Source organism: Nocardia sp. NRRL S-836, assembly GCF_001279525.1.
GTDB lineage: Bacteria > Actinomycetota > Actinomycetes > Mycobacteriales > Pseudonocardiaceae > Lentzea.
Genome location: NZ_LGDY01000014.1, coordinates 1 through 167367, shown reverse-complemented (window position 1 = coordinate 167367; position 167367 = coordinate 1). Strand labels below are relative to the sequence as shown.

Sequence of the window (167367 nt, the reverse complement as noted above, 5' to 3'; positions counted from 1 at the left end):
GGCGTGTTGCGGCTCGGGTGGCCAGGGCTGAGGTCGGGAGTTTGCGCAGGAGGCGGAGGGCCTCGTCGTGGACCGGGGCGGCGCGGTCGTCCAGGGCCTGTTCCAGGAGGGGTTCGTCGGCGGGGCTCAGGCCGGTTTCCAGGGCGCTGATGAGGACCTGGCGGTCGGTGGAGCGGCGGGAGGTGGCGAACTCGGTGGCGATGAAGGTGCCGACGGACAGCGGGTCGGCTTTGCGTTTGCGGCGCAGGGCGCGGACGCGTTGGGCGCTGGGGAGGTCGAGGACCTCGGACAGGGGGATCTCGTCCACGAGCGGGGCGGTGCCGGAGGCCCAGGACCAGCCGGGGCGGGTCTGGGCGAGCCAGCGGCCGCGGGTGCCGAGGACCTCGACCACGGCGGCGCGCAGGCCGGGGCGGGCGGTGCCCAGCGCGAGCAGGCCGGGGAGCATGCGGGGGTCGGCGACCACATGGTTGGCCTTGGCCAGGGCGCACCACTCGGTGAGGAGGACCTCGTCGTCCAGGCTCATGATCGCTTCCAGCACCGCGCGGGCGGCGGGGCGTGGGAGGGACGCGGGTTCAGGTGGGGCCGGGGGCAGCGGGTCCGCGGACACGGTCGAGGGGAGGGTGGCGCCGAAGGCGGCCACGCCGAGGACGGCGCAGGAGGAGAGCAGCTCCGCGGGTTCGCCGCCGCCGCGTGCGGTGCCGATCAGCAGCTTCTGCACGGTCTCTGACCACTCGGACCTCATCCGACGACCTCCAGCCTGCCGTCGGCGGTGACGGCGCCGAGCCGCACCGAGTGGCCGTCCCACAGGCCCCAGCAGTCGAACGGGGCGCCGCCGGTCAGCGCCAGCGCCAGGTCGAGGCCGCCGTCGTCGCGCACCGGGAGGCCGGAACCCGACGCGTCCACCAGGTGCGTGCCGCACAGGCGCACCGACGCGCACCCGAGCGGGAACAGGCGCTGCCACGGGTCGGCCACCAGCATCGGCTCCAGCGACGCCAGCGCGGCGCGCCACGACTTCGGTGCGGGCACCGGGTCCGGCGTGCGGGAGCCCGCCAGCTCCCCCAGCGCCACCCGGTCCGAACCCGGATACGGGTGCACGAGCGCCGACGACTCCATGCCGTGCGGCAGCAACGGAACCGGGGCACCCACGGCGGAATGGCGGATTGCGACCACCCAGCGGCCCGTCTGACGGCCCCAGCACCACTGCCGGACGGTGCGGACCCGGCCGTCGTCCGTTTCGAGGCGCAGCAGGGCGACCCAGCGGTCGGAGACTCCGGGCGACGCACGCACCGACTCCTCCGGCACGGTCACGCCGAGACGGGACCGCGGCTGCACGGAGCACAGCAGGTGCAGGCCGCCCAGCCGGTCGGCCACGTCCGCGGTCCACGACGGGCCGGAACGGGCCACGATCTCCTGGATCTCCGCGACGGCCGCCGCCACGCCGGGCACCTGCGCGTCGATCATCCGCGCGGTGAACGCCTGCCACCACGAGGCGGGCCGCCCCGGCAACGACGCCACGCCCGCGGAGGCCACGTCCAGCAGCCAGTCCCGCAGCCCGTCGATCCCCGACGACATCGCCGCCGCACGGTTCGCCGCCGTCTTCTCCCGCGACCGGGCCCGCCGGGCGACGGCCTCCGGTGAGGTGTCCAGCTCACGGGCGGCGCGGCGGGAGGTCCACTCCTGCACCCACGCCGGCGGCGACCCGTCCGGCAGGTCGAGCTCCTGCAACGCCACCGCGTGCTTGCAAGGGAACTTCCGCGACGGACAGGTGCACTTCGCCGACCCCGCCGCCAGGTCGACGCACACGCGGTACGGCATGGACCCGGAACCCGTGTACAGCCCCCACAGCACCGGCAGGGCCTTGCCCAGGCCCTGCCAGCGCAGCGGAACGGCACGTGTCCTCACCCGACCAAACCTAGCGAGGACCCCCGACAAAAAATCAGGCCGGACCCCGCCGGGCCCACGTCCACGCGTAACCCGGGTCCTCGCACGCGTCGGCCGCCTCGCCGAGCTCCAGCGGCCGGAACGTGTCCACCATGACCGCGGTCTCGTCGAAGTAGTCGGCGCCGAGGGAGGCCTCGACCGCGCCGGGCTGCGGGCCGTGCGTGCAGCCGGACGGGTGCAGCGACATCGAGCCGATGCCGATCCCCGATCCCTTGCGGGCCTCGTAGTTGCCGCCCACGTAGAACATCAGCTCGTCCGAGTCGACGTTCGCGTGGTTGTACGGCACCGGCACGGCCAGCGGGTGGTAGTCGACCTTGCGCGGGCAGAACGAGCACACCACGAAGTTCGGTCCCTCGAACGTCTGGTGCACGGGCGGCGGCTGGTGCACGCGCCCGGTGATCGGCTCGAAGTCGCGGATGTTGAACGCCCACGGGTACAGGTGCCCGTCCCAGCCGACGACGTCGAACGGGTGGTTCGCGTAGGTGAACCGGGTGAGCCCCGCGCGGTGCCGGACCAGGACGTCGACGTCGGTGCCCTCGACCAGCAACGGCTCGGAGGGGCCGCGGATGTCCCGCTCGCAGTAGGGCGAGTGCTCCAGGAACTGGCCGGCCTTGGACAGGTACCGCTTGGGCGGCCCGATGTGCCCGGTCGCCTCCAGCACCAGCAACGACATCGGGGCCGACGGCACCACCCGGTAGGTGCACGAGGTCGGGATCACGACGTAGTCGCCGTCGCCCACCTCCAGCGCCCCGTAGATCGTCTCGATGACACCCGACCCGGTCTGCACGTACAGCAGCTCGTCACCGGAGGCGTTGCGGTACAACGGCGACGGCACGGTCGCCACGACGAAACCGATGGTCACGTCCGGGTTGTGGAACATCCGGCGCCGCCCGGTCACCGCGTCGACCTCGTCGGAGGCCCAGGTCAGGTCACCGGTCTTGAAGTGCCGCGGCTTCAGCGGCAGGTTCGGCGCCACGGTCCCGCGCTCGTCCTTCACCGTCTCCGCGTTCACGATCGCGGTGGGCAGGTACCGGTGGTAGAGCAGGGCCGAGTCGGCCGAGAACCCCTCGACTCCCATCAGCTCTTCCGCGTAGAGGCCACCGTCCGGTTTGCGGAACTGGGTGTGGCGCTTTCGGGGGATCTCCCCCACCTGGCGGTAGTAGGCCATGACGTCTCCGGAGGCGTTCGACTATCGGACATCTTTGTTCAGTTGCCGGTACACGGCTAGCGTGTCAGCCGTGTCAAGCGCTGTCGAACTCCGTGCGCCCGGTCCGCGCGGTACCCCGCCCCTGCTCGCGAGGCTTGTGGACGATGCCGCGCTCTTCCCTCCGGGGAGCGCGTCGATGCCCGACGCGGTGCGCGGCCACCTCGACGGACGAGTCGGCGAGTGGTCCGGTGTCATGGGTCTTTTCCTGTGCCCGGCGTCCCGTCTCGCCGAGTTGATCACCGAGCTGATCAAGGTCAAGCCACCGAAACCGATCGCGCTGAGCCTCGTGATCGACACCGGCCTCGGCGGCGTGCCGAAGGCCGTGTCGATCGTCGAGAGCAGAAGCGAGCTGCTGGCGTTGCGGATGGTGGAGATGCCCGCACCGTCCGATGTGGACGAGGTGTGGCTGGAGCGCGTCTCCGAGTTCGTGCCCGAGGACGTCATCCGCGTCGTGGAACCGCGCCGCGGCGGGGCCGAGTGGCTCGACGGCGTCCGCAGGGTCATCGAGCACGGCAGCTGGCCCAAGCTGCGCTGCGGCGGTCTCTCCCAGGAGAACTTCCCCAGCGTCGAGGAGGTCGCCGACTTCCTGGCCGTCGTCAGCGGTGGCGGGGTCGCGTTCAAGGCGACCGCCGGTCTGCACAAGGCCGTCCGCTACACCGACGAGCAGGGCTTCACCCACCACGGCTTCCTGAACCTGCTCGTCGCCACGGCCCGCAGCCTGTCCGGCCGCGACGTCCGCGAGGCGCTGGCGAGCACCGACGCCCAGGCGCTCACCGCCGAGGCCAAGGCGCTGAGCGACCAGGCGGCCCACGCCGTGCGCGGTGTCTTCGCGAGCTACGGCTCGTGCTCGCTCGCCGAGCCGGTCGCCGACCTCGAGGAGCTGGGGCTGCTGTGAGCTGGATCAGCGATCCGAACTTCACCGAGGACCAGCCGTTCGGCCCGCAGACCCTGCCCTACGGCGTGGTGGCCGACGGTGTCGCCGTGCGCGTGGGCGACCGGGCGCTGCTGCTGAAGACGCTCGCGCTGGGCAAGTGCAGCGAGCTCGTCCAGGGCGACTCGCTGGACCCGTTGCTGCGGGCCGGTCGTCCGGCCTGGAGCGCGCTGCGGGCCAAGCTGCGCGAGATCGTCACGGCGCCGTCCGCACCCCGTGGCGCCGAGCTCACGGGCATCGAGACGGCGAAGCTGCCGTTCACGGTCGGCGACTACGTGGACTTCTACAGCTCGCGCCACCACGCGGAGAACGTCGGCCGGATGTTCCGGCCCGACGGCGACCCGCTCACGCCGAACTGGACGCACCTGCCGATCGGCTACCACGGCCGCGCGGGCACGGTGTACGTCTCCGGCACGGACATCAAACGCCCGAACGGCCAGAAGCGCGGCAGCGACGGCCCCAAGTTCGGCCCGTCCGAGCGCCTCGACATCGAGGCCGAGGTCGGGTTCGTCTGCGGCGGCCCGCAGGCGGCGAACGTGAGCACGAGCCGCGCCGCCGAGCACGTCTTCGGCGTCGCGCTGGTCAACGACTGGTCGGCGCGCGACATCCAGGCCTGGGAGTACCAGCCGCTGGGCCCGTTCCTGGCCAAGTCGTTCGCCACGTCGATCGGCGCGTGGATCACGCCGCTGGAGGCGTTCTCGGTGGCACGGGTCCCGACCCCGCCGCTGCCGAACAAGCTGCACGACTACCTGACCTGCGACCAGCCGTGGGGCCTGGACATCACCATCACGGTCGAGCTGAACGACACGATCGTCGCGCGGCCGCCGTTCCGCGAGATGTCGTGGTCGTTTGTGCAACAACTCGCCCACATGACGGTGAACGGGGCTACCGTGCGCCCAGGTGATCTGTTCGCCTCCGGCACGGTCTCGGGACCGGAGAAGGACGAACGCGGCTCGTTCCTGGAACTGAGCTGGGGCGGCAAGGAACCGTTCAAGCTCGACGACGGCTCCACGCGGACGTTCCTGGAGGACGGCGACACGGTCAGGCTGACCGCGACGGCGCCCGGTGAGGGTGGTTCGGTGGTGGGTCTCGCCGAGGTGGTGGGCACAGTTCGGAGTGCGTGATGGTCGGAGCGACGAAGGAGAGCTCGCTGACCCTGGAACGGGGTCTGGCGCTCCTCCAGGCTGTCGCCGAGGCGGAGTCGGAGGCTCCTTCGATCTCCGAGCTCGCCACCGCCATCGGTGCCTCCAGGGCCGCCGTCTACCGGCTCCTGGTGCCACTGCAGGCGCGCGGGCTGGTGCGCAGGGAGGGTTCCAAGGTCCGGCTGGGCCTGGGCGTGCTGAGGCTCGCCTCGAACGTCCTGCCGCAGCTGCGGATGGCGGCGAACCCGGCACTGCGCGAGCTCGCGGAGAAGGTCGGCGCCACCGCGCACCTGACCGTCGCCGACGGCACCGAGGCGCAGGCCGTGGCCGTCGTCGAACCGTCGTGGACCGCTTTCCACGTGGCGTACCGGGTGGGATCGCGCCACCCGGTGCACCGCGGGGCGGCCGGCAAGGCGATCTCGCAGCCGGTCGAGGGCTGGGTGGTCTCGGCCGGTGAGCTCCAGCCGAACGCGTACGGCGTCGCGGCGCCCGTGCGTGGCATACCGGGCCTGCGGGCGTCCGTCGGGGTCGTGGCGCTGGAGAAGCTCGACGCGGACGTTGTCGGCCCTCACGTCGTGCGTGCCGCCGAAGAAGTGGCGGCCGCGCTCAGATGACCGACGACCGGCTGCGGCGCTGGCGGCTCCTGCTGGGACCGAGCGCGGAGGACGTGGCGCAGCTCGACGGCGACGACGAACGCCGCGACGGCGCGCTGACCGGCCTCTACGGCGGCGGGAGCGAACGCGGTGCCGGTCTCGGCGCGAGCTCTCCGCAGCTGCACCGCTGGCTCGGCGACGTCCGCCGGTACTTCCCCACCTCGGTCGTCCAGGTGATGCAACGGGACGCGGTCGAGAAGCTCGGCCTGCGGCAGCTGCTGCTCGAACCGGAGCTGCTCGAGTCCGTCGAACCGGACGTGCACCTCGTCAGCACCCTGCTGCAGCTGTCCCGCGCCATCCCCGCACGCACCCGTGACACCGCGAAAGCCGTGGTGCGCAAGGTGGTCGAGGACATCGAACGCCGGCTCACCGACCGGCTGGTCGAGGCCGTGCGCGGCGCGGTGGACCGGTCGAGGCGCACGCGCCGCCCGCAGCTGCCGGACGTCGACTGGGCGACCACGATCAAGGCGAACCTCAAGAACTACCAGCCGCAGCACAGGACCGTGATCGTCGAGGACCTGATCGGGCACCGCAGGCGCAGCCGGGCCGCGGCGATGCGGGACGTCATCCTGCTGGTCGACCAGTCCGGCTCGATGGCCGACTCGCTGGTGCACGCCGCCGTCCTCGGTTCCGCGCTCGCGTCGATCCGCTCGATCTCGACGCGGCTCGTCGTGTTCGACACCGAGGTCGCCGACCTGACCGACCTGCTCAGCGACCCGGTGGACCTGCTGTTCAGCGCGCAGCTGGGCGGCGGCACCGACATCAACCGCGCGGTGGCCTACGCGCAGGCGCAGGTCCGCAGGCCGACGGACACGGTCGTCGTGATCATCAGCGACCTGTACGAGGGCGGTTCGGAGTCCGAGCTGCAACGGCGGGTCCGCGAGCTGGTCGCGAGCGGTGTCACGGTCGTCAGCCTGCTGGCGTTGAGCGACAGCGGCACCCCCGCCTACGACCACGACCTCGCGGCGAAGCTGTCGGCGCTGGGCGCGCCCGCGTTCGCCTGCACGCCGGACAGGTTCCCCGAGCTGCTGGCGGCGGCGCTGCGCAAGGACGACCTCACGCAGTGGGCCGAGTCCGAGGGCATCGCGACGGGTCGTTAGCCCGCTAGCGTTCCACGACCCGGCCGCGGACCAGGAACGCGAGCCCGCGCGTCATCGCCACCAGGCGCCCGCGCTCGTCCGGCCCGGCCACCCAGATCCGCCCGGTGTGCCGGACCAGGACGCGGGCGCGTTCGGGCATCTCCGGCAGCCGCATGTCGTTCTCCGAGTCGTCGACGCGCAGGTAGGCCTGGCGCCCGATGCGCTTGCCGGGCACGAACCGCACCCCGACCTGCCGCCACGGGAAGCGCTCGATCAGCTGGCGGGTGCCGCGGCGCTGGAAGAAGTGCCGCAGACCGGGTACGGCGAACTCCAGCACGACCGGCACGGACAGCACGGTGAGCCAGATCCAGTCGATCCACAGCACGAGACAGAAGACCGCGATCGCGAACAGGATGTGCCCCACCGCACGGCGGTCGGCCCGTGCCAGGCAGGTGTCGCTCCAGGTCCCGATCATCTGTGCACGCGTGCCGGAATGAGCTGTGGGACCCCTCGGAACGTCACGACGGTGTTCCCGGACGCGTCCGGCGGCACGAACCACACGCGCTTGTGCCGCGCGATGCGCCCGCGCAGGAACGGACCGACGTGCACGGTCAGCAACAAAGGCGGCGACCCCATCATGACCAGACGCCCTCCTTCCCACTCCGCACGAGCGAAATGCCACGGTTCGCCCTCGGGTAAACGCACGGGCCTGCGCCGTGTCACCCGCCAGAGCACGGCCGCGGCGAAGAAGAGCAGGAGCAGCGCGACCGGTGACGACCACGACCACGCGAGCACCAGGACGAACTGGAGGACGAAGGCCGTACCTGCGACGACGGTCCACACCAGGGCACGGCGGCTCGCCCGGTCGACACAGTGCCGGGTCCACTGGTCATCGAGCGCCGTCACCTCGGTGGACGGCTTGTTGGGCACGACCACATGTCCACCGTACAGGTGACGCTTCCCAGGATCAGCACGGCTAAGTTAGGCTTGCCTAACCCAGCAGGAGGTGCAGCGGTGACCGACACCCAGACGAGGCGCCCGCCGGCCCCGCACGCCGCCGAACGCGCGCGCACGATCGCGGCTCGTGGCGGCACCGCGGCACTGCTCCCCCAGGCGGGAACGCGCACCAGCCCGTTGTTCCACCACGTGCACCCGTGCGGCACCGCGATCATGCTGCTGCCCGACGAGCACCCGCTGGTCGGGCAGCTGTGGCAGGCCCCGCGCACCGAGGTGACGGCGATGCTGGAGATCGCCGACCAGGCGCCGGTGGCGTTGCGCGAGCCGGTCCGCGGTCTGCTGTGGCTGACCGGCTGGGTCACGGCGCTCGACGGGCAGGAGGCGCGTGACGAGGTCCTCGCCGTCGCCGACGTGCGGCCCGACCACCGGCTGCTGGACGCGGGCCACGGCGCCGCGGTGCTGCGGCTCACGCCGGCCTCGCTGGTGATCGCCGACGCCGAGGGCACCTCGTCGATCCGGCCGGAGCAGTTCACGAGCGCGGAGCCGGACCCGTTCTGCCGCAACGAGGACCACTGGCTGCGGCACCTGGAGGCCGCGCACCGCGACGTCGTCGGCCAGCTCGCCAGGCACCTGCCGGAGGAGCTGCGCGGCGGCCGGGTGCGGCCGCTCGGGCTCGACCGGTTCGGGCTGCGGCTGCGGGTCGAGGCCGAGTGCGACGACCACGACGTGCGGATCGCGTTCTCCAGGCCGGTCAGCACCTCCGCGGAGCTCGCGGGCGAGCTGCGCAGGTTGATGGGCTGCCCGTTCCTGCAGCAGAGGTAGCGTCACACGGGTGACCTTGATCCCCGCTGACGAGAAGCGCGGTTACCGGCTCGAACTGCTGATCGTCTTCAGCATGACGCTCGGGCTCTCCGGCCTGCGCAGCCTGGTGCGGCTGGTCGACAGCCTGTTGCAGCCGACGCCGCTGAACCAGCAGTCGGTCGCGATCAACGTCCCGCAGGCGCGCGCCGACCTGCTCGACCTGGTGGCGCAGCTGCTGAGCGTGCTGCAGCTGGCAGCGTGGGGCGGGATCGGGCTGTACCTGTTGTGGCGCACCGGCATCAAGCTGCGGGTGATCGGGCTCGACGGCACCCGCAAGCTCGCGGACTCCCTCGGCGCGCTGGGGCTGGCGGCGATCATCGGCATCCCGGGGCTCGCGTTCTACTTCGCCGCGTGGGGGCTCGGGCTGAACCTCGCCGTGCAACCGTCCACCCTGGACAACCAGTGGTGGATGAGCGTCGCGCTGGTCCTCGCCGCCGCCGGCAACGCGTGGGCGGAGGAGGTGCTCGTCGTCGGGTACCTGATCACGCGGCTGGAGCAGCTGGGGTGGCGGCGGTACACGGCGTTGTTCGCGGCGGCCGTGCTGCGCGGGTCGTACCACCTCTACCAGGGCTTCGGCGGGTTCGTCGGCAACCTCGTGATGGGTCTGGTGTTCGGCTTCTACTGGCAGCGGACGAGGCGTCTGTGGCCGTTGGTGCTCGCACACACCATCCTGGACGTGGTGGCGTTCGTCGGTTACACGCTGTTGCGCGGGAAGGTCAGCTGGCTGCCGTAACGAACAGGCGGTCGATCCCCGGTTCGGATTAACGAATCGACGCTTCGAAAGGGCGTTCGATGCGATTTCAGTCAACTTGAGGCCTCTGCGGCGACGATTTGCACTGTTCAGGGTTACGCTCGTCCGGTGACTGCGCACACGATCGCTGAGACCGAAGCACTTCCGGACGCCGCGCCGCGCGTGGACAGCGAGGTCGGCCCGCTGCGCACGGTGCTGCTGCACCGGCCGGGCAACGAGCTCAAGAGGCTCACCCCGCGCAACAACGACCAGCTGCTGTTCGACGGCGTGCCGTGGGTCGGCAGGGCCCAGGAGGAGCACGACGCGTTCGCCGCGACGCTGACCGCCCGCGGTGTCGAGGTGCTGCTGCTGTCGGACGTCCTGGTGCAGGCGCTGGAGGACAGCCGCGCGCGCATCGCGGGCATCCACAGCGCGGTCAACGAGCGCCGGCTCGGCATCGACCTGGCCGACGCGCTGCGCAGCCACCTCAGCTCGCTGCCGGCCCCGCAGCTGGCGCAGGTGCTGATGACCGGCATGACGTTCGAGGAGCTGCCCGCGGCCGAGGGCGCGTCGCTGGTGCGCAAGATGCACCTGCCGATCGACTTCGCCGTCGACCCGCTGCCGAACCTGCTCTTCACCCGCGACTCGTCGGTGTGGGTCGGCGACCGGGTGGCCATCACGTCGCTCGCACTGCCCGCCCGCGACCGCGAGACGACGCTCACGGACCTGATCTACGCCTACCACCCGCGGTTCCGCCGCACGGGCCGCGCGTACGGCGCCCACTCGGCCCCGCTGGAGGGCGGCGACGTCCTGCTGCTCGCGCCCGGCGTGATCGCCATCGGTGTCGGCGAGCGCACCACACCGGCCGGTGCGGAGTCGTTCGCCCGCTCCGCGCTCGCGGACGGTCTCGCACACACGGTGCTGGCGGTGCCGATCGAGCAGGAACGCGCCACGATGCACCTCGACACCGTCTGCACGATGGTCGACCGCGACGCCGTGGTGATGTACCCGGCGATCCGCCACACGCTCACCGCGTACCCGTTGCGCTCCGACGGTGACGGCGGCGTGCGCGTGGACGGCCCGGTGCCGTTCCTGGAGGCGGCGGCCGAGGCCATGGGCATCGAACGCCTGCGCGTGATCGACACGGGCCTGGACGTGGTCACCGCGGAGCGCGAGCAGTGGGACGACGGCAACAACACGCTCGCGGTCGGCCCCGGCCTGGTCGTCGCCTACGAGCGCAACGTGGAGACGAACGCGCGCTTGGAGGACGCCGGCGTCGAGGTGCTGCGCATCGCCGGTTCCGAGCTCGGTTCCGGCCGCGGCGGTCCCCGGTGCATGTCGTGCCCGATCGACCGCGCGCCGTTGGTGTGATTCTTAGGAACGCCTAACCTTTGTTTGGATTACCTCGCCAAACAAAGGTTAGCTTTTCCTGGAATGCATTCGTCATCGTTCTGGGCTAACGTACTCGCCATGGCCTCGAACGTGAAGAAGATTCTGTCCAAGAAGTCGAAGTTCCACGAGCTGCTGCAGGCCCAGGTCGGCAACGAGTTCTCCGCCTCGCAGCAGTACATCGCGCTCGCCGTGTGGTTCGACAACGAGGACCTGCCGCGGCTGGCCGCGCACTTCTACAAGCAGGCCCTCGAAGAGCGCAACCACGCCATGATGATCGTGCAGTTCCTCATGGACAACGACATCCCGGTCGTCATTCCCGGCACGCAGACGCCGATCAACGAGTTCAAGGCGCCGCGCGACCTCGTCGACCTCGCGCTGCGCCAGGAGCAGCAGGTCACCGACCAGATCGTGGCGCTGGCCAAGGCCGCCCGCGAGGAGGGCGACTACATCGGCGAGCAGTTCCTGCAGTGGTTCCTGAAGGAGCAGGTCGAGGAGGTCTCCTCGATGAAGACGCTGCTGACCATCATGGACCGCGCGGACGGCAACATGTTCTACGTGGAGACGTTCCTCACCCGCGAAAGCGTCGGCGACGAGGGCGCGGACCCCAATGCGCCGACCGCCGCCGGTGGCGCGCTGTAAATTTCCTTCGCACGTCGGAGTGCCTGGCTCAAGGCCCGCCGCCCTTTTGGGAGGCGGGCCTTTCCAGTTCCTCCAGAGGGCGGTCATCGGGCACTCGACGGTGTTGGCGGAAAGCCTGATGACGAGGACCTCGCCGGTGTCGGCGAAGTGCGTCAGCTCAGGCGGACGGGCAGTCGCTGTCGGCCAGGCGCATGCGCACGGTTTTCACCGTGGTGCCGTCGGTCTCGAAGACGTAGAACCACTTCGGTGCCGTGTTCATCTGCACGGTGACCTCCGACCCGTTCTGCACGGCGGTCGGATAAGCGGCCTTGACGTCGCTGACCTTCGTCCCGGTGCCGATGCTCCTCGACGTCTTCGCGTACTCGGGCAACGTGATCCGGACGATGCCCTTGGCCGCCGAGATGACCACGGCCCTCGGGTCGCTCACCGACGTCATGGCGTAGTTCTTGCACACCTCGCCGGCCTGGAACTGGCCCTCGACCAGCATGCCCGTCTTCAGCGCGTCGGCCTCGGTCATCGCGAGGGTCAGCTTGTTGTAGACCGGCGCCGCGGCCTCCGGTGCGCGCGGTGGTGGCGTGGTGCCGGTGGACTTCTTGGTGCTGCCGGTGTTGTTGCCGCCCCCGGTGTCGGTGCCGCCGGTGGGCGGCGGGTCCAGCGACACGGTGACGGTCTCGGTGATGACCGTGGTCGACGGCGGTGGCGTCGACGTGGACGGCGCGGAGGTCGACAGCGACGGCCCGGCCAGGTCGGTGTTCAGGGTGTAGTGGCGCAGCTGGACCAGACCCACCCCGGCGCCGACCAGTGCCACCAGTGCGAACGCCCCAGCGGCGGCACCGCGTCGTTGCCGCCGGCGTTGTGCACCGCGCACGACCGTCTCCTCCGCCCGGGACGACACGTGCAGATCGAGGCGTTCGTCGTCCTTGAAGAGCTGGCGCAGCTCGTCCTCGATGTTCACGGTCAGTCCCTTTCCAAGCGTGTCCGCAGGCTCGCCATCGCCTTGCTGGCCTGGCTCTTCACGGTGCCGCAGGAGATGCCCAGCGCGTGCGCGATCTCGGCCTCGCTGAGGTTCTCGTAGTAGCGCAGGACGATGACGGCGCGCTGCCGTGGCGGCAGGTCGCGCAGGGCCTGCCAGAGCGGCTCGTGTTCGAGCCGGCTCAGGTCCGACATGACCGGCGTGTCCGGGAAGTCGGCCACGAGGTTCTCGCGCCGACGCCGGCGCCACACGCTGATGTGCGTGTTCGCCATCGCCCTGCGCACGTACGCGAGCGGGTCGTCCCCCTTGCGCAGCACGGCGGACCAGCGTGAGCCGACCTTCTCCAGGACCGACTGCACCAGGTCCGCCGCGTCGTGCGGGTTGCCCGTCAGCGCGTGCCCGTACCGCAGCAGGCCCGGCATGGACATGCGGACGAACTCAGCGAAGTCCCCCACGGCTTCCGCTCTTCCCTCACCGCTTGCCGCGGCCCACTCAAGTTGCAGCACCGCGGTCACGGCACGTCCTCTCCCCCTGGCAACCTGACTTCGGGGAAATCACGTCCGTGCGTGGCAACCGGTTGCCACCACTACATCACAGAACGGCAACAGGCTCCGGCAGGACGAACGAACCGTCCGGCGAGCACGGGAAGTCGTGGACCTCCACCACGGCGTCAACCGGGATCGGGCCGTAGACGTGCGGAAACCACAGCGGCGAGTCCGGCACGGCTTCCCAGCGCACCGGCACGTCGAGCCGCCCGGGATCGACGACGAGCAGCAGCAGCCCGTCGCGGCCGTGGAAGAACTTGCCCGCCGTCACGTGCACGACGCCCCGGTCGGAGCAGTGCACGAACTCCTCGCCGGCGGCGGGCGCGATCGAACCCGCCGACCGGGCGGCGGCCCAGTCGGCGGTCGAGATGATGTGCAGCAGCACTTATCCACAGCTCCTTGTGGACAACCCTGTGTACAACTCCGGGTACAACGTCAGCGGAGGGTGATCTGGCGGCCGCGCAGGCCGTCACGGGCCCGGCGCTCGGCGTCGGTCAGCGGCTCGTCGGAGGCCAGCGCCTCCAGCAAGCGCTTGCCCAGCGCCTCGGCGGGACCGGCCCACTCGCGGGCGTGCATCTCGCGGTCGAGGTCCCACACCGGCACCAGCAGGCCGTGCGCGCGGAACGAGCCCGCGTACCGCGAGCCCTCGCCCAGGTCCAGCTCGCCGCGGGCGGCCAGCCGGGCCATCGCGGGCAGCAGCTGCTCCTCCGGCTCCGGGCGGACCCAGCGCAGGTGCGCCTTGTCGCCGGCGTCCACCCAGTACGCGGCCTTCACGCCGGGGGCGTCGACGCGGTCGGTCGGCAGGATCGCCGAGTTGGCGCGCTCCAGCGACAGGGCGACGTCGCCGGTGGGCTCGGTGCCCTCCGGCATCCACCACACGAAGTCGGTGTGCAGCTGCGGCACGATCTCGGCCTCGGGGTCGAGCAGGTCCTGCAGCCGGCCGGGGTGCTCGCCGTTGTCGGGACCGACGACCGGCAGCACGTCACCTGCCTTCGCCTGCTGCGCCCACTGCAGCGCCCGCGCCAGGTCCCGGCTGATGTCGCCGGAGCGCGTCTGCACCTGCAGGCCCACGAACGGCACGTCGTCGCCGCGGATCAGCCCGGCCGCCGCCATCGGCAGCACCGTGGCGAGCGTGACCTCCCGGCCGTCCTTCACCGGCAGCTTCGCGACCGCGGACGGCACGAACTCGCGCAGCGCGATCAGCTCGCACTCGGCGGCCAGGCCCTCGAACGGCCGCGACACGATCACGTCCGCCGCGCCGCCGGGGGCTCCGTGGCAGACCTTGTAGCGCTTGCCGGAGCCGCACGGGCAGGGCTGCTTCGGGTTGATCCCGTCCTTCTGGCCAGAAAAGTCATTCTGGGCGTCCTTGACGGCAGTCCGCTTGGCCACCTCGGCCCTCCTCGTGCTCAGGCGTGTCAGGTCGCCAAATTAGCCGTCAGCAGCCGACGCGTGTTCGCCGGGGCGTTCGTCGCGAGGTACCGGACTCCCAGGTCACGGCACAACGCGATGTCCTCCTGGCTGTCCACGGTCCACACGTACGTCTCGTGCCCGGCCCGGCGCGCGCGGTCGACGTACCCGGGATCGTTGCGCAGCAGGTGGATGCCCGGCCCCGTGTAGTCGGCGAACGGCGGCAGCGCGCCGCCGCGGTGCCGGCCGAGGCGGTCGAGCAGCAGGACCGTGCGGACGTCCGGCGCGAGCTCGCGGAACACCTTCACGGCGCTCTGCGAGAACGACATCATGACGATCTGCTCCCGCAGCCGGTGCTTCTCCAGGGCGTCGGCGAGCTTGCGCTCGATCTCGTTGCGGTAGCGCACCGGGTGCTTGGTCTCGACGAACAGCTGCACGTTCGTGCCCTTGACCAGTTCCAGCAGCTGGTCGAGCCGGAGCAGCTCGGCGGGCCGGCCGTGCCGGTGCCAGCTGCCGTAGTCGTGGCGCTGCAGCTCGGCCAACGTCATCGCGCTGACCGTGCCACGGCCGTTGGACGTGCGGGTGAGCGTGCGGTCGTGCACACACACGATCTCGCCGTCCTTGGACAACCTGATGTCGCACTCCAGCCCGTCCGCCCCTTCTCTCAGGGCGAGCTCGTAGGCCGCGATCGTGTGCTCGGGACGGTCGGTGGAGGCACCGCGGTGCGCGACGACTGATGGCTGCTGCACAGTCGCACCATAGTTCGTGCACAACAATTTGAGACGTCAATCAACTGGCCGTGGACTTCGGCGCGACCTCGACCTACCGTCCGCGTTGTGACGTTCGACCAGCGCGATCCCGAGTTCATCGCCGACCCCTACCCGGCCTTCGCCTCGCTGCGAGCAGCCGGTGAGGTGCACCACCACGAGGGCATGGGCATCGCCGTCGCCGTCTCGCACGCCGCCTGCTCCGCCGTCCTGCGCCACCGCTCGCTCGGCCGCATCTGGTCCGACGTGAAGCCGGTGGAGCGGTTCATGTCGTTCAACCTGCTGCACCGCAACTCGCTGCTGGAGAACGAGCCGCCGGTGCACACCCGGCTGCGCCGCCTCGTCGCCGCCGCGTTCGGCCGCGGCCACGTCGAACGGTTGCGGCCGTGGGTGGCCGAGCTCGCCGACCGGCTGGTGGACGAGCTGGTCGCGAAGATCTCCGACGTCGGTCAGGCCGACCTGCTGGCGCACGTCGCCGCGCCGCTGCCGGTCGAGGTGATCGCCGAGCTGCTCGGCGTGCCGGCCTCGGACCGGTACCTGCTCCAGCCGTGGTCGAACGCGATCGTGAAGATGTACGAGTACGGCCTGCCTCCCGAGCAGCAGGACGCGGCCGAGCGCGCCGCCACCGAGTTCGTGGCCTACCTGCGCGAGCTGATCGCGTTGCGCCGGGTCACACCGGGAGCGGACCTCGTGTCGGACCTGGTCGCGGTCACCGACACCGACGGCGCCCGGCTGACCGAGGACGAGCTCGTCGCCACCGCGGTGCTGCTGCTGATGGCGGGCCACGAGGCGACGGTCAACGTGATCGGCAACGGCGTCTACGCGCTGATGGAGCACCGGTCGCAGTGGGAGCGGCTGACCCCGGAGCTGCTGCCCACGGCCGTGGAGGAGCTGATCCGGTACGACTCGCCGTTGCAGCTCTTCGAACGCACCGCGACCGACCGCGTGGAGATCGCGGGCCACGTGCTGGAACCCGGCGAGAAGATCGCGGCCCTGCTGGGTGCGGCCGCACGCGACCCGCTGGTGTTCGACCGCCCCGACGAGCTCGACATCGGCCGGGAGAAGAACCAGCACCTCGGCTTCGGCATGGGCATCCACTACTGCCTGGGCGCGCCGCTCGCGCGGATCGAGGTGGAGGCGGCGCTGTCGGCGTTGCACCGCAAGCTGCCCGGCGCGGTGCTGGCCGAGCAGCCGGACCGGCGCGCGGAGTTCGTGATCCGCGGCCTGCACGCACTGCAGCTCGCCGACGGCGCGTGACCGGACGTCCTACCCGCGGTACTTGTGCGGCAGCTTGAAGCCGCGTTCGTCCATCACCTCGCGCAGGCGGTCGGGGTAGTCGGTGATGATGCCGTCCACGCCGTCGTCGATCAGCTTGTGCATGGTGGCCGGGTCGTCGACGGTCCACGGGATGACCTTGAGGCCGTTGCGGTGGGCGTCGGCGACCAGGGCGCGGGTGGTGAACGGGACGTAGTCGGGGTCGCCGACCTCACCGCTCTGCGGGTTGCCGTGCACGGGGGACAGCGCGGAGGCGCCGAAGCTGCGGACGGCGCGGGACGGGCTGCCACCGAAGTCGTCGAGGTCCAGGCCGCCGGTCCAGGGTGAGCCGGGGCGCAGGAACTCGGGCTGGGTCAGTGCGACCAGCGGGATGCGGGGTTCGACCTCGCGCAGGCGCATCAGGGTGCCCCAGTCGAACGACTGGACGGTCACGTTCGGCAGGAAGCCGGAGCGGCGGATCTCCTGGACGGCGCGCTGGACGAACTGCTCGCGCGGTGCGGTCTCGTGCGGGGCGGCGGCCTCGACCTTGGTCTCGACGTTGAAGCGGACGCCCCAGGCGCGGTGCTCGCGGGCCAGGGCGAACAGCTCGGCCAGGGTGGGCATGCGGGCGCCGGGCGAGAGTTCCTGGCCGGAGTGCTGCGGGGACCGGGTGCTGCCGCAGTCGAGGGTCCTGACCTGCGCGAAGGTCAGGTCCTTCACGTACTTGCCGGCGTAGGGGAAGTCGGGGTCGCCGGGGAACGCGGGTGCGGTGTCGAGGCACTTCGCCGGGTTGGTCCTGCGGTCGTGGGTGATGACCTCGCGGCCGTCCCTGGTGATCTGGAGGTCCAGCTCCAGGGTGGTGACGCCGAGCTCGAGCGCCTTGCCGAACGCCGCGAGGGTGCTCTCGACGGTCAGGCCGAGGCCGCCGCGGTGGGCCTGCAGGTCGAAGTCGCGGTGTGGGTGGGCAGCTGCCAGGCCCGGTGTGGCCAGCGCGACCACCAGTGCGCCGATGAGTGTCCGCATGGACCCAACCTGGCACCGCCGCGCGACGCCGGGAAGGCCGCGACGGGAACGCCGGGGGTCAGCGGGGCGAACCGGAGGCGCGGAACGGCCGCAGCGGCGGCGCCGGGGCGTCCTTCACCTCCAGGACGCGCATCAGCCGGACGGACGCGGCGTCCACCGGCAGCAGCAGCGTCGTGATGCGGCGGATCATCAGCGCGGTGGTCACCTCGACGCCGGCCAGCACCAGGTCGCCGAGCGCGTGCAGCAGCACGCCGTCGGCCTGGGCCTGGGTGCCGTCGCGCAGCAGCCACAGCACCGTGATCATGAACAGCACGCCGGAGGCCGCCCACAGGCCCCACCACCACAGCAGCAGCCGGGAGGGGCGCGGGCGTTCGTCGGCAGGACGGCGGGCCACGGCGTGTTCCAGCTCGGCGAGCACCGAACCGGGCACGACGAGGTTCACGCCGGGCACGAACAGGCTGAGCAGCGCGGAGCGGTCCGAGCGGGACGGCCCGTAGCCGACGATCGTCGCGGCGACGTGGCGCGCACGCCGCGCCCACAGCACAGTGAACAGCAACGCCAGCGGCCAGCCGACCAGCAGGAGCGCCGACGAGGACACGACCATCGCGTCCGAGGTGTTGACCACGGTCGGCGAGAGCGCGCCGAAGCGGCTCATCGCCAGCAGCACGTACCGCCAGAGCTCGGACGCCGCCGCCCAGACCGCCACGAACGCGACCAGCCACAGCGTGTTCTGCGCGGTCCTGCCCAGGCGGCGGACGCCGTCGACCGGGTCGGCGCTCTCCGCCGTGTCGAGCACGGCCGTCGGCCAGCGCCACGCCAGCAGCGGGAAGCCCCACCGCGGCGGCACGGGGTAGTGCGGCGGACCGTTGTAGCGCAGCCGCTGCGTCCGGCGCGCGGGCTGCGGGTACGCACCGGGTGGCGGTGTCGCGACCCAGTCCACGCGCATCGGCTGCAGCGGCTGCACGATCAGATGACCTCGGGTTCCATGCCGTCGACGCCGCCCTCCAGCGGACGCCCGGCCGCTTCCCAGTGCTGCATGCCGCCCTCGACGTTCACGGCCTCCCAGCCGTTCTCGTTGAGGTACTGCGTCACGCGAGCGGACCGGCCACCGGCCCGGCAGACGACGTAGAGCTGCGTGTCGTTCGGCACCTCGCCGAGACGGGCGGCGATCTCGCTCATCGGGATGTGCAGCGCACCGGGCGCATGGCCGGCGTCCCACTCGTCCTGCTCGCGCACGTCCAGCAGGACGGCGCCTTCGGGCAGCTGGGCGGGAACGTCGGAGATCTCCACGCTGGGAACAGTCACGCCGTAGATGGTGCCATGCCGGAGGTTGCACTCACGTGAACCTCCCGGCACGGCCCACCCCTCAGGGCACCTCCGCGACGGCGGCCCCGAGCCTCACGAGCTCCACTTCGGACAACGGCAGGGCGTCCCGCGTGGGCTTGGCGCTGGTCCGGCCCGCGTCGACCTGTTCGACGCGGATCGCCAGGTGGTCGGGCCGGAAGACGTACAGGGCCTGCACGCGCAGCTCCTGCCCCTCGGCGGCGGGCGCGTGGAGCTGGTACACGGTGCCGTCGGGGCCGGTGAAGCGGCGGATCGCGGTGCACGTGCCGGTCGCCCACCGCACGCTGTCCGCGGCCGCGGCGGGTTCGCCCTGGAAGCGGGCCATCGCGAACCGCAGGCTCCCCGCGCCCTGCCGGTCGAGCACGTCGACCCGGAACGCCCTGTGGTCGTCGTAGTGGACGCTGGCGGGGTTGGTGGCGTCCTCCGGGAGCTCCGAGTCGACGACCCGGCCGGGGACCACCTCCTGCACCGCGGCTCGCCAGGCCCTCATCTGCTCGAACGAGGACAGTCGGATGCCCATGTCCCGCACCACGTCCGGCTGCGGACCGGCCTCGCCGCAGCTCACCCGCGGCCAGGACGCCGGGCCGGCGGCGAGCGACAGCTCGGGGTTCGCTGCCGTCCGCCACGCGACGCTGCCGATGCCGATCACCGCCACCACGGCCAGCACACCGCCGGCGAGTCCGGCCCGGCGCACGGCCACCCGGCGCTTGCCCCGCCGCAGCACGTCGTCCAGCGTCGTTGTCGGTGGTGGCGCGGGCACGTCCAGAGCTCCGCGCAGCTCGTCTTCGATCCTCATCGGGCACTCTCCGTGGTGATCGGCTCGCCGTACGCCTCGCGGAGCGTCGCCAAGCCCCTGGCGGTCTGGCTCTTCACGTTGCCCTCCGAGCAGCCCAGCTCGGCCGCCGTCTGCTCGATGGACAGGTCGTGCACGTACCGCAGCACCAGCGCGGCCCGCTGTTTCGGCGGCACCTTCCGCAACGCCGCGTGCAGGCGGGCGTCGGGGTCGTCGAAACCGCCGCCGACGCCGTGCTCCGGCAGGTCGGCGACCGGGCGTTCGCGCACGCGGCGGCTGTTGATGAACAGCCGCGTCACGATCGTGCGGACGTAGGCCTCCGCGGTCTCCCGCCGGACGCTGGGCCACTTCGCGTAGGCACGCACGAATGCGTTCTGCGCGAGCTCTTCGGCCTCCGACCAGTCGCCGCACAACGCGTACGCGGTGCGCCGGGCCCAGTCGAACCGGCTCGTGAAGAACTCCGAGAACTCCTCGTCTCGCCGCACTCCGATCCCCCATGCTCGTGCTGCGTTCGCGTTCATTACGCGGTCAGCCGCCGCCGGGTTGCACGAACGCGGAACGGGCCGCCCCGGAGATCTCCAGGACGGCCCGTTCGGCAGTGCGACAAGCTAGTGCGCGATGGCCTTCTCGGCGCCCGCGCCGGTGAGGGAGCGGACCTCCATCTCGGCCTGCTTGACCGGGTCGGCCTTGTCCTTCGACAGGATCGTGCCGACGTAGCCGAGCAGGAACGCGATCGGGATCGAGACGATGCCGGGGTTCGACAGCGGGAACAGGTCGAAGTCGGCGTTCTTGAACATCGAGGTCGGCGTGCCGGAGACGGCGGGCGACAGGATGATCAGGGTGATCGTCACGGCCAGGCCGCCGTAGATGCTCCACAGCGCGCCCGAGGTGTTGAACCTCTTCCAGAACAGCGAGTAGAGGATCGTCGGCAGGTTGGCGGAGGCCGCGACCGCGAACGCCAGCGCCACGAGGAACGCGATGTTCTGGCCGTTGGCGACGATGCCGCCGCCGATGGAGACCAGGCCGATCACGATCGCGGTGAGGCGGGCGACCTTGACCTCGGAGTCCTTGTCCTCCGCCTGGCCCTTCTTGATGATGTTGGCGTAGATGTCGTGCGCGAACGACGCCGACGCCGTGATCGTCAGGCCGGCGACGACCGCGAGGATCGTGGCGAACGCGACCGCCGCGATCAGGCCGAGCAGGATCGGGCCACCCAGTTCGAGCGCGAGCAGCGGAGCGGCCGAGTTGGCCTTGCCGGGCGCCTTGTTGATCGCGTCCGGGCCGACCAGCGCACCGGCGCCGTAGCCCAGGACCAGCGTGAACAGGTAGAAGATGCCGATCAGCCAGATCGCCCACACGACCGAGCGGCGGGCTTCCTTCGCCGTGGGCACGGTGTAGAAGCGCATCAGGATGTGCGGCAGACCCGCGGTGCCGAGCACGAGGGCGAGCGCCAGCGAGAGGAAGTCCAGCTTGCTGGTGCCGGTCTTGCCGTACTGCAAGCCGGGGCCGAGGAGCTTCTCGCCCGCTTTCGGCGCGTTGTCGACCGCGGCACCGAGCAGGGACGAGAGGTTGAAGCCGTACTTGCCGAGCACCCAGACGGTCATGACGCCGGCACCGGCGATCAGCAGGACCGCCTTGATGATCTGCACCCAGGTGGTGCCCTTCATGCCGCCGATGAGGACGTAGGCGATCATCAGGGCGCCGACCACGGCGATGACGAGGGCCTGGCCGCCGGTGCCCGTGATGCCGAGCAGCAGGGCGACGAGACCACCGGCACCGGCCATCTGGGCCAGCAGGTAGAAGAACGAGACGGCCATCGTCGAGGTCGCGGCGGCGGCGCGGACCGGGCGCTGGCGCATCCGGAAGCTCAGCACGTCGCCCATCGTGTACTTGCCGGTGTTGCGCAGCAGCTCGGCGACCAGCAGCAGCGCGACGAGCCACGCCACCAGGAAGCCGATCGAGTACAGGAAGCCGTCGTAGCCGTTGAGGGCGATGGCGCCCGCGATGCCGAGGAACGACGCGGCCGACAGGTAGTCGCCGGCGATCGCGATGCCGTTCTGCGGACCGGTGAAGGCACGACCGGCGGCGAGGTAGTCGGCAGCGGTCTTGGTGTTGCGGCTCGCCCGGATGACCACGAACAGCGTGATCAGGACGAAGACACCGAAGATGCTGATGTTGAGGATCGGGCTGGACTCTTTCACTTGCCGTCTCCCTCGATCTCACCGCGGAGCTTCTCCGCCAACGGGTCGAGGTTCTTGTTGGCGTGCCGCACGTACAGCGTCGTGATGACGAAGGTCGACACGAACTGCAGCAGGCCGAAGATGAGCCCGACGTTGATGTTGCCGAACACCTTGGTGGACATGAAGCCGTGCGCGTAGTCCGCGAGCAGCACGTACAGCACGTACCACGCGAGGAACAGCCCGGAGACGGGGAAGACGAACTTGCGCAGGCGGTGTTTCAACTCCACGAAGTCAGCGCTGGCTTGGACGTCGGCCCACTTCTGCGCATCGGGGCCCGACTCGCTCGGGGTGTGCTCGACGGTGCTCACAACCCCCTCCTCGCGGTACTCGTAGGTGTCAGCAACGTGACAGGCACGTGATGCCTCCAGGTGCGGTCCGTTCTTGGTCGTGAACCGTATGGAGACTTGAGTCACTCAGGTAAGACTCCGTTCGAGGCCATGCGCCAAGCAGTCGGGTGATGCGACGAACGGTCAGTATTCGTAGACGAAGGGCACTCAGCGTGACCGGAATCACCGTTCACCGATTCGAGTGACCAATTTTCACCCGTTCGAAACGCCGATAACTCAGCGTGTTTGTCCGGCTCCCCTGCGCTTGCCGCCGGCCATCCTGGCCTTCTCCTCCGCGGTCCCGAAGCGGGCGATGTCGCGGTCGCGGATGAAGCCGAGCGGGTCCGGCGCGTGCAGCCGCAGGAGGATCTGGCTGACGTCGGCCGGCACGCGCCTGCGGGTCGCCTTGCTGACAACGATCATGGTCGCGAACGCGATCGGCACCGTGATCAGCGCTGGTTGGGTGAACACAGCGGGCGCCCAGCGGCCGGTGTAGGAGCTGATCACGCTGATCACCTGGGCCGAGATCACCATGCCGCCACCGACGACGAGACCGCACACGGCGCCGACCCACGTGAGGCCGCGCCACCAGATCCCGAGGACGAGAAGCGGGCAGAACGTCGACGCGGCGAGCGCGAACGACATGGCCACGGTCAGTGACGCATCGGAGCGCGGGAGCAGCAGTGCGAGCGCGATCGCGACGAGTCCGGTGAACACCGTCGCCCACCGGAAGTCACGAACCTTGCCCGGCATGATGTCCGTCGAGACGACCCCGGCGACGGACACGACGAGTCCGGACGAGGTTGACAGGAACGCGGCGAACGCGCCCGCCGCGACGATCGCGCCGAGGATCTGACCGCCCAGGTTCGGCACCATCGTCTGGGGCAGCATCAGCACCGCGGCGTCGGTCTTGCCGTTCACCAGCAGCTGCGGCAGGTAGAGCCGGGACAGCACGCCCAGCACCGTCGGGAAGATGTAGAACAGGCCCAGCAGGTACAGCACGTGCAGCGCCGTCCGCCTGGCCGCCTTGCCGTCCGGGTTGGTGTAGAAGCGGACCAGGACGTGCGGCAGGCCCATCGTGCCGAGGAACGTCGCGAAGATCAGCGAGTAGGTCCGGAACAGGTCCGACAGGCCACCGGTCTGCGGGCGCAGCCAGTCGTGGTTGGTCGTCGGCGAGCCCTCGACCACCGGCACCGGGCTCCCGGCGGGGAACTCCATGACCGTGCCGGGGCTCAGCTCGTAGACGCCGCGGCTCCAGTACACCGGCCCGTCGGCGTCCCTGCCGTCGATCTGCCCGCGCACCGTCAGCCTCAGCGGCTCGTCGACGCGGACCTTGATGTCCTGCTCGGCGACGGTGATCTGCTCGGCCTTGGGGAACCTGACCACGCCCTCGTCGGTGATCGGCTGCGTGCCCCGGTCCGGCGCGGCGAGGAACACCACGAAGAGAACGAACGTGGGCGCGGCGATCGCGAAGAGCTTGCCCCAGTACTGGAACGCCTGCACGAGCGTGATCGCGCGCATGCCGCCGCCCAGCACGTTGACCACCACGATGGCCGTGACGACCAGCCCGCCGAGCCACGCGGGCAGCCCCGTGATCGTCGTGAGCGTCAGGCCGGCCGACTGCAGCTGCGGCACCAGGTACAGCACGCCGATGCAGACCACGAAGAACGTGCTGAAGTGCCGCACGTTCGCCGACCCCAGCCGGGCCTCGGCGAAGTCGGGCAGCGTGTACGCACCGGAACGCCGCAGTGGTGCCGCGACGAACAGCAGCAGCGCCAGGTAGCCAGCGGTGAAGCCGATCGGGTACCAGAGCGCGTCGACGCCGTCCTTGAGCACGAGCCCGGCCACGCCCAGGAACGACGCCGCGGACAGGTACTCACCGGAGATCGCGGCGGCGTTGCGGGTCGCCGGGATCGACCGCCGCGCCACCAGGAAGTCCGGGGTGGTGTTCGCGGTGCGGGACCCGACGTAGCCGAGCAGGAACGTCACCAGTGCGACGGCGACGATGGCGGTGAGGCTCCAGACGGTGGCGTTCACGTCAGCGGTCGACCATGTTCACGAAGTCGCGCTCGTGCCGTTCGGCCTGCCTGCGGAACACCCACCCGACGCCGTAGAGCACCGGGAAGGGAGCGAGGCCGAGCACGAGCCAGGGGACACCGATGCCGAGGACCTCGAGGTCCCCGATCGCCGGGAAGAGGTAGAAGGTGATCGGGAGCAGGCACATCCCGACCAGCACCAGGAAGGCGAGCCCGAACGCGGACTTGAGCTGCTGCCTGATGAGGTCGCGGATCAGCTTCTCACCGACGCTGGTCTGCTCCTGCAACTCGATGATCGTGCGCACGGCCTTGCCGCGCGACTTCGTGGAGTCCGCGAGCACGACCCTGCGCCTGCGCGGCTTGCGGGCCTGCTCACCGAGCCAGGCGTCGCGACCGGCTTGCTCGGGCTTCCCCGCGTCGTGCCTGCTCACCAGCCGCTCTTCGGCGGTCGCACGATCCGTTCCTTGAGCTCCTTGGTGTGCCTGCGGCTGACCGGGAGCTCCTTGGCGCCCTCACCGGTGCCGATCACGACCGCGTAGCCGTTCGCCGTCATCCGCAGCTCGCTCACCAGCGGCAACGCCACCAGGTACGAGCGGTGGATGCGCACGAAACCCGCGTTCGCCCAGCGTTCCTCCAGCTGCGCGAGCGGGATGCGCACCAGGTGGCTGCCGTCCTGCGTGTGCAGCCGGGCGTAGTCGCCCTGCGCCTCGACGTACCGCACGGACGCGCGCGGCACGAGCTTGATGGTGCCACCGAGCTCGACCGGGATGACCTCGTCGTCACTCGGCTCCGCCACACCGGGAGCAGCGGACGTGGCCGCCACCGGCGCCGCGGACCTACCCACCCGGTCGGCGACGCGGGAGATGGCCTTGAGCACGCGCTCTTCGTTGATCGGCTTGTTGATGAAGTCGAGCGCACCCACGTCGAACGCCGTGACGAGCGCGTCCCGTTCCTCCACACCCGTGACGAAGACGAGCGCCGGCGGGTACCTGAACGCGGACAGCACCCGCGCGAGATCCATGCCCGAAAGGCCAGGCATGTTGATGTCGGCGAACACCGCGTCGACCGGCGGCAGGCCGGCCTTGGTGCGCGCCATCACCTCTTGCTCGTAGTCACCCCTCAGGATGCGCAGCGCCTCCGCGGCGTCGAACGCCGTCAGCACGCGCCGGATGTGAGGGCTGCTCTCGAGGAGGAACTTGATCTCGCTCAGGCCAGGAGCCTCGTCATCGACTGCGAGGACGAGGAGACCGGCGTTGTCTTGGATACTCACTGTGTCGGGCATCTTGCCCATCAATGTGCGGTCATGTCTACGCCAGAACGGGCCTCGACACGCCCTGCGAAACCGAACTGATGCTCACAGCCCGAATCGGGACCAGCGAGCACGTTCCTCCAGGCTCGCGAGCACCTGCGTGACGAGATCCCCCGATCGGGTGGTCGTCCCGGCAAGTCCTAGCTTCGCGAGCAGCGGCCGGCGCGGCTCCGCGATCGTCAGCTCGGCGTTCGGGAACCGCTTGGCGAGAACGGACCGGATCGTGCCGATGCCGTCCACCAGCCCCAGCTCCACGGCCTTGCCGCCGGTCCACACCTCACCCGTGAACAGCTCGTCGTCGGCCGCCTTGAGCTTGGCCGCACGGCGTTCCTTCACCCACAGCTTGAACTGCTCGTGCAGGTCCGCGTGCAGCCCCTTGAGCCACTCGACGTCCTCGGGCTTCTCCTCCTGGAACGGGTCGAGCCGCACCTTGTTCGCACCGGCCGTGTAGACCCGCCGCTCCACACCGGCCTTGTCGAGCAGGCCGTTGAGCCCGAACCCGGCACTCACGACACCGATGGAACCCACGAGGCTCGTTCCGTGCGCATAAATCTCGTCACCCGCGCACGCCAGCCAATAACCACCGGACGCCGCGACGTCCTCGCAGAACGCGAGCACCGGCACGTGCTTCTTCGTCGCGAGCTCACGGATGCGCTCGGCGATCAGAGCGGACTGCGTCGGCGCACCACCAGGCGAGTTGATGAGCAGCGCCACGGCGATGAGCCGCTCGTTGTCGAACGCCCGGTTGATGGCCGTTTCCACGTTCTGGAGGCTGATCGTGTTGCGAGCCACCGGCGACGACTGCGGGGTGATCACCCCGTGCAACCGCACTGCCGCGACCACCGGCGGGCGCTCACCCCGGTCCATGACCCGCGGAAGACGGGCCGCGATCTTGTCCGTGACGCTCATGTACTCGACAGTACGTGCGTTTCCCGGTCACGCGGGAGCAGGACCGGCGACAGGTTGCTCCCGCGTGACGTGGAACACGTGTTACCGGGTTAGAGTCGGCAGGTGACGTTCAACCCCATCCGCTGGCTCGAGCGCTACGTCGAGTGGTGGGACGACCGGGGCAGGCAGAACGCCGCCGGACCGACGCCGATGCACATCTACTGGATGTGGGTGAGCTGGAGTGTCTGCGCCGTCGTGCTGATCACGACACTGGCGGTTGCAGCGCGCTGACCTGCGGGTTTGGTGCGATGCTCCGGGTCAGCACCTGCAGCTGGAATAACCCTTTGCGGTGCACTTGATGCAGACGCGGACACGCTCAGGTGCTTGTTGTTCCTGCAATTGACGATGCCCTTAACTCGCGGCCGGGCCGTGTTCGGTCACGGGCGGCTGTTCATTGGTCAACACCACAATCGGCAGGTTGGGGGCTGTGGTTGAGCTTGGTTGACGATGCAAGTTGTGGAGCGGGTCACCTTTGAGGGTTGGGTTCGTTTGCCTGTTGCCTTGGCACCGGGGTTGAGTTGGGTCCGTTTGCGTGTCGCCTTGGGTGGGTGGTCTTGCAGGCAGGGACGACGTTCGGGGTTCATCGCCGCTTCGCGACGATCGGCGACGATCGCGATTGGGGCTTGACTTCGAGCCTCTAACGGGGCGATGAGTCGGCCTTCAAAAGCCGGGCATAAGGGAGCCCGGCCGATCCCTACCAGGGTATCGCCCCGCCCTCAAAGTCAAGCCCCAATCGCAGGTCGAGGGCCTTGATATCGCTACCCGTCAAGGGAAGGTAGAAACGCCTCGCTTCGCTCGACGGGTGCGGAAAGCCTGAGGTGAAGGAGATTCGTCTCGCTTCGCTCGATCGGTGGGTTGAGGTCCGGGTGCTGGCAAGAGTCGTCTGCCGGGGCTTGTCCCGTTTTTGACCACCACTCCCACCTCGTGTCGCCCCGGCCTGCGTCCTCCTGGTCTGCCTCGGCGCTGGCCTGCCTCCGCGCTGGCCTGCGTCGACCTGCCCGAAACTGTCAGACCTCGCGCGTACTTTGGGTCGCGGGGGATCCAACTTCCGAGGGGACCCCTGCGCGAGCCTGCGAACGAAGCGCACGCGGGTCGGCTCGGCGGAAGCGCAACGGCGGCGGGGCAGGCCGCGACGGCGGTCCGAGCCAGGCTCGCGACGCGGCGCGGATCAGGCGTGCACAAGGCGAAGGTCAGGCGCGGACCACGGGCTGTTCGGCGGTCATCGGCTCGTCGGTCATCTGGGAGCCGATGTTCAGGTTCGGCAGGACGTTGCGGGCGAACTTCGGCACTTTCAGGATGACCTTGGTGCCTGCGTTCGGGGCGGTTTCCACGACCAGGGCGTATTCGGCGCCGAAGACGGTGCGCATGCGGTCGTTGATGTTGCCGATGCCCACGTGCGCGCCGGTTTGGTGGGCGTCCTTGATGTCGTCGAGGCGGTCGGGGTCCATGCCGACGCCGTCGTCTTCGACGCTGATCAGGGCCTCGCTGCCGTTGTCCTCGGCGGTGATGGTGAGCATGCCGCCGCCGGGTTTCTTGGCCAGGCCGTGGCGGACCGCGTTTTCCACCAGGGGTTGCAGGACCAGGAACGGCAGTACGACCTGGAGGACCTCGGGGGCGATGCGCAGGCGGACGTTGAGGCGGGAGCCGTAGCGGGCCTGTTCGATGGTCAGGTAGCGGTGGATGTTCGTGAGCTCGTCGGCCAGGGTCGTGAAGAGGCCGTCGGTGCGGAACGAGTAGCGCGTGAACTCGGCGAACTCCTGGAGCAGCTCGCGGGCGTGCGCGGGGTCGGTGCGGATCAGCGAGGAGATCGTGTTCAGGGCGTTGTAGACGAAGTGCGGTGAGATCTGGGCGCGCAGGGCCTTCACCTCGGCCTGGGCCAGTGCCTGGCGTTGCTTCTGGACGACCTCCAGCTCCAGCTGGGTCGAGACGAAGCGGGCGGTTTCCTCGGCCATGCGGATCTGGCGCTTCGAGGCGACGCCGCTCACCACGATCAACGTGCCGGCCACCTCGCCCTCGACGACCAGCGGGACCACGACGACGCTGTGCAGGGAGCACGGGCCCTGCAGCTCGCAGCCGAGCTTGCGGTGGTCGACGTGTTCCTTGTGGCAGGCGTTGATCGCACGGGCAACGGTGTCGCGGAGGTACTCGTAGTGGTCGTTCGCGCCGCCGTCCCACGACAGGACGGTGCCTTCCTCGTCGGTGATGGCGACCGCGACGCAGCGCAGCATCTCGCGCAGGTGGGGTGTGGCCTTGTCGGCGGCCTCCTGGGTCAGGCCCGCGCGCAGGTCGCTCGACGCCTTGGACATGCGGTCGAGCATGTCCATCACGGCGTCCTCGACGGAGGTGCTGACCCGTCGAGCGCGGCACAGCATCACGAAGAGGCCGAGAACGGCCAGGGTCGCGATGACACCGAGCACCGCGCGCTCGGTCAACAGGTCGCCCACATGGCACATGCTGTGCTGTGGGGTGCCCCTATAGCAAGAGGCACGACCGTCGTACCCCCGTACGGTCCACCGGTCCGGCTAGACATCCGATGAATTTGGGGAGAGGGTGTGCGGGTGAAAGTGGCTCTGTTCGCGACCTGCCTGACCGACACGTTCTTCCCGTCGACGGCGCGTGCCGTGGTCCGGCTGCTGGAGCGCCTCGGTTGCACGGTCGACTTCCCGCTCGACCAGACGTGCTGCGGCCAGATGCACTTCAACACCGGGTACCGCGACCACGCGCGGCCGCTGGCGCGGAAGTACACCGACGTCTTCGGGGAGTACGACCACATCGTTGCGCCATCCGGGTCATGCGCGGGGATGGTCAGGGAGGTCCACCCGACGCTCGGCACCGCTCCCCCGCGCACGTTCGAGCTCGCGGAGTTCCTCGTGGACGTGCTCGGAGTGACGGACGTGGGTGCGTGGTTCCCCCACCGGGTCACCTACCACCCCACATGCCACTCGCTGCGCATGCTGGGTGTCGGTGACAAGCCGCTGGCGCTGCTCAGGGCGGTCAGGGGACTCGATCTGGTGGAACTGCCGGACGCCACGCAGTGCTGCGGCTTCGGCGGCACGTTCGCTGTGAAGAACGCCGAGACGTCCACGGCGATGCTGGCGGACAAGATGCGGTGCGTGCTCGACACCGGCGCCGAGGTGCTGTCCGCCGGTGACAACTCCTGCCTCATGCACATCGGCGGTGGCCTGTCGCGGCTGCGGACGGGCGTGCGGACGGTGCACCTGGCGGAGATCCTGGCTTCGACGGAGGAGGACCCGTGGCGCGCAACCCCGTGACGTGGCTGGGCAGTCCCACGTTCCCCAAGGCCGCCAAGGCCGCTCTCGGCGACACGCAGCTGCGGCAGAACCTGCGCAAGGCCACCGGGACCATCCGCGGGCGCCGGGCCGCCGCGGTCGCCGAGGTGGACGACTGGGAGCAGCTGCGCGTCGCCGGTGAGCAGATCAAGGACGACGTCCTGGCGCGGCTCGACACGTTGCTGGTGCAGCTCGAGGAGTCGGTCACGGCCCGCGGTGGTGTCGTGCACTGGGCGCGGGACGCCGAGGAGGCCAACCGGATTGTGCTCGGGTTGTGCCGTGCCGAGAACGCCACCGAGGTGGTCAAGGTCAAGTCCATGGCCACCGCCGAGATCGGGCTGAACGAGGCGCTCGAAGCCGGTGGCGTGCACGCGGTCGAGACGGACCTGGCGGAGCTGATCGTGCAGCTCGGCGACGACCGCCCGTCGCACATCCTGGTGCCGGCGATCCACCGCAACCGCTCGGAGATCCGGGAGATCTTCCAGCGCCGCATGGGTGTCGAGGTCTCCGACGAGCCGGCGGACCTGGCCGAGGCGGCGCGGGTGTACCTGCGGCAGAAGTTCCTCACGACGAAGGTGGCGATCTCCGGCGCGAACTTCGCCGTCGCCGACACCGGGTCGATCGTGGTGCTGGAGTCCGAGGGCAACGGCCGGATGTGCCTGACCCTGCCGGACACGCTGATCACCGTGATGGGCGTGGAGAAGCTCGTGCCGACGTGGCAGGACCTCGAAGTGTTCCTGCAGCTGCTGCCGCGGTCGTCCACGGCGGAGCGGATGAACCCGTACACGAGCGTGTGGACCGGCGTCACGCCCGGCGACGGTCCACAGAGGTTCCACCTCGTCCTGATCGACAACGGCCGCACGGCGACGCTCCAGGACTCCGTCGGGCGTCAGGCGCTGCGGTGCATCCGGTGTTCGGCGTGCCTGAACGTCTGCCCGGTCTACGAACGCACCGGCGGCCAGTCGTACGGCTCGGTCTACCCCGGCCCGATCGGCGCGATCCTGACGCCGCAGCTGGTCGGCGACCTGCACGACCCGCAGGCGGCGTCACTTCCGTTCGCCTCCTCGCTGTGCGGTGCGTGCTTCGAGGTCTGCCCGGTGCGCATCGACATCCCGTCGGTGCTGACGCACCTGCGCGCCGAGGTCGTGGAAGCCAAGGGGCGCACCGCGGAATCGGTCGCGATGGCGGCCGCGGCGTGGGTGTTCGGGTCGGCCGCGCGCTACGAGAAGGCGCAGCAGGTCGGTTCGCTGGCCCGGTTCCTGGCCAGGGACGGGAAGATCACGTCGCTGCCGTGGCCGGGGTCGAGGTGGACGTCCTCACGGGACGTGCCCGCTCCGCCCGCCCAGTCGTTCCGCGCGTGGTGGAAGGAGAACCGTTGCGAGAAGTGACGAACACGGCCGCACGCGAGGAGATCCTCCGGCGGATCCGTGCCGCGCAGGTGCCGCCGGCCAAGCCCGTCGTCCGCGGCTACCACCGGACCGGAGCGGGCGGCGTCGAGCTGTTCGCCGAGCGCGTGGCCGACTACCGGGCGGTCGTGCGGGTGGTGACCGACGTCCCGGCGGCGCTGACCTCGTTGCGCGGCAAGCGGATCGTGGCTCCACCAGAGCTGCCGGAGGAGTGGCTGGTCGACGGGGTCGAGTGGCTGCGCGAGCCGTTGTCGATCGAGGAGCTGGACGGGGCGGACGGCGTGCTGACCGGGTGCGCGGTCGCGATCGCGGACACCGGCACGATCGTGCTCGACGGCGGTGCGGCGCAGGGACGGCGTGCGCTGACCCTGCTGCCCGACTACCACCTGTGCGTGGTGCGGGCCGGCCAGATCGCCGGATCGGTGCCGGAAGCGTTGGCACGGCTGGAACCCACGCGGCCGTTGACGTTCATCAGCGGCCCGTCCGCGACCAGTGACATCGAGCTGAACCGGGTGGAGGGCGTCCACGGCCCCCGCACCCTGGAGGTCCTGATCGTCACTTGAGCAGGCGGGACAACCGGCGGTCGGCCAGCGGCTTGCCGCCGGTCTGGCAGGTCGGGCAGTACTGGAACGCCTTGTCCGCGAACGACACCTCGCGCACGGTGTCGCCGCACACCGGGCACGGCAGCCCGGTCCGCGCGTGCACCCGCAGGCCGGAGCGCTTCTCGCCCTTGAGCCGGGCCGCGTCCTGCCCCACCGACCGCGCCACGGCGTCGGTCAGCGTGCTGATCATGGCCTCGTGCAGGCGGTCCAGCTGCTCGTCGTCCAGGCGCCCGGCCGTGGCGTACGGCGAGAGCCGGGCCAGGTGCATGATCTCGTCGGAGTAGGCGTTGCCGATGCCCGCCATCAGGCTCTGGTCGGTCAGCGCGGTCTTGAGCCGCTCGGTGCGCTTGTGCAGCAGGTCTTCGAGCTGGGTGCGGGAGAGCTGCAACGCGTCCGGGCCGAGCCGCGCGATCGAGGCGATCGTCTTCGGGTCGTGCACGATCCACGCCGCGAGCCCCTTCTTGGTGCCCGCCTCGGTGAGGTCGAAGCCGGGTCCCTGGCCGGGCGGTCCGAGGTGGACGCGCAACGCCAGCGGCCCGCGGCCCTGCTTGGGCGGTGGCGCCGCCATGGTGTCCGCCCAGCGCAGCCACCCGGCCCGTGCGAGGTGCACGACCAGGTGCAAGCCGTCCGCGACCTCCAGGTCCAGGTGCTTGCCGTGCCGGTGCGCGGCCACGACCTCCTGGCCGTGCAACGCGGTCCACGGCGGGTCGAACGTCTTCAGCACCTGGAGCGACGCCACGTCGACGCGGTGCACGGTGCGGCCGACAGCGTGTTCACGCAGGTGGTGAACCAGTGCTTCTACCTCGGGTAGCTCGGGCACCGGTCCAGTGTCGCATCAGTCGACGGGTTGCAGCGGACCTTCGACGTCGGGCAGCGAGTGCATCTCGATCGTCCTGGCCACCCGCGAGGCCTCCTGGCGCACGGCGAGCGGGCCGCGGACCTGGCCGACCCAGCGCTCCGGCGGCAGCTCGTCCGGGGTCGCCTTGCTCTCGGCGACCAGCGTGTGCGGGCGGCGCAGCGCCCAGCGGACCGGGAAGAACAGGAACAAGATGATCAACGCGAGGACCAGCCACGACGGCACGACGACCTGCTCCGGTGTCCACGCGACCAGCACGACCGCCATGATCAGCAGCAGGCCGGCCATCATGATGCCCGGCAGCGCGCCACCGCTCACATCGTGCTCGAAGTCATCGGAGATCACCGGATTGCGCCATTCGATGCGGCTGTGCACCGTCCACATCCGCCCGTCCGCACCGCGCACCAGCCGCGTCATGACACCCGTCTCCCACGCTCAGTCGGTCTTGGTCAAACCGTACCGGTCTCGGGGTGAGCCTTGTGGGTGAACCTCAGTCGGTCCGCGGTTTCGGGTAGAGCGTGATCGTCGTCGACGTCGTGGGCGGCGCCGGTGGCGGGTAGCAGGACGTTGAGCTGGTCGAAGGCGGCTGCGACGAGGACGGCGTGTCGAGCGACTTGACCCCGCGCGGCGTCGACTCCGTGGTCGTCTCGACCTCGGAGGTGGCCGGGCCCGACGACTTGCCGACCGGTTCCGCGCGTTCGGTCGCCGGTTCGCGCCGCTGCTCGGTGGCCGGCGGCGGGGCGGACGACGTCCTGCGCACCGTCTCGCCAGCGGGACGGTTCCCGACGGGCACGACCACGTTCTCGCGGTGCTGCTGGGGCTGGTGCTGCTGGGGTGCGGGCGGGACCTGGACGAGCTCCTGGCTGTGGCCGCTGGTCGTGCCGGAGGGCAGCGACTGGACCACCGGGTTCTGGTCGGGCTGCAGCAGCGCCGTGCCCGGCCCGTCCGAGAACACCGTGGCCACCGTCCCGACCAGCCCGATCGTGGCGATCGACGCGGCGGCGACGGCCAGCTTCGCCTTGCCGAGCAGCACCTTGCCGGCGAACGCCAGCCCGAGCGTGGACGGCACGACCAGGAACGCCGCGTTGGCCCGCAGCGTCGCGCAGACCTCGTTGAGCTCGGCGTGCAGCTGTGAGCAGGACGAACAGGTGTCCAGGTGGGCGCGGATCCGGCGTTCCTCGACGCCCTGGACCCCGCCGGCGGTGAACGTGCCGAGCTTGGCCCTGATCGCCGCACACGACGACCGCCCGTCGTCCACGGCGAGGTGAGCCTGCAGGTAGGCCGCGCGCAGCCCCTCGCGCGCACGCCGCGCCAACGCCGACATGGCGTTCGGCGACAGCCCGAAGTGCGGTGCCACGGAGGCGGGGCGCTCGCCTTCCACCTCGACGCGCCACAGCACCACGCGCCAGCGTTCCGGCAGGCTGGAGAACGCGCGGGTGATCAGGTTGTGCTCGGCGCGCCTGGCGGCGTTGTCGGCCACCGGCTCGGTCCGCCTGCTCAGCTCCTCGTCGTCGACCGGGACGTCACGCCGCCGCCCGCTCCACTCCCACGCCACCCGGCGCGCGACGGTCAGCAGGTACGTGCGCACGTGATCGGTGGGACCGCTGCCCCGGCGGATCGCCTGCAGCATGCGGAAGAACGACTCCGCAGTGAGATCGTCGGCCTCGGCCGCCTCGCGGACGTGCCTGAGTGAGAAACGGCGGACCGCGTCCGCGTGCCGGGAGAACAGTTCGCCGTAGGCCGAGTCGTCTCCGTCGCGCACCCTGGCGAGCAGGTCCCGGTCGACCTCGTTCTCGTCGACCATCACATGGCTCAACATGCCACAAGGGGCCAAGCCTGCCCCTGGATGAGAACAGGTCGATACACAAGACCATCCGATCGGTGTGGGCTGATCAGCGCAATGCTTTCGGTGACGAGGCGGTCACAGGTGGGCGTCGGCGGTCGGATCGGGAAGATCCACCGACTACCGTTGGTCCTCGTGGTGGACTGGCGGGAAAGGGCGACGGCACTGGTGCCGGAACTTCGCGATGTCGCCATGACCGAGGAGTGGTCCTGCCACGTCTTCTTCTCCGAGCTGTCGCAGCTGGCGATGGAGGCCCACCGCGAGCAGGACGACGACGTGCTGCGGCGCGCGTACGGGTTCGCCCACTGGTGCTTCCACCAGCCGGAGCAGTTCCTGGAGAACGCGGCGTTGATCAGCTTCTACGAGCACGTGTTCGACGACTGGGACCTCCGCGAGGAGGTCGCGGCCTGGTTACCCGTCGATGTGCTGCCCAAGGTGCGGGCGCTGTGGGAGTGGCGCTGGCCCAAGGAGCAGTTGGACGAGGTAGATCAGCTGCTGGCCGGTTTGGAGCCCCCCGGTCGAGATGCCGTCTGAGGCTGTTGTATAGTTCTTCCCGTAACACAGCAAGACAGGCGGATGTAGCGCAGTTGGTAGCGCATCACCTTGCCAAGGTGAGGGTCGCGAGTTCGAGTCTCGTCATCCGCTCTCCAGAAGGCCGGTGCCCATTGGGCACCGGCCTTCTGCGTTGCTCGGGGAGTTCCCGCCACGTGGTTCCCGGGATGATCGCGGGGCGATCACGTGGAAAGGTGGTCGGTGTTCTCTCGCATCGAACTGACAAGGACCTGGACATCATGGCCATCACTCAGACGGCAAACACGCACTGGGAAGGCTCTCTCGTCGAGGGCAAGGGCAACGTCAGCCTCTCCACGTCGAACAGCGGCAGCTTCGACATCGACTGGAAGGCGCGTGCCGAGGAGGCCGGTGGCAAGACCAGCCCCGAGGAGCTCATCGCGGCGGCCCACTCGGCGTGCTTCTCGATGGCGCTGTCGCACGGCCTGACCGGTGCCGGCACGCCGCCCACCTCCATCGACACCAAGGCCGAGGTCTCGTTCAAGGCGGGCGTCGGCATCACCGGCATCCACCTGACCGTGCGCGCCAACGTGCCCGGCCTGTCCGACGAGGACTTCAAGGCGGCCGCCGAGGGCGCCAAGGCCAACTGCCCGGTCTCCAAGGCGCTCGCGGCCGTCGAGAACATCACGCTGGACGCCGCCCTGGCCTGACGGCAGCGCCGCGGGCCCGTGACCGACCAGGTGCCCGCGGTACCGCACGGGCTGCTCGACCCTTCGCAGGAGCGGTCGAGCAGCTCTCTCGACCGGCTCAATGCCGAACCGTTGCCTCAGCGCACCTGCTGCCGACGGCTTCTGCGGGCACGATGGGCGCGTGGACCGGGACGAAACGCTCGCGCACCTGAGCGACGACGACTGGCGCAGGCCGGACTCGTCGTCCACCCAGCTGTACCGGGACCTCTGCGCGTTGCGGGACCTGCCCGTGCGGGAGCTGACGCCGACGTCGCTGCACCTGCTGGTCACGCACCAGGTGGGGCTCGACGTGACGGCGGTGCTGGCGCTGGAGCACGTGGAGGCCGACCCGTTGCGGTCGGTCGCGCTCTACCCAGGCGACCTGCTCGCCGCCCTGCTGCGGGTGGACCACTCGTTCTGGACGGACCACCCGGCGTTGCTGGAGCGGATGTCCGTGGTGCTGGACCGGCTGCGCACGTTGCCCGACGGCGACTGGCAGCTGCTCGTGACCGCGGCCGACCAGTTCCCCGGTTAGGCGCCCGTTAGGCGTCTCTTTGCCACGGGCTGAGTTCCTGGTGCCATGGCAAAGACCCTCGCAGCGGCCGGTCTCACGCTGGCGTCACTGGCCGCTTCCGCTGTGCTCTTCTCCCCCGTGGCCTCGGCCGAGACGTGCAAGGCCTCCTATTACACCGGCGGCGGCACCACGGCCAGCGGCGAGCGCTTCGACCCGAACAAGCTGACAGGCGCGCACAAAACGTTGCCCTTCGGTACCCGCGTGAAGGTGAAGAACCGCTCCAACAACAAGACCGTGACCATCCGGATCAACGACCGCGGCCCGTTCATCACCGGCCGATGCGTCGACCTGACCCCGCGCGCCTTCAAAGCACTCGCCCCGCTGTCACAGGGCGTGATCAACGTGACGGTGACAAAGGTGTGAACGAGTAGAAAAACCTCGGTTGGCTTGACCCAATTGGGTGGACCCGATAGGCAATCCCAGTGTTGGCGGCGATGAGCGGGCCGGGGAGGCTTGCAACCGGTGCGCTCATCGGCGCCGCCGTGGCGGCGTTTTCGGTGCTCGGACCACTTCTCGGGTCCTTCGCCGCAGGCGAGGCGGAGCGCTCACCGGACGGCACACCGGTCCGCGTTTCGTTGATCAACACGCCGTCGCTCGTGCCGACGCAGACCGAGACACCATCACAGACAGTGTCATCGGCGTCCTCATCCTCGTCCTCGTCGTCATCCGCGTCGTCTTCTTCTTCAAAGACAACGACTACGACCACGACGACTCAGGCCGGCAGCACGACGACGACAACCACGACAACGGCGAAACCGCCCGCGCCCACCACGACGACCCCACGGCCGCGGCCCACTACGACGACCACGACCACACGGCCGTGCGGGATCATTTTCTGCTGAACAACCTCGCTAGGCTCCCGAAAGCGACGCCTGAGGCCAGGTCGTGAGACCGACCGAGCAGCGCCCACCCTTGCCGACCGCTACGCAGCGACGTACAGTATCTTGTACGTCGAAGGGAGGGTGCTAGTGAAGACCATGAGCTACTCCGAGTCTCGTGCGAGGTACGCCGAGACGCTCGACTCCGTGGTGAACGATCGGGAAGAGGTCGTCATCACCCGTGCTGGGCATGAGCCGGTCGTGATCGTGTCACTTGACGACTACCAGTCGCTCAAGGAGACCGCTTACCTCCTTCGCAGTCCGGAGAACGCACGGCGCCTGATCACGTCCATCGAGCGACTGGAGTCCGGCGGCGGATCACAGCACGAACTCGTTGAATGAAGCTGATTTGGGACGAACTCCCCTGGGCTGACTACCTGTGGTGGCAGACCGAGGACCGCAAGGTCCTGAAGAGGATCAACGAACTGATCAAGGACATCCAGCGGAACGGCAACGAGGGCATCGGAAAGCCTGAGCCCCTCAAGCACGGCTTCCAGGGCTACTGGTCACGCCGCATCACCGATGAGCACCGACTGGTCTACAAGATCGCGGATGACGAGATCAGGATCGCTGCTTGTCGGTACCACTACGGCAAGTAGCGTGGAAGCCGTGACGCGCCCGCGCAGACCTCTTCGTAGGTGGGGGTTCGGGGTGTGGCCGCCGGCGTACCCGGCGATGGTGATGTAGACGCCAGGTTTGCCAGAAGGGGCGGCCGGGTGATGCTGTGAGCAGCTAGGTCTTCGTCGACCGAAAAACGCCATGGGACGAACCCGACCTAGGTGGCCTGCACGACTTCACGCACGACGGGTACCGGAACCGGCCTGGGGGTGGCGGGTTTGCGCACCACCGAGCGCAGGCGCATGGTCGGCTTCTCCACCAGGTGCCACGAGGCCAGCCCGATGGCGTAGGCCAGGGGCATCGCGAGGAACGCCATCGCCCACTTGTCGACGATGCCCAGGTACGCGAGCACCTGCTGGATCAGGAAGCCGTACAGGTAGACGCCGTAGGAGCAGCTGATCCAGTCCTTGTTCCGCACCGCGAGGCGGCGCGGCCACCGCACGGCCAGCACGAGGGCGGCGTAGGCGATGGTGACGGTCGTCAGGAAGGCGCCGATCTGGGTGTCGTTGATCGCGAGCTGGAGCAGGAACGCGGCCACCGCGGCGGTCGGCGACAGCGGGATCCTGCCCCGGTAGGCGTAGAGGACCACGCCGATCACGAACGCCACCAGGAACTGGGCGGAGCTGCCGAGGTTCAGCTGCAGCCACGAGGGGCTGTCCGAGTCCGGGAGGGCGTTGACCCTGCGGTCGACGGCCACCACGACGATCAGCAACAGCACCGTCACGAACGGCCAACGTTTGATCACCGATGTGACGCCGAGAATCAACACGATCACGTAACCGACCAGCTCGATCGGCAGTGTCCAGATGGAACCGTTCACGGACCACGGATACGGGTTGTGATCGAAAACGCCGGGCAGCAGGTGCTGCAGGTTCATCACCGTCGCGTTGTTGAGGACATAACCCCAAGTCTGCGACGCGTTGAAGTAGTAGCCGAGTGGCCAGGTGGTGACCAGCGGCCCGACCACCAGTGCGGCGATCATCGACATGACGATCAGCGGCGGCAGGATGCGCAACAGCCGTTTGAACGCGAATCGCCCGATCGACGGGTCGCTCGTCCACGAACCCGCGATTTGATAGCCGCTGAGCACGAAGAACGCGGTCAGGCCCATGTGCGCGGGAACGAAGCTCCAGCCCGGATACATGATCGACTCACCCGACAGCGGCGCGCTGTGGCAGAAAACGACCCACAACGCGGCGATCAAGCGGACCCACGTGAAGCCCTGGGTGAAGGCACGCGCAGGGCGCCCGGCCGACGCCAGTCCGCCAGTCGGTGCATCTGAAACAGCCATACGCCCCCCAATCGCTACGAGACGATAACTGCATCGGTGGTCGATCAGGATCGATTCGTGAGGAACAACTACCCTCAGCCCAAAGTCTCTCGTTAGCAGGTGCGACAATGACGCGGTTTCATGATGAACGCGTCAGCAGGGGGCTACTGTGAGTTGGCAGGACGAGCTGCAGAAGCTCGACGCTGAGTTGGCGAGCGGGCGCGTGTCCGCTGATGAGTACCGCCAGCGCCGCGACGCGATATTGGCGGGCAACACCGGTGGCGGCCCGGCCGCACCCGCCGGTGGCTCGTTCCCCCCGCCGGTCCGCTGGCAGGCAGTGCCGCCGCCGGAGCCGGAGAAGACGCAGTACATCGCGCCGGTGCAGCCGCCGGTCCAGGCCCAGCCCCAGCAGAACGCGGACAAGACGCAGGTCGTGTCCGTCAACGGTGGCGGTCCCGCCCAACCGAACCCGGACGCGACCCAGGTCGTGCCCGGCAGTGGCGGGTTCCCGCAGCCGAACTACGGCGGTGGCCAGTTCCCGCAGGCCGCCGGCTGGCAGCAGAGCGGACCGAGCAACGCCGCGCCCCCGCCGTGGGTGACCGACCAGGAGTCGTACTCGGCGCCGTCGTGGAACCAGGGCCCCGAGGTCTTCGACTCGGCCGCTGAGTCGTCAGGCAAGGGCAAGAAGATCGCGGGCATCGTGATCGTCCTGCTGCTCGTCGTGGGCCTCGGCGTCGCGGGCTTCTTCTTCTTCACCGGCAAGAAGAACGACGAGGCGCAGCCGCCGCCCGAGCAGATCTCCACGCCGGCCACGCCGACGACGAAGCCCCTCCAGGACCCGCCGTCGCAGAAGCCGGACGCCGGCGCCTCCGCCGACTCGATCTACGGCCCGCTGCCCGGCACCGAGCGTCCCGGCGGTGGCCAGTTCGACCTCGCGAAGATGGCCGCCCAGAAGCTGATGGTCGGCAAGACGACCGAGGCGCTGACCGCGGGTGCGATGACCGAGGCGACGCTGTCCACGTCGGTCGACGGCAAGAACACCATCAGCATCATGGCGATGACGGTGAGCGACCAGACGGCCGCCGGCAAGGTCGCCACCGCGTACTACCAGGACATGACCGCGCTCAAGGAGAACAAGGACCTCTCCTACAAGGGCGTCAAGGTGCTGGCGGACACCGGCAAGAAGGTCTTCCGCGCGGCGTACGTCTACTACAACAAGATGATCGTCGTCGAGGTGTTCACCTCGGACACCGGCGACGGTGCGGAGAAGCAGTTCAAGGAAATCCTGAAGAACCAGCTCGAGTTCGCACCCCCGACGGCCAGGTGACCCGGTGATCAACGCGTCGCACCCCAACGGGCACTTCTACTCCCCCGTCACCGATCCCGCCGAAGTCGCCATGCAGGCACACCGCCTGTGGCCGGCTCAGCCGGAGGTGCTGGGCATCGACTTCAACGACGAGATGCACGAGCACGTGCTGACCGAGCTCTTCCCCAAGTACTTCGGGTCGTACGACTACCCGGAGGAGCTGGAGGAGACGCCGGAGCTCACCGACTTCTACACGCAGAACTCGCAGTTCAGCTGGCTCGACTGCCGCAGCCTGTTCGTGCTGCTGCGGCACTGGCGGCCGAAGCGGATGATCGAGGTCGGTTCCGGTTTCTCGTCGCTGCTGGTCGCGGACGTCAACCGGCGCTTCCTCGACGGGTCGCTCGACTTCACCTGCGTCGAGCCGTACCCGAGGGCGTTCCTCAACGACGGCCTCGACGGCATCTCGCGGCTGCTCCAGGCGAAGGTGCAGGACGTGCCGCTCAGCGTGTTCGAGGAGCTGGGCGAGGGCGATGTCCTGTTCATCGACTCCTCGCACGTGGCGAAGACCGGTAGCGACGTGAACTACCTGTACTTCGAGGTGATCCCACGCCTGCGGCCGGGCGTGAAGATCCACATCCACGACATCTTCCTGCCGAACGAGTACCCGCGGGACTGGGTGATCACCGAGAACCGCAGCTGGAACGAGCAGTACCTCGTGCGGGCGTTCCTGATGTACAACAAGGACTTCCGCGTCCTGTACGGCTCGGCCTACGCGCACCACCGCTTCCCGAACCTGGTCGCGGACGCGCTCGGACTGCCGGGTCGCCGGTCGTTCGGCGGCGGCAGCCTCTGGCTCGAACGCGTTTCCTGATCTCACGACGACAAGGGGCCCCGAGGCGAGCTGCCTCGGGGCCCCTTTCGCGCAACCGGTTACTTCATCAGGCCTTCCAGCACGCTGCGGGCGACCTGCGGACCGAACTGGGCCGCGATCTTCTCCTTGGCCGAGCGCGACAGCCGGTACCAGAGGTCGTCGTCGCGCAGCAGCCGCACGATGCCGTTCGCGATCTCCTCCGCGGAGTCGCCGACGAGCACGTCCTGCTCCGGCGTGAGGTGCATGCCTTCCAGGGCAAGGGTTGTGGCCACGACCGGGATGCCCTCGCTGACGCTCTGCCCGATCTTGCCCTTCACGCCGGCGCCGTACCGCAGTGGTGCCACGGTGATCCGTGCCCGCGCGTAGACGGGTGCGAGGTCGTCGACGAACCCGACGACGTCCACACCGGCGTCCTCGTCGTGCAGCTCCAGCACGTCCGGCGTCGGATTGGAGCCGACGAGCCGCACCACCGCGTCCGGGATCTGCTTGCGCACCAACGGCATGATGGACTTGGCGAGCCATTGCGCCGCGTCCTGGTTCGGCACGTGGTCGTACCCGCCCACGAACACGACGTCGGTGCGACCGTCCACAGAGGCCGGTGTCCAGTCGACGGCGTGCACGTTCGAGAGCACCCGCACGTCGGCGGTGGGCACCAGCTGCCAGAGCAGATCCTGCTCGGCCTCCGACACCACGAAGGTCACGTCGGTGGCCCGCACCAGGCCCAGCTCCAGCTCACGTGAGGCGTCGGCCTTGCGCCGCAGCCCGAGTGCCGCCTCCTGGCCCTCCTCGCGCTCCACCAGCGCCGCCTGCCGCTCCAGGCGGAGGAAGTGCAGGTCGACGGTGTCGTAGGCGATGACGCACTGCGGCGCCCGCGTGCGCAGCTCTTCGAGCATGATCCAGGCGACGTTCGGCCGGGACAGCAACGCGAACGACAGCTCGCCGGCCGCCTCGCGCAGGAACTCCCACTGCCGCACGTGCTGGGTCAGCACGGTGACGCCGAGCTGGCGCAGCTCGTCGGCGTCCGGCTGGTGCTCGGCACCGTTGGCGGGGAAGAACACGACCCGGCAACCGAGGCCGACGAGCTCCTCCAGGATCGCGCGCATCCGCACGGACCCGGAGTCCATCCTGGTCAGCGGCACCTGGTGGTCCATGACCAGCACCAGCGGACCGCCGCGGTCGAACGGGTCGCGCTGGCGGGCGAGCCACAGGTTGGCCTCGCTCGGCCCCGGCAGCTGGCGGCTGAGCGCGTCGGCCCACTTCTCCGCGAACACCGTGCGGTTGAGCTCCTGGTGCCGCTTCACCCCGCTGCTGACGTCCTTGCCGTGCGAGATGCCCTCGTGGTGCACGACCACGGCCTTGGGCTGCACGACCACGCGGTGCCCGGAGGCCCTGATCGCGAACGCGAGGTCCGTGTCCTCGTAGTACGCGGGCGCGTACCGGGTGTCGAAGCCGCCGATGCGCTCGAAGAGGTCGCGGCGCACCAGGATCGCCGCGCCGGAGCAGTAGTCGACGTCGCGCACGACGTTGACGGCCTGGTCGTTCGGGTCGCCGTTGCGCCCGTAGTTCCAGCCGGTCGCGTCCGACCAGATGATGCCGCCGGCCTCCTGGAGCGTGCCGTCCGGGTAGACCAGCTTGGCGCCGACCAGTCCGATGCGGTCGTCGGAGTTGGCGGTCTCGACCAGCGCCTCCAGCCAGCCGGGCGTCACCTCGGTGTCGTTGTTGAGGAACAGCAACAGCTCGGAGCGGGCCTTCTCGGCGCCGAGGTTGCAGGCGCCGATGAACCCGAGGTTGCGCGGCGTGCGCACCAGCTGGACGCCGGTGCAGGCGGCCAGCTTGTCCGCGCTGTCGTCCGGCGAGGCGTCGTCGACCACGATGACCTCGAACGGCACCGTCGAGTGCACGCTCTCGATGCTGAGCAGGCACTGGCGCGTGTAGGACCACTTGCCGTGCACGGGGATGACAATGCTGACCAACGGCTTGTCGCTGGTGTGGACGGCGACGGGCGTGCGCGGTTCCTCCGGCGTGGCCGGCACGGTCCCCGGCTGCCGCCCGAGCGCCCGCTCGTAGGTGTCGCGCAACGTGCTGCCGCGCGGTGCCACCTTCTCCACGACGCTGCGGTACTTGCCGAGCGCCTTCTGCACGGCCGCGTTCTGCTCGTTCACCTGCTGCTGGAGCCGTTGCACCTCGGACTCCGCCCGTGCCGCGCGCTGTTCGAGCGCGCCGGCGGAGTCCTGCAACCAGTCGATGACGGCCGCCGACCGCTCGGCGTTGCGCCGTGCCTGGTGGAGCTCGCCGGAGAGCCGCTCGCGTTCGACGTGCGAGTCCCGCACGGTCTCCAGCGCGGCGAGCTTCTCGCGCTCCTGCTCCTGGCGGTACTTCTCCAGCGTGCTGATCGTCGCCTTGAGCTGCTCGACCTCCGACCGGCTGTCCTCGTAGAGACCGCGCAGCTGGGCGACGTTCTGCTGCACCAGCGTGAGGGCGGGGTCGAGCATGACCGCCGCGGCCGGCAGCTGCGGCAGCTTGTTCTGGGAGGCGACCGCGAACAGGTAGGTGTGCGGCAGGCCGTTCTCCACCGACCACTGGTCGCCGTGTGACCGGGCAGTGTGGGTGGCGACGGTGCCCTTGGCGGGGCTGGTCGAGGTGATGACCGAGCCGACCGCCACGTTCTGGTGGAACATCGCGACGTTCGCGAAGTCGGCCCTCAGGAGGCCGGCGAACTCCTGCTCGGTGAGCTCCTTGAGGTGGAACTCGTTGCAGTTGTGGTGCTGGTGGCTGTAGACCTCGGTGTCCGGCGTGCTCATCAGCACCAGGCCGCCGGGTGCCAGGCGGGCGCGGATCAGGGCCATCAGGCCGGCGTGGTCGGTGACGTGCTCGATGGCCTCGAAGCAGGTGATGACGTCGAACGGGGGCGCGTCGGCCAGCAGCGTGGGGTCGGTGATGGAGCCGACCGCGAAGCTCAGGGTGGGGCTGCCGTAGTTGTGCCGCGCGTGTTCGACGGACGGTGCGTCGATGTCGACGCCCACGACCTCGGCCGCGGTCTGCGCCAGCATCGCCGAGCCGTAGCCCTCACCGCTGGCGAGGTCGAGCACCCGCTTGCCGGCCACGAGGTCCCTGGCGATCGCGTAGCGGTGGTAGTGCTCGTACACGACCTGCGTGTCCTCGGTCCACGGAACGCACCGCTCGCCAGTCCACTCAATCCGCCGGTCCAACTCGAAGTCCACGACCGGTGATTCTGCCCGACGCCCGACCTGCGGCGTGGCGGGTACGTACAACCTCCGGCGAGTGCTAGACGTCTTCTACTTGTGCAAGTCACCACTCGGAGGCGCACATGTGGATCACCGTGACGTTAGTCACAACAGGTGGATTGGCGTTCCTGACGCGAACCGTGACGGCCGTCCTGGCCGTTTCCAGTCGTGAGAAGGGCGGCGATTACACTAAGCCACAAACGTCCGCCAGTTGAGATACTCGTTCGGACTACGGCTTACGGACGAACGTTGACTTACCGTACGATCCTTTCGGGTCGTATGACTGAACGGTCGCCCTAAGGGGACCTCACAGGGGTAGGTGCGCCATGGACCACGCACTGAGCAAGGTCATCGAGCTGCGCGAGAACGGGTTTCAGTTCCTCCACCTGAGGGACGACGCCGGGCAGCTCGACCGCATCATGGCGTTCAAACAGCGCAGAGGCTTCATCGACTCCATCCTCTTCTGGTCGGAGACCGAGGCCCGCGCCGGGCGGTTGCCCGCGGTGCGCGACTCCGCCAGGCCCGCGCAGGCCGTCTGGATCTACGAGGGGCCCTTGATCGAGGCCGTGGACCGGTTGCTCGACCTGCCGGAGCCCGGTGCGCGCAACGCGCCGTCGTTGATGAAGGCGACCGCTTCCGACCTGGCCGTCGTGACGACGCTGCCGTTCAAGCTGAAGCTGCCGCCAGGCGCCATCGCCTGACGTATTTGTTGCTCGTTCCCGAAGTCGCCGCACATTGTGGCGACTTCGAACGCTGCACCGAATAGCCCACCGACGGGTGAAGAACTTCCCTCTCCTGAGTTACGCAGCTTGCTGTAGTGGGGTCGTTTACGACAATTTCGCGCCCATGAACCTCAGGAAGACCGTCGCGGGGGCCGCCGTGGCCCTCGGCAGCGCCACTGTCATGCTCGGCCTGGGTGGCATCGCGCACGCCGACACGGCGAGCGCCAACGCCACCACCGCGCCCGACCTGGGTGGGCAGCTCGGTGACGTCGCCTCCGTCGGCGACCTCGCCTCCGTGAACACCAACGACGTCGACGGCAAGGTCCAGGCGCTCAACGCCCAGCAGGCCGACGTCGTCGCGTTCGTCCAGAACGTCGACGCCGGCGGGAACGGTCTGCCGGCCGCGACGCTGCTCGGCCTGGGCAAGCCGACGGGCGTGCCGACCGGCGCCGCCTCCGTCGACATCTGAGCCAACCGGTACTTCCTGGCCGGGGCGGCGCCCGATTCCCTCCCCCTCGAATCGGGCGCCGTTCCACTTGGGAAGCCTTATTCCAGGAGCGAAACGCCTTGAGCATCAAGAAGATCGTCGCTTCCGCCGGCCTCGCGGCCGGTGCGCTGGCCGCTCTGGCCGGCACCGCGAGCGCGGACTCGTTGCCGGCACTGCCGCAGCTGTCCCAGATCGACCCCGCCGCCGAGATCAGCGAGCTCGGCGGCATGGCGGGCATCGACGCGCTGCACGAGTTCACGCCGAACGTGACGGCCGTGCACAACGGCACCGCGCTGGTGCAGGGCTAACGGCCGACCGCGTACCCCTGCGCGCCACGAGGATTGGCACCGGCGCGCAGGAGTCCGTCCGAGGAGTCCCTCGACACGGCGGACATCCGCCCGAGGGTCCACTCGCCGGCGTCCACGACCTGGTGGCCACGAGCGCGCAACGCTGCCAGCACGTCCGCGCCGGCGCGTGACTCGATGACGAGCTCACCGGGGGTCCAGGCCCGCGGGTAGAACGAGCTCGGGAACGCGTTCGAGTGCCACATGGGCGAGTCGATCGCCTCCTGCAGGTTCAGACCGGCCCTGTGCGCGAGCCAGAAGCCGAGCTGCCACTGGTCTTGCTGGTCCCCACCGGGCGTTCCGAACGCCAGGGCGGCCTGTCCGCCCCGCAAGGCCATCGACGGCGAGAGCGTGATGCGCGGGCGCTTGCCGGGAGCGAGCGAGTTCGGCAGACCCCGGTCCAGCCAGAACATCTGGGCGCGGCTGCCCAGGCAGAACCCGAGCGACGGGATCGTCGGCGAGGACTGCAGCCAGCCGCCGGACGGGGTCGCGGACACCATGTTGCCCCAGCGGTCCACGACGTCGACGTGCACCGTGTCGCCGCGGGTCACGCCGGAGCGGGCCACCGTCGGTTCGCCGATCGCGCCGGTCGGGTCCGACACGAGCGTGGCCGGACCGGCGGTGATGTGCTGGGGCAGCAACGGTTCGCGGCCGTCGGGCGAGCCGGGGCGCAGCTCGTAGGAAGCGCTCTCACCGATCAGCGCACGGCGTTCGTCGGCGTAGGAGCGGGAAACCAGCGTGTCCAGCGGGACGTCGTCCACGTCGCCGTACCAGGCTTCGCGGTCGGCGAACGCGAGCTTCGCCGCCTCGACCGCCAGGTGCACGGTCTCCGCGGTCGGCCGGCCATCCACATAGGACAGGTCGTGGCCTTCCAGCAGCCGCAGCTGTTGCACCAGAACGGGTCCCTGCGTCCAGGCACCGGCCTTGACCAGCGTCCACTCACCGAAATCGGCGGTGAGCGCGTCCTCGTACGACGCCTCCCACGACGCCATGTCCGCTCCGGTCAGCACACCCGCGTGGTCACGCCCGGAGTCGTCGCGGAACGCGTTCCGGCAGAACTCGTCGATCTGCGCGGCCACGAAACCTTGCGACCACGCCCTGCGGGCCGCCTCGATCTGGGCCTCGCGGTCGGCACCGGCGGCTTCGCCGGCGGCGAGCAGCCACTCCCACGTGTCGGCGAGCGCGGTGTTGCGGAACCGTGCGCCACGGGCCGGCAGCGTCCCGCCGGGCATCCACTGGGCCGCCGACGTCGTCCAGTGGTCGCGGAACAGGTCCGAGACGCGTTCGATGGTGTCGACCACGCGGTCGAGGATCGGGAAGCCGTCGCGCGCATAGCCGATCGCGCGATCGAGCACTTCGCGCAACGACTTGGTGCCGTGGTCGCGCAGCAGGGTGAGCCACCCGTCCCACGCGCCGGGCACGGTGGCGGCGAGCAGCCCGCTGCCGGGGATGAGGTCCAGGCCGAGGTCGGTGTAGTGCTCGATCGTGGCTCCGGCGGGCGCGACGCCCTGACCGCTCAGCACCCGCGGTGCCGACCCGGCCTTCGCGAAGATGATCGGCACCTCGCCGCCGGGGCCGTTGAGGTGCGGTTCCACGACCTGGAGCACGAATCCGGCGGTGACGGCGGCGTCGAAGGCGTTACCGCCGTCCTCCAGCACGGCCATGGCCGCCGAGGAGGCGAGCCAGTGGGTCGAGCCGACCATGCCGAAGGTGCCGACGAGTTCGGGGCGCGTGGTGAACACCCCATAAAGGTATGCGACGCTAACTAAATTGCGTGACGCCGAGTGACGCACGCCCCACGCCCGAATGGCGCAGTCCGGCACGGGCCAGCGCGTCGGCGTCCAGGTGGTTGCGGGAGTCGATGATCGTGTGGCCGTCCATCAGCTCGGACACCCGCACCCAGTCGAGCGTGCGGAACACCGGCCAGTCCGTCAGCAGCACGACCGCCTCGGCGCCCTTCACGGCCTGGTACGGGTCGTCGACCACGAGCATTCCGGCGATCGGTCCGGTCACCTCGGGGTCGTACGCGGTGAGCTCGGCGCCCTCCAGCACCAGCTGCTCCGCCACGGCCAGCGCCGGTGAGTCGCGCAGGTCGTTCGTGCCGGCCTTGAACGCGAGCCCGAGCACCCCGACCCGCACACCGGCCAGAGTTCCGCCGCACGCGGCGCGGACCTTCTCGACCACCCGCAGCTGCGCGCGGACGTTCGCCTCGATCGTGGACCGGATCAGTCCGAAGTCGACACCGGCCGCCTCCGCGATCTGCACCATCGCGTGCGTGTCCTTGGGCAGGCATGAACCGCCCCAGCCGGGTCCCGGCCGCAGGAACGACTGGCCGATCCGCCGGTCGTGGCCCATGCCCTCGGTGACCGACTCGACGTCGGCGCCCAGCCGTTCGCACAGCTCGGCGACCGCGTTGACGTACGAGAGCTTCATCGCCAGGAAGCAGTTCGCGGCGTACTTGACCATCTCGGCGCTGGCGGCGTCCATCAGCACGGTCGGCGCGCCCAGCTTGACGAACAACGCCGCCACCCGCTCGGCCGCCGACGGCGAGTCCGACCCGACCACGATCCGGTCCGGGTGCAGGAAGTCCTTCACCGCCGTGCCTTCCCGCAGGAACTCGGGGTTCGACACGACCGCCACGTCCTCACGGCCGAGCAACGCGCGCACGCGTTCTGACGTGCCGACGGGCACCGTGGACTTGGTGACCACGACCGTTCCGTACGGCAGCACGTCGCGGATCTCCGTGGCGACCGACTCGACGGCGCTCAGGTCGGCCGCACCACCGGCGCCCATCGGCGTCGGCAGGCAGAAGAACACGACCTCGGCGCCCTCGACGGCGGGGGCGGCCCCGACGACGAACTCCAGCCGCCCGGCCGCCTGGCCCTCGACGACGAGCTCGGCGAGTCCCGGTTCGAGGATGTCGACCTGACCGGCACGCAGTCTGGCGACCTTCACCGCGTCGACGTCCGCGCACACGACGCGGTGTCCGAGAGAAGCGAGGCAGGCTCCCGTGGTCAAGCCCACGTAGCCGGTGCCGACGACCGCGATCCGACGGGCGAACATGAGGGTGACCCTGACATCCCCAGTTGGCCGCAGGGCCAACGCCGTACGACTTTCGTCGTAGCTGACCGTGACAGATCTCCTACCAGAGGTCTACCGGCGCGGGCGATGTGTGAGAACGCCGCCGAACGGCAAAGTTCAGGCATGGGAGTACTGCTGATCGCAATGATCTTCATCGGCCTCGCGGTGCTGGCAGCGGTGCCGCTGGTAGCACTGCTCCACTTGACCGACCGCTGAGCCGGTCCGGAGGTTGATTCTCGGGTAACGACCGTTAACCTCCTCGCGAGCAGTTCGCTTCGAGGAGGATGAAGGCATGGAGATCTCGGGTACCGCGGCCATCGTCACCGGTGGCGCGTCCGGTCTCGGCGGCGCGACCGCACGTGCGCTCGCGGCTCGTGGAGCGCAGGTGTTCGCGCTCGACCTGCCCGGCGCCATCGAGAAGGCCGACGCCGTCAAGAACGTCACCTACCTGGCGGCCGACGTGACCTCCGGTGAAGAGGTGCAGGCCGCGGTCGACACCGCCGCCGGCTCCGGCGCCCCGCTGCGCATCACGGTGAACTGCGCGGGCATCGGCCCGTCGACCAGGACCGTCGGCAAGACCGGCCCGCACGACCTCGACCTGTACCGCAAGGTCATCGAGGTCAACCTGATCGGCACGTTCAACGTGCTGCGCCTGGCCGCCGCCGCGATGGGCAAGACGGAGGAGCTGGAGCACGGCGCCCGCGGCGTCATCATCAACACCGCCTCGATCGCCGCGTTCGACGGCCAGATCGGCCAGGTCGCCTACGCCTCCTCCAAGGGCGGCGTGGTCGGCATGACCCTCCCGGCGGCGCGCGACCTGTCCTCCGTCGGCATCCGCGTGCTGACCATCGCGCCCGGCATCGTCGACACCCCGATGCTCGCGACCGTCTCCGACGAGTTCCGCGCGGGCCTCGCCGCCGGTGTGCCGTTCCCGAAGCGGCTCGCGCAGCCGTCGGAGTACGCGCAGCTCGCGATCTCGCTCGTCGAGCACGACTACCTGAACGGCGAGGTCATCCGCATGGACGGCGCTCTCCGGATGGCTCCCCGCTAGAGGTCGCCCGCGTACGGCAGCTTGGACATCGCGTCCGAGGTCATCCACTCGCGCAGGCGGTGGGTGGCCCGGACGTCGTCCTCGTTGTACTCCAGCAGCCGGCGCCGCTGGTCGACGTCGAGGGCCTCGCCGTTCATCCCGACCGCGGACCGGTACCAGCGCATGGAGTTCTCGCCGCCGGCCTCCGGGTCGCGCCAGGAGAACCCGGCCACCGGAGCGATGATCTTGAGGCCTTTGCCGTGCGCGCACAGGAACTGCTCGCGGACGATGCCGAACAGGTCGACCCACGAGTCGGAGCCGATGAACTCCTTGACCTGCGCCACCGTCGGGATGCCGGGCTTGCCCGCGAACCGTTCCGCCGACCCCAGCAGCCAGCGGTTCTCGGCGAGCTCGTTGTAGCAGTAGGCGCGGAACGACAGCCCGCGTGCCTTGGCGCGCAGGCGGATGCCGGTCAACCAGGTCCAGAACTCGGCGAACGACCGCGCCTCGTCGTCGCACGGCAGCTCGTCCCACGTGACGAACGCGCGGTAGCCGTGTTCCTCGTCGATGTCCTTGCCGGACAACAGACATCCCCACATGTACGCGCCGAGGTCGCCGAAGCTCTCCATGTCGACGTCGACCTCGACGTCCGCGCGCGGCACGCTCATCTCGGGCACCCGGCGGACCAGCGTGAGGTCGCGCAGCCACGCCCGCGCGAGCACCACGGCGTCACCGAACGGCATGCCGACGAGCTGGATCGGACCTTCCGCGGCCGGGTCCAGCTCGGCCAGCTTGTCCACAGTGGACAAACCGATCCTGCGCAGCGCCACCGCGTCCTCGCCGCGCACGACGAGCGAGACGTCCCTGCCCTGTTTGAGGTCGTTGTCGCAGGTCGGCCACCACGGGCAGGTCTTGCAGTCGACGATGCGCGACGGCCTGGCGAGCGGGTCGTTCTGGTTCACCGCCGCCAGCGCCACGGCCAGCCGGTCGGAGAACCGCGCGTCGTACTCGGCCAGCGCGGTGCGGCCACCCGGCCACGTCGGCGCCTCCAGGTCGTGCCACAGCACCACGTCGGCGTCCATGCCGATCACGCCACCGGTCGCACGGCTGTTCGTCGCGTACCCGGCGGCCTGGAGCTGCCGTTGCGCGTGGGCCAGCCGCAGCTGGTCGCGCGGCTGGGGACGGACCTTGCGGTGCGGGTCCGTGCGGCTGCCACCGGGCAACGGCATGGTCAGCGGGCTGGTGCGCGCGCCCTGGCCCGGATCGGTGATCTTGTGCCGCACGACGAGCACCGGCACGTACCCGGTCGCGTCCTTCACCAGCAGGTCGATGCCGCCACGACGGCCGCCCCGCGGGTCACGCGGCAGCGCGGCACCCCAGATGTACGGCGCGCCCATCTCCATCGCGGCGAGCGTCACGCGTTCCCGGTCCGCGCTGCGCACGTCCGGTCCGGCCGGCACCTCGAAGAAGTCCGATCCGACGATCCTGCCGAGCGCGTCGGCCACCGCACGGCGGTGGTTCGTCGCGTCCGCTTTCCGTTGTTCCGAAGCCGGGTCCGGCGCCGCCTTGGGAGCGTCGCGCATCTCCGGATCGTTTTCGAGGTGCACCCGCCGCCGACAACGAGTGACCACGCCGGCGTCTAGCTGCACCTGGGAAGTCACTGAAGCAGGGTATGTCGCGAGTCGAGCTGATGTGTCGGCAACCTGGGCAGTAAGTTTCACGTGACGGAGGAGGTGCACCCGAATGGCGCGCAAAGCGAAGGCCGGCTTCACGCCCGGCAGGGCCAAGAACCTGGTCGGGGTCGCGAAGGTGGTGGCGCCCGCACTCATTCCGGTGCTGGCCCCGGTGATCGCCCGCGGAGCTGGGCTTTTGAGCGAGCAGTACGACCGGTACCGCGCGCGCAGGCTCGGCATCGACGTCGCCGACATCGGCAGGTACTCCGGCTACGGCGCCCGGCTGCACGCGCGGATCGTCGGCTTCGCGGACTCGTTGGAGACCTTGCGGGCGGCGGATTCCGATTGGGTTTCGAAGACCGAGGCGCGGCTCTCCCAGCTGCTCGCCGCCGTGCGGGCGTCCGAACGCATGCCGACGGCCCGGCGCAAAGCCGCGCACCGGGCCGTCGGAACTGATCTGGACGTGCTGGAACAGGAACTGCTCAGGCGTCTGAACGTGCGCTGACGTCGGGCGTGCGCCCGGTCACCTTGGCCACGGCCTCGACCGCCGCCTGCTCGACCACCTGTCCCGGGTCGAGGTGCGCGGTGACCTCCTCCATGACCTCGGCCACACGTTCCTCCCGCCTGATCATCGGGTCCGACCGCAGATCCTTGGCCAGCGAGACGCACAGGCCGACCATCACGACCATGAACGGCAGCGCCGCGATGATCGTGAGGTTCTGCAGGCCGGTCAGCGCGTTCGAGCCGCCGACCAGCAGCATCACCGCCGCGACGGCACCGGTCAGCACGCCCCAGAAGACCACCACGGACTTGGCCGGCTGCATCGTGCCGTGCTGCGAGAGCGTTCCCATCACGATCGACGCGGCGTCCGCGCCGGACACGAAGAAGATCGCCACCAGCACCATCACGACGACGCCGGACACGGTCGCCAGCGGGAACTGGTCGAGCAGCGAGAAGAGCTGCGACTCCGGCGTCGACTGACCGGCGAGGTCCACACCGGACCGCTGCTCGAAGATCGCGGAGCCGCCCAGGATCGCGAACCACACCAGCGACACCGCCGACGGCACCAGGATCACGCCGGCGACGAACTGCCGGATCGTGCGGCCGCGGGAGATGCGCGCGATGAACGTGCCGACGAACGGCGTCCAGGAGATCCACCAGGCCCAGTAGAAGATCGTCCAGCCGGACAGCCACGTCTCGGTCGCCTCGCCACCGGAGGCGGCGGTGCGGCCGGCCATGTCGGCGAGCTCTCGGAAGTAGTCACCGAGCGCGGTCGGCAGCAGGTTCAGGATGAAGACCGTCGGGCCGACCACGAACAGGAACAGCGCCAGCACCACGGCCAGCACCATGTTGATGTTCGACAGCCACTGGATGCCCTTCGCGACCCCGGACACGGCGGACGCGACGAACGCCACGGTCAGCACGGCGATGACCGCGACGAGCACGCCCTTGCCGATGTTGCCGCCCCAGCCGGCCGCCTCCAGCCCGCTGCCGATCTGCAGGGCGCCGAGACCGAGCGAGGCGGCCGAGCCGAAGAGCGTCGCGAAGATCGCCATGACGTCGATCGCGCGGCCCCACCCGGACGCGGCCCTGCGGCCGAGCAGCGGGGCGAAAGCGGCACTGATCAGCGACGACCGGCCACGCCGGAAGCTGCCGTACGCGATCGCGATGCCGACGACGGCGTAGATCGCCCACGGGTGCAGGGTCCAGTGGAAGAGCGTGGTGGCCATCGCGGTCTCGAGCGGGTCGCCGTCGGTGCCGGGCGGTGGCTTCACGAAGTGCGTGAGCGGCTCGTTGACGCCGTAGAACATCAGCCCGATGCCCATGCCGGCGCTGAACATCATCGCCACCCACGACACGGTCTTGAACTCGGGTTTCTCGTCGTCACGACCGAGCGGGATCTTGCCGTAGCGGCTGAAGGCGAGCCAGAGAGCGAACAGCACGAAGCCGGACGCGGTGAGCACGAAGGCCCATCCCAAGTTCTGGATGACCCAGCCGAGTGCGGTCTTCGAGGCAGAGGCCAGCGAGTCGGTACCGACGATTCCCCAGGTCACGAACGCGAGCGTGAGACCTGCGGCAACGCCGAACACGACCCGGTCGGTGCGGCCCGGCCGGTCGCATTGGTTGTGCATGCGGCCCTGCATACCCAGTCGTGGACCGGGGTAAACCGGTCCGATTACCCTCAGGTCCGTGAGCACCCGGTCGAGTGAGATGCGCACCCTTCGCGGTGCGGTGCTCGCGGTGACCTCCTCGGCGCTCACGATCGCCGCCCACGGCCTGGGCGGCGGCGAGCTGACGGAGTTCGTCCACGCGCTGCCGCTGGTGGTGCTGATCGCGTTCGCGGCGGCGTCACTCGCGGACAAGCGGACCGGGAAGCTCTCGGTCATGGCCGGGCTCGCCACGGCCCAGCTCGCGCAGCACCTGCTGCTGACCTGGGTCAACCACGAGCACACCGGCACGCTGTCCTGGCAGATGTTCGGGGCGCACCTCGTCGCCGCGACGCTGACCGGCCTGCTGCTGTTCCACGCGGAGAACGCCCTGTTCCGGCTGTTCGCCGCGGTCACCCGCCTGATCCCCCGCAGGCTCACGCCGTCGCCGGTCCTCACGCCGGTGCGGACGTTCACGAGCACGCCCTACCTGCGGCGCGCGCATGCCGCCGAGCGCAGTCGTGCTCACGGCCGCCGCGGCCCTCCCGCTGGTTCCTGACACCCCACGCACACCCACCCCCTTGGCAATCAGGAGCCACAACTTCATGTCGACGAACCGATTTGGCGTGCGCACGCTCGCCGTCTTCGCCGTGGCCGGCATCGCCGTGCTCGGCACGCCCGCCGTCGCGTCCGCGCACGTCAGCGCCCAGCCCGCGGAGTTCACGCAGGGCGGCCGCGCGACCTTCGCGTTCCGCGTCCCGAACGAGCGGGACAACGCGGGCACCATCAAGATCGAGGTCACGCTCCCGCAGGACACGCCGCTCACCTCGGTGCGCACCAAGCCGCTGGCCGGCTGGAAGGCCGAGGTCGTCAAGGGCAAGCTCGACAAGCCCGTGACGGTGGCCGGCAAGGAGATCACCGAGGCGTACAAGACGATCACCTGGACCGCCGAGCCCGGCACGAAGATCGGGACCACCGAGTACCAGGAGTTCTACGTCGCGCTCGGCACGCTGCCGGAGAAGGACACGCTGCTCCTCCCGACCAAGCAGACCTACGAGAACGGCGAGGTCGTGGACTGGAGCCAGGCCGCCGGCGCCGACGGCAAGGAGCCGGAGCACCCGGCGCCCGCGCTGAAGCTCGCCCCGAAGAAGGCCGGTGACGACGGCCACGGCGGTCACGGCACGACGCCGGCCGCCAACTCGGCCGACACGCACGAGGCCTCGGCCGGTGGTGCCGACCAGACCGCCCGCTACCTCGGTGGCGCGGGCCTGGCCGTCGGTGCGCTGGGCCTGGGCTTCGGTGTCGGCGCCGTCCTGCGGTCGCGTCGGAAGGCGTGACCCGGAGATGAAGCGCGCACTCATCGCGTGCCTGATCGCGGGTGCGGCTGTGCTCACCACGGCCGCGCCCGTGTCGGCGCACAACGCACTGGTCAGCAGCGATCCGAAGGACAAGGCCTCGCTGGAGGCCGGCCCGGCCGCGGTCACGCTCACGTTCGACCAGGACGTGCAGGGCGGCAAGGACATCAACACGATCTCCGTGGTCGACGCGAACGGCGGCCACTACGAGGTCCCGGGCGACCCGACGATCAAGGACAACGCGGTCACCGCGAAGGTGAACGCGCTCGGAAAGGCCGGTCAGTACAAGATCGGCTACCGGATCCTGTCCGCGGACGGCCACCCGGTGTCCGGTGAGCTGACGTTCACGCTGACCAAGGACGGCACGGGCACGCCCACCACACCGGCCGACGCCGACGCCTCCAGCGGCGGCGACTCCGGTGGCGGCATCCCGCTCTGGGTGTGGATCGCCGGCGCCGTGGTCCTGCTGGGTGGCGGCGTGTTCCTCGCGTTGCGCGGTGGGGGCGCGAAGGCATGAGCGACGTCCGGACCACCGCCCCCACCCACTACCGCGTGCTCGCCGGCCTGGTGTTCGGCGCGCTCGCGGGCATCGCCCTCGGTCTCGTGCTGGCGCCACCGGTCGTGGTCGCCGGAGTCGTGGACGCCGGGGCGGCGGTCCGGTACGGCCTGCCGGTCACCCGTGTGCTGCTGGACGTCTCGGCGACCGTGGTCGTCGGCCTGTCGATCCTGCCGAAGCTGCTCGGGTTCGACCGTCCCGCGCACACCGAGCCGGTCATGCGGCTCGCCCGGCCCGCCGCGGTCGTCGCCGCGGCGGTCTGGGTGGTGACCGCGCTGCTCGCGATCGTCCTGCAGGCCGCCGAGCTGCGGCCGGGCAGCGACGTCAGCATCGGCAACGCCATCGACTACATCGCGACGGTCGGCGCCGGCAAGGGTCTGCTGTTCAGCGCGGCCTGCGCGTTCGGCTACCTGCTGGTCGGCGTGATGGCGGTGCGCGGCGGCGAGTCCGTGCCCGCCGAGCTGCGGATCCTCATCTCGATGTTCGGCCTGCTGCCGATCCCGGTCACCGGGCACGCCTCCAACTGGAAGTACCACGACTACTCGATGGTCTCCATGGAGCTGCACGTGCTGGGCGCGGCGGCGTGGGCGGGCGGGCTCGGCGCGTTGATGGCGCTGGTCGCCCACCGCAAGGGCCTGCTCGCGGTCGCGCTGCCGAAGTTCTCCAGGATCGCGACCGTCAGCCTGGTCGTCGTCACGGTGACCGGCCTGTTCAACGGCCTGCTGGAGCTGGTGCTCAACCCGGTCGTGCCGTTCCCGCAGTCGCTGGTCACGACCGGGTACGGGCTGCTGGTGCTCGCCAAGACGCTGTGCGCCGTGGCCGTCGCCGCACTCGGCGCGCACATCCGGTGGCGGCTGCTGCCGCGGATCGCCCGGCACCAGGTCACGGCGATCGTGCAGTGGGCGGTCCTGGAGGTCGCCGTCATGGGCCTGGCGTTCGGCCTGGCCGTCGTGCTGAGCCGCGCGCCGGTCAGCTGACCTGCGCGAACCCCGTCGCGACGCGGACCAGGTCGGCGAGCGCGCGGGAACGGCTGTGCGGTGGCCACGCGATCACCGTCGTCACCCTCTGCGCGTCCACGACGGGAATCGCGACCAGCCCTTCGCCCAGTCTCGTGCGCAGGTCCTCCGGCATCACGGCGACGGCCCGGCCGAGCTCGATCATCTGGAACAGCTGGGTCAGGTTGTGCACCTCGATGCCGGGACCGTCCGGGTAGGTCCCGTCCGGCCTGGGCCAGCGGACGCGTTCGGCCAGGGCGTTGACCTCCGCCATCCGCAGGCGGGACGCCTGTGCGAGGGGGTGCGACGAGGGCATCACCGCGACCTGCCCCTCGCTGTGCAGGACCTCCACGTCGAGGCCGGTCGTCGGGTCGTACGGCTCGTGCAGCAGCGCGACGTCGGCCCGTCCGTCGAGCAGCGGCACGTGGGTGTTCGACTCGCACAGCAGGACGTCGACGGGGACGGCACCGGGTTCGGCGGCGTACGCGTCGAGCAGCTTCGCCAGCACCTCGCCGGAGCTGCCGGCCTTCGCGGCCAGCACGAGCGACGGCCGGTCCACGCCCGCACTCCGGGTCCGGCGCTCGGCCGCGGCGACCGCGCCGAGGATCGCCCTGGCCTCGACCAGCAGTGTCGCGCCGGCACCGGTGAGCAGCACCTTGCGGCTGGTGCGGGTCAGCAGCTCGACGCCGAGCCGGTGTTCGAGCTGGGCGATCGTCCTGGACAGCGGCGGCTGGGCGATGCCCAGGCGTTCGGCGGCGCGGCCGAAGTGCAGCTCTTCCGCGACCGCTACGAAGCACCGGAGCTCCCTGGTCTCCACGACGTCCACCGTATCGATACCGGCCGGGTATCGCTGCCACACCGAGGTGATGTTGGTCTTGAGCCGCTCCCGCACGAGGATCAGGTGCATGGCAGAACAGACGATCGCGCTGGTCACGGGCGCGAACAAGGGAATCGGGTACGAGATCGCGGCGGGCCTCGGCGCGCTCGGGATGACCGTGGGGGTCGGCGCGCGTGACCCCCGTCGTGGCGAGGAGGCGGTGGAGAAACTGCGGGCGGACGGCGCGGACGCGTTCTTCGTGCCGTTGGACGTGTCCGACGACGAGAGCGTGGCAGCCGCCGCGGCGCTGGTCGAGGAGCGGTTCGGGCGTCTCGACGTGCTGGTGAACAACGCGGGCATCGCCGGGTCGTGGCCCACGGCGCCCTCCGCGGTCACCCCGGAGGCGATGCGGGAGGTGCTGGAGACGAACGTGATCGGCGTCGTCCGGGTCACCAACGCGATGCTGCCTCTGCTGGGCCGGTCAGCGCGGCCGCGGATCGTCAACCAGTCGAGCCACCTGTCGTCGCTGACCCTGCAGTCCTCACCGGATTCGCACTTCGGTGACGTCGACGGGATCTACACGCCGTCGAAGACGTTCCTGAACGCCGTCACCGTGCAGTACGCCAAGGAGCTGACCGGCATCAAGGTCAACGGTTCCTGCCCCGGTTACGTCGCGACCGAGTTCAACGACTTCCAGGGACGGGAGACGCCCGCGGACGGCGCCAAGATCGCGGTCGAGCTGGCCACGCTGCCCGACGACGGTCCGACCGGCGGACTCTTCGACAGCAACGGCACCGTGCCGTGGTGAGGCGTTGTTCAACGTGAAACATTCGCGGCACCGAGGAATGAACTCGGTGAGTGGCCCGTTCAACGCGGCGAGCTGCCCACGAACGGACTAATCGGTGATCAGTCGGGCCGAAGATTCTTCGCGCATCCGAGCCAGCCGGTTCATCGTCCGCTGGCCGCGGCGGTCCAGCTCACGGCTGTCGATCCAGCCGTTGGCGTAGTAGCGGTAGTCCTGGGCCAGTGCGACGAGCTCCGCGAGGTAGTCCGCGGAACGCCGCCTGCGCTCCTCGTCGAACGACGCCAGCAGCGGCAGCTGGGTGTCCACGACCTCGTCGAGCAGCTGCGCGGACCGCAGCGCCCTGCGGGACCGCCACCTCCGAGTAAGGATCACGCGCCGCACCTCGCCCTTCGCCCCGACCTGCCGCACCCCGGGCCGATGTTCTTCGCCCGTCGATGCTGCATTCGCGTCAGGGGGTCCTGGCGTTACCGGTTCGTGTCCCACACCATCTGATCGTGGTGCTATGGGACCCAAACGAAATGCTGATCAGGCGGCCGTGTCCGCTCCGGTGAAACGGGCGACACGGTCGGCCAGCTCGCGGGCCTCCGGGTTGTTGCGGCGCTTCTCGGCCTCCTGGCGCAACGGCTCCATGCGCTGCTTGGTGCGCACGGACTTGAGGCTCTCCGACAGGTCGACGGCCTGGCGGCCGACCTTCGCGCCGTGGTCGATGTCGCCCTCGAGGAGGTGGTTGATCGCCATCGAGGTCAGGTTGAACGAGCGGCTGCGCGCGTACTCGTCACCGAAGTTGTTGATCGCCTTGGACAGCGCGGGGATCGCGGTCCTCGTGTACTTGGCGTCCACCGTCTGAGCCAGCTCCGTGTGCACCGTGCCGATCATGGACGAGAGGTCGATCTCGTTGAAGAACTTGGCCCACGCGGGCGCCTCGGCGACGTTGGCACGGGAGAACTCGTCGCGGGCGCGGCCGAGCAGCTTGAGCGCCTGCTCGTCGGACCCCATCTTCGCGTAGGCCCAGGCCTCGTTGGCGCACAGGATGCCCACGGCGAGCTCGGAGCCGGAGTTCTGCGCGGCCAGCTGGCCGAGCTGGAACACCTTCAGTGCGTCGTCGGGGGCGTTCTGGTGCAGGTAGACGCGGCCCATGCGGTACAGGATGTTCGCCATCAGCGCCTCGTTCTCGCCCTGCTTCGCGAGGTCGAGCGCCTGGCCGAAGTGGTTGCGGGCCGAGTCCATCAGGCCCGTGTCGAACGACGTCCAGCCGGCGAGGTTGTGCAGGTCGGCGAGCGCGACGTAGAGGCGCTGGCGCACGACGTCCGTGGAGCTCGCGCCGAGCATCTGCTGTCCCCAGGACAGCTGGGCGACGACGGCGTCGCGGCAGGAGCCGCCGCCGTACTGGTAGTCGAGAGCACGCAGAGCGCGGGTGGCCGCTTCGACCTGCCGCACGTCTGTCATGCCGATGCGTCCCGGAGCCGGAGTCTGTGTGGGAGCCGGAGTCTGTGTGGGGTGTGAGACCCACGACCCGGAGTCCGCTCCGAACACGGCCGCGCCGACTGTCACGGCGGCGGCGTGCGCGAGGAACTTCCGACGCTTCACCGACTCGTCCTCCTCAGGATGGGGTGGGTCCGCGGATGCGGCCACCCTCACTGCCGTTGTCTCGTCATAGGCGAGACCCATGTATCCACGTGGGACACCCAGGCCGACGGCGATCCTGGTCAGGACGTCGTACGCCATGACCTGGCGTCCCTTGAGGATCTCCGAGACCTCGGACTGCGACTGCCCAGTGAGCGCCGCGATCTGGCGCTGGGACACACCGTGCCGTCGGAGCAGCCGGTAGACCGAGCTGATCTCTCGTCGGGCCAGTGCGTCCCGCATCTCCTGCTGGTCCCACACGTCGGTGGGAATAGGAGAGCCCTGGGAACTCGTGTTCATCGCGCACCCTCACAGTCCGTTGGGCGTCATCGGCAGACTAGGGGCAGGTCCCCGAGCCCGAGAAGTCCTCTTCGGCAGGGCTGATCGGCCCTGCCGAACACCGCTTACCGCTCACCGTAAGACTTCCACCGGTGGGCGCTGTGACGTCCCGTTCCGACATGAATCATCGCAATCTGGATTCCGGTAAGCGAGTGAGCACGGAGAGGAACAGCCAACTGATGGACAGCTCCTCCCCCGGCTCCACCTCCATTGTGGAGACGGGTGACACCGACTCCACATGGCGCGGCACGACCGGGCAGCGTCGGACGTGGCACATCAGCTGCGGCGACGTGGTCGACCGGGACCGCCAGCTCACCGTGAAGGTCGTCCAGGGCCGAGTGGTTCTGGTGGGACCCCCCGGTGAGACGGCAGTCTTGTCCCACGACCAGCTCGTACAGCTCAGGGCTGCGCTACGCGAAGCCGCCGACCAGGCGGAAAGGTGACGGTGACGTTTCGATGGACGCGATCCTCGGACAGGTTCTTCGCAACGCTGTGTGGGAACGCCTCGACCTGCTCACGGAGCTGGCGAGCCGCGCTGACGCCCCGTCCCTCCTGTCGGTGGCTCGATCCGAGCTCCCTCGGCTGACCGAGGGATGGCGTGCTCTGCTGGCAGCGCACGAGCCGGACGAGAAGGGCAACTGCCCTGAGTGCTCCGGCCGCTGGCGCCAGCAGAAGTCACCTTGCTCGGTGTGGCGCGCCGCGTACGAACACCTGGTCGCGGGCGGACTCGCCCCGCGCCCGGCTCGCCACCTGCGCGAGGCTCCGGTGACCCCTCCTGTCACCAGGACCCGCCGCGCGGTGGCTCGAGCCCACTAACGGGCCTTTGCGACCGACCTGGCGTCCCCCCGACACGACCAGGTCTGCAAACGGCCTACTGACCGGTGGTCCGCGATGTGCGAACCCCCGACCGCTACATCGCGGGCCCCGGTCAGCTACAACTCCACAGATTCCCGCGGGCCGGTGCCGTGCACCCTCCCTCCCCGACCGTCACCGGTCCGCGGTCACCACCGTCGGCCCCTCGTCTGCACCTCCCGCGCAGGCGAGGGGCCGTTGCCACGTTCGGAGGCCGCCGACACGGCTGGGGCGGCGCGCTGCTTCTTCCCACCTCCCGCGGTTCCTGCTGCCGGTGCGCCCGGTTCCGCGCCCGGCTTCAGCGGCGCGTACCCGTTTTCCACGTGAGGTAGGAGGTCAGGCCGGGCAGCAGCCGTCCGGACAGCTCGAACGCCTTGAGCTGCCACGGGAACAGGTGCTCGGCGCGTTCCTTCCGCACGGCGTCGACGATGGCCGTGGCCACCCGCTCCGGCGTGACCGTCGGGATGAGCCGGGCGATGGCCGGGATCCGTTCCTCCGCGCCGGGGTTGTTGGCGAAGTACTCGCTGGAGACCTTGCCCGGCACGACCTCGCTCACGCCGACGCCCGTTCCGCGCAGGTCGAGGCGCAGGGACGCGGTCAGGCCGCGCAACGCCCAGCGCGCCGACTGGTAGCCCACCGCGCCGGGGATCGGCAGCCGTGACACCGGCGAGTTCACGTTGACGATCCAGCCGGAGCCGCGTGCCCGCATGGCGCCGAGGAACTCCCTGGTGAGCAGCATCGCCGCCATGAACGGCACCGCGGTCATCGTGGCCAGGTCGTCCTGCGAGCACTCGTCGAGGAACAACCAGCGCCCGACACCCGCGTTGTTGACCAGCACGTCCGGTGTTTCCACGGCTTGCGCGAGGGCGTGGATCTGCGCGGCGTCCGCGAGGTCGGCGGGGTGGGCGGTAGCGGAACCGCCGAACTCGACGATCCGCTTGACCTGCAGATCGAGCAGTTCGGCGCTGCGGGCCACCAGGTCGACGTGCGCGCCGTGCGCCGCGAACCGGAACGCCGTCTCCGCGCCGATGCCCTGGGACGCGCCCGTGACCAGAACCCGCTTGCCGGACAGTTGCATCAGACCACCGATCGCACTCGACTCAGCAACACACCCGCCAGCGCCGTCGCCAGCGCCGACGCCGCGAACAGCCCGCGGTAACCACCCAGGTTCGCCAAGATCAACGCCGTCAGCAAGGGGGCGATGACCTGCGGCAACGCGTTGGCGACGTTCAGCACGCCCAGGTCCTTGGCGCGGTCGGCCGCCGCCGGCAGCACCTGGGTGAGCAGCGCGATCGCCACGGCCCAGTACGTGCCGAAGCCGACGCCGAGCAGCGGAGCGGCGATCAGCGCGGCGGTCCAGGTCGGCCACACGACGAGCAGCAGCGCCGCGAGTGCCATGACGACGGCCGCGAGGTACACGTACGGCTTGCGCCGGCCGGAACGATCGCTTCGTGCGCCGAACAGCACCGCTCCTGCGGCGAGCGCCACCCCGTACAACGCCATCAGCACGAGCAGCCCGTCCTCCGGCGACTCGTGGTGCACGACGTCGCCGAGGAAGTAGAGCAGGTACAACGTGCCGAACGCGTTGCCGAGATTGATCATGAGATGGCCGGCCCACGCCCAGGCGAAGTCGGGGTGCTCGCGGGGCGAGACCCAGAACGTCGGCCGCACCGGCTTCGTGACGAGCTGCGTGTCGGGCGTGCGCACAACGAAGAAGACGGCACCGACGACGACGATGACCGCGCACGCCAGATAGCCCGCCTGCAGTCCGCTGACCAGCAACGTCACCACGACCGCGCCGAGCACGGTGCCGAGCATCTGGCTGATGCCGATCAACCCGCCGACCTGGGCCCGCTGGGCAACGGGCACCTGGTCCGGCACCACGGCGGTCAACGCGGCGAGCATGCCGCCGATCCCCGCCTGCACCAGGCACCAGCCGACCGTCATGACCGCGACGGACGGCGCGCCGGCCAGCACGGCCAGGCCGACTGCACCGACGACCGCACCGATCACCGTCCACGGGTGACGGCGGCCGAACCGGGAGGTGGTGCGGTCGGACAGGACGCCGATGAGCGGCACCACCAGCAACGACACCGCGGCGCCGACGCCGGTGACGACGCCGAACACGAACTCCTTGTCGGCCCGGTCGAGCAGCTCGGCCTGTTGCGGCAGCAGCACCTGGATGGGCGCGTAGACGGCCAGCCACAGCCCGAGGTTCGCGGCGAACAGCCAGGCCATCCAGCCTCTTCGAACCGGGACGACCGGTTCGGCCAGCGCCTCACTCACCGCTGATCACCTTGCGGTACCAGTGGAACGAGTCGCGCGGCGTGCGGCGCTGGGTCTCGAAGTCGACGTGCACCAGGCCGAACCGCTGCGAGTAGCCGGCCTCCCACTCGAAGTTGTCGAGCAGCGACCACACGAAGTACCCGGCGACGCCGGCCTCCAGCGCCGCCTTCAGGTGTCCGTCGAGGTAGGAGATCCGCGCGGCGTCCTCGACCTCGTGCGGGAAGCTGCAGCCGCTCTCGGTGACGTGCACCGGCGGCAGGTCCGGGTGGCGTTCGCGCAGCGTGCCGATCATCTCCGACAGCCCGGACGGCACGATCGGCCAGCCGAACCCCGTCCGGGGGAACTCGTCGACGTCGACCAGCTCGAACGGCAGCGGGTTGCCCTCCGACGGCAGCTTCAGCCTGGTCGGGTTGTAGTAGTTGACGCCGTAGAAGTCGAGCGGCTGGTGGATGGTCGCGAGGTCGCCGTCCTCGACGGGCACGAGGTCCGCGACGGAGTCCGGATATCGGCCGGAGAGCATCGGGTCGGCGTACAACCAGTTGTGGATGTCGCTGTACGCGTCGGCGGCGGGCCGGTCGGCGGCGGTGGCGGGCCACGCGGGCGTGTGGTTGTTCGCCGTACCGACCGCACGGGCGTCGTGGCCGCGCAGGACTTCGACCGCACGACCGTGAGCGAGGTTCAGGTGGTGGGCGGTCGGCAACGCGTCGAAGAGCAGCGTCTTGCCCGGTGCGTGGTCACCGATCGCATAGCCCTGCAACGTCACCATGGCCGGTTCGTTGATCGGGATCCACAGGTGGACCCGGTCGGCCAGGCGTTCCGCGACCAGTGCGGTGTAGTCGGCGAACCGGTCGGCGATGTCGCGGGTGAGCCACCCGCCCTCGGCTTCGAGCTGCAGCGGCGTGTCCCAGTGGTAGAGCGTGGCCACCGGTGCGATGCCGACGTCGACGAGCGCGTCGACGAGCCGGTCGTAGAAGTCGAGGCCCTCGGCGTTGGCGGGTCCCTTGCCGGTGGGCTGGATGCGCGGCCACGCGATGGAGAACCGGTAGGCGTTGACCCCGAGCTGGGTCATGAGCGCCACGTCCTCGCGCCACCGGTGGTAGTGGTCGCACGCGACGCGCGCGTTGTCGTTGTCGTGCACCGGAGCGAAGCTGTCCCACACCGAGGGACCCCGGCCGCCCGCGTCGAACGCGCCCTCGATCTGGAACGCGGACGTCGACACTCCCCAGAGGAAGTCGCTCATCGATCCTCCAAATGTGAAACTTGTTCGGATCGTAGGCGTGTTGACAGGTTCAGGGAAGTGAAGACGCCGCGCAACAGGCAAGATGGTCGTACCCGAACCATTGGGAGTCGCCGTGACGAGCACCACCCCGCTCCGCCGTCAGCCAGTCCAGCAGCGCAGCGCCAAGAGGGTAGAGCGCATGCTCGAAGCCTGCGCGACGCTCATCGACGAGGTGGGCTACGACGGTGTCACCACCACGTTGATCGCCGAGAGGGCGGGCGTGGCGGTGGGTTCGCTGTACCAGTTCTTCCCCGACAAGAGGGCCGTCGTGCAGGCGCTGACCCTGCGCAACGTCGACCGGTTCTCGCAGGGCATCACCGACCGCCTCGAACAGGCGACCCTGGAGCACTGGTGGGACGCCGTGGACACGGTGTTCGACGTCTACGTGACGATGCACCGCGAGATCCCCGCGTTCGGGAAGCTGCACTTCGGCGACGTCGTCGACATGCGCCTGCTGGACGACCGGCGCGACAACAACGCGGTCATCTCCGACAAGATCTCCGAGCTGATCTCGGGGAACTTCGGCATCCCGATGAACGAGGTGCAGCTGCCGATCGCGATCGCCGTCGAGGCGGCGGACGCGGTGCTCAAGATGGCGTTCCGCAACAACCCCACCGGCGACCAGGCGATCCTGTCCGAGGCGAAGGCGCTGGTCAGGGGCTACCTGTCGTCGCGGCTGCCGGTCTAGCCGAAGTTCCGGCGCTCGCCGCGGTACGTGGGCACCGTGCGTTCGATGCGGTCGCCGCGCACCAGGTGCACCTCGTCGAACCGCTCGAACAGCTCGCCGGCCTTGGCGTGCCGCAGCCACACGCGGTCGCCGATCCGCAGCTGCTCGGCCGCCTTGCCGGTGACCGGCGTCTGCACCTCGCCCGCGCCTTCGAGGCCGAGCGTCTTGAGCCCCTCCGGCAGGTACGGCGACGGCTGGCGGTCCGGGGTCGGGGTGCCGGAGGCGATGTAGCCGCCGGCGAACAGCGTGGCCACGCGCCTGGTCGGCTTGCGCACCACGGACAACGCGAAGAGCGCGGCGGGTTCCGGCTTGAAGGCCTGGTAGCCGTCGAAGAGGGTCGGCCCGAAGAGGCCGCTGCCCGCGGCCAGCTCGGTCACCGAGGGGTCGGTGCCGGTGAGCTCCAGGCTGCCGGTGCCGCCGCCGTTGACGAACTCCAGGTCGGTGACCTGCCGGACCGCGCGGATCACCGCGCTGCGCCGTGCGATCAGCTCCGGCCCGGACCGCGCCTGGATGAGCCTGATCCCGATCGCGCGCAGCGGCTGACCGGGCGGGTTGTCGCCCAGACCGGCGATCTGGCCCTCGTAGGCCATCACGCCGACGAGCGTGAAGCCGGACCGGCGGACGATCTTGGCCGCCAGCGAGGCCGCCTGGGCCGGGGTGTGGACCGGCGACCGGCGCGGGCCGATGTGCACGCCGGGCAGTGGCCGCCAGGAGACGTCGAGCTCCAGGCAGACCCGGATGTCGGAGTGCGGGCCGATGGCGGCGTCCACGAAGTCGAGGTGTTCGATCGAGTCGACCATGATGGTGACGCGCTGGCGTGCGGTCTCGTTGGCGGCGAGCTTCTGCAGCGCGGCGCGGTCGGCGGTCGGGTAGGCGACGAGCAGGTCCTCGCTGACGTTCTGCTCGGACAACCACAGCGCCTCGGCGAGCGAGTAGCACATGACCCCGGCGTAACCGGGCCGGTCGAGCGCCCGGCTCACCAGGTCGCGCACGCGGATCGACTTGCTCGCCACCCGGATCGGGTGACCGGCAGCGCGGCGGGCGAGGTCTGCCGCGTTGTGGTCGAAGGCGTCCAGGTCGACGATCGCGAACGGAGGATCGAGATCCTTCGTCGCGGTGTCGAGTCGGGTTCGGCGCATGTTCTGACGGTACGTCCTCAACCCTTGAAACGTGAAGAGCTTTCACTTACGTTACTCGCAGGTCACACTCCGTGGAGGTTCGCGTGTGGACGAACTGGGCTCGCACCGCTTCTTGTGCGCCGACGCGTGTCGTCCACCCGGCGAGCACCGATGAGATCGCCGCGACCGTGGTGTCCGGCGGTCGCGTGCGGGCACGGGGCAGCGGCCACTCGTTCAACGACATCGCCGTCGCACCCGAGGTCGCGCTCGACCTCGACCGCTGGACCGGCATCGTCCGGGCCGACGTCGAGTCCGGCCTGGTGACGGTCCGTTCCGGCACGCCGCTGCACGTCCTGAACGCAGACCTGCACCGCCTCGGCCTCGCCATGCCGAACCTCGGTGACATCGACGCGCAGACCGTCGCCGGCGCCGTGTCGACCTCCACCCACGGTACCGGCGCGAAGCTCGGCGTCCTGGCCACCGCGATCGCCGCGCTGGAACTCGTGCTCGCCGACGGCACCGTGGTCACGTGCTCCCGCTCCGAGCGCCCCGAGCTGTTCAACGCCGCCCGCGTCGGCCTCGGCGCGTTGGGCGTCATCAGCACGATCACGCTGCGGTGCGTGCCGTCGTTCGTGCTGCGGGCCTCGGAGGCACCCGGCCGGCTCGACGCGGTGCTGGAGCAGTTCGACGACCTCTGCGCGGTGGAGGACCACGTCGAGTTCCACTGGTTCACGCACTCCGACCGGGTGATCCTCAAGCGCAACAACCGGATCCCCGAGCCCGCGCGGCCGTTGTCGCGGGCCCGCCAGGTCTGGGAGTACGAGGTCATGGAGAACGCCGCGTTCGGCGCGGTGTGCAAGGTGGCCAAGACCTTCCCGCGCTACACCAGGAAGCTCAACGAGCTCTGCGGTTCGCTGATCTCCGAACGGTCCTATTCGGACTACTCGCACAACGTCTTCGTGACCCCGCGCCGGGTCCGGTTCGTGGAGACCGAGTTCTCCGTGCCGCGCGAGACGCTGATGGAAGTCATCGGCGAGCTGCGCAAGGTGGCTGCCAAGCTCGGCGACCGGGACGCGTTGATCGTGCCGTGCGAGGTGCGGGTCGCGCAGGCCGACGACATCTGGCTGTCGACGGCGAACGGCCGCGACACCGCGTACATCTCGATGCACCAGGCACTCGGCATGCCCTACAAGGCGTTCTTCGACGCGTACGCGTCCATCGCCGCGTCGGTCGGCGGCCGCCCGCACTGGGGCAAGATGCACGACCTCACCGCTGCCGAGCTGCGGCCGCTGTACCCGCACTTCGACGACTTCCTGCGCGTCCGCGACGAGGTCGACCCCACCCGCACCTTCACGAACGCCTACCTGGACCGCGTCCTCGGCTAGAGGATCGCGCGGACGGCGTCGGCGATCGGCGTGTCGCCGTTCACCAGCTCCAGCGTCTTGCCGATGGTCTGCGGAGCGGTGAGCAGCTCCGCCAGCACGGCGGCGACGTCGGCACGGGTCACCGGCGAACGCGGCAGCACCGGGGCGGCCAGGGTGACGAGTCCGGTCGGGGCGTCGTCGGTCAGCGGGCCGGGACGAAGGATCGTCCAGTCGAGCGAACGCGACCTCAGGTCGTCCTCGGCCGCCTTCTTGGCCTTGAGGTAGACCGCGAACTCGGGGCTCACGGACGGGGAGCCGGCTGACTCGATGCCGACCGTGGAGACCTGGAGGAACCGCCGCACGCCCGCCTCGGCCGCTGCCGTGGCGAACAGGGCGGCGGCCCCGAAGTCCACTGTGTCCTTGCGGGCGGCTCCCGAGCCTGCTCCCGCGCCGGCGGCGAAGACCGCGGCGTCCGCGCCGTTCAGGTAGTCGGCGACCGAGTCCACGGTGGCGGACTCCAGGTCGCACAGCACCGGGACGGCTCCGGCTTCCTGCACGTCAGCGAAGTGATCGGGGTTGCGTACCAGTGCTGTCGCCGCGTCACCACGGGTGGCCAGCTGCTGCTCGAGGAGCAGCGCGATCTGCCCGTGTCCGCCGGCTATGACTACTCGCATGCCCCCGACCGTAGATCAGGAAGCGGTGGCGAGCACCTGCTCGTAGACCAGCTCGTTGACCCATCGGGTGATGGCGGTGTCCTCGACGGGCACGCACTCGTTGCGGCCGGACACGTCGACGGAGAGGTCCTTCTCGTCGTCGGCCAGCAGGACCGAGACGCCGTAGCGGCGCACGCGCGGCAGGCAGTTCGTGAGGTAGTCGTTAGTGAACGCGACCGAGTCCGGCAGGACGACGGCGGCGTTGCCGTAGCGGGCGAAGGGCACCGCGGAGGCCAGTGCGGTGCGCCAGTGGCGGGCCACGGCCAGGACGCCGACGATGCGCACGGCGCACGGCGGGACGCGGCCTTCCATCTCCGGCCACACCCAGGTGGAGACGGTGGTCTTGTCGGCCTCGGGACCGGCACCCACGCACACGCGCTCGGCGTGGGCGTCGGCCAGCAGCTCGGCCACGACGACGACCTTGCGGCCCATCAGGACCATCTCCGGGAGGACCACGCCGTGCCAGCCGAGGCGGATCGCCGCGGCGGCCGCCAGCTCCTCGACGGACGCGGGCAGTTCCGGAACCGGGACCGCGGTCGTCGACAGTCCCTGTGCGCTGCCGGGTGCCGCGATCCTTGCTGGGGTGCTGCTCACGCCAGTGCCTCCTCGCCACCGCGACGGCAGGTCCGCCGCGTTTCCGACTCGTGCTCTGCATAAGGCTTAGCAGCAAGCGCGCGGCCCTTCCCCAGGTCACAGCACCCCCTGCGATCGACGGCGCCGACCGGTCGGTGACCGGTCGAAGAGCGGCGCGGGGAGTTCGGTCCTACGGTGCTGCCGTCTGGGTGACGTTAATCCGGTTGGACGCACCAAAAGAGCTGCTCACAGTGGGTGCTCCAGGCGTGGCGGCAAAACCGCGGCGAGCGGTTGCGGCCACCGGCCGCCGACCGTTCACCGCGCCAGAACGACCACCTACATGATGATCACAGTCTTGCCGGAGCCGTGACCTGCGAAGACGTCGGTCGCCCCGCGCAACGGCACCCTGCGGGCGATCGGCACCGCGAGCTCGCCGGCCAGCACCATCGACGCCAGGCGCACGAGCGCGTCCCGCGAGCCCTTCATGCCGAAGTTCTGCGCGTCGTCGCTCGACACGTAGTTCGTGTTGAACGCCAACGGCGCGTAGCGCGCATTCGCCTCGAACGACGGGCGGTCGGCGCTCACGAGGTCGATGAGCGCGTCGGCTTCCACGAGGGAGTCGGCCCTGCCGATCGGGATCACGTGCTTGCCCGCCGCCCGCGCGATCTGCACCGCGAACGACCCGACGCCACCGTTCGGACCGATGATCAGCACGGATTTCGCGTCACCCAGCGACTCGACCAACTGCAACGCGGTCATGCCCGCCGTCGGCAATGCGGCGGCGATCGCGGGATCGAGTCCTTCCGGCAACGGCGCGAGCACGTTCTTCGCGGGAACTGTGACGTACTCGGCATATGTGCCGCCGCCGACCGGGCGGTGGAAGAAGGTGCCGAAAATCCTGTCCCCGGAACCCACGACCTCACCCGCGCCGTCGGTTCCCGGAACCAACGGGAACCGGTGCTCTGCGGAACTCCGAAGCATCCCGTTCACGACTTTGCGGTCGAACGGGTTCACGCTCGCCGCGAGCATCCGCACCTTGAGCTCGTCCGGGCCCGCCTGGGGTTCGGGCAGCTCCACGAGTTCGAGCTCCGCACCGAAGTCCGCCGCCGCTATCGCCCACATGCCGACCCCCGAACGAGTGACAGACATCACCTGTTGGATCAAGGAATACGATCCAGCCGATCAACGAAAGAACCCCCCTCGCGGATTCCGCGAGAGGGGTTCTCTCTGTCTTTCGATGGGCAAGGGGGGAGTTGAACCCCCACGTCCTTTCGGACACACGGACCTGAACCGTGCGCGTCTGCCATTCCGCCACTTGCCCCTGGAGACGTTGAGAACACTAGCACGCGTCCAAACCAGGTTCCTAATCGCCCCCTGTAGGCCGGGTCGTACCCGGATACGATCGGCACAGGAGACCGCCCGATCGGAAGGAGTTGACGTGGGCCTGCAACGCTTCGAGCGCAAGCTCGAGGGCCTGGTCGGCAACACCTTCGCGCGCGTGTTCGGCGGCAACGTCGTGCCCCAAGAGGTGGCACAGGCGTTGCAACGGGAGGGTGACAGCAACATCCGCGAGCTCGCGGGTGGCAGACTGCTAGCCCCCAACCACTACGTCGTGCTGCTCGGTCCGCAGGACCACGAACGACTTGCCGGGGACGAGCAGGATGAACTACGCATCACCCAGCTTCTCGCGGAGGGCCTGCGAGAGCACCTGGAAGAGTCCGGATGGGATACCTATGGTGACGTCGTAGTCTCCCTGGAGCGCTCCGAGGCGCTGCACACCGGACAGTTCCGAACCAGCTCGTCCGTCGACCCCGACGTGAAAGCGGCCAGCCGACGGTCAGCACCACCTCGCACCGCAGGAGACCGAGTCATGAGCCAGCCTCCCGGCTACGGACAAGGACAGGGCCAGCCCGGCCACGACCCTTATGGTCAGCAGGGCGGCTACGACCAGCAGGGCTACGGCCAGCAGCAGGGTTACGGCCAGCAGCCCGGCTACGACCAGCAGGGCTACGGCCAGCAGCCCGGCGGCTACGACCAGGGTTACGGCCAGCAGGGCGGCGGCTACGGCGCCGGCCAGCCCGGCTACGACCAGGGTTACGGCCAGCAGCCCGGCTACGACCAGGGCTACGGCGGCCAGCAGCCCGGCTACGGCCAGCAGGGTTACGACCAGGGTTACGGCGGCGGCCAGCAGGGCGGCGGCTACGACCAGGGGTACGGCCAGCAGCAGGGCTACGGCCAGCAGGGCTACGACCAGGGTTACGGCGGCGCCCCCGCGGGCGGCGGCTACGACCAGGGCTACGGCCAGCCCGCCGGTGGCTACGACCAGGGCTACAACCAGGGCGGATACGCCCCGCCCGCGGTCCAGGGCGGCAACCGCCAGCTCAACGCGACGCTGCACCTCGACGACGGATCCAACCGGACGTACAACCTCAAGCAGGGTGGAAACGTCGTAGGGCGTGGGCAGGAAGCCGACTTCCGCCTCCCCGACACGGGTGTGTCCAGGCGCCACCTGGAGATCACCTGGGACGGGCACAGTGCGATGCTCGCTGATCTCGGTTCGACCAACGGCACCACGGTGAACGGCACGCCAGTGCAGACTTGGCAGCTCGCGGAGGGCGACGTCGTCCGCATCGGCCACTCGTCACTGGTCTTCCGCACCGCGGGCTAGAGGTCGACACGGGCGTCGGTAGGCAACTCAAGGCAGGAGCGGTTACAACCGGTGCCAGAGCTGGTGATGCAGCTGACCAGAGCGGGCTTTCTCGTGCTCCTCTGGCTCTTTGTGCTGGCCGCCCTACGTGTGGTCCGCTCTGATCTCTACGCGGCCTCAGGGCTCCGGGCGTCAGGTCTGCCCGGTTTCCGGAGGTCCGACAAGTCGGCGAGGGGCAGCAAGGCGCCGAGGACGCTCGTGGTCACCCACGGCGCGCTCACCGGTACCCGCATCTCACTCGACGGCCGGCCGATCCTGATCGGTCGCGCGGACGACTCGACTCTCGTGCTGGACGACGACTTCGCGTCGACCAGGCACGCGAGGCTGTCCATGCGCGGCACCGACTGGTACGTGGAAGACCTCGGCTCCACGAACGGCACCTACCTAGACCGAGCCAAGGTCACCGCACCACTGCGCGTACCTCTCGGCACCCCGATCCGCATTGGCAAAACGGTGATCGAGCTGCGCTCATGACCTTGGTTCTTCGATACGCGGCCCGCAGCGACAGGGGCCTGGTCCGTTCCAACAACCAGGACTCCGTGTACGCGGGCCCCCGCCTGCTCGCAGTCGCCGACGGCATGGGTGGCCACGCCGCCGGCGAGGTCGCGAGCAAGGTCGTCATCGCCTCGCTGGCGCACGTCGACGACGACGAGCCCGGCGACGACCTGCTCGGCAAGCTCCGCGACGCGGTCGCCGCCGGCAACGGCGCCATCTCCGAGCTGGTCGCGAGCGACCCGGACCTGGAGGGCATGGGCACCACGCTCACCGCGGTGCTCTTCGCGGGCAACCGCCTCGGCCTGGTGCACATCGGTGACTCGCGCGCGTACCTGCTGCGCGAGGGCGGGTTCGCGCAGATCACGCACGACGACACGTTCGTCCAGTCGTTGATCGACGAGGGCCGGATCACGCCGGACGAGGCCGCGACGCACCCGCAGCGCTCGTTGCTGCTGCGCGCGCTCACCGGTCACGACTTCGAGCCCAGTCTCACGGTGCGCGAGGCACGGGCGGGCGACCGGTTCCTGCTCTGCTCGGACGGGCTGTCCGGCGTCGTCTCGATGGAGACGCTGGACGAGGCGATCCGCATCCCGGACCCGCAGGCCTGTGCGGACCGGATGATCGAGCTCGCGCTCAAGGGCGGCGGCCCCGACAACGTCACGGTGATCGTGGCGGACGTCGAGGACGTCGACTTCGGGGACGACTACCCCATCGTCGGCGGCGCGGCCGGTGACGGCAGCGAGGAGCACAACACCCCGCCGGACTCCGCGGCCTCACGGGCGAGCGCGCTCACGCAGCAGCGCCCGCCGGTGCCGCAGCGCATGGAGGCACCGCCGCCACCGCCGCAGGACCCGAAGCGCAAGAAGCGCAACGCCCTCAAGGCGTTCGCGATCGTCTTCCTGCTGCTCGTCCTGGTCGGCGCGGCCGGGGTCGGCGGCAAGCTGTGGCTGAACACCCAGTTCTACGTCGGTGCGACCGAGGACGGCCAGGTCGCGATCTTCCGCGGCCTCAACGGCTCCGTGCTCGGGTTCAAGCTCTCGTCGAAGGTCGAGGACTCGTGCCCGCCCGGATCGTCGGGCTGCACGCCGATCGCGGTGAAGGACCTGCAGGAAGCCGGTCGCAAGACGATCACCGAGGGCATCCGCAGCGACAACGGCATCGACGGCGCCCGCGCCGCGGTCCGCATGCTGCGCACGGCGCACATGCTGCCGTTGTGCAGGGACACCTCGGCCTCGTCCACCCCGACGACGACCACGACCACGGCCACCACGACGACGCCGCCCCCGAGCGGTTCGTCCTCGCCGGCTCCCCCGCCGTCGGGCAGCGAGACCACCGAACCCTCGCTCACCTCGTCCGCGCAGAAGCCGGGCGTGGAATGCCGGGAGGGTCCGTAGTTGAAGGGCTCACCCGCCCCGGCCGGGGACGGCTCACCAGTCGCATCGGTGGCGACCACCACGTCGCCAGGGCTGCGGCCGCCGACACGGCGCGGCACCGAACTGGTGATGCTCTCGTTCGCCGCCGGGCTCGTCACGCTGGCGCTGATACTGGTCGAGCTGAACCAGGAACGCTCGCTGAGCATGCGGATCCTGTACCTGGGTCTCGCCTACCTCGGCCTGTTCGCCTGCGCGCACCTCGCCGTGCGCCGCTGGGCCCCCTACGCCGATCCGGTGATCCTGCCGTGCGTCGCGCTGCTCAACGGGCTCGGCCTGGTGGTCATCCACCGGATCGACCTCGCCATGGAGGGCACCGTCTTCGACGACGGCTCGACGTGGGACCCGATGGCGTTCAAGCAGGTCATCTGGACCGCGATCGGCCTGTTGCTGTTCGCGGCCACGCTGAAGTTCCTCACCGACCACCGCACCCTGGCGCGGTTCGGCTACACGTTCGGCCTGGCCGGACTGGTCGCCCTGCTGCTGCCCGGTGTGCTGCCCGGCTTCATCGCGCCGACGATCAACGGCGCCAAGATCTGGCTGCGGATCGGCCCGTTCTCGATCCAGCCGGGTGAGTTCGCCAAGATCCTGCTGATGGTCTTCTTCGCCGCGTTCCTGGTGTCGAAGCGGGACCTGTTCACCACCGCGGGCCGCCGGTTCCTCGGCATGGACCTGCCGCGTGCCCGCGACCTCGGCCCGCTGTTCGCGGCGTGGGGCGTGGCGGTCGCGGTCATGGTCCTGCAGAAGGACCTCGGCTCCTCGCTGCTGTTCTTCGGCATCGTGCTGGTGCTGCTCTACGTCGCCACCGAACGCGCCGCCTGGGTGGTGCTCGGCCTCGGCCTGTTCGCCGGTGGCGCCGTGATCGCGTGGAAGCTCTTCACGCACGTCCAGCAGCGCGTGGCGAACTGGTCGGACCCGATCGCCACGTACAACGACGACGGCGGCGGCTACCAGATCGCGCAGTCGCTCTTCGGCCTCGCGACCGGCGGCATCGGTGGTGCCGGCCTCGGCGCCGGCCGTCCGGAGATGATCCCGGAGTCGAACACGGACTTCATCACCGCGGTGATCGGTGAGGAGCTCGGGTTCGTCGGCTTCTCGGCCCTGCTGCTGGTCTACATGGTCGTCGCGATGCGCGGCCTGCGCAGCGCCATCTCGGTGCGCGACAGCTTCGGCAAGCTGCTGGGCGGCGGTCTCGCGTTCGCCATGTGCTTCCAGGTGTTCATCGTCGTCGGCGGTGTCACCAAGCTGATCCCGATGACGGGCATCACCGCCCCGTTCCTGTCCAAAGGCGGTTCGTCGCTGCTGGCGAACTACGTCCTGGTCGCGTTGCTCCTGCGGATCTCCGCTGCCGCGCGGGCCCCGCAGCGGGCCCCGAAGCCGAAGCCGCAGCAGCCGGCCATCGCCGACCAGCACACCGTGATGGTGGAGCGTCCCAAATGAACACACCGCTCCGCCGGGTCGGCTTCGCCATGATGGTGATGATCCTGCTGCTGCTGGGCAACGCCACGTGGGTGCAGGTGATCAACGCCGACCAGTGGCGCAAGGACTCGCACAACCGCCGCGTGCTGCTCGACGAGTACGCGCGCAAGCGGGGTCTCATCATGGCCTCCGACGGCATGGTGATCGCGGACGTCAAGGAGACGACGGACCGGTTGCGCTACCTGCGCACCTACACCGCCGGCCCGCAGTACGCACCGGTCACCGGCTACCTCTCGGTCACCTACGGCACCTCCGGCATGGAGCGCGTCGAGAACGACCTGCTCAACGGCTCCGACGACCGGCTGTTCACGCGCCGCGTCTCGGCGTTGATCACCGGCCGTGACCCGGTCGGCGGCAACGTGCAGCTCACGCTGGTGCCCAGGGTGCAGCAGGTCGCCTACGAGCAGCTGACCGCCAAGGGCTTCCGCGGCTCGGTCGTCGCGATCAAGCCGGACACCGGCGAGGTCCTCGCGATGGTGAGCACGCCGTCCTACGACCCGAACGCGCTCGCAAGCCACAACAGCGGCGAGCAGCAGTCGGCGTGGAAGGAGCTCACCGCGGAGGACAACGGCGACCCGTTGATCAACCGCGCGACCGGTGGCCTGTACCCGCCCGGCTCGACGTTCAAGGTCGTCGTCGCGGCGGCCGCGCTGGCCGACGGCAAGACGAAGGACTCGCAGTACACCGCCGCCGGCTCGGCCACGCCGACCGGCACCACCGTGCCGCTGCCGAACTACAACGGCCAGCCCTGTGGTGGCGGTCAGACGGCGTCGATGGAGCTGGCGCTCGCCAAGTCGTGCAACACGGCGTTCGGTGAGATGGCCGAGCAGGTCGGCAAGGCCAAGCTCAAGCAGCAGGCGGACAAGTTCGGCTTCAACGACGACAACCTCCAGGTGCCGCTGAACGTCGAGACCTCGACGCTCGGCGAGATCCCGGACAACCCGGCGCTGTGGCAGAGCGGCATCGGCCAGCGCGACGTGCGCGTGACGCCGCTGCAGAACGCGATGATCGCGGCGACGATCGCCAACAGCGGCAAGCGGATGCAGCCGTTCCTGGTGTCGAAGATCCTCGGTCCGGACCTCAAGTCGATCAGCGAGACCAAGCCCGACCAGCTGAGCACGGCGATGAGCTCGGCGAACGCGGGGACGCTGCGCGACATGATGATCCAGTCGGAGATCAACACCGGCGGCGAGGGCCGGATCGCCAACGTCCAGGTCGCGTCGAAGACCGGTACCGCGGAGGTCGGCGGCACCCAGCAGCAGACGCAGGCCCCGCACGCCTGGTACATCGCGTTCGCGCCGGCGCAGAACCCGCAGATCGCCATCGCGGTCATCGTGGAGAACGGCGGCGACCGCGGTCTCGGCGCCACCGGCGGCAAGGTGGCGGCGCCCATCGGCCGTGCGGTGATGAACGCGTACCTGGCGGGTCGCTGATGCTGACCACGGGCCAGCTCCTCGCCGACCGCTACCGCCTCACCCGGCGGATAGCGGTCGGTGGCATGGGCGAGGTCTGGGAGGCGGCCGACGACCGGCTCGACCGGCGGGTCGCCGTCAAGGTGCTGAAGGCGGAGCTCTCCGGTGACGCCGAGTTCCTGCACCGCTTCCGCGTCGAGGCGCGGATGACCGCGTCGCTCAACCACCCCGGCATCGCGTCGGTGCACGACTACGGCGAGACCGCGTCGGTCGCCGACGGGCCGGAGGACACCGCGTACCTGGTGATGGAGCTCGTCGAGGGCGAACCGCTCGCGACGATCATCTCGCGCGGCCGGCTCACGGCGGAGGTGACGCTGGACCTGCTGGAGCAGACCGGGAACGCGTTGCAGGCCGCGCACGAACGCGGGCTGGTGCACCGGGACGTGAAGCCGGGCAACATCATGGTGACGCCGTCGGGGAAGGTGAAGATCACCGACTTCGGTATCGCGAAGGCAGTCGACGCGGCTCCCGTGACACGATCCGGCATGGTGATGGGTACCGCGCACTACATCGCTCCCGAGCAGGCGCTGGGCGGCGAGGCCGAACCGGCGAGCGACGTGTACTCGCTGGCCGTGTGCGGGTACGAATGCCTTGCGGGACACCGGCCGTTCCTGTCGGACAACGCGGTGACGGTCGCGATGATGCACATCCGCGACATCGCGCCGCCGTTGCCGCCGGACGTGCCGCCGGGTGCGCGGGCGTTGATCGAGGCGACGCTGGTGAAGGACCCGCGGCAGCGGTACCGCACCGGTGGCGAGTTCGCCGCCGCGGTCAGCGCGGTGCGGGTGGGCCAGCCGCTGCCGACGCCGTCCGGGTTCACGATGCCGCAGATCCCGCAGCAGGTGCCCCAGCAGCAGGTGTCCCAGCAGCAGATGGCGCCCCAGCTGGCTCCGCAGCAGATGCCGCAGCAGGTCGTTCCGCAGCAGCCGCCGCCCCAGGGGTCGCAGCCGTTGCAGGTGCCGCCGCCGATGGCGCACCACTCCGGCGGACAGCAGCGGGCGGGTACCCATCCGGCCCTGCAGCCGGTACAACAACCGGTGCAGCACACCGGAACGTTCGCCCCGATGCCACCGCCACCCGCGCGAAACCGGGTGACCGTGTGGGTTATGGTCGCTCTTCTGGTGACTGCTCTGCTGGTGATCGGCGGGGTCGTCCTGTGGAAGCTGACGATCGGGAAGAACACCGCCGGCGAACAGGGTGGTTTGCCGCAGAACACCAGCACGAGCAGCCCGAACGCACCGGTGAACGGCCAGGCGAAGCCCGACTCCGCCGACCGGGTGCCGGAGACACCGGCGACCCGGATCGACGAGGACGACTACATCGGCCGGACCGGCGACGAGGTCAGCGTCCAACTGAGCGGCCGCGGCCTGGAGCCGAAGGTGCTGAGCCCGCAGGGCACGTCACCGGGAGACCTGAAGAAGTGCCGCGTCACCGCCATCGCGCCGACCGGCGAGGTGTCGGTCGGTACGCAGGTGAAGGTGACGTGCCGGCCATGAGCAAGACCAGAACTGAGATGGGAACACCGTCGATGAGGAGCGGGACGAAGCACCGATGAGCACTCCGCGACTGCTCTCAAACCGCTACGAACTGGGTGAGACCCTCGGGTACGGCGGCATGTCCGAGGTCCACAAGGGGCGGGACGTCCGGCTCGGCAGGGACGTGGCGATCAAGGTGCTGCGCGCTGACCTCGCCCGCGACGCCCAGTTCCAGGAGCGGTTCCGGCGCGAGGCGCAGAACTCGGCTGCTCTGAACCACCCGGCGATCGTCGCGGTGTACGACACCGGCGAGACGCAGACCGAGTACGGCCCGCTGCCCTACATCGTCATGGAGTTCGTCGACGGGCGGACACTGCGCGACATCGTGAAGACACAGGGCCCGTTGTCCGGCAAGCGGGCGATGGAGGTCATGGCCGACGTCTCGGCCGCGCTCGACTTCAGCCACCGGCACGGCATCGTCCACCGCGACGTGAAGCCGGCAAACGTGATGATCACCCGTTCGGGCGCCGTGAAGGTGATGGACTTCGGCATCGCCCGCGCCTTGCACGACGGTCAGGCCGCGGTCACCCAGACCGCCGCGGTGATCGGCACGGCCCAGTACCTGTCGCCGGAGCAGGCGCGCGGTGAGTCCGTCGACGCGCGGTCCGACGTCTACGCGGCCGGTTGCGTGCTGTTCGAGCTGCTGACCGGCGAGCCGCCGTTCACCGGCGACTCGCCCGTGGCGGTCGCCTACCAGCACGTGCGGGAGGACCCGAAGGCTCCGTCGTCGCTGAACCCGAAGGTGTCGCCGCAGCTCGACGCGATCGTGCTGAAGGCGATGGCGAAGGGCCCGGCCAACCGCTACCAGTCGGCCGCCGAGATGCGTGCCGACCTGGTGCGCGTGCTGTCCGGCCAGCGCCCGTCGGCTCCTGCCGTGATGACGGCGGAGGACCGCACGGCCGTGATGAACGAGCAGGCCTCGCGCTCCGCGCGCACGCAGGTGGTGAACGGCGGCGGCCGGCACCGTCCCGCGGCGTTGAAGTCGGAACCGGACGACGACTACGACCCGGTCGCCGACGAGGAAGAGGACCGCCGCGCGAAGCGCAAGAAGACCATCATGATCGCTCTGGTGGTCGTGCTGTGCATCGCCGTGCTGGGCCTCGCCGCGTGGATCACCACGAGCATCATGAAGGACGACAGCGGCGGTACCACCGAGAAGGTGTCGGTTCCCGCGGTCGCCGGCATGGAACCGCTGGTCGCGAACGACAAGCTCACCCAGTCCGGTCTGAAGCCGAAGCAGGAGCTCGTCAACTGCGAGCCGGGTGCGAACGGTGCGGCCGCGCCGTGCACGTCCGAGCAGATCGGCAAGGTGCTGGGCACCAGCCCCGCGGAGGGCACCTCGCTGGTGAAGGGGTCCGAGGTCGTCGTCCGGGTCGGCGCGCCGCCCGGTGAGGGTGCGGTTCCGGACCTGATGGGCAAGTCCCCGACCGAGGCCCAGCAGCTGCTGGACAAGGATCCGAACGGCTTCAAGGCCCAGCAGAGCGTCGACACGGCCGAGACCGACGACCCGAACAAGGTCGGCAAGGTCGTGCAGCAGAACCCCTCGGCCGGCTTGAAGCTGAAGAGGGGCGGCACGATCACGATCACCCTGGGCAAGGCGCCGGACAAGCAGAACGTGCCCGGCGTGATCGGTCAGGACGTGAACGACGCACGGCAGACGCTCGAAGGTTCCGGCTTCAAGGTCAACGTGCAGCCGGTCGACAGCTCGAAGCCGCAGAACGAGGTCATCTCGCAGGACCCGCCGGCCAACACCAAGGCCGTCAAGGACACGACGGTCACGCTGAAGGTCTCGAAGGGCAACATGCTGGAGATGCCCGACCTGGCCGGCCTGTCCGCGAAGGAGGCCGAGTCGAAGCTGCGCCAGCTCGGCTGGAACGGCAACTTCAACGAGCAGGACCAGCAGGTGTCGAGCCCGCAGCAGGACAAGAAGGTCGTCGGGCAGTCCGTGCAGAAGGGTCAGGCCATCACGAAGGGCCAGGCGATCACGGTGACCATCGGCAAGTTCGGGATCATCACGAGCTAGCCGTGGCAGACGAAAGGGGCGGCTCCCGTGCGGAAGCCGCCCCTTCTTGCTTTTCGTCGCCTACTGCTTGGCGGCCGCGGCGAGCGTGCGCATGCCGTTCTCCAGCTGGGCGACCGTCGCCTCCGGGACCTCGTACCCGCAGACCTTGAGCCAGTTGGCGAGCATCCGGTGGCCGCCGTCGGTGAGCACCGACTCGGGGTGGAACTGCACGCCCTCGACCGGGAGCTCCCGGTGGCGCATGGCCATGACGATGCCGGTCTCGGTCTTGCCGGTGACCTCGAACTCGGCGGGGATCGTCTCGGGCAGCACCGTCAGCGAGTGGTAGCGGGTGGCGATGAACGGTTGCGGCACCCCGTCCAGCACGCCCTTGCCCTCGTGGAAGACGATGCTCGTCTTGCCGTGCAACAGCTCCGGCGCGCGGTCGACGGTGCCGCCCCACACCACGCCGATCGCCTGGTGGCCGAGGCACACGCCGAAGACCGGCTTGCCGGTGTCGGCGCACTTCTTGATGACGTCGATGCTGGAGCCCGCACGCTCCGGTGTGCCCGGTCCCGGGCTCACCAGCACGCCGTCGACGCCGTCGATTTCGGTGAGGTCCACCTCGTCGTTGCGCCGCACGACGCACTCGGCGCCGAGCTGGGCGAGGTACTGGACGAGGTTGTAGACGAAGCTGTCGTAGTTGTCGACCACGAGCACGCGCATGCTCAGAGCCTAGTCGGTCGGGGCGAGTGAGTTAGCTCATGCATTTTTGAGGTTAGGCTCACCTAAAATAGGTGTCATGACTCGCCCCTTGCGCGTCGCCGTGGTCGGCGCGGGTCCGGCCGGTGTGTACGCGGCCGACATCCTCACCAAGTCCGACGTCGACGTGCAGATCGACCTCTTCGAGAAGCTCCCGGCGCCCTACGGCCTGGTCCGCTACGGCGTCGCACCGGACCACCCGCGCATCAAGGGCATCGTGACCGCGTTGCAGAAGGTGCTGGACAAGCCGTCGGTGCGGTTCTTCGGCAACGTCGAGTACGGCGTCGACGTCAAGCTCGACGACCTGCGGCAGTTCTACGACGCCGTGATCTTCTCGACGGGTGCGTCGGCCGACCGCGAGCTCGACATCCCCGGCATCGACCTGCCCGGCAGCTTCGGCGCCGCCGACTTCGTGTCCTGGTACGACGGCCACCCGGACGTCCCGCGCACCTGGCCGCTGACCGCGACCGAGGTCGCCGTCCTGGGCGTCGGCAACGTGGCGCTCGACGTCGCGCGCATCCTCGCGAAGACCGCCGACGAGCTGCTGGTCACGGAGATCCCGGCCAACGTCCACGCGGGCCTGGCCCAGTCGCCGGTCACCGACGTGCACGTGTTCGGCCGCCGCGGCCCGGCCCAGGCGAAGTTCACGCCGCTGGAGCTGCGCGAGCTCGACCACTCGCCCAACGTCGAGGTCATCGTGCACGCGGAGGGCATCGAGTTCGACGAGGCCTCGATGCACGCGATCCGCAGCAACAAGCAGGTCGAGATGATCGTGAAGACCCTGCAGGAGTGGGCGATCCGCGACGTCGGCAACCGCCCCCGCCGCCTGCACCTGCACTTCCTGGAGGCGCCCGTCGAGGTGCTGGGCACCGACCACGTGACGGGCCTGCGCACCGAGACCCAGGAGCTGACCGGCGACGGCAACGTCCGCGGCACCGGCCAGTTCACGGACTGGAACGTCCAGGCCGTCTACCGCGCGGTCGGCTACCTCTCGACGCACCTCGCCGACCTCCCCTTCGACCACGTCTCCGGCACCGTCCCGCACCTGGCCGGCCGCGTCCTCGACCTGGACGAGGTGCCGATGCCCGGCGCCTACGTCACCGGCTGGGTCAAGCGCGGCCCGATCGGCCTCATCGGCCACACCAAGGGCGACGCCCTGGAGACCATCACCAGCCTGCTGGAGGACGCCGACGCACTCCCCCGCGCCACCTCGCCCTCACCGTCCGCCGTCGTGCAGTTCCTCGAACAGCGCGCCGTCCCGTTCGTGACGAACGAGGGCTGGCGCAAGCTCGACGCGCACGAGATCGCACTGGGCGGCGAGCAGGGCCGCGAGCGCGTAAAGGTCGTGTCGCGCGAGGAGATGACCTCGATCTCGAACGGCTGAGCCCGTTCTTCGACGAAGCCGCCACCGCGGTGAACGTGGTGGCGGCTTCGGCTATTTCGGTGGCGGGCGCACGGACACTTGGTCCATGGACACCGAACGGCTCGTCGGCGAGCACGTGCGGAGGGCCGGCGAAGAGCTGGGCCCGGCTGTGAACGCCGAGCTGCGCAAACGCTTGCTCCTCCTCAACGCGGGCCTGCTCGACTCCTACGGCGAGGAAGCGGTCCGGCTCGCATGCGACCTGCTGCTCGCCGGTGCCGAGTCGCTGGCGGTGGCCGAGCTGGCCGGCGAGCCGCCGACCCGGTTGCCGGCCAGCGAAGCCGTTCCGCTCGTGGAGCGGATGGTCGCCGAACTCGGCTTCACGCCGCTGAGCGACGAGCAGGTCGTGTGGGTGGAGCTGCGGGAGCTGGCTCTCGACATCCTCGCCGGCCGCGAGCAGCCCGGGCACTGGGCGTGCTGCGACGTGGGGCGCATCGCCGAGTGCTGGGGTGCCGACGAGCTCCGGCCACTGCTCAGCGCCGCGGTCGGCTACGACCCGGGCCCGGTCGACCCGCGTGTGCTGGAGCTGCTGCGCGAGTTCGTGGCGGTCGCCGACCGGCGCCTCACTGGGTGGTGACGTTGTTGAACGGCAGCTTCGGTTCCGCCCACGGGAACACGACGAACATCAGCAGTGCGACGATGCCGAGGACGAGGACGACCGCCTCGACGACGCGCAGGGCCAGCGGGCCCGGCAGGTGCCGCCAGATCCAGCCGTACATCAGGCCTCCGTCATCTCGGGCGGCACGAAGCCGTCGGCCACCGAGTAGCTCTTGGTCTCGATGGCGTGCACGATCAGGCGCTGCTTGTCCGAGAACCGCGGGTGGCAGGTGGTCAGGGTGAGCAGCCGGGCCTGCTGCTCCGGCGGCACGGTGGTGGTCGTCTGGTGCGGGATGGGGGCGATGACCTCGCCCTGGGTGGGCACCACGATCTCCTGGCCGACGGTCTTGGCGTAGGCGTCGCCCAGCGTCGTGGACAGCGGGGCGATGCCGGTGCAGGCGGGCTGTTTGGCCTTCGGGCTGGACGCCCAGCCGGCGACCTCGTTCTTCATCGGCAGGACGCGGTAGACGAACCACTGGGTCTGGGTCTGCACGACGATGGCGTTGCAGGACTCCAGCAGGTCGAGGTCGTTGAACGGCGCGCCCTTGCCGACGCGGTGGCCGGCGATGGAGAAGTTGCCGGGCTGGCCGGGCTGCGCGGTGTCCTTGTAGTGGCCGGGGCCGATTTCGAGGTGCTTGTCGGTGGTGCCCTCGACGACGGAGAACTTCCAGTCGTTGCCGAAGACGGGGATGTACATCTTCGCGAACGCCTTGCCCTCGATGAGGTTCAGCTGCGACTGGCGGTTCGGGTCCGCGGGCGGCGGCGTGACGGTGTTCGAGTTCCACTCCGAGTCGAGTGCCGCGGTGACCTCGTCCTGCTTCTGCGCGGAGAACAGGTCGGTCACGTAGACCTCGTAGACGACGAACAGCAGCACGACGAGGCCCATCGTGATGAGCGCCTCGCCGACGCCGCGGACGGCCTTGCGGCGGAAGCTCTCCGGCGGGAGGGCCTCCTTCTCGTCCTCGTAGTAGTCGTCGTCGTAGTACTCGTCGTCGTACTCGTCGTCGTACTCGTCGTAGTCGTCCTCGACCTTGGGGATGACCTCGGTGGGCGGGTCGACCGGGCGGGGACGAGGACGCGGCGGCATGCCCGGCGGACCGGGACGGCGACCGTTCGGCACGCCCTGGGCCGGTCCCCTGGGAACGCCCTGCGGCACACCGCCGGGCTGGGGCACCCCTCCCGGCGGGGTCGGCGGCGGAACGGGGCGGCGCGGCGGAGCCGGTGGCAGGCTGCCGGAGAAAGCGCTGGTGAACTGCGTGGCGTCCGCAGGCGGCAGCGGGTTCGGCGACGGTGACGACCGCACGTGGCGCAGGTCGTCACGACGGGGTGCAGGACGCCCAGGGGGCGGCTGCTGCGGTCCCGAGTTCACCTGAGAACCTCCGCGCGGACTGTGAACGGATTACATTTGCGTCTTGCCAGGTGGTTCGCTCACCACCTCGGCTACGTTAACGTGTCTGCTGAGTAGTGCACGTAAACTCACGTCACTCAGGGATATCCACGTCAGGCGAGGACAGCATGCCCAAGTCCAAGGTCCGGAAGAAGGCGGTCTACACCGCACCCACTGACCGCCGCACGCCGGTCAAGGTCAAGGCAGCGGGGCCGTCCCACCCGGTCTACGTCGTCATCATGCTCGGCTTCATGGTGCTGGGTCTCTCGTGGCTCGTCGTGAACTACATCGCGGCCGAGAAGATCCCGTTCATGCTCGAGCTCGGTGCGTGGAACTTCGCCATCGGCTTCGCGTTGATGATCATCGGCCTGCTGATGACGATGCGCTGGCGGTAGTCCGCCCCTCACCACTGGTCGTCGTCGGCCCGGACGTCACACGTCCGGGCCGACCTTTGTCATCCCCACGTTCACCTGGTTCATCTGCACGTCAGGTAAGCACAGGGTTGTAAGTATCCCCATTGGGGACAACCCCTGTGGACAACTTTGCGAGAAAATGCACAAGCGGTCACGTCCAGTGCTTCAGCCCGCCCCATTTCGTGCGGGACACTCGACGGTGTGACTCGCTCCTGGTCCACTCCCGCGCCGCTCGTCGCCGCCGCCTGGGTGTTCGCCGCCCTACTCGCCTTCGCCACGGTCGTCACGACCGAGAACGCCGGCCGCCTGCTCATCGGGCTGGCAACGCTGCTGGTCAGCTACCTCGCGGCGTTCGCGTCGATCGCGCGGCCGCGGTTGAGCGCCGACGCCGACGGGCTCGCCGTGCGCGGGTTCACGAGCACCACGCACCTGCCGTGGCACGAGGTGAAGGTCAAGCTGCAGCACACCCGCAGGCTCGGGCGGGAACAGCAGACGCTGGAGCTCGACGCCGACGACCGTCTCGTGGTGCTCACGAAACTGGACCTCGGCGCCGATCCGGAAGAAGTGGCGAGCGTGCTGCACGCACTGCGCCCGTGATTCGGTTCCTCACCAGCTGTACATCAGGTCTTGCGCCCGCAACGCGAACATGCCCGCTATCAGCACGACCGCGGCCACCACGGCCCCGATCTGGTAGAGGTTCCGGTTCTCGCGCGGTGCCTTGACCATCGCGAGTGTCAGCAACCCGCCGATGACGAACCCGCCGAGGTGGGCGAGCAGCGAGGCGTCGGTGAAGAAGTTCGACACCAGGTTGATCACCACGATGACGACGACCGTGGAGATGTCCCGCTTCTGGCGCTTCCACACGACGATCAGCGCGCCCATGATGCCGAACACGGCACCGGACGCGCCGGCGAGCTGGCCACCCACGCCGCCGAAGTAGAACGCCGCCGCGTTGCCGCCGAGCAGCGACAGGAAGTAGACGACGGTGAACCGCAGCCGGCCCAGCTCAGGCTCCACGCTCGACCCGGCGATGTAGAGCACCGCCATGTTGAGCACGAGGTGCCAGAGGCCGAAGTGCATGAAACCGGACGTCAGGATCCGCCACCACTCACCGTTCGCGGTGAGGAGAGGCTGCAACGAGCTCGCGACGAAGATCTGAGAGGTCTGGTTGACGAACGGGCTACCCGCCTGCACCGCGGTGACGACGAACGCGAGCGCGTTCAGCACCATCAGCACCTGCGTGACGACCGGCCGTCCGTCGGTCTGTTCGGCACCCACCAGGGTCTGCGAGCGCCGGCTCGTCTTGCGGTTCTCGTTCACGCAGTCGACGCACTGGTAGCCGACCGCGGCCTCGCGCAGACAGTCCGGGCAGGCCGGACGGTCGCACCTGGTGCAGCGCAGCCGGGTGGGCCGATCGGCATGACGTGCGCAGACCGGCGACTCCGGCTGCGCTCCGATCGGCCCTTCCGGTGGAACGAGAGCGTCGCTCACGCGCGTTCGATGGTGACCCGCTCGATCTTGATGTCGTTGACGGGGCGGTCGCCCGCGCCGGTGGCGGTGTTGCCGATGGCGTCGACGACGTTGCGCGACTCCTGGTCGGCGACCTCACCGAAGATCGTGTGCTTGAAGTTCAGCCACGTCGTCGGCGCCACGGTGATGAAGAACTGGGAGCCGTTGGTGTTGGGCCCGGCGTTCGCCATCGCGAGCAGGTACGGGCGGTCGAACTGCAGGTCGGACGTGAACTCGTCGGCGAAGCGGTAGCCGGGGCCACCGCGGCCGGTGCCGGTCGGGTCACCGGTCTGGAGCATGAAGCCCGCGATGACGCGGTGGAACAGGGTGCCGTCGTAGAACGGACCCGACTTGGCGCCGCTCGCGTTCGCCTCGGTGTAGGTCTTGGTGCCCTCGGCGAGCCCGACGAAGTTCGCCACCGTCTTGGGGGCGTGGTCGGGGAACAGGTTGATGCGGATGTCGCCCTGCGTGGTGTGCAGGGTCGCCGTCACCTTGGTCCCGACGAAGGATTCATTGCTGTCAGCCACCACACCATCGTGCCATCCAACGGCCGGGATGTTCAGAAAGGGGCACGATGGGTACCTCTATGCCATCACCGGACGACAACGTGTGGAGCACAGGATGGACGAGGTGGACGTCATGACCCGCGCCGGCGAATCGGTTGGCAAGGCTGTCGGCACCGGTCTGAAGGCCGCGCGTGAGGGTGTCGTTCGCGCTGGTCACGTCGCTGAGGTCAAGCTCGCTGAGCGTGGCATCACGACCGACCAGGTGCGGGGCGCCCTCGTCGACCGCGCCGACCAGCTCATGGGCAAGGCGGAGGACTGGGAGAAGCAGACCCGCAAGTCCCGCAAGCGCCTCGCCAAGAAGAGCGCCCAGACGCGCGCCGACCTGATGAACCGGGCCGAAGTGGTGCGCAAGGAGGTCCGGAAGGCGGCCAAGCACGCCCGCAAGGACGCCAAGGTCCGTGCCAAGGAACTCCGCAAGGCAGCGGCCAACTTCGGTGCGGAAGCGCCGAAGCGGCGCCGTTGGCCGTGGGTGCTGGGCCTGTTGATCGCGGCCGCGGCAGCCGGCTACGTCGCACTGACGCGGCAGCCGGAAGAGGTCCACCTGCACGAGGAGGAGCAGGCCCCGCACGCGGAGCCCGTCCTCAACGGCCAGGTGCCGACCCAGAAGGAGCCGGCTAAGTAGATCTCCAGCCGATCAGAGTCCGAGGTTCTTGATCGCTTCTTCCGCGATCCGGCGAGCCTTGATCGACTGCTTCTGATTGGTAGTGACGACGACAGCGGCGTCGCTCTTCGCCACGGCGTAGACGACGCCGTTGTTGTTGCTCACATAACCCCCGGTCCAGCCGGTGGGTGAGGTGGCGGGCTGTGAACCGTCCGGCGCCGCCTCGTTCACGATCATCTTCGCGACGCGTTCGTCCCCCGCGTAGACCCGCACGGTCAACTGGATCTCGGTTGCGCTGGCGTAGAAAAAACACGCCGGGTGGGGTGCGTCCGTTGACAGTTTCACTTTCGGCACGCGCTGCCCGTTCGCCTCGGCCACGAACGTCGTCGGCAGATACGGGCAGGTGCCGTCCTTCACGGGCTGTGGCGCGGCCGGCATCGTCGGCGCTGCGCTGGTCGTGGTCACGACCGGCGGGGTCGACGAGGTGGGCACCGGCGCGTTCTCGGCGGCCTGGGGACCGCACGCGGCGAGGACGCCGAGCAGGGGCAGCAGCAGTGCTCGTTTCATAGGGGCAACAGTCAACCAGATACCCGGAGCGCCTCGGCGGGCACACTCTAATTGGTCCATACCTTTTGTGCCCTGACCCCTGCCCCTGCGCCACGGAAGGACCCGCGACATGGAGTTCTTGGAGCAACGACGAGAGCACGCCCTGGCGCTGTTCCGCATCGTGATCGGTCTGCTCTTCGTCATGCACGGCGTGCAGAAGATCATGAAGGGAACCGAGCTGCTGTCCTGGCCGGCCGGTCCCATGAGCCTGATCGAGCTGATCGGCGGCGGTCTCGTCCTGATCGGCCTGTGGACCCGCTGGGCAGCGCTGCTCTGCTCGGGTTCCATGGCTTACGCCTACTTCGTCGTGCACCAGCCGAAGGCCCTGCTGCCCATCCAGAACGGTGGCGAGCTCGCCGCCGTCTACTCGTGGGCGTTCCTCCTGCTGGCCTTCACCGGTGCCGGCGCCTGGTCGATCGACGCCCTCCGCCAGTCCTCGAAGAGGTCCCTGGCCAACGCCTGACCCGGCAACAGCCGAAGCCCCTGTTCGCAACGAGGCGAACGGGGGCTTCAGTCATGAGAGGACAACCGGCACCACACCGATTCAACCGGTGGAGCCGGCAAGACCGAAAGGCGAGCCGACCGGGGACTCGAAGGCGAGCCGCCCAGAGGGTTCGAAGGCGAGCCGCCCGAAGGGTCCAGGGGCGAAGCCGCCTGGGGGGTCCGGGGGCGGAGCCGCCCGGCTGAGGTCTGGGGACTCGGCCCCCAGAAAACACTTCGGGCCGAGAAGGTCTGCGCTTTCGGCAGACACTTCTCGGCCCGAGGAACGAATGGAGACGAGGGGAATCGAACCCCTAACCCCCGCCTTGCAAAGGCGGTGCTCTGCCAATTGAGCTACGTCCCCGAGATCTTGGGGGCGACGCGGCAGGCCGCCCGCGAGATCAACGAGCTCAGTCGGTCGGGGCGGTCGCCTCGCGCCACAGGTCCGCGTCGGCCTTGGCGGAACGGCTGCGCTTCACGAAGAACAGGACCGTGCCGGCGACCACGACGAGCGCGATGAGCTTCTTAGCCACTCTGAACCCCTCCAACAAGACTGATGTCCCCGACGTACCGCACCAGCCTACAGGCTTCGCAGATGTTCAGCCGGGGCTCTGGAACTCAAATCCAGACAGAAACGATGCTGATTCGAGAGAAGTTCGAATCGAGTGGGCCTAGGAGGACTTGAACCTCCGACCTCTTCATTATCAGTGAAGCGCTCTAACCGCCTGAGCTATAGGCCCTCGATCAACTGTCACCCTCTCGGGGCGACGAGGAAGACCTTACAGGATCGTCCTCGTCGCTCCAAAATCGGGGGTCATTCCCTCTCGGAGAGGGTCAGCTCCAGGCCGCCGGCGAGGTCGGCGGACACGTTGTAGACGAACGCGCCGACAGTCGCGAGGGCGGTGAACAGCACGATGTTGACGGCACCGATGATCGCCGAGACGCCGAAGACGCGACCGGCGCTGATCAGCGGTTCGCCCGGCTCGTTGGCCTGGAGCAGGTCGTTCGCGGTGCTGTTGATCTTGTCCCAGACACCCATGCCGTGCAGCACGCCGTAGAGCACGCCGACGGCCACGAGCCAGACGAAGAACAGCGCGACGCCGAGCACCAGGGCGAGCTTGAGCACCGACCACGGGTCGACGCGCTTGACCTGGAGCGAGGCGCGGCGCGGGCCGCGGCCGGGGCGACGGGCCGACGGGGTGGCCGCGGCGGGGCGTGCGCCGCCCGTGCCGAGGTTCACCGACGTGCGGCTGCTGCCCAGCCCGACCGGCACAGCGGAGCCCTCGACCGAGGGTTTCTGCACCTTGACGGTGTCCGGGTCGGTCTGGGGGAACGCCGGCGCCGGCTCGGACGAGGACGGCACCGGCGGTGCGCCGGGTGCCACGTACGCGTCCTGGGTCGACTCCGTGTCGTTCGTCACGCGCTGCCAGGGCGGCGGCGCGGTGACGATCGGCTCCTCCGTGACGGCGGCGACCGGCTCGGAGTCCGGTGCCTGCACGACGGCCGTCTTCTCGGCCGCGGTGTCCGCGGCCTGAGCGGTCGAACCGGTCTCGGCGGAGACCGGCCTCGTCCTGTCCTTGGCCGAGGTGTCCTGCCCGTTCCCACCCGAGGAACCGGAAGCGGCGGGCGAGCCGGCGTTGTCAGCCGACTCGTCCGCGGACTGCGGCGTCGGCTTGGTGATCACCGCGGTCTTGTCCGCGTCGCGACCTTCGCGGTTCTCGGGTGGAGTCACGAGCTTGTCCTTGGCCTCTCGCTGATGCCCGACTACTCAGCCGAGTCGGTTGGGGTTTCCGCCTGGTCGGCGGCAATGTCCTCCGCGGCAGACGTCTCACCGATAACGACGTCGCTGGGCTCGTCCGCGTTGCGTGCGACAGCGATCAAAGTGGTGCTTTCGCCGAGGTTCATCAGCCGCACGCCCTTCGTCTGCCGACCAGCCTTGCGCACCTGTTCGGCGCGGGTCCTGATGACCCCGCCGCTCGAGGTGATGGCGTAGAGCTCGTCGTCGACGTCGACGATGAGCGCACCGACCAGCCTGCCACGACGGCGGTCGTGCTGAATGGTCAGCACACCCTTGCCGCCCCGACCCTGGACCGGGTAGTCCTCGATCGGAGTTCGCTTCGAGTACCCCCCGTCGGTCGCGACCAAAACGAAGAGACCCTCCTGGACGACGCCGACCGAGAGCAGCTCGTCGTCGGCGTTGAAGCGCATGCCCTGGACGCCCGACGTGGCGCGCCCCATGGGACGCAGCACGTCGTCGGTCGCGTGGAAGCGGATCGACTGGCCGTCCGCGGACACCATGAGCAGGTCGTCATCTGCCGAGCACAGCACGGCTCCGACCAGCTCGTCGTCCTCACGGAGGTTGATACCGATAAGTCCACCCGATCGGTTGGAATCGAAGTCGGAGAGCTTTGACTTCTTGACCAGACCCTTCCGGGTGGCGAGCACGAGGTACGGCGACACGTCGTAGTTCTTGATCTGGATGACCTGCGCGATCTCCTCCTCCGGCTGGAACGCCAGGAGGTTCGCGACGTGCTGGCCGCGGGCGTTGCGGTTCGCCTCGGGCAGCTCGTAGGCCTTCGTGCGGTACACACGGCCCTTGTTGGTGAAGAACAGGATCCAGTCGTGCGTCGAGCACACGAAGAAGTGCGCGACGATGTCGTCCTGCTTGAGCTGTGCGCCCTGCACGCCCTTGCCGCCGCGCTTCTGCGCCCGGTAGAGGTCGGTCTTGGTGCGCTTCGCGTAGCCGGTGCGCGTGATCGTGACGACCACGTCCTCGACCGCGATCAGGTCCTCCATGGACACGTCGCCGTCGAACGGGATGATCTTCGTGCGCCGGTCGTCGCCGAACTTGTCCACAATGGCCGTGAGCTCGTCGCGCACGATCTGGCGCTGCCGCTCGGGCTTGTCGAGGATGTCCTTCAGGTCGGCGATCTCGACCTCGATCTCGGCCAGCTGGTCGATGATCTTCTGGCGCTCGAGGGCCGCGAGGCGGCGCAGCTGCATCTCCAGGATCGCGTTGGCCTGGATCTCGTCGACGTCGAGGAGCTCCATCAGGCCTGTGCGCGCGATGTCCGGCGTCTCGGACCGGCGGATCAACGCGATCACCGCGTCGAGCTGGTCGAGCGCCTTCACCAGGCCGCGCAGGATGTGGGCCCGCTCCTCGGCCTTGCGCAGGCGGAACCTCGTCCGCCTGACGATGACCTCGATCTGGTGCTTCACGTAGTGGCGGATCATCTGGTCGAGCCGCAGGGTGCGCGGCACGCCGTCGACCAGCGCCAGCATGTTCACGCCGAACGAGTACTGCAGCTGGGTGTGCTTGTAGAGGTTGTTCAGCACGACCTTGGCCACGGCGTCGCGCTTGAGCGTGATGACGATCCGCATGCCGATGCGGCGGTTCGACTCGTCGGCGATGTTCGCGATGCCGGTGAGCTTCGCGTCGCGCACGAGAGCGGCGATGTTCTCGACCAGGTTGTCCGGGTTCACCTGGTACGGCAGCTCGGTGACGACCAGGATCGTGCGGCCCTTGGCGTCCTCGTCCACCTCGATGACGGCGCGCATGCGGACCGAGCCGCGGCCGGTGCGGTACGCGTCCTCGATGCCGGAGGTGCCGAGGATCTGCCCGTAGGTCGGGAAGTCGGGGCCCTTGATCCGGGCGATCACCGCTTCGAGGGTCTCCTCGTCGGAGGCCTCGTGGTTGTCCAGCGCCCACACGACCGCGTCCGCGACCTCGCGCAGGTTGTGCGGCGGGATGTTGGTGGCCATGCCGACCGCGATGCCGGAGCTGCCGTTGATCAGCAGGTTCGGGATGCGCGACGGCAGGACGACCGGCTCCTGGATGCGGCCGTCGTAGTTGTCGCGGAAGTCGACGGTCTCTTCCTCGATGTCGGCCAGCATGTGCATGGCCAGCGGGGAGAGCCGGCATTCGGTGTACCGCATGGCCGCCGCGGGGTCGTTGCCCGGCGAACCGAAGTTGCCCTGGCCGTCGATCAGCGGGTAGCGCAGCGCCCACGGCTGGGCGAGACGCACCAGGGCGTCGTAGATCGCCGAGTCACCGTGGGGGTGGTAGTTGCCCATGACGTCGCCGACGACGCGAGCGCACTTGTTGAAACCGCGGTCGGGACGGAAGCCCGAGTCGAACATCGAGTACAGAACGCGGACGTGCACGGGCTTGAGCCCGTCGCGCACGTCCGGCAGCGCACGACCCACGATGACGGACATCGCGTAGTTGATGTACGAGTTCTGCATCTCCTGCTGGATCTCGACCGGCTCGATGCGGTCGTGCTGCGGGGGCAGAGTCGTGTCGGTCACTGTTCTCTTTCCTTCTCGCCGGTAACGCCAGGATGCCTAGGAACCAAGACCGGACTCAGATGTCCAGGAACTTGATGCTCTTGGCGTTGCGGGTGATGAACGAACGGCGTGCCTCGACGTCCTCGCCCATGAGCACGCTGAACAGCTCGTCGGCGGTGGCCGCGTCGTCCATGGTGACCTGGCGCAGGATCCGGTTGGCCGGGTCCATCGTGGTCTCCCACAGCTCCTCGGCGTTCATCTCACCGAGACCCTTGTACCGCTGGATGTTGTCTTCCTTGCCGAGCCGCTTGCCGCCGGCGAGGCCGTCCTTGATCACGGCGTCGCGCTCGCGGTCGGAGTAGGCGTACTCCGGCTCGGTCCGCTGCCACTTGATCTTGTAGAGCGGCGGCTGCGCGAGGTAGACGTGGTTGTGCTCGATGAGCGGCTGCATGAAGCGGAACAGCAGCGTGAGCAGCAGCGTGCGGATGTGCTGGCCGTCGACGTCGGCGTCGGCCATCAGCACGATCTTGTGGTAGCGCAGCTTCGACAGGTCGAACTCGTCGTGGATGCCGGTGCCCAGTGCCGTGATCAGCGACTGGACCTCGGTGTTCTTCAGGACGCGGTCGATGCGCGCCTTCTCGACGTTGATGATCTTGCCGCGGATCGGCAGGATCGCCTGGTACATCGAGTCGCGCCCCTCTTTGGCGGAGCCGCCTGCGGAGTCACCCTCGACGATGTAGAGCTCGCAGCGCTCCGGCTCGGTCGAGCGGCAGTCCTTCAGCTTGCCGGGCAGGCCGCCGATGTCGAGCGCGCCCTTGCGGCGCACCAGCTCGCGGGCCTTGCGCGCGGCGATGCGGGCCTGCGCCGACGACACCGACTTGGTGACGATCGTCTTGGCCTCGTTGGGGTGGCGCTCGAACCAGTCGGCCAGGTGCTCGTTCGTCGACTTCTGCACGAACGACTTGGCCTCGCTGTTGCCCAGCTTGGTCTTCGTCTGGCCCTCGAACTGGGGCTCCTTCAACTTCACCGAGATGATCGCGGCGAGACCCTCGCGGATGTCGTCGCCGGTGAGGTTGGTGTCCTTCTCCTTGAGCAGCTTCTTCTCGCGCGCGTACTCGTTGACGACTCGCGTCAGCGCGGCGCGGAAGCCCTCCTCGTGCGTGCCGCCCTCGTGCGTGTTGATCGTGTTCGCGAAGGTGTAGACCGAGGCCGTGTAGCCGGTGTTCCACTGCATGGCGACCTCGACCTGGAGGTCCTCGCCCTGCGCCTCGAAGCCGATCACCTTCTGGTGCACGGCCTCGCGGGTGTGGTTGATGTGGCGGACGAAGTCCTCCAGGCCACCGGGGTAGTGGTAGACGCGCTCCTTCACCGCGGCCTTGTGGCCGTCGGCGTCGGCTTCCTCGTCCTCCGGCGCGACCCGCTCGTCGCGCAGGATGATCGTGATCCCCTTGTTGAGGAACGCCATCTCCTGCAGGCGGCGCGCGATCGTCTCGACGTTGTACTCGGTGGTCTCGAAGATCTCCGGGTCGGCCCAGAACGTGATCGTCGTGCCGGTCTCGTCGGTGGCCTCGCCCTGGCGCAGCTCGTGCGCGGGCTTGGAGTTCTCGAAGCGCTGGGTCCAGACGTGGCCCTGGCGCTTGATCTCGACGTCGACGGCGGTGGACAGCGCGTTCACCACGGAGATGCCGACGCCGTGCAGACCGCCGGACACCGCGTAGGAGTCGCTGTCGAACTTGCCGCCCGCGTGCAGCGTGGTGAGCACGACCTCGACGGTGGGCTTGCCCTCGACCGGGTGCACGTCGATGGGGATGCCGCGGCCGTCGTCGATCACCCGGACGCCGCCGTTGGCCAGCAGCGTGACGTCGACCGTCGTCGCGAACCCGGCCATCGCCTCGTCGACCGAGTTGTCCACGACCTCCTGGACCAGGTGGTGCAGACCGCGCTCGCCGGTCGAGCCGATGTACATGCCCGGCCTCTTGCGCACTGCCTCCAAGCCTTCGAGGACAGTGATCGAGGACGCGCCGTACTCATTCTTCTTAGCTGACACGGGCCTGGAGTCTCCTCGCTGATGCGGGCAGGGCCCGCACTGTGTTGGGTGACGCTCTCCGTGATTCTACCGGTGCACCCCGACAGAACGGGGCCAAGGACACCTTTGATTCGGTCACAGAAGCCCTCACGCGGGCTGAGATGGGTGCGGACCGCTGAAACGGGGGTTCAATTCCGCAGGTGAACGCTCATTGAGCCACAGAACGGCCGCTGAGCCCTTGACAGGACCTCACCCGTAGGTGTCACGCGGGCCGCGCCCAGGCGCGTGCCTGGGGCCGTGTCGCCAGCTGGGAGCGTCCGGCCCCTTGATCTTGAGTCGCTTCACGACGCCGTGGCCGACCCCCGCGGCGATCCTCTTCAGCAGGTCGCGCTGCAGCAGGCGCAGCTGGGTGGCCCATGCCGTCGACGACGCCTGGACCGTCAGTTCCCCGTCACTGAGCGCGATCGGCTGCGCGTGCTCGGCGACGTCCTCCCCCACCAATTTTGCCCAACGGCCGAAGACCTGGCCACCCTGCAGCTGCTCGACCCAGCCCCGGTCGGCGGCCAGGCGCGAGGCGATCCGGCCGATGGCCTGCGGGTCGCGGTCGTCGGGTCCCGGCCCCGACCAGCGACGGCGGCTGCGGTGGACCGGACGGCCCTTCGCCTTGCTGCCGGGGGTCCGGCCACGGGCCTTGGCGCTCGCTTTCGCGGCCTCCAGAGCCGCTCGCGCGAGGTCCGAACCCCGCAGCGGCTCACCCTCAGGTGTGAATGAACCTGTGGACAAGTCCTGCTTTGTGACGGAGTTATCCACACCATCCACAGACTTGTCCCCAGATGTGTGGGCGGACACACCCGATCGAGCTACATCTAGGGGCTCTGAACCCCCTGAGTCAGGTCCCTGGTCAGACATGCCGCACCTCCCCGCCATGCACCTCGTAGCGAGCGCCGCTCAGCTCGTCGGGAACGTCCTCCGCCACCGCGGCGGTGATCAACACCTGCTCGGCGGCGGCCGCGACCTTCGCCAGCTGCTGCCGCCGGCCGCGGTCGAGCTCCGCGAACACATCGTCCAGCACGAGGACCGGTTCGATGCCGTCGACACGCATCAGCTCGTAGCCGCCGAGCCGCAGTGCGAGCGCGAAGGACCATGACTCTCCGTGACTGGCGTAGCCCTTCGCGGGCAGCTCCCCCAGGGTCAGCTCCAGGTCGTCGCGGTGCGGGCCGACCAGGCACACACCCCGTTCGATCTCCTGCCGGCGCACCCGGTCGAGCTCGGCGAGCAGCAGGTCCTCGATGCTCTCGCGGTCCTCCGGGAGGTCGCCGACGCTCGACCGGTAGGAGATGAGCGCCGGGCGCGACTCCGGTGCCACCTCCGCGTAGGCGGAGGTCACGTGGCCCGCCATGTCGCGGACCAGCTTCATCCGCGCGGCCAGCAGCTCCGCGCCGTGCTTGGCGAGGTGCCCGTCCCAGACGTCGAGCGTCGACAGGTCGGCCGACCGGCTGTGCTTCACCGTCTTCAGCAACGCACTGCGCTGCTTGAGCACCCGGTCGTAGTCGCTGCGCACGCCCGCGAACCGCGGCGCCCGCAGCACCAGCATCTCGTCGAGGAACCGCCGCCGGTCGCCCGGATCGCCGCGCACGAGAGAGAGGTCCTCGGGTGCGAACAGCACGGTGCGCAGGATTCCGAGCACGTCACGCGGCCGCGGCACCGGGCCGCGGTTGATCCTGGCCCGGTTCGCCTTGCCCGCCGTGATCTCGATTTCCACGAGCAGCTCGCGGTCGTCGTTGACCACGGCCGCCCGCACGACGGCGCGCTGGGCACCGTGCCGGATCAGTGGCGCGTCCGTGGCGACGCGGTGCGAGCCCAGCGTCGCCACGTACCCGATCGCCTCGACCAGGTTCGTCTTGCCCTGCCCGTTGCGCCCGACGAGCACCGACACGCCGGGTTCGAACGCCAGGTCAGCGAGTTCCCACGAGCGGAAGTCGCTGACCTGGAGGTGTCTGACGTGCACTCCCGTTAGCCCTGGGTGCTGCCCGCACCGGACGACGGACCGGCCAGGTGCACCGCGTGACCACCGAACTGGTTGCGCAGCGCGGCGACGGCACGCATCGCGGGCGAGTCCTCCTGCCGCGACTGGAACCGGGCGAAGAGCGCGGCGGAGATCACCGGCAGCGGCACCGCGTTGTTGATGCCCTCCTCGACGGTCCACCGGCCCTCGCCGGAGTCCTCGACGTAACCGCGCAGGTCGTCGAGCTCGGGGTCGGACGCCAGCGCGCGCACCAGCAGGTCGAGCAGCCAGGACCGCACGACGGTGCCGCGCTGCCAGGCCGAGATCACGGCGGGCACGTTGTCGACGACGTCGGTCTTGTCGAGCAGCTCGAAGCCTTCGGCGTACGCCTGCATCAGGCCGTACTCGATGCCGTTGTGCACCATCTTCGAGTAGTGGCCGGCGCCGACCTTGCCCGCGTGCGCGAAGCCCTCCTCGCGCGGACCCTCGGGACGCAGCGCGTCGAAGATCGGCATCGCCTGCTCGACGTTCTTCGCGTCGCCGCCGACCATCAGCGCGTAGCCGTTCTCCAGGCCCCACACACCGCCGGACACACCGCAGTCGAGGTAGCCGATCCCCTTGTCCGCGAGCAGTTCCGCGTGGATCTGGTCGTCGGTGAACTTCGAGTTGCCGCCGTCGATCACGAGGTCGCCCGGCTCCAGCAGCTCCTTGAGCTCCTTCACCGTGTTCCTGGTGATCTCACCGGCCGGAACCATGACCCACACCGTGCGCGGTGCTTCGAGCTTGGCCACCATGTCCGCCAGCGACTCCGAGTCGCTGACCTCCGGGTTGCGGTCGTAGCCGATCACCTCGTGACCGGCACGGCGCACCCGCTCGCGCATGTTGAAACCCATCTTGCCAAGGCCGACGAGTCCGAGCTGCACGGTGATCTCCCCTAACGTTTCTGGTACCCGGTAAGGGTTTTCTCAGCCGGGAAGGCGGACGGGCATCAGCAGGTACAGATAGCCCGGCGCCACGTTCCCATCCTCGTCCACCGGCTTCAGCAATGCCGGTCGGCTGGGTGTGGTGAAGGACAAGTGGACTTTCTGCGTGCGGACGGCACCGAGGCCGTCGAGCAGGTAGCCGGGGTTGAACGCGATCGTGACCGGCTCGCCGGTGTACTCGACCGGCAGCTCTTCCTCGGCCGATCCCTCGTCGTCACCACCGGCGGACAGGCGCAGACCGCCGTCCACGAACTCGAGCCGCACCTGGGTGCCGCGCTCGGCGACCAGCGACACGCGCTTGATCGCCTGCTGCAGCGCGTCGATGTCGATGATCGCCGCAGCGGAGTGCTCGGTCGGCAGCAGCTGGCGGTACTTCGGGAAGTCCGCGTCGAGCAGGCGGGTCGTCGTGCGCTTGCCGGAACCGGACAGGCCCAGCAGGCCGTCGTTCGCGGCGAGCGACATCTCGACCTTGCTGCCGGACGCGCCGAGCGTCTTGGCGGCGTCGCCCAGCGTGCGGGCGGGAACGAGCACGGCGACCTCGCCCAGTGACGCGTCGGGCTCCCACGGGAACTCGCGCATCGCCAGCCGGAACCGGTCGGTGGCCACGAGGACGAGCTTGCCCTCGCCGATCTCCACCCGGACACCGGTGAGCATCGGGAGCGTGTCGTCCTTGCCGGCCGCGACGGCGACCTGGGACACGGCCTCACCGAAGACCTCGCCGGGCAGCTCGCCGATGAGCTGTGGCATCGACGGCAGTGCTGGGTAGTCCTCGACCGGCATCGTCGGGAGGCTGAACCTGGCGCTGCCGCAGCTGATCATCATCCGAGCGCCGTCGACCGCGATCTCGACGGGGTGGTTCGGCAGCGCCTTGGTGATGTCGGCGAGCAGCCGGCCCGAGACGAGTGCACGGCCGCCGTCGGCGATCGTGGCGGGGACGCCGACCTGGGCGGAGACCTCGTAGTCGAACCCGGAGACCGTCAGCGAGTCTTCCGACTCCGCGTCGAGCAGCACGCCGCCCAGCACCGGAACCGGTGGGCGGGACGGGAGGCTGCGAGCGACCCAGGCGACGGCGTCGGCCAGGCCGTCGCGTTCGACGCGGATCTTCATGAGGCGTCCTTTCCTCGACAGTCGACAAGCCCGACCACGACAACGTGCCAGTGGGGGTCAGGGAGCCTCGTCCCGGCCTGAGTCACCTCGATGGCCGAGGGCGGAGCACCACGGTAGAGCGTCCATGCCCTTCCCGTCACTTCGGGGTTCGGCACCGATCCCCGGGAGTTGTCCACGCTGTTTTGCTTTTGAAGAACTTCTCTTCAAGAGATCAACAGCAGTAACAGTAGGGGCTGTGGATTGTGTGGACACCCGTTGAACGCGCAGGTCACGCCCCCTTGATCCATGTGGACTAAGGGGGGATGGCACCCGGGGACAGATCGGCCCACCCGGGGACAACCTGTTGTGCACACCCGGCGATCCACAGATCGTCCACAGTTGTCCCCGGGTGCGTCCCCGGGTGCGGGGCAGTTGTACCCGGGTGCGTCCCCAGCCTTTCGTGGCCGGATCGTGGCCCGGGTCTCACACTTTTCCAGTTGTCCCCACCCCTTCGAGCGCGGTGGCCGCCAGTATTGCCCGCTCCGCACACGTGTGGACCTCCCGCAAGCCTCCCCCGCACCGGACCGTCCCCGGGTCCGCGCCCGGGTTCGCTCGTGCGCACCCGCGACCTCCCGCCTGCTCCCCGGGGCACGCGGGGACCCCGCGTCCGCTCCTGTCGTGCGAAAGCTCCCCGCGTGGCACGAGCGGAAGGGCGTGCAGAGGAAGAAGCGTGGAGGAGGAAGAGGCGTGGACGTGCGAGAGGCCCCCTCCGCGTGGAGGGGGCCTCTCGGTGTCTTACCCGGGTGGGGTCAGGGAGCGTGGCGGGCGCGCTGCTTGATCCGGGAGGTCAGCTCCTGGACCTGGTCGTAGATCCGCCGGCGCTCGGCCATCTCCTTGCGGATCTTCTTGTCCGCGTGCATGACCGTCGTGTGGTCGCGGCCGCCGAACGTCTGGCCGATCTTCGGCAGCGACAGGTCGGTCAGCTCGCGGCACAGGTACATGGAGATCTGCCGCGCCTGCGCGAGCGCCTTCGTCTTGCCGGGGCCGCACAGGTCGTCGATCGAGACGCCGAAGAACTCCGCGGTGACCGCCATGATCGTCGGCGCGCTGATCTCCGGCGCGTGCGAGTCGGGGATCAGGTCGCGCAGCACGATCTCGGCGAGCTGGATGTCGACCGGCTGGCGGTTGAGCGACGCGAACGCCGTGACGCGGATGAGCGCGCCCTCGAGCTCGCGGATGTTCCGCTCGACGCGGGAGGCGATGAACTCCAGCACGTCGGCCGGGGCCGCGAGCCGGTCCTGGGCCGCCTTCTTGCGCAGGATCGCGATCCGGGTCTCCAGCTCGGGCGGCTGGATGTCGGTGATCAGGCCCCACTCGAACCGCGTGCGCAGGCGGTCCTCCAGCGTCTCCAGCCGCTTGGGCGGCCGGTCGCTCGACACCACGATCTGCTTGTTCGTGTTGTGGAGCGTGTTGAACGTGTGGAAGAACTCCTCCTGCGTGCCTTCCTTGCCCTCCAGGAACTGGATGTCGTCCACGAGCAGGACGTCGATGTCCCGGTAGCGCCGCTGGAAGGCGACCTTGCGGTCGTCGCGCAGGGAGTTGATGAAGTCGTTGGTGAACTCCTCGGTCGACACGTACCGCACGCGCATGCCGGGGAACAGGCGCTGGGCGTAGTGCCCGACGGCGTGCAGCAGGTGCGTCTTGCCGAGGCCGCTCTCACCCCAGATGAAGAGCGGGTTGTAGGCGCGGGCGGGCGCTTCGGCCACCGCGACGGCGGCGGCGTGCGCGAACCTGTTCGACGCGCCGATGACGAACGTGTCGAAGTTGTACTTCTCGTTCAGCCGGGTCTGCGACGGCGACGGGTTGGCCGGCCGGGTGTACGGGAGGTTCGCGTTGGGGGGTGCGGCCGAGTTCGCCTTGTTGAAGGTCGGCCAGATCTCGGTGACGGCGGCGAGCGCGTCGCCGGCTTCGTCGACCTCGTCCGAGTCGTTGCCCTCGGTGGCACCGTCCGCGGTGTCGTCCGCGAGGCCGGGCGTGTCGCCGTTGGTGACGATCGGGGGTGCCGCCGGCGCCATGACCGGGACGGTCGTGACCGCCTGCACGGCCTGGACCGGGATCGGCGTCGTCGGCGGGTTCAGCGGTTCCGGCGAGTCGACCTTCACCGCGAGCGAGACCGAACGGCCGAGCCTGCGGGAGAGGGCGGCGGTGATCGGCTCGCGCAGCGCGCGTTCGATCGCCTCCTTGGCGAAGTCGCTCGGTGCCGCGAGCAGTGCGGTCCCGTCCAGCAGACCGATCGGACGGGTGACCCTCATCCACGCGCGCTGCTGAGGGGACAGGTGGCTCGTGGCGAGCTCCTGCACCACCTCGGCCCACACGTGACCAAGGTCTACCTGCTGGTTCGACACCCCGCGCTCCCCTCCCCTCCACGGAGTCGATGACTCCACATGTGGACACGGAGAATAGAGGTATCCACAGAGTTATCCACAACTGTGCACTAAAAGGTGCGTTGTGTTGCCGGTGCGATGGCGGCTCCCACGCCGGCCCGGCACGCGCGAGGGAAGAACGGTAACAAGGGCCGCCACGCGTCACAAGACGTGGCTTGGACCACCCCGATTTGGTCGCAGCACCCGGGGGTGCGTACCCTCAGACGAGTCTCCCGCTTGCGACGGGCGCCTTTCGCGCGCCTACGTCCACTGCCATCGGGGACAACCACAGAGGCTTTGTCAGCAGTGAAGCACCGGGAGAACCGACCGTGAGCAAGGGTAAGCGCACCTTCCAGCCCAACAACCGCCGCCGCGCGAAGACGCACGGCTTCCGGCTGCGCATGCGGACCCGCGCCGGCCGCGCCATTCTGGCTGCGCGCCGCAGCAAGGGCCGTGCCACGCTGTCTGCCTGACAGCTGGTAAGCGCAGCGTCGTCGTGCTTCCAGCGGCCGCCCGGCTCACTCGCAGCCAGGACTTCGGCCTGGTGGTCCGCCGAGGTCGCCGCGCGGGACGGCCCCGGTTGGTCGTCCACGCCTTGACGCCAGACGTGCCCACCTTGGATTCGTCCAAGGTGGGCTTCGTCGTGAGCAAGGCCGTCGGCAACTCCGTCGTTCGCCACCGCGTCTACCGCCGCCTGCGCCACGTCGTGCGCGAACACCTCTCCGGCCTGCCGTCCGGAACTCTCGTCGTGGTGCGTGCGTTGCCCTCTGCGGCGGATGCGTCGAGCGCCGACCTGGCCGCCGACTTCTCCTCCGCTCTGCGGAAGGTGCTGCGATGACCACGTTGCCCGCGAGGGTCGCGCTCCTGCCGGTGCACCTCTACCGGCGTTTCATCTCGCCGCTGCTACCGCCCACGTGCCGCTTCTACCCGAGCTGCAGCGCGTACGCGGTGGAAGCGTTGACCGTCCATGGTGCGTTGCGCGGAACCTGGCTGACCATCCGCCGGTTGCTGCGCTGCGGACCCTGGCACCCTGGAGGCCTGGACCCGGTACCGCCGAGGCGGCAGGTCCCCGACGTATCCACCGAGGAGTAGCTCGTGCTCAACTTCATCTACTACCCGGTGTCCTTCATCTTGTGGTGTTGGCACTGGGTGTTCGGCAAGGTGTTCGGTGAGTCGAGCGGCTTCGCCTGGGCGCTGTCGGTCATCTTCCTCGTCTTCACCCTGCGCGCGATCCTCTTCAAGCCGTTCGTCGGCCAGGTGCGCTCCATGCGGCGGATGCAGGAGTTCGCCCCGGAGATGCAGAAGATCAAGAAGAAGTTCCCGAACGATCGCCAGCGCCAGGCTCAGGAGATGCAGAAGCTGCAGTCCGAGCACGGCGTGAACCCGCTCGGTGGCTGCCTGCCGATGCTGGTGCAGATCCCGGTCTTCATCGGCCTCTTCCACGTGCTGCGGTCGTTCAAGCCCGGCTGGGGCGAGGTCTACTTCTTCGACAAGCAGGGCGTCGACTCGTTCGTCAACGCCAAGCTCTTCGGCACCAACCTGTCGACGTTCATCACGATGCCGACCGACCAGCTCGCGCAGTTCGGCACCGAGCGCCTGAACGTCATCCTGGTCTCCGTGCCGCTGATGATCGTGGCGTCCATCGCGACCCACTTCACGGCCCGCCACTCGGTCGCCCGTCAGAACCAGGCCGCGCTGGACAACCCGCAGACCGCCATCATGAACAAGCTGACGCTGTACTTGTTCCCGCTCGGCGTCCTGGTCGGTGGCTTCTTCTTCCCCGTCGCGATCCTGCTGTACTGGCTCTCCAACAACGCGTGGACGCTCGGCCAGCAGTACGTCGTCTACCGCCGCATCGACGCCGAGGAAGAGGAGAAGAAGGCCACCGCGGTCACCACCCGCCAGGCCCTCGCTCCCAAGCCGGGCGCCAAGCCGGCCAACCCGAAGAAGCCGGCCCCCGGCGCCAAGCCCGCCAACGGCGCGAAGCGCCTGCCGACCGCGGGCCCCGGCGGCGCGTCGCCGGCCAAGACGCCGGACTCCCCCGCCGACGTGAACGGCAGCTCCACCACCGAGATCCCCGGCCTGACCCCAGGCCGATCCACCAGCAAGAAGCCGGGCAGCAAGAAGCGCCGCTGATTTCGGGCGTTTGCCCCGGAGAGGAGACATCGTGTCGGAGACCTTGCAGGCGACCGACGTGGAGGCGTCGTCGTCGGACGAGGCCGAACCGCAGTCGGAGCCGCAGTCGCCGGGCAAGACCGAGGACCTGCTCGTCCAGGAAGGCGACATCGCGGGTGACTACCTCGAGCGCCTGCTGGATCTGCTGGACTACGACGGCGACATCGACCTGGACGTGGAAGGCGGCCGCGCGGTCGTCAGCATCGACGGCGGCGAGGACCTCTCGAAGCTCGTGGGTCCCCGCGGCAACGTCCTCGAGTCGCTCCAGGAGCTCACCCGCCTCGCCGTCCAGCAGGAGACGGGCGTCCGCTCCCGCCTCATGCTGGACATCGCCCAGTGGCGTGCCGGCCGTCGTGCCGAGCTCGCCGAGCTCGGCCGCACCACCGCGGAGAAGGTCGCCGCATCGGGCGAACGCGCCCGCCTCCACCCGATGACCCCGTTCGAGCGCAAGGTCGTGCACGACGCCGTCGCCGCGGTCGCGGGCGTGCACAGCGAGAGCGAGGGCGAAGAGCCGCAGCGCCGGGTCATCGTCTTCCCGAAGCCGTGATGCTCTGAAGTTCGGCCTGCGGCCCCTGGTTCCGGTTGGAGCCAGGGGCCGTTTGCTGTTTCGGGGCAGGCGGTTCCGCCCGGCTCACCGTTCCACGTGAAACCGTCCGGCCCGCGCCGCCCACCACGTCTCCAGCCAGTCCGACTGCTCCCCCGTATCCGGCACCGAGAACCCGCGCGCCTCTGAGATCAGCCGCCACGCCTCCGTCGGCTCCACGCCGTCCATCCCGAGGAGCATCGCCGCCAGCAACGACGACCGGCCGATGCCGGCCCAGCAGTGCAGCACCACGTGCGCACCACGGCGGTACAGCTCGTGCACCGACTCGATGGGTCCGAAGTCGAACGAGTCGAGTGGCGCCGTCCGGTCCTCGATCGGGATGCCGACGTACGTCAGGCCGACGGCTTCCGCCACCGCCGCCTGCTCGGTGAGATCGCACTCGATGCGTTCGTCGTCGGTCTGCGCGGACACCAGGACGTCCACGCCGGCGTCACGCAGTCGGCGGAAGAACGGCTCCAGGAGGGCGCCACCGGGCGGGTGCGCCATGGTCGAGATGGTGCCCGGACCGTCCCAGGAGACGGTGTAGATGGGTGGTCTCAAGATTTGCCCCCAAGTTTCACGTGAAACGGTGCTCAGGATTTGGCGGAGCGACCGGTGCATCCGTCATGATGGTGCCCTGGCATTCGCCAGCTTTTCCACCGGCCGCCGGGAACGTCGCCGCCGCGTGGTTTCACGTGAAACGTCGGACGGAGAACATGGCCGGGGAGTTGCCCGACAACGCGAAGCTCGTCTTCGGGGAGCACGTGGATCGTGCCGCCGAGTTCGTCAGGCTCCTGGAGGAGCACGGCGTCGAGCGTGGGCTCATCGGGCCCCGCGAGGTCGACAAGATTTGGGATCGGCACGTGCTCAACTCGGCGGTCATCGAGCAGGTGATCGAGCCGCACGAGCGGGTGGTCGACGTGGGCTCGGGAGCCGGGTTGCCGGGTGTGCCGTTGGCGATCGCGCGACCCGATCTGCGGATCACGCTCCTGGAGCCGATGGCCAGGAGGATCGCGTGGCTCGAAGAGGTCGTGGAGACGCTCGACCTGAGCAACGTGACGGTGGTCCGCGGGCGGGCCGAGGAAGGGCCGGTTCGGGACCGGCTCAAGAACAGTGATGTGGTGACCGCGCGGGCTGTGGCTCCGCTCGACAAGCTGGCGCGGTGGTGCCTCCCCCTTCTCAAGGGTGGCGGCCGGATGGTGGCGCTCAAGGGCGAGCGCGCGCAGGAGGAGTTGGACCGCGACGGGACGGCCGTGCAACGCCTGGGCGGCGTCAACGGGCACGTCGTCGTCGTGGGAGCGGACGTACTTGAGGTACCGACGACCGTGCTCATCGTCGAGCGCCAGACCCGGAGGGATCGGTGAGCGTGTATCCGGAGTTCCAGTCCGCTGCCGTTTCACGTGAAACCGAGACCCCGTCGAAGCCGAAGCCGACCAAAAACGGAGATGACAGCGCCGTGGTGTGGACCCCGATTGCAGAAGAGGCGGCTCGTGCGGCAAACGTGCTGCACCCCGACGAGTCCCTTCTCCCCCGCCCGAGGCACCGGCGGGTCATCACCGTCGCCAACCAGAAGGGTGGCGTCGGCAAGACGACGAGCACGGTGAACCTCGCCGCCGCGCTCGCCATCCACGGGCTCAAGACGCTCGTGATCGACCTCGACCCGCAGGGCAACGCCAGCACGGCGCTCTCGGTCGAGCACCGGTCCGGCACACCGTCCGTGTACGAGGTGCTGATCGGCGAGATCTCCATCGCCGAGGCGGCTCAGGTCAGCCCGACGTCCCCGAACCTCTACTGCGTGCCCGCGACGATCGACCTCGCCGGTGCCGAGATCGAGCTCGTGTCCATGGTGTCCCGCGAGTCGCGCCTCAAGGAGGCGCTGAGCCCCGAGGCACTGGACGAGCTCCAGCCCGACTACGTCTTCATCGACTGCCCGCCGAGCCTCGGTCTGCTCACCGTCAACGCGATGGTGGCGGCCCAGGAGGCCCTCATCCCGATCCAGTGCGAGTACTACGCGCTGGAGGGGTTGAGCCAGCTGCTGCGCAACATCGAGCTCGTGCAGCAGCACCTGAACCCGGACCTCGGGATCTCCACGATTCTGCTGACGATGTACGACGGCCGCACCAAGCTCGCCGACCAGGTGACGAGCGAGGTGCGCAGCCACTTCGGTGACACCGTCCTCCGGACCGTGATCCCGCGGAGCGTGAAGGTCAGCGAGGCGCCGGGATTCGGCCAGACGGTGCTGACGTACGACCCCGGCTCGCGCGGGTCGATGAGCTACCTCGACGCTGCCAAGGAGATCGCGGTGCGCGGGGCACAGGAGGAGGGCGCATGACCGAACAGCGCAAGGGCGGACTCGGCCGCGGCCTGGCCGCACTCATCCCCCAGGGTCCTCCGCCCGGTGCGCCGAGCACCATCAAGGCCGCCGCCGCCGTGGGCAACGGCGTCAAGGCACAGCAGCAGTCCCCCGCCGGTGAGGTGGCGGGCGCGGTCTACCGGGAGATCGCGGTCAACGCGATCAAGACCAACCCGAAGCAGCCGCGCCAGGTGTTCGACCCGGACGCGATCAACGAGCTGTCGTTCTCCATCAAGGAGTTCGGGCTCATGCAGCCGATCGTCGTGCGCGAGCTCGGCGGCGACTCGTACGAGATCGTCATGGGCGAGCGCCGGTGGCGTGCCACCCAGCAGGCCGGGCTGAAGACCATCCCGGCGATCGTGCGGCAGACCGCCGACGACGTGATGCTCCGCGACGCGCTGCTGGAGAACATCCACCGCGTCCAGCTCAACCCGCTCGAAGAGGCAGCGGCCTACCAGCAGCTGCTGGAGGAGTTCGGCGTCACGCACGAGGAGCTCGCCGACCGCATCGGCCGCAGTCGCCCCGTCGTCACGAACACCATCCGCCTCCTCAAGCTCCCCCTCCCCGTGCAGCGCCGGGTGGCGGCGGGCGTGCTCAGCGCCGGCCACGCCCGCGCGTTGCTCGGTCTGGACGACGCCGGCGCGCAGGAGGACCTCGCCGCCAAGATCGTCGCCGAGGGCATGTCGGTCCGTGCGACCGAGGAAGCGGTGACGCTCGCCAAGAACGAGAAGCCGGCCAAGGCCAAGCAGGCTCCGCGCAAGCAGCTGCACGCGCCGGGATTGCAGGAGCTCGCCGAGCGCCTCTCGGACAGCTTCGACACCCGCGTGAAGGTCGAGCTGGGGCAGCGGAAGGGCCGGATCGTTGTCGAGTTCGGGTCAGTTGACGATCTTGAACGCATCGTCGGGCTGATGAACTCGAATCCGACAATTCGGGCTTCGGAGTAGGCCCATAGGATCACCCACGGGCCTTGTGTCACGGTGACGATGACGCCCCGCAACTGAAAAGGTGCGGGGCGTAACCATGTTCGAGGTCGGAAAACGAAGAGCGCGGCACCGGAAACCGGCACCGCGCTCTGGGCAGAACCTCAGCGAGCGACCGCGCGTTCGATCAGCTCGGCGTAGATCTCCCCCAGCGACTGCCCCGCCGCCTCGACCGCCATCGGCAGCAGCGACGTCTCGGTCAGTCCCGGCGACACGTTCACTTCGAGGAAGTACACGGTCCCGTCCGGAGCCACCACCGCGTCGGTCCGCGACACGTCCCGCAGTCCGAGCAACCGGTGCGCCGCGACCGCGAGCTCACCGACCGCCTTGGCGGCAGCGGGCTCCAGCCGGGCCGGTGCGTGGAAGTCGGTCAGGCCCGCGGTGTAGCGAGCGGTGTAGTCGTACACACCGGTCTCCGGCACGATCTCGACGGCGGGCAACGCCGTCGGTCCGTCCGCCGTGTCCACGACCGCCACGGCCACCTCGACGCCGGAGACGAACTGCTCGGCCAGCACCGTGTCGCCGTACGCCAGGCAGCCGACCATCGCCGGCGGCAGCTCGGCCGCGTCACGGACGACCTGGGCGCCGAGGGCAGACCCGCCCTGGTCCGGCTTCAGCATCAACGGCAGCCCCAGCGTCGAGACCATCGCGTCGAGCACCGGCTTGGCACCCAGCTCCCGGAACGTCGCGTGCGGCAGCACGACCCACTCCGGCGTCGCGAGGCCCGCACGGGCCAGCTCCGCCTTGGCGGTCGGCTTGTCCCACGCCCGGCGGCACGCCCGTGAGTCCGTGCCCACGTAGGGCACGCCGAGCATCTCCAGGATCGCCTGCACCGACCCGTTCTCGCCCTCACCGCCATGCAGGGCGACGACGACGGCGTCCGGCCGTTGGTCCCGCAGCCGCGTCACCAACGAGGCGTCCGCGTCCCACTCCTCCACCGTCACGCCCACCGACCGCAGGGCAGCCGACAGACGGCGGCCGGAACGGATCGAGACCTCGCGTTCGTGGGAGAGCCCACCGGACAGCACAGCGACCATGCGGTCAGCCACAGCAAAACTCCAAGGATCAGGCGGTGTCGGGCGACGGGGTCTGCGGGCCGGACAGCTGACGGCCCGGCGTCGCCCCGAAGGTCTCGGCGAGCTGCATCTCTTCCTCGATGACGTTCGCCAGGCGGCGGACGCCCTCCCGGATGCGCTCCGGCGTCGGGTAGCAGTACGAGATGCGCAGCTGGCGGGAACCGAAGCCGTCCGCGTAGAAACCGGTGCCGGACGCGTACGCCACGCGGGCGGTTACGGCGCGGGGCAGCATGGCCTTCGTGTCGATGCCCTCCGGCACCGTCACCCAGACGTAGAAGCCGCCATCCGGAATGTTCCACGTGGAACCTTGCGGCATGTGCTGCTCCAGCGCCGAGATGGCCGCGTCCCGGCGTTCCCGGTAGGCCTCCCGGTACGTCTTGATCTGGCCCTTCCAGTCCTGGGTGGCCAGGTAGCGCGACACGATCATCTGGTTCAGCGTCGGCGGGCACAGCGTGGCCGACTCGGCCGCCAGCACCAGCTTCTCGCGCACCGCGTGCGGTGCCAGCACCCAGCCGACCCGCAGACCCGCGGCGAACGTCTTCGAGAACGAGCCCAGGTACACGACGTTGTCCGGGTCCATCGACCGCAGCGCCGGGTAGGTCTGCCCGTCGAACCCGAGCAGCCCGTACGGGTTGTCCTCCACGACCAGCACGCCGTAGGACCGGCAGATCTCCAGGACCTCGGCCCGCCGGGACACCGCCAGCGTCACACCGGCCGGGTTGTGGAAGTTCGGGATCGTGTAGAGGAACTTGACCCGTTGTCCGGCGCGTTTGCACGCCTCCAGGGCCTCTCGCAGCAGCGACGGCACGAGCCCATCGGCGTCCATCGCCACGTGCACGACCTGCGCCTGGTAGGCGGTGAACGACCCGAGGGCCCCCACGTACGAAGGCCCCTCCGCGATCACCACGTCACCGGGGTCGCAGAAGATCCGGGTGACCATGTCCAGGCCCATCTGCGAGCCGACGGTCACCACCACGTCGTCCGGGTGGCCGTTGATGCCCTCCATGGCCATCACGTCGCAGATCTGCTCGCGCAGCACCGGAACACCGTGCGCCGAGCCGTACTGCAACGCCACCAGGCCTTCGGTGGCCACCAGCTGACCGATCTCCGCGGACAGCTGCTCCAGCGGCAACGCGGCCAGGTGCGGCATGCCGCCGGCGAGCGAGACCACCTCGGGACGGGATGCCACCGCGAAGAGTGCCCGGATCTCCGATGCCGTCATCCCTGCCGTGCGCGCTGCGTAGCGGCGGAGGTGGGGGTCAAGGCTTCTGGGGCCCTGCTTGGCGGGCTGCCCTGGCATCGTCATGGGGACTCCTGAATGGGAAACGTCCCGAGCGAGTGTAACCGTCGTCCCGTTCAGGGCACGCGCCTTCCCGGTTCCGTCACATTCGCCTACCCTCGTATGAGATCACTGTGTGTGTTAACGGGTGGAGGTCGGGGTGTCCCGTCGCGTCGTGGGCGTCACGCTGGACAACCTGGAGCATCTCTCCAAGCACAGCAGAACGTGCGTCTTCTGGGAGTTGGCCCCTCACCTGCGCGAACAGGCCGAGGAGTACGGCGACACGGAGTTCGAGAAGGAAGCCTGGGTGTCCAGCGTCCTGCTCGAATGGGGTTCGTGCGGTCGCTTGATCTACTGCGATGGCATCCCCGCCGGTTCGGCCTTTTACGCACCGCCTGCCGCTGTTCCGCGCAGTGCTGCCTTCCCCACGTCCCCGGTGAGCCCGGACGCGGTCCTCCTGACGTCGCTGGACGTCCTCCCCGAGTTCCGCGGTGGCGGGCTCGGGCGGGTGCTCGTGCAGGCCGTGGCGAAGGACCTGACCCGTCGTGGCGTGAAGGCGATCGAGGCGTTCGGCGACACCCGCCCGGACGACGAGGAAAGCAGTTGCGTCACGCCTGCCGACTTCCTCACGAGCGTCGGCTTCAAGACCGTGCGGCCGCACCCGCGCTGGCCCCGGTTGCGCCTGGAGCTGCGCAGCGCCATCACCTGGAAGGAAGACGTCGAGGCCGCCCTCGAACGCCTCCTCAACAGCGTCACCGTCTCCACCGCGGAACCCAGCTTCCGCCCGGCCTGAGACCCGAAAAGGGCCCCCTCGCTCGCGGCGAGGGGGCCCTTTTCGTCAGTCGGTGGAGATCAGCTCTTCGACATCTCGTAGCGCAGCAGGTCGTTGAACGTGAACGTGCCCGTCGGCTGGTCGTCCTTGCCGAGCAGGTAGAGGCGCTTCACGGCCACGAGGATGCCCTCGGCCACGATGTCGCGGAAACCGGGCGTCGCCAGGCGCGCGCGGTCGTCCGCGTTCGTCAGGTAGCCCACCTCGACGCGGACCGCCGTGCAGCGGGTGAGCCGCAGCAGGTCCCACGTCTTGGGGTGCGAACCGCAGTTCACCATCGACGTGCGGGCGGTGACCTCGCGCTGGATGAACCCGGCCAGCGCCTCACCCACCGTCGACGACGTGCCGTTGCCCGTGCCGTAGTGGAACGCCGCCACGCCCTGCGCCTGCGGCGAGGAGTTGCCATCGGTGTGCAGCGACAGGATCAGGTCGGCACCCGCCTCGTTCGCGAAGCGCGCGCGCTCGGCCTCGTCCGGGCAGTTGGCCGGCCCACGGGTGAGCAGCGCCTCCATGCCGGTCGCGGCCATCTTGCCCTCAAGGCGACGGGCGAGGTCCAGCATCAGGTCGGCCTCGGAGACACCGTCCACGACCACGCCGCGGTCCTGGCCGCCGTGACCGGGGTCGATGACGATCCGCTTGCCCGACAGCCGTGAACCGGCCGTGCGGACCTGCTCCTGCTCACGCAGCAGCACCGGACGGCCACCGCGGACCTTCGGCTGGAGCTGGCGCAACGCGCGCACGGTGTCCGGACCGCACATGCCGTCCACGATCAACCCGTAGTCGCGCTGGAAGTTCCTCAGCGCCTGCTCGGTCTGCTGACCGAACACACCGTTCGCCCGGCCGGCGTCGTAGCCGAGCTCGAGCAGGCGTTCCTGCAACATCAACACGTCGTCGCCGGTCGTCGGCTGCGACATCAGGAACGCCAGCGGCCGGTCCCCCAACCGGAACGTGGCATCACGCAGCGAGCGGTAGGTCGCCGGTCCGACGATGCCATCGATGATCAGCCCCCGCTGCTGCTGGAACGCGCGCACGGCGTGCTCGACCTGCTGGTCGAACACCGGCGGCGCCTGTGGGTCGGCCGGCGGAAGCAGTCCGAGCCTGGTCAAGGTCGACCGGATCTCGGCAACATCACTTCCGACGTCCCCGCGGCGGAGCAGCTGCATGCACCCTCGCTCGACTAGGGCGCCGATCGTCGTCGGCGCGGTAGGTGGGAAGCCCTTATTGTGCCCTGCTGCTCATAGTGATCGATGCAGGGCTACTCACAGTCGTATCTGGTTCACGTTCGAGGTACGTATGGAGCAACGTGGCCCGCCCGTCTTATCGATAGACGGGCGGGCCACGTTGCGCGTTGCACGCGAATAGCTGACTGCTTGATCAGCCAACCACGTCGGTCGATCAGCCGATCACGTCGGCGAGGTCGTTCAGCAGCGCCGCCTTGGGCTTCGCGCCGACGATCTGCTTCACCGGGCGGCCGCCCTGGAACAGGATCAGCGTCGGCACGGACATGATCTGGTAGTCACGGGCGATCGACGGGTTCGCGTCGATGTCGACCTTGGCGATGGTGAGCTTCTCGCCGTGCTCGGCGGCGATCTCCTCCAGCACCGGCGCAACCATCTTGCACGGGCCGCACCAGGTCGCCCAGAAGTCGACCAGCACGGGCTTCTCGCTGGTCAGCACGTCGTCCGCGAACGACTTGTCGGTCACCGTGACGGTGGCGCCTGCCATGGTCATCTCCCTAGTTCCGAAATTCGAGGTTCCGTGCGGGAACTTCAGCTGCTCTTGCCGTAGCCGCCACCGACCGCCTCGGCGGCGATCTCGGCGTGGGCTTCACCGTGCTCCGCGAGCCACCGCTCCGCGTCGATCGCTGCGCTGCAGCCGGAGCCGGCGGCGGTGATGGCCTGGCGGTACTCGTGGTCGACGAGGTCGCCTGCCGCGAACACGCCGTCCAGGTTCGTGTAGGAGGTCTTGCCCTTGGTCAGGACGTAACCCTCCTCGTCCAGGTCGACCTGGCCCTTGACCAGCGCCGAGCGCGGGTCGTGGCCGATCGCCAGGAAGAAGCCGGTGACCGGGAGCTCGGACTCGGCGCCGGTCTGGGTGTCCCTGACCTTGATCGAGGACACCGTGCCGTCACCCAGCACGTCGGTGACCTGGGTGTTCAGCTGCCACCTGATCTTGTCGTTGGCGCGGGCGCGCTCCAGCATGACCTTCGAGGCGCGGAACTCCTCGCGGCGGTGGATGACCGTGACCGACTTGGCGAAGCGGGTGAGGAACGTCGCCTCCTCCATCGCCGTGTCACCGCCGCCGACGACCGCGATGTCGTGGTCGCGGAAGAAGAACCCGTCGCAGGTCGCGCAGGCCGACACGCCGCGACCGAGCAGCTCCTGCTCGCCGGGGATGTTCAGATACCTGGCCGCGGCACCCATCGCCAGGATGACGGCCTTGGCCTCGTAGGTGACGCCGTTCGCGACGACCTTCTTGACCTCGCCGGTCAGCTCGACCGACTCGACGTCCTCGGCCCGCAGCTCGGCGCCGAAGCGCGTCGCCTGCTCGCGCATCTGCTCCATGAGCTCGGGGCCCATGATGCCGTCGCGGAAACCGGGGTAGTTCTCCACCTCGGTCGTCGTCATCAGGGCGCCGCCGTACTGCGAACCCTCGAAGACCAGGGGTTCGAGCTGCGCGCGTGCGGCGTAGACCGCCGCGGTGTAGCCCGCAGGCCCCGATCCGATGATGATCACGTTGCGCACGCTCACGGTCCCGGCAACTCCTCGATCTCGTCGTCTGACTGGCTCAACGGATCGTAGGTGCAGCTAATTCCGTGACTTGAGCGACTACCTCCGGGACTACTTCTGCCCGATGGTCGTGTTCGCCAGAACGCCCTCCGGCTTGTCCGGTCCGCAGGTGCTCGGGTCCAGCACGACCAGCCGGTACTGGCCCAGCCCCGCCGGCAGCACCGCCATCACGGCGTTCTTGCCGTCGAGCGTGATCGGGCTGATCCCGAGCGGCTTCGACGTGCTCGCGATGCCACCGCCCTGCAGGCAGCCCGACAGCCGGTCCTGGGTCTCCAGCGGTCCGTAGTTCTGGGCCTTGAGCACGTCACCGACCGCGGCGCCGAGCTCGGACTCCTTCACGGCGAGCGGCGGTGCGGCCGACGCGTTCGTGGTCTTCGTGGTGGTGTTCTGCGCGGCCGGCGGGGTGGTCGCCTCGTTGCCGCCGGGGGCCACGGCGAGGACGATGCCGAACGCCGCGGCGGCCGCGACGAGCACGCCGCCACCGAGACCGAGCCGGCGGTTGCGCCTCTTGCGGGCCTCGTCCAGCGACACGACCGGTGCGGCCGGCCTGGCCTCCGCCGCGAGGGCCGCGTCGATCCGTGCCGCGACGTGGTCGGGCATCGGGATCGGGGGCAGCGCCTCCAGGTCCGCCAGCGTCGCGTCCAGCGCCTGGAGGACCTCGCGGGCCTCCGGGTCCGCCTCCACCCTCGGGCGCAGCTGTGCGGCGACCTCAGGGGGCAGCACGCCCGCGTGCAGATCCGCGATGAGGTCAACCGACCACGGCGGACCCATCGGCACGCGCTCCATGCCGGTCATCGGCCCTCCCACTGACGTTGCTCTTGCACATTCACACCGTCAGCTGGGACGTTCGCATCTGCGATTCGGTTCCTGAGGTGCCCGAGAACTTTGGCGAGCTTGGCGCGGCCACGGGCGCACCGGCTCTTCACCGTGCCCTCCGCGATGCCCAGGAGCCGCGCCGTCTCCGCGACGGAGTAGCCCTCGACGTCGACCAGCACGATCGGGGCACGCTGCTCCTCCGGCAGCTCCATCAACGCCTGCTGCACCATCAGGCTGGTCTCGCGGTCGCTCATCGCGTCACGGGGAGCGACGGGCTCGCCGGGACCGGCCTCGGGAAGCGGCACCGTGGGTCTTGTTTGTCGCCGTCTCATCCGGTCGAGGCACGCGTTGACCACGATCCGGTGAAGCCAGGTGGTGACCTGTGACTCCGCGCGGAACGACGACGCCGCCCGGAAGGCCGAGATGAACGCCTCCTGGAGCGCGTCCGCCGCCTCCTCCGGGTCCCGCAGCGTCCGCAACGCCACCGCCCACATCCGGTCGCGGTGCCGTTTGACCAGCTCCGAGAACGCGTAGGGGTCACCTGCGGCGTGGGCCGAGATGAGATCGGCGTCCGAGCTGGCTGCGGCGGTCACGACTACGGAGAATAGCGAGACCGATCACAGATCATCCGGTCGGGCTCACCGCTGATTGCACGCGGGGACCTTTCGCACGATCCCCTCGTACGAAAGCTCCCCGCGTGGCGTCACTGGGCGCGGGTGTAGACGATCTCCCGGATCTCCGACTGGTTCTTGCCGGCGCCGGGGCTGGAGAGCTGGGTGATCCAGATCAGCACGTGCGCGGTCGGCTCGTGGTCGCCGAGTTGGATCTGCGTCTGCCCGTTGGACAGGTCGCCCTCGCCGATGATCTTGGTTTCCTCCAGCGGCGCGTCCAGCGACGACGCCAGCCGGATCTGCACGTGGGTCTTCTCGCTCGGCGAGGTGATCGTGATCGACGCCAGCCGCACCGGCTCCGCGAACGACGCCATCAGCCCGATGCCCGGCTTCAGCGCCGGGAACTGCTGGAAGTAGTTGTCCGTCCGCCAGAACGAGGTCGCGTTGTTGTCGACCGCACGGCTCGCCTGGTTGGCGTTGTCCGGCTGGTTCGTCACGTCGTAGACGCCGATCCGCCCCGGCTGCACCGGTCCCGCGGCCTTCGGCGGCGCCGCGGTCTGCCCGTTGGTGCCCGGCTGGTTGACCACCACGGTCGGGCCGCCGCCCTTGGACGGCTCGTCGCTGAAGAAGCCGACGATCTGCACGCTCAGCCAGATGATCACGGCCAGCGTGGCGGCGGCGAGCACCGCGACGCTGATCCACAGCTTCTTCTTCTGCTGCTTGTCCTGCACCGGCCGCTGGGTCGTCCACACGACCTCGTCGTCATCACGCGACGAGGAGGACGCGGACACGGCCGGGATCAGCGAGGTCTCCGCCTCCTCCGCCGCGATCTGGTCGAGGACCTGCAGGATCGCCGCGGACGTGCGGATGCCGCCCACCGACGTGTCCTCCAGCGAGCGCACCGCGACCGACGACAGCTCGTGCGGCAGGTACGGGTGCAGCGCGTTGGGGGCGATCACGGAGCCGTCAGGGCCGGTCGGCGCGAGCGGCACGTTGTCGGGTCCGCCCGGCAACGCCCACCGGCCGGTGAGCAGCAGGTACAGGATCGCGCCGAGGCCCTTGACGTCGTCGCGCGCGATCGCGTCCGGCCGCGGGCCGGGGAACGCGAGGCGCAGGCGGCCGTCCGAGGTGACGCGGATGCGCTGCGGGTGGTCGGCGCCCAGCACGAGGCCGGCGTGGTGCGCGCCCTCGATCGCGGCGCCCAGCGGCTCCAGCAGCCTGGTCGCGACGCCCGCCGGCAGCGGGCCCTCCGCGATGAGGTCCATCAGGTCGGTGCCCTGGGTCCACTCGGCCACGACCATGCCGAGGATGCCCTCGTCCGGCCGGATGCCGGTGCCCGGCGTCAGCACGTCGATCACCCGCGACACGCCGGGATGGGTGAACGACGCGGCGTGCATGGCGCGTTCGACGGTCCGGCGGGCACGCGCGGCGGCCTCGTTGTCCGCGAGGTCGCCCAGCAGGATGGTCAGCGCCACGTCCCGGTTGAGCTGACCGTCACGGCCCCGCCACAGTTCCGCGCTGGATCTGGCGTCGGCACCGGATTTCGCGAGCAGCCGGTACCGGCCATTGCCGATGACGCCGCCGGGAACCAGGGCGGCGTGAACTCCGCTACTCACGGAGACGAGGGTACGGGACAGCGGTCACGGCCTGGAGTCACCGCCGCCGCACCAACCGGATGATCTTGGCTACGGCCGGCTGCATCTCGGGCACCCGGAACGCGGCCAGAAGGCCGAAAGCGAGCGGCAGACCGACCACCGTCACCAGGACGACCTCCACCCAGGCGGCCACCACCGGGTCGATCGTCCCGAGCACGCCCAGGAGCAGCGCGTTCAGCCCCTTGGCCACCGCGAAGGCGATCGAGGAGGCGACCACGGTGAGGCACACCGTCCACAGGGTGAAACCGGTGCGCAGCCGGCCGAGCCGGACCCGCAGCCACACCTGCCCGACGATCGCGCCGAAGACGAAGCTGAGCGACATCGCGAGCGACACGCCGACGGCAAGCTGTTCGGGTGACGCCACGGCGAGGAAGACGTAGAGCAGCGCGATGCGGACCGCCACGATCAACGCCTGGATGAACGTCGGCGTGCGGGCGTCCTTCATCGCGTAGAAGACGCGCAGCTGCAGCAGCGTGATCGCATACGGCACGAGACCGAACGCCGAGAGCGCGAGCGCCAGGCCGATCCGCGTGCCGGACTCGGTGCCCGCCTCGCCCCACGCGAACGCGGCCAGGCCGATCGCCACACCGGACACGGTCATGAGCGCGCTGAACGGCATCAGCAGGATGGCGGACATCCGGTTGCCGAACAGCAGGTCGCGCACGATCGCGTCGTTGTCGTGGTTCGCGGCGGCCCTGCTCATCTTCGGCATCAGCGCCGTGAGCAGCGAGACCCCGAGGACGCCGTACGGCACCTGGGCGATCAGCCACTGGTAGTTGAACGCCACCAGCGCGGTCTTCGAGTGGGTCGCGACGTTCGTCAGGACCATCATGCTGACGAAGCCGAGCGCCACGTAGAGCAGCACCCAGAACGCCAGGCCGCCGAACTCCGACAGCCGCGAGTCCCAGCCGAACCGCCACTTGAACCGGAACCCGGTCTTGCGCAGCGCCGGGAACAGCGCGATCGCCTGGACCGCCACGCCGAGCGCGGTGCCGAGGCCGAGCACCAGCAGGTGCACGTCGGTCATGCGGACCGGGTTGAGCGTGAGCTCGCCGGGCAGCATCGCGTAGACGGCCAGCACGACGATGACGACGAGGTTGTTCAGCACCGGCGCCCAGGTCGGCATGCCGAACACGTGCCGGGCGTTGAGCACCGCGCTGAGCAGCGCCGTCAGCCCGTAGAACACGATCCCCGGCAGCACCAGGTACGCGAACGCGGTGACCAGCGCCGGGTTGGCCTCGTCCGAGTCGGCGATGAAGAGGTCGGTCAGCAGCGGCGCGCACGCGACCGCGACGACCGTGCCGGCGCCGAGGATCGCCGTGCCCATGCTGATCAGCCACTGGGCGTACGACTCACCGCCGTCGCCGTCCTCCTTCTCGGCCCTGACCAGCAACGGGATGGCGACGCTGGTCAGGATGCCGCCGAGGAGCAGCTCGTTGATCATCGTCGGCAGCGTGGTCGCGGCCTGGTACGACGTGTTCAGGATGTCGCCGCCGATCACCGCGATCAGCAACACCTTGGACAGCAGGCCCGTGGCGCGGCTGACGATCGTGGCGATCGCCATGGACCCGCTGGCCCTGGCGACCGACGGTGCTTGCTGCTTCTCTGGCACGGTGGTCGTGGCTGACTCGCTCACGCGCTCGACTTCTCCGGTGTCACGTTCTCGATGGACGGTGCGTCGCCGCCGTTCTCGCCGTTGCGAGCCCGGACCCGCCTGATGATCCGCCGCCCCGAGAGCAGGACGAGCGCGATCGCGGCCACCACGGTGACGATCACCGTGGTGGTGCCGTAGGCGGACGACGACACCTCCAGCTTGACAGTGTCCCCCAAGGCGACGCCGTCGGGAGTGGTCAGCCGGACGTTGACCGGGAACCGGCCGGAGCGCAGCACCTCGACCGGCACCCGCACGACCCGTTCGCCACGGGCGGGAAGCACCTGGTCAGCGAGCTCGCGGGCGCGGATGCCGGGCGTGTCGGCCAGCACGATCCGCACGGTCACGCGGACGTCGAGCTTGTTGGTGATGGTGACCGGGATCGGGCTGTCGCCGGAGCCGAGCAGGATCGGGCTGTTCGGCGGGGTCACGCTCACCATGCCGGACAGCGAGCTGATCTCGCTCTCGCTGATGTAGGCCGCGGTCCGGGCGCCGTCCTCGTTGCCCCGCCACGCGCTCGACATCGCACGCAGCTGGCCCAGCCGCAGCGGGTCGGCCAGGTCGGCCGGTGCCGCGTGCTCGCGGTCCTCCTGCTGCATGGCCTTGACCAGGCCGGCCAGCGCGGCGCTCTGGCTCGCCACGGAGCCGGCGATCGTGGGCGAGAGCTCCCGCGCACCTGCCTCGGCCGGGTAGGTGAGCTTGGCGCCGGTCAGCGCGGGCTTGGTCCTGACCAGCTCCTCGAGCCCGGTCTGGGCCGCGTAGCCGCCCGTGACCAGGCGCTGGGCCGCCGAGAGGAACTCGGTCATCTCCGACAGCGGCGCGTTCCACCGGCGCGGCGGCGTGACCAGCACGTGCCGGCCGTCGCCCTGCCACCCGGCCCGGAACGCGAGCGCGGCCAGGGCGTTCTGCACGGACACCGGCTGGCTCTCGACCGCCGTGGTCACCCCGGACAGCGTGCGCGGACGGGACTCGCCGCCCTCCAGCGCGTCGGAGACCATCGAGTCGATCCGCACCGCGGTGACCTGGTGGTCGCCGGAGACCAGCTGGGCCGGGTCGGTGCCGGGCGCGTCCGTGACGCCGGACGGGGCGAGCAGCACCGCCTTCATGCCGTTGTAGTCGAGCTTGTCGTCCGCGGGGTTGTCCTGCGGGTTGACCAGCTCGTCGAACGTCGTCTGGTCGAGCAGGCCGCCCTCCGGCCACACCAGGTCGGGCAGCGGCTGGACCTGGAGGATCCGCCTGACCTCGTTCGCGCCGCCGGTGAGGGCGAGCGTGCGCATGTCACCGAGCTTGGCCTTGCTCAACGCCACGAGGTCGGCGTCGGCGTCCGGCATGGCCACGACGCACCGGCCGGCGACCGCGCGCTTGAGCCGGTCGAGCCACAGCTGGGCCTCCGCCCTGCCCTTGCCCTCCACGCCGCCGCGGACCCGGTAGCCGGTGGTCATCGCCTCGACGGTGCGCAGCAGGTCGGGGTCGATCGCCAGGCACAGCGAGGTGCTCAGCGACGACACCGCCTCCTCGTAGGCCTGCAGCAGGCCGTACAGCCGGCCGTTGACCGACAGCGACAGCGACAGCTCGTCGTCGGCCAGCTCGGACGAGCCCTCCGCGCCGAGCCGGACCAGCCTGGGCTTGTCCGCGATCGGCCACAGCATGGTCAGCTTCGCGGGCGCACCGGTCTTGGCCTTGGTGCCGCCACCGGGCACGCCGAGCACCGGCAGCAGCGTCGACAGCGCGGCCAGGCGGGCGATGCCGCCGTAGTCCGGCTTGCCGTTGATGTTGGCGAGGACCGGGTAGATGCCCGGCTCGTCGATCCGCAGCGAGGTGGGCGCGGAGCCGCGCAACGGCACCTCGAGCGTGAAGTCCTGCTGCTGCCCCGGCTGGAGCTCCTTGGCGATCTCGGTGAACTCGGGCTGGACGAACTCGGCGGCCGCCGGCTCGCGCAACGCCGTGCGCAGGTCGTCCTCGGTGTCGAGCGACTCCCCCCGCTCCAGGCGCAGCTTGATGTCGGAGACCTTGCGGTCACCGACGTTGACGATCTTGCCGCTGATCGTGACCCGGTCCGGCGAGTCGCCGGTGACGAACCGCGGGGTCAGCCGGGCGATGTCCATGCGCACGAACTGCGGCGGCTGCTGGCCCGGCTGGGCCGAGAGCGGCCTGGTCGCCCACACCTGGGTGGCGGGCGCCGGCACGAACGGCAGCGCGTCGACCTGGTCGGGTTCCTGCCGTTCGACGGCGTGCACCGGCGGCACCGCCACCAGCAGGAACGCGCCGGCGACAGCTGTGCAGAAGAGCTTCCTCAGGCTCACGCCGACTCCGCCCCTTCACGGCAGCGACCGGCGAGCAGATCGGCGGCTCGGCGGACCAGACGGCGCTCATCGGCATACGCGAGTCGCTCGTCCAGCTCGCCGAGTGGCACCCACGCCACCTCGGTGACCTCCACGTCTTCGTCGGAAAGCTCTCCCCCCAGCGCTTCGAGGAGGAAGTGGTGAACCGTCTTGTGCACCCTGCGGTCGTCCGCGACGAACCAGTAGTCGATCGATCCCAGCGGGCGCAGGACCCTGCTATGAATACCGGTCTCCTCGGCGACCTCGCGCACCGCGGTCTGTTCCGCGGTCTCGCCGTCCTCGATGTGACCCTTCGGCAAAGACCACAGCAACCGGCCACGCCGGTCAAGTCTGCCGATCACCGCGGCCCGCTGCTCACCGTCGAGCACCAGCCCGCCCGCCGACGTCTCGGCGACGGTCTTCAGCCGCCGGCCCCGGCGCCGCTTCCGGCGGCCCGGTGTGGCACCTCCGGATCGAGCAGCTGACGGGGGCATACGGCCGATCGTACTTACGAACGTTAAGTACGCTCGTTTCTCGTGTCTCGATCGCTCCAGCAGAATGCGGTGGTGGAAGAGCCCGCCATCACACCAGTCGTCGCCGAGCTCGCCGAACGGTTCGCCACCGCCGGCAAGCGCCTCTACCTCGTCGGTGGCAGTGTGCGCGACGCCGTGCTGGGACGCCCGACGAACGACTTCGACTTCACCACCGACGCGCGCCCCGCCCAGATCCAGAAGATCCTCAGCGGCTGGTCCGACGCGCAGTGGGACACCGGCATCGCGTTCGGCACGGTCGGCGCGTCCAAGCAGGGCGAGATCATCGAGATCACGACGTTCCGCGCGGACGTCTACGACGGTGTCACCCGCAACCCCGAGGTCACGTTCGGCGACTCCATCGACGGCGACCTGGTCCGCCGCGACTTCACGGTCAACGCCATGGCGTTCGACGTGGCCGCGCGGCAGTTCGTCGACCCGACCGGTGGCCTCGCGGCCGTGCGGGCGGGGGTGCTGGACACGCCGGCGACCCCGCAGGAGTCGTTCGGCGACGACCCGCTGCGGATGCTGCGCGCGGCGCGGTTCGTCTCCCAGCTGGGCTTCACCGCGGCGCCCAGGGTGGTCGAGGCGATGCGGTCGATGGCAGGCGAGATCGCCCGCATCACGCCGGAGCGCGTGCAGGTCGAGCTCTCGAAGCTCCTGTGCGGCGCGCACCCGCGCCGCGGCATCGAGCTCATGGTCGGGACCGGTCTGGCGGACATCGTGCTGCCGGAGCTCACGGCCATGAAGCTGGAAATCGACGAACACCATCAGCACAAGGACGTCTTCGACCACTCGCTGGTTGTGCTGGAGCAGGCGATTGATCTCGAAGATGTGGATCAGTCACCTGACCTGGTGCTCCGGATCGCGGCGTTGCTGCACGACATCGGCAAACCGGCCACCAGGAAGTTCGAGCCCGGCGGCGGCGTCTCGTTCCACCACCACGAGGTCGTGGGCGCGAAGATGGTCCGCAAGCGCTTGCGGGCGTTGCGGTACTCGAAGGAGATCACCGAGGACGTCGCCAAGCTCGTCTACCTGCACCTGCGCTTCCACGGCTACGGCAACGGCGAGTGGACCGACTCGGCCGTGCGCAGGTACGTGACCGACGCCGGTGATCTGCTGACGCGGTTGCACAAGCTCGTCCGTGCCGACTGCACGACGCGCAACAAGCGCAAGGCGAACCTGCTGCGGCGGACGTACGACTCCCTGGAGGAGCGCATCGCGCGCATCGCGGCCGAGGAAGACCTCGCGCGCGTGCGGCCGGACCTCGACGGCAACGAGATCATGAAGCTGCTCGGCCTACCGCCGGGGCCGCAGGTCGGTGCCGCGTGGAAGTTCCTCAAGGAGCTGCGGCTGGACCGGGGACCGCTGGACCGCGACGAGGCCGAGGCGGCGTTGCTCGACTGGGCGCGTGAACAAGGTCTTACGCCTCCAAACGGGTGACTCATCGTGAGTGGATGAAATCCCCGCGTTAGCGATCTGACAGCGGTCACCGGCACCATGGGTAGTGCTCATGGGGGTGATGCAGATGTTCACTTGGGGACTTTCCGCAGGTCCGGTCGTGCACGACCTGGACGAGCTGACGGACGACCAGCGGGCCGTGCTGCGCTGTCTCGCACGCGGTCACGCCGACCACGAGATCGCGCGCGTGCTCGGTCTCGCACAACAGCGGGTGGCCGACGAGATCGCCGACATCCTGCGCAGGCTGGATCTACCCGATCGGGTGGCTGCGGTCGTCTTCGCGCACGAGACCGGCATGTTGCGCCTGCCGTTTCCGCGCTAGCAGGAGCAGGTAGGCGCCCAGTCCGGCCAGGTAGAGGCCGGCGGCGGTGATGATGAGAGCGGGCGAGCGCCCGTCCAGGGGGATCACCGTCGCCGTGAGGGACACCGCGGTGACCTGCGTGACGTTGAACAGGGTGTCGTAAAGGGCGAACACCCTGCCGCGCACCTCGTCGCCGACGTCGTGCTGCACCGCGGTGTCCACGCACAGCTTCACGACCTGACCTGCGAAGATGAGGAAGAAGCTGGCCGCGAGGATCGACGGCAACGTCATCGGCAGCCCCAGCCCGAGCTGGGCAACGGTGGTCAGCACGAGCGTGCCGCAGATCGTCTTCTTGATGCCGAACCGGTCGACGATCCGGTCGGTCAGCAGGCCCGCGAGCAGGATGCCGGCGCCACCGGCGACGGCGACCTCGCCGAGCCCGCCGATGCCCGCCTTGAGGATGCCGACGTCGTGGAGGGCGTAGCGCATCAGCAGCAGCGTGATGATGAGGTTCACGCCGAATGCGGCCCGGTGCGCCAGCAGCGCGGCCAGGCTGGCCGTGACGCTCGGCGTGCGCAGGGTGGCCCTCGCGCCGTCGAGCAGGCCGCGTGCGACGGCCCTGATGGCGTTGTGCGGCTCGTCGACCCGGTCCGGTCCGAGCCCACCGGCCTTGAACCGGCTGGCGATGAACGCGCTGAGCAGCATGCCGACCACGGCGATGCTGGTGGTCCAGCCCGAACCGCCGTCACCGGCGCCGAGCAGCGCGCGGAACCCGATCGCGCTCGCCGCGCCCACCACCGACATGACCGCGCCCGCGGTCGCCGCCAGCGCGTTCGCCTCGACCAGGTGGTCCGGCGGCACGACGTGCGGCAGCGCGGCGCTGAGCCCGGAGCCGACGAACCGGCCGATGCCCATGACGATGAGCGCGAAGACGTAGAGCGGCAGACCGGACAGGCCCGCCGCGACCGCGAGGGCTGTGAGCAGCACGAACGCGGCACGCAGCAGGTTCGCCGCGAGGATTACCTTCTTGCGGTCCCACCGGTCGAGCAGTGCACCCGCGAACGGTCCGACGAGCGAGTACGGCAGCAGGAGGACCGCGAACCCGGCGGCGATCTCGGCCGGGTGGGCCTGGCGCTCCGGGTTGAACAGCACCGCTCCGGCGAGCCCCGCCTGGAACAGGCCGTCACCCCACTGCGAGGCGAGACGGGTGACCAGCAGCCTGCGGTACTCCGGGATCCCGAGGAACCGGCGAGAGCCCCAGTGGTGCTTCCGCACCGCAGCCGTTGTCACCGTTGCACTCTATGCTCGCCTGCCCGGAAACCACGAAAGCCGGACCTCTCGGTCCGGCTCCCCTGGATCGGATGCCAGGTCGCCTCACGGCGCGATGCACTACGCGGCTCCAGCCGTACGGTATTCCGCGAAGGCGGTTGTCTGTTGAGCCCGGGGGACACAAAGACATCCGACAGTTAAGTCTAACGGGGCGCGGCCCTGAGTTGTTCCGGCGATCACGGATGATTTCATGGTGATGTGCGTCCCGATGCCGAGGTCGAGGCAGGCTCCCTGTTGGTGGCCGCCCCGAGCCTGACCGACCCGAACTTCACGCGCACGGTCGTCTACATCATCGACCAACGCCCTGAGGGAACCCTCGGCGTCGTGCTGAACCGCCCCTCCGAGGTGGCGGTGCTGGACGTGCTGCCGCCGTGGGGCACCCACGTGACACGGCCGCAGTGCATCTACGTCGGCGGCCCGGTCGAGCAGAAGACGGCGCTGTGCCTGGCGGCGTTGAAGGCCGGCACCGATCCGGGGAAGGTCGAGGGCCTGGTCGGCGTGCAGGGACCGGTGGCGCTGGTCGACCTCGACGCCGACCCCGAGGACCTGATGCCGCTGGTGCGCGGCATGCGGGTGTTCGCCGGGTACTCCGGCTGGGGCGAGGGCCAGCTGGCCGGTGAGATCGAGCGCGGCGACTGGATGGTCGTGACCGGCCTGGCCGACGACGTGCTGGTCGGCGCGAACGTCGACCTGTGGGGACGGGTGCTGCGGCGGCAGGGCATGCCGCTCGCGCTCCTGTCGACTTACCCGACCGACGTCCGCCAGAACTGATTCCAGCAGAACTGATTCACGTGAAACCTTCGGGTCTCAGATAATGGCGAGGTCTCAGAGACCGGCGAGGTCTCAGAGACCCGCGAGCGGCGAGCAACCGCCACCGCCGCAGGCGCAGCCACCGCAGCCCTTGGGCTTGACCGGCTCCGGCAGCGCCTCGGCCGCGCGGTGCCCCACCAGGCCACCGGCCACGGCGATCGCGAGCGCGCCGACCAGCCCGATGACGCCCGTGGTGACGGCCAGGTCCGCCATCGCGAACGAGATGGCACCCGACACGACGGCCACGACGCCGGCCGCGACGTTCGGCACCCCGGCCACGCGGTTGGCCAGCGCGAACGTCTCCTCGTCCCGCAGCGCCGCCGCCGTGCGCACCCCGACGAAGCGGTTGCGCCGCAGCTTGCCCTGCAGACCCAGCAGACCGACGGCGCCGAGAGCGACGCCGAGCACACCCAGGACGACCGACAGCACGATGTTCACCCCATGAGGGTAGGTGCTGCGTCGTGTGCACCGGAAAGTCACCCCGGCGTGGTGTGCCGCACGACACCGCCGAGTTCACCGTCCTTGCGGTGCGCTGATACCGTTGGCGACATGAGCACGGCCCGCCTGCTCCTTATCTAGCCGCGGCGACCTGATCGCAAGACGGTCGGCGCGGCAGCCCTCCATGCCCATCTGGGCTGGGGGGTTTCGTCATGTCAGGGGCAGGAACGATGTGAGAGGGACGCCTGGAATGAGCACGGACGCGGCGGAGATCCCCGCCTACCGCTACACCGCGGAGCTGGCGAACCAGATCGAGATGCGGTGGCAGCGGTACTGGGAGGAACACGGCACCTACCACGCGCCGAACCCCGTGGGCCCGCTCAAGGGTGACGTCCCGGACGACAAGCTGTTCGTGCAGGACATGTTCCCGTACCCGAGCGGCGCAGGCCTGCACGTCGGCCACCCGCTGGGCTTCATCGGCACGGACGTGTTCGCGCGGTACCACCGCATGAACGGCCGCAACGTGCTGCACACCATGGGCTTCGACGCGTTCGGCCTGCCGGCCGAGCAGTACGCGGTGAGGACGGGCCAGCACCCGCGCAAGACCACCGAAGACAACATGAACACCTACCTGCGGCAGATCCGCAGGCTGGGGCTGGGCCACGACGAGCGCCGCCGCATCGCGACGATCGACCCCGGCTACTACAAGTGGACGCAGTGGATCTTCCTGCAGATCTTCAACTCGTGGTACGACCCCGACGCGGGCAAGGCCCGTCCCATCGCCGAGCTGGTGGCGAGGTTCGAGTCCGGCGAGCAGGCCACACCGGACGGTCGCACGTGGTCTGAGCTGTCTTTTGCCGACCAGCAAAGGATCTTGAGCGATCACCGGCTGGCGTACTTGTCGGAGGCGCCCGTCAACTGGTGCCCGGGACTGGGTACTGTCTTGGCGAACGAAGAGGTCACCGCGGACGGTCGCAGTGAGCGTGGCAACTTCCCGGTGTTCAGGAAAAACCTGCGCCAGTGGATGATGCGCATCACCGCGTACTCGGACCGGCTGATCGACGACCTGGACCGGCTGGACTGGCCGGACAAGGTCAAGGCCATGCAGCGCAACTGGATCGGGCGCTCGCATGGTGCCCGTGTCCGATTTGCGGTGGGAGACGAGAACATTGAGGTCTTCACGACCCGTCCGGACACGTTGTTCGGCGCGACCTACGTCGTCCTGGCACCGGAACACGAGCTGGTGGACCAGGTTGCGGCGCCCGATCGCGTGGCAGACATCGAAGCGTACCGACGGTCTGCGTCCCTGAAGTCCGAACTGGACCGTCAGGAGAACAAGGAGAAGACCGGCGTCTTCATCGGGGCGTACGCCACGAACCCGGTGAACGGCCAGCAGATCCCCGTCTACATCGCCGACTACGTGCTGATGGGCTACGGCACCGGCGCGATCATGGCCGTGCCCGGCCAGGACCAGCGCGACTGGGACTTCGCGACGAAGTTCGACCTGCCGATCATCCGCACGGTCCAGCCGCCGGAGGGCTTCGAGGGCGAGGCGTTCACCGGTGAGGGCCCCGCGATCAACTCGGGCTTCCTGGACGGGATGCTGATCGACGAGGCCAAGAAGACGATCATCGGCTGGCTGGAGGAGAACGGCCACGGCCGCGGCACCGTCCAGTTCAAGCTGCGCGACTGGCTGTTCAGCCGCCAGCGCTACTGGGGCGAGCCGTTCCCGATCGTCTACGACGAGGACGGCACGGCGATCCCGCTGCCCGAGTCGATGCTGCCGATCGAGCTGCCCGACGTCGACGACTACTCGCCGCGCACCTTCGACCCGGAGGACGCGGACACCGAGCCGTCGCCGCCGCTGTCGCGCGCCACCGACTGGACGACCGTCGAGCTGGACCTGGGCGACGGGCCGAAGACCTACCGCCGCGACACGAACACCATGCCGAACTGGGCGGGTTCGTGCTGGTACCAGCTGCGCTACGTCGACCCGGTCGAGACCGAGCGGTTCGTCAACCCGGAGAACGAGAAGTACTGGCTGGGCCCGCGCACGGCCGAGCACGGCGCCAACGACCCCGGCGGCGTCGACCTGTACATCGGCGGCGTCGAGCACGCGGTGCTGCACCTGCTGTACTCGCGCTTCTGGCAGAAGGTGCTGTTCGATCTGGGCCACCTGTCCGGCGACGAGCCGTACCGCCGCCTGTTCAACCAGGGCTACATCCAGGCGTACGCGTACACCGACGCGCGCGGCGTCTACGTGCCCGCGGCCGAGGTCGTCGAGGAGAACGGCAAGTTCTTCCACAACGGCGAAGAGGTCAACCGCGAGTACGGGAAGATGGGCAAGAGCCTGAACAACGTCGTCACGCCGGACCAGATGTGCGAGGTCTACGGCGCTGACACCTTCCGGTTCTACGAGATGTCCATGGGCCCGATGGACGTCTCCCGCCCGTGGGCGACCAAGGACGTCGTCGGCGCCCAGCGGTTCCTGCAGCGCCTGTGGCGCAACCTGGTCGACGAGACCGACGGCTCGCTGCGCGTCACCGACGAGGAGCCGTCCGCGGACGCCTTGCGGCTGCTGCACAAGACGATCGCCGGCGTGCACGACGACTACGCCAACCTGCGCTACAACACGGCGGGCGCGAAGCTGATCGAGCTGAACAACTTCGTCACCAAGCACTACTCGGCCGGCACCCCGCGCGCACTGGCCGAGCCGATGGTGCTGATGCTGGCCCCGCAGGCCCCGCACGTGGCCGAGGAGCTGTGGACGAAGCTGGGCCACACCGGCTCGCTGGCCCACGGGCCGTTCCCGGCCGCGGACGAGAAGTACCTGGTCGAGGACACCGTCGAGTACCCGATCCAGGTCAACGGCAAGGTCCGCTCGCGGGTCGTCGTGGCCGCCTCCGCGTCGCAGGACGAGATCAAGGCGGCGGCACTGGCCGAGGAGAAGATCGCCGAACTGGTCGCCGGTGGCGAGCCGCGCAAGGTGATCGTCGTTCCCGGCCGCCTGGTGAACGTCGTCCTGTAGTCCGGCCGAGCCGGCGCTGTCCTGTGGCAGCGCCGGCTCCGCCAGCACCCTGGCGCTAGTCCTCGTCCGGGAAGCCGATGTCCGTCAGCAGCTGGTCGATCATGCTGTCGAACATCGGCTCCGGGTTCGTCACCGCGAACGGGAACCGGCCGAACACCTCCAGCGCCACGTGCCCGTACAGCCGCACCCACGACTGCACAACGTGGTAGATCTTCCCGAGGTTGAGCACGTCGTCGCCGACCGTCACCCCGTGCTCCCCGACCGCGTCGATCAGGACCTGCTGGAACCGCGCGAGGTCCTCGTGCAACGCCTCCGGCACCGGATCGTCCGCATGGGTGGCCACCAGGTTCGACGCGATCAGCCCACCCGCCAGCTGCAGGAACACCGACCCGAACTGGTCGGCGCCGAGCGGGTCGCGGGGTGAGGCGAACACCAGCGCGAACTCCTGCGGGTGCGCCAGCGCCCAGCGGCGGAAGCTGTGGCACACCGCCCGCACCTGGCACCCGACCTGCCCGGACGTGTCCGCGGCGAGGTCCGTGTGCAGGGTCGCCGCCATGTCCTGGCAGATGTCGTCGCAGAGCTGCCGCAGCAGCGCGTCGTGCGAGTCGTAGTACCGGTACAGCGCTGGCGCGGTGATGCCCAGTTCACGGGCGATCGCACGCAGAGTCACCGCGTCGCGGCCTCGTTCCACCAAAAGGGCACGGGCCGCCTGCCGAATTTCACGCTCGGTTTCCGCGCGCAGTCGTTCTCGGCGAGTGGCCTCGGTCATATGTCACTCCATCGGGTTGTAGACCCCGTTCGTGGCCCGTACGGTTTTTGGTGAACAGTGTTTACAGGATCCACGGTGATCACGGTATTCGCCCAGGAGGCCGCTGCAGATGTTCGCGAAATGGGGTTCGCTCGCATATCGGCGGCGCTGGGTGGTGCTGGTCGCGACCGTACTGCTCGCCGTCCTCGGCGGCGTGTGGGGACTGGGCGTGTTCGACAAGCTCAGCCAGGGTGGGTACGAGGCCCCCAGCAGTGAGGCCGCGCGTGCGGACAAGGTCGCCGAAGAGGCGTTCGGGCGCAAGAACGGTGACGTGATCGTCATCTACCGCGGCGACTTCGCGAACCCGCTGGAGCTCAAGAAGGTCGCCGACCACATCGGCGGCTTGCCCAAGGACGACGTGCTCGGCGTCGTCGGGCCCGTGCCGGCCGACGACAAGCAGCAGGCCCTCGTCGCGATCACGCTGACCAGCTCCGACTCCAACGAGCAGATCAAGCAGTTCGAGGAGATCGAGCCCCGGCTGGCCATCGACGGGTTCAGCCAGCAGGTCGGCGGTCTGGTGCCGACCCAGAAGGCCATCAACGACATGTCGCAGGCGGACCTCACGCGTGCCGAGATGTTCTCGCTGCCGCTGGTCCTGCTGCTGCTCGTGGTCATCTTCGGCGGTCTGGTCGCCGCGTCGCTGCCCGTGGTCGTCGGCGGGCTCGCGATCATGGGCGCGCTCGGCGTGCTGCACGTGATCGCCATCTACACCGAGGTCAACTCGTTCGCCGTCAACGTCGCCTCGCTGCTCGGCCTGGGCATGGCGATCGACTACGGGCTGTTCATGGTCGGCCGGTTCCGCGAGGAGCTGGCCGCGGGGCGCACCACCGAGCAGGCCGTCGGCCGCACGGTCGCGAGCGCGGGCCGCACGGTGCTGTTCAGCGCGACGTTGTTGGTCATCGCCCTCGCCGGGTTGCTGATCTTCCCTCACGGCTTCCTCAAGTCCCTCGCGTACGGCGGTGTGGCCGCCGTCGCGATCGCCGCCCTCGTCTCCCTCACGCTGCTGCCCGCCCTGCTGGGCGTGCTCGGTCACCGGGTCGACAAGCTCGCCATGCCGTGGCGCAAAAAGGAGCCGAGCGAACGCGGCTGGCGCAAGCTCAGCGGCAAGGTCATGAAGCGGCCGGTGCTGGTCGCGGTGCCGATCATCGGTGTGCTCGCCGCGCTGGGCGCGCCGTTCCTGGGCGTGCAGTTCGGCCAGGTCACCGAGAAGGTGCTGCCGGAGGGCAACACCGTCCGCGTGGCCACCGAGAACATCAACCAGAACTTCTCGGCGCTGTCCAACACCGGGTTCAAGGTCGTCGTCAAGGGTGGCGACCAGGCGGCCGTCCAGGAGTACCTGGGCAAGGTCAAGGACGTCTCGGGCGTCGGCGAGGTCCAGCCGCTCGGCCAGGGCAACGGCGTCACGGCCGTGTCCGCGGGCCTGGAGCAGGACGCTCTCAGCGACACCTCGAAGCAGGCGCTCAAGGACGTTCGCGCGCTGACCCCGCCCGCCGGTGCCGAGGTACTGGTCGGCGGCAACACCGCGATGGTCAGCGACTCGCTCGACGCCATCGCCGACGGCCTGCCGTTGATGATCGCGCTGCTCGTCGGCGCCACGCTGGTGCTGATGTTCCTGGCGTTCGGCTCGGTCGTGCTGCCGATCAAGGCCGTGGTGATGAGCGCGCTGTCGTTGTCGGCGACGTTCGGCGTGCTGGTCTGGGTCTTCCAGGAGGGCCACTTCGCCGACCTGCTCGGCGTCACGCCGGGGCCGCTGGAGTCCGGCATCGTCGTGCTGATGGCGGCGATCGTGTTCGGCCTGTCAACGGACTACGAGGTCTTCCTGCTCTCGCGGATGGTAGAGGCGCGCGGCAGCGGCGCGAGCACCGAGGAGGCGGTCACGACCGGCCTGGCCAAGACCGGCCGGGTGATCACCTCGGCCGCGCTGCTGCTGATCGTCGTGACCGGCGCGTTCGCGTTCTCGCAGGTCGCGATGATGCGGTTCGTCGGCGTCGGCATGATCCTCGCGCTGGCGCTGGACGCCACCGTGGTCCGCATGCTGCTCGTGCCCGCCGTGCTGAAGCTGCTCGGCAACGCCGCGTGGTGGGCGCCCGGCCCGCTCAAGCGGATCCAGGAGCGCCTCGCGCTTCACGACGAGCCGGCGGACGACCTGGACGAAGAGGTCAGGGTGCCGGCGGCGGTGGGCTGACCGGGCGAAAAGACGATCATGGCCGCGTCGAACTGGCGCGGCCTCGTCGTTTCCTCGAACGCGTTCGTGCGCATCTGATAGGTCGCCAGTACGGCGTTCGAGCTGTCCAGCACGGTCGTCGTCGTCCCGGTCGCGAGGAAAACCCTCCGGTCGCCGGGAGCGATGGCGACGCCGGGTGCGTTGAACGGCAAACGTTCGCGCACGGCCATGGTCGCCGCGTCGACGACCACGACCGAGCCTTCCTTCGGCAGCGCCACGTACACCGTCGCGCCGTCGGGGGTCACCGCGACGTTGCCCGCTCCGGTGCCGATGCCCACCGACCTCACGACCTGGTTCGTGGCCGTGTCGATCACCGTCAGCGTGCCCGGCGTCCTCTCCCCCAGCCGCATGCCGCTCACGTAGAGCCGTGACCCGTCCGGCGACAGCGCGAGGTGCTGCGGCAGGCCGCCGACGGGGATGGTCGAGGTCTGGAACGCGGTGGCCGTGTCGACCAGGCTGATCGTGCCGTCCTGCGCGTTCGCGACGTAGAGGACCCTGTTGTCCGGGTGCACCGCGAGGCCCTGCGGCTGCCCGCCGACCTTGATCGCGGCCACCACCCGGAACTCCCGCGGGTCGATCACCGCCACGCTGCCGCTCGCACTCACGTAGAGGCGCAGGCCGTCCGGGCGCATGGCCGCGTGCGAGAGCTGGACCTGCGTGAAGAGCCGGTTCCGCACCGCACCGGTGTGCGGGTCGACCTCGGTGACCGCGCCGGACCAGCCGTTGACCACGTAGAGGTGCTCGCCGTCCGGCGACACCGCCACACCCGTCGCACGGCCCGCGGTGTCGGCCTCGGTCAGCACGGCACCGCTGCCGGTGTCGACCACCTGGACGAGACCGGTCCTGCCGACCACGTACGCACGCGGAGCCGCTGTGCCGGACGGGGTGGGGACGAGGTCGTGCTGCTGGTCGGCACCCATCGCCGCGATGACCGCAGAGAGTGCCAAGACCGCGGCCACGAGGCGTGGCTTTGCCATGGCGCGAATGGGACCACTTCCGGGTGCTTTTGATCTACTTCCGTCACCCGGTAGCGGGAGATCTTTGCCCGGTCGTAGTACGAACGCCGCCCGCGACGGCGGTGCGGGCGGCGTTCGTCCCGTCAGTAGGAGTGCGGAGCCACCGGTGTGGATTCATGCGAGGCCGGGTTCTTCCGCGAAGCCACCAGTTTGGCGTAACGGGCACCGGCGGTGAGCAGCACCAGACCGGCGCCGAGGAACGCCAGCACCCGCGCGAACCCGTCCAGCGCGGACAGGTCGAACAGCAGCAGCTTCGCCACCGCCGCGGCGACCAGCACCAGGCCGCTGATCCGCAACGCGGTCACGTTGATGCCCTTGAGCAGCAGGAACAGCGCGGCGACCGTCCACGACACGGTGACGATCGAGTGCCCGAACAGGAACCCGGTCTCGTCCGGCGACACCAGCAGCGCACCGCAGATCACGAGCCCCGCCGCGCCGTAGAGCACCACCAGCCCGGACAGCACCCAGGCGAACGGGTTCTCCGAGGGCCGCCGCAGCACGTTCATCTTCTGCGCCGCCCACGGCACGGCCACGGCGAACGCGGCCAGCACCAGCGCCGTGACCATGCCCGCGGCGTAGTCGCCGGACGAGGCCGGCCGGTACCGCGGCTCGTCCAGCAGCCACGTGATCGGCACCGCCTGCGTGACCGCCATCAGGAACCCGACCACGCCGAACGCGATCGAGCCGACCAGCGCGCTCTTCTTGCCCAGCCGGGCCGCGAGGAACGCCAGCAGGATGGCCTCGGCCAGCACGACCGCCGCGCGCACGTTGCCGTCGAGCGCGACCACGGTGGTCTGGAACAACGCGAGCATGCCGGTCGCACCGGCCGCCGTGGTGAACGCCCTGGGCAGGTCGGGGACCATCCAGATCGCCAGCAGCACCGCGGCCACCGCGCCGGCCAGCACCGACGCGGCGGTCCGCTCCAGCAGCGTGGTCGCGAACAGCGAGGGCAGCGCCGAACCGGAGACCAGCGCGATCGCGACGATGTCAGCGGGCCGCTTCCAGATGGTCAGCAGTGCGACCGCGAGGCCGACGACCGTGGTCGCCCCGGCGATCGCGACGACGGTCCACTCGAAGCCGGTGGGGATGGTGGTCGCGGTGGCGAGCAGCGACGCGATGATCGGCGGGAATCCACCGGCGATCGCGAGGCCCGGCCAGTTGCGCCTGACGTGCACCGGCGTGCTGGCTGTCTTCAGCACCAGCAGGAAGCCGACCAGCAGCACCGTGAAGCCCTCGGTGATGATCGGCGAGCAGACGGCACAGGCTGCGACGACGCCGACTGCAAGCGTTTGCGAGTCCCACCGCAGCGCCAGCACGACACCGGCGGCCGCGACCACGAGACCGACGACCAGGCCGGCGGCCGGCGGCAGGTACCCGTAGAGGCTCGTGGCGGCGATGACGTCGAGGTAGAGGCCCGCGAAACCGGTCGCCGCGAGCGCGAACGCCCCGGTGCGGCCGGCCGGGTTGCGGTGCAGCCACAGGCCGATGCCGATCATCGCGGAGCTGAGCACCGCACCGCCGATCACGCGCGGCAGCGGGCCGAGCCAGCCGCGCTGGATGGCCAGGACCATCAGCATGACCAGGCCGAGCACGGTGATCGCGCCACCGACCCAGGCCAGCAGCTTCGAGCCGGCGCCGTCCTTGCCCAGCTTCTCGAACAACGTCTCACGCGGCGGCAACGGCTGCTGCCACTGCTGCTGCGGCTGGTAACGCGGGGGCCCCGCGTGCCCCTGGGGGAAACCCGGGGCTCCCGCGTGGCCCTGCGGCGGCGGGAACGGCGCGGCTTGCTGGGACCAAGGGTTCGGCGGGGCCGGGTGCTGGGGGGCCTGGTGTTGGGGGGCCGGGTGCTGGGGTGCGGGTGCCTGCGGTGGAACGGCGGTCACCTGCGGCGGGACGACGGGCTCCCGTTCGAGCGGACGCGACTGCGGCCGTTCGGTCTCCGGTGGTGCGGTCGCGACCGAGGAGGTCTGCTGCTCCCGCATTTCGGCGCTGAGCGTCGTCAGCCGCTGGCCGATCGCGGCGAGCTCCAACGCGAGGCGCTGCTCGTACCCGAGGCGATCCTGTCCGTCCATGGTCCAAGGGTGAGGCAGCACACGCCCGGTGACATCCGTACACCTACTCACCCGGCTTGACTGGACAGGTGTGTAATCGATTAACTACCGCCTCGTGACGACCATGAAGGACGTCGCGCAGCACGCAGGCGTCTCCACGGCCACCGTGTCGCGCGTGCTCAACGGCCATGCCGCGCCGACGCCGGAGACCCGTGAGCGCGTGCTCGCCGCGATCGAGGAGCTCGGCTACCGGCCCAACGCCCTGGCGCGATCCCTCAGGACCACCAGCACCCAGACCCTCGGTCTGGTCATCAGCGATCTGCTGAACCCCTTCTTCGCCGAGATCGCGCGAGCGGTCGAGGACGAAGCCCGGTCACACGGCTACTGCGTCGTGATCGGGAACGCCGACGAGAGCGCCGAGCAGGAGGCCACCTACGTGCGCACCCTGCTCGACCGCCGGGTGGACGGCCTCCTGCTGTGCCCCGCGACCGATGACCCCGCCCTGGTTCGCGAAGTGAGCGCAGGCGGCGTTCCGCTCGTCCTGCTCGACCGGACGGTCAGGGGCGCTACATGCCCGGTCGTCCGCGCCGACGGCAGCGAGGCATTGACCGCGCTCGCCCGGCGGCTCGTCGGCGCCGGCCACACCCGCATCGGCGTGATCGCGGGTCCGCCGGACACCTCCACCGGGAGAGAACGCAGCACCGTGTTCACCGGTGCACTGGGCGGCCTCGCGCAGGTCGTGCACGGCGACTTCCGGCAGGAGAGCGGCAGCCAGGCCGCCGCGAAGCTCCTCGACGACGGCGCCACGGCACTGGTCGCGATGGACAACCTGATGGGCCTGGGCGCGCTGGCTCAGATCAGGGCCCGCGGCCTGCGCATCCCGCACGACATCGCGCTCGCGGTGTTCGACGACCAGCCGTGGTTCCCGCTGCTCGACCCGCCGATCACCGTCATCGCGCAACCGACGGTGGAGATGGGCAGGGCCGCCGCGCGCAGCCTGCTCGCCCTGATCAACGGCCAGCAGCCCGACGACGTCCGGCTCACCGCGAAGCTCGTGCTGCGCGGCTCGCTCGGGGAGGCCGAGCTGTGAAGACCCTCATCACCGCCCGCGGGATCACCAAGCACTTCGGTGCCACCAAGGCGCTGGACGGTGTCGACCTCGACATCAACGCCGGCGAGGTGCACGTCCTGCTCGGCGAGAACGGCGCCGGCAAGTCCACGCTGGTCAAGGTGCTCGCCGGCATCCACGGCCACGACGCGGGCACGATCGTGGGCAGGACCAGCCTCGCCGTGATCCACCAGGAGCTCGCGCTCGTCCCCGAGCTGAGCGTCGCCGAGAACCTGTTCCTCAACCGGTTGCCGCGCAGGTTCGGCCTGGTCGACCGCGCCGAGATGCGCCGCAGGGCGCCGCGGCTGCTGGAACGGGTCGGGCTCGACGTCGACCCGGACGCGCGGGTCAAGGACCTCGGCATCGCCCAGCAGCAGATGATCGAGATCGCCCGCGCGCTCGACAAGGACGCCGGCGTGCTGATCCTCGACGAGCCCACCGCGGTGCTCACCGACACCGAGACCGACCGGTTGCTGCAGATCATGGCCCAGCTGCGCGGCAACGGCGTCGGCCTCGTCTTCATCACCCACCACCTCGACGAGATCCAGCGGATCGCCGACCGGATCACGATCCTGCGCGACGGCCGGTCCGTCGGGGTCCTGGGCCCGAAGGCCACCACCCGGCACATGATCGAGCTGATGGTCGGCCGCCCGATCGACGAGCAGTACCCGCGGGCCCGGCAGCGCCCGGGACAGCCGTTGCTCCGCATCTCCGGCCTGACCAGGCGCGGTGTCTTCGCCGACGTCGACATCGAGGTGCACGCGGGCGAGGTCGTGGGCGTCGCCGGTCTGGTCGGCGCCGGTCGCACGGAGGTCGCACGGGCCGCGTTCGGCGTGGACGACTACGACGCCGGAACCGTCGTGGTCGACGGGAAACCGCTGCCGCGCCACGACGTCCAGGCCGCGATCAGGGCGGGGCTCGGCCTCGTGCCGGAGGACCGCAAGGGCCAGGGCCTGGTGCTCACCGCGACCGTCGGCGCGAACCTCGAACTGGTCACGCTGACCAACCGCGACCAGGAGCGGCTCCACGACATCGCGGGCAAGCTCCGCATCAAGGGCCGCGTCGACCAGCCCGTGAAGGAGCTGTCGGGCGGCAACCAGCAGAAGGTCGTCATCGGCAAGTGGCTGCTGGCCGACCCGAAGGTGCTGATCCTCGACGAGCCCACGCGCGGTGTCGACGTGGGCGCGAAGGTCGAGATCTACGAGCTCATCAACCGCATGACCGCCGCCGGACGAGCCGTGCTGCTCGTGTCCAGCGACCTGCCCGAGGTGATCGGGATGAGCGACCGCGTCGTCGTGATGGCACACGGCCGGGTGGCCGGTGAGCTGCCGAAGGGCGCGACCCAAGACCAGGTGATGGCACTCGCCGTGCAGGAGATCTCCGCATGACCACGATCAGCAGCCGCAAGTTCGCACCGAAGAGGTACCTGGCGGAGAACGGGGCGCTGGCCGGGCTGCTCGTGCTCGCCGTGGTGATCGCGGTGCTGCAGCCGGCGTTCCTCAACGCGCAGAACCTGCTCAACGTCGGCGTGCAGGCCGCCGTCATCGCGATCATGGCGTTCGGCATGACGTTCGTCGTCGTGGCGGGCGGCATCGACCTGTCGGTGGGCAGCATCGCCGCGCTCGCCGCGATGGTGGGCGCGTTGACCGCGGGGCCGGTCGGCCTGGTCGTCGGCGCGCTGTGCGGGCTCGTCAACGGCGCGTTGATCAGCTACGGCAAGCTGCCGCCGTTCATCGCGACGCTCGCGATGCTCAGCGTGGCCCGCGGTCTCACGCTGGTGTTCTCCGAGGGCCAGCCGCACGAGACCGACGCGCTGGTGACGTTCCTCGGCTCGAACCTCACGCCGTCGCTGCCGTTGCCGCTGCTGCTGATGCTGCTGTTCTTCGGCGTCACCGGCCTGGTCCTCACGCGCACCAACCTCGGCCGCCGCATGTACGCGATCGGCGGCAACGAGGAGGCCGCGAAGCTCAGCGGCATCGACGTGCGCAGGCAGAAGCTCTGGATCTACGCGCTGTCCGGCCTGTTCGCCGCCGCCGCGGGCCTCGTGCTCGCCGGCCGCCTCGGGTCCGCCGGTCCGCAGGCGGCGGTCGGCTACGAGCTCGACGCCATCGCCGCGGTCGTGATCGGTGGTGCGTCGCTGTCCGGTGGTGTCGGCCGCGCCACCGGGACGCTGGTCGGCGCGCTCGTGCTCGCCGTCCTGCGCAACGGCCTCAACCTGCTGCAGGTCCCGCCGTTCTGGCAGCAGGTCGTCATCGGCGCGGTGATCGCACTCGCCGCGTTGCTCGACTCACTCCGCCGTCGCTGAGAAATCCCGCAACAGGTAAGGAACACACCAATGAAGGTGACCCGACGGATCGCGCTGACCCTCGGTGCCGCTGCGCTGCTGGCGTCCGGGTGCAGTGGAACCGGGGCGTCCGGGGGCCAGATCACCATCGGCCTCGCTGTGTCCACCCTGAACAACCCGTTCTTCGTGGAGCTGCAGCAGGGTGCGCAGGCGATGGCGGACAAGCTCGGCGCCAAGCTGACCGTGGTCGACGCGCAGAACGACGCGACGAACCAGGTCAACCAGGTGCAGACGCTGGTGACGCAGGGCGTCAAGGCGATCATCCTGAACCCGGTCGACTCCAAGCAGTCCGCGCCGGCCGCCAAGGCCGCCGAGACGGCGAACATCCCGCTGATCTCGGTCGACCGCGCCGTCGACGGCAAGGTCGCGGCCGAGGTCGCCTCGAACAACGTGCAGGGCGGCAGCCTCGCGGCCATCGAGCTCGGCCGCGCCGCCTCCGGCGAGGTCGCGCACCTCAAGGGCATCTCCGGCGCGTCGGCCTCCCGTGACCGCGGTCAGGGCTTCGAGCAGGGCCTGAACAGCGGCAACATCAAGGTCGTCGCCACCGCCGTGGCCGACTTCGACCGGGCCAAGGGCCTCAACGAGACCACGAACCTGTTGCAGGGCAACCCGAACATCAAGGGCATCTTCGCCGAGAACGACGAGATGGCGCTCGGCGCGATCAAGGCGCTCGGCGCCCGTGCCGGCAAGGACGTCATGGTCGTCGGCTTCGACGGCACGCCCGACGGCCTGAAGGCGATCCAGGACGGCACCCTCTTCGCCACGGTCGCGCAGCAGCCCAAGGCACTGGGCGAGAAGGCCGTCGAGCAGGCCGTGCACGCCGCCAAGGGCGAGGCGGTCCAGCAGGTCGTCGACGTCGAGGTGAAGGTCATCACGAAGCAGAACGTGGCAGAGTTCCTCAAGTGACGAACTCCCTGCTTGTCCTCGGGTCCGCCAACGCCGACCTCGTCGTCGAGGTCGGCAGGCGGCCCGCCGGCGGTGAGACCGTGCTCGGCGGCGACACCGTCGTGCTGCCCGGCGGCAAGGGCGCGAACACCGCCGTTGCCGCCGCTCGCGTCGGTGCGTCCGTCGCGCTCGTCGGTGCGCTGGGCGACGACGGGTACGGCACCCTGCTGCGCGAGTCGCTGGAGTCGTCGGGGGTCGGCACCGCGCTGGTGAAGACCTCCCCCCGCCCCACCGGCATCGCGTACATCACCGTGACGCCGGACGGCGAGAACTCCATCGTCGTGTCACCCGGCGCCAACCAGGACGTGACACCGTCCGACGTGGACGCCCTGTCGTTCGACGGCGTGCGCGTGCTGACGTGCTCGCTGGAGGTGCCGCTGGAGACCGTCGGCCACGCGATCGAGGTGGCGGCACGGGCCGGTGTGCGGACCGTGCTGAACCTGTCGCCGGTCGCCCCGATGCCGGCGGCCACGCTCGGGCAGCTGAGCGTGCTGATCGTCAACGAGCACGAGGCCGCGCAGCTCGCGCCGACGTGGCAGGACCTGCTGGACCTCGGTCCCGAGGCCGCGATCGTGACGCTCGGGTCGCGCGGCGTCGCCGTGGTCGCTGCTTCCGGAACGGTCGAGGTGCCCGCGGTCGAGGTGGCCGAGGTCGTGGACACGACCGGTGCCGGTGACGCGTTCGCCGGTGCGCTGTCCGCCCGGCTCGCCGCCGGTGACCCGCTGCCCGACGCCGCGCGCTACGCCGTGAAGGTCGCGGCCCTGTCCGTCACGAAGTCCGGCGCGCAGCCCTCGTACCCGACCGAGGCCGAGGTCAGCGCCCTCGCGGGGTGACGTTCCGCGTTAAGTCCCCGTGACGTGCGTGGCGGCGTTCCGCACTCTTCGACTCGATTGGTCACACTGAGGTGTCCTCGGGTTCCTGGTGAAGGGTATGGTCTAGACCATGTCGAGCGCGCGGCTGAGCGGTGTCGGTGTCAGCAGCGGCCGGGCTTCCGGCCCCGTGGTGAGGGTCGCGGAAGCCTTGCCGGAACCTCCGTCGGGCCCACGACCTGCGGATACAAAGGACGAGGCGTCCCGGATCCGCCCGGCGACCGAGGTCGTCGCGCAGCGCCTGATGGAGCGCGCGAAGACGGTCGAGGGCGACGCCCGCGCCGTGCTGGAGACGACCGCCGCCATGGCGGGCGACCCGGCCCTGATCAAGTCCGCCGAGAAGCTGGTCGTCGAGGAGTCGCTGCCCGCGGCCCGCGCGGTGCACCAGGCCGCCCAGAAGTTCGTGACCGCGTTGCAGGCGGCCGGTGGCTACATGGCCGAACGCGCCCGCGACGTCCAGGACGTCCGCGACCGCGTGGTGGCCGAGCTGCTCGGCCTGCCCGCGCCCGGCGTACCCGACCTGGCGACGCCGTCCGTGCTGGTGGCGCGCGACCTCGCGCCCGCCGACACCGCGGGGCTCGACCCGTCGAAGGTGCTCGCCCTGGTCACCGAGGAGGGCGGCCCCACCTCGCACACCGCGATCCTCGCCCGTTCGCTCGGCATCCCCGCCGTCGTCGCGTGCCGCGGCGTGCTCGCGCTGGACGTCGCCGGGCTTGAGGTCGACGGCTACACCGGCTCGGTGCGCGAGTCGGACGGCAAGGTCCGTGCGGCCGGCACCGGTCAGAAGGCCGTGTGGAACGGCGTCGGCGTGCTGAAGGACGGCCACCGCGTGAAGGTCCTCGGCAACGTCGGCTCCCCCGCCGACGCCGCCGCGGCCGCCGCCGCCGGTGCCGAGGGCGTCGGGCTCTTCCGCACCGAGTTCTGCTTCCTCGACGCCGCGGAGGAACCGTCCGTTGCCGATCAGACCGCTGCTTACGCTGCTGTTCTGGCGCCGTTCAAGGGCAAACCGGTCGTCGTGCGCACCCTGGACGCCGGTGCCGACAAGCCGCTGGCGTTTCTGAACCCCGACCCCGAGCCCAACCCGGCACTGGGCGTCCGTGGCCTGCGCGTCGCCTTCGACCGCCCCGAGGTCCTCGACCGGCAGCTCGAAGCCATCGCCGCCGCGGCCGCCTCCTCCGGCGCCGACGTCTCCGTGATGGCACCGATGGTCGCCACCGCCGCCGAAGCCGCGTGGTTCGTCGAACGCGCCCGCAACGCCGGAATCGCCCGCGCAGGCGTGATGGTCGAGGTCCCGTCGGCCGCGCTGTCGGCCCGCGAGATCCTCCAGGTCGTCGACTTCATCTCCATCGGCACCAACGACCTCGCCCAGTACGTCTTCGCCGCCGACCGCCAGCTCGGCGGTGTCGCCGCGCTGAACGACCCCTGGCAGCCCGCGCTCCTCCGGCTGATCGCCCAGGTCGGCGAGGCGGCCACGGCAGCCGACAAGCCCGTCGGCGTCTGCGGCGAGGCGGCCGCCGACCCGCTGCTGGCGTGCGTGCTCATCGGCATGGGCGTGACCTCGCTGTCGATGAACCACACCGCCCTGTCGGACGTCGGCGCGAAGCTCGCCACCTCCAGCATGGACATCTGCCAGCTCGCCGCCCGCGGCGCACTGGCCGCCGCCGAGCCCGCGTCCGCCAAGCTCGCCGCCCGCGCCCCGCACTAGCCGATCGCTCGCACGACCGGGGGCGGTGACCCCGCTCTCGGTCCGTGACGACCCCGCCGTCTCGGCGATCACCGGATCGTGTGACAACGCCCGGTCGCGGTCATGGCGTTTGAGTCCCATGACCGACTGGATCACCAAGAACGGCAAACGGATCCCGCTCAACACCGGCGGCAAGAAGAGCGCCGGCGTGGTGGTGGCCGGTGCGCTGGCGTTGAGCGTCGCCGCGGGTACCGGCTCGATCTCCGTCGGAGGTCTCGGCGCGGGTTCGGCGGAGCTGGGTTCGGCCGAGGTGGGCTCCGGTGGGTCGGCACGCCTCGGTCCGCGCAAGGCCGAAGGGCAGAAGGCCGCGCGTAAAGGCGACACGCAGGCTGCCTGGCAGCGCATGGGGATGCGGCAGCTCAAGCGCACCGCCCGGCAGCAGGCCGAGTGCGTGGCGGTGTCGTTCGGCGAGGTGCGCGACTTCTTCACCCGCAACCGCTGCACCTCGCTGGAACGCGTGCTGTTCGCGGTCACCGACGGCGCGGGGAACGTCGCGGTGGTCTCGGTCGTGTGGGTGGGCCTCGCGTCCACCGGCGACGCCCGCGCGTTCGAGTCCGTCATGAAGCGGCAGGGCAGCGGTGACATCCACCCGCTCGGCGCTGCCGTGCTCGGCCTGGCCGACATCCGCTTCACCGGCCTGCGCTACGGCAGCGACCGCACGGGCAAGCGGGTGACCATCGCCGAAGCCGAGACCGCCACCGGCCAGGTCGACCACGACACCCTCGACGCACTCGCCGAGGTCGCCGCCCACCTGCCGCCGGTCTAGCCCGCCGCTGTTAGCCGCTGCCCTGGCTCGGCGCCGCTCGCCGCCGGTCTAGCCCGCCGCCCGTTGCAGCTCCCCGAGCACCGTCTGCACCAGCGGGTGCTCCTCGCTGCCCCGCCGCACCGCCGCCACCACCCGCCGCAACGGCGCCACCCCGGCGACCGGCACCCCGGCGATGGCGTTGCGCGGCGCCAGCGCCACCCCCGCGCCTGCCGCCACCAGGGCCTCGATCGCACGGAAGTCGTCGGACGTGTGCCGGATGCGCGGCGCGAACCCGGCTTGCGCGCACGCCATCTCCACCACGTCCCGCAGCGGGTTGCCGGGCAGCGTCACCACCCAGTCCTCGTCGGCGAGCGCCGCCAGGTCCACCGGCCCGGTCAGCGGGTGGCCCGGTGGCAGCACCACGTCGAACGGCTCGGTGTAGAGCGGGAAGCACGTGAACCGCTCGGTCGTGCGGTGTTCCTCGGTGATCGCCACGTCGATCTCGCCGTCCAGCAGCAACCGCACGCTCTCGTGCCCCTCGGCGTCGCGCACGGACAGGTCGATGGACCGTTCCCGCAGCGCCGCCAGCGCGGGTGCCACCACCTGCGTGATCGCCGAGGCGAACGCCGCCACCGCCACCCGGCCGGCCGACCCGTCGGCGAGGGCGTCCAGCGTGGCCTGGGCGCGTTCCAGCTCCGCGGCGACGACGTGGGCGTGCGCCACGAGCAGCTCGCCGGCCGGGGTCAGCGACACGCGGCGGCCGTAGCGGCGCAGCAGCGGGTGACCCGCCTCCGACTCCAGCGCCGCGAGCTGCTGCGACACCGCCGACGGCGTGAGGTGCAGTGCGGCGGCAGCGGCCGTCACGGTGCCGTGGTCGGCCAGGGCTCGCAGCACCCGGAGCCGGCGAGGATCAATCACCGCACCATGATGAAGGGCGTGTCCGGTTCGCCGTTGACCAGCACGTCGGCCGGCACCTGCGGGGCGTCGTGGGTCGTGCCGACGAGGCTGTAGTCCTCGGACTCGACCACCGCGCCCGCGGGCAGGCCGTGTTCCGCGGCGGTGAGGACGGTGCGGACGGAGATGGCCTGGGCCGTCTCCTGGTCGACGACCAGCTGGGTCTCCAGGTGGGTGAACTGCCCGGCGGGCGGTGCGGCCACGGCGAGGCCCACGCCGTTGTCCCGCACGCCGTCGAGGGTCCTGAGCAGCGACAACGCCGCTCGGCGCTGGTCGAGCCGCAACGGTGCCGCCGTCATGGCCATCGCCAGCCGCGCGTGCACGTACGGGGAGCCGCCGTCCGCCGACCTCAGCACCGCGCGCAGCTCGGCGGGGTCGGACGGCAGCCGGTCCCGTTCGGTGAACGGCCACTGGACGTGCACCGGTCCGAACGGCCCGTCGGTGCTCTCGCGGGCCGACGCGCGAACCGGGCCGACCCGCACCGCCCGCGCCGTGCCGACCTCGGGCACCTGCGCCGGCGATCCGGCCGCCAGCCACCTGGTCAGGTCCGCCTCCGAACGCCAGCCCATGTGGCCGTTCGCCCTGACCACGACCTTGCGCCGGTCCGCGAGCCAGTAGGCGGTGTCGGTGCGCAGTTCGAGCACGTAGGGGTCCGCGGTCGTGCCGACGACGGTCAGGGCCGACGACGCGACCTGCACGTGCCACCACTCGCCGGGTCCCGCTGGCGACTGCGACCGGTCGGACGGCAGGAGCGTGAGCAGCAGCAGCGCCACGACGCCGACCGCAGCCAGTGCCGGTGCGAGCCGCCGGAACGTCGCCTGGTCGCGCCGCGCGCCCGGTGGCTGCGGGCGGGGCAGCGTGAGGATCTGGGCGAGGTCGCGTTCCATCCGCTCGTGGTCGACCGCGGGGGTGGGCGGCTTGGCCCGGCCCAGGTCCTTCAGCACGTCTCCCATGACTACCTCGAGTACTCGAACGCCGGTGTGGAGAGAGCCGTGCGCAGCCGGCGCCGGGCGCGGTGCAGCCGCACGAAGAACGTCGCCGTCGAGCAGCCGAGCACCGTGGCGGCCTCCGCCGCCGTCAGGCCGTGCCAGGCGACGAGCGTCAGCACCTCCTGGTCGGCCTCCGCCAGGCTCGCCAGCGCGGCGCGGATCTCGACCACCTGCACGAAGTCGTCGCCGACCGGCACGTCGACCAGCTCCTCGTGCGTGGCCTGCCTGCGGGCCGCGCGGACGAGGTTGCGGGTGATGCCGAGCAGCCACGGCAGCGCGGGCACGGGCATCTCGTCGAGCTTGCGCCAGGCGATCGTGAAGGTCTCGCTGGTGATGTCCTCCCCCAGCCGAGGACCCGCGTGGCTCGCCGCATAGGCGAGCACCCGCGGGTAGCACTCGCGGTACACCGCGCAGAAGGCCTCCACGATCGCCCCTTCCCCCTGTAGAGGTAGTGCGGCGAACGTGGAGATTCTTACTGCGATGTGATCCAGTTCACATCTTGGCGCGGGCGGCGACGAACGCGTCGACGGCCCGGTTCACGTCCTCGGTCGAGTGCGCGGCCGACATCTGCGTGCGGATGCGCGCCTTGCCGTGCGGCACCACGGGGTAGGAGAACCCGATGACGTAGATGCCCTGCTCCAGCAGCAGGTCCGCCAGGCGACCGGCCTCGGCGGCGTCGCCGATCATCACCGGGATGATCGGGTGCTCGCCGGGCAGCAGGTCGAAGCCCTCCTCGGTCATCCGGCGCCGGAACAGCTCGGTGTTCGACCGCAGCTGGGTGAGCAGCTCGGTGGACGACGACAGCAGGTCCAGCGCGGCGATCGCGGCGGCCGTGATCGACGGCGCGAGGGAGTTGGAGAACAGGTACGGCCGCGACCGCTGGCGCAGCAGCTCGACGATCTCCGCGCGGCCGGACGTGTAGCCGCCGGAGGCACCGCCCAGCGCCTTGCCGAGCGTGCCGGTCACGATGTCGACCCGGTCCTGCACGCCGAACAGCTCCGGCGTGCCGCGGCCGGTCGGACCGGTGAAGCCCACGGCGTGCGAGTCGTCGACCATGACCAGCGCGTTGTACCGCTCGGCCAGGTCGCAGATCTCGTCCAGCGGCGCGAGGTAGCCGTCCATCGAGAACACGCCGTCGGTCGCGATGAGCCGGTAGCGCGCGTCGGACGCGTCCTTGAGCTGGCGCTCCAGGTCGTCCATGTCGCGGTTCTTGTAGCGGTAGCGCCGCGCCTTCGACAGCCGCACGCCGTCGATGATCGACGCGTGGTTCAGCTCGTCGGAGATGATCGCGTCCTCGGCGCCGAGCAGCGTCTCGAACAGGCCGCCGTTCGCGTCGAAGCACGAGCTGTAGAGGATCGTGTCCTCGGTGCCGAGGAACGCCGAGAGCTTGCTCTCCAGCTCCTTGTGCGGCTCCTGGGTGCCGCAGATGAACCGCACCGAGGCCATGCCGAAGCCCCACTCGTCCAGCGCGGACTTCGCGGCCTCGACCAGCCGCGGGTGGTCGGCGAGCCCGAGGTAGTTGTTGGCGCAGAAGTTCAGCACCTCGTCACCGGAACCGACGCGGACGGCGGCGTTCTGCGGTGTCGCGATCACGCGCTCGGCCTTGTAGAGCCCGGCCTCCCTGATCTCCTCGATCGTCCTGCGGAGGTCGTTCTTCAGCTCGCCGTACATCAGGCTCCCGTCCAGTCGAGGATGACCTTGCCGCACTTGCCCTCACGCGCGGTGGCGAACGCCTCCGCGTGCCGGGTGTGGTCGTACCGGTGCGTGATCACCGGTGCGAGGTCGAGGCCGCGTTGCAGCAGCACGGTCATCGAGTACCAGGTCTCGAACATCTCCCGGCCGTAGATCCCCTTGATGTGCAGCATCTTCAGCACGACGCTGCTCCAGTCGACGGGGAACTCCTCCGCGGGCAGCCCGAGCATCGCGATGCGGCCGCCGTGCGCCATGTTCGCGATCATGTCCCGCATGGCCACCGGCTTGCCGGACATCTCCATGCCGACGTCGAAGCCCTCGGCCATGCCGAGCTCGGCCTGCGCGTCGGCGATCGTCTTCTCCGCCACGTTCACCGCGAGGTCGACGCCGACCTTGCGGGCCAGGTCCAGGCGGTGCTCGCTGATGTCGGTGATCACGACGTTGCGCGCGCCGGCGTGCTTGGCGACCGCGGCGGCCATGATCCCGATCGGACCGGCGCCCGTGATGATCACGTCCTCGCCGATCACCGGGAAGCTCAGCGCGGTGTGCACGGCGTTGCCGAACGGGTCGAAGATCGCGGCCACGTCCAGGTCGACGGGCGTGCGGTGCACCCACGCGTTCTGCTCGGGCAGCACGACGTACTGCGCGAACGCGCCGTTGGAGTGCACGCCCAGACCACGCGTGTTGGCGCACAGGTGACGGCGGCCGGCCTTGCAGTTGCGGCACGTCCCGCACACCAGGTGGCCCTCGCCGCTGACCAGGTCACCGACGTTGACGCCGGTCACGGAGCCGCCGATCTCGACGACCTCGCCGACGAACTCGTGCCCGAGGACCAGCGGCGCCTTGATGTTGGTGGCCGCCCAGTCGTCCCACGAGTCGATGTGCAGGTCGGTGCCGCAGATGCCGGTGCGCAGCACCTTCACGACCACGTCCGAAGGACCCGGTGTCGGGTCGGGGACGTCGGTCAGTTCCAGGCCAGGCCCAGCGGCGACCTTGACGAGAGCCTTCATGCGGGAAGTCTCACCCTTTGCTGCTTGTGCAGTCCATCAGGACTTTCTGAAGTTGTTGTGCAGCTCAGCTTCATTGGCGATGTTGCGCACCATGCCGCCGAACACGATGCCGTGGAACGGCCAGATGACCGCCCAGTAGAGGTGTCCGGCGAGCCCCTTGGGCACGAAGACGGCACGCTGGCGGTAAGTGGACCCGCCCCGCGGCCCGTCCGCCACTCGAAGCTCCAGCCAGGCCTGACCAGGCACCTTCATCTCCGCGCGCAACCGCAGCAGCCGCCCGCGTTCGATCTCCTCGACCCGCCACCAGTCGAGCGCGTCACCCACGTGCAGCCGGTGCGGATCACGCCGCCCGCGCCGCAGCCCGACCCCGCCCGCGAGCCGGTCGAGCCACCCGCGGATCGCCCAGGCCAGCGGGAACGAGTACCAGCCGCGTTCGCCGCCGATGCCTTCGACGACCTCCCACAACCGCTCGGGACCGGCCTTCGTCGCACGGCCGCGCTCGTCGACGTAGACCGACCCGCCCGACCAGTCGGGGTCGGTCGGCAGCGGCTCGCTCGGCGCCCCCGGCACCGACGCACCCGACCAGCGCGTCTCGACGTCGGCGTCGCGGATCTTCGCCAGCGCCAGCTCGACGGCCTGGTCGTAGCCGATGTTCTCGCCCGGCAGCAGCGCGCGGACGTCGTTCTCCCGGCACACGACCTCATGCACCAGCGACTCGATCAACGGCGTCGCGATCGACCGCGGCACCGGCGTGACCACGTTGACCCAGTGCGACGACAGCCCCGGCGTCAGCAGCGGCACCGGCAGCACCCGGCGCCGGGGCAGGCCGGCGACCCGCGCGTACCGCAGCATCATGTCGAGGTAGGTCAGCACGTCCGGCCCGCCGATGTCGAACGTCCGGTTCACCTGCAGCCCGGTGTCCAGCGCCGTCGCGTCCACCAGGTACCGCAGCACGTCCCGCACCGCGATCGGCTGGATCCGGTTGTGCACCCACCTCGGCGTGACCATGACCGGCAACCGCTCGGTCAGGTACCGCAGCATCTCGAACGACGCCGACCCCGACCCGATGATCACCGCCGCCTGCAGCACGACGGCGGGCACCGGCGAGCGCAGGAAGACCTCGCCCACCTCCTTGCGTGACGCGAGGTGCGGCGACAGCTCCACGTGCTCGGGGTGCAGCCCGCCCAGGTAGACGATCCGCTGCACACCCGCACGAGCGGCAGCCGCGGCCGTGTTCTCCGCCGCCCTGCGGTCCGCGTCCGCGAAGTCCTTCGAGTTCAACGAGTGCACCAGGTAGTGCACGACGTCGACGTCCCGCATCGTCGCGGACAGGTCGCCGAGCACGTCGCCGCGGACGATCTCGACGTCAGCGGCCCACGGCACGTCCCGCAGCTTCTCCGGCGAGCGCACCAGGCAACGCACCTGGTGCCCCTCGGCCAGCAGCCGGGGGACGAGCCGTCCACCGAGGTATCCGGTCGCACCGGTCACAAGACAACGCACATCCCGATCCTGCGCGCCCGCCGGGCGGTTCGCAGAACGGTCGCACGCCCGCAGTTCAGCCGAAGAGCGCCTTCTTCCGGTGCTTGATCAGCACCGATCCACCGCGCACGGCACCGCGGATCAGGAAGTGCGGGTTGCCGACGCCGTTGCGCACCTTGTCCTTGACGTCGCCCGCGGTGACCTCGACGCCGTCGATGTTCACCGACGCGCCGTCCGGCACGACGAGCTTCACCGAGCCGAACGACACGTCCAGCTCGATGGTCACCGACGGCGGCAGGGTGGCCTGCGTGAAGTCGAGGTCCGTCGAGCCGAGCACGTTGTGCACCACGAGCTGCGGCGGCACCACCCAGACGCCCTTGCGCACGGTGTTGCCCATCGTGTTCTTCAGCTCGACGCGCGGCCCGACCGCGGCCACGTCGGTGTTGACCATGCCGGGCAGGTCGATGAGCACCGCGTTGAGATCGGCCCTGGTCACGGCCGCGAGTGCGGTGTCGGTGCGGGTGGTGAACTCGTCGAGGGTGATCATTCCGCGCCCGACTGCCCTGTTCAGCAGGCTGACGACGTGCTCACGCTCGGCGTCGGACACTCGTAAGTCTCTGGGGTCGGTCATCGCTGTGCCTCCGGTTCGCTGTCGAGACCGTGCTCGATGGCATAACGCGCCAGCTCCACCCGGTTGTGCAGTTGGAGTTTCCGCAAAGTCGACTGGACGTGGTTCTCGACCGTGCGGTGGGAGATCACCAGGCGGTTCGCGATCTGGCGCGCGGTCAGCCCCTTCGCCACCAGCCGCAGCACCTCGGTCTCGCGTTCGGTGAGCTGCGGCTTGTCGTCCGAGTCGTCGGGCGCGGCGGCCATCCGCCGGTACTCGCCCAGCACCAGGCCCGCGAGCCCGGCGGTGAACACGGCGTCGCCGGCCGCGGTGCGGGCCACGGCCTCGACCAGCTCCTCCGCGGACGCGGACTTCACCAGGTAGCCGGACGCGCCCGCCTTCACGGCCTGCAGCACGTCGTCGTGCTCGCCGCTCGCGGACAGCACCAGCACCCGCGTGTCCGGCAGCTCACCGGTGATCAGCAGGGTGGCGTCGACGCCGGACAGCTCACCCAGGTTGAGGTCCATCAGCACGACGTTGGGCCGCACGGTCTTCGCGATGCGCACGGCGGAGGCGGCGTCACCCGCGGTCGCCACGACCGAGAAGCCGCGCTCCTGCAGGTCGCGTGCCACGCCCTCGCGCCACATCGGGTGGTCGTCGACCACCATCACCGAGACCGTCACTGCACCGCCCCCTTCCTGAACACCCGAACCTCCCACTCCGTGCCCTCCCCCGGCCCGGTCTGGAGCTCCAGCGTGCCGCCCAGCGAGGCCACCCGGCCCCTGATCGACTTCGCGATGCCCATCCGGCCCTCCGCCTCGGCCGAGGCGATCCGGCCCTCCGGGATCCCCTGCCCATCGTCCCTGACGCTCAGCACCACCTCGTCCCCGAGGTCTTCGAGCAGCACCCACGCCTTGGCGTCACGCCCGGCGTGCTTGTCCACGTTGGACAGCGCCTCGCGGACCAGTGACGTGAGCTCGCCCGCGGCCGCGGCGTTGAACATGACCTGCGTCGCCGGTGTGGAGACCTGGATCCTGGGCGTCGCGAGGAGCTGCAGGCCGGGACGGAGGTCGACCTCGCCGTCCACTGTGGAGTCCGACGGCGCGGCCGCCACGAGGTTGCGCAGCGCCACCTCCTGCTCGCCGGCCAGCTGCGCGAGCTCGGCGGCCTCGCCACCGACCTCCATCCCGCGCTTGCGCACGCGGGCGAGCACCTGCAGCACGCTGTCGTGGATCGAACGGGCCAGTCGTTCGCGTTCCGCCGTTGCCGCCTCGGTGCGCAACGCCTGCGCGAGCCGCACCGCCGAGCGCCGTGCCGTGGCCGAGGCCATGCCGACGACCATGCCCGCGCCCGCGAGCAGGACGACGTCGCGCAGCAGGTCGAGGCTCGGCACGCCCTTGGTCAGGTAGGTGGCGAGACCGACGGCCAGCCCGCCGGCGAACCCCGCGGCCGACCCGCCCAGCGCACCGAGCGCCACGGCGGGCACGCACGCCCAGATCGTGGTGATCAACGGCACGTTCTCGGTCAGCAGCTGGGGACTCGACATGATCAGCGGCGACAGCCCCATCAACCCGCAGGTCAGCGCCAGGTCGGCCAGCACGACCGGCCACCGCCGGCCCCACGTGGTGCTGTAGGCGCGGCTGGTGAACACGGACCACAGCGCCATCACCCCGAGCGTGGTCCACGCGAGCCACGGCCGGGTGTAACCGGATTGGTTCGCGATCACGTTCGCCGCCGCGAAGAGAAATGTGACTATGCGTAGCGCAACGGCCCCGCGCCACAGGGGCGTGGCCGGGTCGTCGATCACCTTCGTCACACGTTCGGCAGGCTGCTTGGGCACGCTGTGCTCCTTTCGCACCTCATCCTGCCGCGTGAACGTGCGCTGGCTAACCCCCAGGTGGCCGTCTTCTGCCGAACGGCCGAATGTGCGACGCTCTCCGGGTTCGGGGCAGCGCTCCCGTTGGGCGGGGGAGGGCAAGTACAGGTGCTTGACTGGCCGGTGTGGACACTGCGGCGGCGTGCCCTCGGCTACTGGTTGTTGATCGACGGATCAGCTCTCGTCCTCGTGACCTACGTGATCGTCTACTCCGAGCGCCCGTCACCCTCCGAAGTCGCCCGTTTCGCGGCGATCGCGGGCACCGCGGGAGCGGTGATCATCCTCAGCTCCATCTACAGCCACCGCATGGGCGAGACCGAGCGCAACCCGTGGGCCGCCCACCTCTCCTACCTGACCGCGGGCGTCCTGGCCCTGCCGCCGAACCTGCTGGTGCTGCTGCTCTTCGGCCCCGCCCTGCACTGCCTGCTCGCCCAGCGCCCGGAGACCCACCGCTGGGTCTTCACCCTGAGCGCCACCGCGTTGTCCGTCTTCGCCACCCGCTACCTGCTCGGCTGGCTGGACCCGAAGGCGAACCTGCTGCTGATGGTGTTCGCCGCGACCGTCCTGCTGGTGCTGCGCGCGGCCCTGATCGCCGTCGGCCTGAAGCTCCGCAACCCGTCCGCCACCTTCGAGGAGAACGTCGGCGAACCCATCGACGCCGTGCTGGGCATCGTCGCCGTCTCCATCGGCGGCCTCATGGGCTGCGTCGCCGAGTCGAACGCCATCCACGCCCTCATCGCCGGCCCGCCCCTGGCCCTGCTCGAACGCGCCGCCCAACTCCCCCAATGGCGCCGCTCCGCCCAGCGCGACGCGAAAACCGGCCTCGCCAACGCCGTCCACTGGGACAGCCGCGCCCGCTACGAGCTCACCAAGGGCTCCTCCCGCACCCGCCCCATGGCCGTGATGCTCCTCGACCTCGACCACTTCAAACGGGTCAACGACGAGGTCGGCCACCTCGCCGGCGACGCCGCACTGGCCGCGATCTCCCTGCTGCTGCGCGGCACCGTCCGCCGCGGCGACCTGGTCGGCCGCTTCGGCGGCGAGGAGTTCGTCGTCCTGCTCCCCGAAGCCACCCCCGACGAGGCCGAGTCGGTCGCCGAACGCGTCCGCAAGGCCGTGGCGGCACTGCGGGTGCCGACGATGGGCACCGACGGCAAACCGCACGAGCTGCGCGGCCTGACCGTGAGCATCGGCGTGTCGACCACGACCAGGTTCGGCTACGAGCTGCCGGACCTGCTGGTCGCGGCCGACGCGGCACTGCTGGCCGCGAAGGCGTACGGCCGCAACCTGGTCTCGATGGCCTGAAGCTCGGGCCTACAGCTCCTTCTGCCGCTCGCTCCGGTCGTCCGGCGGTGCGGACTCCTGCGGTTCCAGCACGTCCACCTTTTCCGGCTTCTGCACCGAGTCCGCGTCCGAGATCAGCGACCGGATGCCGGAGTTCAGCACCGCCAGCAACGGCACCGAGAGCAGCGCACCGGCGATGCCGCCCGCCACCAACCCGACGGCGATCGCGATCACGACCGCCAGCGGGTGCAGCTTCACCGCGCGCCCGAGCAGGATCGGCTGCAGCACGTGGGACTCCAGCTGCATCACGCCGATCAGCACCGCCAGCACGATCAGCGCCGCGATCGGGCCGTTGGTCACCAGCGCGATCAGCACCGCCACCGCGCCCGTGAACACCGCACCGATGATCGGGATGAACGCGCCGAGGAACACCAACGCCGACAACGGCACCACCAGAGGCACCCCGATGATCGCCAGGCCGATGCCGACGCCCACGGCGTCCACGACCGCGACCGCCGCCGTCGCGCGCACGTAGGAGACGAGCGAGGCGAACCCGCGGCGGCCGGCGACGTCGACACGGGGGCGGACGTCGCGGGGGAACGCGCGGGTCACGAACTTCCAGATGCCGTCGCCGTCGTGCAGGAAGAAGATCAGCGTGAACAGCGCCAGGAGCAGGCCCGTCAGCACCTCGCCCAGGGTGGCCGCCGTGGTGAGCGCGCCGGACGTGATCTCGGTCTGGTTCTCCTTGATCGTCTTCACGAGGTCGTTGAGGTAGCCCTGCAGCTGCGCGTCGGACAGGTGTGCCGGGCCGTCCTTCAGCCACTGCTGGATCGTGTCGAGCGAGGCCGACACCTGGGTCTGCAGCTCGGGCAGGCCGCGGGAGAACTCACTGATCACGAACGTCAGCACGCCGCCGAGCACGCCGATGCCGATGATCATCATCACCGTCGTCGCGACGCCGCGGGGGACCCGCCACTCGACCAGCTTCGCCACGCCGGGCGACAGCAGTGCGGCCAGCAGGAGGGCGACTGCGACGGGAATCACGATCGACGCGAGATAGCCCAGGACGTACGCGACCACGTACAACGCGGCCACCACCGCCACGAAGCGCCAGCTCAGGGCAGCGCTCACCCTCAGCAGCTTCGGGACGCGGCTGCTGATCTCCGACTCCGGTGCGCTCACGTGCCTCACGTTAACTGTTCGGGCCCTGGCCAACGCGGAACCTGGTAGGGATGATCCGGTTCGTCAGGGGAGGGCGGAAGTGATCAAGCCGGAAGACTTGACCGATGTCGAACGCCAGGTCGCCGGGGCTTATGCGGGCGGCACCGAGATCGACCTGACCGGGCAGAGCGTGCGCGGCGAGGTGCTCACCGGGTTGCTGACCGGCATGTACCGGGTGCCGCGCAAGGGATTGCCCGCTCTGCGTCTGCAAAACGCGCGGGTGACCGGCAAGTTCGAACTGGAGGGCACGCGCGTCACGCGGGTCATCGACCTCACGCACTGCGCGTTCGAGGAACCGCTCGACCTGCGCATGGCCCGGCTGATCGGCCTGCGGCTGCGCGGCACCCGCGTGCCCGGCATCCAGGGCCGCAACCTCCGGGTGTTCAGCGACCTCGTCCTCGAAGCCGGCTTCACCTGCACCGGCACCGTCGACCTCACCGACGCCGCCGTCGACGGCACGCTGCGGCTGGCCGGCGCCGTGCTGCGCGGCAACACCGACCACGCGCTGCTCGGCGCCCGCCTGCGGGTCTCGGGTTCGTTGCAGGCCATCGCGTTGCGGGCCAACGGCGAGGTGCGGCTGCGCGGTGCCGCGATCGGCGGCAGCGTCCACCTCGGTGGCGCGCGGCTGATCAACACCGGCAGGGACGCGCTGGAGGCGTCCGGGATCGTGGTGGCGGGCAACGTCTTCTGCAACGCCGAGGGCGGCCGGTTCACCGCGGACGGCCGGGTGCTGCTCGACGGTGCCCGCGTCGGCGGCAACCTCGAGTTCACCGGCGCCCGGCTGCACTCCGCCCACCGCGTCGACCACCAGGTGCTGGTCCTGCCGCACGGACTGGCCGACGAGGCCGCGACGCTCGTGGCCGACCGCGTCCGGGTCGAGGGCAACGTCGAGCTCGACGACGGCTTCACCAGCACCGGCACCGTCCGGCTGCCCAACGCGAGCATCGGCGGGTACCTGCGGCTGTCCGGCGCGGTGATCGGCCCGCGCGAGCTCGCGGAGGAGCTCGCCGGCGACATCACCAACCGCATCCCGGTCGCCATCCACGCCGACGGCATGCAGGTCCGCGGCGACGTCGAGGCCCGCAGCGCGGTCAACGGCACCGGCCTGCGCTCGCCCGCGTTGCAGACCTACGGCCAGGTGCGGCTGTCGAACGCGCACATCCAGGGCAGCGCCAGCATGTCCGGCGTCTCCCTGCACGGGCCCGGCATCGACGTCCTGTTCGCCGACCGGCTGGAGATCGGCGGCACGCTCTTCCTGCGCGAGCTGAAGGCCAAGGGCTCGATCCGGCTGCAGAACGCGAACATCGGTTCCACGCTCGACTGCTCCGGCGCCTCGCTGACGATGCCGCGGCTGCGTCCGAACGGCACGCAGAAACCGTCGCTCGACGCCCGTGCCATCACGATCGGCAAGGACCTGCTGTGCAGCCGCGGGTTCACCGCGGTCGGCGGCGTGCGGATCCGGCTGGGCGAGGTCGGCAAGATGGCCACGTTCAGCAACTCGCACCTCGGCTCCACGTCGGCCGACATCGCGCTCAACGCCTACGGGCTGACCGTGCACCAGTTCCGCCTGCACATCCCCGAGGGCCAGCAGCCGAAGGGCAAGGTCGTGCTGAGCCGCCTGCAGGCGATCTCGGTGACCGACGGGCCGGGGCTGTGGGACGCCGAGGGCGGCGTCGCCGTGGACGACTTCACGTTCGAGGGCATCACCGCCGACCCGGACGTGCCGGTGGAGACCCGGCTGAAGTGGCTGCTCAAGGTGCAGCCGGACTTCGCGCCCGGACCGTACGAGCAGCTCGCCGCCGTCTACCAGCAGGGCGGTGAGGAGGAGCTCGCGCAACGGGTCCAGCTGGAGAAGCAACGCCGCCGCTACTCCGAGCTCGGCTGGGCGGGCCGGGTCTGGGGCGGCGTGCAGCGGTGGACGGTCGGGTACGGCTACCGGCCGTGGCTGGCGATCTGCTGGCTCGGCGTGTTCTGGCTGGGCGGCGCGCTGTGGTTCAACTGGCACCCGATGGTCAAGCTCAACTCCGACGAGGACCCGGTGTGGAACGCCTGGCTCCTCGCGCTCGACCTGCTGATCCCGATCATCGACTTCGGCCACGACGGGAAGTGGCGGTTCACCGGCGCGTCGCAGTGGATCTCCGCGCTGCTCGTCGCCGTCGGCTGGGTGCTCGCCTCGACGGCCGCGGCCGGTGCGGCCCGCGTCCTGAAGCGCGTGTGACGGGGGCCACCGCGCTCGTCACACGATGTAGTTAACCGGGCGCTCTGGGCGTGCGTTCGGGGCGGCGCGGGTGGCATTGTCGGCCCCGTCGACTTGATCAGCATGATCGTCGGCGTCTCCCCGGAGCGTCACCCCAGAAGCGAGGTTCCCGCGTTGTCCTCTGCCGGTCTGCGAGCGAAGACGGGAGCGAACGGCATCCGCCGGTTCGCCACCCGAGCGCTGCTCGCCGTCGGTGGAGCGATCGCGGGCACGGCCGTCGCTTGGGCGCTCTCGACGGCTTCGGCGCACGCAGCCGACGAGCCGCAGCAGTTCGACGTGGTGACCAAGATCGTCTCCGTCGACGAGAAGCTGCCGGTCGTCGTGCCCGCTGCCACGGCCGTTCACAAGATCGATGAAACGTTGCGCGCCGAGCACGAGAAGGCGCGCACGGCACTGCCACAGGCGCAGGTCCACCAGACGATCGAGAAGATCGCCGCACAGGTCCTGCCCCGCGTCACCACGGCCGTCACGCCCACCACCCCCGCGACCTCGCGGGCCATGGACGTGACGTACGAGGCGGCGCCGGCGGTCACCCCCGAGGCCGGACAGTCGCCGGTCGCGAAGGTGTTCACGAAACTCACCGGCCCCACCGGTGCCACCTGGACGAAGCTGCTCGAGACCCGCCACCTCGTGGTGCCGTCCGAGCAGCACCCGTCCCTGCCCGCCGACCCGTCTCCCAAGCTGCCCGTTCCGGCGCCCGCGCCGGTGCAGTGCACGTGTGGTTCCGACGGGTCTGGTGCTGCGGGCGGCAGCAGCAAAGCTGCCTTCGCTGCGTCCGGCGACATTCCCGGCATCTCGGTGGCGCGCGCTCTTGCGCCGTCCACCGACGAGGTGACCGTGAAGCCGGGCAAGCAGCCTGGTACCACCCCCGACTGATCTCAGCGCGCGGTCCGCGGCAGCCCTCTCCCCTGGCTGTCCGGAAGTCGACCGTCGCGCTTTTTCTCATGCGCTCCTTCCGGTCGGCACCGCGTGCACTCCCCCGGTGATGACGCGACCCCACGCGTCCGGCCCCACCCCCGTGAACCCCCCTGACAACAGGGGCTTTGGAAGGAGATCGAATGCAGACCTGGGCAAAGCGCGGAATCCAGTCCGCGTTTGTCACTGGTGGTTTGCTGATGCTCGGTACGGGCATCGCTTCTGCTCAGGAGAACGTCAACCCGGATGCCGCCCCTCCGGTCGTTGACGCGGGTGCGTCGGTTCCGGTCAAGATCGACCAGAACAACCTGGCCAACCCGGCGAGGAACGTGAGCGCGCCGACGGTCGACCGCACGATCAGCACGGACCGCGTCGCGAACGCGGTGCCGACCAGGACGACCGCACCGGTCGCCACGAACCCGCTGTTCCGCTCGGTGAGCGGCCGGCTGCAGGACACCGCGACGTCCAACGCCCGCGGCAACACGCTCCAGGCGCACGCCGATGTGCCGGTCAACGTCTGCGGCAACCAGATCTCGGCCCTCGCCGACGGCGCCACGGCCGCCGACTGCGCGCAGGACCTGAACCGCGACGGCAGCGTCAAGACGACCGGCCAGGGCCAGGCGGTCGCCGGCAACGTCGTCGCCGTCAACCACGTCCTGCCCGCGCAGGTCACCGGCAACTCGTTCGCCGCGGGTGGCAACGCCGCGAACGACACGGCCGCACGCCAGACCGGTACCACCGGCGGCAACATGATCACCAACGGTGACAAGGGCTCCCTCTCCGGCAACATCATCGCCGAGCAGGGCGCGACCCCGGTCCAGATGACCGGCAACGCCGTGGGCGCGGGCGGTATCGCCGAGTCCCGCTCCACCGCGGACACGATCTCGAAGTCCTACGGCATGCTGCAGACCAGCGGCAAGGACAGCACGCTGTCCGGCAACGCGGGCCAGGTCCCGCTGGCCCCGCTCGTCGAGGTGAACGGCAACTCGGCCGCCGGTGCGGGCAACGCCGCCACCGACTCCAAGCAGTCCGGCACCGCTCACGCCGGCGACCGCGTGTGGACCAACGGCGACCCGGCCACGCTGGCCGGCAACGTCGCCAAGACGCCGCTCGCCGGCCCGATCACGCTCGACGACAACGCGGCAGCCGCGGGTGGCAACGCCTACGCGACCAGCGAGACGGTCAACCAGTCGCGTGCGGCCGGCAACACCAACACGGCGGGCAACGGCTCCTCGGCCTCGGGCAACATCGCCGACACCCCGATCTCGCTGCCCGTCGCGGCCGGTGGCAACGCCGCGTCGCTCGTCGGCAACAGCGGGGCCGACCACGCCAACTCGGCCGACTCGGTCGCCGGTGGCAACAACTGGACCAAGGGCCACGACTCGGTCCTGTCCGGCAACGTCGCGAACGTCCCGCCGGCCACGGCCCTGGACGTGTGCGGCAACGGTGCCTCCGGCGCTGGTCAGTCCACCGGCACCTGCGTCAACGACGTGCGGTCGGAGACCGGTGGCTACCAGGGCACGACGGGTAACAACTCGGTCCTCTCCGGCAACGTCGCGCAGACGCCGCTCGCCGCGCCTGCCGAGCTCTACGGCGCCGCCGCGACCGTCGGTGGCCAGGCCACCGGTTCCGCGGACGAGGTCAAGGACATCCGCTCCACCGGCGAACCGAACACCGTGGACGACCGCGGCACCGTCTCGTCGAACATCGTGACCGCGCCGACCGCCGCGGCCGCACAGGTCTTCGGCGACACCGCGGGCCTGGTCGGCAACACCACGTCGACCAGCGCCAACGACACCTCGGTCACCGCCGGTGATGACCCCAAGGCGACCGGCCGCAAGTCCTCGGTCTCCGGCAACGTCTTCCAGGTCCCGACCTCGACGCCGGCCCAGGTGTTCGGCGACGGCGTCACCCTCGTCGGCAACAACGAGGCGCACGCCGACAACGCCACCGACATGAAGTCCGGTGGCGACGCCAAGACCGACGGCTCCCAGAGCTCCATCGGCGGCAACGCCGTCTCGGCACCGGTCGCGTCGGCCACCCAGGTCATGGGCTGGTCGGTCGGTGGTGGCGGCAACGTCAACTCCACCTCCAGCAACGACCTCGACTCGGTCGCGGGCGGCGACGTCCAGAGCACCGGCGAGCGCGGCTCGATCGCCGGCAACCTGATCGGCGCGCAGGCCACGCCGTTCGTGCCGGTCCCCGGCAACTCGGTCTCGGCGGCCGGTCTCACCACCTCGGACTCCGCCACCGACACCGACGTCCAGGCCGGCGAGGACTCGAAGACGTCCGGCAAGGACGGCTCGGTCTCCGGCAACCTGCTGCACGTGCCCGCCAACGCGGCCGTCCAGCCCTACGCGGACGCCATCGCGGCCGCGGGCTCGGCCTCGACCTGGACCGACAAGGGCTCGAACACCCAGGCCGGCGGCCAGATGGGCACCGTGGGCGAAGGCCCGCTGTCCGGTCGTGAGGCGACCGTTCCTGCGGAGGCCGCGGCCAACGTCCGCCGCATCCCCGTCGAGCTGGTCGGCCAGGCCTTCACCAACGGCACGAGCGACGACACCCAGCTCACCGGCGAGGACGAGGGCACCCTGCGTGCCACCCAGCTCAAGGGCATCGAGCTGCCCAAGGGCATCGACAAGCTGATGGGCCCGACCGAGGTCCCCGCGTTCCAGGGCCTGCCGTCCCTCAAGACGCTGCCCGTGAACACGCTGCCCTCGCTGGGCGGCCTCGGCGGTCTCACCGGCCTGGCCGGTCAGCTGCCCATCGGCAAGCTGCCCGTCGGCCAGCTCCCGATCGGCAAGCTGCCCGTGGGTCAGCTCCCGGTCGGCCAGTTGCCCGTCGGCCAGTTGCCCGTCGGCAAGCTGCCGGTCGGCAAGCAGCTCCCGGTCGGCAAGCTGCCGGTCGGCAAGCTGCCCGTGGGTCAGCTGCCCGTCGGCAAGCAGCTGCCCGTGGGTCAGCTGCCGGTGAACAAGCTCGGAAAGCAGCGCGCCGAGCTGCCCCTGGGCCAGAACAGCGCCGCGAACCTGACCCCGAACATCCAGGGTCTCCCGCTCGCGCAGGTGCTGAACGCCGCCCAGGGCCTGCTGTCCGGTGCGCCCACCCAGCGCTCGGTGCCGTCCCTGCCGGTGACCGCTCCGGCTCTGCCGGCGCTGCCGGTCCGCCTGCCGGTGCCGACCGAGCGTTCGATGCCCACCGTGCCCACGCTGCCCGTCGCCGGTCCGACCACCATCTCGGGCCTGAAGCTGAACCCGACCACTGGTCTGGGCCAGTCGAAGGAGCGTTCGATGCCGACCCTGCCGGCCGACGTCCCGGCGCTCAGCATGATCGACCCGGCCAACGTGTTCCAGCGCGTGGCGGGCACGCTGTAAGGGTCGTACGACCCCGTAAGATCGCCCTGAGTCACCTCAGGTTGTAACACCCTCCTCCGGTAAGAAGCCGAGCCCCGGCGACACGACGGTGTCGCCGGGGCTCAGTGCTGTGGTGCGGGGACGGCCTTCTCGGCGGCGCGGCTGGTCGCTTCCCAGGCCGCCCAGGTGTCCATGCGGCGCCGGGACAGGTCGAAGGCGACGTCGTAGACCATGCTGCCCAGCAGGAGCCGCAGCGGCGGGTCGTCGCTGGTCACGAGGGTCATGACCGCCTCGGCGGCGAGGTGCGGCTCGCTGTCCACCGAGCCCTCCGCCCACTGCTGCTCCAGCTCCGCGCGGAGCTGGTCGTAGGCCGGGTTCGGCGTGGTGGCCGTGCTGCTGGTGTAGAGGTCGGTCCAGTAGCCGCCGGGCTGGACGATGGTGACCTTGACGCCGAACCGCGCCGCCTCGGCGGCGAACGCCTCGCTCATCCCCTCGAGCGCGAACTTGCTGGCGCTGTAGAGGCCGGTGCTCGGGAACCCGCCGAGCGCGCCGATGCTGGAGATCTGCAGGACGTGACCACCGCCGTTCGCGCGCAGGTGCGGCAGCACGGCCTGGCTCACCCACAGCGCGCCGAAGAAGTTGACCTCCAGCTGGGCACGGGCCTCGGCCTCGGTGAACTCCTCCACCATCCCGGTGAACAGCGCACCGGCGTTGTTCACCACGACGTCGAGCCGGCCGAAGTGCTCGACCGCCCGGCCGACGACGTCGAAGACCGCCGAGCGGTCGGTGACGTCGAGGGGCAGTGCCAGCAGGCGGCCGGGGTGCCGGGTGGCGAGCGCGTCGAGCGGTGAGACGTCACGTGCCGCGCCGACGACCCGGTCACCGGCGGCGAGGGCGGCCTCGGTGAAGGCGCGGCCGAGACCGCGGCCGTCCCCGATCCCAGCCGGCGCAGCGAGACCGCGCGGCGGGCCGTCCTCACCGCCGCCATCGACCTGGTCGGGGAGGTGGGGTACGCGAAGCTCAGCATCGAGGGCATCGCCCACGCGGCCGGTGTCGGCAAGCAGACCATCTACCGGTGGTGGCCGTCGAAGGGCGCGGTGCTGTTCGACGCCTTCCTCGCGATGGCCGGCGAGGGCGAGGCGGCGGCGTTGCCCGACACCGGTGACCTGGCGGCGGACCTGAAGCTGGTCCTGCGCGCCACGGTCGACGAGCTCAACGACCCGCGCTTCGACCAGGCCATGCGCGCGATGCACACCGAGATCGTCCACGACCCGGCGCTGGCCGCCGACTACGCGCGACGGCTCGACGGCCCGATGCGCGAGCTGAAGAAAGCCCGCCTGCGCGCCGCCCAGGAGGCCGGTCAGCTGGCCGAGGACGTCGACCTGGACGTGGCCGTCGACCTGGTGTTCGGGCCGGTCCTCCACCGCTGGCTGCACCGCACCGCTCCCCTGACCAGCGAGTACGCCGACCAGGTGGTGGACACGGCCCTGCGCGGCCTCCAGCCGCGCTAGTGCTCGGGCTGTGCCGGAACGGTCTTGCTGAGCAGGGTGCCGCGCGGGGTGAAGCCGCAGGCGCCGTAGAACGAGACGGCGGCGGTGTTCGTCGCGAAGATGCCGGCGTAGAGGGTGGACACGCCGTGCGCGGCGGCGACCTCTTCCGCCGCGGCGACCAGGGCGGCCCCGATGCCCCGGCCGCGGTGGGTGTCGAGGACGACGGTGTGGAGGTCGGCGCCGGTGCGCGGCACCAGGATCTGGTGGTCGGGCGCGGGCGGCAGCAGGACCACCTCCGCCATGCCGACCACGGATCCGTCCACCTCGGCGACCGTGATCAGCGCCGAACCGAGGACCGACTCGAAGTGGCGGCGCACCGCCTCCGCGTCCGGCACCCGGTAGATCCGCGGGTCCAGGGCGACGTGCCGAGCGGCGTTGGCGAGCCGCAACGCGACGAGGGCGGGTACGTCGGCAAGCTCAGCCGGCCGTAGAACCGCAGCAGATCCGTTCGTCATCAGGCCAGAGACTCGCTATCGGTGCGTAGGCGGGCATGTGTACGTCGCGCCACCCCGCGGTGCAACGTCCGGGCCGGGGTTGCGCGCTGCCGCGATCAGCCCGCGCGACCGGCGGCCACCGGGCGTGGGAGAAGAGCCAGCGCGGTTTCGGCGATGCCGTGCAACGAGGCCGCGCTCTTCCCGGCCTTGCCCAGTGCCTCGATCCCGCGCAGAGCGGCCAGCAACAGTCCCGCCAGCGCACGCGGGTCGGCGTCCGGGTCGATGTCGCCGTGCCGCTGCGCCTTCTCCAGGCACGCCACGAAGAGGTCTTCCAAGAACTCGAAGGTGCGCAACGCGCGGGCGGCCACGGCCGGGTCCTGGCCGGAGAGCTCCGCGGTGCCCCTCGCCAGCAGGCAGCCGCGGCGTTCGACGTCCGCCGCGGTGCTGGCCGCCACGGCGTGGACGTGTGCGCTCAGCCGCTCGAACGCCTCGGAGTCCGGGCCGGCCAGGGCCTGCTCGACCTGCTCGCTGACGTCGGTGCAGTAGCCGTCGAACACCCGCAGGTACAGCTGGTGCTTGTCGCCGAAGGCGCCGTAGAGGCTGCCCTTGCCGAGGCCGGTCGCCGCCGCCACCTCGTCGATGCTGGTCGCGGCGTATCCGGTCGTGGCGAACCGCTCCCGCGCCGCCCGCAGGACCTGCGCCTCGTCGAAGCTCCGTGGTCTCGCCATGCCAGTCATCCTACCCGTTCTTGACGAACCGTTCCATAACTCGTATGTTCTGGAATGTGCAGTCCATAATGGCTGCCGGACACGAGCGAGGACAGCAGAAATGACCACCGTGCTAGCGGAAGACAACGTGCAGGCGGCTGGCAAAGCCCTGGCGGGCAAGGTCGCCCTGGTGACCGGGGCCAGTACCGGTATCGGCCGCGCCATCGCCGAACGGTTCGTCGCCGAGGGCGCCCACGTGTTCATCACCGGACGACGGCAGGCCGAGCTCGACGCGGCGGCCGCCGAGATCGGCTCGAACGTCGAGGCCATCCGGACCGACTCGTCCGACCTGGCCGACCTGGACGCCCTCTACCGCACGATCGAGCAGCGCAAGGGCCGCATCGACGTGCTGGTCGCCAACGCCGGCGGCGGAGTGGCCGGTCCACTGGCCGAGGTGACCGAGGAGGTGTTCGACAAGACCTTCAGCACCAACGTGAAGGGCGTGCTGTTCACCGTGCAGAAGGCGTTGCCGCTGCTCGCCGCGAACGCCTCGGTGATCCTCACCGGCTCGACCAGCTCACTGCGGCCGACCCTGGGCCTCGGCGTCTACTCGGCGAGCAAGGCAGCGGTCCGCAACCTGGCCCGGTCCTGGATCATCGAGCTCGGCGCGAGTGGCGTCCGGGTCAACGTGCTGAGCCCCGGCCCGACGAAGACGCCCGGACTGCTCGGCCTGGTCCCCTCCGGCCAGGAGCAGGCCCTGCTCGACGAGGCGACGGCGGGAGTGCCACTCGGCCGGGTCGGTGATCCGGCCGAGATCGCCAACGCCGCGGTCTTCCTCGCCTCCGACCAGGCGAGCTTCGTCAACGGCATCGAGTTCTTCGTCGACGGCGGCCAGGCGCAGATCTAGAGAACCCGGCCAGACCAATGGGGAGTCGCCGCAGGAACCGAAGCCCTGCGGCCACCCCGCCCGCGTTACTGCTGGGCCAGGTCCGAGAAGCGGCTGTAGTGCAGCTGGTGGGCGACGGTGATGGTGGCCGTGGGGCCGGCGCGGTGCTTGGCGATGATCAGGTCGGCCTCGCCGGCACGGGGGTCGTCGCGTTCCCACGCGTCCGGGCGGTTGATCAGGATGACCATGTCGGCGTCCTGTTCGAGGGAGCCGGACTCACGCAGGTCGGAGAGCATCGGGCGCTTGTCGGTGCGTTGCTCGGGACCGCGGTTCAGCTGGGAGATCGCGATGACCGGGACCTCGAGCTCCTTGGCGATCAGCTTGAGCGACCGGGAGAACTCCGAGACCTCCTGCTGACGTGACTCGGTGCGCTTGCCGGAGCTCATCAGCTGGAGGTAGTCGACCACCACCAGCTTGAGGTCGTGGCGCTGCTTGAGGCGGCGGGCCTTGGCGCGGATCTCCATCATCGTCAGGTTCGGGCTGTCGTCGACGAACAACGGCGCCTCGCTGATCTCGCTCATCCTGCGGGCGAGGCGGGTCCAGTCGTCGTCGCTCATCTTGCCACCGCGCATGTCGCCGAGGCGGATGCGCGCCTCCGCGGAGAGCATGCGCATGACGATCTCGGTCTTGCTCATCTCCAGGCTGAAGATGGCGCTGGTCAGGCCGTGCTTCACCGAGCACGAGCGGGCGAAGTCCAGGCCCAGCGTCGAGTTGTGGGTCGGGATCATCGTCTCGCCGGCCAGGTACAGGTGGTCGTGGTTGTCGACCTCCACGCACCGCACCGGCACGGACGCGACCGGGCGCACCGCCACGATCTCCACCTGGGAGTGCTCGCCGAGACCGGCGATCAGCTCGTCGACGTCGCGGCGCAGCCGGGCGAACCGGCCGTCGATGTGCAGGGCCGCCAGCAGCTCCGTCCGCTGGGCCCGAGACGCGCGCAGGTAGGCGGCCGGGATGTGCGGCTCGTCGGCCAGGCCGAGCTCCTTGGCCACGCGCAGCTCGTCGTCGGTCAGCTCCAGCTCGCCCAGGCCGGACAGGAACTTGCCCAGCGAGTCGGGCGCCAGCGGCAGCTCGGCCGCCGGCAGCTCCCAGGCCGCAGACATGCGGATGAACACGCGGCACACACCGACGCGGTGGAACAGCTGCTGCGTCGTGCGGATCGCCCAGAACCCGCCGGTCTCGCTGCACGACTCGGTCAGCCACTGGTGCTCGGCGTCGGCGACGATCACCGTGCCGTCGGAGAACGCGACCTCGAAGCACGGGCGGCCGGTCATCACCCCGGTCGCGGCGACCACGCGGGTCGGGCGGCCGTCGGCGCCGATCAGGTGGTCGCCCACCGCCACGGAACCCATCGTCGTCCAGCCGGACGGGGTCGGCAGCGGCGTGTCGAGCGCCAGCGCCTTGCCGACACCGGGACGCGCGGCGACGATGATCATCTGGCCGGGGTGCAGGCCGTTCGTCAGCTCGTCCAGGTCGGCGAAGCCGGTCGGGATGCCGAGCGACTGGCCACCGCGCGAGGCGATGGCGTCGATCTCGTCCATCGTCGGCTGGAGCAGGTCCTCCAGCACCGCGTAGTCCTCGGTCGTGCGGCGGTCGGTCACCTCGTAGATCGCCGACTGCGCGCGGTCGACCACCTCGTCCACGTCCGCGCCCTCGGCGCCGTTGTACCCGAGCTGCACGATGCGGGTGCCCGCCTCGACCAGCCTGCGCAGCACCGCCTTCTCCGCCACGATCTCGGCGTAGTACCCGGCGTTCGCCGCCGTCGGGACCGTCGCGATCAGCGTGTGCAGGTACGGCGCGCCACCCACGCGCAGCAGCTCGCCGCGGCGCTCCAGCTCGGCGGAGATCGTGATCGGGTCGGCGGGCTCGCCGCGGCCGTAGAGGTCGAGGATGCAGTCGTAGATCGCCTGGTGCGCCGGGCGGTAGAAGTCGTTCGGCGCGAGCGCCTCGATCACGTCCGCGATGGCGTCCTTGGACAGCAGCATGCCGCCCAGCACCGACTGCTCAGCGGCGAGGTCCTGCGGCGGCTGACGTTCGAAACTGGGCTCCGCCATACCCCGGTCGTCGACCAGCGCCACTGCCAAATCACCCCTGCGAAAGACGTCGAGAGCCGGTGCGCGTCACCTAGTTGTACCGCGCGGCACCGACAATTCCGGACGGCCACGCTGTGCGATGCCGCCACCCGTGCTGCGACGCTAGAGGGACCCGTCCGGAGCAAGCAAACCGGTGTGTGGATCGCCCTGTGGACAACTGGGGGACAACCTGTGGATGGCCGTGCACAGGGGCGCGGACGCTGGGGACAACCTGTTGACAACCGGTGGAGTGACAGAAGTAACTGCAGCTCAGTGGCTGTGTACAAGTTGTGGAAGAAGTTGTGCGCCACAGCCTCGGCGTGTCGCGAAAAAACGCTTCTTCGGCGTGTCGCGGGGTGGCGGAGCACATCGGTTATCCACAGGAAGTGGACAAAGAGCCGATGCTCCGAACGAGCGAAAGCGCCACCCACCCGGAGTATCGGGTGGGTAGCGCTTCAACTGTGCGAACGAGCCGTCAGCGGCGAGAAGGGCTGACTACTCGCCCGTGGTGACGTGAACCGGCAGCGTGAGGGTGACCTCCGGGTGGAGGCGAACCGTCACGGAGTGGTTGCCGGTGGTCTTGATGTGACCCGGCAGCTCGATGGCGCGCTTGTCCAGGACCGGACCACCGGCGGACTTGACGGCAGCCGCCACGTCCGACGCGGTGACCGAGCCGAACAGCTTGGAGCTGCCGGCGGCGGCCTTGGCCTTGAGCGTCACGGAGAGACCCTCGAGCGCGGTCTTGATCTCCTTGGCGTGGTCCAGGTCGCGCACGCGCCGGGTGTCCTGCGCGCGGGTGATGACCTGGATCTGCTTCTGCGCACCGCGGGTCGCGACGATCGCGAGACCGCGCGGGAGCAGGTAGTTGCGGCCGTAGCCGTCCTTGACCTCGACGATGTCGCCGGGAGCGCCAAGGCCGGAAACGTCAGCGGTGAGGATGAGCTTCATCGCGGTGTCTCCTTTCCTTAGCGAGCGGTCGAGGTGTAGGGCAGCAGCGCCATCTCACGGGCGTTCTTCACGGCAACAGCGACGTCGCGCTGGTGCTGCGAGCAGTTGCCGGTGACGCGGCGGGCACGGATCTTGCCGCGGTCGGAGATGAACTTCCGCAGCAGCGTCGTGTCCTTGTAGTCGATCAGGTTTGCGCTCTTGTCCTTGCAGAAGGCACAGACCTTCTTCTTGGGCTTGCGCACAGGCGGCTTGGCCATGTGTCTCTAACTCCTGGAATACGCAGTGATCAAGTTCTGGATGACCGGTGCAGTGGTCTAGAAGGGGGGCTCGTCGGCGAAGCCACCCGAGCCGGCCGGCGGGGCGGAACCCCACGGGTCGTCAGCGGGCGCGCCACCGCCGCCGCGAGACTGCTGGCCACCGCCGCCGCCGAAGCCGCCGCCGCCACCACCGTCTCCACGGCTGACCTTGTTGACCTTCGCGGTCGCGTAGCGCAGCGAGGGGCCGATCTCGTCGACCTCCAGCTCCACGACAGTGCGCTTCTCGCCTTCCTTCGTCTCGA

At 69.8% G+C, this 167367-nt stretch carries 164 protein-coding genes, 4 tRNA genes and 2 pseudogenes; 76 read left to right on the top strand and 94 right to left on the bottom strand.

The genetic code is table 11. The annotated features are described in order from the left end of the window. The 3 genes from ADL03_RS04880 to ADL03_RS04870 all read right to left on the bottom strand — a co-directional run. Positions 1 to 742: DUF5691 domain-containing protein (locus ADL03_RS04880; protein ID WP_231641514.1), on the bottom strand; the 742-nt coding region annotated here is incomplete at its 3' end. Further along, positions 739 to 1902: an SWIM zinc finger family protein gene (locus ADL03_RS04875; protein WP_053732147.1), complete on the bottom strand. Its 1164-nt coding sequence runs from the start codon at positions 1900 to 1902 to the stop codon at positions 739 to 741. The genes ADL03_RS04880 and ADL03_RS04875, both read right to left, overlap by 4 nt. 34 nt (positions 1903 to 1936) lie before the next feature. Then, positions 1937 to 3109 (bottom strand): homogentisate 1,2-dioxygenase, encoded by a 1173-nt coding sequence (locus tag ADL03_RS04870; protein ID WP_053732146.1) that lies wholly within the window; start codon positions 3107 to 3109, stop codon positions 1937 to 1939. A gap of 175 nt (positions 3110 to 3284) precedes the next feature. Here ADL03_RS04870 and ADL03_RS04865 point away from each other — a divergent pair, with 175 nt between their 5' ends. Genes ADL03_RS04865 through ADL03_RS04850 form a run of 4 tightly spaced genes read left to right on the top strand, consistent with a single transcriptional unit; the run spans position 3285 to position 6974 of the window. Then, positions 3285 to 4043 (top strand): hypothetical protein, encoded by a 759-nt coding sequence (locus tag ADL03_RS04865; protein ID WP_053732145.1) that lies wholly within the window; start codon positions 3285 to 3287, stop codon positions 4041 to 4043. Continuing rightward, a complete protein-coding gene (locus ADL03_RS04860; protein ID WP_053732144.1) occupies positions 4040 to 5203 on the top strand; it encodes a fumarylacetoacetate hydrolase family protein in 1164 nt (387 codons plus the stop codon). Before ADL03_RS04865 ends, ADL03_RS04860 begins: the two co-directional genes overlap by 4 nt. Beyond that, on the top strand, positions 5203 to 5835 hold the full coding sequence (locus tag ADL03_RS04855) for an IclR family transcriptional regulator (protein WP_053732143.1): 633 nt from the start codon (positions 5203 to 5205) through the stop codon (positions 5833 to 5835). Before ADL03_RS04860 ends, ADL03_RS04855 begins: the two co-directional genes overlap by 1 nt. Then, a complete protein-coding gene (locus tag ADL03_RS04850; RefSeq protein WP_053732142.1) occupies positions 5832 to 6974 on the top strand; it encodes a VWA domain-containing protein in 1143 nt (380 codons plus the stop codon). Before ADL03_RS04855 ends, ADL03_RS04850 begins: the two co-directional genes overlap by 4 nt. 4 nt (positions 6975 to 6978) lie before the next feature. Here ADL03_RS04850 and ADL03_RS04845 read toward each other — a convergent pair whose 3' ends face one another. Both ADL03_RS04845 and ADL03_RS04840 read right to left on the bottom strand, forming a co-directional pair. Next, positions 6979 to 7428: a hypothetical protein gene (locus ADL03_RS04845; RefSeq protein WP_053732141.1), complete on the bottom strand. Its 450-nt coding sequence runs from the start codon at positions 7426 to 7428 to the stop codon at positions 6979 to 6981. After that, positions 7425 to 7889 carry a hypothetical protein gene (locus tag ADL03_RS04840; protein WP_197288083.1) on the bottom strand — a complete coding sequence of 155 codons (465 nt, stop codon included), beginning with the start codon at positions 7887 to 7889 and terminating at the stop codon, positions 7425 to 7427. Before ADL03_RS04840 ends, ADL03_RS04845 begins: the two co-directional genes overlap by 4 nt. 78 nt (positions 7890 to 7967) lie before the next feature. On the opposite strand from ADL03_RS04840, the gene ADL03_RS04835 reads away from it, so the two are divergent. The 4 genes from ADL03_RS04835 (at position 7968) to ADL03_RS04820 (ending at position 11532) form a co-directional block, all read left to right on the top strand. Continuing rightward, a complete protein-coding gene (locus ADL03_RS04835; RefSeq protein WP_053732140.1) occupies positions 7968 to 8732 on the top strand; it encodes a DUF2470 domain-containing protein in 765 nt (254 codons plus the stop codon). 10 nt (positions 8733 to 8742) lie between these two features. Then, on the top strand, positions 8743 to 9504 hold the full coding sequence (locus ADL03_RS04830) for a CPBP family intramembrane glutamic endopeptidase (protein WP_053732139.1): 762 nt from the start codon (positions 8743 to 8745) through the stop codon (positions 9502 to 9504). Between the two features lie 180 nt (positions 9505 to 9684). Continuing rightward, positions 9685 to 10872 carry an arginine deiminase gene (locus tag ADL03_RS04825; RefSeq protein ID WP_082372891.1) on the top strand — a complete coding sequence of 396 codons (1188 nt, stop codon included), beginning with the start codon at positions 9685 to 9687 and terminating at the stop codon, positions 10870 to 10872. Between the two features lie 99 nt (positions 10873 to 10971). Next, a complete protein-coding gene (locus tag ADL03_RS04820) occupies positions 10972 to 11532 on the top strand; it encodes a ferritin (RefSeq protein ID WP_053732137.1) in 561 nt (186 codons plus the stop codon). Positions 11533 to 11689: 157 nt separating this feature from the next. Here ADL03_RS04820 and ADL03_RS04815 read toward each other — a convergent pair whose 3' ends face one another. The 5 genes from ADL03_RS04815 to ADL03_RS04795 form a co-directional block, all read right to left on the bottom strand. After that, a complete protein-coding gene (locus ADL03_RS04815; RefSeq protein ID WP_053732136.1) occupies positions 11690 to 12487 on the bottom strand; it encodes a hypothetical protein in 798 nt (265 codons plus the stop codon). Between the two features lie 2 nt (positions 12488 to 12489). Further along, on the bottom strand, positions 12490 to 12960 hold the full coding sequence (locus tag ADL03_RS04810; RefSeq protein ID WP_197288082.1) for a SigE family RNA polymerase sigma factor: 471 nt from the start codon (positions 12958 to 12960) through the stop codon (positions 12490 to 12492). A gap of 136 nt (positions 12961 to 13096) precedes the next feature. Further along, positions 13097 to 13435, bottom strand: coding sequence for a DUF952 domain-containing protein (locus ADL03_RS04805; RefSeq protein ID WP_053732135.1), 339 nt, complete (start codon positions 13433 to 13435; stop codon positions 13097 to 13099). Positions 13436 to 13485: 50 nt separating this feature from the next. Next, the gene (locus ADL03_RS04800; protein WP_053732134.1) at positions 13486 to 14439 is read right to left on the bottom strand and encodes a DUF5926 family protein; all 954 of its coding nucleotides are present in this window, start codon (positions 14437 to 14439) and stop codon (positions 13486 to 13488) included. Between the two features lie 26 nt (positions 14440 to 14465). After that, positions 14466 to 15206: a glycerophosphodiester phosphodiesterase family protein gene (locus tag ADL03_RS04795; protein WP_053732133.1), complete on the bottom strand. Its 741-nt coding sequence runs from the start codon at positions 15204 to 15206 to the stop codon at positions 14466 to 14468. 87 nt (positions 15207 to 15293) lie between these two features. Here ADL03_RS04795 and ADL03_RS04790 point away from each other — a divergent pair, with 87 nt between their 5' ends. Then, positions 15294 to 16481, top strand: a complete 1188-nt coding sequence (locus ADL03_RS04790) for a cytochrome P450 (RefSeq protein WP_053732132.1) — start codon at positions 15294 to 15296, stop codon at positions 16479 to 16481. A 9-nt stretch (positions 16482 to 16490) separates the two neighbouring features. Here the strand turns inward: ADL03_RS04790 and ADL03_RS04785 are convergent, their stop codons facing one another. The 11 genes from ADL03_RS04785 to ADL03_RS04735 all read right to left on the bottom strand — a co-directional run bounded on the left by ADL03_RS04785 (position 16491) and on the right by ADL03_RS04735 (position 26458). Continuing rightward, positions 16491 to 17501 (bottom strand): glycerophosphodiester phosphodiesterase family protein, encoded by a 1011-nt coding sequence (locus ADL03_RS04785; RefSeq protein WP_053732131.1) that lies wholly within the window; start codon positions 17499 to 17501, stop codon positions 16491 to 16493. Positions 17502 to 17559: 58 nt separating this feature from the next. Further along, a complete protein-coding gene (locus tag ADL03_RS04780; protein ID WP_197288081.1) occupies positions 17560 to 18465 on the bottom strand; it encodes a DUF4328 domain-containing protein in 906 nt (301 codons plus the stop codon). Positions 18466 to 18467: 2 nt separating this feature from the next. Continuing rightward, positions 18468 to 18806: a rhodanese-like domain-containing protein gene (locus ADL03_RS04775; RefSeq protein ID WP_082372888.1), complete on the bottom strand. Its 339-nt coding sequence runs from the start codon at positions 18804 to 18806 to the stop codon at positions 18468 to 18470. A 61-nt stretch (positions 18807 to 18867) separates the two neighbouring features. Next, positions 18868 to 19641: a hypothetical protein gene (locus ADL03_RS04770; RefSeq protein WP_053732130.1), complete on the bottom strand. Its 774-nt coding sequence runs from the start codon at positions 19639 to 19641 to the stop codon at positions 18868 to 18870. Further along, complete coding sequence (locus ADL03_RS04765) at positions 19638 to 20123, bottom strand: SigE family RNA polymerase sigma factor (protein ID WP_231641512.1); 486 nt, start codon at positions 20121 to 20123, stop codon at positions 19638 to 19640. The genes ADL03_RS04770 and ADL03_RS04765 overlap by 4 nt, the downstream gene beginning before the upstream one ends. A 123-nt stretch (positions 20124 to 20246) precedes the next feature. Further along, a complete protein-coding gene (locus ADL03_RS04760; RefSeq protein WP_053732128.1) occupies positions 20247 to 21839 on the bottom strand; it encodes a cation acetate symporter in 1593 nt (530 codons plus the stop codon). Further along, a complete protein-coding gene (locus tag ADL03_RS04755; RefSeq protein WP_053732127.1) occupies positions 21836 to 22186 on the bottom strand; it encodes a DUF485 domain-containing protein in 351 nt (116 codons plus the stop codon). The genes ADL03_RS04760 and ADL03_RS04755 overlap by 4 nt, the downstream gene beginning before the upstream one ends. 255 nt (positions 22187 to 22441) lie before the next feature. Next, positions 22442 to 24241 (bottom strand): cation acetate symporter, encoded by a 1800-nt coding sequence (locus tag ADL03_RS04750; RefSeq protein WP_053732126.1) that lies wholly within the window; start codon positions 24239 to 24241, stop codon positions 22442 to 22444. A gap of 1 nt (position 24242) precedes the next feature. Continuing rightward, complete coding sequence (locus ADL03_RS04745; protein WP_053732125.1) at positions 24243 to 24671, bottom strand: hypothetical protein; 429 nt, start codon at positions 24669 to 24671, stop codon at positions 24243 to 24245. Beyond that, positions 24668 to 25522: a LytTR family DNA-binding domain-containing protein gene (locus ADL03_RS04740; RefSeq protein ID WP_197288080.1), complete on the bottom strand. Its 855-nt coding sequence runs from the start codon at positions 25520 to 25522 to the stop codon at positions 24668 to 24670. Before ADL03_RS04740 ends, ADL03_RS04745 begins: the two co-directional genes overlap by 4 nt. A 72-nt stretch (positions 25523 to 25594) precedes the next feature. Further along, positions 25595 to 26458, bottom strand: a complete 864-nt coding sequence (locus ADL03_RS04735) for a S49 family peptidase (RefSeq protein ID WP_053732123.1) — start codon at positions 26456 to 26458, stop codon at positions 25595 to 25597. A 102-nt stretch (positions 26459 to 26560) separates the two neighbouring features. On the opposite strand from ADL03_RS04735, the gene ADL03_RS48110 reads away from it, so the two are divergent. Then, entirely contained in the window at positions 26561 to 26728 is a 168-nt protein-coding gene (locus ADL03_RS48110; protein ID WP_166048541.1) for a hypothetical protein, read from the top strand. 959 nt (positions 26729 to 27687) lie between these two features. On the opposite strand, the gene ADL03_RS04730 is transcribed toward ADL03_RS48110, so the two are convergent. Next, positions 27688 to 28941, bottom strand: a complete 1254-nt coding sequence (locus tag ADL03_RS04730; protein ID WP_231641510.1) for a sensor histidine kinase — start codon at positions 28939 to 28941, stop codon at positions 27688 to 27690. A gap of 114 nt (positions 28942 to 29055) precedes the next feature. Between ADL03_RS04730 and ADL03_RS04725 the strand changes: the two genes are divergently transcribed. Genes ADL03_RS04725 through ADL03_RS04715 form a run of 3 tightly spaced genes read left to right on the top strand, consistent with a single transcriptional unit; the run spans position 29056 to position 31756 of the window. Beyond that, positions 29056 to 29769: a (Fe-S)-binding protein gene (locus ADL03_RS04725; protein ID WP_197288079.1), complete on the top strand. Its 714-nt coding sequence runs from the start codon at positions 29056 to 29058 to the stop codon at positions 29767 to 29769. After that, on the top strand, positions 29751 to 31175 hold the full coding sequence (locus ADL03_RS04720; protein ID WP_053732120.1) for a LutB/LldF family L-lactate oxidation iron-sulfur protein: 1425 nt from the start codon (positions 29751 to 29753) through the stop codon (positions 31173 to 31175). Before ADL03_RS04725 ends, ADL03_RS04720 begins: the two co-directional genes overlap by 19 nt. After that, complete coding sequence (locus ADL03_RS04715; protein WP_053732119.1) at positions 31172 to 31756, top strand: LUD domain-containing protein; 585 nt, start codon at positions 31172 to 31174, stop codon at positions 31754 to 31756. Before ADL03_RS04720 ends, ADL03_RS04715 begins: the two co-directional genes overlap by 4 nt. Here ADL03_RS04715 and ADL03_RS04710 read toward each other — a convergent pair. The 3 genes from ADL03_RS04710 to ADL03_RS04700 all read right to left on the bottom strand — a co-directional run bounded on the left by ADL03_RS04710 (position 31749) and on the right by ADL03_RS04700 (position 34470). Beyond that, the gene (locus ADL03_RS04710; RefSeq protein ID WP_053732118.1) at positions 31749 to 32615 is read right to left on the bottom strand and encodes an Fpg/Nei family DNA glycosylase; all 867 of its coding nucleotides are present in this window, start codon (positions 32613 to 32615) and stop codon (positions 31749 to 31751) included. The two genes, ADL03_RS04715 and ADL03_RS04710, sit on opposite strands and share 8 nt — an antisense overlap. 15 nt (positions 32616 to 32630) lie before the next feature. Further along, entirely contained in the window at positions 32631 to 33068 is a 438-nt protein-coding gene (locus ADL03_RS04705; RefSeq protein WP_053732117.1) for a hypothetical protein, read from the bottom strand. Positions 33069 to 33141: 73 nt separating this feature from the next. Beyond that, positions 33142 to 34470, bottom strand: a complete 1329-nt coding sequence (locus ADL03_RS04700) for a sigma-70 family RNA polymerase sigma factor (protein WP_053732116.1) — start codon at positions 34468 to 34470, stop codon at positions 33142 to 33144. A 159-nt stretch (positions 34471 to 34629) separates the two neighbouring features. Between ADL03_RS04700 and ADL03_RS04695 the strand changes: the two genes are divergently transcribed. From ADL03_RS04695 to ADL03_RS04660, 8 genes are all read left to right on the top strand, one after another. Then, positions 34630 to 35028, top strand: coding sequence for a hypothetical protein (locus ADL03_RS04695; protein ID WP_053732165.1), 399 nt, complete (start codon positions 34630 to 34632; stop codon positions 35026 to 35028). 38 nt (positions 35029 to 35066) lie between these two features. After that, positions 35067 to 35139 (top strand) — tRNA-Gly (locus tag ADL03_RS04690). A gap of 146 nt (positions 35140 to 35285) precedes the next feature. Beyond that, complete coding sequence (locus ADL03_RS04685) at positions 35286 to 35714, top strand: OsmC family peroxiredoxin (RefSeq protein WP_053732164.1); 429 nt, start codon at positions 35286 to 35288, stop codon at positions 35712 to 35714. 160 nt (positions 35715 to 35874) lie between these two features. Next, the gene (locus ADL03_RS04680; protein WP_053732115.1) at positions 35875 to 36267 is read left to right on the top strand and encodes a contact-dependent growth inhibition system immunity protein; all 393 of its coding nucleotides are present in this window, start codon (positions 35875 to 35877) and stop codon (positions 36265 to 36267) included. 117 nt (positions 36268 to 36384) lie between these two features. Beyond that, positions 36385 to 36669 carry a septal ring lytic transglycosylase RlpA family protein gene (locus tag ADL03_RS04675; protein WP_053732163.1) on the top strand — a complete coding sequence of 95 codons (285 nt, stop codon included), beginning with the start codon at positions 36385 to 36387 and terminating at the stop codon, positions 36667 to 36669. 37 nt (positions 36670 to 36706) lie between these two features. Then, positions 36707 to 37195, top strand: coding sequence for a hypothetical protein (locus tag ADL03_RS04670; protein ID WP_053732114.1), 489 nt, complete (start codon positions 36707 to 36709; stop codon positions 37193 to 37195). A gap of 79 nt (positions 37196 to 37274) precedes the next feature. After that, complete coding sequence (locus ADL03_RS04665) at positions 37275 to 37526, top strand: type II toxin-antitoxin system Phd/YefM family antitoxin (RefSeq protein WP_053732162.1); 252 nt, start codon at positions 37275 to 37277, stop codon at positions 37524 to 37526. Next, positions 37523 to 37783, top strand: a complete 261-nt coding sequence (locus ADL03_RS04660) for a Txe/YoeB family addiction module toxin (RefSeq protein WP_053732113.1) — start codon at positions 37523 to 37525, stop codon at positions 37781 to 37783. The genes ADL03_RS04665 and ADL03_RS04660 overlap by 4 nt, the downstream gene beginning before the upstream one ends. A 17-nt stretch (positions 37784 to 37800) precedes the next feature. Here the strand turns inward: ADL03_RS04660 and ADL03_RS50665 are convergent. Both ADL03_RS50665 and ADL03_RS04655 read right to left on the bottom strand, forming a co-directional pair. Beyond that, positions 37801 to 37879 (bottom strand): annotated as a pseudogene (locus tag ADL03_RS50665) (peptide-methionine (S)-S-oxide reductase); the annotation flags it as partial. 80 nt (positions 37880 to 37959) lie between these two features. After that, the gene (locus ADL03_RS04655) at positions 37960 to 39093 is read right to left on the bottom strand and encodes an acyltransferase (protein WP_082372878.1); all 1134 of its coding nucleotides are present in this window, start codon (positions 39091 to 39093) and stop codon (positions 37960 to 37962) included. 148 nt (positions 39094 to 39241) lie between these two features. On the opposite strand from ADL03_RS04655, the gene ADL03_RS04650 reads away from it, so the two are divergent. Together ADL03_RS04650 and ADL03_RS04645 are read left to right on the top strand one after the other, a co-directional pair. Further along, on the top strand, positions 39242 to 40399 hold the full coding sequence (locus tag ADL03_RS04650) for a hypothetical protein (protein ID WP_053732111.1): 1158 nt from the start codon (positions 39242 to 39244) through the stop codon (positions 40397 to 40399). Between the two features lie 4 nt (positions 40400 to 40403). Next, on the top strand, positions 40404 to 41249 hold the full coding sequence (locus ADL03_RS04645; protein ID WP_053732110.1) for a class I SAM-dependent methyltransferase: 846 nt from the start codon (positions 40404 to 40406) through the stop codon (positions 41247 to 41249). Between the two features lie 59 nt (positions 41250 to 41308). Here the strand turns inward: ADL03_RS04645 and ADL03_RS04640 are convergent, their stop codons facing one another. Continuing rightward, entirely contained in the window at positions 41309 to 44470 is a 3162-nt protein-coding gene (locus ADL03_RS04640; protein WP_053732109.1) for a glycosyltransferase, read from the bottom strand. A 350-nt stretch (positions 44471 to 44820) separates the two neighbouring features. Here ADL03_RS04640 and ADL03_RS04635 point away from each other — a divergent pair, with 350 nt between their 5' ends. The 3 genes from ADL03_RS04635 to ADL03_RS04625 all read left to right on the top strand — a co-directional run bounded on the left by ADL03_RS04635 (position 44821) and on the right by ADL03_RS04625 (position 46011). Then, positions 44821 to 45195 carry a hypothetical protein gene (locus ADL03_RS04635; RefSeq protein WP_053732108.1) on the top strand — a complete coding sequence of 125 codons (375 nt, stop codon included), beginning with the start codon at positions 44821 to 44823 and terminating at the stop codon, positions 45193 to 45195. Between the two features lie 145 nt (positions 45196 to 45340). Continuing rightward, positions 45341 to 45685 (top strand): hypothetical protein, encoded by a 345-nt coding sequence (locus ADL03_RS04630; protein ID WP_053732107.1) that lies wholly within the window; start codon positions 45341 to 45343, stop codon positions 45683 to 45685. A gap of 98 nt (positions 45686 to 45783) precedes the next feature. Next, on the top strand, positions 45784 to 46011 hold the full coding sequence (locus ADL03_RS04625; protein WP_053732106.1) for a hypothetical protein: 228 nt from the start codon (positions 45784 to 45786) through the stop codon (positions 46009 to 46011). On the opposite strand, the gene ADL03_RS04620 is transcribed toward ADL03_RS04625, so the two are convergent. After that, positions 46008 to 47789, bottom strand: a complete 1782-nt coding sequence (locus tag ADL03_RS04620; RefSeq protein WP_053732105.1) for a gamma-glutamyltransferase family protein — start codon at positions 47787 to 47789, stop codon at positions 46008 to 46010. The two genes, ADL03_RS04625 and ADL03_RS04620, sit on opposite strands and share 4 nt — an antisense overlap. A gap of 19 nt (positions 47790 to 47808) precedes the next feature. Continuing rightward, a complete protein-coding gene (locus ADL03_RS04615; RefSeq protein ID WP_053732104.1) occupies positions 47809 to 49110 on the bottom strand; it encodes a UDP-glucose/GDP-mannose dehydrogenase family protein in 1302 nt (433 codons plus the stop codon). Between the two features lie 310 nt (positions 49111 to 49420). Between ADL03_RS04615 and ADL03_RS04610 the strand changes: the two genes are divergently transcribed. Beyond that, positions 49421 to 50179 carry an SDR family NAD(P)-dependent oxidoreductase gene (locus tag ADL03_RS04610; protein WP_053732103.1) on the top strand — a complete coding sequence of 253 codons (759 nt, stop codon included), beginning with the start codon at positions 49421 to 49423 and terminating at the stop codon, positions 50177 to 50179. Here ADL03_RS04610 and ADL03_RS04605 read toward each other — a convergent pair. Then, positions 50176 to 51789 carry a TM0106 family RecB-like putative nuclease gene (locus ADL03_RS04605; RefSeq protein ID WP_369808931.1) on the bottom strand — a complete coding sequence of 538 codons (1614 nt, stop codon included), beginning with the start codon at positions 51787 to 51789 and terminating at the stop codon, positions 50176 to 50178. The genes ADL03_RS04610 and ADL03_RS04605 overlap by 4 nt on opposite strands. Positions 51790 to 51901: 112 nt before the next feature. Here ADL03_RS04605 and ADL03_RS04600 point away from each other — a divergent pair, with 112 nt between their 5' ends. Next, positions 51902 to 52336 (top strand): DUF6474 family protein, encoded by a 435-nt coding sequence (locus tag ADL03_RS04600; protein ID WP_053732101.1) that lies wholly within the window; start codon positions 51902 to 51904, stop codon positions 52334 to 52336. Here ADL03_RS04600 and ADL03_RS04595 read toward each other — a convergent pair. Further along, positions 52314 to 53963, bottom strand: coding sequence for a BCCT family transporter (locus ADL03_RS04595; RefSeq protein WP_231641497.1), 1650 nt, complete (start codon positions 53961 to 53963; stop codon positions 52314 to 52316). The two genes, ADL03_RS04600 and ADL03_RS04595, sit on opposite strands and share 23 nt — an antisense overlap. Positions 53964 to 54021: 58 nt before the next feature. Between ADL03_RS04595 and ADL03_RS04590 the strand changes: the two genes are divergently transcribed. The 4 genes from ADL03_RS04590 to ADL03_RS04575 are packed head-to-tail and all read left to right on the top strand — an operon-like array spanning position 54022 to position 56866. Next, positions 54022 to 54537 (top strand): hypothetical protein, encoded by a 516-nt coding sequence (locus ADL03_RS04590; protein ID WP_053732100.1) that lies wholly within the window; start codon positions 54022 to 54024, stop codon positions 54535 to 54537. 46 nt (positions 54538 to 54583) lie between these two features. Next, positions 54584 to 55315 (top strand): YcnI family protein, encoded by a 732-nt coding sequence (locus ADL03_RS04585; RefSeq protein ID WP_053732099.1) that lies wholly within the window; start codon positions 54584 to 54586, stop codon positions 55313 to 55315. Between the two features lie 7 nt (positions 55316 to 55322). Then, positions 55323 to 55850, top strand: a complete 528-nt coding sequence (locus ADL03_RS04580; protein WP_053732098.1) for a copper resistance CopC family protein — start codon at positions 55323 to 55325, stop codon at positions 55848 to 55850. After that, on the top strand, positions 55847 to 56866 hold the full coding sequence (locus ADL03_RS04575) for a copper resistance D family protein (protein WP_053732097.1): 1020 nt from the start codon (positions 55847 to 55849) through the stop codon (positions 56864 to 56866). Before ADL03_RS04580 ends, ADL03_RS04575 begins: the two co-directional genes overlap by 4 nt. Here ADL03_RS04575 and ADL03_RS04570 read toward each other — a convergent pair. Further along, complete coding sequence (locus ADL03_RS04570; protein WP_231641495.1) at positions 56859 to 57791, bottom strand: LysR family transcriptional regulator; 933 nt, start codon at positions 57789 to 57791, stop codon at positions 56859 to 56861. The genes ADL03_RS04575 and ADL03_RS04570 overlap by 8 nt on opposite strands. Between ADL03_RS04570 and ADL03_RS04565 the strand changes: the two genes are divergently transcribed. Then, the gene (locus ADL03_RS04565) at positions 57790 to 58509 is read left to right on the top strand and encodes an SDR family oxidoreductase (protein WP_053732096.1); all 720 of its coding nucleotides are present in this window, start codon (positions 57790 to 57792) and stop codon (positions 58507 to 58509) included. The genes ADL03_RS04570 and ADL03_RS04565 overlap by 2 nt on opposite strands. Positions 58510 to 58596: 87 nt before the next feature. Here the strand turns inward: ADL03_RS04565 and ADL03_RS04560 are convergent, their stop codons facing one another. Both ADL03_RS04560 and ADL03_RS04555 read right to left on the bottom strand, forming a co-directional pair. Further along, positions 58597 to 58878: a hypothetical protein gene (locus tag ADL03_RS04560; RefSeq protein ID WP_082372885.1), complete on the bottom strand. Its 282-nt coding sequence runs from the start codon at positions 58876 to 58878 to the stop codon at positions 58597 to 58599. 153 nt (positions 58879 to 59031) lie between these two features. After that, positions 59032 to 60429, bottom strand: a complete 1398-nt coding sequence (locus tag ADL03_RS04555; protein WP_053732095.1) for a helix-turn-helix transcriptional regulator — start codon at positions 60427 to 60429, stop codon at positions 59032 to 59034. Between the two features lie 191 nt (positions 60430 to 60620). Between ADL03_RS04555 and ADL03_RS04550 the strand changes: the two genes are divergently transcribed. Then, entirely contained in the window at positions 60621 to 60911 is a 291-nt protein-coding gene (locus ADL03_RS04550) for a hypothetical protein (RefSeq protein WP_197288077.1), read from the top strand. Positions 60912 to 61618: 707 nt separating this feature from the next. Here the strand turns inward: ADL03_RS04550 and ADL03_RS04545 are convergent. The 3 genes from ADL03_RS04545 to ADL03_RS04535 are packed head-to-tail and all read right to left on the bottom strand — an operon-like array spanning position 61619 to position 64846. Then, the gene (locus ADL03_RS04545) at positions 61619 to 62398 is read right to left on the bottom strand and encodes an SDR family oxidoreductase (protein WP_053732094.1); all 780 of its coding nucleotides are present in this window, start codon (positions 62396 to 62398) and stop codon (positions 61619 to 61621) included. After that, the gene (locus ADL03_RS04540) at positions 62398 to 63606 is read right to left on the bottom strand and encodes an MFS transporter (RefSeq protein WP_053732093.1); all 1209 of its coding nucleotides are present in this window, start codon (positions 63604 to 63606) and stop codon (positions 62398 to 62400) included. The genes ADL03_RS04545 and ADL03_RS04540 overlap by 1 nt, the downstream gene beginning before the upstream one ends. Beyond that, positions 63599 to 64846: a GH1 family beta-glucosidase gene (locus tag ADL03_RS04535; RefSeq protein WP_053732092.1), complete on the bottom strand. Its 1248-nt coding sequence runs from the start codon at positions 64844 to 64846 to the stop codon at positions 63599 to 63601. Before ADL03_RS04535 ends, ADL03_RS04540 begins: the two co-directional genes overlap by 8 nt. A gap of 178 nt (positions 64847 to 65024) precedes the next feature. Here ADL03_RS04535 and ADL03_RS04530 point away from each other — a divergent pair, with 178 nt between their 5' ends. Then, the gene (locus ADL03_RS04530) at positions 65025 to 65573 is read left to right on the top strand and encodes a TetR/AcrR family transcriptional regulator (protein ID WP_231641493.1); all 549 of its coding nucleotides are present in this window, start codon (positions 65025 to 65027) and stop codon (positions 65571 to 65573) included. Here the strand turns inward: ADL03_RS04530 and ADL03_RS04525 are convergent. Next, positions 65570 to 66751, bottom strand: coding sequence for an amino acid deaminase/aldolase (locus ADL03_RS04525; protein WP_053732090.1), 1182 nt, complete (start codon positions 66749 to 66751; stop codon positions 65570 to 65572). The genes ADL03_RS04530 and ADL03_RS04525 overlap by 4 nt on opposite strands. A gap of 83 nt (positions 66752 to 66834) precedes the next feature. Between ADL03_RS04525 and ADL03_RS04520 the strand changes: the two genes are divergently transcribed. After that, positions 66835 to 68115: a D-arabinono-1,4-lactone oxidase gene (locus ADL03_RS04520; protein ID WP_053732089.1), complete on the top strand. Its 1281-nt coding sequence runs from the start codon at positions 66835 to 66837 to the stop codon at positions 68113 to 68115. Here ADL03_RS04520 and ADL03_RS04515 read toward each other — a convergent pair. The 4 genes from ADL03_RS04515 to ADL03_RS04500 form a co-directional block, all read right to left on the bottom strand. Further along, on the bottom strand, positions 68112 to 68768 hold the full coding sequence (locus ADL03_RS04515) for an NAD(P)H-binding protein (protein WP_053732088.1): 657 nt from the start codon (positions 68766 to 68768) through the stop codon (positions 68112 to 68114). The genes ADL03_RS04520 and ADL03_RS04515 overlap by 4 nt on opposite strands. Positions 68769 to 68783: 15 nt before the next feature. After that, positions 68784 to 69401: a hypothetical protein gene (locus ADL03_RS04510; RefSeq protein ID WP_053732087.1), complete on the bottom strand. Its 618-nt coding sequence runs from the start codon at positions 69399 to 69401 to the stop codon at positions 68784 to 68786. 315 nt (positions 69402 to 69716) lie between these two features. Next, positions 69717 to 70529 (bottom strand): NADP-dependent oxidoreductase, encoded by an 813-nt coding sequence (locus ADL03_RS04505; RefSeq protein WP_157527952.1) that lies wholly within the window; start codon positions 70527 to 70529, stop codon positions 69717 to 69719. Between the two features lie 89 nt (positions 70530 to 70618). After that, positions 70619 to 70701, bottom strand: a tRNA-Leu gene (locus ADL03_RS04500). Positions 70702 to 70818: 117 nt separating this feature from the next. Here ADL03_RS04500 and ADL03_RS04495 point away from each other — a divergent pair. From ADL03_RS04495 to pknB, 7 genes are all read left to right on the top strand, one after another. Beyond that, entirely contained in the window at positions 70819 to 72048 is a 1230-nt protein-coding gene (locus ADL03_RS04495; RefSeq protein WP_053732085.1) for a DUF3662 and FHA domain-containing protein, read from the top strand. 66 nt (positions 72049 to 72114) lie between these two features. Next, complete coding sequence (locus ADL03_RS04490) at positions 72115 to 72561, top strand: FHA domain-containing protein (protein ID WP_369808929.1); 447 nt, start codon at positions 72115 to 72117, stop codon at positions 72559 to 72561. Beyond that, a complete protein-coding gene (locus ADL03_RS04485) occupies positions 72558 to 73976 on the top strand; it encodes a PP2C family serine/threonine-protein phosphatase (protein ID WP_053732083.1) in 1419 nt (472 codons plus the stop codon). The genes ADL03_RS04490 and ADL03_RS04485 overlap by 4 nt, the downstream gene beginning before the upstream one ends. Positions 73977 to 74024: 48 nt before the next feature. Then, positions 74025 to 75452 carry an FtsW/RodA/SpoVE family cell cycle protein gene (locus tag ADL03_RS04480; RefSeq protein ID WP_053732082.1) on the top strand — a complete coding sequence of 476 codons (1428 nt, stop codon included), beginning with the start codon at positions 74025 to 74027 and terminating at the stop codon, positions 75450 to 75452. Beyond that, positions 75449 to 76924, top strand: coding sequence for a penicillin-binding protein 2 (locus ADL03_RS04475; RefSeq protein WP_053732081.1), 1476 nt, complete (start codon positions 75449 to 75451; stop codon positions 76922 to 76924). Before ADL03_RS04480 ends, ADL03_RS04475 begins: the two co-directional genes overlap by 4 nt. Next, the gene (locus ADL03_RS49360) at positions 76924 to 78459 is read left to right on the top strand and encodes a serine/threonine-protein kinase (protein ID WP_053732080.1); all 1536 of its coding nucleotides are present in this window, start codon (positions 76924 to 76926) and stop codon (positions 78457 to 78459) included. The genes ADL03_RS04475 and ADL03_RS49360 overlap by 1 nt, the downstream gene beginning before the upstream one ends. Positions 78460 to 78514: 55 nt before the next feature. Then, positions 78515 to 80521: a Stk1 family PASTA domain-containing Ser/Thr kinase gene (gene pknB / locus ADL03_RS04465; RefSeq protein WP_053732079.1), complete on the top strand. Its 2007-nt coding sequence runs from the start codon at positions 78515 to 78517 to the stop codon at positions 80519 to 80521. Between the two features lie 60 nt (positions 80522 to 80581). Here the strand turns inward: pknB and ADL03_RS04460 are convergent, their stop codons facing one another. Further along, positions 80582 to 81223 carry an aminodeoxychorismate/anthranilate synthase component II gene (locus ADL03_RS04460; protein ID WP_197288076.1) on the bottom strand — a complete coding sequence of 214 codons (642 nt, stop codon included), beginning with the start codon at positions 81221 to 81223 and terminating at the stop codon, positions 80582 to 80584. A 67-nt stretch (positions 81224 to 81290) separates the two neighbouring features. Here ADL03_RS04460 and ADL03_RS04455 point away from each other — a divergent pair, with 67 nt between their 5' ends. Next, a complete protein-coding gene (locus tag ADL03_RS04455; protein WP_231641526.1) occupies positions 81291 to 82643 on the top strand; it encodes an FAD-dependent oxidoreductase in 1353 nt (450 codons plus the stop codon). A gap of 85 nt (positions 82644 to 82728) precedes the next feature. Continuing rightward, positions 82729 to 83256, top strand: coding sequence for a hypothetical protein (locus ADL03_RS04450; protein WP_053732076.1), 528 nt, complete (start codon positions 82729 to 82731; stop codon positions 83254 to 83256). On the opposite strand, the gene ADL03_RS48100 is transcribed toward ADL03_RS04450, so the two are convergent. Both ADL03_RS48100 and ADL03_RS04445 read right to left on the bottom strand, forming a co-directional pair. Beyond that, positions 83243 to 83398: a hypothetical protein gene (locus ADL03_RS48100; protein WP_197288075.1), complete on the bottom strand. Its 156-nt coding sequence runs from the start codon at positions 83396 to 83398 to the stop codon at positions 83243 to 83245. The two genes, ADL03_RS04450 and ADL03_RS48100, sit on opposite strands and share 14 nt — an antisense overlap. Then, positions 83398 to 84645, bottom strand: coding sequence for a class E sortase (locus tag ADL03_RS04445; protein ID WP_231641491.1), 1248 nt, complete (start codon positions 84643 to 84645; stop codon positions 83398 to 83400). Before ADL03_RS04445 ends, ADL03_RS48100 begins: the two co-directional genes overlap by 1 nt. A gap of 146 nt (positions 84646 to 84791) precedes the next feature. Here ADL03_RS04445 and crgA point away from each other — a divergent pair, with 146 nt between their 5' ends. Next, entirely contained in the window at positions 84792 to 85058 is a 267-nt protein-coding gene (gene crgA / locus ADL03_RS04440; RefSeq protein WP_053732074.1) for a cell division protein CrgA, read from the top strand. A 219-nt stretch (positions 85059 to 85277) separates the two neighbouring features. Beyond that, a complete protein-coding gene (locus tag ADL03_RS04435) occupies positions 85278 to 85673 on the top strand; it encodes a PH domain-containing protein (RefSeq protein ID WP_053732073.1) in 396 nt (131 codons plus the stop codon). A 9-nt stretch (positions 85674 to 85682) separates the two neighbouring features. On the opposite strand, the gene ADL03_RS04430 is transcribed toward ADL03_RS04435, so the two are convergent. Further along, on the bottom strand, positions 85683 to 86567 hold the full coding sequence (locus ADL03_RS04430; RefSeq protein WP_053732072.1) for a rhomboid family intramembrane serine protease: 885 nt from the start codon (positions 86565 to 86567) through the stop codon (positions 85683 to 85685). Next, positions 86564 to 87112 carry a peptidylprolyl isomerase gene (locus ADL03_RS04425; protein WP_053732158.1) on the bottom strand — a complete coding sequence of 183 codons (549 nt, stop codon included), beginning with the start codon at positions 87110 to 87112 and terminating at the stop codon, positions 86564 to 86566. Before ADL03_RS04425 ends, ADL03_RS04430 begins: the two co-directional genes overlap by 4 nt. Before the next feature lie 112 nt (positions 87113 to 87224). Between ADL03_RS04425 and ADL03_RS04420 the strand changes: the two genes are divergently transcribed. Next, entirely contained in the window at positions 87225 to 87773 is a 549-nt protein-coding gene (locus ADL03_RS04420) for a hypothetical protein (RefSeq protein WP_231641489.1), read from the top strand. Positions 87774 to 87785: 12 nt separating this feature from the next. Here ADL03_RS04420 and ADL03_RS04415 read toward each other — a convergent pair whose 3' ends face one another. Continuing rightward, positions 87786 to 88217: a DUF2020 domain-containing protein gene (locus tag ADL03_RS04415; protein ID WP_197288073.1), complete on the bottom strand. Its 432-nt coding sequence runs from the start codon at positions 88215 to 88217 to the stop codon at positions 87786 to 87788. A 211-nt stretch (positions 88218 to 88428) separates the two neighbouring features. Between ADL03_RS04415 and ADL03_RS04410 the strand changes: the two genes are divergently transcribed. Beyond that, the gene (locus tag ADL03_RS04410) at positions 88429 to 88821 is read left to right on the top strand and encodes a DoxX family protein (RefSeq protein WP_053732070.1); all 393 of its coding nucleotides are present in this window, start codon (positions 88429 to 88431) and stop codon (positions 88819 to 88821) included. Between the two features lie 308 nt (positions 88822 to 89129). On the opposite strand, the gene ADL03_RS04405 is transcribed toward ADL03_RS04410, so the two are convergent. The 11 genes from ADL03_RS04405 to dnaA form a co-directional block, all read right to left on the bottom strand. Beyond that, positions 89130 to 89202 (bottom strand) — tRNA-Ala (locus tag ADL03_RS04405). A 46-nt stretch (positions 89203 to 89248) separates the two neighbouring features. Further along, the gene (locus ADL03_RS49355; protein WP_231641487.1) at positions 89249 to 89371 is read right to left on the bottom strand and encodes a DLW-39 family protein; all 123 of its coding nucleotides are present in this window, start codon (positions 89369 to 89371) and stop codon (positions 89249 to 89251) included. Positions 89372 to 89504: 133 nt separating this feature from the next. Next, positions 89505 to 89578, bottom strand: a tRNA-Ile gene (locus ADL03_RS04400). A 74-nt stretch (positions 89579 to 89652) separates the two neighbouring features. Continuing rightward, positions 89653 to 90570 carry a DUF3566 domain-containing protein gene (locus ADL03_RS49350; RefSeq protein WP_063798464.1) on the bottom strand — a complete coding sequence of 306 codons (918 nt, stop codon included), beginning with the start codon at positions 90568 to 90570 and terminating at the stop codon, positions 89653 to 89655. Between the two features lie 32 nt (positions 90571 to 90602). Then, positions 90603 to 93146 carry a DNA gyrase subunit A gene (gene gyrA, locus ADL03_RS04390; RefSeq protein WP_053732069.1) on the bottom strand — a complete coding sequence of 848 codons (2544 nt, stop codon included), beginning with the start codon at positions 93144 to 93146 and terminating at the stop codon, positions 90603 to 90605. A 55-nt stretch (positions 93147 to 93201) separates the two neighbouring features. Further along, positions 93202 to 95172: a DNA topoisomerase (ATP-hydrolyzing) subunit B gene (gene gyrB, locus ADL03_RS04385; RefSeq protein WP_053732068.1), complete on the bottom strand. Its 1971-nt coding sequence runs from the start codon at positions 95170 to 95172 to the stop codon at positions 93202 to 93204. Between the two features lie 228 nt (positions 95173 to 95400). Continuing rightward, a complete protein-coding gene (locus ADL03_RS04380) occupies positions 95401 to 95934 on the bottom strand; it encodes a DciA family protein (RefSeq protein ID WP_053732067.1) in 534 nt (177 codons plus the stop codon). Between the two features lie 118 nt (positions 95935 to 96052). Further along, positions 96053 to 97159 (bottom strand): DNA replication/repair protein RecF, encoded by a 1107-nt coding sequence (recF, locus tag ADL03_RS04375; protein ID WP_053732066.1) that lies wholly within the window; start codon positions 97157 to 97159, stop codon positions 96053 to 96055. Positions 97160 to 97164: 5 nt separating this feature from the next. Then, positions 97165 to 98079, bottom strand: coding sequence for a phosphogluconate dehydrogenase (NAD(+)-dependent, decarboxylating) (gene gnd / locus ADL03_RS04370; RefSeq protein ID WP_082372873.1), 915 nt, complete (start codon positions 98077 to 98079; stop codon positions 97165 to 97167). A 42-nt stretch (positions 98080 to 98121) separates the two neighbouring features. After that, a complete protein-coding gene (gene dnaN / locus ADL03_RS04365; protein WP_053732065.1) occupies positions 98122 to 99246 on the bottom strand; it encodes a DNA polymerase III subunit beta in 1125 nt (374 codons plus the stop codon). Positions 99247 to 100034: 788 nt separating this feature from the next. Next, positions 100035 to 101585 (bottom strand): chromosomal replication initiator protein DnaA, encoded by a 1551-nt coding sequence (dnaA, locus tag ADL03_RS04360; RefSeq protein WP_369808928.1) that lies wholly within the window; start codon positions 101583 to 101585, stop codon positions 100035 to 100037. A gap of 392 nt (positions 101586 to 101977) precedes the next feature. Here dnaA and rpmH point away from each other — a divergent pair, with 392 nt between their 5' ends. Genes rpmH through ADL03_RS04340 form a run of 5 tightly spaced genes read left to right on the top strand, consistent with a single transcriptional unit; the run spans position 101978 to position 104370 of the window. Further along, complete coding sequence (gene rpmH, locus ADL03_RS45025) at positions 101978 to 102121, top strand: 50S ribosomal protein L34 (protein WP_030465619.1); 144 nt, start codon at positions 101978 to 101980, stop codon at positions 102119 to 102121. A gap of 23 nt (positions 102122 to 102144) precedes the next feature. Next, entirely contained in the window at positions 102145 to 102486 is a 342-nt protein-coding gene (gene rnpA / locus ADL03_RS04355) for a ribonuclease P protein component (protein WP_053732063.1), read from the top strand. Then, entirely contained in the window at positions 102483 to 102740 is a 258-nt protein-coding gene (gene yidD, locus ADL03_RS04350; RefSeq protein WP_053732062.1) for a membrane protein insertion efficiency factor YidD, read from the top strand. The genes rnpA and yidD overlap by 4 nt, the downstream gene beginning before the upstream one ends. A gap of 3 nt (positions 102741 to 102743) precedes the next feature. Continuing rightward, on the top strand, positions 102744 to 103784 hold the full coding sequence (gene yidC, locus ADL03_RS04345; protein ID WP_053732061.1) for a membrane protein insertase YidC: 1041 nt from the start codon (positions 102744 to 102746) through the stop codon (positions 103782 to 103784). A gap of 31 nt (positions 103785 to 103815) precedes the next feature. Beyond that, positions 103816 to 104370 (top strand): R3H domain-containing nucleic acid-binding protein, encoded by a 555-nt coding sequence (locus tag ADL03_RS04340; RefSeq protein WP_053732060.1) that lies wholly within the window; start codon positions 103816 to 103818, stop codon positions 104368 to 104370. An 84-nt stretch (positions 104371 to 104454) separates the two neighbouring features. On the opposite strand, the gene ADL03_RS04335 is transcribed toward ADL03_RS04340, so the two are convergent. Beyond that, a complete protein-coding gene (locus ADL03_RS04335; protein WP_063798463.1) occupies positions 104455 to 104967 on the bottom strand; it encodes a dual specificity protein phosphatase family protein in 513 nt (170 codons plus the stop codon). Positions 104968 to 105101: 134 nt separating this feature from the next. Between ADL03_RS04335 and rsmG the strand changes: the two genes are divergently transcribed. The 3 genes from rsmG to ADL03_RS04320 are packed head-to-tail and all read left to right on the top strand — an operon-like array spanning position 105102 to position 107703. Next, positions 105102 to 105770 (top strand): 16S rRNA (guanine(527)-N(7))-methyltransferase RsmG, encoded by a 669-nt coding sequence (rsmG, locus tag ADL03_RS04330; RefSeq protein ID WP_231641483.1) that lies wholly within the window; start codon positions 105102 to 105104, stop codon positions 105768 to 105770. After that, positions 105767 to 106738 (top strand): ParA family protein, encoded by a 972-nt coding sequence (locus ADL03_RS04325; protein ID WP_082372872.1) that lies wholly within the window; start codon positions 105767 to 105769, stop codon positions 106736 to 106738. The genes rsmG and ADL03_RS04325 overlap by 4 nt, the downstream gene beginning before the upstream one ends. Continuing rightward, positions 106735 to 107703 carry a ParB/RepB/Spo0J family partition protein gene (locus tag ADL03_RS04320; RefSeq protein ID WP_053732057.1) on the top strand — a complete coding sequence of 323 codons (969 nt, stop codon included), beginning with the start codon at positions 106735 to 106737 and terminating at the stop codon, positions 107701 to 107703. The genes ADL03_RS04325 and ADL03_RS04320 overlap by 4 nt, the downstream gene beginning before the upstream one ends. A gap of 140 nt (positions 107704 to 107843) precedes the next feature. Here the strand turns inward: ADL03_RS04320 and ADL03_RS04315 are convergent, their stop codons facing one another. Together ADL03_RS04315 and ADL03_RS04310 are read right to left on the bottom strand one after the other, a co-directional pair. Further along, a complete protein-coding gene (locus tag ADL03_RS04315; RefSeq protein WP_053732056.1) occupies positions 107844 to 108788 on the bottom strand; it encodes a D-alanine--D-alanine ligase in 945 nt (314 codons plus the stop codon). 16 nt (positions 108789 to 108804) lie between these two features. Then, positions 108805 to 110121, bottom strand: a complete 1317-nt coding sequence (locus ADL03_RS04310) for a PLP-dependent aminotransferase family protein (protein ID WP_053732055.1) — start codon at positions 110119 to 110121, stop codon at positions 108805 to 108807. Positions 110122 to 110254: 133 nt separating this feature from the next. Here ADL03_RS04310 and ADL03_RS04305 point away from each other — a divergent pair, with 133 nt between their 5' ends. After that, on the top strand, positions 110255 to 110887 hold the full coding sequence (locus ADL03_RS04305) for a GNAT family N-acetyltransferase (protein WP_157527949.1): 633 nt from the start codon (positions 110255 to 110257) through the stop codon (positions 110885 to 110887). Positions 110888 to 110946: 59 nt separating this feature from the next. Here the strand turns inward: ADL03_RS04305 and ADL03_RS04300 are convergent, their stop codons facing one another. From ADL03_RS04300 to ADL03_RS04260, 9 genes are all read right to left on the bottom strand, one after another. Continuing rightward, entirely contained in the window at positions 110947 to 112086 is a 1140-nt protein-coding gene (locus ADL03_RS04300) for an N-acetylmuramoyl-L-alanine amidase (protein WP_053732053.1), read from the bottom strand. A gap of 232 nt (positions 112087 to 112318) precedes the next feature. Further along, positions 112319 to 112654 carry a thioredoxin gene (trxA, locus tag ADL03_RS04295; protein ID WP_369808927.1) on the bottom strand — a complete coding sequence of 112 codons (336 nt, stop codon included), beginning with the start codon at positions 112652 to 112654 and terminating at the stop codon, positions 112319 to 112321. Between the two features lie 38 nt (positions 112655 to 112692). Then, positions 112693 to 113673 (bottom strand): thioredoxin-disulfide reductase, encoded by a 981-nt coding sequence (trxB, locus tag ADL03_RS04290; protein WP_053732052.1) that lies wholly within the window; start codon positions 113671 to 113673, stop codon positions 112693 to 112695. A 90-nt stretch (positions 113674 to 113763) separates the two neighbouring features. Then, a complete protein-coding gene (locus tag ADL03_RS04285) occupies positions 113764 to 114507 on the bottom strand; it encodes a hypothetical protein (RefSeq protein WP_053732051.1) in 744 nt (247 codons plus the stop codon). Then, positions 114504 to 115121: an RNA polymerase sigma factor SigM gene (gene sigM, locus ADL03_RS04280; protein ID WP_053732050.1), complete on the bottom strand. Its 618-nt coding sequence runs from the start codon at positions 115119 to 115121 to the stop codon at positions 114504 to 114506. Before sigM ends, ADL03_RS04285 begins: the two co-directional genes overlap by 4 nt. 110 nt (positions 115122 to 115231) lie before the next feature. Beyond that, a complete protein-coding gene (locus ADL03_RS04275; protein WP_053732049.1) occupies positions 115232 to 116755 on the bottom strand; it encodes a protein kinase family protein in 1524 nt (507 codons plus the stop codon). Between the two features lie 37 nt (positions 116756 to 116792). After that, positions 116793 to 118430, bottom strand: coding sequence for a murein biosynthesis integral membrane protein MurJ (gene murJ, locus ADL03_RS04270; protein ID WP_197288070.1), 1638 nt, complete (start codon positions 118428 to 118430; stop codon positions 116793 to 116795). Beyond that, the gene (locus tag ADL03_RS04265; protein WP_053732048.1) at positions 118427 to 120748 is read right to left on the bottom strand and encodes a DUF6049 family protein; all 2322 of its coding nucleotides are present in this window, start codon (positions 120746 to 120748) and stop codon (positions 118427 to 118429) included. The genes murJ and ADL03_RS04265 overlap by 4 nt, the downstream gene beginning before the upstream one ends. Continuing rightward, positions 120745 to 121260, bottom strand: coding sequence for an NUDIX hydrolase (locus ADL03_RS04260; protein WP_082372871.1), 516 nt, complete (start codon positions 121258 to 121260; stop codon positions 120745 to 120747). The genes ADL03_RS04265 and ADL03_RS04260 overlap by 4 nt, the downstream gene beginning before the upstream one ends. A 42-nt stretch (positions 121261 to 121302) precedes the next feature. On the opposite strand from ADL03_RS04260, the gene ADL03_RS04255 reads away from it, so the two are divergent. Further along, entirely contained in the window at positions 121303 to 122739 is a 1437-nt protein-coding gene (locus ADL03_RS04255; RefSeq protein ID WP_053732046.1) for a CCA tRNA nucleotidyltransferase, read from the top strand. Between the two features lie 85 nt (positions 122740 to 122824). After that, the gene (locus tag ADL03_RS45020; RefSeq protein ID WP_197288069.1) at positions 122825 to 123079 is read left to right on the top strand and encodes a LuxR C-terminal-related transcriptional regulator; all 255 of its coding nucleotides are present in this window, start codon (positions 122825 to 122827) and stop codon (positions 123077 to 123079) included. On the opposite strand, the gene ADL03_RS04250 is transcribed toward ADL03_RS45020, so the two are convergent. Beyond that, positions 123008 to 124348 carry an MFS transporter gene (locus tag ADL03_RS04250; protein ID WP_082372869.1) on the bottom strand — a complete coding sequence of 447 codons (1341 nt, stop codon included), beginning with the start codon at positions 124346 to 124348 and terminating at the stop codon, positions 123008 to 123010. The two genes, ADL03_RS45020 and ADL03_RS04250, sit on opposite strands and share 72 nt — an antisense overlap. Before the next feature lie 237 nt (positions 124349 to 124585). Here ADL03_RS04250 and ADL03_RS04245 point away from each other — a divergent pair, with 237 nt between their 5' ends. After that, positions 124586 to 125158, top strand: a complete 573-nt coding sequence (locus tag ADL03_RS04245; RefSeq protein ID WP_053732045.1) for a YqgE/AlgH family protein — start codon at positions 124586 to 124588, stop codon at positions 125156 to 125158. Positions 125159 to 125230: 72 nt separating this feature from the next. Here ADL03_RS04245 and ADL03_RS04240 read toward each other — a convergent pair whose 3' ends face one another. Beyond that, positions 125231 to 125635, bottom strand: coding sequence for an SdpI family protein (locus tag ADL03_RS04240; RefSeq protein WP_197288068.1), 405 nt, complete (start codon positions 125633 to 125635; stop codon positions 125231 to 125233). Between the two features lie 250 nt (positions 125636 to 125885). Between ADL03_RS04240 and leuS the strand changes: the two genes are divergently transcribed. Continuing rightward, positions 125886 to 128663: a leucine--tRNA ligase gene (gene leuS / locus ADL03_RS04235; RefSeq protein ID WP_053732044.1), complete on the top strand. Its 2778-nt coding sequence runs from the start codon at positions 125886 to 125888 to the stop codon at positions 128661 to 128663. Between the two features lie 55 nt (positions 128664 to 128718). Here the strand turns inward: leuS and ADL03_RS04230 are convergent, their stop codons facing one another. Further along, positions 128719 to 129432: a TetR/AcrR family transcriptional regulator gene (locus ADL03_RS04230; protein ID WP_053732043.1), complete on the bottom strand. Its 714-nt coding sequence runs from the start codon at positions 129430 to 129432 to the stop codon at positions 128719 to 128721. Positions 129433 to 129541: 109 nt separating this feature from the next. Between ADL03_RS04230 and ADL03_RS04225 the strand changes: the two genes are divergently transcribed. Further along, positions 129542 to 131656: an MMPL family transporter gene (locus ADL03_RS04225; RefSeq protein WP_053732042.1), complete on the top strand. Its 2115-nt coding sequence runs from the start codon at positions 129542 to 129544 to the stop codon at positions 131654 to 131656. Here the strand turns inward: ADL03_RS04225 and ADL03_RS04220 are convergent. Both ADL03_RS04220 and ADL03_RS04215 read right to left on the bottom strand, forming a co-directional pair. Next, on the bottom strand, positions 131596 to 132672 hold the full coding sequence (locus ADL03_RS04220) for a hypothetical protein (protein WP_082372868.1): 1077 nt from the start codon (positions 132670 to 132672) through the stop codon (positions 131596 to 131598). The two genes, ADL03_RS04225 and ADL03_RS04220, sit on opposite strands and share 61 nt — an antisense overlap. A 122-nt stretch (positions 132673 to 132794) precedes the next feature. Then, complete coding sequence (locus ADL03_RS04215) at positions 132795 to 134783, bottom strand: DUF2339 domain-containing protein (RefSeq protein ID WP_053732040.1); 1989 nt, start codon at positions 134781 to 134783, stop codon at positions 132795 to 132797. 103 nt (positions 134784 to 134886) lie between these two features. Here ADL03_RS04215 and ADL03_RS04210 point away from each other — a divergent pair, with 103 nt between their 5' ends. The 7 genes from ADL03_RS04210 (at position 134887) to ADL03_RS04180 (ending at position 142538) form a co-directional block, all read left to right on the top strand. Further along, complete coding sequence (locus tag ADL03_RS04210) at positions 134887 to 135852, top strand: LacI family DNA-binding transcriptional regulator (protein ID WP_231641516.1); 966 nt, start codon at positions 134887 to 134889, stop codon at positions 135850 to 135852. Beyond that, the gene (locus tag ADL03_RS04205; protein WP_053732038.1) at positions 135849 to 137258 is read left to right on the top strand and encodes a sugar ABC transporter ATP-binding protein; all 1410 of its coding nucleotides are present in this window, start codon (positions 135849 to 135851) and stop codon (positions 137256 to 137258) included. Before ADL03_RS04210 ends, ADL03_RS04205 begins: the two co-directional genes overlap by 4 nt. Next, a complete protein-coding gene (locus ADL03_RS48090; protein ID WP_053732037.1) occupies positions 137255 to 138175 on the top strand; it encodes an ABC transporter permease in 921 nt (306 codons plus the stop codon). Before ADL03_RS04205 ends, ADL03_RS48090 begins: the two co-directional genes overlap by 4 nt. Positions 138176 to 138205: 30 nt before the next feature. Beyond that, entirely contained in the window at positions 138206 to 139120 is a 915-nt protein-coding gene (locus tag ADL03_RS48085; RefSeq protein WP_053732036.1) for a substrate-binding domain-containing protein, read from the top strand. Then, entirely contained in the window at positions 139117 to 139992 is an 876-nt protein-coding gene (locus ADL03_RS04190; RefSeq protein WP_053732035.1) for a ribokinase, read from the top strand. The genes ADL03_RS48085 and ADL03_RS04190 overlap by 4 nt, the downstream gene beginning before the upstream one ends. Before the next feature lie 109 nt (positions 139993 to 140101). Continuing rightward, positions 140102 to 141733 (top strand): phosphoenolpyruvate--protein phosphotransferase, encoded by a 1632-nt coding sequence (gene ptsP, locus ADL03_RS04185; protein ID WP_053732034.1) that lies wholly within the window; start codon positions 140102 to 140104, stop codon positions 141731 to 141733. 118 nt (positions 141734 to 141851) lie between these two features. After that, the gene (locus ADL03_RS04180; protein ID WP_053732033.1) at positions 141852 to 142538 is read left to right on the top strand and encodes a hypothetical protein; all 687 of its coding nucleotides are present in this window, start codon (positions 141852 to 141854) and stop codon (positions 142536 to 142538) included. A gap of 48 nt (positions 142539 to 142586) precedes the next feature. Here the strand turns inward: ADL03_RS04180 and ADL03_RS04175 are convergent, their stop codons facing one another. The 9 genes from ADL03_RS04175 to macS all read right to left on the bottom strand — a co-directional run bounded on the left by ADL03_RS04175 (position 142587) and on the right by macS (position 151088). Continuing rightward, complete coding sequence (locus tag ADL03_RS04175) at positions 142587 to 143435, bottom strand: LysR family transcriptional regulator (protein WP_053732032.1); 849 nt, start codon at positions 143433 to 143435, stop codon at positions 142587 to 142589. After that, positions 143432 to 144424 (bottom strand): hypothetical protein, encoded by a 993-nt coding sequence (locus ADL03_RS04170; RefSeq protein WP_053732031.1) that lies wholly within the window; start codon positions 144422 to 144424, stop codon positions 143432 to 143434. Before ADL03_RS04170 ends, ADL03_RS04175 begins: the two co-directional genes overlap by 4 nt. 2 nt (positions 144425 to 144426) lie before the next feature. Continuing rightward, entirely contained in the window at positions 144427 to 144885 is a 459-nt protein-coding gene (locus ADL03_RS04165; protein WP_053732030.1) for an RNA polymerase sigma factor, read from the bottom strand. A gap of 67 nt (positions 144886 to 144952) precedes the next feature. Continuing rightward, complete coding sequence (locus tag ADL03_RS04160) at positions 144953 to 146131, bottom strand: glycine C-acetyltransferase (protein WP_053732029.1); 1179 nt, start codon at positions 146129 to 146131, stop codon at positions 144953 to 144955. Beyond that, on the bottom strand, positions 146131 to 147162 hold the full coding sequence (tdh, locus tag ADL03_RS04155) for an L-threonine 3-dehydrogenase (RefSeq protein WP_053732028.1): 1032 nt from the start codon (positions 147160 to 147162) through the stop codon (positions 146131 to 146133). The genes ADL03_RS04160 and tdh overlap by 1 nt, the downstream gene beginning before the upstream one ends. 36 nt (positions 147163 to 147198) lie before the next feature. Continuing rightward, positions 147199 to 148662, bottom strand: coding sequence for an SDR family oxidoreductase (locus ADL03_RS04150; protein ID WP_053732027.1), 1464 nt, complete (start codon positions 148660 to 148662; stop codon positions 147199 to 147201). Between the two features lie 55 nt (positions 148663 to 148717). After that, positions 148718 to 149272: a DUF1707 domain-containing protein gene (locus ADL03_RS04145; RefSeq protein WP_053732026.1), complete on the bottom strand. Its 555-nt coding sequence runs from the start codon at positions 149270 to 149272 to the stop codon at positions 148718 to 148720. Then, entirely contained in the window at positions 149269 to 149916 is a 648-nt protein-coding gene (locus ADL03_RS04140; RefSeq protein WP_157527963.1) for a response regulator transcription factor, read from the bottom strand. The genes ADL03_RS04145 and ADL03_RS04140 overlap by 4 nt, the downstream gene beginning before the upstream one ends. 11 nt (positions 149917 to 149927) lie before the next feature. Then, a complete protein-coding gene (macS, locus tag ADL03_RS04135; RefSeq protein WP_231641470.1) occupies positions 149928 to 151088 on the bottom strand; it encodes a MacS family sensor histidine kinase in 1161 nt (386 codons plus the stop codon). Positions 151089 to 151232: 144 nt separating this feature from the next. On the opposite strand from macS, the gene ADL03_RS04130 reads away from it, so the two are divergent. Beyond that, on the top strand, positions 151233 to 152429 hold the full coding sequence (locus ADL03_RS04130; protein WP_053732024.1) for a diguanylate cyclase: 1197 nt from the start codon (positions 151233 to 151235) through the stop codon (positions 152427 to 152429). A gap of 9 nt (positions 152430 to 152438) precedes the next feature. Here ADL03_RS04130 and ADL03_RS04125 read toward each other — a convergent pair whose 3' ends face one another. Beyond that, a complete protein-coding gene (locus tag ADL03_RS04125) occupies positions 152439 to 153590 on the bottom strand; it encodes an AI-2E family transporter (protein ID WP_053732023.1) in 1152 nt (383 codons plus the stop codon). A gap of 79 nt (positions 153591 to 153669) precedes the next feature. Here ADL03_RS04125 and ADL03_RS04120 point away from each other — a divergent pair, with 79 nt between their 5' ends. The 3 genes from ADL03_RS04120 to ADL03_RS04110 all read left to right on the top strand — a co-directional run bounded on the left by ADL03_RS04120 (position 153670) and on the right by ADL03_RS04110 (position 160172). Next, positions 153670 to 155847: a hypothetical protein gene (locus ADL03_RS04120; protein WP_053732022.1), complete on the top strand. Its 2178-nt coding sequence runs from the start codon at positions 153670 to 153672 to the stop codon at positions 155845 to 155847. Between the two features lie 153 nt (positions 155848 to 156000). Next, on the top strand, positions 156001 to 156762 hold the full coding sequence (locus ADL03_RS04115; protein WP_157527946.1) for a hypothetical protein: 762 nt from the start codon (positions 156001 to 156003) through the stop codon (positions 156760 to 156762). Positions 156763 to 157001: 239 nt separating this feature from the next. Then, positions 157002 to 160172, top strand: a complete 3171-nt coding sequence (locus ADL03_RS04110) for a chaplin family protein (RefSeq protein WP_053732020.1) — start codon at positions 157002 to 157004, stop codon at positions 160170 to 160172. Positions 160173 to 160273: 101 nt separating this feature from the next. On the opposite strand, the gene ADL03_RS04105 is transcribed toward ADL03_RS04110, so the two are convergent. Further along, entirely contained in the window at positions 160274 to 161194 is a 921-nt protein-coding gene (locus tag ADL03_RS04105) for an SDR family NAD(P)-dependent oxidoreductase (RefSeq protein ID WP_231641468.1), read from the bottom strand. On the opposite strand from ADL03_RS04105, the gene ADL03_RS04100 reads away from it, so the two are divergent. After that, positions 161138 to 161662, top strand: a complete 525-nt coding sequence (locus tag ADL03_RS04100) for a TetR/AcrR family transcriptional regulator (protein ID WP_053732019.1) — start codon at positions 161138 to 161140, stop codon at positions 161660 to 161662. The two genes, ADL03_RS04105 and ADL03_RS04100, sit on opposite strands and share 57 nt — an antisense overlap. Here the strand turns inward: ADL03_RS04100 and ADL03_RS04095 are convergent. Both ADL03_RS04095 and ADL03_RS04090 read right to left on the bottom strand, forming a co-directional pair. Then, positions 161659 to 162156, bottom strand: coding sequence for a GNAT family N-acetyltransferase (locus ADL03_RS04095; RefSeq protein ID WP_082372866.1), 498 nt, complete (start codon positions 162154 to 162156; stop codon positions 161659 to 161661). The genes ADL03_RS04100 and ADL03_RS04095 overlap by 4 nt on opposite strands. A 95-nt stretch (positions 162157 to 162251) precedes the next feature. Continuing rightward, positions 162252 to 162863 (bottom strand): TetR/AcrR family transcriptional regulator, encoded by a 612-nt coding sequence (locus ADL03_RS04090; protein ID WP_053732017.1) that lies wholly within the window; start codon positions 162861 to 162863, stop codon positions 162252 to 162254. 100 nt (positions 162864 to 162963) lie between these two features. Between ADL03_RS04090 and ADL03_RS04085 the strand changes: the two genes are divergently transcribed. Further along, the gene (locus ADL03_RS04085; protein ID WP_053732016.1) at positions 162964 to 163749 is read left to right on the top strand and encodes an SDR family NAD(P)-dependent oxidoreductase; all 786 of its coding nucleotides are present in this window, start codon (positions 162964 to 162966) and stop codon (positions 163747 to 163749) included. A gap of 65 nt (positions 163750 to 163814) precedes the next feature. Here ADL03_RS04085 and dnaB read toward each other — a convergent pair whose 3' ends face one another. The 4 genes and pseudogenes from dnaB to ADL03_RS04065 form a co-directional block, all read right to left on the bottom strand. Beyond that, positions 163815 to 165866 carry a replicative DNA helicase gene (gene dnaB, locus ADL03_RS04080; protein WP_053732015.1) on the bottom strand — a complete coding sequence of 684 codons (2052 nt, stop codon included), beginning with the start codon at positions 165864 to 165866 and terminating at the stop codon, positions 163815 to 163817. Positions 165867 to 166355: 489 nt separating this feature from the next. Next, positions 166356 to 166808: a 50S ribosomal protein L9 gene (gene rplI, locus ADL03_RS04075; RefSeq protein WP_053732014.1), complete on the bottom strand. Its 453-nt coding sequence runs from the start codon at positions 166806 to 166808 to the stop codon at positions 166356 to 166358. Between the two features lie 17 nt (positions 166809 to 166825). Then, positions 166826 to 167065: a 30S ribosomal protein S18 gene (rpsR, locus tag ADL03_RS04070; RefSeq protein WP_030465683.1), complete on the bottom strand. Its 240-nt coding sequence runs from the start codon at positions 167063 to 167065 to the stop codon at positions 166826 to 166828. Between the two features lie 57 nt (positions 167066 to 167122). Next, positions 167123 to 167367, bottom strand: a pseudogene (locus ADL03_RS04065) (single-stranded DNA-binding protein); the annotation flags it as partial.

Coding starts and splice junctions, on each gene's coding strand:
- ADL03_RS04870 (WP_053732146.1), bottom strand. CDS start 3,109: ATGGCCTACTACCGCCAGGTGGGGGAGATCCCCCGAAAGCGCCACACC.
- ADL03_RS04865 (WP_053732145.1), top strand. CDS start 3,285: ATGCCCGACGCGGTGCGCGGCCACCTCGACGGACGAGTCGGCGAGTGG.
- ADL03_RS04855 (WP_053732143.1), top strand. CDS start 5,203: ATGGTCGGAGCGACGAAGGAGAGCTCGCTGACCCTGGAACGGGGTCTG.
- ADL03_RS04850 (WP_053732142.1), top strand. CDS start 5,832: ATGACCGACGACCGGCTGCGGCGCTGGCGGCTCCTGCTGGGACCGAGC.
- ADL03_RS04845 (WP_053732141.1), bottom strand. CDS start 7,428: ATGATCGGGACCTGGAGCGACACCTGCCTGGCACGGGCCGACCGCCGT.
- ADL03_RS04820 (WP_053732137.1), top strand. CDS start 10,972: ATGGCCTCGAACGTGAAGAAGATTCTGTCCAAGAAGTCGAAGTTCCAC.
- ADL03_RS04785 (WP_053732131.1), bottom strand. CDS start 17,501: ATGCGGACACTCATCGGCGCACTGGTGGTCGCGCTGGCCACACCGGGC.
- ADL03_RS04770 (WP_053732130.1), bottom strand. CDS start 19,641: ATGAGGATCGAAGACGAGCTGCGCGGAGCTCTGGACGTGCCCGCGCCA.
- ADL03_RS04740 (WP_197288080.1), bottom strand. CDS start 25,522: ATGCCCGACACAGTGAGTATCCAAGACAACGCCGGTCTCCTCGTCCTC.
- ADL03_RS04735 (WP_053732123.1), bottom strand. CDS start 26,458: ATGAGCGTCACGGACAAGATCGCGGCCCGTCTTCCGCGGGTCATGGAC.
- ADL03_RS04705 (WP_053732117.1), bottom strand. CDS start 33,068: ATGACGCGGCTGGTGCGCGGTGCGGACGGGCGGATGTGGACGGTGCAC.
- ADL03_RS04700 (WP_053732116.1), bottom strand. CDS start 34,470: ATGTTGAGCCATGTGATGGTCGACGAGAACGAGGTCGACCGGGACCTG.
- ADL03_RS04685 (WP_053732164.1), top strand. CDS start 35,286: ATGGCCATCACTCAGACGGCAAACACGCACTGGGAAGGCTCTCTCGTC.
- ADL03_RS04660 (WP_053732113.1), top strand. CDS start 37,523: ATGAAGCTGATTTGGGACGAACTCCCCTGGGCTGACTACCTGTGGTGG.
- ADL03_RS04655 (WP_082372878.1), bottom strand. CDS start 39,093: ATGGCTGTTTCAGATGCACCGACTGGCGGACTGGCGTCGGCCGGGCGC.
- ADL03_RS04635 (WP_053732108.1), top strand. CDS start 44,821: ATGGACCACGCACTGAGCAAGGTCATCGAGCTGCGCGAGAACGGGTTT.
- ADL03_RS04630 (WP_053732107.1), top strand. CDS start 45,341: ATGAACCTCAGGAAGACCGTCGCGGGGGCCGCCGTGGCCCTCGGCAGC.
- ADL03_RS04615 (WP_053732104.1), bottom strand. CDS start 49,110: ATGTTCGCCCGTCGGATCGCGGTCGTCGGCACCGGCTACGTGGGCTTG.
- ADL03_RS04610 (WP_053732103.1), top strand. CDS start 49,421: ATGGAGATCTCGGGTACCGCGGCCATCGTCACCGGTGGCGCGTCCGGT.
- ADL03_RS04600 (WP_053732101.1), top strand. CDS start 51,902: ATGGCGCGCAAAGCGAAGGCCGGCTTCACGCCCGGCAGGGCCAAGAAC.
- ADL03_RS04595 (WP_231641497.1), bottom strand. CDS start 53,963: ATGCACAACCAATGCGACCGGCCGGGCCGCACCGACCGGGTCGTGTTC.
- ADL03_RS04585 (WP_053732099.1), top strand. CDS start 54,584: ATGTCGACGAACCGATTTGGCGTGCGCACGCTCGCCGTCTTCGCCGTG.
- ADL03_RS04580 (WP_053732098.1), top strand. CDS start 55,323: ATGAAGCGCGCACTCATCGCGTGCCTGATCGCGGGTGCGGCTGTGCTC.
- ADL03_RS04575 (WP_053732097.1), top strand. CDS start 55,847: ATGAGCGACGTCCGGACCACCGCCCCCACCCACTACCGCGTGCTCGCC.
- ADL03_RS04565 (WP_053732096.1), top strand. CDS start 57,790: ATGGCAGAACAGACGATCGCGCTGGTCACGGGCGCGAACAAGGGAATC.
- ADL03_RS04570 (WP_231641495.1), bottom strand. CDS start 57,791: ATGCACCTGATCCTCGTGCGGGAGCGGCTCAAGACCAACATCACCTCG.
- ADL03_RS04555 (WP_053732095.1), bottom strand. CDS start 60,429: ATGAACACGAGTTCCCAGGGCTCTCCTATTCCCACCGACGTGTGGGAC.
- ADL03_RS04545 (WP_053732094.1), bottom strand. CDS start 62,398: ATGCAACTGTCCGGCAAGCGGGTTCTGGTCACGGGCGCGTCCCAGGGC.
- ADL03_RS04535 (WP_053732092.1), bottom strand. CDS start 64,846: ATGAGCGACTTCCTCTGGGGAGTGTCGACGTCCGCGTTCCAGATCGAG.
- ADL03_RS04530 (WP_231641493.1), top strand. CDS start 65,025: ATGCTCGAAGCCTGCGCGACGCTCATCGACGAGGTGGGCTACGACGGT.
- ADL03_RS04525 (WP_053732090.1), bottom strand. CDS start 66,751: ATGCGCCGAACCCGACTCGACACCGCGACGAAGGATCTCGATCCTCCG.
- ADL03_RS04515 (WP_053732088.1), bottom strand. CDS start 68,768: ATGCGAGTAGTCATAGCCGGCGGACACGGGCAGATCGCGCTGCTCCTC.
- ADL03_RS04505 (WP_157527952.1), bottom strand. CDS start 70,529: ATGTCTGTCACTCGTTCGGGGGTCGGCATGTGGGCGATAGCGGCGGCG.
- ADL03_RS04490 (WP_369808929.1), top strand. CDS start 72,115: ATGCAGCTGACCAGAGCGGGCTTTCTCGTGCTCCTCTGGCTCTTTGTG.
- ADL03_RS04485 (WP_053732083.1), top strand. CDS start 72,558: ATGACCTTGGTTCTTCGATACGCGGCCCGCAGCGACAGGGGCCTGGTC.
- ADL03_RS04475 (WP_053732081.1), top strand. CDS start 75,449: ATGAACACACCGCTCCGCCGGGTCGGCTTCGCCATGATGGTGATGATC.
- ADL03_RS49360 (WP_053732080.1), top strand. CDS start 76,924: ATGCTGACCACGGGCCAGCTCCTCGCCGACCGCTACCGCCTCACCCGG.
- pknB (WP_053732079.1), top strand. CDS start 78,515: ATGAGCACTCCGCGACTGCTCTCAAACCGCTACGAACTGGGTGAGACC.
- ADL03_RS04460 (WP_197288076.1), bottom strand. CDS start 81,223: ATGCGCGTGCTCGTGGTCGACAACTACGACAGCTTCGTCTACAACCTC.
- ADL03_RS04450 (WP_053732076.1), top strand. CDS start 82,729: ATGGACACCGAACGGCTCGTCGGCGAGCACGTGCGGAGGGCCGGCGAA.
- ADL03_RS48100 (WP_197288075.1), bottom strand. CDS start 83,398: ATGTACGGCTGGATCTGGCGGCACCTGCCGGGCCCGCTGGCCCTGCGC.
- crgA (WP_053732074.1), top strand. CDS start 84,792: ATGCCCAAGTCCAAGGTCCGGAAGAAGGCGGTCTACACCGCACCCACT.
- ADL03_RS04420 (WP_231641489.1), top strand. CDS start 87,225: ATGACCCGCGCCGGCGAATCGGTTGGCAAGGCTGTCGGCACCGGTCTG.
- ADL03_RS04410 (WP_053732070.1), top strand. CDS start 88,429: ATGGAGTTCTTGGAGCAACGACGAGAGCACGCCCTGGCGCTGTTCCGC.
- dnaN (WP_053732065.1), bottom strand. CDS start 99,246: ATGAAGATCCGCGTCGAACGCGACGGCCTGGCCGACGCCGTCGCCTGG.
- yidD (WP_053732062.1), top strand. CDS start 102,483: ATGACCACGTTGCCCGCGAGGGTCGCGCTCCTGCCGGTGCACCTCTAC.
- ADL03_RS04320 (WP_053732057.1), top strand. CDS start 106,735: ATGACCGAACAGCGCAAGGGCGGACTCGGCCGCGGCCTGGCCGCACTC.
- ADL03_RS04310 (WP_053732055.1), bottom strand. CDS start 110,121: ATGACGATGCCAGGGCAGCCCGCCAAGCAGGGCCCCAGAAGCCTTGAC.
- ADL03_RS04300 (WP_053732053.1), bottom strand. CDS start 112,086: ATGCAGCTGCTCCGCCGCGGGGACGTCGGAAGTGATGTTGCCGAGATC.
- trxA (WP_369808927.1), bottom strand. CDS start 112,654: ATGACCATGGCAGGCGCCACCGTCACGGTGACCGACAAGTCGTTCGCG.
- ADL03_RS04285 (WP_053732051.1), bottom strand. CDS start 114,507: ATGACCGGCATGGAGCGCGTGCCGATGGGTCCGCCGTGGTCGGTTGAC.
- ADL03_RS04260 (WP_082372871.1), bottom strand. CDS start 121,260: ATGCCCCCGTCAGCTGCTCGATCCGGAGGTGCCACACCGGGCCGCCGG.
- ADL03_RS45020 (WP_197288069.1), top strand. CDS start 122,825: ATGTTCACTTGGGGACTTTCCGCAGGTCCGGTCGTGCACGACCTGGAC.
- leuS (WP_053732044.1), top strand. CDS start 125,886: ATGAGCACGGACGCGGCGGAGATCCCCGCCTACCGCTACACCGCGGAG.
- ADL03_RS04230 (WP_053732043.1), bottom strand. CDS start 129,432: ATGACCGAGGCCACTCGCCGAGAACGACTGCGCGCGGAAACCGAGCGT.
- ADL03_RS04225 (WP_053732042.1), top strand. CDS start 129,542: ATGTTCGCGAAATGGGGTTCGCTCGCATATCGGCGGCGCTGGGTGGTG.
- ADL03_RS04220 (WP_082372868.1), bottom strand. CDS start 132,672: ATGGCAAAGCCACGCCTCGTGGCCGCGGTCTTGGCACTCTCTGCGGTC.
- ADL03_RS04215 (WP_053732040.1), bottom strand. CDS start 134,783: ATGGACGGACAGGATCGCCTCGGGTACGAGCAGCGCCTCGCGTTGGAG.
- ADL03_RS04210 (WP_231641516.1), top strand. CDS start 134,887: ATGAAGGACGTCGCGCAGCACGCAGGCGTCTCCACGGCCACCGTGTCG.
- ADL03_RS48090 (WP_053732037.1), top strand. CDS start 137,255: ATGACCACGATCAGCAGCCGCAAGTTCGCACCGAAGAGGTACCTGGCG.
- ADL03_RS48085 (WP_053732036.1), top strand. CDS start 138,206: ATGAAGGTGACCCGACGGATCGCGCTGACCCTCGGTGCCGCTGCGCTG.
- ptsP (WP_053732034.1), top strand. CDS start 140,102: ATGTCGAGCGCGCGGCTGAGCGGTGTCGGTGTCAGCAGCGGCCGGGCT.
- ADL03_RS04180 (WP_053732033.1), top strand. CDS start 141,852: ATGACCGACTGGATCACCAAGAACGGCAAACGGATCCCGCTCAACACC.
- ADL03_RS04170 (WP_053732031.1), bottom strand. CDS start 144,424: ATGGGAGACGTGCTGAAGGACCTGGGCCGGGCCAAGCCGCCCACCCCC.
- ADL03_RS04160 (WP_053732029.1), bottom strand. CDS start 146,131: ATGTACGGCGAGCTGAAGAACGACCTCCGCAGGACGATCGAGGAGATC.
- tdh (WP_053732028.1), bottom strand. CDS start 147,162: ATGAAGGCTCTCGTCAAGGTCGCCGCTGGGCCTGGCCTGGAACTGACC.
- ADL03_RS04145 (WP_053732026.1), bottom strand. CDS start 149,272: ATGACCGACCCCAGAGACTTACGAGTGTCCGACGCCGAGCGTGAGCAC.
- ADL03_RS04140 (WP_157527963.1), bottom strand. CDS start 149,916: ATGGTGGTCGACGACCACCCGATGTGGCGCGAGGGCGTGGCACGCGAC.
- ADL03_RS04110 (WP_053732020.1), top strand. CDS start 157,002: ATGCTCGGTACGGGCATCGCTTCTGCTCAGGAGAACGTCAACCCGGAT.
- ADL03_RS04095 (WP_082372866.1), bottom strand. CDS start 162,156: ATGACGAACGGATCTGCTGCGGTTCTACGGCCGGCTGAGCTTGCCGAC.
- ADL03_RS04090 (WP_053732017.1), bottom strand. CDS start 162,863: ATGGCGAGACCACGGAGCTTCGACGAGGCGCAGGTCCTGCGGGCGGCG.
- ADL03_RS04085 (WP_053732016.1), top strand. CDS start 162,964: ATGACCACCGTGCTAGCGGAAGACAACGTGCAGGCGGCTGGCAAAGCC.
- rplI (WP_053732014.1), bottom strand. CDS start 166,808: ATGAAGCTCATCCTCACCGCTGACGTTTCCGGCCTTGGCGCTCCCGGC.
- rpsR (WP_030465683.1), bottom strand. CDS start 167,065: ATGGCCAAGCCGCCTGTGCGCAAGCCCAAGAAGAAGGTCTGTGCCTTC.